The organism is Arthrobacter sp. Soil782 (genome assembly GCF_001428435.1).
Lineage (GTDB): Bacteria > Actinomycetota > Actinomycetes > Actinomycetales > Micrococcaceae > Arthrobacter_D > Arthrobacter_D parietis.
Map to the genome: position 1 here is coordinate 283,363 of NZ_LMSO01000001.1, position 175,056 is coordinate 458,418.

The following is a 175,056-nucleotide window of genomic DNA, read 5'->3' on the forward strand; positions in this document are numbered from 1 at the left end:
TCGTCCTGTGCTGTCCGGTCGATACCCAGGCCCGTGTTGCCGCGTTCGGTCGACGCGCCCATCGATTCGGAGTCGAAAGCGTCGGTGAGGCCGTCGTGCGCGACGGAATCGACTGCGGGCATTGTGCCGTAGGTCCAACCCTGGCGGGCGCCGGGAAGCAGGTGCGGACCATGCGTCATGGATTCCTGTCCGCCGGCGACGACGACGCTCGCCTCTCCGCTGCGGATCAGCCGTGCAGCGTCAATCACCGCGGTGAGGCCGGAAAGGCAGACCTTGTTGACCGTCACGGTAGGAACATCCCAGCCGATGCCGGCCTTGATGGAGGTCTGCCGTGCCGGGTTCTGGCCACAACCGGCCTGCACAACGTGGCCCAGGATGACGGCGTCCACATCTGCGGCCGACACTCCGGACCGTTCCAGCGCACCGGCAACGGCGAAGGCGCCAAGCTCGACTGCGGTGAAGGCTGCCAGCTGTCCATTGAGGCGGCCCTGCGGAGTGCGTGCACCGCCTACGATGACAACATCCTGGGGGTTCTGCTCGGGACTGTTCATGGGAGGTTCCGCTCGCTTTCGTCATCGAATTGCACGGCGCATGGTGCTGCCGGCGCGTCCTACTTCAAGATTACCGCCACACGGTCGCTTTTCAGCTAATGACCATTCACTGAAACCATCTTGCTGCGATCGATTGCCGTCGAACCCGTATACCACATCCGGTTGGACATTGTCGCTACCCTGACGTACAGTAGATATTTGCGTCTTCCCTCATAACCTCAGCCTTCATATAGCGGTGGGCTTTGCCACGCATTCGTCATTTAACGGAAAAGTCGGGTTGCCCTCATTGGCTTCCCTCTGGGCTGTATCCGATGAGCGAATGCGGGCGTCAGGTTGGCACCTAACCGGTGCAGGGAGTGATCGTAAGAACACGCCTGTTGGTCTGTGGAAGGATCCCTCTTGGTCGCCCCGAGCACCTCACTTAATGCAACCGCTACCAGCCAGGTCGACGCCGACGGCGCCGCACCCCGGCTATCATTCGCAAAGATTCACGAACCGCTGGACGTTCCCAATCTTCTCGCCCTGCAGACAGACAGCTTTGACTGGCTGGTAGGCAACGAGCGCTGGAAGGCGCGAGTTGAAGAAGCGCTGAAGCAGGGCCTCCAGGGTGTCGCCACCACTTCCGGCCTCGCTGACATCTTCGAAGAGATTTCTCCGATCGAGGACTTCCAGGGCACCATGTCCCTGAGCTTCTCGGAGCCTGAATTCGCTGATCCGAAGTACACCATGGCTGAGTGCAAGGACCGCGACGCAACGTACGCGGCCCCGCTGTACGTCAAGGCCGAGTTCATGAACAACAACACGGGCGAGATCAAGCAGCAGACCGTGTTCATGGGCGACTTCCCGCTGATGACGGAGAAGGGTACGTTCGTCATCAACGGCACCGAGCGTGTCGTTGTCTCCCAGCTCGTTCGTTCCCCCGGTGCGTACTTCGAGCGCGCTGCGGACAAGACCAGTGACAAGGACATCTTCAGCGCGAAGATCATCCCGTCTCGTGGTGCCTGGTTCGAGCTCGAGATCGACAAGCGCGATCAGGTTGGCGTACGCCTTGACCGCAAGCGCAAGCAGTCGGTCACCGTGCTCCTCAAGGCCCTTGGCTGGACTGAAGGCCAGATCCTCGAGACATTCGGCGAGTATGATTCCATCCGCGCCACCCTCGAGAAGGACGCTACGGAGACCCAGGAAGACGCCTTGCTGGATATCTACCGCAAGCTCCGCCCGGGAGAGCCGCCCACGGTCGAGGCCGCCAAGACGCTGCTGGATAACCTGTACTTCAACTCCAAGCGTTATGACCTGGCGAAGGTTGGCCGGTACAAGATCAACCGCAAGCTCGGCATCGACAAGAACCTCGGTGATTCTGACGCCTCGGTCTTGAACATCGATGACATCGTCGCGATGATCAAGTTCCTGGTTGCACTGCACGCCGGTGAGACCACCCTGACGGGCAAGCGTGACGGCGAAGACGTGGAGCTGCGCGTTGAGGTCGATGACATCGACCACTTCGGCAACCGCCGCATCCGCGCCGTCGGTGAGCTCATCGAGAACCAGGTCCGCACTGGCCTGTCCCGTATGGAGCGCGTTGTCCGCGAGCGGATGACCACCCAGGACGTCGAGGCGATCACGCCGCAGACCCTGATCAACATCCGCCCGGTTGTCGCTGCGATCAAGGAATTCTTCGGAACTTCCCAGCTGTCGCAGTTCATGGACCAGAACAACCCGCTCGCCGGACTGACGCACAAGCGCCGCCTGTCCGCGCTGGGCCCGGGTGGTCTCTCCCGTGACCGCGCCGGCATGGAGGTCCGTGACGTTCACCCGTCCCACTACGGCCGCATGTGCCCGATCGAAACTCCTGAAGGCCCGAACATCGGCCTGATCGGCTCGCTGGCATCCTACGGCCGGATCAACACCTTCGGTTTCATCGAGACCCCGTACCGCAAGGTTGAGAACGGCGTCGTCACCGACCAGATCGACTACCTCACGGCAGACGACGAGGTTGAGCGGCTGATTGCCCAGGCAAACGCGCCGCTCGATTCGAACAACAAGTTCGAAGAGGACATGGTCCTCGTGCGTACCCGTGGTGGTTCAGGCGAGCCCGTTCTCGTCGAAGCCGCGGACGTTGAGTACATGGATGTCTCCCCGCGCCAGATGGTGTCCGTCGCAACCGCGATGATCCCGTTCCTGGAGCACGACGACGCCAACCGCGCCCTCATGGGTGCGAACATGCAGCGTCAGGCCGTGCCCCTGCTCCGTTCCGAGCGGCCCCTCGTGGGCACCGGTATGGAGCGGAACGCCGCCGTTGACGCCGGTGACGCCGTAACGGCCAATAAGGCTGGTGTGGTGTCAGAGGTATCGGCTGATCTGGTGACCGTCCTGAATGATGACGGCACCGAGACCAACTACCCGATCATGAAGTTCGCGCGCTCCAACCAGGGCAACGCCTACAACCAGCGTGTGCTGGTTGGCGAGGGCGACCGCGTCGAGTACAACACGATCATCGCGGACGGTCCCTCCACGGACCAGGGCGAGCTCGCGCTCGGCAAGAACATGCTCGTTGCGTTCATGTCCTGGGAAGGCCACAACTTCGAGGACGCGATCATCCTGTCCCAGCGCATCGTCTCCGACGATGTCCTGACCTCGATCCACATCGAGGAGCACGAGGTTGACGCCCGCGACACAAAGCTTGGTGCCGAGGAAATCACCCGCGACATCCCGAACGTCTCCGAAGAGGTGCTTGGCGCGCTCGATGAGCGCGGCATCATCCATATCGGTGCAGAGGTCGAGGCCGGCGACATCCTGGTTGGCCGTGTTACCCCCAAGGGTGAAACGGAACTGACCCCGGAAGAGCGCCTGCTGCGTGCCATCTTCGGCGAGAAGAGCCGCGAGGTCCGCGACACATCGCTGAAGGTTCCCCACGGGGAGTCCGGCACGGTCATCGGTGTCCGCATCTTCGACCGCGACAATGACGACGAGCTGCCCCCGGGCGTCAACCAGCTGGTGCGCGTCTACGTTGCCCAGAAGCGCAAGATCACGGACGGCGACAAGCTGGCCGGCCGTCACGGCAACAAGGGCGTCATCTCCAAGATCCTGCCGATCGAGGACATGCCGTTCCTCGAGGACGGAACCCCTGTTGATATCGTCCTGAACCCGCTGGGTGTTCCGGGCCGTATGAACGTCGGCCAGGTCCTCGAGATCCACCTCGGATGGGCTGCCAAGCAGGGCTGGAAGATCGAGGGCGAGCCCGAGTGGCTCAAGAACCTTCCGAACCTTCCCCGGGAGATTGACACCACCACCGTCGCAACACCAGTGTTCGACGGCGCTACCGAGGATGAGATCGTCGGTCTCCTTGGTTCCACGAACGTCACCCGCGACGGACACCGCCTCATCGGCGAGTCCGGCAAGGCACGCATGTTCGACGGCCGCTCCGGCGAGCCGTTCCCGGATCCGATCTCCGTCGGCTACATGTACATCCTGAAGCTCCACCACCTGGTGGATGACAAGATTCACGCCCGGTCCACCGGCCCGTACTCGATGATCACGCAGCAGCCGCTGGGTGGTAAGGCGCAGTTCGGCGGCCAGCGCTTCGGTGAGATGGAAGTGTGGGCCCTCGAGGCTTACGGTGCGGCCTACACGCTGCAGGAACTCCTGACCATCAAGTCTGATGACATCCACGGACGCGTCAAGGTGTACGAGGCAATCGTCAAGGGCGAGAACATCCCCGAGCCGGGTGTTCCGGAATCCTTCAAGGTTCTGATCAAGGAAATGCAGTCGCTGTGCCTGAACGTGGAAGTACTTTCCACGGACGGCACCACGATCGAGATGCGTGACTCGGATGAAGAAGTCTTCCGGGCCGCGGAGGAGCTGGGCATCGACCTCTCACGGGCCGAGCCGAGTTCTGTCGAAGAGGTCTAGTCGCAGACCCTCGCCGCACCCATAAGACTTTGTGAATTTAGAGAATAAAGAGAGACAGGGACCATATGTCCAGCGAATCCTCATTCGGCCACATGCGAATCGGCCTGGCCACCGCGGAAGAGATCCGCGGTTGGTCGTACGGCGAAGTCAAGAAGCCGGAAACCATCAACTACCGCACCCTCAAGCCTGAGAAGGACGGACTCTTCTGCGAGAAGATCTTCGGCCCATCGCGTGACTGGGAATGCTACTGCGGCAAGTACAAGCGCGTGCGTTTCAAGGGAATCATCTGTGAGCGGTGTGGCGTTGAGGTCACCCGTGCCAAGGTGCGCCGTGAGCGCATGGGCCACATCGAGCTGGCCGCTCCCGTGACACACATCTGGTACTTCAAGGGCGTTCCGTCGCGTCTTGGCTACCTCCTTGATCTGGCACCGAAAGACCTGGAAAAGGTCATCTACTTCGCCGCCTACATGATCACCTCGGTGGACGAGGAGAACCGTCACGCCGAACTGCCTAACCTCCAGGCCGAACACGACCTCGAGAAGAAGCAGCTCGTCGACCAGCGGGACTCCGACATTGCTGCCATCGCCCGCGACCTCGAGGACGAGCTTGCCCGTCTTGAGGGTGAAGGCGCCAAGGCTGCGGACAAGAAGAAGGCACGTGACTCGGCGGACCGCCAGATGGCGAACCTCCGCAAGCGTGCGGATGCTGAGATCGAGCGCCTCGAGCAGGTCTGGGACCGTTTCAAGACCCTCAAGGTTGCAGACCTCGAAGGTGACGAGGGCCTCTACCGTGAACTCCGCGACCGCTACGGTCTGTACTTCGAGGGCTCCATGGGAGCCGAGGCAATCAAGAAGCGCCTCGAGAACTTCGACATGCAGGCTGAGGCCGCGCTGCTCCGCGACATCATCCAGAATGGCAAGGGCCAGCGCAAGACCCGCGCCCTGAAGCGCCTGAAGGTTGTCAACGCGTTCCTGACCACCACCAACAGCCCGCTGGGCATGGTGCTCGATGCCGTACCGGTGATCCCGCCGGAACTGCGCCCGATGGTTCAGCTGGACGGTGGCCGCTTCGCGACCTCCGACCTGAACGACCTGTACCGTCGCGTGATCAACCGCAACAACCGCCTGAAGCGCCTGCTCGATCTCGGCGCACCCGAGATCATCGTGAACAACGAAAAGCGCATGCTCCAGGAAGCTGTTGATTCCCTGTTCGACAACGGTCGTCGCGGACGTCCGGTCACCGGGCCGGGCAACCGCCCGCTGAAGTCGCTCTCTGACATGCTCAAGGGCAAGCAGGGCCGCTTCCGCCAGAACCTCCTTGGCAAGCGCGTCGACTACTCGGGCCGTTCGGTCATCGTCGTTGGTCCGCAGCTGAAGCTGCACCAGTGTGGTCTGCCCAAGCAGATGGCCCTGGAGCTCTTCAAGCCGTTCGTGATGAAGCGTCTGGTTGACCTCAACCACGCTCAGAACATCAAGAGCGCGAAGCGCATGGTTGAGCGTTACCGCCCGCAGGTCTGGGATGTCCTCGAAGAGATCATCACCGAGCACCCCGTGCTGCTGAACCGTGCGCCTACCCTGCACCGTCTCGGCATCCAGGCGTTCGAGCCGCAGCTGGTTGAAGGCAAGGCCCTCCAGCTTCACCCGCTGGTCTGTGGCGCGTTCAACGCTGACTTCGACGGCGACCAGATGGCAGTGCACCTGCCGCTGAGCCCGGAGGCCCAGGCTGAGGCACGCATCCTGATGCTGTCCTCGAACAACATCCTGAAGCCTTCGGACGGCCGTCCGGTGACCCTTCCTTCGCAGGACATGATCATCGGTCTGCACCACCTGACCACCAAGCGTGAGGGTTCGGCAGGGGAGGGACGTATCTTCTCCAGCCCGGCTGAGGCGATCATGGCCTTCGACTCCGGCGAGCTGCACTTGAACTCGGTCGTGAAGATCCGTGTTCCGCACTTCATCCCGGGTCCTGACACCACAGCCCCCGAAGGCTGGGAAGAAGGCACTCCGGCGCTGATCGAAACCTCGCTCGGCCAGGTCCTGTTCAACGACACCCTGCCTGAGGATTACCCCTGGGTGGACAAGGTCGCTGACAAGGGTGAGCTCTCCACGATCGTGAACGATCTCGCCGAGCGCTACCCGAAGGTCGTCACCGCGGCAACGCTGGACAACCTGAAGGACGCCGGTTTCTACTGGGCAACCCGTTCAGGCGTGACCGTGGCCATCTCCGACATCTCCGCGCCGATCAACAAGGCCGGAATCATGGAGGGCTACGAGACGCAGGCAGCCAAGGTGCAGTCGCAGTTCGACAAAGGCCTCATCGCTGATGAGGAACGCCGTCAGGAACTGATCGACATCTGGAACAAGGCAACCAACGAGGTAGCCGAGTCCATGCGCGGTGCAATGCCGAAGGACAACACCATCAACCGCATGGTGTCTTCCGGCGCCCGTGGTAACTGGCTGCAGGTTCGTCAGATCGCCGGTATCCGTGGCCTGGTGGCAAACCCCAAGGGTGAGATCATCCCGCGTCCGATCAAGTCCTCCTACCGTGAGGGCCTGTCGGTTCTGGAGTACTTCATCGCCACGCACGGTGCCCGTAAGGGTCTCGCCGATACCGCTCTGCGTACCGCGAACTCGGGTTACCTGACCCGTCGTCTCGTGGACGTGTCCCAGGACGTTATCGTCCGCGAGGACGATTGCGGTACCGAGCGCGGTCTGAATGTCACCATCGCTGTACCGAATCACGACGGCGAGCTCGTCCTGCATGAGGAAGTCGAGAACTCGGCTTACGCACGCACGCTGGCTACCGACGTCGTTGATTCCAAGGGCGAGGTGTTGGCTCCTGCTGCGTCCGACGTCGGCGACGTGCTGATCAGCAAGCTGTTTGCGGCTGGAGTGACGGACATCAAGGTCCGCTCGGTCCTGACGTGTGAGTCCAGTGTCGGTACCTGCGCACTGTGCTACGGCCGTTCGCTGGCCACCGGCAAGACCGTGGACATCGGTGAAGCAGTCGGCATCATCGCTGCGCAGTCCATCGGTGAGCCGGGCACGCAGTTGACCATGCGTACCTTCCACACCGGTGGTGTTGCATCGGCGGAAGACATCACCCAGGGTCTGCCCCGTATCCAGGAGCTCTTCGAAGCGCGTACACCCAAGGGTGTCGCGCCGATCTCCGAGGTCGCCGGACGGGTCACCATCGAGGACGCAGAGAAGCAGTTGCGCCTCGTGGTTACTCCGGACGACGGCTCCGAAGAGATCGCCTACCCGGTACTGCGGCGTGCACGCCTGCTGGTAGCCGACGGCGATCACGTCGAGGTTGGCCAGCAGCTGGTCTTCGGTGCGGTTGATCCCAAGCAGATCCTCCGCATCCTCGGCCCGCGCAAGGCACAGGAATTCCTGGTGGACGAGGTTCAGCGCGTGTACCGCAGCCAGGGCGTCGGCATCCACGACAAGCACGTGGAAGTCATCGTCCGGCAGATGCTGCGCCGCGTCACGGTCATCGAGTCGGGGGACTCGGACCTACTCCCGGGTGAGCTGGCCGAGCGTCGCCGCTTCGAGAACGAGAACCGCCGTGTGGTGTCCGAGGGCAAGAAGCCTGCTTCAGGCAGGCCCGAGCTCATGGGTATCACCAAGGCTTCTCTCGCCACGGAGTCCTGGCTGTCAGCTGCTTCCTTCCAGGAGACCACGCGTGTCCTCACGCAGGCCGCCATGGAAGGCAAGAGCGATCCGCTGCTCGGCCTGAAGGAGAACGTGATCATCGGTAAGCTCATCCCGGCCGGCACCGGCCTGGATCGCTACACGAAGATCACGGTCGAGCCCACCGAGGAAGCCAAGGCCAACCTGTTCACCGGTCCGAGCGCGTTCAGCGACTTTGACTATGCAGGTGTCGACGGCGGACTCAGCCCTGAGTTCCATGCCATCCCGCTGGATGACTATGACATGGGATCGAGCGACTTCCGCTAGGAGACGCTTCCTTCCTGAGTGAGTGAAGGGGCCCGGACAGCAGATTCCGCTGCAGTCCGGGCCCCTTTACCATGCCGTTCCAGTCACGGCGCCCAATCTGTTAGACTTGTCGGGAATTGTTTGTGTGGCAGTGGATCGGCGTCTTCGGCTTGAGTCTTCGACGTATCTCCGTGTTGTAGGGAACTTGTACAACGAATGCCACATTTTTGCACGCCTACGGTCGTTTTACTCTTATCTCGCGTAGGCACGCCAAACGACTGACAAGCTCTGATTCGCCAACCGGCCGCGCGCCGGCGGTGCGATGCGGAGTCAGCAGAGATCTGATCTCGAGACAACATACGGAGAACTGAGAAGTGCCTACCATTAACCAGCTGGTCCGTAAGGGCCGGTCACCTAAGGTCTCCAAGACCAAGGCGCCCGCACTGCAGGGCAGCCCCATGAAGCGCGGTGTCTGCACCCGTGTCTACACCACCACCCCGAAGAAGCCGAACTCGGCTCTGCGGAAGGTCGCACGTGTTCGCCTCAACGGCGGCATCGAAGTAACCGCCTACATCCCGGGTGTCGGCCACAACCTCCAGGAGCACTCCATCGTGCTCGTGCGCGGCGGTCGTGTGAAGGACCTCCCCGGTGTGCGTTACAAGATTGTCCGTGGCGCACTGGATACCCAGGGCGTGAAGAACCGCAAGCAGGCTCGCAGCCGCTACGGCGCAAAGATGGAGAAGAAGTAATATGCCTCGTAAGGGCCCGGCCCCCAAGCGGCCGCTCGTTGTAGATCCCGTTTACGGATCCCCCCTGGTCACGCAGTTGATCAACAAGGTGCTCGTTGACGGCAAGAAGTCCACCGCCGAGCGCATCGTCTACGGCGCACTCGAAGGTGCCCGTGCCAAGTCCGGCGGCGATCCCGTGGCAGCTCTCAAGAAGGCCATGGAGAACGTCAAGCCAAGCCTTGAAGTTCGCTCCCGCCGTGTCGGTGGAGCCACGTACCAGGTTCCCGTGGAGGTCAAGCCGGGCCGCTCCACCGCCCTGGCCCTCCGCTGGCTGGTTGGCTACTCGAAGGCCCGCCGCGAGAAGACCATGACCGAGCGTCTCCAGAACGAGATCCTCGACGCTTCAAACGGTCTGGGTGCCGCTGTGAAGCGCCGCGAAGACACGCACAAGATGGCCGAGTCCAACAAGGCCTTCGCTCACTACCGCTGGTAATCGCGCTGCCGGTCCTTGCTACCGCTCCGGCGGTGCGGGGGACCGGCGGTCCAGCAGAACTCCACCTTAGATAAGGGAGACACCGTGGCACAGGACGTGCTTACTGACCTCAACAAGGTCCGCAATATCGGCATCATGGCCCACATTGATGCCGGCAAGACCACTACTACCGAGCGCATCCTGTTCTACACGGGTGTCAACCACAAGATCGGCGAAACGCACGACGGCGCTTCAACGACCGACTGGATGGAACAGGAAAAAGAGCGCGGCATCACCATCACCAGTGCCGCGGTGACCTGCTTCTGGGAACAGAATCAGATCAACATCATTGACACCCCCGGTCACGTTGACTTCACCGTTGAGGTTGAGCGCTCCCTGCGCGTCCTCGACGGCGCAGTGGCTGTGTTTGACGGCAAGGAGGGCGTAGAGCCCCAGTCCGAAACCGTCTGGCGCCAGGCGGACAAGTATGAAGTGCCCCGCATCTGCTTCGTCAACAAGATGGACAAGCTGGGCGCTGACTTCTACTTCACCGTGGACACCATCATCAGCCGCCTGGGCGCGAAGCCGCTCGTCATGCAGCTGCCGATCGGCGCCGAGAATGACTTCATCGGCGTTGTCGACCTGCTGTACATGCGTGCACTTGTCTGGCCCGGTGACTCCAAGGGTGACGTGACCATGGGCGCCAAGTATGAGATCCAGGAGATCCCGGCTGACCTCCAGGCCAAGGCTGAGGAATACCGCGCAGCCCTGGTCGAGGCCGTTGCCGAGTCTTCCGACGAGCTGATGAACAAGTACCTCGAGGGCGAAGAGCCCACCATCGAGGAGCTGAAGGCCGGTATCCGTAAGTTGACCATCAACTCGGAGATCTACCCGGTACTGTGCGGCTCTGCCTTCAAGAATCGCGGAGTTCAGCCGATGCTCGACGCCGTCATCGACTACCTGCCTTCCCCGCTGGATGTGCCTCCCATGGTCGGGCACGATCCCCGCGATGAGGAGACCGCGCTGACGCGCCAGCCGAGCACCGAGGAACCCTTCTCGGCGCTGGCATTCAAGGTTGCAACCCACCCGTTCTTCGGTCAACTGACGTTCGTCCGGGTGTACTCAGGGCATGTCACGGCCGGCACGCAGGTTGTGAACTCGACCAAGGGTAAGAAGGAGCGCATCGGAAAGCTGTTCCAGATGCACGCCAACAAGGAAATTCCTGTTGACGAAGCCTTCGCTGGTCACATCTACGCGGCAATCGGACTGAAGGACACCACTACCGGCGACACCCTGTCTGATTCGGCCAACCAGATCGTCCTCGAGTCGATGAGCTTCCCGGAGCCGGTCATCTCGGTTGCGATCGAGCCGAAGACCAAGGGCGACCAGGAGAAGCTTTCCACTGCTATCCAGAAGCTTTCGGCTGAGGATCCCACCTTCCAGGTGTCCCTCAACGAGGACACTGGCCAGACCATCATCGCCGGCATGGGCGAGCTTCACCTGGACATCCTGGTGGACCGTATGCGCCGTGAGTTCAAGGTCGAGGCCAATGTCGGCAAGCCGCAGGTCGCGTACCGTGAAACCATTCGCGGCACTGTGCAGAAGCATGATTACACCCACAAGAAGCAGACGGGTGGATCGGGACAGTTCGCGAAGATCCAGATCAGGATCGAGCCGATGGACACGTCCGAGGGCGAGATGTATGCCTTCGAGAACAAGGTCACCGGTGGCCGCGTTCCGCGCGAGTACATCCCGAGTGTCGACGCCGGCATCCAGGACGCGCTCAACGACGGCATCCTGGCTGGCTACCCGGTGGTCGGTATCAAGGCAACGCTGCTTGACGGCGCATACCATGATGTTGACTCCTCCGAAATGGCCTTCAAGATCGCCGGTCGCATGGCGTTCAAGGAAGCTGCCCGCATGGCAAAGCCCGTGCTGCTCGAACCGCTGATGGAGGTGGAAGTCCGCACGCCTGAGGAATACATGGGTGATGTGATCGGCGACCTCAACTCCCGCCGCGGCCAGATGCAGTCCATGGAGGACGCAAGCGGTGTCAAGGTCATCAAGGCGCATGTGCCGCTGTCCGGCATGTTCGGGTACATCGGCGACCTGCGTTCGAAGACCCAGGGCCGCGCTGTCTACTCAATGCAGTTCGACAGCTACTCGGAGGTCCCGAAGGCAGTAGCCGACGAGATCATCCAGAAGACTCGCGGAGAGTAATCCCGGCTCGTCCGGACAGTAATTTCACCAAAATAAAAGCCCCCAGTAGACTTGCATGAGTTTCAGCCGCGAAAAGCGTGGCTGGGGAGTAAGTCTTCTAAAAACGTTCTAGGAGGAACCCGTGGCGAAGGCAAAGTTCGAGCGGACTAAGCCGCACGTTAACATCGGCACCATTGGTCACGTTGACCATGGAAAGACCACGTTGACGGCTGCCATTTCGAAGGTGCTGTATGACAAGTACCCCAACCTCAACGAGGCACGGGACTTCGCGTCCATCGACTCGGCTCCCGAGGAGAAGCAGCGCGGCATCACCATCAACATCTCGCATGTTGAGTACCAGACCGAGAAGCGCCACTATGCACACGTAGACGCTCCCGGCCACGCTGACTACATCAAGAACATGATCACCGGTGCCGCGCAGATGGACGGAGCAATCCTCGTGGTTGCTGCGACCGACGGCCCGATGGCCCAGACCCGCGAGCACGTTCTGCTTGCCCGCCAGGTTGGTGTTCCCTACCTGCTGGTCGCGCTGAACAAGTCCGACATGGTGGAGGATGAGGAACTGCTCGACCTCGTGGAGATGGAAGTTCGCGAGCTGCTCAGCGCGCAGGGCTTCGACGGCGACGATGCACCTGTGGTGCGCGTTTCCGGCCTGAAGGCTCTCGAAGGGGACCCCGAGTGGGTCAAGTCCGTCGAGGACCTGATGGATGCTGTGGACAACAGCGTTCCGGACCCCGTCCGCGACAAGGACAAGCCGTTCCTGATGCCGGTTGAGGATGTTTTCACCATCACCGGTCGTGGAACCGTTGTCACGGGCCGCGCCGAGCGTGGAACCCTGAAGATCAACTCGGAAATCGAGATCGTCGGAATCCGTCCGGTTCAGAAGACCACGGTTACCGGTATCGAGATGTTCCACAAGCAGCTCGACGAGGCCTGGGCCGGCGAGAACTGTGGTCTGCTGCTTCGCGGTATCAAGCGCGAAGACGTAGAGCGTGGCCAGGTTATCGTCAAGCCGGGTTCGATCACCCCGCACACCGATTTCGAGGCCAACGTCTACATCCTGGCCAAGGACGAGGGCGGTCGTCACAACCCGTTCTACTCCAACTACCGTCCGCAGTTCTACTTCCGTACCACTGACGTAACCGGTGTCATCACGCTCCCCGAGGGCACCGAGATGGTCATGCCTGGCGACAACACTGAGATGACCGTTGCGCTCATCCAGCCCATCGCCATGGAAGAAGGCCTCGGCTTCGCTATCCGCGAAGGCGGCCGCACCGTTGGATCAGGTCGCGTTACCAAGATCAACAAGTAGTTCCTGAACTACCTGGAAAGGCCCCGCTGCGTTACGCAGCGGGGCCTTTCGTCTTTCTGCCGTAGAGTTATCCGGTGCAAATTTACTCGAGCGTGCCCCTGCAGCGCGGTTGGCAGGTCCTAACTGATCTATGTGCCATAGCTGTCGTCGTCGTCGCCTGGCTTTTCTCGCGCGCAACTTTCGAAGCTGTCTCGGGGCTCGCTGTGTTCGGGCGCGGCATGGAAGATGCCGGGAGCGGTTTCCACTCGTCGATGAGTGATGCTGCGGAGCGCATCGGGGGAGTGCCTCTCATCGGGGACCAGGCAAGCGCGCCTTTCCTGAGCGCTGCGGAAGCCGGCGCGTTTTTCGTCAATGCCGGCCAGGACCAGCAGAACTCGGTTGCGCAGGCCGCGGCCGTCGTGGGGTGGGCTATCTTCCTGCTCCCGGTTCTGGTCCTCATTCCGCTCTGGCTGGTTCCCCGGGTGCAGTTTGTTGTACGGTCAACACGGACGCGGCGTTTGAGTCGCGAGGCCGGGGGGATGGAGCTCCTTGCGCTGCGGGCACTGGTCCTTGCGAAGCCCTCCCAGCTTCAGAAGGTGTCCGTTGACCCAGTCCGCGCCTGGCGTGAAGGTGACCCAGCGGACCTTGAGCGGTTGGCCAAGCTTGCCCTGAGGCGCGAGGGCGTGCGTTCCCGCTAGCACCCGGACGGCGTGTGGGCAAGCTGACACAGGGCCGGATTCGCAATGTGCTGCATAATCTGGCAGACTAAATGAGTTGTTCAAGCGCCTGTGCGCGCGGTTTGAGTTGTAGTCCCGGTCAGGATAATGCCTGGCGCAGGGTCGCATCCGCCGCGGAAGCTGGCCCAAATATAACCCACCCCAATCGACAAGCTCGACGCGGGATTCTTCGCATTCTTTTGCAGAAGATACGCGACACGCCCGAGCGCGGGGGTCGGAGCCTCGGCAGGGTGAGGAACCCGGAAGTATCCGGATTCAGCCTGCTGGAGGAGCGCCACAACAACAGGCGCACTGTACGTAGCCAGGAACGTCACCGCACGGTGGCGCTCTACATGAAGAGAGAGAGTCGAGACGCCATGGCGGGACAAAAGATCCGCATCCGGCTGAAGTCGTATGACCACGAGGTCATTGACGTTTCAGCTCGGAAGATCGTTGAGACGGTGACGCGCGCAGGCGCAACGGTAGTAGGCCCCGTGCCGCTGCCCACGGAAAAGAACGTTTACTGCGTTATCCGGTCGCCGCACAAGTACAAGGACAGCCGCGAGCACTTTGAAATGCGCACGCACAAGCGTCTGATCGACATCATTGACCCCACGCCCAAGGCCGTCGACTCGCTCATGCGCCTCGACCTTCCCGCGGACGTGAACATCGAGATCAAGCTGTAAGGGAGAGAAGATAACTATGTCTACTTCGCTTACGCGCCAGGTCAAGGGACTGTTGGCTACCAAGCTCGGCATGACCCAGGTCTGGGATGAAAACAACCTCCTCGTACCGGTGACGGTCCTGCAGGCTGATTCCAACGTCATCACGCAGCTGCGCACCGCCGCCGCTGACGGCTACAGCGCCGTCCAGATCGGCTTCGGCCAGATCGATCCGCGCAAGGTCACCAAGCCGCTCGCAGGTCACTTCGAGAAGGCAGGCGTCACGCCTCGCCGCCACGTCGTTGAGCTGCGTACATCCGATGTCGATTCCTACTCGCTCGGCCAGGAACTTTCCGTTGAGCTGTTCGAAGCCGGCCAGCAGGTCGACGTCATCGGCAAGACCAAGGGCAAGGGCTTCGCGGGCGTCATGAAGCGTCACGGCTTCCACGGCGTTGGAGCCTCGCACGGTGCGCACAAGAACCACCGCAAGCCCGGCTCGATCGGTGGCGCCTCCACCCCCAGCCGCGTCTTCAAGGGTATGAAAATGGCAGGCCGTATGGGTGCCGTTCGCCAGACCACGCTGAACCTCACCGTTCACGCTGTGGACGTCGAGAAGTCGCTGCTGCTGATCAAGGGCGCTGTCCCCGGCGCCCGCGGACAGGTCGTACTCGTACGCACCGCCGTGAAGGGAGCATAAGTCATGGCTACCAAGACTCTGAAAGTCGATCTCCCCGCCGAGATCTTCGACGCACAGACCAACGTTCCGCTGCTGCACCAGGTCGTCGTGGCCCAGCTTGCTGCCGCCCGCCAGGGCACGCACAAGACCAAGACACGCGCCGAGGTCAGCGGAGCCGGCCGCAAGCCGTTCAAGCAGAAGGGCACCGGCCGTGCACGCCAGGGCTCGATCCGCGCACCGCACATGACCGGTGGTGGCGTAGTCCACGGACCCACGCCGCGTGACTACAGCCAGCGCACACCCAAGAAGATGAAGGCAGCCGCCCTGCGCGGTGCCCTGTCTGACCGGGCACGCAACGGGCGTATCCACGTCATCGAGTCACTGGCCGGCGGCGAGAAGCCCTCGACCAAGGCCGCAATGGCTACGCTGCGAGGCATCTCGGAGCGTCCCAACCTGCTCGTTGTCATTGAGCGTTCAAATGATCAGGCCGCACTGTCTGTGCGCAACCTGGTTGAGGTCCACACGCTGTACGTGGATCAGCTGAACACCTACGACGTACTCGTAGCGGATGACGTGATCTTCACGAAGGCTGCCTACGACACCTTTGTTGGTACGGCCCAGGCCGCTGACGCCGACATCACAACTGAGGAGGACGCCAAGTGAGTGGCTCCATCACCAAGGATCCTCGCGACGTCGTCATTGCACCCGTCGTGTCGGAGAAGAGCTACGGCCTGATCGACGAAGGAAAGTACACCTTCCTGGTCGACCCGCGCTCCAACAAGACCGAGATCAAGCTGGCCGTGGAGAAGATTTTCTCCGTCAAGGTCGACTCGATCAACACCATCAACCGTGTAGGGAAGCGTAAGCGCACCCGCTTCGGATGGGGGCAGCGCAAGGACACCAAGCGCGCAATTGTCACCCTCAAAGAAGGCACGATCGACATCTTCGGCGGTCCGCTCAGCTGAGCGGAGACCACTTTAACGAGGAACTGAAAAATGGCTATCCGTAAATACAAGCCGACAACCCCGGGCCGTCGCGGCTCGAGCGTTGCCGACTTCGCAGAAATCACACGGTCGACGCCGGAGAAATCCCTGGTGCGTCCGCTCCCCAAAAAGGGCGGCCGTAACAACTCCGGAAAGATCACTACCCGTCACAAGGGTGGTGGACACAAGCGTCAGTACCGTCTCATCGACTTCCGTCGTCATGACAAGGACGGTGTCAACGCGCGCGTCGCTGAGATCGAATACGATCCCAACCGCACCGCCCGCATTGCACTCCTGCACTACATCGACGGCACGAAGCGCTACATCATCGCGCCGAACAAGCTGAAGCAGGGTGACAATGTTGAGGCCGGCCCCGGCGCCGACATCAAGCCAGGCAACAACCTGCCGATGCGCAACATCCCCGTGGGTACTGTTATCCACGCTGTTGAGCTTCGTCCCGGCGGCGGTGCCAAGATGGCACGTTCCGCAGGGGCATCGGTTCAGCTCGTTGCCAAGGAAGGCCGCTTCGCGCAGCTTCGCCTGCCGTCCGGTGAAATCCGCAACGTTGATGTGCGCTGCCGCGCGACCATCGGCGAGGTCGGCAATGCCGAGCAGTCGAACATCAACTGGGGCAAGGCAGGCCGCATGCGCTGGAAGGGCGTTCGCCCGACCGTCCGCGGTGTTGCGATGAACCCTGTCGATCACCCGCACGGTGGTGGTGAGGGCAAGACCTCCGGTGGGCGTCACCCGGTCAACCCGAACGGTAAGGCCGAAGGCCGCACCCGCCGTCCCAACAAAGAAAGCGACTCGCTCATTGTGCGTCGCCGTCGTTCCGGCAAGAACAAGCGATAGGAGCCTGGAAACATGCCACGCAGCCTGAAGAAAGGCCCCTTCGTCGATCAGCACCTGTTCGTCAAGGTGGACCGCGAGAACGAGAAGGGCACCAAGAACGTCATCAAGACGTGGTCCCGCCGTTCCATGATCATCCCGGACATGCTCGGCCACACCATTGCCGTGCATGACGGGCGCAAGCACATTCCGGTGTTTGTCACCGAGTCGATGGTCGGGCACAAGCTCGGCGAATTCGCTCCCACGCGGACATTCCGCGGCCATGTGAAGGACGACCGCAAGGGCAAGCGCCGCTAAGGCGCCTGTTTCTACGGCTAAGACGAGAGAAGGAAAGCAATGGAAGCCAAGGCTATTGCGCGTCATCTGCGCGTAACGCCTATGAAGGCCCGGCGCGTCGTCAACCTTGTTCGTGGTAAGCAAGCGAATGAGGCTCTGGCAATCCTGAAGTTTGCCCCCCAGGCAGCTTCGGAGCCGGTTTTCAAGGTAGTACAGTCGGCGATCGCCAACGCACGGGTCCTCGCGGACCGCGACGGCGTGGCGTTTGACGAAGGCGACCTCATCATCAGCGAAGCGTTTGTTGATGAAGGCCCGACCATGAAGCGGTTCCAGCCGCGAGCTCAGGGTCGTGCATTTCAGATCAAGAAGCGGACCAGCCACGTCACTGTGGTAGTCGCTACCCCTGAGAAAGTGGAGGCTCGCTAAGTGGGACAGAAAGTAAACCCGCACGGGTTCCGACTCGGCATCACCACTGACCACCGGTCACACTGGTTTGCTGACAGCAACAAGCCGGGCCAGCGCTACAAGGACTTCGTCCGCGAGGACATCAAGATCCGTCAGCTGATGTCCACGGGCATGGACCGCGCCGGCATCGCCAAGGTTGAGATCGAGCGCACCCGCGACCGCGTTCGTGTGGATATCCACACGGCTCGTCCGGGCATCGTGATCGGCCGCCGCGGCGCCGAAGCGGATCGCATCCGCGGCGAGCTCGAGAAGCTCACCGGCAAGCAGGTTCAGCTGAACATCCTCGAGGTCAAGAACCCCGAGATCGAGGCGCAGCTGGTTGCCCAGGGCGTAGCTGAGCAGCTCTCTTCACGTGTGGCCTTCCGCCGCGCAATGAAGAAGGCAATGCAGTCGGCGCAGCGTGCCGGTGCCAAGGGCATCCGCGTACAGTGCTCCGGCCGCCTCGGCGGCGCGGAAATGAGCCGTTCGGAGTTCTACCGCGAAGGCCGTGTGCCCCTGCACACCCTCCGCGCGAACATCGACTACGGCTTCTTCGAAGCTAAGACCACCTTCGGCCGCATCGGCGTGAAGGTTTGGATCTACAAGGGCGACGTCACCGCCAAGGAGCTCGCAGCCCAGGCTGCGGCAGCACCGTCGCGTGGCCGTGGTGGCGGAGACCGTCCGGGCCGTGGCCCGGCCGGCGCTGACCGCGGCGGAGATCGCGGAGGCGACCGTCGTCGTCGTAATACCGATCGCGGTGCAGGTCAGGGCGAAGCTAACGCTGCTCCCGCCGAGTCCGCACCGGCTGAGTCCGCTGCTGCAGCGGAAGGAGGACAGGCTTAAATGCTTATCCCACGTCGAGTGAAGTTCCGTAAGCAGCACCACCCCGGTCGATCGGGCGCTGCTACCGGCGGCACTGAGGTCAGCTTCGGTGAGTGGGGTATCCAGGCTCTGAGCCCGGCATACGTCACCAACCGCCAGATCGAATCTGCGCGTATCGCAATGACCCGTCACATCAAGCGTGGCGGAAAGGTGTGGATCAACATCTACCCTGACCGTCCGCTGACCAAGAAGCCTGCTGAAACCCGTATGGGTTCCGGTAAGGGTTCCCCTGAGTGGTGGGTCGCCAACGTCAAGCCGGGGCGCGTTCTCTTTGAACTCTCCGGTGTCAATGAAGAGGTAGCTCGCGAGGCCCTGCGCCTGGCGATCCATAAGCTGCCGTTGAAGGCACGTATCGTGCGTCGTGAGGGTGGTGAATAGTCATGGCACTCGGTTCAAAGGAACTGGCAACCGACCAGCTGGATGGGTTCGATAAGGACCGTCTGGTGGAGGAACTCGCCAAGGCTAAGGAAGAGCTGTTCAACCTGCGCTTCCAGTCAGCCACCGGTCAGCTTGAAAACCACGGCCGCCTGCGCTCGGTGAAGCGGGATATCGCCCGCATCTACACCGTGCTGCGTGAGCGCGAGCTGGGATTGCGGCCCGACGTCGTAGCCCCGGTAGAAGAAGCGAAGACTGAAAAGGCCGGCAAGAAATCGAAGGGTTCCAAGGCTGCCTCCACAAAGGACGAAAAGTCCGTGGAAACACAGGCTTCTGAGGAGGATGCCAAATGAGTGAAGAGAAGAACGGCACTGTAGAGGCTGACGCCCGCGGTCACCGTAAGACCCGCCGCGGCTACGTCGTGTCGGACAAGATGGACAAGACGGTTGTCGTGCAGGTTGAGGATCGTGTGAAGCACGCCCTCTACGGCAAGGTTCTGCGCCGCAGCTCCAAGGTCAAGGTCCACGATGAGCAGAACAGCGCCGGCATCGGCGATATGGTTTTGATCAGCGAGACCCGCCCGCTGTCCGCTACCAAGCGGTGGCGCCTGGTGGAGATCCTGGAAAAGGCCAAGTAAGGCCGCAAAGGAAAGCACTGTCGACTCGTCGGCAACGGCAGTCCCTCGTTCCTCGCGGAACGGGGGACTGTTTGCGTTTCAATACGTGCTAGGATATTGAGTTTGTATGGCGCCTTCCGTGCAGATTTGGTCTGCACACCTCGAGCGTCAGCATGAAACCTCGTAAACAATCGTGCTCCGGCATAGTACTTCCCTGCGCTGCGGCGCCTGGGAGGTAAATGCCTCGGGCACGGGCGTTTAGGCTCATCCCTGGCAAAATCCAGGTGGGTCCAGAGACACCCCGATCAACCGTTCCGCAAGGCTCATTCCGTATGCATTATTTCGGTCTGAGAACCGGCGCGACGCAAGGAGTAGATAGTGATTCAGCAAGAGTCGCGACTCAAGATCGCCGACAACACCGGTGCTAAGGAAATCCTTACCATTCGTGTTCTCGGTGGATCCGGACGTCGCTACGCAGGAATTGGCGACGTCATCGTCGCCACCGTCAAAGACGCCATCCCTGGTGGGAACGTCAAGAAGGGCGATGTGGTCAAGGCCGTCATCGTCCGCACCAAGAAGGAACGCCGCCGCGCGGATGGTTCCTACATCAAGTTCGACGAGAACGCTGCCGTGATCCTCAAGGCTGACGGCGATCCCCGTGGTACCCGTATCTTCGGTCCGGTCGGTCGCGAACTCCGCGACAAGCGCTTCATGAAGATCATTTCACTGGCCCCGGAGGTGCTGTAGTCATGGCTCAGACCCGATCGAAGCTGAAGATCAAGAAGGGTGACCTCGTTCAGGTCATCACCGGTGCCAAGCAGGAGCGCGGCGGAGACCGCGGCAAGCAAGGCAAGGTCCTCAAGGTATTCCCTGAGAGCAACCGTGTACTGGTCGAAGGCATCAACCGCATCACGAAGCACACCAAGGCTGGGCAGACGCAGCGCGGCACCCAGACCGGTGGCATCGAGACCGTTGAGGCTTCCATCCACATCAGTAACGTCGCAGTGGTAGACCCGGAGAGCAAGAAGCCCACCCGAGTCGGCTACCGCACCGAAACCGTGGAGCGGGACGGCCGTGAGCGCACGGTCCGCATCCGCGTCGCCAAGGCATCAGGGAAGGATCTGTAATGACTGCTGAAGCCGTAGAAACAAAGATCACCCCGCGCCTCAAGGCCCGCTACGCATCGGAAATCAAGTCGACGCTGCTGGAGGAATTCAGCTACAGCAACGTCAACCAGGTTCCCCGGCTGGTCAAGGTCGTTGTGAACATGGGTGTTGGAGATGCCGCGAAGGACTCCAAGCTCATCGACGGTGCGGTCCGCGACCTCACCCAGATCACCGGCCAGAAGCCGCAGGTCACCAAGGCACGGAAGTCCATCGCGCAGTTCAAGCTCCGCGAAGGAATGCCGATCGGTGCACACGCAACTCTGCGTGGAGATCGCATGTGGGAATTCGTCGACCGCCTGGTCTCACTGGCACTGCCCCGTATCCGCGACTTCCGCGGCCTCAACGGGCGCCAGTTCGACGGCAACGGCAACTACACCTTCGGTCTCACGGAGCAGTCAATGTTCCACGAGATCGACCAGGACAAGATTGACCGTGTCCGCGGCATGGACATCACCGTTGTGACCACTGCCAAGACTGACGCCGAAGGCCGCGCCCTGCTCAAGGCGCTCGGCTTCCCGTTCAAATCCGAAGACTAATTCAACTACGTTGCAGGTCCGTTCCGGGGTCTGACCAGCTGATGCTGGTTCTCACCGGAGTAGCGGAAACCGTTCCGAGGAAGGGCTAGAGCCCAATGACAATGACAGATCCAGTTGCAGACATGCTTACGCGTCTCCGCAACGCCAACTCGGCATACCACGACACCGTGTCCATGCCATACAGCAAGCTGAAGGCACGCGTTGCCGACATCCTGAAGGCCGAAGGTTACATCGGCGGCTGGAAGGAAGAAGAGGCTGAGGTGGGCAAGAAGCTCACGATCGACCTCAAGTTCGGTCCCGACCGTCAGCGCTCCATCGCGGGCATCCGGCGCATCTCCAAGCCGGGCCTGCGCGTCTACGCAAAGTCCACCAATCTGCCGCACGTACTGGGCGGACTGGGCATTGCCATCCTGTCCACGTCCTCCGGTCTGCTCACAGACCGCCAGGCAGCCAAGAAGGGTGTAGGTGGGGAAGTCCTCGCCTACGTCTGGTAGCGGGAAAGGGAAAGAGAAACATGTCACGTATTGGACGTCTCCCCATCACCGTGCCCGCAGGCGTTGAGGTCAAGGTTGACGGCAGTGTTGTTTCCGTCAAGGGATCCAAGGGCGAGCTGAGCCACTCTGTAGCCAGCCCGATCCAGGTATCGCTTGAGGAAAGCACCATCACCGTCTCCCGCCCGAATGACGAGCGCGAAGCGCGTTCGCTGCACGGCCTGACCCGCACCCTGATCTCCAACATGATCGTTGGAGTGACCGAGGGCTACAAGAAGAACCTTGAGATTGTCGGCACCGGTTACCGTGTGCAGGCCAAGGGTTCAGACCTGGAGTTCGCACTGGGCTACAGCCACCCCGTGGCCGTGAAGGCCCCGGAGGGCATCACGCTCACCGTGGACAGCCCCACCAAGGTGTCCGTCTCCGGCATCAACAAGCAGCAGGTCGGCGAAGTTGCTGCGAACATCCGCAAGCTGCGCCGTCCGGATCCCTATAAGGGCAAGGGCATCCGCTACGCGGGCGAAATTATTCGCCGCAAGGTCGGAAAGGCTGGTAAGTAACCATGACACTGAGCATCAACAAGAAGCGCACGTCGAAGAGCAAGTCCGCCCAGCGCGGGCGGCGCCACCTTCGGGTCCGCAAGCGCATCACCGGTACGGCTGTTCGTCCCCGTCTGGTAGTCAACCGTTCAGCCCGTCACATCTTCGTGCAGGTTGTCGACGACACCAAGGGCATGACTGTCGCATCGGCTTCGACCCTCGAGGCGGACCTGCGTTCGTTCGACGGCGACAAGACCGCCAAGGCCAAGCGCGTTGGCGAGCTCGTTGCTGAGCGGGCAAAGGCTGCGGGCATTGAGGCAGTCGTATTCGACCGTGGTGGTAACAAGTACCACGGCCGGGTTGCCGCAATCGCAGACGGCGCACGTGAAGGTGGGCTGGCACTGTGACCGAGCAGAACAACGCAAAGGAAGCCTCATTGAATACTGCAAAGGCTGAGGAGGCTGCGACTAGTGCTCCCGCGGCCGGTTCCACCGAGACGGCGTCAGCTACTGACGATCGCCGCGGCGGTGGCGGTCGCCGTGGAGAGCGTGGCGGACGCGACGGCGGTCGTGGCGGTCGCGACGGCGGTCGTGGCGGCCGTGACGGTGGTCGCGACGACAAAGACAAGTTCGTTGAGCGCGTCGTGTCGATCAACCGCGTATCGAAGGTCGTCAAGGGCGGCCGGCGATTCAGCTTCACCGCACTCGTTGTTGTCGGCGACGGCAACGGCATGGTCGGTGTCGGCTACGGCAAGGCCAAGGAAGTTCCCTCGGCTATCGCCAAGGGCGTAGAGGAAGCCAAGAAGTCCTTCTTCAAGGTTCCCCGCATCGGCGGCACCGTTCCCCACCTGGTTCAGGGTGAGGCAGCGGCCGGCGTCGTACTCCTGCGTCCCGCATCTCCCGGTACCGGTGTAATCGCCGGTGGTCCGGTGCGCGCCGTTCTGGAATGCGTCGGTATCCACGATGTCCTGTCCAAGTCCCTGGGTTCCTCGAACGCCATCAACATTGTTCACGCAACTGTTGACGCGCTGAAGAGGCTCGAAGAGCCGCAGGCAGTGGCTGCGCGCCGTGGTCTGCCGCTCGATCAGGTTGCTTCCACGTCGATGCTGCGCGCTATGCAGGATCAGAAGGCAGGTGCGTAATGACTGCTATTACACCAAAGCGCGTGGTTGTCAGCTCAGCGAAGCTGGAAATCACCCAGATCAAGTCCGTCATTGGCGGTAAGCAGAACCAGCGCGACACCCTTCGTTCACTCGGTCTGAAGCGGATCGGACACACCGTTGTCCGCAACGCTGACGCAGTGACCGTAGGCATGGTCAACACGGTTCCGCACCTCGTGAAGGTTGAGGAGGCCAAGTAATGGCAGAGAAGAAGACGGTGGAGGAATCCACCGAGAAGAAGCCGGCCCGCAAGCCTGCTGCCAAGGCTGCTGCTGCTCAGGAAACTGCTGCGAGCACGCCCCGCGTCCACGCGCTGAAGGTACACCACCTTCGTCCCGCCCCCGGAGCCAAAACCGCAAAGACCCGCGTTGGTCGCGGTGAAGGTTCCAAGGGTAAGACCGCAGGCCGTGGCACCAAGGGTACCAAGGCGCGCTACTCGGTCAAGGCAGGATTCGCGGGTGGGCAGCTGCCGCTGCACATGCGCCTGCCGAAGCTGCGTGGGTTCAAGAACCCGTTCCGCGTTGAGTACCAGGTAGTGAACCTGGACAAGCTCAACGAGCTGTACCCCCAAGGCGGCGAGGTGTCCGTGGACAGCCTGATCGCCAAGGGCGCAGTGCGCAAGAACCAGCTCGTCAAGGTGCTGGGAACGGGCGAGCTCGCGGTCAAGGTGGACGTCAAGGTTCATGCCGTGTCCGCCAGCGCTGCAGAGAAGATCACCGCCGCAGGCGGATCCGTCTCGGCGCTCTAGTTCCCAGCATCGATCCCCGCCGCCGTCGTTCGGCTCGTCCTTAGGACATCAGGACTACGGCGGCAGGGGAGCCGGCTGTGATCTAGCTCATGAAGCAACTAGACTCTTGGTGGGCCGGGATCCCCGGTCCGCCAGGAGTTTGTTTCGTTAACAGGCTCAATTGATTCCCCGGGTTCTCTCGCGCCCGGTTCCACCCGTTAGACTCGGTTGGTGTGTATTGCCCGTGAAGGGCCACTAAGACTTATTCAGGAGGACGCTTGCTTAGCGCTATTGGCCGGGCTTTCCGGACGCCAGACTTGCGGCGCAAGCTGTTGTTCACGCTGGGAATCATCACCATTTTCCGTTTGGGTGCGTTCATCCCGGCGCCCGGTGTTGACTACGGCAACGTGCAGCAGTGTTTGCAGCTCGGCAACACAGAGGGCGGCCTCTACCAGTTCGTGAACCTCTTCAGCGGCGGTGCGCTGCTGCAGGTGTCCATCTTTGCTCTCGGGATCATGCCCTACATCACGGCCAGCATCATCACTCAGCTGCTCCGTGTGGTCATCCCACGGTTCCAGGAGCTGCACCAGGAAGGCGCACAGGGCCAGGCACAGCTGACCCAGTACACGCGCTATCTGACAATCGCCCTCGGGCTGTTGAACGCCACGACGCTGGTGTCGCTGGCACGATCAGGTGCATTGCTGGGTAACTGTCCGGTGCCGATCATCCCGGATGACAGCCTGATCACCATTATCCTGCTCATCATCACGCTGACCGCCGGTACGGGCCTCATCATGTGGATGGGCGAGCTCATCACCGAGCGCGGCGTCGGAAACGGCATGTCGCTGCTGATCTTCACCGCGATTGCTGCCGGTTTCCCCAGCTCGCTGGGTGAGATCCTGCGCACGCAGGGCTGGAGCGTCTTCCTCAGCGTGCTGTTGATCGGCATCGTCGTGGTGATGCTGGTGATCTTCGTTGAGCAGTCACAGCGCCGTATTCCGGTGCAGTATGCCAAGCGCATGATCGGCCGCCGCACGCTGGGAGGCAGCAGCACCTACATCCCGATCAAGGTCAACATGGCGGGCGTCATCCCCGTGATCTTCGCATCGTCGATGCTGTACCTGCCGTCGCTGATCGCTCAGTTCAACACCCCCACGGACGGCGAGACACCGCCGCCGGAGTGGGTCAACTGGATCACCACTTACCTGACCTCGGGTGATCACCCTCTCTACATGGCGCTGTACTTCGCGATGATCGTGTTCTTCACGTACTTCTACGTGGCGATCACGTTCAATCCGGAGGAAGTGTCGGAGAACATGAAGAAGTACGGCGGCTTCATCCCGGGTATCCGGGCGGGGCGGCCTACAGCTGAGTACCTCCAGTACGTCCTGTCCCGCATCACCCTGCCGGGCGCCATCTACCTCGGTCTTGTAGCGCTCATCCCGTTGATCGCGCTCGTGGTCATCAATGCAAACCAGAACTTCCCGTTCGGTGGAGTCTCGATCCTCATCATGGTCGGCGTTGGCCTCGAGACGGTGAAGCAAATTGACGCGCAGCTGCAGCAGCGCCATTACGAAGGGTTATTGCGATGACACGGATGCTCATCATTGGACCGCCCGGGTCCGGCAAGGGCACGCAGGCCGCGCGGATCTCAGAGCGGCTGGGAGTGGTGGCAATTTCCACGGGAGACATCTTCCGCGAGAATGTCCGCAACGAGACGCCGCTCGGGGTTGAAGCCAAGAAGTACATGGACGCCGGAGACTTCGTTCCGGACAGCGTGACCAACAGCATGGTCCGCGCCCGTCTCACTGAAGACGATGTCCAGGAAGGCTTCCTGCTGGACGGTTATCCCCGCACCGCTGCCCAGGTGACCGAGCTGGATGACATCCTCCAGCAGAATGACCTGGCCCTCGACGTCGTACTGCAGCTCACGGCGGATGACGAGGAACTGGTCCGCCGGCTCCTGGGCCGGGCGCGCCTGGACGGGCGTACCGATGACAATGACGTTGTCATCCGGCATCGCCTCGATCTCTACCACGAGCAGACCGAGGCTGTTGTGTCCCAGTACGAGGCACGAGGCATCGTGACCCGCGTTGATGGCATCGGCGCGATCGATGAAGTCACCGAGCGCGTCATGTCGGCTCTGAAAGTAACGCAGTAACCCCGATGTTTCGCCAGCAGCGGGTCGAGTACAAGTCGGCAGATCAGATCCGGACCATGCGGGCGGCGGGCCTCGTGCTTTCCGACGCCCTGGACCAGGCGGTCGCTGCCGCACGGGTAGGCGTGTCCACCCTCGAGCTGGACGAGGTGTTTGCCGGCGTTCTCAAGGACGCCGGCGCCACCTCCAATTTCCTCGGCTATCACGGCTTTCCCAACAGCATCTGCACCTCGGTGAACCATGAGGTTGTGCACGGCATCCCCGGCGGGTACGTGCTGCAGGACGGTGACATCATCTCGATCGACGGCGGCGCTATCGTCCGCGGCTGGCACTCGGACTCCGCCCGCACGGTGATCGTCGGTACGCCGCGTCCGGAGGACGTGCACCTGTCCAGGGTCACTGAGGAAGCCATGTGGCGGGGGATTGCTGCCCTGGCCACCGGCAAGCACGTTGGGGACATCGGCGCAGCCATCGACGACTACGTCTCGGCAGCGGAAGGCCCGGCACTCGGTATCCTGCAGGACTATGTGGGCCACGGCATTGGTACGGAAATGCACCAGTCCCCGGACGTGCTGAACTACCGCAGCAGCCACCGCGGCCCCAAGATCAAGCCGGGGCTGTGCCTCGCGATCGAGCCCATGCTGGTTCAGGGACGTGTAGAAACGGCGGTCCTGGACGATGACTGGACTGTCGTCACTGTTGACGGCAAGCGCGCCTGCCAGTGGGAACACACTGTGGCAGTTCACGACGGCGGCATCTGGGTTCTCAGCGCAGCTGACGGCGGCGCCGCGAAGCTGGCGGAACTGGGCGTTACCGTCGCTCCGCTCGACTGAGGTTCGCTGGAACCGCGCACCACAGAGCGGCCGGATTTAACTTCTGGCACGCCGTAGCGTAGAGTTATTTGTTGGTTGTCGCTACTTTTGCGCCCTTTTGCGCCCTTCCTCCGAACGGATCGCTCCGCTGCGGGTGGAACGGGATCTCGCGATCCCGGGTGAGGGAGTCAGGCAATCAAAACCCCTAGACCGACCGCCCAAGCAAATGGCGGCACAGAAGTTAGCGGAGGATATGGCCAAGAAAGACGGTGTCATTGAGATTGAAGGCACTGTGAACGAGGCTCTGCCCAACGCGATGTTCCGCGTTGAGCTGGCCAACGGACACATTGTTCTAGCCCACATCTCGGGAAAGATGCGTCAGCACTACATTCGAATCCTCCCCGAGGATCGGGTGGTAGTGGAGCTTAGCCCTTACGACCTCACCAGGGGTCGTATTGTCTACCGCTACAAATAAGAACGAACGCAAAGGATAACCATGAAGGTCCAGCCGAGCGTGAAGCGGATTTGCGATAAGTGCCAGGTGGTTCGCCGCAAGGGCAACGTACTCGTAATCTGCGAAAACCCGCGCCACAAGCAGCGCCAGGGCTGAATCCTCTCTTTTGAGGGTCACCCACGCGTAGTAACACCACAATAAAAAGCAGTGCAGGGCAAGCCCCACCAGGTAGGCCCACACCCCCGGCACGGAGGCCGGGGACCGGAGATCATCCGGGTCGCACTGTTTCAGACCTCCGGTCATCAAAAGGAGAACCGCCACTATGGCACGTCTCGCTGGCGTAGACATTCCCCGCGAAAAGCGGGTTGTCATTGCGCTTACCTACATCTACGGCGTGGGCAAGACCCGTGCAGATCAGACGCTCGCAGAGACCGGGATCAACCCGGAAACCCGAGTGAAGGATCTTTCTGACGCTGAGCTCGTACAGCTCCGCGATTACATTGAAGGCAACTACAAGGTCGAGGGTGACCTCCGCCGTGAGGTAGCTGCAGACATCCGCCGCAAGGTGGAGATCGGCAGCTACGAAGGCATCCGGCACCGCCGCGGCCTTCCTGTGCGTGGACAGCGCACCAAGACCAACGCGCGTACCCGCAAGGGCCCCAAGCGCACCGTCGCAGGCAAGAAGAAGGCCGGCCGCTAGTTCTACTGGCGGAAGCCACTAACTCCCTCTTTCCAGAACCTTCGTAGGAGAAGTAATGCCCCCCAAGACTCGTGGAGCGGTGCGTAAGCCGCGTCGCAAGGACAAAAAGAATATCGCCTTCGGTCAGGCGCATATCAAGAGCACGTTCAACAACACCATCGTCTCGATCACCGATCCCAGCGGAGCTGTTATCTCCTGGGCTTCGGCTGGCGAGGTCGGATTCAAGGGCTCACGCAAGTCCACCCCCTACGCTGCGCAGACCGCTGCCGAGGCCGCTGCAAAGCGCGCCCAGGAGCACGGCGTTCGTAAGGTCGACGTTTTCGTGAAGGGTCCGGGATCCGGACGCGAGACCGCGATCCGCTCGCTGCAGGCTGCCGGCCTTGAGGTTGGCTCTATCCAGGACGTTACCCCCAGCGCCCACAACGGCTGCCGCCCGCCGAAGCGCCGCCGCGTCTAAGTAGCTCCCTTGGCTCCAGGCTCGCCCGCGCTTCACCGGAAGTGTGGGCGGCTTGGGGCTGACTGTCGTTTAGCTACTGAGTTCCGCTCTCTAGCTTTCCCTTTCCACCATTTGTGTTGCGTCATATAGCGGATGCTCCCTGAAAGGAAATGTAAGTGCTCATTGCACAGCGCCCCACCCTGACTGAAGAAGTAGTCGCTGACAACCGTTCGCGGTTCGTCATCGAACCGCTGGAGCCCGGTTTCGGCTACACCCTCGGCAACTCGCTTCGCCGTACGCTCCTGTCCTCGATTCCCGGAGCAGCTGTCACCAGCATCCGGCTCGACGGCGTGCTGCACGAGTTCACCACCGTTCCCGGTGTGAAGGAAGATGTCACTGAGATCATCCTGAACGTCAAGAACCTGGCGGTGTCCTCCGAGCATGACGAGCCCGTGGTTGCCTACCTGCGCAAGCAGGGCCCCGGCGTCGTCACTGCAGCTGACATCGCTCCGCCGGCCGGTGTGGAGTTCCACAACCCGGACTTGCACATCGCAACCCTGAACTCGAAGGGCAAGTTCGAGCTTGAACTGACCATCGAGCGTGGCCGCGGTTATGTCTCTGCTTCGCAGAACAAGTCCGGTGACTCCGAGATCGGCCGCATTCCGGTTGACTCGATCTACTCGCCGGTCCTGAAGGTGACTTTCCGCGTGGAAGCCACCCGTGTTGAGCAGCGCACCGACTTCGACCGCCTGATCGTAGACGTCGAAACCAAGGACGCCATCGCTCCGCGCGATGCCGTTGCTTCAGCCGGTACCACCCTGGTTGAACTGTTCGGCCTCGCCCGCGAGCTGAACACCGCCGCTGAAGGCATCGAGATTGGCCCGTCGCCCAGCGACGCCGCTCTCGCCGCTGACATGGCCCTTCCGATCGAGGATCTCGAACTGACCGTTCGTTCCTACAACTGCCTCAAGCGTGAGGGCATCCACACCGTGGGTGAACTTGTTGCACGCTCCGAGGCTGACCTGATGGACATCCGCAACTTCGGTGCCAAGTCCATTGATGAGGTCAAGGCCAAGCTGGTTGACCTGGGTCTGTCCCTGAAGGATTCCCCTCCAGGGTTTGACCTTGCAGCCCGCGCCGCTGCGATTGAAGAGGACGACGACGCCTACGGCGACGAAGCACTCTAAACGTTAGAAACCTGGTGCCGCTTTAGGATGCGGCCTCGGGCACATTTATGAGGAGATAACACATCATGCCCACACCCACAAAGGGCCCACGCCTCGGTGGCGGTCCGGCGCACGAGCGCCTGATGCTCGCCAACCTGGCCGCCTCGCTGTTCGAGCACAAGCGCATCACCACCACGGTGACCAAGGCAAAGCGGCTCCGTCCCTACGCCGAGCGCCTGATCACCTTCGCCAAGAAGGGTGACCTTGCCTCGCGCCGTCGTGTCCTGGCTGTTATCAGCAGCAAGGGTATTGTCCACGAGCTGTTCACGGACATCGCCCCGGCTGTTGCCAACCGCAACGGTGGCTACACCCGCATCACCAAGATCGGCAACCGCAAGGGGGACAACGCTCCCATGGCTGTCATCGAGCTGGTGCTTGAGTCAGTTTCCGCCAAGCAGGCAGTGGTCGGCGAGGCTGAGCAGGCTGCCGGTAACGCCGCTGCCCGCGACGCTGCAGCTGCTGCACCCGTAGCTTCGGCTGAGTCTGCAGATTCACCGGAATCGGCTGATTCCGCAGAGTCGGCTGATTCCGCAGAGTCGGCTGATTCCGCAGAGTCGGCTGAGTCCGCTGAATCGGCACCCTCGGCAGCTTCGGCTGACGAGGTCGCGGCAGAGGACACCACGGTAAGCGCCTCTGAGGGCGACGCCGAGGAGACCGTTGTTGTTGAAGAAGGCTCCGTGCCGGAAGCAGACGAGAAGAAGTAGTTCTTCTGCTCTGCTGAACACATGAACGAACAAATGCCCGTCATCCCGTCCGTGGATGGCGGGCATTTGCGCGTCCGGATCGATTTAGCGTACGACGGCGGTCCGTTCTCCGGTTGGGCAGTTCAGCCTGGTCTGCCAACCGTTCAGGGCACGGTGGAATCCGGTCTGGAGTTGCTTCTCCGGAGACGCGTGCGCCTGACCGTTGCCGGCCGGACTGATGCGGGCGTGCACGCACGCGGTCAGGTGACCCACATCGATCTCGAGCCGGGGGAGTGGTTTGCGTTGAGCCGGGGCCGGGACATCGATCCGGCGTTGGCCCTGAAGCGTCGCCTGCAGGCCACGGTGAACCGCTACCTGCCGCCCGGTGCGGCTGCGCGTACCGCCTATGCGAGCAATCCGGCGTCACCCGTTGTGGTGCGTGCTGTACGACTTGCTCCGGCGGGCTTTGACGCGCGATTCTCGGCGCTGTGGCGTCGGTACAGCTACCGGATCGCCGATCGTCCTGACGATCAGGATCCGCTGCGCCGCAGCACTGTGCTGTGGCATTCGGAGGAACTGGACGAGGGCTTGCTGAACCAGGGCGCCCGACCATTGCTCGGGCTGCAGGACTTCCGGGCATTCTGCAAGCCCCGGGTGGGTGCCACGACTGTCCGGGAGCTGCAGCGGTTCGAGTTTGAGCGGGAGCCGGACGGTGTTCTCCGCGCAACCATCCAGGCCGATGCCTTCTGCCACAACATGGTGCGTGCGCTGATCGGTGGCGCACTGCGGGTGGGAAGTGGTGAGGAACCGCCGGAGTGGATGGGGGAGCGGCTGCGTTCCCGTCAAAAGGACTCGCGGTCTGTTCTCGCGCCGGCTCATCCGTTGGTGCTTGAGGAAGTGCGCTACCCGGACGACGCCGCCGAGCTGGCGTTGCGTGCGGAGCTCACCCGGGCGAAGCGTGATCATATCGGGGACGATGCCTGACTAACGGTCAGCACAAGACCGAGGGGTCGGCGGCGCCTCGCCTTGGCGCGCCGCGTCAGTCAGAGGGGCGGTGACGCTCCGGCCGGCGCACGTGGCCGTTGCGTCAGAAAGGCGGTGCCTGCGCTTGAGACCGGGATGGTGCCAGGGCGTGGAGCGGCTCCGGCCGGGTGGTGTAGGTCCTTCCGGTGAGGGAGGTGGACACGATGGTGCCTTCGACTGGTTGTTGGTGTTTCCAGAAGCCCATGGTTTTGAACAGGTGATGGCGTTTACAAAACGCTCCGAGGTTGTCTGCGCAGGTTTCTCCGCCTTGGGACCATGGTGTTGTGTGGTCGATTTCGCACCGTACCGCTGTCCGGTTGCAGCCGGGATGTCGGCAGGTCTTGTCCCGCACCCGTACCCAGTCCTGCAGGTCTTTGGGCGGTTTATACCTGGTCCTGCCAACCGAGAGGACCGCTCCGCTCTCGGGGTGGGTCAGCAGCCGTGTGAATGACGGCGCGTGGCCGGCAAGCTTCCGGGCCGTGTCCTGGTCGATGGGCCCATATCCGTCGAGTTCGGCCGGCTCATCCCCGCCGAGCAGTGTCATCACCGGCACAGTGACGAACACCCGCGCAGCTACACCGCGATACCCATCAGAGAAGGAACCGGCAGACGAACCGCCAGAGGACCCGGGAGAAGGTGCGCAGGAGGCCCCAGAGGAGGCCCCGGATCCCAAAGCGGGCTGGCGGTTCGCTGTGGTGGTCGTCGGGTCCGAGGCACAGGTGTGGGTGAGCAGGTCCGAGAAAACATCTGCCCGCAACTGGCCAAGCGTCCGCGGCTCATCCGGGCCATTCAAGGTACGGGCGGTGACGTCAATCCGGTGCATGATCCCGTACGCTTGCTCAGCGGGCAGGTAGGCGCTCAACCACGCCATGCCGTCGCCGGCGGGATCCACGGCGACGGAACGTTCACGGACTTTCTTCTCCCGCCGTACGGTCAGCGCCTCGGGGTGCATCCGTTCACGCAGCCGCCGGGCACGGTTGGTCAACTTCGCCACCGTTGTTCCCCGTGCAATCTCGAGGAGTTGCTCCTCGAAGTCCGGGATCTCCTGCTCGGGAACACCGCAGCTTTCCTGCGCCACAGTCAACGCGTGCCGGCGGGAAATCTTCCCGAGTTGCAGCGCTTCGACGGTGGCGGGGAAGAAGTTCACCAGCAGCTTCGACTGCTCAATCAGCTTCCCGGCCGAAGCATCTGGGATCCGCAGCACCGGCCCGATCTCAGCGGCCGCGAGGCTTTCCCCGTACTCCTGCGCAACAAGGGTGCCGTATCCGTCTTCCATGAGGGACCCTACAGTGAGCTCGGCTATGCGGGTCAGCAGCTTTGCTTCCTGCGCATCGACCCAGGCCCGCAACGTAGCGAGTTCCTCCACACACTCAAGCGACGCCTCAAGATCCCGTTTGGTTACCGGATGATGCGACAGCTGCCCGGCCAACGGGCCCATGACCGAATCCGACGCCCACAACGCCGTTTCCTCAGACACCCAACCCGAATGCTTCCCCGCCATGAAAACATTCCATCACCTGCCACTGACAAAACCGCAGGGGCCGGCACATCGCCCCAAGATCGCAGTACGTAGCGGGGGACGGAAGACTCTGAAGAGCGTGCCCGAAGAAGCTAGTTCTGCTCCGACCGGTGGAGAGGCAGGGTCACCGTAAACGTGGTTCCGGCGCCGGGCTCGCTGCTGCAGCGGATGGTTCCGCCGTGGCTGTCGACAATCGCCTTGGTGATGGACAGGCCCAGCCCCACCCCCGGAATGGACGACTCACGGGCCGCAGCGGTGCGGAAAAACTTGCCGAAGATCTGGGTGGTCTCGTTCGGCGACATCCCGATGCCGGTGTCCTGTACTTCGAGCAGGGCCGCGTCGCTGTGCTGCCGTGCGCGGACGGTGACCGTGCCGCCGTCGGGCGAGTATTTGATCGCGTTGGAAATGAGGTTGTCCAGCACCTGACGGATCCGCAGCGGATCCGACGTGGTCCACAGGATGTCGGGGACATCCGCCTCGAGCGTCACTCCGGTGCCTGCGGTCTGCGGCCACGCCGATTCGATGCTGTGCTCAACGAGGCCGGTGAGGTCGGTTGGCCGCAAATGGACGCTTGCGGCGCCTGACGCGGAGGCAAGCAGGTTGGACACCAGCGCGTACAGCCGTTCCGCGTTGCGGCGGGCAACGCAGAGCTGGTGAGTGACGTTTTGCGGGAGGTCGTGATCGTCGTCGAGCACCAGGTCAAGATGCCCGATGATCGAGGTGAGCGGCGTCCAGAGTTCGTGGGACACGTTGGACACGAAGTCCTCTTTAGCGCTCAGGGCCTCCACCATGTCCGTCACGTCGTTGGAGACGATCACGGATCCGGTGAACCGGCCGACGCCGTCTTTCATGGCCGTCGCGGCCGTAGACACGGCGCGCTGGTTGTCCTTCGGTCCGAGCCACACCAGATAGTTGGCGAACGTCTCGCCGGCCGCGGCCCGCTGCACGGGATACCGGGCGATCGCTACGGGAGTGGATTTGTCCGCAGCGTAAAGGTGGCTGGCGCCGTCGTCGTTGGTATTGCCTGCCTGGACGAGGAGGTCATAGGAGCGCTGCTGACGGTTGGTGTGGGTGCGGTTGCCGTTAGCGTCGAGGGCCACGAGGCCAACGTCGATCGTGTCAAGGATGGCTTCGAGGAGCAGCTCGCGCTCGTTGTTCTCGCCCTGGAGGCGGTCCACCTCGGCCTTGGAGGCCTCCAGTTTGCGCTGGCTGTACACGGAGTTCATGCTCGCGAAACGCAGAGAGGTCCACACCGTAGCCATGGCCACACTCAGCAGCACGGCTGTACCAATCTGGCTGATCGGCGCGAGCCCCAGCAGGGGAGCAACACCGAGGATGAGGAACGGCCCGGCGAAGCTGGCCAGCAGGCTCAGTGCCGGCTTGATCCCGGACGCAGACAGCCAGATCACCGGGAAAATGGCCAGGAGGCTCAGGCCCGGAAGCACCTCAGCTGCTCCATTGCGGGTCAGCGAGATGGCCACGAAGTCCAGCAGCGGGATGGCCACGTAGGAACCGTCACGGAACTTTTCCCAGGGGACGAGGAACGCTGCGGCAAGGAGCCCCGCGTGCAGCAGGAGCCCGCCAAGGAACAGGGGATTCACCAGCAGGGCGGGTGCCACGATGGAAGCGATGATGGCGATGACGGCCACCAGGAGCGCCAGGGGCAGCTCACAGAGCCCCACGCGAGTGCGGAATTGCAGGTTCGAGTAGGCGCGCTTCACTTTCAGGAACATCACGCGATCGCTCACGGTGCCGCCTTGGCGCGCGCACACAGAACAGTAGGGACATGCCTCCGAGACCAGGACATACCATCCATTATGTGGCCACCGGATATAGCAGAAGGACCATAACTCCTAACCGGTTCACAAAGTTCCGATATTGTGACCGTAAACACCTTTGCACGCGTATGCTGTGTAGCACGTTGCGGCGGTTCACTGCTCGTCGCGGTGTTTCGTCCTTTTGTGATGAACTGAACAACCACAGTTCTGTCGGGGCCAGGAGGAGATAGTGCCAGATCCAGGTGTGGCGGTAGTCGTCGAGGATGATCTCGACGTTCGCAACCTTGTGAGCACGGTGCTCACGCAATCGGGATTCGTTGTCCACACCGCTGCCGAGGGCCGCGACGGTGTGGCAGCGGTCAAGGAGCATAACCCGACGCTGGTTACCCTCGACGTGGGGCTCCCGGACATTGACGGCTACGAGGTGCTTCGCCGCATCCGCGGTCTCAGCGACTGCTACGTGATCATGCTGACCGCGCATAACGAGGAGATCGACACCCTCACCGCGCTGCAGTCCGGTGCCGATGACTTTGTCACCAAACCCTTCCGCCCGCGTGAGCTGCGGGCGCGCATCGCCGCAATGTTGCGGCGGCCGCGCGGTGGACTCTCCGAGGAACAGCCAACGACGACGGCGGCGCCCGCTGCTGAGGAGCCGAACCTTCCGGCGCGTCCGGATTCCGTGCTGCGGCACAACGGTCTGGAGCTGGATAAGGACACGCGCACCGTGACGGTTCGTGGTGAAGAACTGGTACTGACCCGCAGCGAGTTCGACCTGCTGCATGAGTTGCTGCGCAGCTCCGGTGCTGTGCGGACCAAGGGTGATCTGGTGCGGGTGGTGCGGGGGCAGTACTACCGGACCGATACGTATATCAGCGAGGCCGACGAGCGGGCCATTGAGGTTCATATCGGTAACCTGCGTCGGAAGCTGGGGGAGGACTCGCGTAGTCCTCGCTGGTTGATGACCGTGCGGGGTGTGGGATACCGGCTGGTGCCCCGGCGCGTGGACTGAGTCTTTTCGGGCTTGTTTCTTACGGCTTGTTGAGGTGCAGCAGTCTTAGCTCACGCATGGTGCGTGTCCCGCACCGGTGAACGTGGGGAAGCGCAGCCTCGGCCTCTTCGAGTTTGCCCTCACGCAGCAGCTCCTCCAACGCACTTGCGAGTGTCACCAGTTGGGTGGCTCCCACCATGGTGGACGTGATCTTCAGGCTCAGCACCGCATCGAGTGAGGCGGCCTGGTTGCGGCGTGCAATGGCGGAGGAAATCTTCAGGTCACGCTCATCCCAGACGGCCACGTAGTCGCGCACAAACGCCCGGGCAGCGGCGGGGCTGTCGAGTTGATCCTCGAGGTCATGGAGCACGTTGGGATCCACGAGAGGTGTCCTGTCTACACGGTAGCTGCCGCCCGGGGCTCTCGGCGGCTCAGCGCCGACGGCGCGCAGGGACTCTGCGTCGTCGTCATCTGCGCTGGGGCGGGAGAGGGCCATGGGCTAACGCTACTTTCACAAAATGGGAGAAAAGCGGGGATTGCATGATGCTGTGCAAACATTGCGGAATTCTTCGGCTTGCGTACTAAGTGGATTTGAAGCTTGGGGTTACGAACCGCTGAACGTCGCGATTGCGTTGATGACTGCGGGTCCCAGGATGATGATGAACAGCACCGGGAAGATGAAGAAGAGCAGCGGAAAAAGTACCGTGACCGGTAGCTTCATCGCTTTTTCCTCGGCACGTTGGCGCCGTTTTACGCGCATCACCTTGGCCTGTGTGCGGAGCACGCCGCTCAGGGCGATGCCGTACGCGTCAGCCTGCACAATGGCTTTCACGAAGCTGCGCAACTCCGGGATGCTGGTGCGGTCGGCGAGGGCGAGGTAGGACTCGCGTCTGCTGCGCCCTACCTGCATATCCTGCAGCGTTCGGACGAGTTCCTCAGCGAGCGGGCCTTTGCCGGTCTCGCCGGCCCGCTGCATGGCGCTTTCAAAGCCGAGGCCAGCCTCCACGGAGATGAGCATCTGGTCCAGCGTGTTCGCGAGTTCAAGCTGCATTGCTTTCTGCCGTTCCTGGCCCTTGCTGTAGAGCAGGAGGTCCGGAATGAAGTAGCCAAGAACAGTAACGAAGATCGCCAGCATGGTGATCATAGGTTTCTGGGCAGCGCTGGCCGTGAGGTAGCCGAGTCCGGCTCCCACCAGGCAAAGCGCCGGCTTTGCGCCCAGTACCTTGCCAAGCGGCATGGACGCCGGTCTTCCGGCCAACGCGAGGAGCTTGTCGAGCTTCTCAATGTACGACGACGGCGTGAGCTTGTAGCCGAAGCGTGCCAGTGCGCCGGAGGAAGTCTTCTGAACATCGTCCGCAGCATGGAGCCCGCGGCTGAGGTTCGCCTGGATTGTCTTGTACGTCTTGTTACCGGGAGCGAGCAGCGCCCACCCCAAATAGCCGAGGGGCGCAGCCACGAGGAACAGGGATGTCAATAACACTGGATTCATGCCGGCCCCCTAGAACTTCAGATCGATGATTTTGCGGAGCCATAAGCAGCCGATGGTCATCATGACCACGGAAGCGCCGATCATGACCCAGCCGAGCGGATTCTCGAAGAGAGGGTTGATGTAGCCCGGGCTGACCACCGTGAGCATGCCGCCGATTGCAAAGGGGAGGGCCACAAGGATGTAAGCGGAGAACTTGCCTTCCGCGGCCAATGCCCGGATCTGCCCTTTGATCTCGCTGCGCTCGCGGATGGTGGCACCAACCTGATCAAGGACATCAGCGAGGTCTCCTCCGACTTCTCGGTTGATCTGGATTGCCTGCGCTATCCAAGCGAAGTCTTCACTTTCCATGCGCTTGGAGGTGTCGGTCAGGGAAGCGAGTAAGTCCTTGCCCAGACTGGTTTCAGTGACTACGCGCCGCATTTCGTCTGAGGTAGGTGCGTCAGCTTCAATGGCGGCGGCATCAATCGCCCGCAGGATGCTGTGCCCAGCGCGCAGACCGCCGGTGAGGAGCTGAAGGGTGTCACCGAGTTGGGCATCAAACTTGGAGCGCCGACGCGCGATCCGAAAGACCAGGGCCACATGCGCGACAACCGGAGCTAGCAGGAAAAAGAGGATACCCAGCAATGGACCGCCAACCAGCAGGCCGAGCGCCAACCCGGCGATACCGCCGGTGATGACGAGCAGGAACATGTCGGCCTGAGTGAGCCGTACGCCGGCCGTTTCCAGGAGCTCCGGCCGGTACAGTCTCTGCGGGCGCTTCTTGAGGAAACGTTCCATGGCACGTACGGCAGATCCTGCGAACTTGCTGAGCTGGGAGTCCGACTCCTCCACCGGCGGACGACGGCGGTCCAGCGGAACGGCTGACTGTGCAGGACGAGTGGCGAAGAGCAGGAGGCCGAGAGCTGCGAGGCACAGCCCCGCGCCATACAGGAACAGCAGCGTCATCGGATTACCTCTGACCGATCAGCGCAGCACCGAAAACAGCGGGGGAGACCGTGATGCCCATGTCCTCGAACCGTTCCATGAAGCGCGGTCGGATGCCGGTGGGGATCGGCTTACCAAGGAAGCGCCCGGAGGAGTCAACGCCGGCCGAGTAATCAAAGACGAAGGCGTCCTGAAGGGTAACAACGTCACCCTCCATGCCCTGTACCTCGGTGACATGGGTGATGCGGCGGGTACCGTCACGCAGGCGGGAAATCTGGATGACCAGGTGGACCGCTGAGGCAATCTGTTCGCGGATAGCTCGTAGCGGCAGGTCCATGCCGGCCATGAGCACAAGAGTCTCGAGCCTGGCGATCGCGTCGCGGGGCGAGTTCGAGTGCACCGTCGACAGGGAGCCGTCGTGGCCGGTGTTCATGGCCTGCAGCATGTCGAGAGACTCACCGCCACGGACCTCACCGATGACGATGCGGTCGGGTCGCATACGCAGAGAGTTGCGCACGAGGTCGCGGATGGTGACAGCGCCCTTGCCCTCAGTATTCGGCGGACGGCTTTCGAGGCGCACCACGTGCTGCTGCTGAATTTGCAGTTCCACGGCGTCCTCGATGGTGACGATGCGGTCGCCATGGGGAAGGAAGGAGGACAGCACGTTGAGCAGTGTGGTCTTCCCTGTGCCTGTACCGCCCGAGACGATGATGTTCAGCTTGGCCTTGACGCAGGCGTCGAGCAGTTCAGCCATCTCCGGAGTGAGGGTGCCGAAACTGATGAGCTTCTCGACCGTCAGCGGAGTCTTGCTGAACTTTCGAATGGTCAGCGATGAGCCGTTGACCGCGAGCGGAGGAATGACTGCGTTTACACGGGACCCGTCTTCGAGGCGCGCGTCTACGAACGGCGAGGACTCGTCGATACGACGGCCCACCTTTGAGACTATGCGCTCGATGACGCGGCGCAGGTGTTCCTCGGACTTGAAGCTCGTGTCGGCAAGAACCAGCTGACCACGGCGCTCGATGTAGATCTGGTCGGCGCGGTTCACCATGATTTCCGTGATGTCTTCGTCATCGAGCAGCCGCTGCAGGGGACCGAAGCCGAGTACATCATCGGCAACATCCTGGATCAGACGGCGGCGCTCGTCCGGTGTCAGCGGCACTTGCTCGGCGTCGATGACCTGGCTCAGCTCTTCACGCGCAACTGCGCGCAGATCATCTTCCTTCAAGGTGGAGTCGCTAAAGCGCGCGCCCATGCGCTCGTACAGTGCTTCGGCGGCACGCTGTTTGATGCCGGCGAAAACGTCAACCCGCGCGGCCACCGGTGCTTCCGGTGCGTTGGATGTGCGTCCGCCTACGACGACGGCACCTTGGTAGGCAGGCTCACTAGCCTCAGATGTGGTGGGCTCCGGAACGGAGCGCTTGGCGGTCACGGTTGCGGGCGCCACATGTGCGCTAGCTGCGGAGGGAGCTGAACCATTGGCCTGGTTGAGGCGCTCGGACAGTTTCATCGGATGACGACCCGTCGGTGTGATTTACGCTGGCTGCTTGCGCGCCACTCGGGGTTGAAGCGCTGAACCAGCCCCCGTAGGTTCTTGGTGGCGGGGTCGCGCACTTCTTCCTGCAGCAGGGGAACGCCACGGTTGGTGGCGAGCGAAAGTGCGCGGGAGCGTGGGATCGAGACGTCGACGGGTGCGCCAAGGGTCGCTTCGATGTCCTGCACGGAGAGGCCGGTCTTGGAATCGGCGAAGTTGAGCACCACGTGGCGGGTTTCGGGGATGAGGTTGAGTTTGCCCAGGACGTCCAGACCTGACCGGAGCCCGCGCACGCTCGGTACGTCCATGCCGGTCACCCAGACGGCGTCAGTGCACTGTTCGAGAGCGGCGAGGCTGTGTTCGGTTAGGCCCGGACCGGTGTCCAGCACCACGTAGGGGAATTCTGCGCTGAGCTGCTTGATCAGCGCGCCGAGCTGGTCAGCGGAGATGCTGTCGGCATCAGCCGGGTTGCTCGGAGCACACAGAGCGTAGATCCCCGAGGGGTGCGGCGTCAGAAAGGCTTTGAGCACCATGGTGTCCGAGCTGGCCGAGCTCGAGACGGCGTCTCGCACCGAGTACTCCGGGTTCAGATACAGGTTGGACGCGACGTCGCCGAACTGCAGGTCGAGATCAACGAGGACCACGCCCATGGGTGCCATCTTGCCGAGCCCCACCGCGATATTGGACGCGATGGTCGTCTTGCCGACGCCTCCCTTGGGGGAGAACACGCCGATGACCAGGCCATGCTCCTGTTTGGCCGGGGCAGCGGACTGGGTGTGCTCGGCACGGTGACGGCTTGCGAAAGCCTGGCAGGCCCGCTCGAGCAGGAGTCGGACGCTGGGGATGTCAGCAGTTGGTTCAATGACGTCCCTGACGCCTGCTCGCATCGCTGCGAGGGCGATCCCGGAGTCCTCCGGCGCTACCAGTACCATGCTGAGGTTGGGGAAGCGGACATCTGCGATCTGTGCCAGGCGCAGTGCGCTGTCCAATGCCATGCCGGGACCGAACACCAGGACCTCCGGCTGCTGGACCGAAAGGAGGTCAAGCAGGTCAGTGGGTTGGGTCAGAAGCTCGGGCTTGACGGCAAGGGTCTCGCCGGGGAGGCCAGCCGCGGTGGCGAGGCGAACCTTGTGTTCGAACGCGCTGTCGGCTGTGATGAGGAGGAAGCGGCTCATCGGTACAGTTCCTTGTCCTGGACAATGAATGGGGGAGCGTCGTTTTCAGCGGCGGTTGCCTTGCTGAGCCAGATCGATTCGTATTCGCTGGCGAAGACGAGGCGAGTGGCTTGGTCGGGGTTGACAGCCACCGTCAGCATCAAGGACCCGGTGGGAAGCGCTTCTGCCTTTGCAGTCGCAGCTTCTTCCTCGGTTGCCTCTGCATCAGCTGGGGCAGGCTCTGGGGCGCGCTGAACAGCAGAGACGAGAACACGCGGAACCACAAGCTGAGTAGATTGCGCGTCGGGCGGATCCTCGACGCCACCGGTTTCCATTGACACAAAAATGCCGACATAATCGCCAGCAACTACTCGACCACCAGCGATGCGCTGCGGCTCGACGAGGATGGAAACCTCGTGGAGACCAGCCGGCACTTCAACGGTTCCAGGGGTGACTAGGTCCTCCGGCTTAACAAGCCGTTCGGTCACCAACTGCTCACCGGGAACTAGATCAACGGCGGTGACCATGCCTGCGGAGCTCTCGAGATCCTTGAGCGCGGTCTCGGCTACGGAAGCACCGGGAAGTTGCGTGGTGGCTACTGAGGCAGCCAAGTCTGCAACCGGGGTCCCAGCGGGCACGGCTGCTTGCACAACCAGGACTTCAACCGGTTCGAGGTCTTGTACGGCACGTGCATCTGCGCGATTCGCGTAGCTGAAAACCATCACCGCTCCGACAAGGGCGAGGACGACGGCGGCGACGCCGGCGATGAGACGGGACTTCATGAGGAGCTCCAGACAGAAGTGGTGATTCAGTTTGTGAGTTTGACGACGGTTGCGCCGTATTCGCTGACGGGTCCGAGTTCTTCGTAACCGCTTGAGAGAGCGACATACTCGACGAATTGCCCGATGATGCCGCGGCACTCGCCGCGGCATTCAACGGATGGCTTGTCAGGGTGGTGCTCGGCACGATTGCGGAACGTCAGAGGGAGATCGCTGGTACCGGTGAATTTCCAGCCCCTGACCTTGAACGCCGCGAATGCATGCACGTCATAGGAGGAGCCTGATCCGGTGCCGGTGACGGATTTGAACACCGGCAGAAGTATCACCACGTCTTTTCCCGCATTGATATCGGCTGCCCAACCGTTAAGAATTGCGTTGCAATGGGAAGGCCCGTCATTTCCGGTGTCCGCACCGCTTTCGTTGATCGCAAGATCGATGTAGGCGCCGCATCCGGACGGGTCCTGTGCCAACCAACCGAAACCTCCGGGTGTATCGCTTCCCGAGGGGCCCTCCGGGCAATCGCTGTTGGCGTTGCTGGTGTGACTTCGGATGAGCTGTTTAGCGCCATCGATCATGCCCTTGACCTGGCAGACCGACATAGTGAGGGGGAAGGGGGTGGTTCCCTTGCTTGGGCTTCCCCAAACTACCGTGGACTTCGCTACCACGGATGATGCCGGAATTCCGAGGGCACCCGCAAAAAAGAGCGACACGCGGTTATCCGTTCGTCCGGCTTCTAACGGATCAGCAGTGACGGTGACCTTACGATTGGGAACATCCAGGGCTATGGACTGAACATTGCTCAGACCGTCGAGCGAGTTTTTGTCGGCCAGGTCCTTCGCGAGCGAGGAGGTGCCCGAACACTTCGGGTCAGCCGTATCCTTAGCGCAAGCCTGGGCGATCCCCAAAGCCCCCGCATCGGCTCCGTTTTGCAGCTGTGCCTTCTCTGAGTAGAGCATGCCCATGTCCACCGCGAGGGCTGCAAAGCCCAGCAGGACGACAAGCAGAATGGCGACGATGACAGCGACCGCTCCGCGTTCTCGCTCATTCGCTTTCGTCAGCCGCCGCATTGCATAACTCCTTTACCCGTCATGGAGAAAGGGCCAGCGATGCCGGTCAACGTGTCGAGCGAGTACGAGATGGTCACGGTGACCTGCCTGCCAGCCGCACAGGTTGCTGGGCTGGACGCAGGCGTGGTGTTGAATGTGAAACTTGAGTCGGTGAGCGCCAGTGTGGTCGCTACATTCTTGGCGGCTGTCCGTGCGTCCGCGCGAACGTTGGTAATCGCCATGACGCGTACGCCTTCGCGGGCCGCGTTCGTCAAAGTGACCTGAGCGTTGTAAGCCCGGCCAAACTCCATGATGCCGAGAAGCAGGAGGACAAGGACGGGAAGGAGGAGCGCCATCTCTACCGCGACGGCGCCTCGATCGTCTCGCTTCATCTTCCGTCCCGCCTCTCAATCTGTCGCGCCATGGGGCGGCGACCCAAGTTGGTTGCCCCCCCATGGATGGTGCGGAATTATACGGAGCAGGAGGAGGGTGTCGCAGGATCGGCAACGGGATCGGTGCCAGCCTCTTCCGCGGCGGTGTATTCGCCGCCCTTGATCGCACACTCAGCGCTCTCGAACGTGCTTATCAGGCCACCACCGAGAAGGGTGACAGCAGCGATGATGACGACAGCGATGAGGGCGACCATGATGCCGTACTCGACGGCGGTAGCGCCGGTCTCGTCGCGGTTGGTGCGAGCCTTGATGGTGGACTTGGCGTCTGCCAGGAATGCTGCGAGCATTTGGGTTTCTCCTGATGTACGAGGATGGTGGCTGGCCAATCACCAGCTCTGCCAAAAAGTTAGCAGCGGAAATCCCCGAAAACTCCAAGCTTGAATCAATCCTGCGGGAACCCTATCCGAGGTCCTTTTTCCTGCGTGTTTTCTTGCGCTTTTCCTGCGTAAGCATCAGGATTTCCGCCGCCGATTCGCCGCGTATTTGGAGGGCACTTCGATCATTTCTGAAGCACTTGATGGCACCGTCGAGCGGGCCGAGGAGCGAGCGCCCTCACTAAGAATCCGCCCGTCGTGCAGCTCATGAACGCGGTCCGCACGTTGCATCAGCAGCGGGTCATGCGTCGACACAACGGCAGCAACCTCATGGCTGTGAACGAGGTCGCTGATGAGGTCCATCATCGTGCCGGCAGTCACGCTATCGAGCTGACCGGTGGGCTCATCAGCGATCAACACTTTCGGCCGGTTCGCCAGGGCGCGAGCCAACCCGACACGCTGCTGCTGCCCACCCGAAAGCTCCGCCGGCCGCTGATGATGGTGCTTCCCCAATCCCACCAGCTCAAGCAGTTCATCCACCCGTGCCTGTCGCTCGGCAGCCGGCATACCGACCAGCCGCATCGGCACCTCGACATTCTCCGCAGCAGTCAGGATAGGGATCAGCCCAAACGACTGAAACACAAAGCCGAGATGCGTCTGCCGCAACGTCACCCGGTCCTGCTCCCGCATCGCCGTCAGCTCCAGGTCCCCAACAAAGACGCTCCCGCCGTCGGGTTCGTCCAATCCGCCGATACAGTTCAACAGCGTCGTCTTACCGGAACCCGACGGGCCCTTGACCACCAGCAGCTCACCCGGCGAAACCGACAACGACACATCCGTACACGCATGCACAGCGCTCTCACCGGAGCCGTAGGTCTTAGTCACCCTATCCGCGCGTAACGCAGCAACAGCGGCACTCACTGCGCCTCCTCCGAAGGAGGGGTATCAGAAGCCGGCGTCACCCGCACATGATCCGGCTCCAGCCCCAACCGCACACGATCCTTCATGTCCAGGCTCTCCATAAACTCCTGCGGCAACTGCAACCGCCCCACCCGATCGATCACGGCGAACTCCTCAGCAATCAGGTGCTCATCGCCGTCGTTATTCACGCCAGTCCGGCGCAGGGTCTCTGTAGAGCAGCGGCCGTCGCGGATCTGCACCGTACGCTTCACGTGCTCAGACACCGTGGGATCGTGCGTGACAATCAGCGTCGTGGTACCCAGCTCCTCATTGACCCGCCGCATCGCTTCCAGCACCTCGGCAGAGGTGTGCTCATCCAACTCACCGGTCGGCTCATCCGCCAGGATCACCTTCGGCTCATTCGACAGCGCGACGGCGAGAGCCACTCGCTGCTGCTCGCCCCCGGACATCTCCTGCGGCCGTCGGTCTCGGCAATGCGTCACCCCGGCCAGCTCGAGCAGCGAAGCAACCCGCGTGTCGGCGTCTTTCCGGCGGGTGATGGCCATGGGCAGCGCCACGTTCTCGGCAGCGGTGAGATAGGGCAACAGGTTCCGTGGCGTCTGCTGCCAGATGAACCCGACCGTCTCCCGCTGATACCGCGAACGCTCCTTGCGGCTGAGCCCCAGCAAATCCACGCCCGCCACCTGCGCCTTCCCGGCGGACGGACGGTCCAGGCCGGACAGGATGGTCAGCAGCGTCGATTTCCCGGAACCCGACGCCCCGACGAGGGCCGTCATCTCACCCGGCATCACCGTCAGGTTGAGCCCCTGAAGCGCCTGCACCTCGATGCCCTCACCCTTGAAGATGCGCACCACATCCTCACACAGGATGTGCGGCTGCGTTTCGTTTCCCACCGTTATCACCTCAGGTATCCGTCATTCGAAGAACCGCAGCCAACCGCTGCCGCCGACCAGCCGCCACAGCACCCGCCACCGAGACAAGCACCACCACCACAAACCCAACCAGCAGGCCCAGCAACAGCAGGGGATTCAGTGCCAGCGGCGGCTCCGCAGCACCGCCGGTAAACGCCGACAGGTCAATCGCACCCAGAATGACCAGCGGCAGCACCAGCCCAAGAGCAGTCCCGGCCAGCACCGCAGCCCCGGTAATCGGTCCAAGCTCCCACAGCATCAACGCACCATCCCTACGCGGCGGAAACCCCAGCGTACGCAGCAACGCAATCAACCGGTTGCGGGCCGGCGCATTCACCACTGACGTCATGACAATCGTCAACGAACACAGCACAGCCATTGCACCGATCACCGCCCACAGCCCAAGCTGCAGTCCCCGCCCGGACGCTGATTCGAGCGTCTGCTCAACCTGCTGCTCCGGTGTCTGCTGCAGGACCGGCCCACCGGCAATGTCGGCGACAGCATCAATCACCGGCCCGGAAGCAGCGCCATCGTGCAGGTCAGCCAAAAGCACGGACGGTTCAAACGTCCGCTCCTGCACAGAGCCGATTGCCTGCTCACCCACCAACATCCAGACCGACGACGCCGAGAACACCACGTCCTCCGGCCCAATGCCCACCACCTCCGCGTCCACCGACGTCCCGCGGTAGCGCAGCTCGATAGCCGTACCTTCCGCAAGCTCCAGCGCGGGCGACGCGATCACAGGTAGAGCTCCATCCGAAGCATCGCCCTCCAACGCGTCCAGCAGCGCAGGCGGGAACGCTCCCGCGAGGTCCTCCTGGACACTCAACACTGCACCGGGATCGGCCGCGAGCAGGTTCACGTCCTTGGTCTGCCGGCCACCCGTCTCAGCACGCAGTGTCCCCAGATCCGTCACCGCGGCCACCGACGCAACCCCCTCAACCGACCGGATCTCCTCAACCTGCTCCACCGAGAACGGTGGGCCCTGAACGCGGAGGTCAGCACCGACGTCGGCCTGCGCGGCATCGGTGACGCCCTCTCGGAACGTCGACAGCAGCACTCCGGAAAACAGCACGACGGCGAGCCCCACGATCAGCGCCAGCACCGGCACCAGCCCGGCACCAGGCGAGCGCACCGCACGCGACGCCCCCAGGAACCCGACCAGCCCCGGACCCCGCCGCCGAACCCGCGCGAACCACTCAAGCGGCACCGGATACAGACGCAGCACCAGCACGCACACGGCCAGCGCAATGAGCAGGGGCGTCGCCGACAGCAGCGGATCCACCTCGCCGTACTCCAACGCCCCCTGCGCCAGCCCCCGCTGCGTCAGCAGAACCGTGGCCATTCCAGCCAGCACGACGACGGCGACCTCCGCACTCACGCGCCACCGATTCCGTGCAGAGACGCCAAGATCCTGCCGCAAGGACGCTTCCGGACGATGCTGGACCGCCATCAGCACTGCAGGAACGAAGGCCGCCAATACCGGCCACAGCAGGTGCGCCGGCGAGAACGGCACGGGCACCAGCAGGAAAGCCGCCAGCGCACCGAGCGCGGCAGCCGGGATGCCAAGCAGCAACCCGTCCAGCGCCAGGGCGCCACGCAGTTGCCAGTCGCTGGCCCCGCGCGCCGACGCCAGAGCCAGCGCGCCCCGCCGTCGTTCGAGGAGAAGCCGTACCGCGAGTGCCGCGGTCGCCAGGCACACGCCAAGCGGTCCGGAAGCCAGCAGCGCGAGGATCTGGTTGGTCGACGCGGCGCGCTGCGTGGCCTCAGCTATCGCGTCCGGTGTTTCCGATCCGAAGACCACGGTGAGCGCTGCGGGAAACGTAGCCGGCATCGTCTGCGGCGTCCCGAGGAACTCACGAAGCTGCGCGGCGGTTTTCGGTGCTGTGCTCGCGGTCAGGGAATCGGTGGACACCGGGTACCAGTAGGAGGTCTGCACGTGGTCGACCGCTCGCGAGAGGAACGGGAACGCCCTGGGGGAGACGAAGGCCGTTGCATTCACGGCCGTGCCGGTGTCCGGATTGAAGTCCTCGGCCGCTGAGAGCAGCGTGTTGTTCAGGCTCCAGTAGGGGGAATCGGCGTCCTTCGGCGCGTAGATACCGCTCAGGACAATCGGCTGCGACCGCACCTCGTTGCCCTCATCGCCGGGTTGTCCCGGCAGGAAGACGGCGACATCCCGCTCCTCACCGATCGGCCACTTGGCTGAGGCGGCGGAGTCCCTGGAGAGGAGAATCTCCACCGGATCCTCGCCGTACTCTTCCGGCGGCGGCCCGGGCAGGGTGCCCTCCACCAGCTCGATGTGCTCCAGCGCCTGCACGTCGACGGCGTAGTTCAGCACCAGTTCTCGGATACCCTCCGGCAGCGGCCCGATGCTCGAGTTGACCCCGGTAGCCAACCAGCGGCCGTTCCCGAGGACGGACCCAAGCGGCTCGGCCAGGTCTTCCCGGATGGTGGCGAGTGCGTCCTCGGTGCGGCCGTCAACGTCCGTCTCGTCGAAGGCGCGGTCGAAGTCCTCAAGCGGCGGAAAGGACGTACTGAACGCGCGGACTGCCTGCTGGGATCCCGCAAGCTCGGACACCGATTCCTGCAGGTCCGCCGTGTACATCGAGTCCACCGCCCGCGGCCACGCGCACAGCAACGCGGAGACCACCAGCACAATCGACGCCACCAGCACCGAGGGCCAGCGGGAATGCCGGAATTCGCGGCGCAACAGCCCGTACAGACTCACAGCGCATCCACCGCCAACGCTGGAGTGAGCGCCTGCCGCTTCACGCGCTCGCCGTAGAACCAGGCCGTAAGCACCAGGATCAGCACCTGCACCGCGAGCACACCCAGCAACGGCACGACGGCGATGGACAGCGGCGCCCGCAGCGCCTCCGACGCGTTCACCACCACCGCCTGCGCCAGCAGCGACACGGTCAGCGCCGCCACTCCCAGCCCGGTCAGCAGACCCAGTACGACGGCGGCACCCCCGACACTGAGCACCTCCCACCGGCGCCCGCGTACCTGATCCCGTGCCTGCATGCCGAGCGCTCGCAGGACGGCCACCTCGGAGCGCCGGGATTGCACGAGGGTCACAATGCTGGCAGTCAACGCGGCACCGCCCACGAGCAGCGCTCCGATCGCGCCGATCCAGAGCGAGGTGGTTGCCGGTGCCAGGAAGCGTCCAATGAGTGAGTTGTCTGCCGTGGAGACGGTTGCACCGGGTCCGGCCAGGCCTGCCGCAGCAGCGGCGGTGGCGTTCGGGTCCGTTGACGCGAGCCAAACTTCTCCCGGCCGCGGAGGAACGGGTGAACTGGCCAGCGACGCGTGACTATAGGCCTGCAGATCCACCAGGACGGCGCTGCTCTCCGTGGTCCCGGGCAGTACGGGGGCAACCGCGGCAACGACGCCCTCAATCTCTACGCCGCCGGGACGCAGCGACACTGGGTCGCCCACTGTCAGGTCGAGGTCCGCGAGCAGTTCAGTGGTGAAGGCCACCGGAAGAGGCGGTGCATCCTCGGCTCCGACCATGAGCCGTGCCTGGGCGCTGCCCGACGTTGAGCCCTCCTCCGGGAAACGCACTCCGACCCCCTCATCGAGCGGCAGCACACCGGACTGCGCGGTCCCGAACGCGCCGGACGCCAGCCGCAGGTCGGAATCCTCGGTGAACCGGCCCTGCCCGGTACCGATGCCGCCGTCGCTGGACACGCTCGTGATTTCGAGCTCGTAGCCGCGCGGGGCCTCGGACGGTTCCAGGGCGATGTCCACGGCTGTGATTGCTGCCGGGCGCAGGTCCTCGGGCAGCGTGAAGGACAGGGAATGCGCCTGGTTCCCGGAACCTGACAGAACGAGCGTGCCGGCTGGCACAGGCACCAGGAGCCCGGTCTCCGAGCGGATCCAGACAGTGACGGAGGCAGCGCGGGCGGCAGCGCCGTCGTCGTCCGGTGTTTCCGAGGTGCCGCGCGAGGTGAACTGCAGGCGGACCTGGGTGGCGGAAGGCGTCAAGGCCAGCGCCGGTTCGGGGACGGGCGGCTCGAAGGTCAGGGCGCGCGCCAGCTCCCCGATATTCACCAGGTTGGCGCCGTCGTCCAGAAGTCCCGGCAGCGATCCGGCATCAACGGCGAGCAGGGGAGCGGTGATCGACGCCAGCCGCGCTTCGCCCCGGTAGGCCAGGGAGGCGGCGGTCACCGCCTCGCCATCGGCGAAGGCATTCAGGGCAGGAACGCCATCAGCGGACCGGATGACCAGCGGGCCGGGCACCGCAACGCGCACGTCTGAACCGTTTCCCAGCTGGGACGCTGCTTCCTGGGACCGGCTGGTGGTCTGCGCATACGCGGCGGTGAACGTGGCAGCGCCGACCGTGACAGTGACCAGCGCGATCGGAATGACGTAGGACGCGATCCGCCGGGAAACCTGCCGCGCCGCCAACGGCACCCCGAGGGTGGTCCGGGAGGACGTCCGGCGCTCTACCCGGCGCGCCAGCCACGCGGTGATGAGCAGGGCCAGCGCGGTCCCGGACAGGAGCAACAGGGCAGGAGCGGGAGCGGCGAGCGGGTTGACCCTAAGGGCGCCGCTGCCGGACTCCACGAGCGGCGACCGGTACAGCAGGAACTGCCAGAGCGAGAGCGCGGTCGCAGCAACGAGCAGCGCCAGCACGCCGAAGGAGGCCACCCGTGCCGTACGCGCTGCATCTCCGCCCGGACTGTGCTCACGCAGAGCGTCGAGCACCGCAACCGCGACGAACACCAGCGCCGTGATCCCTGCGCACAACACCGGCACGCTCCAGCTGGCCGAGGCGAACTCACCCATTCCCTCGAGATAGTCCGTCTCACTGCCGGTGGAGAGCAGCGGACCCAGCACGACGGCGGCAACCCACCCGAGCAGGCAACCCCCGACAGCCAGCGGCACCACTTCGAAAGCGGCGACAGCGGCGCGCTGGCCTGTCGTTGAGCCGCGGGCACTGATCAGTGTGTCCTCTCCGGCACGCGTGTCGGCCAGGAGCCGAGCGAATTGGACCACCGTGACCGCGCTCAGCGCCACCAGCAGAAGCAGGGCAATGGGAAGGACCGCCCGGACCGACTGCGTTGCATCCGCCGCGGAAGCCAGCAGCCCGGCGAGCTCACCGGACGGGATCACGCCGCCGTCGTTGATTGCTGGATCGCCGCTCAGCCGCTGCGGCAGCTGGCGCAGCCCCTCAGCCAGCCGGGACAGCTCCGCCGCGGAGACCGAGTCCGCATCCACCGTGAACACCCACTGGACTTTCGGCTCACCGCTCAGCGCGGGAATGGCCTGCGGAGGAACGACGACGGCGGTGGGCACCGATTCCGCGCCCTGGACGGGCACCGGGTCGAGGAAGGCGGCGTCCGGGCCCACGGGATTCAGGGTTGCCACCAGCTCGAGCCGGACGGTTCCCTCTGCACCCTCCACGGCGAACGTCTCACCCACGGCGAGGCCGAGGGATTCCGCGGTCGAAGTCTCCAGGGCAGCGGGAATGGGGCCGGTTCTGTTGAGTTCACTAGCGGCACCCGAGGTGAGTGGTGCGAGCGAGCCGGCTGCCGGCGTCGTCGTCGGTGTCCAGCCGACCGGCAGGAAGGTGAGGTCAGCCGGGAGGTTGGTGGCGCTGCCGCCGGAGGGCACCAGCGGGCGGGGCGGTGAATACGGTGCGGTGGAGATGGCGAGGCCGTTGGGAAGTCCCAGTTCGGAGAAAGCGGCTTCGGCGGCTGCCTGCTGCGCCGCGGCGTCGTCAGCGATGGTGGTGTGGATGCGGAAGTAGCCCTGCGCGCCGGAGGCTGAGGCCCCGGAAGCTGAGGCGAGGGAGCGCAGTGCCTCCGTTGCGGCCAACTGGGTGAAGCCGCTGATGCCGGCGAGGACCGCTGTCAGCACTGCGAGGGTCAGCGCAATGATGGCCAGGAGGCTGCGGCGGGCGACAGAACGGCGCGACGCAAGTTGGACCAGCCGCACTCTTCGCCCTACCCCCTTGATGAACCTCCTGCCATCCTATGCTGACGGGTATGGCTGACGTGTTTTGACCAGGGGGTCACGTCCGCGCTAACCTTGAGAGTCGTTGTGCGTATCCCATCTCGATATGTCCATGCCCGCGTGCGGCTCAGTTGCAGAGCTACCTGGTCCGCGGATATGGCCGAGAACCCAGGGATCACCGGTGTAGCTTTCAGTCCTCACCTGAAGTTCCGGTAACGCATGCATCAGCTGCGTTGGCATCTGGAGGTCATTCTCCACGTGTGCCGGCGTCACCGTAGAACAAGAAACGAAGGCAAAAACCGTGCGTACGTACACCCCGAAGCCCGGCGACATCAACCGCCAGTGGCACGTCATTGACGCCACCGACGTTGTCCTAGGCCGTCTTGCCAGCCAGACCGCAACACTGCTGCGCGGAAAGCACAAGCCGACCTTTGCCCCCCATATGGATATGGGCGACTTCGTCATCATCATCAACGCTGAGAAGGTTGCCCTCACCGGCGCCAAGCTCGAACAGAAGCGTGCCTACCGTCACTCCGGTTTCCCGGGTGGCCTGAAGTCCGTCAACTACGCAGAGCTGCTGGAGAAGAACCCGGTACGCGCTGTGGAGAAGGCCATCAAGGGCATGCTGCCCAAGACCTCCCTCGCTGCCCAGCAGATCGGCAAGCTGAAGGTTTACCGCGGTGCAGAGCACCCGCACGCGGCCCAGCAGCCCCAGACTTTCGAAATCACCCAGGTCGCTCAGTAGTCCTGGCCACCACAGACTAAGAATCACTCAAGGAGAACCGTGGCTCAGAACACTGAAGAGCTGAATGAACCAACCGAGGAGCTCACTAGCTACACCTCGGAATCGTCGGCCGTCTCGGACGCGCCCGTCAAAGAGCGCCCCGCGCTGACCGTCGGCGGCGCCGCTGTAGGCCGTCGCAAGGAAGCTGTTGCACGCGTCCGCGTCACACCGGGAAGCGGCAAGTGGATTGTCAACGGCCGCGAGCTGTCTGACTACTTCCCCAACAAGCTGCACCAGCAGGAAGTCAACGATCCGTTCAAGCTCCTCGAGCTCGACGGCGCATATGACGTCATTGCACGCATCCACGGCGGTGGCCCTTCCGGCCAGGCCGGTGCACTGCGCCTCGGTGTTGCCCGCGCGCTCAACGAGATTGACCGCGAGAACAACCGCCCCGCCCTCAAGAAGGCAGGCTTCCTGACTCGTGACGCCCGCGTCATCGAGCGCAAGAAGGCCGGTCTCAAGAAGGCACGCAAGGCGCCTCAGTACTCCAAGCGCTAATTTCACCAGTTTTACCCGTTACGCCCGCTCGGCTGCTGCCGGGCGGGCGTAACGCTTTAACAGCGTTCTTCGACGCTTCCCGGGTGCGGGACTTTTCTCCCTTAGGATGAACCACGATGACTAGATTATTTGGGACCGATGGCGTCCGGGGTCTGGCGAACGGCCTCCTCACCGCAGAACTCGCTTTGCAGCTTGCCCAGGCAGCGGCCGTGGTGCTCGGGCATCGGCAATCCGATGGCAGGCGCCCCACCGCCGTCATCGCGCGGGATCCGCGTACCAGTGGCGATTTCATTGCCGCTGCCGTCGAAGCCGGCCTGGCCAGTGCCGGCGTCGACGTTTTTGACGCGGGCGTCCTTCCCACACCGGCTGCGGCTTTCCTCGTTGCTGACCTGAACGCTGACTTCGGGGTCATGATCTCCGCCTCCCACAACCCGGCGCCGGACAACGGCATCAAGTTCCTGGCGCGCGGCGGCAAGAAGCTCGACGACGCCCTCGAAGATGCGATCGAATCCGAACTCCTCGCACCCCGGCACCGCCCCGTTGGGCCGGACGTCGGCCGCATCCAGCGCTTCGCCGATGCTGAGGACCGCTACGTTGTTCATCTGCTTCAGTCACTTCCGCACCGGCTCGACGGCCTCAAAGTGGTGCTTGACTGCGCCAACGGCGCGGCCAGCGGTTGCTCGCCCCAGGTGTTTTCCGACGCCGGCGCGGACATCGTGGTCATCGGCGCTGACCCGGACGGTAACAACATCAACGAGGGCTGCGGGTCCACCCACCTCGAAATGCTGCAGGCCGCGGTGCTGGAACACGGCGCAGACCTCGGTATTGCGCACGACGGCGACGCCGACCGCTGCCTCGCCGTGGACCACGAGGGAACCGTGGTGGACGGCGACCAGATCATGGCGATCATGGCAGTTGCCCTCAACTCGGCTGGGCGCCTGAAAGACGGCACACTGGTTGCCACCGTGATGAGCAACCTCGGCCTGAAGCTCGCTCTGCGGGAGGCCGGAATTACCTTGCGTGAGACTGCGGTGGGGGACCGCTATGTTCTTGAAGGCATGCGCGACGGCGGCTTCAGCCTCGGCGGCGAACAGTCCGGACACGTCATCTTCGCTGACTACGCAACCACTGGCGACGGCGTTCTGACCGGCCTGCAGCTGGCGGCGCAGGTCGCATTGACCGGCCGCAGTCTCAAGGAACTGTCGACCGTCATGACCAAGCTTCCCCAGGTGCTGATCAACGTCAAGGGCGTGGACAAGTCGAGCGTGAACAGCGACGACGAGGTGCAGCGTGCGGTCCGCGACGCCCAGGAATCCCTTGGGGAAACCGGCCGCGTACTGCTGCGCCCCTCCGGCACCGAGCCGGTTGTCCGCGTCATGGTCGAGGCCGCCGACATGCTCACGGCCGAGCGCACTGCCGAGACCCTCGCCGGGATTGTGCAACATCAGTTGGCGCTCGAACCCGCTTAGGCCTCCCTGCTCCGACTAAACATGGATAGCGGATTGACTATTCATGTTTAGTGGGTGAAACATGAACAACATGAAGCATGTTCTGGGTTCTGCGGCGAGCCGGTAACCGGATGTGGCCAGCGCATAATTGCGAGAAGCGGCCGTGGAGGTATTCAGGGAGACCGCCGCGGGAGGATCGGCTCTTCGCGGAGGTGGTGGTATCCCTGCCGCCACTGATCGCCGCTCAGGATTACTACCCGGAAAAGGACACACTGGTCGCGCTGGAAGAGGCCGCCGTTGCTGTCGCTTCCCTGGACGCTACTTCCGGCTCACGCATGGCGGCGATCAGCGGTTTTCTCCTCAGGAGCGAGTCTGTCTCTTCCTCGAAGATTGAACATGTAGAAGCGCCACGGGATGACTTCGCACGGGCAGCAATCGGGATCAAAGCCAGCGCGAACGCCCGTTCAATGGTCGCTGCCACAGACGCCATCCAAGCCATGATCGACGGAGCCGGCTCCACGGGCACGATCTCGGTGGATCAGATATTGAAGGCGCACCACCTGCTCATGAACGACGATCCCGTCGACTTCACGTACGCCGGCCGCTTCCGCGATGTCCAGAACTGGATCGGCGGTTCTGACTACTCTCCGCGCAACGCCATTCATGTTCCCCCTCCGCCGGAACTCGTCGACGACATCATGGCCGACCTGATTGTATTCAGCAACAGAGTCGACCTGCCGGTCATAGCCCAGGCGGCCATTGCACACGCTCATTTCGAGTCCGTGCACCCATTCACCGACGGCAACGGCAGGATCGGGCGTGCCCTCATCGGCGCTGTCTGCCGCCGCCGTCGGCTGACCACCAGGACCGTTACCCCCATCGCTTCCGCCATGGTCGCCGACGTCCAGCAGTACTTCGATCTGGTCAATGCCTACAGAATCGGCGATGTCGACCCGTTCGTGAAGTACCTGGCGGTCTCGGCGGTAAGGGCGACTGACGCTGCCCTCGCATCCATTGCCGAGCTGGAAGAGCTACCCGGTATCTGGGAGGAAGCCGCAAAGCCCCGGCGCGGTTCAGCTGATGAGAAAATCATCGCTGCCCTGCTGGAGCACCCGGTCCTCGAAGCGCACACTGCTGCCCACATCGCAGGTGTCACCCTGAATGCCGTCTATGCCAGCTTGGATCGGCTGACAGAAGCCGGAGTAATCGCACCCATTACCCGAAGCAAGCGGGACCGAGCCTGGGCGGCGACCGAAGTGCTCGACGAGGTTGATCGGCTGAACGCGCGCTTGGCAAGCAAGTAAGGTACGGCAGTAGCTAGAGGGAACGCTGTTTGAGGCTGTCGCGGATCTCGGTCAGGAGAGCAACCTGCGGGTCAACCTCTTCGACCTTTTCCTCCAGGTTCAGCTTGCGGTCGCGCCGCTCGATCAGCTTGTTCATGGGCATCACGATCACGAAGTAGACAGCAGCGGCAATCAGAAGGAAATTCACGACGGCGGTGAGGAACATTCCGAACAGGATTTCGTTGCCATTGATGGTCACCTTCGCAAAATCGTCGAAGTTGGGGGAGCCGACCAGCGCTGAAATCAGCGGCATGAGGACGTTCTCGACGAGCGACTTCACCACCGCTCCGAACGCGGCACCGATAACCACGGCAACAGCCAGGTCAATGACGTTGCCCTTCATGATGAAGTTTTTGAATCCGTTAATCATGGGTTCAGGCTACGGGAAGATTTGCGCAGATCAGGTGAGCCCGACGGCGTCGAACCCACCGGAGCTGCGCAAAAGTTCGGTTAAATCAGTAGCCGGGGGCCGGTGGCAGGTTGAAGTACTCCTCGAGGGTTGCCACGCCGTCCTTCCGCATGGCCTGCGCCAGCTCAACGCCAACGTACCGGTAATGCCAGGCCTCGCCCGAGAACCCGGTGATGCCCTCCGCCCCCAACGGATACCTCAGGATGAACCCGAACCGGTGCGCGTTGGCTGCCATCCACTGGCCCGCGGCAGTGTCCGCAAAGCAGGAGGACAGAGTGCACGCGCCGTCGTCCTGTCCCACATCGAAGGCGAGCCCCGTCTGGTGTTCGGAGAACCCGGCGCGCGCCGAGATGCGGTCAGCTGCTGCCGTGTCACCGCCGTACTGCGCCACCCAGTGTTCATAGGTGGAGACCTGGTCCTGGAAGGACCGGTACCCGCTGACCAGGGTGAGGCTCACGCCGTCGTTCGCTGCAGTTGCGAACATCTCCTCGACAGCGGCAGCCGTGTCACCGCGCAGCAGGGCATTGGGCTCGGCGACGGCCAGCGGGACTGCGGGCAGTACCAGTCCGGAAGGAAAGTAGTCGATCGGGTTGAGCGGCCGTTGCTTGTTGACGACGACGCTCACCGAGGTTGGGTCGCCCAGCTCGGCCGCCTCTGCAGGCGGTGCAGCAACTGGAGGCGGCGGAGAGGGAGAAGCCGCGACACTCGGCGCGGCGGTAGGTTGCGCCGGTGGCGTCTCGGGGATCACAGATGGAGCAGAAGTTTCAACGGGAGCGGGTGCACGCTGTCCCGGGGCGGGAATGGTGCCGGGGGTCTGGGACACGGCCGGAGAGGGCGGAACTGAAGAAGCGGGCGGAACCGATGACGCAGACGCGGACGGCGTGTTGTCCGCCGGAGGTGGCGGCGTACCGCAGGCTGACAGCGCGACGAGGAGCACCGCCGTCGTCATCCAGGTGGATGGGGTGCGGTGCCGCCGGGGCTTCGTCAGGTTTTTCGTAGCAGCATTCTTCGGATCGAGTGGTCGGCTTCCTTGGTGAGGACCAGGGTGGCGCGGCCGCGGGTGGGAAGGACATTGGCCATCAGGTTCGGCTCGTTGATGCGGTGCCAGATGCCAAGCGCGGTCTCGCGGGCCTCCTCGTCGGTGAGTGAGGCGTACCGGTGGAAATACGACTCCGGGTTGGCGAAGGCGCCGCTGCGCAGCGACTGGAAACGCTGGACGTACCACTCCTCAATATAGGAGGTTTTCGCGTCCACGTAGATAGAGAAATCAAAGAAATCGCTCAGCGCGAGGCCGGAGCGCCCGTCCGCCCTCATGCGTGCCGGCGCAAGGACGTTCAGGCCCTCCACAATCAGCACGTCCGGCCGGCGCACCACCACTTCACGACCAGGCACGATGTTGTAGGTCAGATGCGAATACCAGGGGGCGCGGACCTCCTCGGCGCCGCTCTTGACCTCACTGACGAAGCGCAGCAGACGACGGCGGTCGTAGGACTCCGGGAAACCCTTCCGCTGCATCAGGCCGCGCCGTTCCAGTTCCTCGTTGGGGTAGAGGAAGCCGTCCGTGGTGATCAGCTCAACGTTGGGGGTGCCGGGCCAGCGGCGGAGGAGTTCGCGCAGCACGCGGGCGGTGGTGGACTTGCCGACCGCCACCGAACCGGCAACGCCGATGACGAACGGCGTCCGCGTGGTGGTCTCACCGAGGAAGGTATTGGTGGCGGCGTGCAGTTCACCGGCGGCGGCCACATAGAGCGAGAGCAGCCGGGACAGTGGAAGGTAGACCTCGCGCACCTCGTCAAGGTTGAGCGCGTCTCCCAGACCGCGCAGACGCTGGATGTCTTCGACGTTGAGCGGCGACTCGATCTCATTGGACAGCCGCGACCACGTCTGACGCTCGAGTTCAACGAACGGGGTGACACCGGCATCCACCGTCGCTGTGGGCCCGGTACCGGGAGATTGCTCACTCACCCTGTGAATTCTGCCCCCTGACCAGGACATTAACAAACGGGTAGGCGCCTCTCCGGTGAGCTGCACCACGCCTGAACTTCGCGGCGCAAAGGAAGGAGTGCTAGGCAGGTACGCTTAAGCCCATGTGTGGAATCGTAGGATACGTAGGCCGGAACAACGGCGCATCACTGAACAGCGCGGTACTCGAGGACGTCGATTCAAACGGCAGCCACGGCGCCCTTGACGTTGTCATGGAGGGCCTGCGCCGGCTCGAATACCGCGGCTATGATTCCGCGGGCGTTGCAGTCCTGACGGAATCCGGCATCCAGTCGCGCAAGAAGTCCGGCAAGCTGACCAACCTTATTGCCGAGCTTCAGGAAGCGCCGCTTCCTGATTCACTGACGGGAATCGGCCACACCCGCTGGGCCACCCACGGTGGCCCGACTGACCAGAACGCGCACCCCCACCTGGCCGACGACGGCCGGTTGGCGATGATCCACAACGGCATCATCGAAAACTTCGCCGAACTCAAGGCCGAGCTTCTCGACGCCGGTGCCACCTTCATCTCCGACACCGACACCGAGGTTGCCGCAGTACTGCTGGGCAGCATTTACCGCCGCCTGGCGGACGCCGAAGCCGGTTCCGGTTCCGAAGACACGCTGACCCGGGCAATGCAGGAAGCCAGCCAGCGCCTCGAAGGCGCCTTCACGCTGCTGGCCATCCACCAGGACGCCCCCGACGTCGTTGTGGCTTCCCGTCGCAACTCCCCGCTGGTTGTGGGCCTGGGCGAGGGCGAGAACTTCCTCGGCTCGGACGTCTCCGGCTTCATCGACTTCACCCGCCGCGCAGTGGAGCTGGGCCAGGACCAGGTAGTCACCATCACCCCGGACGCGGTTGCAATCACCGACTTCTTCGGCGCTCCCGCCGAGGGCAAGGAATTCCATGTCGACTGGGACGCCGCCGCCGCGGAAAAGGGCGGCTACGACTCCTTCATGGAGAAGGAAATCAATGACCAGCCCGACGCCGTTGGGCAGACGCTGCTGGGCCGCACCGACGCCAAGGGAAACCTGGTACTGGATGAACTCCGCATTGACGAGTCAATTCTGCGCTCGGTGGACAAGATTGTTGTCCTTGCCTGCGGAACCTCTGCCTACGCCGGCTCGGTGGCCAAGTACGCCATTGAACACTGGTGCCGTATCCCCACCGAGGTGGAACTCTCCCACGAGTTCCGCTACCGGGACCCGATTGTCAACGAGAAGACCCTCGTGGTTGCCATCTCCCAGTCCGGCGAGACCATGGACACCCTCATGGCGGTCCGCTACGCCCGCGAACAGGGCGCGAAGGTGGTTGCCATCTGCAATACCAATGGGTCCACCATCCCGCGTGAATCGGACGCCGTGCTGTACACCCACGCGGGGCCGGAAATCGCTGTGGCATCCACCAAGGCTTTCCTTGCGCAGATCACCGCCGCCTACCTGCTCGGCCTCTACCTGGCCCAGCTGCGCGGCAATAAGTTCCGCGACGAGATCAACGCCGTCCTGAGCGATCTCAACGAGATGCCCGCCAAGATCCAGCAGGTGCTCGACAACGCGGATGCGGTCAAGAAGCTCGGTCGGGACATGGCAGATGCCAAGTCCGTTCTCTTCCTGGGCCGCCACGTCGGGTTCCCGGTCGCCATGGAAGGCGCGCTCAAGCTCAAGGAGCTCGCCTACATCCACGCCGAGGGGTTCGCTGCCGGTGAGCTCAAGCACGGCCCCATCGCACTGATCGAGGAGGGCCAGCCCGTCGTCGTCGTGCTGCCGTCCCCGCGCGGCCGCGACTCCCTGCACTCCAAGGTGGTCTCCAACATCCAGGAGATCCGCGCCCGCGGTGCGGTCACCATTGTGATTGCCGAGGAGGGCGACGAATCCGTGGCAGCGTTCTCCGAGCACGTCATCCACGTGCCGCAGACCTCCACGCTCCTGGCGCCCCTCCTCACCACGGTTCCGCTGCAGATCTTCGCCCTTGAACTGGCATCAGCCAAGGGTTATGACGTTGACCAGCCCCGTAACCTGGCCAAGTCCGTCACGGTCGAGTAGGCGCCGATGATTATCGGTATCGGCGTAGATGTTGTGGACGTAGCCCGGTTCGAGCGCCAGGTCGAGCGCACACCCGGGTTGCGCGAGCGCCTGTTCGTTGCGGCGGAGCGCGGGCTCAACACCCGCTCGCTGGCCGCACGTTTCGCCGCGAAGGAAGCGGTGGCCAAGGCGCTCGGCGCACCGGCGGGCATGAACTGGCAGGACTGTTGGATAGGTCTCGACGCCAACGGCAGCCCCACGGTCCAGGTGTCCGGCACGGTTCAGGCTGTTGCGGATGCACGCGGAGTGAACCGCTGGCACCTGTCGCTCAGCCACGACGGCGGGGTAGCAACCGCCATGGTGGTTGCCGAGGGCGAATATTCGGAGCCCAGCCGGTAGGATTCTAAGCATGCTTAGTGCTTATACCGGGAATCAGGTCCGAGCAGCGGAATCCCCGCTGCTCGAGGCCGGACTCGGGGATGAGCTGATGCAGCGTGCTGCGCACGGGCTCGCACAGGCCTGCGCAGCTGAACTCCAGGCAACGGGCGGCACTTATGGCCGCGCCGTCGTCGTACTGGCCGGCAGCGGCAACAACGGGGGAGACGCGCTCTACGCCGGCGCCCGCCTGCAGCAGCGGGGAGCGGGCACGACGGCGGTACTCACCTCGGATCGCGTGCACACGCAAGCGCTGGCCGCCTTCCGTGCAGCGGGCGGCCGGGTTGAACGCCTCACCGGAGCCACCCTCGACCGCGTGCTTGAGCGGGTTGCCGCGGCGGATCTGGTGATCGACGGCATCCTCGGCACCGGCGGCGTGGGAGGACTGCGCGGCGAGGCTGCTGGACTGGTGGGACGTCTGAACGCGCGCAGGATGGCCGGGCGGGTAGTGGCGTGCGATGTTCCGAGCGGCGTCAACGCAGACACCGGCGAGGCTTCCGGCGAAGTCCTTGCGGCGGACCTCACCGTCACATTCGGCGGGTTAAAGTCCGGACTGCTGACCGGCGCCGGAGCACGCGCGGCGGGACGGGTAGTAACCATCGACATCGGGCTTGGCCCCACGCTTCCCGAGCCACGCATTTATTCGGTGGAGCCCGCCGACTTCCGGCATCTGTACGCAGTGCCGCAACCTGCTGACCACAAGTACAGCCGCGGCGTCCTCGGGATAGCTGCCGGGTCCGCGCTGTACCCCGGTGCAGCGGTTCTGGCCACCGGCGCGGCGCTGGCTACCGGCGTCGGAATGATTCGCTTCCTGGGACCGGACCCGGTGACAAGCCTCATCAACACCGTGCACCCTGAGGTGGTGTGCTCCCACGGTTCAGTTTCCGAGTCCCATGTCCAGGCGTGGCTCGTGGGCCCGGGTGCTGCCGAGGATCCGGGACAGAGGCAGCGCGCCCGCGATGCCCTTGCCTCCGGATTGCCTGCTGTGGTTGACGCCGGAGCGCTCCCGCTGCTGCCGGAGACCGTCGACAGCCACGTCATCCTCACGCCCCACGCGGGCGAGCTGGCGGCGCTGTTCGAACGGCGCGGGAAAAGCGTGGAACGGGAAGCCATTGAGGCAGCGCCGCTGGAGAGTGCCCGCCGTGCCGCCGAGACGACCGGCGCCACCGTCCTGCTGAAGGGCTACACCACTGTGGTGGCAGCGCCGGACGGCACGGTCTTCAGCCAGGCCAACGCCACGCCGTGGCTGGCCACAGCCGGCTCCGGGGACACCCTCGCGGGGATCCTGGGCGCGCTGGTTGCCACCAATACCCGCAATAACGACGCCGGTACCTGGCTGGGGCTGCCGTCGTCGTCGCGCTGGGCTGCGCTGGCGGCAGCAGCCGCGATGCTGCACGGTTTGGCCGGTCAGCGCGCGGTGAAGCGCGGACCGATCGTGGTGAGTGAACTGCCACGCCACGTCCGGCGGGTTATTCACCAAGTGTTGCGGGATCCGCCCCTCTGACACCCGGTAAGGTCGTTCACCAAAATGTCAGATCCCTGCGCTATGAAAAGATGCAGGAAACGCACCCGAGCAGATCGGGTGACGCAAACAAGCAAGGAGCACATATGGAACTGTGGCCAGGAGATGCCTATCCGCTGGGGGCAACCTATGACGGCACGGGAACCAATTTCGCGCTCTACAGCGAGATTGCCGAGAAAGTGGAACTCTGCCTCATTCACGATGACGGCACCGAAACACGCGTGGCCCTGAAGGAAGTGGACGGGTACGTCTGGCACGGATACCTGCCGCAGGTTGCTCCGGGGCAGAAGTACGGATACCGCGTCCACGGCCCCTACAACCCTGCCGAAGGCCACCGCTGCAACCCCAACAAGTTGCTCCTGGACCCCTATGCCAAGGCCATCCACGGCGAGATGGACTGGGACCAGGCGCTGTTCAGCTACAACTTCGGTGACGAGACCTCCTATAACGACGAGGATTCGGCATCACACATGATGCTCGGCGTGGTCATCAACCCGTTCTTCAACTGGGACGGGGACCGGATGCCGCGCACCCCGTACCACCAGTCCGTGATCTACGAGGCGCACGTCAAGGGGCTCACCCAACTGCACCCCGAGATCCCCGAAGAGCAGCGCGGCACCTACGCGGCAATCGCGCATCCCGCGATCATCGCCCACCTGCAGAAGCTCGGGGTCACGGCCATCGAACTGATGCCTGTGCACCAATTCGTCAATGACAGCACGCTGCAGGAAAAGGGCCTGTCCAACTACTGGGGCTACAACACCATTGGCTTCTTCGCGCCGCATAACGCGTACGGATCGTCCGGGGACGAGGGCGAGCAGGTCCAGGAATTCAAGGCGATGGTGCGTGAATTGCACCTTGCCGGTATCGAGGTCATTCTCGACGTCGTCTACAACCACACTGCCGAGGGCAACCACATGGGGCCAACCCTCTCGATGCGCGGCATCGACAACTCGGCGTACTATCGCCTGGTTGAGGATGACAAGCAGTACTACATGGACACCACGGGAACCGGCAACTCGCTCAACGTGGGCCACCCCCATGCCCTGCAGCTGCTGATGGACTCCCTGCGGTACTGGGTGACCGAGATGCACGTTGACGGCTTCCGCTTCGACCTGGCCTCGGCACTTGCCCGTGAGTTCTACGAAGTGGACCGTCTCGCGACGTTCTTCGAGCTTGTGCAGCAGGATCCGATCGTTTCTCAGGTCAAGCTCATCGCTGAGCCGTGGGACGTTGGCCCTGGCGGCTATCAGGTGGGCAACTTCCCGCCGCAGTGGACTGAATGGAACGGCAAGTACCGGGACACCGTGCGGGACTTCTGGCGCGGTGAGCCCTCCAGCATCGGTGAGTTCGCCTCCCGGCTGACCGGCTCGGCAGACCTGTATGAGCACTCGGCACGCCGCCCGGTGGCCTCCATCAACTTCGTCACCGCCCATGACGGTTTCACGCTGCGGGACCTGGTGTCCTACAACGAGAAGCACAATGAGGCTAACGGTGAGGACAACAACGACGGCGAATCCCACAACCGCTCCTGGAACTGCGGCGAGGAAGGGCCTTCGGATGATCCGGTAGTGCAGTCGATGCGTGCGCGCCAGCAGCGGAACTTCATTGCCACGCTGCTCCTCTCACAGGGTGTGCCCATGATCTCCCACGGCGATGAACTGGGCCGCACGCAGGAGGGAAACAACAACACCTACTGCCAGGACTCGGAGCTGTCCTGGGTGCACTGGGACAACCTGGACCAACCGCTGCTCGAATTCACCGCCGCAGTGAACCGGCTCCGTTCCGAGCACCCTACGTTCCGGCGTCGTCGTTTCTTCGACGGTCGTCCTGTGCGCCGCGGCGAGGGCGAGGCTCTGCCGGACATCGTCTGGCTGGATACCGCGGGCGAGTTGATGGCGCCTGAGGACTGGGATTCCGGCTTTGGCCGCTCCATCGGCGTTTTCCTCAACGGGCAGGGAATCCACGGGCGCGACCAGCGCGGCCAGCGGATCACGGACCTGAACTTCCTGCTGTACTTCAATGCCAATGATGAGCCGGTGACGTTCACGGTTCCCTCCACTGAGTACGGGCCCATGTGGGATGAGGTCATCGACACCGCCGGTGTGTACGCGGACTCCGAGCCGATCCCCGCGGGAGGGAACGTGACCGTGGAGGCCAAGGCAATGGTTGTCCTGCGTGCGCATGAGGAAGCCGAAGATCTGGACCACTCAGTTGCCGCGTCACTGGCAATCCTCGCAAACGAGAACACCGGGAAGACAACCGCCCCGTAAAGGCTTGTCCAACCGCACTACCACCCACCTCCGAGGAGGCATTCGTGCTGACACCCAAGTCCACCTATCGGCTGCAGATTCGATCCAGCTTCGATCTGACCGCCGCAGCGGAGACCGTGCCCTATCTTGTAGACCTCGGGGTGGACTGGGTGTATCTTTCACCCGTCCTCACGGCGGAACAGGGATCCGACCACGGGTACGACGTCACCGATCCCACCTCGGTGGACCCGGAACGGGGAGGCACGGAAGCGTTCGACGCACTGTGCCGGACGGCGCACGAGGCTGGGCTCGGTGTCCTCGTGGACATCGTGCCCAACCACGTGGGCGTTGCCACCCCGGCGCAGAACGCGTGGTGGTGGGACCTCCTGGCCAAGGGAAAGGAGTCCCGCTACGCCGAGGCGTTCGACGTTGACTGGGACGCTGGCGGCGGCCGGATCCGGGTGCCGGTGCTCGGAGACAGCGGCACCGAGGAAGATCAGCTCAAGGTGGTCGACGGGGAGCTGCACTACTACGAAAACCGGTTCCCCATCGCCGAGGGGACAGCGCAGCCCGGTGACACCGGTGCCCAGGTCCACGCACGGCAGTACTATGAGCTGGTGAACTGGCGTCGTGCGGACAGCGAGCTGAACTATCGCCGGTTCTTCGGCGTAAACACCCTTGCCGGAGTCCGGGTGGAGGTGCCTTGGGTTTTTGATGAAGCGCATTCAGAAGTAGGCCGCTGGTTCGCGGAGTCCCTCGTGGATGGAGTTCGGATCGACCACCCGGACGGCCTCGCGGATCCTGCGGGTTACCTCCAGAGGCTGCGGGAGCTCTCGGGCGGCGCGTACACTCTCGTCGAGAAGATCCTGGAGCCGGGCGAGGAGCTGCCGGAACGCTGGGCCTGCGAGGGAACCACCGGTTATGACGGACTGGCGGTGGTGGACCGGCTCTTCGTCGACCCCGAGGGGCAACCTGCACTGGACGCAGCCGTGCCCACCGAGCGCTTTGTGCACATGATCCACGGGACCAAGCGCGGCATCACCGACGGGATCCTGCGTTCCGAGGTGCTCAGGCTTGCCCGCCTTGTGCCGGCTTCAGCGAACCTTGAGCCGGAGCAGGCCGCAGATGCGATTGCCGAACTGCTCACCTGCTTCCCGGTGTACCGCAGCTACCTGCCCGATGGCGCCGACCACCTCGCCGACGCAGTACTGGATGCAAAGGTCCGCCGTCCGGATCTCGCGTCTGTCATCGACGCCCTGCATCCCCTGCTGAACCCCTACCGCTCAAACCCGGACGCTGAACTGACGGAGCTGGCGGTCCGGTTCCAGCAGACCTCGGGCATGGTGATGGCCAAGGGTGTGGAAGACACCGCGTTCTACCGGTTCAACCGGCTGACCTCGCTCAATGAGGTTGGCGCAGATCCGTCAATCTTCTCGCTGGACACTCACGAGGTGCACCGCGCGCTGCTAGAGCGCCAGGAGTTCTCCCCACTGACCATGAACTCGCTCAGCACACATGACACCAAACGCGGTGAGGACACCCGGGCCCGCATCACGGTGCTTTCCGAGCTGGCAGGGGAGTGGACTGAGGCCCTCGACCAGCTCAACCGGCTGGCACCGATCGGTGACACAGCCTTCGCATCCCTGATGTGGCAGGCCCTGATCGGAGCCTGGCCGCTGAGCCGTGAGCGGGCCCACGCCTACGTCGAGAAGGCCTCGCGCGAAGCCGATGCCAGCACCCACTGGACGGCGCCCAATGCCGCGTTCGAGGAGAAAATGCACGACGCCGTCGACGCAGCCTTCGACCGCCCTGAGGTGAACGGCCTCATCACGTCGCTGGTGGGGAAGACGGCTGCGCCGGGGTGGTCGAACTCGCTGGGCGCCAAGCTCGTGCAGCTCACCATGCCGGGCGTCCCGGACGTCTACCAGGGCTCCGAACTGTGGGAGACCTCCCTGGTGGACCCGGACAACCGGCGTCCGGTGGACTTTGCGGCCCGCAAGCAGGGGCTCGTGGACCTCGCGTTCGGTGCGCTCCCGCAAATTGACGACGGCGGTATGGCCAAGCTCCTCGTCGTCTCGCGTGCCCTGCGGTTGCGCCGGGACCGGCCGGAACTGTTCTCCGGTTACCGTTCGGTGCTGTCCACCGGATCTGCTGCCGAGCACGCCTTCTCCTTCGATCGCGGGGGCGCCGTCACGGCCGTTACACGTCTTCCGCTGGGACTGGAGCGGGACGGCGGGTGGCGGGACACCGCCGTCGTACTCCCCGAAGGTACCTACAGCTGCGCAATTACCGGCACCGGTTTCGAGGGTGGGCCGGTTCCCGCCGCACGGCTGTTTGAGACCTACCCAGTGGCACTTCTCGTGAAGGAGGAAGCTCAGTGAATCCAACGATCGCAGCACGCTCAAGGTTTGATGTCTGGGCGCCGAAGGCGCAGACCGTAACCCTGGTGGCAAACGGAACCAACTACCCCATGGTTTTCCGCGAGGGCAGCTGGTGGGAGGCCCCGGAAGCTCCGGCCAGCGGTGAGGTGGACTACGGATACCTGATCGACGGCGCGGATCAGCCGGTGCCGGATCCCCGGTCCCGCAGGCAGCCGGAGGGAGTGCACAAGCTCTCCCGAACGTTCGACGCCGGTGCCTACTCCTGGGGCGACAGCGGCTGGGTCTCACCCGGGTTGGACGGGAGTGTCATCTACGAGATGCACATTGGGACGTTCACCCCCGAAGGCACACTGGACGCTGCCATCGGGAAACTCGACTACCTGGCGGGCCTCGGCGTGCAGTACGTCGAGTTGCTGCCCGTCAATGCCTTCAACGGCACGCATAACTGGGGTTACGACGGCGTGCTCTGGTACGCGGTGCAGGAAACCTATGGCGGGCCTGAGGCTTACCAACGGTTTGTCGACGCCGCGCACCAACGCGGGCTCGGCGTCATCCAGGACGTTGTGTACAACCACCTCGGCCCCAGCGGCAACTACCTGGGCCTGTTCGCTCCCTACCTGACCGAGGGCAAGTCCAACACGTGGGGCGATTCCCTGAACCTGGACGGCCCACTGTCCGATGAGGTCCGCCGGTATGTAGTCGAGAACCTGCTGATGTGGTTCCGCGACTATCACGTCGACGGGCTGCGTCTCGATGCCGTGCATGCGCTGCATGACGAGCGCGCCATCCACATCCTCGAGGAATTTGCGGTGGAAACCGACCGGTGCGCCGCGGAGCTCGGTAAGCCGTTGTTCCTGGTGGCGGAGTCGGACCTCAACAATGCGCGGCTCATCGCACCGCGCGGCGTCGGCGGCTACGGTCTGGCCGGCCAGTGGAGCGATGACTTCCACCACGCGGCCCACGTCAACGTCACGGGCGAGACAGTGGGCTATTACGAGGACTTCGACTCGATCGGTGCGCTGGCGAAGGTTTACACGGAAGGCTTCTTCCACAACGGAACCTGGTCATCCTTCCGCGAGCGTTCGCATGGACGTCCCATCGACCCCGCCAGGCACAGCCTGCACCAGCTCGTGGTCTGTACCCAGAACCACGACCAGATCGGCAACCGTGCGGCAGGTGACCGGATCAGCGCCTCGCTCAACACGGCACAGCTGGCGCAGGCGGCAGTACTGAACATCGCCGGGCCGTTCACCCCGATGCTGTTCATGGGAGAGGAGTACGGCGCGCTCACGCCGTGGCCGTTCTTCACCTCTCACCCGGAGCCGGAGCTTGGAAAGGCGACGGCGGAGGGACGCCTGAGGGAGTTCGAGAAGATGGGCTGGGACCCGGACACCGTGCCGAATCCCCAGGATCCGGAAACGTTTGTCTCCGCGAAGCTCAACTGGACAGAGCAGGAGCGGCCGGAACAGGCACGCCTCCTGAACATCTACCGGGAACTGATCGCGCTGCGCCGGAAGAACAAGGACCTGCACAATCCTGACTTCACGTCAGTGAAGGTCAGCTTCGACGAGGACCAGCGCTGGCTGGTGCTCCACCGGGGAGGTACCGCCGTCGTCGTGAACTTCGCGGACCGCGAGCGGCAGATTCCGGTGGCCGCGAAGAAGGTGCTGCTCAGCACCGAACCCGGGGAATCGATTGGGGACGGCACCGTCTCGCTTCCGGCGCACGGAACAGCGATCGTGAAGGTCTAGGAAAGGCAAGGCCACCATGCGCGAGCTCAGCACGGAGGTGCTTGTGGTCGGAGCCGGACCCACCGGCCTGATGCTCGCTGCGTGGCTGGCCAGGCTCGGCGTCCCTGCCGTACTCGTTGACGGCAAGGACGGGCCCACCCGGGAATCCAGGGCGCTCGGCGTTCATTCGCGGAGCATGGAAATCTATGACCAGTTGGGTGTGGTGGACCGTGTGCTTGCCGAGGGGTATTCGGCGGTCAAGATTCGTCCTGGTTATGAGAACCGTTCCTTCGGCGCCGTGCCGATCGGCAGGTTCGGCGGCGGGCTGACACCCTATCCGGGACTCCACATCCTGGAGCAGAGCAGGAATGAGCGCATCCTGCTTGACCGCCTGACGGAGCTGGGCGGATCCGTTCAATGGCAGCACGCGCTCGTCGGCCTGACGATGGACGGCACAACGGCGGGTGGCGGCGTCACCGCTGAATGCAGCGGGCCGGCGGGTCTCCTCCGCATCCGCGCGCGGTTCTGTGTCGGAGCGGACGGCGGATCTTCGGCGGTCCGGAAGCTGGCAGGGATCCCCTTTGAGGGTCAGACCAACGAGCACACGTTCTACGTAGCGGACGTCAACGGAGTCTCCGGCGTCGCGGAGGACAGCGTGAACCTGCGCTTCGGCGCCGAGGAGTTCCTGCTGGGTTTCCCCATGGGTCCCGGCGGCCATCACCGGCTGCTTGGGGTGTTGCGGACTGCCGGCGGTGAGGATGTTCCCGAGTCGCTGGCGCGTCAGCGGTTGGAAAGGGTGTTCGGAGTGTCCTACCGGGAGTCGCTCTGGTTCTCCACATACCGCATCCACCATCGCGTCGCAGCCCGCTTCCGGGAAGGTCCGCTCTTCCTTGCAGGGGATGCCGGGCATGTCCATTCACCAGTTGGCGCGCAGGGAATGAACACCGGGCTGCAGGATGCGCACAACCTGGCGTTCAAGCTGGCGGACGTGATTCAGGGCCGAGCGTCGGAGTCCCTGCTCGATCGGTACGAGGCCGAGCGGCGACCGGTGGCGCTTCGCCTGGTCAACAGCACCGACCGGGTGTTCGGCCTGGTGACGTCGGACCACCGGGTGGCCCGCACCATCCGGCGGATTGCTCCGCGGCTCATCGCCCCCGTGGCCATCCGGCTTCTTCCGCGCTTGCCCATCGCGCCCAGGCTCTTCGGTTACCTGTCCCAGATCCGCATCCACTACTGGATGGACAGTTCCTCGCCTGGACGCCGCGGACGGGTGATCGGCCGGAGATTGCCGTGGACCGGGTCGAATTTCGAGGTGCTGCGCTCAGCGGCCTGGCAGGTCCACACCTACGGTGAGGTGGATTCGGAAGTGGCTGCCGCCGTCGGGCATGGTTTGAAAGTGCCGGTTCACTCATTCCCCGAGGCGGCCGGCAAGGGGCTTCAGGAGGGGCAGTGTTACCTCGTGCGTCCGGACGGATTTGTGGCGGGGGCAGCGCCGGTGCACACCGCGGTGTCGCGGTTGCGTGCGCTCCTGCCGGATCAGTGGTTCGAGGCCGGGCCCACTAGCGACCTAGGATGAATTCATGACCTTTCACCCCGCGGACAACCGCTATGACACCATGCCGTACCGACGAGTGGGACGCAGCGGGCTGCACCTGCCGGCCGTTTCGCTGGGGCTCTGGCACAACTTCGGTGATGACAAGCCGTTTGATGTGCAGCGGAACATCCTGCGGCGGGCGTTTGACCTCGGCGTCAACCACTTCGACCTTGCAAACAATTACGGTCCTCCCTATGGCTCGGCGGAGACCAACTTCGGCAGGCACCTCAAGGATGACTTCCGGCCGTTCCGGGATGAGCTCGTGATTTCAAGCAAGGCCGGCTACGACATGTGGCCAGGCCCGTACGGTAACTTCGGTTCACGGAAGTACCTGCTCGCCAGCCTCGACCAGTCCCTGAACCGGACGGGGCTGGACTACGTCGACATCTTCTACAGCCACAGGCCGGACCCGGAAACTCCGCTCGAGGAAACCATGGGTGCACTCGACACAGCGGTCCGCTCGGGACGGGCACTCTACGCCGGTATCTCTTCGTATAGCCCTGAGAAGACCGCGGAGGCAGCGGCGATCCTGGCCGATCTCGGCACTCCACTGCTGATCCACCAGCCCTCCTACTCGATGCTGAACCGCTGGGTGGAGAACGGCGAGCCAAACCTGCCCGAGGTCCTTGAGCAGGTTGGCGCCGGTTCGATCGCGTTCTCCCCGCTGGCGCAGGGCCTGCTGACCAGCAAGTACCTCAACGGAGTGCCTGAGGGGTCCCGTGCGGCGTCGAACAAGTCGCTGTCCGAGGATCACCTGTCCGAGGAAAACCTGCGGCGGGTCCGCGGACTGAACGGCATTGCGGAGTCCCGTGGGCAGACGCTGGCCCAGATGGCCATCGCCTGGATTCTGCGCCCGCAGGGTAAGGGTTCGGCCATCACCTCGGCGCTGATCGGCGCGTCGAGTGTGAAGCAGCTCGAGGACAGCGTGGGCGCCGTCAACAACCTCGACTTCAGCGAGAGTGAGCTGCACGCGATCGACGAGTTCGCCGTGGAGTCGGACATCAACCTGTGGGCCAAGGCGCTCGAGGCGTAAGCCACACCGATGAGGCGAGGCGCGGCGGGACGTCTTTCCCGGCTGATTCCCGCACCTGCGGCGCGGTAGAGCAGTGAGCGCGAGGGGCAGTAGCCCTGAGAAGTTAGCCTGGCAGTCTTCCGGATGGTACGACGAGCCAGGCTCGCGCCTTTAAAGCGTGCGCACCTCTGCGACGAGCGGAGCTGCCCGGGCGATCCACGGCCCGCCCTTCTGGTAGCACGAAGCCACTGCATCGCTGACCCATAGCAATGGTTCCTCGTGCGCTTCAGATGCACGTACGCCAGGTCGGTGACTCCGTGTTTACGCAACCGGGTGGAAATGAGCCGGCGGTCAGCCCGGGCTAACGAATCATCCTGTTCAATGACCAGGCGTCCCGCGTTCGAGGCGCATAGATCATCGACGAGCGCTTCCAGGCATGCCCGACGGGCGACCTTATCGGGTTGTCCTTTCACTACATAGAGCACTGTCTGCACACCGGTGGTGGCAGCGCCGTCTAGGAACGCACTGCGTACAGCGTCCTTCTCACCCTTGAAATGCACCGACGCCGATCCACGGTGCCGCAAACCATTGAGGACTCTGCGGGCAGAGCCAACATCATCCGTTGTTGCCCACGGGCGCAAAATTACCGCCAGAGATCCCGCAACCCCGGGAATGCCTTCTCGTACCCTCTAAGTAGCCGCTGCGCGGTATGCGCGGAGTCGATCAACGGATGCAGTGTGAAGGCGCGCAGCGCCAGTGAGCGGTCCCCCTGCACGACGGCGGCGATCACGTCCTGCTCGACCCCTTTGACCTGCGCCATGAGGCCGATCTGGTGCGGCGTCGGCGTGCCCACCGGCAGAGCCTCGACGCCGCGGCCGGTGACGCTGGCCGGGATCTCCACCACGGCACCGGCGGGCAGTTGGGAGATCGCGTGCCCGTTCCGGATGTTGAGGATGAGCTCAGCAGGCTCGTCCCGCACCAGTGCACGCATTACCGTCAGCGCGACCTGCTCGTATCCACCGCCCGCCAGGTCCGATTCATCGCGAGATTCCTCCTCCGTACGGGCTTCGGCGAGATACCCCGCTTCGCGGAAACGCCGGGCTGCTTCCCAGACGGCGAACGGCGTATCGGTCACGCGCAGCTCCGGGTACAGACCCTCCTGCTGCCGAACCAGCGATTCGCCCCGCGTTTCGACAGCGGCTGCTACGGACCGCCGGGCCTCCGCGTGGAAGTAGTAGTAGAAGAGATACTCGTTCGGGAGCGCACCGAGCATGTGCAGGAACTGCGGACCGAACACCCGGCCTTCCTCGAATGAAGCCAGCCGGGAAGAATCGGCGAGCAGAGCGGGCAGGAGGTCATCGCCGTCGTAATCTAATCTCCGCAACCATCCCAAATGGTTCAGACCCACGTAGTCGACGCCGGTCAGGACACCGGGCGGCAACGGCACGCCGGCCGCAAGAGACGCCCTACGCACCAGCCCGGACGCGGAGTCACAGATCCCGATGACGCGCTCGAGGAGGAGCGGCTGCAGAGCCTCGGTGATGATTCCGGCAGGATTGGTGAAGTTAATGACCCACGCATCCGGGCAGACCGCGACGATCGCTTCGGCTACCGAGAGCATTTCCGGAACCGATCGCAGCGCATAGGACAGACCGCCGGCACCCACCGTTTCCTGCCCCAACAGCCCTTCGGCGATCGCCACCCGCTCGTCCAGCACGCGCCCGGAGGCACCGTCGGGACGGATGGCAACGAAGACGACGTCGGCACCTGACAGCGCGTCCTCCAACCGGTCATTCACGGTCAGACGGGGTGGCTGCGCGCCGTCCGGCAGGGGCATGTCGTGTGCCACACGGGCGACGGCCGCTGCGCGGGAGGGATCGGCGTCGTACAGGCGGACTTCGTGGACCAATCCGGCAAAGGCTCCCGAGCAGAGCGCACGGTAGATGAGGGGCACGCGAAACCCGCCGCCGCCGATGACTGCCAGTCTGATTGCGTGCACTGTGGTGATCCTTCCTCTCGCCTGACCGCAGAGTAGTGTGCCCTACATGGCCGCACTGAACCGCTTCGATCCGCTCGCCTCCGCACGGACCGGGAACGATCCGGAATTCGACCTCCTGCTGACCGGCTCGGTGTTCTTCGACATTATCTTCACCGGCCTCGAAGCGCTGCCCACGCCCGGAACTGAAGCCTGGGCCGAGGGGATGGGCTCGTGCCCGGGTGGGGTGGCGAACCAGGCGATCGCGGCAAGCCGATTGGGCCTGCGCACCACCCTGGCGGCCGCATTCGGCGACGACGGCTACGGCGCCTTCAACCGCAGCATCCTCGAGGGGCAGGAACACGTTGACCTGTCCCGGTCACGCATTTTTGAGCAATGGCATTCGCCGGTGACGGTCTCGCTCTCGGTCAACAGGGACAGGTCGATGGTGACGCACGGGCACCCCTCGCCGCTCTCGGCCTCCGCACTGGTCGCGGACCTGCCGCGCTGCCGGGCGGCCATTGCTGAGGTCGGTCCGGAGGTGGAACCTTGGGTGCCGGCAGCACACGCCCAAGGCATGCGGCTCTTCGGCGACGTCGGTTGGGACCCAAGCGGAACCTGGTCTTCGGAGGCGCTCGATTCGCTGCAGTTTTTCCACGCTTTCCTGCCCAACGAGTCCGAGGCCATGGCCTACACCCGGACCAGCGACCCGTGGGCGGCCCTGTATGCGCTCGCCGATCGGGTACCGGTGGCAGTAGTGACGGTTGGGCAGCAGGGTGCCATCGCCGTCGACTCGCTGACAGGGGAGGAGGAATGGGTGCCCGCGCTGCCGGTGAATGCCTACGATCCCACGGGCGCCGGTGACTGTTTCGGCGCGGCTTTCGTGATGGGTGATCTGGCGGGGTGGCCGCTTGCGGACCGGCTGGCGTTCGCCAACCTGTGCGCTTCGCTGTCGGTTCAGGAGGTGGGCGGTTCCCTCGCAGCACCCGGTTGGGGAGACATCGCCGACTGGTGGCGGCGGGTGAGTGCCGAGCGCGACGGCGTGCGGAAGCAGTGGCTGCGGCGCTACGCCTTCCTGGAGGACATCGTGTCGAACGTTCCTCCGTCAGCGGTGCGGCGCGCGAGCGCCACCATTGCGACGCAATCGGACGCGTAAGGGGGCTTCCAATTAGACCGTTCGCCAGTCGTCACTGGTGATATGCGATCCCGCCTGTGGCCCCATCTGTAGCATCCCGCCGTCCACAGCCCACGATGCGCCGGTGACGTAGCTGCGTCGTAGGCCTCCCAATCCGTGCTTCGAGGCGTCATAGGCTGCTGCTCCCACCCGGGGCTGTTCCTGGTGAACGCTCGTCACACCCCGCTTCTGCGAGTGCTACCGCGGTAGCGCGTCCGATGCCGGAATCAGACCCGGTGACTATTGCCGTTTCCGGTGAAAGGTCATGGTCCATCCTGTCGCGCCCTGAAAGTTGAACGCAAGGGTGAACAGCGCGCGGTGCAGCCGGATTCCCGGCGGTCCGCCCGGAACTGACAGAATGGACCTGTGAGTTTTTCAGCAGGACCAGTACCGGAACGGCGTGTGGACATTGACCTCGCCGCGCTGCGGCACAACGTTCGCCACATCGCCGAGATAGCGAGCCCGGCACGCGTCATGGCCGTAGTGAAGGCGGACGGCTACGGACACGGCGCTGTTCCGGTGGCAATGGCGGCGCTGGAGGCGGGCGCAACGTGGTTGGGCGTTGCCCACATTGCCGAAGCCGTTGAACTGCGCCGCGCCGGCATTGAAGCACCGATCCTCGCCTGGCTGCACACTGAGTCCAGTGATTTCGCCGCTGCCATCGAGCTGGGTGTGGACCTCGGCATTTCGGGTTGGGAGCTGGCTCACGTCGTCGCGGAAGCACGCAGGATCGAGCGTCCCGCGCGCGTGCACCTCAAGATCGATACCGGCCTCGGCCGGAACGGCTGCCCGCCGGAGCAGTGGGAAGCACTCCTGGGCCGGGCGCTGGAGCACCAGGAGGACGGGCTGCTGCGGGTGGTCGGAGTCTTCTCCCACCTCGCCGTCGCGGATGAACCCGACCGCGAAGAAACCGACGAGCAGATTGACCGTTTCCGGGAGGCTGTCGCAGTCGCCGAGGACGCAGGAGTTGACCTTGAGGTACGCCACCTGGCCAATACCCCCGGCACGCTCTCCCGGCCGGACGCGCATTTCGACCTTGTACGGGTGGGCCTTGGAATCTATGGGCTCTCGCCGTTTGACGGGCAGTCCTCGGAGGAGCTCGGGCTCCGCCCGGTCATGAGCTTCCGGACCACCATCGCCAATTGCAAGGAAGTGCCGGAAGGCCACGGTGTCTCCTACGGACTGGCCTACCGCACGGACAAGCGAACCACGTTGGGGCTCGTGCCGGTGGGCTACGGCGACGGCGTGCCACGAGTAGCAACCGGTGCCCCTGTCTCGGTCGGCGGCCGGTTCTACCCGGTAGTGGGCAGGATCGCCATGGACCAGTTCGTCATTGACTTCGAGGAGACCGGTATCGCGGACTCGGAGGACAGTCCACTGGGCCAGGAGGCGGTTCTCTTCGGAGCGGGCGGCGGCACGCCCACAGCCGATGACTGGGCCCGGGCAAGCGGCTCAATCAACTACGAGATTGTCACCCGCATCAGCCCCCGCGTGACCCGCCGGTATGTCGATTCAGAGGCTATTGAAGCGGAGGCTGACCGGTGACCGGTCCCGTCTGGTCGCAGGAGTTTTCCGTAGTGTCCGTCGAGGAGTTGCAGGGCGCGGCCACAAGCATTGGAAGCCGGCTCGCCGCCGGTGACCTTCTCATCCTCACCGGAGAACTCGGAGCGGGCAAAACCACCTTCACGCAGGGACTGGGGCGCGGGCTCGGCGTGCGGGAAGGCATCATTTCACCCACCTTTGTGCTGGTCCGCAACCATCCCTCGCGCGCCGACGGGCCCGCGCTGGTCCACGTCGATGCCTACCGGCTCGAGTCAGATGCAGAAATAGACGACCTCGACCTTGAATCGACGCTGGACAGTTCCGTCACAGTCGTGGAATGGGGATCCGGCCGGGTGGAGCACCTGGCTGAGAGTTGGCTGCACATCACGCTGGTGCGTCCCGCCGCCTCGCCTGCTGCCGGTTCGCCCGCGGCGCAGACGGCACCAACCGATGACGACGACGACGAACCGCGCCAGGTGCGCATCGAAGCCTTCGGTCCGCGCTGGGTGGACCAACAGCTGGGAGCGCTGGTCTAACGTGCTGATTCTGTCCCTTGACACGTCCGCCGCCGCCAGCGCTGGGCTGGTGCGCAACGGCGTCGTTCTCCAGCGGTTCGCCTCAACCGACACGCGCTCACACGCTGAAGTGCTGGCTCCCGCCGTCGAGCAATTGTTGGCAGCCGCAGCAGTGCGCGGAACGGAACTCGATGCGATCGTGGTGGGCGTCGGTCCCGGCCCGTTCACTGGGCTGCGTGCCGGCATCGCGACGGCGCGGATGCTGTCCTTTGTGTGGAGCGTGCCGCTGCACGGAGTGATGAGCCTGGACGCGGTGGCGCTTGACGCCGGGCACGCCGGGGGCGAGTTCGCGGTGGCCACCGATGCCCGGCGCAAGGAAGTGTACTGGGCGCGCTACCGGACGGAATCTCCGTTGCCGGTACTCGTGGACGGTCCGCATGTGGGGCCGGCGGAAGATGTTCCCGACCTGCCGGTGTATGGCCGCGGTGCCGGCCTCTATGCTGAGCGGCTGACCGGTTCAGCCGCTGCAACCGAACTCACGCCCGACGCCGCGGCGCTGGCTTTGGTCGCGGAGCATACCCTCGCCAGGGGTGGGACCCTGCGCCCGACCACTCCGCTGTACCTGCGGGAGTCGGATGCCAAGGTGCCGGGTCCGCGGAAGAAGGCGCTGCTGTGACGTTTACTCTTCGGCCCATGCGGCTGCAGGACATCCCCGCGGTCGGCCTGCTGGAGCAGAAGCTTTTCCCGATTGATGCCTGGCCGCTGGAACTGTTCTTCGACGAGTTCGCGCAGACCGAGACGCGGCAGTACCTGATTGCCGAAGTTGATGGGGAGCTCAGTGGCTACTGCGGCGTCATGGTAGTCGGTAGGACGGCGGACATCCAGACCATCGGTGTGCTGCCGGAGTATGAGGGCCGGGGAATCGGCACGGCAATGCTGACCAGCATGCTCAAGGAAGCGCGGCGGCGCGGTGCAGCGGAAACCCTGCTCGAAGTCCGCGAGGACAACCCGCGGGCGCGCCGGCTGTATGAGCTGTTCGGTTTCGAGCACATCCACACTCGGCGACGGTATTACCGCGATGGTGTGAATGCCCACGTCATGCGGCTGATCTTCGACTCCTCCGGCGCAGCGAAAGGTGATCATGAACCGGTCTGAACCCCTGGTGCTGGGGATCGAGTCCTCCTGCGACGAAACCGGCGTCGGAATCGTGCGCGGAACCACCCTGCTGACCAACGCCGTGTCATCCTCCATGGACGAGCACGTGCGCTTCGGCGGTGTCATTCCCGAGATCGCTTCCCGGGCACACCTTGACGCGATGGTGCCCACGCTTCAGCAGGCGCTCGACGAGGCCGGGGTGCAGCTGGCCGACGTCGATGCGCTCGCCGTCACCTCTGGCCCCGGGCTGTCCGGCGCGCTCATGGTCGGCGTGGCGGCGGCGAAGGCGCTGGCGGTCGCAACGGGAAAGCCTCTCTTCGCGGTGAACCACCTGGTGGCACACGTCGGGGTAGGGCTGCTCGACTCCGGCAAACTGCCCGAGAACCTTGGGGCACTGCTGGTATCCGGCGGGCACACGGAGATACTGCGCGTGCGTAACCTGGCTTCCGACGTCGAGCTGTTGGGTTCCACGATCGACGACGCCGCCGGTGAGGCATACGACAAGGTGGCAAGAATCCTCGGCCTCGGGTATCCGGGCGGTCCGGCGATTGACCGGATCGCGGCGCAGGGCAATCCTGCTGCTGTGCGGTTTCCGCGCGGGCTGAGTCAGCCGAAGTACCTGGGGACCGCTGAGCAGCCCGGCCCGCACCGGTACGACTGGTCGTTCAGCGGACTGAAGACCGCCGTCGCACGGTTCGTTGAGGACTGCGAGGCGCGCGGTGTCGAGGTACCGGTTGCGGACGTCGCGGCGTCCTTTCAGGAAGCCGTGGTGGATATCATCACGTCGAAGGCGGTGCTGGCCTGTACCGAGAACGGCATCACGTCGCTGCTGCTGGGCGGAGGAGTGGCGTCGAACTCGCGGCTTCGTCAGCTGACCCGGGAACGCTGTGAAGCGGCGGGTATCACGCTCACCATTCCGCCGTCGTCGTTATGTACTGACAACGGGGCCATGGTGGCGGCTCTTGCCGCGCGCATCATCATGGACGGCGACGAGCCCAGCGGGATCGGCTTCGGTACTGATTCCTCAATGCCGGTGAGTACGGTTCACCTCTAACCCGTCGCGTTCATTTGTCAGGACTCGCACCCAAAGGACGCGCAGAAGGGGTGTGTCCTGCGAATTCAAGGGCTGTCGCTCGGGTGGCCTGCCGTTTACGGTTGTGCCATGACTACCTATTCGGAGCTGTTTCGGACTGAGAATGCCCGTTTGACCGAGATCCTCGAGACGGTTGAGGACTGGAATGCCCCGTCGCCTTGTACCGGCTGGGCCATCAGTGACGTTTTGGACCATCTGATTGACACCGAACGGGACTTCCTTGGCAAGCATGACATTGACACGGGCTCCCGGCCGGACACGTCGCAGGACCCGGCGGGCGCGTGGAAGACTCATGCGTCGCGAGTTCAGCATGTCCTCGACACCGCCGAGCTCGCGGAAACGTCATTCGACGGGTTTTTCGGGCCGACGACGGTCGGCGCTACGCTCGCGACCTTCTACGGGTTCGATCTGCTGGTGCATCGCTGGGATATTGCCCGGGGTGCCGGCAGGGACACCAAGTTCAACGAATCCGAGCTTGACCTCATCGAGAAGTCGCTCGAGGGATTCGGCGAGAACCTCTACATGGAAGGGATTTGCCGGCCGGCGCTGCCCGCCCCGGCAGATGCGGATCGGGCAACAAGGCTTCTGGCTCGGATGGGCCGCGACGCCGGCTGGCAGCCGGCCGTCAACGCCTGACTTCGCGCACAACCTCGCGTTCATTCGGCAGGACAGGCCCCGAAAGCACGCGCAAAAGGGGTGTGTCCTGCGAATACAACGCGGGGACGGTTAGGCGCGGAGCTGGCGCACCATATCGAGTACGACGGCGCTCAGGTCACCGTTGTTCTCGGCGGCGATGCGGCGCTGGCGCTGATATCCCGCGCCGCGCTGCAGGATCTTCTCAACGTCGGCGAGCTCCTGGGAGCAACCAAGCTTCGCCGCGACGGGCTCGAGCCGGTTCAGCTCGTCCATCAGATGCTCGGTGACCAGGCGCTCGTTGCCGGCGGCATCCAGAATAATGATCGCTTCCAACCCGTAACGGGCGGCGCGCCACTTGTTCTCCTGCACATGCCATGGCGGCATGGTGGGAATCGAGCCGCCGTTGTCGAGAGTGGTTGAGAAGTCGTCCACGAGGCACTGGGTCAGCGCAGCCACCGCGCCGACGTCCTCGAGCGTCGAGAGCCCGTCACACACGCGCATTTCAACGGTTCCAAGGTTTCCTACCGGGCGAATGTCCCAGCGGATCTCGCTCACCGTATCGATCACACCGGTGGTGAACATGTCCTGCACATAGGACTCATACTCCGCCCAGCTTCGAAACTGGAACGGCAGGCCGGCGGTGGGCAACTGCTGGAACATCAGCGCGCGCTGGGACGCGTACCCGGTATCTTCGCCTCCCCAGAACGGCGACGACGCCGAAATCGCCTGGAAATGCGGAAAGTAGTTCACGAGCCCGTCGACCACCGGAAGCGCCTTATCCCGGGAATCCAGCCCCACGTGCACATGGACGCCGTAAATCACCATCTGCTGGCCCCACCACTGCGTGCGGTCGATCAGCTTGAAGTAACGGTCCTTGTCCGTGACCGGCTGGGAGCGCGGTGCGCTGAACGGATGGGACCCGGCAGAGAACAGCTCAACGCCCATCGGGTCCGTGACCTCGCGTACCGCGGCGAGCGACCGGCTCAGGTCTTCTTTGGCTTCAGCGACTGTATGGCAGATGCCCGTCACAATTTCCACAGTGTTGAGGAGGAGTTCCTGCTTGATGTGGGGGTGCTCATCATCGGCCTGCAGCTCGGGATGCCGCTCGTTGACGCCACGGAGTACCTCTTTGGCCACAGAGACCAGGTCGCCGTTGTAACGGTCGACCAGGGCGAGCTCCCACTCAACGCCGAGGGTCGATTGCTCGGACTTCGCGAAATCAATCTTCAATGCTGCTCCTGACCGGTACCGGACTGTTGGAAATGTGTGCCTCGGTATCGCGCCATCGCGGGTGAGAACTGACCCAATAGTAGTGCAGGAGAGGTTCCGTTCTGCCGTGTGAAGCGACCACCCTCAGGAAACGACCGGCATAATTGACGGGTGCCGATCCTGAACAAAGACATGGTCCTGTGTATCTCCCTCGCCGCAAGGCCCAGCAATCTAGGAACCCGCTTCCACAACTGGCTGTATGACCAGCTCAACCTGAACTACATCTACAAGGCGTTCACCACTACTGACCTGCCGGCAGCCATCGGCGGCGTCCGGGCGCTTGGGATTCGCGGGTGCGCCGTGTCTATGCCGTTCAAGGAAGACGTCATCGAGCTGGTGGACCGCATGCACCCCTCCGCGCTGGCCATCGATTCGGTCAACACCATCGTGAACGACGACGGCGTCCTCACCGCCTACAACACCGATTACCTTGCGGTCGCGGAACTGATTGGACAGCGCTCGGAGGTGACGCCGTCGTCGTCGGTTCTGCTGCGCGGCTCCGGCGGAATGGCCAAGGCTGTTGCCGCGGCCGTCCGGGACGCGGGCTTCACCCAGGTGACGGTTGTTGCACGGAACGAGGAGGCCGGCAGACGCCTGGCAGGGTTGTACGGGTTCCAGTGGCAGGCCGAGCCGGGAAACTCCACCGCGGACCTGCTCATCAATGTGACACCGCTCGGCATGACGGGGCAGGACGAGGAGGTCCAGTCCTTCAGCGATGAGGCGGTTGCTGCGGCGTCGCTAGTGTTCGACGTCGTTGCGTTGCCGTCGGAGACACCGCTCATCCGGGCTGCCCGGCGCGCAGGCAAGCCAGTGCTCACGGGAGCCGAGGTGATTGCACTGCAGGCGGCGGAACAGTTTGTCCTCTACACCGGCGTGCGTCCATCGGCCGAGCAGATTCGCCAGGCGGGAGAGTTTTCGCGGCAGCCTGCGTAGCTGCCAGAGCAGCACCGGATCTAGCCCAGTACCGGATCGACGACGACGGCGACGCGCTCTTCGCCGATCCGCGTCAGTACCAGCGTGGCCTTGTTCGTTGCCTTCTTCGAGCCGGCGAGGAGCTGCTTTCGCAGCTCTTCGGGCGTGACTGAGGTTCCGCGTTTCTTGATGTCGAGGATCCCGATGTCGTTGGCCTTGACCCACGCTTTCAACGCCTTGACGTTGTAGGGCATCACTTCGAGGACGCGGTAAGGCCGGGCGAAAGGGGTGTCTACCAGCTCCGGCGCGCAGACGTAGGCGATGTGCGGGTCGACCAGGTGCCCGCCGATGGAACGAGCAACGTCGGCTACCAATCCGGCCCTGATCACGGCGCCGTCCGGTTCGTAAAGGTAGCCTTCCAGCGGACCGATAGGGGCGTCGTCGTCTTCGCCGAAGTTGGTGTGGCTGGTCAGCTCAGTGGCGCCGTCGGCGCCGATGAGCAGGGCGCCGCGGCGGACGTTGTCGCGGCGGAGGGCGTTGAACCAGAGCACTACCTCGGCAACATCGCCGTCCACGCTTACCCACTGGGCTTCGCAGTTGGGCGGAACCGCGTCATGCGGGATCCCCGGTCCGAGCTTCACACCCACAGGCATGCCGGTGTCCGCGAGGCTCTCCACGAAGGACAGGGGAGGCGAGAACGCTTCCGGATCGAAGAGGCGCCTGGTGCCTGAGCTGGAAGTGGTGCGCCGGGCGGGGTCCAGCCACACGCCGTCGTACTCTGTCAGGTCAAGGGAGGAGGCATCAGTGTTGACAACAGTCGCGTTGGACCACGGCAGCAGATTCATGGTGGCGGCAGCGGCGGTGGTTTCGTCGAGTTCGACGGCGGTGACGTCGCGTTCCAAGGTGGCGAGGGCCATCGAATCGGCGCCGATCCCGCAGCCAAGGTCTGCGACCTTCTGAACGCCGGCAGTGACGTAGCGCTGGGCATGGCGGGCGGCGACGCTGAGGCGGGTTGCCTGCTCGAGGCCGGCTGGGGTGAAAAGCATCCGGTCGGCGAAGGGACCGAACTTCACCTGAGCCTTCGCGCGGAGCCGGGACTGGGTGAGGGCTGCATTGACGACGTCGGGGGAGTGGCCCGCCGCGCGGAGCTGTTCGTTGAGCCGGAGGCTGTCCGCTTCGGAGTACGGTCCGAGAGAGTTGAGCAGCTCCCAGCCCTCGGGAGTCAGGATGGGCTCAAGGAGGTTCTGGGTCACGGTGTCGCTTTCAACTGGAGCTTTCGGCGAGGGGCTGGGCCGGGTTCTCCAGTCTAGGGGAAGCCCGGCAACACCAATCCTCTGGCACTCGCCTTGACCGAGTGCTAATCGGTTGCATAAAGTCAGACTTGGCACTCTCACTATGAGGGTGCTAATCCTTCGAGGATGCGCCAACCGGCACCGCGACGACGGTCAGCGCCTGCTCGATACCCAAAGATTCATTCAAACCAAGTGAAGGAGAGGTCCGAGTGTCGGTCTCTATCAAGCCTCTTGAAGATCGTATTGTTGTTCGGCCGCTGGAAGGCGAGCAGACCACCGCATCCGGTCTGGTCATCCCGGACACTGCCAAGGAAAAGCCCCAGGAGGGCGAAGTTGTCGCAGTAGGCCCCGGCCGCGTTGATGACAATGGCAACCGCGTTCCCGTTGATGTAGCTGAAGGCGACGTCGTCATCTACTCCAAGTACGGCGGAACCGAAGTCAAGCACGCAGGCCAGGAATACCTGGTTCTTTCCGCTCGCGACGTTCTGGCGATCATCGTCAAGTAGTTGTGCAGAAGAACCCCGGTCATTTCAGGCCGGGGTTCTTTCCTGTCAGTACACACCCTGCACAAGCCCGAAAGGAACGAACCTAAACAATGGCAAAGCAGTTGGAATTCAACGACGCCGCCCGACGCAAGCTGGAAGCCGGCGTCGACAAGCTGGCCGACACCGTCAAGGTGACTCTCGGCCCTCGTGGACGCAACGTCGTCCTCGACAAGAAGTGGGGCGCCCCCACCATCACGAACGACGGCGTGACCATCGCCCGTGAGGTTGAGCTGGACGACCCCTACGAGAACCTCGGCGCACAGCTCGCCAAGGAAGTTGCCACCAAGACCAACGACGTCGCCGGTGACGGCACGACGACGGCTACCGTCCTTGCGCAGGCACTGGTCAAGGAAGGCCTGCGGAACGTTGCGGCAGGCGCCGCCCCCGGCGCACTGAAGCGCGGCATCGAGGTCTCCATCGAGGCCGTTGCCGCCCGTCTGCTCGAAAACGCCCGCGAGGTCGTCGGCAAGCAGACCGCGAACGTTGCAGCCATCTCCGCCCAGAGCCAGGAAGTCGGCGACCTGCTCGCCGAAGCTTTCGAGCGGGTCGGCAAGGACGGCGTCATCACGATCGAGGAATCCTCGACCACCCAGACCGAACTGGTCCTTACCGAGGGCATGCAGTTCGACAAGGGCTTCCTGAGCCCCTACTTCGTCACCGATGCCGAGCGTCAGGAAGCCGTCCTCGAAGACGCGCTCATCCTGATCAACTCCGGCAAGATCTCGGCTCTGCAGGAATTCCTCCCGCTGCTCGAGAAGGCGCTGCAGGCCGGCAAGCCGCTGTTCATCATTGCCGAAGACATTGAAGGTGAAGCGCTGTCCACCCTGGTGGTCAACAAGATCCGCGGCACCCTCAATGTCGTGGCAGTCAAGGCCCCCGGGTTCGGCGACCGCCGCAAGGCCATGCTCCAGGACATCGCCACCCTCACCGGTGCGCAGGTCGTTTCCCCGGATCTCGGCCTGAAGCTGGACCAGGTCGGCCTGGAGGTTCTGGGCTCGGCCCGCCGCATCACCGTGACGAAGGACAACACCACCATCGTCGACGGCGCAGGCAGCGAGCAGGACGTTGCGGACCGCATCTCGCAGATCCGCGCTGAAGTTGAGCGCACCGATTCCGACTGGGACCGCGAGAAGCTCCAGGAGCGCCTCGCGAAGCTCGCCGGCGGTGTCGGCGTCATCAAGGTCGGCGCGGCCACCGAAGTTGAGCTCAAGGAAAAGAAGCACCGCATCGAGGACGCAGTGTCCTCCACCCGCGCCGCCCTTGAAGAGGGCATCGTGGCAGGCGGCGGTTCCGCACTGATCCACGCCTCGAAGGTCCTCGATGAGGATCCGAGCGTCCTCAAGCTCGAGGGCGACGCCGCTACGGCTGTCGGTCTCGTCCGCCGCGCTCTGGTCCAGCCGCTGCGCTGGATCGCCGAGAACGCTGGCTACGAGGGTTACGTTGTCATTGACAAGGTGAGCCAGCTTGAGGTCGGCCACGGCTTCAACGCCGTCACCGGTGACTACGAAAACCTGGTCGACGCCGGCATCATCGACCCGGTCAAGGTCACCCGGTCGGCACTGCGCAACGCAGCGTCGATCGCCGCACTGGTTCTCACCACCGAAACCCTCGTGGTCGAGAAGCCGGCTGAGGAAGAAGAGCAGGGTCACGGCCACAGCCACTAAGCTGTTCTCATAGGTACGCGCCTCGCCTTGACTCCAGGGCGGGGCGCTGCTGTGAGCAGACTGTCTCGAGCGATAACTCGAACACCCGCTCGGGTGCTTCCGGTACCGGAGGCTGTCACGCCCTCCCGCCGGCGGATCTGTCGTTGGGCAGATACACGCTCCGCCCACAAGGCGACGCGGAAGGATCAAGCATGGTTTCCCGCCAATCCCTCGATGGGCCACAGAGAACGACAACCGCGTCGGTGACGAAGCCCGGCTACCGGCACGAGGTGCAGGGGCTCCGCGCGCTCGCCGTGCTGATGGTCGTCGTGTATCACGTCTGGCTTGGTCGAGTGTCCGGCGGTGTAGATGTCTTCCTACTGATTTCCTCCTTTCTCCTGACGCTTTCCTTCACGCGGAAAATCGAGTCGCAGACACCGCTTGAACTGCTACGGTATTGGTCTCATCTGTTCAAACGGCTCGTGCCGCTTGCCTCGGTCACAATTGCCGCCACCCTCGCAGCGGTATTCCTGTTGGTTCCACAGACGCGCTGGCAGTCCATCTTCGATGAGGCTTGGGCCGCCCTTTTCTACTACGAGAATTGGCTGCTCGCCGCCAACTCGGTTGACTACTACGCGGCCGATCACAGTACAGCGAGCCCATTCCAACACTTCTGGTCCCTGTCCATTCAGGGACAGGTGTTCATCTTGTGGCCCCTGCTGTTCGCGATGGCAGCACTGATTGCGACGCGGTGGAAGCTGAAGCCGCGCGCCGTCCTTATTTGGCTATTCGCCACGATCTTCCTTGTATCGTTAGCCTTCTCCGTGTGGCAAACGCAGACCAACCAGTCGTTTGCCTACTTCGACCTCCGCACGCGCTTGTGGGAATTCGCCCTCGGATCGCTCATTGCACTCCTGCTGCCGCTGTTTCAACTCTCGGTGGCGTGGCGCGTGGTATTCGGTTGGGCAGGTATCGCCGCCATGCTGGCGGTGGGCATCGTGCTCGACGTCGAGCAGCAGTTTCCCGGCTACATTGCGCTCTGGCCGACCCTTGCTGCCGCGGCGGTTATGATCGCCGGATCTTCAGGTAGCCGCTTTGGAGTGGATCGCCTCCTCCGTTCGAAACCCTTGATGTCCCTCGGCGACGCCTCTTACGCCCTGTACCTTGTGCACTGGCCACTGTTGGTGATCTTCCTGATCGTGATGGACAGGCAGGAAGCCGGGCCTCGCTCCGGTGCGGTGATCATCCTCATCTCAATTGCGTTTGCTCTCATTGCCACCCGTTTCATCGATAAGCCCCTGCGTTCTCTCCAATGGGCCGAGAAGAAACGACGCCGCTCCGCGGTCGTAATAGCGGCCGCTGCTCTGTGCGTCAGTGTTCCCCTGGGCGGCTGGCAGCTCCAGGTATATGCAGCAGGCAGTGGGTCCGATGCAAACAATCCCGGAGCGGCATCATTGCGAACAGGTTTCGCATTTGCAGGAGACCCCGAAGCACCGCTGGTACCGGCGATGACAGCACTCGACGGTGAATGGGTTTGGCTCGACGAAGCGTGCTCCGACGAGCGCGAGGCCTCAGATTTTGGGGTCCTGCAGGCCGGATGCACTGAAGCAACCGTGGCTGACCCGACCGGTCTCGCAGTGGTGGTTGGAGCTTCGCACCCCCAACAGTGGGTAGCGGCGATCGGCCCCTTGGCAAAACAGGAAAACTGGAACCTGGTGGTTCTCCGAAAAGGCCAGTGCCCGTTCGGCGCGCCCGTCGGGGCATATCCAGAGGATTGTGAAAACTGGAACTCTGCTGCGCTGGACTACCTGGACAGCGTGGATCCCGACGTCGTATTCACGGTGGCATCGTCATCGCACCACACCCGGCCCGAAGACCTCCTGGTTCCCGGCTACCAGGACGCTGTGGAACGCCTAACTGCCGGCGGTGCGCAGGTGGTCGCCATCCGCGACAACCCGCGCTATCCCTTCAATGTGCCCGAGTGCGTGGAGCGCCACGGCCCTGATTCCAACGAGTGCAGCTCGCCTATCGCGGAGAAACTTGCGCCCGAGAACCCGGCTGCCGAACTCGCCGAAGCCGTGCCGGGGCTTCATGTGCTCGACATGAGCGACCTCATTTGCCCGGGTGGTATCTGCACGCCTGTGGTCGGCAATGTCCTGGTCTACATGGATGATAACCACCTCAGCGCCACGTATATCCGCAGCATGCAGCGCGAATTCAATGAACGGGTGATGGCACAGCTCAACAGGTGAAGTGACGCGGGCAAGGACAGCGACCCACAGCTGGTGCGTGAGCGCTCCCCCCACAGCCTGGTGGGGATGACCCCACGGGGGGGGGGGGGGGGGGGGGGGGGTACGCACCAGAGACGCGGTGGTACCTCCAAGGGCGCCTTTGTACTGGCGATTGCCCTATTCAGCGCGGGAATCAGCACCGCAATCATTTACATCGGCGTGTTCATCCTCGTGGGTGCGTTATACACCGCAAGATTCTTCGCATCAGCAGAGCGCCAGCTCAGCGAGCGGAACCGCGGACCTCTGCCGCCTGTCTACTACAAGAGGCGGCTCCAACAGCTCGAGGCTACGGGCCCTCCTCGTGCCCATCACCGATCTCCAGTCCTGGAAGGACTTGATCCACGCCGTCGTCAGTTTCCCGGTCCGGGTCGCCGCTTTCTCGATCACTCTCGCCTGGATTGCCGGCGCGCCCGAAGCAATGACGCAGTGGATGTGGATGCGGTTCATTCCAGGGCCACCCAGTGATATCTGGGACCTGCTGGGAGTCGATCCTGCACTTCATTGGCTCTTCCAGTTCGCCACCGGGCTGGTTCTCCTGCTCACATTTCCGGCTGTCGCGAAAGGACTTGCCCTGCTCCAGCGCAGCAGAGGATCGTTCGGATGGCCATGGACCTTGAATCCGCGAAACGGCGGCTGCAGTCCGGCGACTCTGAAACCCGTGAGCTGATTGAATGCGCGATCGATCAGTCCCGCGAGGCTCAAGCCTTGACCAATGTCGCAAAACACTCCAACGCCTCCGAATGCCGTCTCAGCGCCCGCGCGGGAGAGGGCGTCCTCACGGTGGAAGTGCACGACAACGGCAGGTGCGGCGCGCACATCGGCAAGGGTACCGGGCTGGCTGGCCTGCAGGATCGGCTAGCAGGCGTGGACGCACCAGCCCGACGTCGTCATCACCGATGTGCGGATGCCGCCGTCGTTCTCGGATGAAGGCTTGCGTGCCGCAGCCGCGATTCGGCAAAGCCATCCGGGAATCGGCATTCTTGTCCTGTCGCAGTATGTGGAACTGACCTACGCATCGGATCTGATGGCGGGAGCGTCAGTGGCCGGAGCCGGTGGAGTCGGCTACCTGCTCAAGGACCGGATTTCGCGGCTGGAAGACATGATGGCTGCGCTGGTCCGGGTGAAGGACGGCGGTATGGTGCTGGATCGGGAAGTGGTGGCCGCGGCATTCAACCGGAGAGACGGCAATTCAGTGAGTTTGCTCACGCCGCGGGAGCGGGAAGTGCTTCAACTCATGGCCGAGGGCCGTACCAACGCGGCGATCGCACGGCAGCTCACGCTCTCCGCTGGCGGAGTGGAGAAGAACATTTCGTCGATTTTCACGAAGATGGACCTTCCGCCGCACCTGGATGACCATCGGCGCGTGCTTGCTGTGTTGAGCTGGGTCCGGAACGGACGCTGATCCAACGGAATAGGGTGCACCCTCCTTTCGTTTTACGATAGAAGACCGCACAACCGGCAGAACCAGAAGCCGGTGGTTCCTTCCTCCACATCCCCCGAAAGAGGCGCCGCGTTGAGCGAACTGTCGAACCATGACCCCTTCGGCTTCATCGGCCTGACGTATGACGACGTCCTGCTGCTTCCCGGGCACACGGACGTCATCCCGTCCGAGGCAGATACCAGCTCGCGGGTTTCCCGGCGGATCACCGTTCAGACGCCGCTGCTGTCCTCCGCCATGGACACTGTCACCGAGGCTCGCATGGCCGTCGCCATGGCACGCCAGGGCGGTCTAGGGGTCATCCACCGCAACCTTTCCATCGCAGACCAGGCCGAGCAGGTGGACCGCGTCAAGCGCAGCGAGTCCGGCATGATCACCAACCCGGTCACCATCGGCCCTGACGCCACCCTGCGCGAACTCGACGACCTCTGCGGCCACTACCGCGTCTCGGGACTTCCCGTGGTCGATGGCGGCGGCAAGCTCCTCGGCATCGTCACCAACCGTGACACCCGGTTCGTGTCGGAATCCGACTTCCCCAACCGCCTGGTCCGCGAAGTCATGACCCAGATGCCGCTGGTCACCGGCCACGTGGGCATCAGCGGTGAGGACGCCATCGGCCTCCTCGGCAAGAACAAGATCGAGAAGCTTCCGCTGGTCGATGACGACGGCATCCTCCGCGGCCTCATCACGGTCAAGGACTTCACCAAAGCGGAGCAGTACCCGCTCTCCACAAAGGACGACGACGGCCGCCTCCGTGTGGGTGCAGCCATCGGTTTCTTCGGCGACGGCTGGGAGCGCGCCATGGCGCTGGTCGACGCCGGTGTGGACGCATTGTTTGTTGACACCGCCAACGGCCACAGTGCCGGTGTGCTCGAGATGATTGCCCGGCTCAAGGCCGAGAAGTCCGCCGCCCATGTGGACATCATCGGCGGTCAGGCCGCAACCCGCGAGGGCGCCCAGGCGCTGATTGATGCCGGCGCAGACGGCATCAAGGTAGGCGTAGGCCCGGGCTCCATCTGCACCACGCGTGTGGTGGCCGGCGTCGGCGTTCCCCAGGTCACTGCCATCTACGAGTCCGCGAAGGCAGCAATTCCCGCCGGCGTTCCACTGATTGCCGACGGCGGACTGCAGTACTCCGGCGACATCGGCAAGGCGTTGGTCGCCGGTGCTGACACCGTCATGCTTGGCTCCCTGCTGGCAGGCTCCGCCGAGGCACCGGGTGAGCTGGTCTTCGTCAACGGCAAGCAGTACAAGACCTACCGCGGCATGGGTTCGCTCGGCGCCATGCAGACCCGCGGCAAGAACACCTCGTACTCCAAGGATCGTTACTTCCAAGCGGACGTCACGGGCGACGACAAGCTCATCCCCGAGGGTATCGAGGGTCGCGTCGCTTACCGGGGACCGCTCGCATCTGTTGCCTACCAGCTGGTCGGCGGCCTGCGCCAAACCATGTTCTACACCGGCGCACGCACCATTGAAGAGCTGAAGGCCAAGGGCAAGTTTGTCCGGATCACCTCGGCCGGGCTCAAGGAGTCGCATCCCCATGACATCCAGATGACCGTGGAAGCGCCCAACTACGGATCGAAGTAGCCAGCCGAAAGGCTAGAGCGGCCCGAACTGCATCCTGCCGTTCGGGTCGCTGTGCGTTCGGGACATTTCCTCAAGCGCCTGCCGTAATCCGGGCTCTTGCCCAATCCGCTCGCGGAAGAGGCGCGCAGCGTTCTCGATGTGCCACGCGGGGATGAGGAGGGTCCCGGCGAAGAACGCGACAAGGAAGAAGACTCCCAGCACAGCACCAGTGACGGATCCGGGGCTGAGGCTCGCATTCCCGGATAGGGCAAGCGCCAGTATGAGTCCGCACGATCCAACCGCCACGAGGGTGATTCCGGTCCAGGCGCCACGTACTGTGCGCGGGGCACGTGATGACGCCGGATGACGAGATGTTGGAACGGTCCGGCCACGCCGTCGCAAATGAAGTGCAGCCGCGGTTCCACCGGTGAGCGCAGCCCCCGCAACAGCGTAGGGAGCCCCACCGGGTGCGGTGGACGTCAGCGCAAGTGCCACGAGAGCCAGCCAGGCGCACCAGAAATACAGCATGAGGAAAGTAGCCCGGCTCTGTGCGTCGTTGAGTGCCATACGCCTGAGGATGCTGCCGGTGCCCTGTCCTGCCTCGCTGAGTTGAGGCGACATCCAGTAGTCGAGTGAACGGGTTTCCTGACTCATTCGGAACCCGTCGTGTCGTGATCGAGCTCCAGGGCTTCCTCGAACAGCTCCAGCGCAACGGAGCCGTCCACTTCGCGTTTCGCCAGTTGATCGCCATCACCCGTGGCCAGCTGCCACGTGCCGGACTCGTCGACCATGAGGTTGGCTGTCTTCGACTGCACACCCAGGCCGTGGTGCTTGATCTGCGCGGCAACCGGTCGGCGCCCAGGTGATCCGCTCCCATCCGGTTCCAGCCCTGAATCACCCAGGTAGTGTGCTGCCGCGTCCAACCCGAACTTCAGGACGGGCCTGTCGTTCTTCAGGGGAGTGAACCCGTGAGTGCCGTTGCCGTTGGCGTTCGCCACGAATGCCCCGCCGGCGGATGCCACAGCGAACATGACGTGGTTCCGCTCCGGAGTGACGAGCGCAATCTCGAGCCAATCGCCTGCAGTCGCCATCACGGCGGCGATAAATTCCGTGGGTCCCTTGAGGACCAAATCACTATCGCTTAGTTCGGCCAGGCCACGCACCAGCAGCGTTGTCATGCCGGCCTTGGTCAGTTGCTCGTTGTCTGCCTGCGGGGTGAGCCGAAAGATCTCGCGCGTCAGCGCAGTCGATTCACCGTCATTGAAGGCCAGGAGCGCCAAAATCTCGTGTTCGGTCAGTTGCAGCGAATCCGTAGTGGTCAATGCTCTCTCCGAGATCGGGGGCGGTTAGCGGTTCCTGAAATGACGCTACTATCCGAAGGCCCAGTTCCACGCATCTTCGGCTCCTTCCGCGATGGCATCAGCCCCATCAGAGATGGCGTCCCCTGCATCGGATGCAAAGTCGGTGATCCTTTCGGTGACCGGCACGTCTCCGGACAGGAACTGTGCGCCGGCCCAGACAAGCGAGGCCGCCGCGAAGAACGGAGCAGCCGGCGTGGGCGTGAGGCTGCCCGCTGCAAGGATTGTAGTGATGGCACCGTCGGCAACAACGTGCCCGTCCCCTGACTGGATACCCTGGTAGGCCTGACCCAGCCCGGTCAGAATGCTGAGCCCGCCGGCGAACTTGCCGGCCAGGTTCAGGGCATTGAGGGTCTGGGTTCCGCGGAGGTATCCCACTTCCGGCGCCGTGCCAAAGCCGGGAGTGAGCAGGTCCGCCCGCGCCATCGCATTCAGGAGGCGCTCGGCTCCAAGTCCGCCGGCAGAAGTGACCCAGTTCGCTATCTGGAACGGCGGCCAGGCACCAAGATCCCCGAGCCCGTTGCCGAAGAGGTCGAGGAGGTCATCGCCTGCGGAGGCAGGGGTACTTCCGTCCGCCGCGCTCGCAGGGACACCGTCGAAGCCGCCGCCGCCGTCGTCGTCGTTGCTTGTCTGCTCCTGCTGCACGGCCTGATCAACCAGCGCGTGCGACTGCGTCTCCAGCATGGCCGCCGTCTGATTGAGCTGCACGCGGACGGAGGTGTGCCAGCGGGTACGGAACTGGGCCGCGTCCGGACCGTTCCAGGGAATTCCGTTCAGCAGCGCAGTGATGGTTTGGTCCGCCGTCGTTATCGCGGCGCTTGAACTCCCCATTGAGCGGGCGAGATCGCGCAACTGTTGGGGGTCGGCCCCGATTGTTTCCCCAGACATGGTTCTGACTGTACGGAACGGAACCCGGGCGGGCGATGGGCACCTCTCCCCGCTGGGATAACCTAGACCGGTGACTTACGAGATTGAGATCGGCCGAGGCAAGCGCGGACGCAGGGCATATTCCCTCGATGACCTTGCGGTGGTCCCGTCGCGCCGCACCCGGGACCCACGGGACGTCTCGGTTCAGTGGCAGATCGACGCCTACCAGTTCGAGATGCCGGTCATCGCTGCGCCCATGGATTCGACCATGTCGCCCGCGACCGCCATTGCGATAGGCAAATTGGGCGGGCTGGGTGTTCTCAATCTCGAAGGCCTCTGGACGCGCTACGAGGACCCTACGCCGGTCCTTGAGGAAATTGCCGCACTGTCCACCGAAAACTTCAGCCCCGCAGCCACCCGCCGTATGCAGGAGCTGTACGAGGTACCCATCCAGGCTGAACTTATTACCAGCCGGCTGGCCGAAATGCGCGACGCCGGCGTGACCGTTGCGGGGTCACTCACACCACAGCGCACCCAGGAGTTCTACAAGACGGTTTTGGCCGCGGGCGTCGATATTTTCGTTATCCGCGGCACTACGGTCTCCGCCGAGCACGTCTCCAAGAACGAGGAACCGCTCAACCTCAAGCAGTTCATCTATGAGCTGGATGTACCTGTCATCGTCGGCGGCGCTGCCGGCTACACACCCGCGCTGCACCTCATGCGCACCGGCGCGGCCGGCGTGCTGGTGGGTTTCGGCGGTGGAGCAACGACGACGACGCGGCGCGCCCTGGGCATTCACTCACCGATGGCGTCGGCCATCTCGGATGTGGCTGCTGCCCGCCGCGATTACCTGGATGAGTCCGGCGGCCGGTACGTCCACGTCATCGCCGACGGCGGGATGGGCACCAGCGGTGACATTGTGAAGGCCATCGCGGTCGGTGCGGACGCCGTCATGCTCGGCTCAGCACTGGCCCGCGCAGAGGAAGCACCGGGCAAGGGCTGGCACTGGGGGCAGGAAGCCCACCACAGCGAACTTCCGCGCGGAGACCGCGTCAACGTCGGTACCGTCGGACCGCTTGAGGAAGTGCTCTGGGGGCCCTCTCATCACACCAACGGCACCTCGAACATGATCGGTGCGCTTCGCCGCGCCATGGCAACCACCGGGTATTCGGACCTGAAGGAGTTCCAGCGGGTCGAGGTAGTCCTCTCGCCCTACCTTTCCAACGGCTGATTGCCTAAGGTTGAGGGACCAGTCCGCAACGATGAAGGTGGATCACGGCCATGACCAAAGGCGCCCTCAGCCCCCAGCAGCGTGAAGATGCACTTGCCGCTCTCAAGTCCACCAGCCAACCCGGCAAGGAGCTGGACATCCTGATCGTGGGCGGCGGCGTCGTCGGCGTCGGTTCTGCCCTGGATGCGGTGACTAGGGGCCTCAACGTCGGAATCGTTGAGGCGCGGGACTGGGCAGCGGGCACATCCTCGCGTTCATCGAAGCTCATTCACGGTGGCCTGCGCTACCTCGAGATGCTGGATTTCGCCCTGGTTCAGGAGGCACTCAAGGAACGCGGCTTGCTGATCCAGCGAATTGCACCACACCTCGTCCGGCCGGTGCCGTTCCTGTATCCGCTGACCAAGCGGTTCATCGAGCGGCCGTACGTCGGGGCGGGCATCCTGCTGTATGACACGATGGGAATGACTTCCGGCAACTCGCGCGGCGTCCCCATGCACAAGCACCTCACGCGCAGGGGCACCCTCCGGGCAGCTCCGAGCCTCAAGGATGACGCCATGGTGGGGTCAATCCGCTACTACGACGCCCAGGTGGATGACGCACGCTACGTCGTCAACATGATGCGCACCGCGGTGTCCTACGGGGCCAAGGCAGCAAACCGGGTCTCCGTCGAAGACTTCCTCCGGGAAGGGGAACGCGTTGTCGGGGCACGGGTGAAAGACCAGGAGACCGGCGAGGAATTCACCATCCGCGCCAAGCAAGTCGTCAACGCCACCGGCGTCTGGACGGATGAAACCCAGGCCATGGTCACGGACCGCGGTCAGTTGAAGGTCCGGGCCTCGAAGGGCATCCACCTGGTGGTTCCGCGGGATCGCTTCCAGTCCACCGTCGGGCTCATTCTGCGCACGGAGAAGTCTGTCCTCTTCGTCATCCCCTGGGGCAGGCACTGGATCATCGGCACCACGGACACCGACTGGGATCTGGACAAGGCGCATCCGGCAGCGTCGTCGTCGGATATCGACTACATCCTCGAGCATGTGAATAAAGTCGTGAAGCGGCCGCTGACCCGTGAGGACGTGGAGGGCGTCTACGCCGGCCTGCGTCCGCTGCTCGCCGGGGAGAATGACTCCACGGCCAAGCTTTCCCGCGAACATGTGGTTGCCCACCCTGTTCCGGGGCTGGTCGTTGTTGCAGGCGGCAAGTGGACCACCTACCGGGTGATGGCCAAGGATGCCGTGGATGAAGCCTCGCGTGCGCTCGATGAACGGGTACCGGCCAGTTGCACCGAGACCGTCCCCCTGCTCGGTGCCGAGGGCTACCGGGCAGCCTGGAACAAGCGCGCGCGGATGGCGGAGGAAGCGGGTGTCCACGTCGCTCGTGTTGAGCACCTGCTGCAGCGGTACGGCACCGACGCAGAGCTGGTGCTCGGCCTCATCCGGGAGGACGCCTCGCTGGCAGAGCCGCTCCCGGGCGCCGACGACTACCTGCGAGCAGAAGTTGTCTTCGCCACCACGCATGAGGACGCCCGCCACGTCGATGACGTACTGACCCGCCGCACGCGCATCTCGATCGAGTCCTGGGACCGCGGCGTCTCGGCAGCTCCTGTTGTCGCAAGCCTGATGGCTCCGCATTTGAACTGGAGTGATGCGCAGGTGGACCGTGAGGTTAAGCACTACCTCGCCCGGGTGGAAGCTGAAAGACTCAGCCAACAGCAGCCCGATGACGTGTCGGCTGACAGCGCACGCATGGGAGTCGATGACATCGTGCCGCTAAGCTAGGGTCCGGATCGGTGCACCGGTCAGGCAGAGGCGCCCGGCGCACCCGTCCTCCACACACGTTCCCGAGTTACCCGTGAGAGGCCGGTTGTGACACCCCTCGACCTGCATGACGCCGAATTGACCACACCACAGTTGGTGATCCTCGACATGGTCGCTGAAGACAAAGCCGACGCCGCTGGCCAGTTGGCGGCGCGCCTGCACCAGGCGGGGCGCGTCACGGACCTTGAGGGCTTCCTCGCGCAGGTCAACTCCCGGGAGCACCAGATGGCAACCGGCTTGCCCGGAGGAGTGGGCGTGCCTCACGCCAGGAGCGAGTTCGTCGAGCAGACCTCGATCGCCGTCGGAGTCACGCGGTACGGGCACAGCCTCGACTTCGGTGCCCAGGATGGTCCTGCAACGCTGGTGCTGTTGATCGCGACCCCCGCAGCGTCCTTCTCCGAGCACCTCGAGGTCCTCGCAACCCTGGCCCGCTCCCTGTTCAAGGAGAACTTCCGCGAGTCGCTGCGCCGGGCACACGACGCGGAGGTCATCAGCGAACTCATCAACTCATCGTTGGTGTTCTTCGACCACTAACTCCAAGGGAAGTTTTGTGCAGCTCCGGTGGGTTCGACGCCGTCTGAACCCACCGGAGCTGCACTAAATTTCCGGGTTTATTCCGTCCGCCAGGATCGCCAGAGGGACGCATATGAGCCGCCGAGTGCGAGCAGCTCGTCGTGGGAGCCGAGTTCGGTGATGTTGCCGTTCTCCACCACGGCCACGCGGTCGGCGTCGTGCGCAGTATGCAGGCGGTGCGCAATGGCCACAACCGTGCGGCCCTCCAGAACCGCACTGAGTGAGCGCTCCAGGTCACGTGCTGCCTGCGGATCGATCAGCGACGTCGCCTCATCGAGCACCAGCGTGTGCGGATCGGCCAGGACAAGCCGGGCCAGGGCAACCTCCTGCGCCTGGGCGGGGGTTACCTCGTACGCACCTGAGCCAACCTCCGTATCCAGGCCCTCAGGCAGGGCGCGCGCCCAACCCAGCGCACCGACGTCGTCCAGTGCCTTTTCGATTTCGGTGGATGTCGCGTCCGCCTTGCCAAGCCGGATGTTGTCGGCGAGGGAGCCCACGAAGACGTGATGCTCCTGCGTCACCAGGGCTACCTCCCGCCGCAGCGCGTCGAGCGGCCGATCCACCAGCGGCACGCCGCCCACCGTCACTGAACCGCCGCTGGGCGGATGGATGCCTGCAATAAGCCGTCCAAGTGTTGACTTCCCGGCTCCCGAAGGCCCCACCATCGCAAGGCGCTCGCCGCGCCGCAACTGAAGGTCCACGCCGTGCAGCACGTCATGGCCCGGCCTGTAAGCGTAGCGGGCACCGGAGACAGTGATGTCATCGGACGAGGGCTGAACGTCGGTTGCCGTCCGGTCCGCCGGGACGTTCTTGATCCCGATGATCCGGGCCAGCGAGGCCGCACCCACCTGGATTTCGTCAGTCCACATGATGAGCAGGTCCACCGGGTCGATCAGACGGACGGCGAACAGTGCCACTGTTGCGACCGCGCCGGGAGTGACCAGGTCCATCGAGGCAAGCCAGCCGCCCCACAGCAGCACACCGGCCACCGGAAGCCAGAACGCGGTGTCCGCAGCCGGAAACAGCACCGACCGAAGCCATAGCGTGTAGCGCTCGGCAGCGAAACTGCCGGTCAGGGCCTCGTCGATCCGGTTGCGGCGCAGTCCTCCGAGACCGAGCGCATCTACGGTGCGGGCACCCTCGATGGTCTCCGTGATGGATCCGTTCACCACCGCGTAGCTCTCCCGCTCGGCCTTGTAGCCGGCGGAGCTGCGCTTGAGGTACCAGCGGGTGGCCGGATACAGCAGGGGAACACCCACCAAAAGGGCAATCGAAAGCAGGGGAGAGGTGAGGATCGCTGCGGCCAGTGTGATGATGATGGTCACCACCGAGACGACCACCTGAGGAACGCCGAAGCGGACGGTGTGGGAGACGGAGTCAACATCGTTGGTGGTACGGGAAACGAGATCGCCAGTGCCGGCCTTTTCCACCGTGGACAGCGGCAGCGAGGTGACCTGCGCCATGAAATCCTCGCGCAGCTCAGCGAACACCGTTTCACCGAAGATCATGCCGGCCCGGACTGCAAGCTTGCGCAGAACGGCCTGAACCACCAGGAATCCGAGCATCAGCAGTGACATGGCCGCAATGAACCCACTGGTGGTGCCCGCTACCACTGCGTCGACAACCTGGCCGAGAATGAACGGCCCTACCAGGCCTGCAGCGGCTGAGCCGACGTAGAGCAGCACAACCTTGATCAGCCCGCCGCGGTGATGGCGGATCAGGCGCAGCGATTCCGCCTTCACTGCTTGTGCGTCAGCGACCGGCAGCTTCGCCGATGCAGCTACAGCCGGATCGGTCACCGGCACTGACACCTGGATATCACTCACTGCGGATCACCACATTTCGGTAGGCAGGGACGGCGGACATCAGTTCCTGGTGCTTTCCCTGCGCACTCAGTCGGCCATCTTCGAGGAAGACAACATGGTCCATGGCGCCGAGCATCAGCGGGCTGGCAGTGACGACGACGGTGGTACCGCCTTCGGTGCGCCGCGCCTGTCCCAGCCGCTCTGCGATCCGGGATTCAGTGTGCGCATCGACCGCGCTGGTCGGCTCGATGAGCACGAGGGTCTCGGCATCCGTCAGCAGCGCCCGCGCAAGGACCAGGCGCTGGCGCTGGCCGCCTGAGAATCCGCGTCCCCGTTCGGTGACCTCGGAGTCCAGACCGGCCTCCAGGCCGTCGAGGATGTCCAGCGCACTGGCGGACTCAAGGGCGGCAAGGATCTCCACGTCACTGTGCCGCCCGTGCGGATCCAGCTGACTGCGCAGGGTGCCGGTGAACAACTGCGGGTTGGCCTCGCTCACCACGATGCGGCGCCGGACGTCATCGAGGGGGACCTCGTGCAGGGCGGCCCCACCCCACCGGACTACCGCTTCCCGCAACACCGCGTCATCGAACCTGCCCAACCGGGTGGCAAGGTCGGCAGACATCGCGGGGTCAGCTGAGACCAGAGCGGTCAGTCCGCCGGGCTTGAGAGCCACACCACTAGAGGTATCCACGAGCGGAGCGGGACCGTCCGGTGCTGCGGCAGTTGCGTTGTCGGTGATGTTCGAGTCAACGGACAGCACGTTGATGATCTTCCGCGCTCCGACGAGGGCCCGGATCGAGTGGGACACCCCATCCGCCGCGCTGCGGATCGGAGTCATAAGGAACACGGAGTAGCCAAACAACGCCACCAGTTGGCCGGGCTCAATCTCACCGTTCAACACCAGCGTGGCACCCACCCAGGTGAAGACCACGCTGAACGCACCGGCGATGAAGACCTGGGAGGCCTCGAGCGTGGCCAGCGAGCGCGCAACCTTGATACCGGCGTCGCGCGTTTCCGCCGACCGCTCACGGTACCGGCTGACGAAAATGTGTTCCCCGCCGATCCCGCGCAGCACACGAAGGCCGGCGACAGTATCGGCGCCGACGGCGGTCATCTTCCCTGAAGCGTCACGCTGTTCGCGCTGGCGTGCCTGCAACGGACGGACGACAAACAGGAGCAGCGCGCAGCATGCCGGAACACCGATCAGTACAACAACTGCGAGCATGACCGAGCTCAGAGCGATGAGCGCGCACACCACCAACCAGGAAACCAGTGCACCCGCCAGCCGGGCTGCGACGTAGAAAATCTCACCCAGGCGAGTGGCGTCAGAGGCCGCCGTGGACACGACCTCACCGGTCGACAGCTTCTGCGGCAAAGCGTCGCCCGTGCGGGTGATCTTGTAGCCCACGAGGCGGATCGACTTGAAGGCCGCCTGCATCCAGTTGCTGATCGCCGCGCGGTGCGCCAACATACCGGCGAACGCCTGCCCTACGGTAAGCGCAACCAGGATGAGGACCCACCACAGCAGCGCATCCCAGCTGCGGCCGATGATCCCCTCGTCGATGGCGCGGCCCAGTGCGAAGGGAACAACGGCCTGCGTCACCATGAGGAGCGTTTCGAGCACGACGGCGGCAGCAAGGGTGCCCTTCTGCCTGGATGCCAGCCACAACAGATAACGGGACGGCGACCTGAGGTCAGGTTGGCCCGGATCGGGGTAGGGGTACGAGCGCACGAGAATCAATCCTAGTCTCAAATCCCTTAAAGTGATAGATGATTCCCAATCACTCGCGCGAGAGTGATCTCGGTCTCCTGAGCAGGGCCCCAATTCGTTCCCTTCAAAGGGCACGAAGTACCGTTAAGGGGTGTTGAAAACCGCGCTCAAGCCGCGATGGATCCTCTCTCTGATCCTCGCTCTGGCTATTGCCGCGCTTTTCGTCCTTTTGAGCCAATGGCAGTTCTCGCGCTCGCAGGATTCCGCGCCCCCACCTCCGAGTACCACCGAGCAGGTTCAGCCCCTCACCAAGGTCTTTCAGCCGGGCATCCCGATGACTGCCGGCGTGGCAGACCAGATGGTCCGGATGGAAGGCCGCTTCCTGCCGGACACCCGCGTTCTGGTGCAGACACGCCTGCAGGGGGACCGCGACGGACTGTGGGTGGTTTCCGCGTTCGAGGTAGCGGACTCCGGGCTGCCATCCGCTGTTCTACCGGTCGTGCACGGTTGGGTACCTGATGCGCAAGCCGCGTCAGAGGTGCCCGAACGCGAGGGTGCGGCCGTCGTGCAGGGGAGGTTGCTGCCTACCGAAGCCCCGGCGGTTCAGGTGCCCGTTCCCGGTCAGGTTCCCACCCTGTCCGTTGCACAGCTCATCAACGTGTGGGATGTACCCCTGATGTATTCCGGTTTCGTTGTTTCCTTCGAGACCGTCATGGACGGCGGCACCGTCCAGCCCGAGGCGCCCCTTGAGGCAGTGACCATTGGTCCGCAGCCGCAGGAGACACCGCTCAACTGGCTCAACATTTTTTATGCCGTGGAATGGTTCGTCTTCGCCGGATTTGCCTTCTTCCTCTGGTGGCGGCTCGTGGCTGACGATCACCGCCGCACGCTGGAAGAGGAAGAGGATCAGGACATCGCGTCGGATCAACACTCTCCGCAACAGCTACAACCCACTACCGACGAGGTAAGAACGTGACCGATTCCGCACCCGCCAAGAGCCCTGCCGGCAAACGCCGCTTCGGTGGAACCCACGCCCAGATCCGATCGGCGCTCAGCTTCTACAAGGTGCTGGCGTATGCAACCGGCATCATGCTGCTGCTCGTGGTGGTGGAGATGGTTGCAAAGTACGGCTTCGGTGCGGAGATCATCGTCGGCGGATCCGCCGGGGCGCTCGGCCTGGTTGAAGAAGCCCAGGTGGACGGCGCCGGCGGGTTCAACCTCTCAACAGCCGTGCTCATCGTCCACGGCTGGCTCTACGTGGTGTACCTGATCGCGGACTTCCGGCTCTGGCAGTTCATGCGCTGGCCGTTCTCCCAGTTCGTGATCATTGCTCTGGGCGGCGTCATCCCGCTGCTCTCCTTCATCGTCGAGAAACGCGTCCACCGCCGGGTGGAGGAAGAACTCGCGGCCCACCCCCAAGCCAAGGCAAGGTACTGATTCCATGATGTGCAGCCTCACCCGTACTACCACTAGTGTTGACGCGTGACTACGCCCGCTCCTGCTCCAGAACACCAGCCGGTACTTGTTGTCGATTACGGCGCCCAGTACGCCCAGCTGATTGCCCGCCGCGTTCGGGAAGCGGACGTCTACTCGGAGATCGTTCCTCACACGATCAGCACCCAGGAGCTGCTCGCACGCAACCCGGCAGCAATCATCTTGTCCGGCGGACCGTCCAGCGTGTATGCCGAAGGCGCGCCACGCATAGATCCTGACCTGTTCGACGCCGGTGTCCCGGTCCTTGGCATCTGCTACGGCTTCCAGGCCATGGCATCAGCGCTTGGCGGTACGGTCGCGAAGACGGGCCTGCGTGAATACGGATCCACCGACGTCGCCGTTTCCGAAGGCGCCCGGTCCATCCTTGAGGGAACCCCTGACCATCAGAATGCCTGGATGAGCCACGGCGACTCCGTTCAGGCTGCACCCGAGGGCTTTGACGTCCTGGCCAGCACAGCCGGTGCTCCGGTTGCTGCGATTGCCCACGAGGGCAAGCAGCTCTACGGCGTGCAATGGCATCCCGAGGTCAAGCATTCGGCACACGGTCAGCAGGTGCTGGAGAATTTCCTGTTCAAGGGCGCCCGTCTGAACCCCAACTGGACCACCGGCAATATTGTCGAGGAACAGGTTGAGCGCATCCGCCAGCAGGTGGGAGACGCACGCGTGATCTGCGGGCTTTCCGGCGGTGTTGATTCGGCAGTGGCTGCGGCTCTCGTGCAGCGTGCGGTGGGCGATCAGCTCACTTGTGTTTTCGTTGACCACGGGCTGCTCCGAGAGGGTGAAGCCGAACAGGTGGAACGGGATTTCGTGGCCGCTACCGGCGTGAACCTCTACGTTGCGAATGAGCAGAAGCGGTTCCTTGAAGCACTTGAAGGTGTCGAAGACCCGGAGACCAAGCGCAAGATCATCGGGCGCGAGTTCATCCGCGCATTCGAGGAAGCCGAACGGTCCATCATGGCTGACGCCGAAGCCCACGGCGAGAAGATCCGTTTCCTCGTGCAGGGCACGCTGTACCCGGACGTCGTGGAATCCGGAGGCGGAGAGGGCGCAGCGAACATCAAGAGCCACCACAACGTGGGCGGACTCCCGGAAGACCTGCAGTTTGAGCTTGTCGAGCCGCTGCGCACCCTGTTCAAGGACGAGGTCCGCGCTGTCGGTGCCCAGCTCGGACTTCCGGCGGAGATCGTCGGGCGCCAGCCGTTCCCTGGCCCCGGCCTCGGAATCCGCATCGTCGGCTCCATCAACGCTGAACGCCTCGAGCTGCTCCGCAAGGCAGACGCCATTGCCCGAGCCGAACTCACGGCGGCAGGCCTCGACAACGAGGTCTGGCAGATGCCCGTGGTCCTGCTGGCAGATGTACGCAGCGTCGGCGTTCAGGGCGACGGGCGTACCTATGGGCACCCCATCGTGCTGCGTCCGGTCTCCAGCGAGGACGCGATGACCGCTGACTGGTCCCGGCTGCCGTATGAGCTCCTTGCCCGGATCTCCAACCGCATCACCAACGAGGTCGACGGCGTCAACCGCGTGGTGCTCGATGTCACCAGCAAGCCGCCGGGAACCATCGAGTGGGAGTGACTTCCGGCCGGCAGCTGTTGCCGGCGGTGGAGGGCGCTTAGCTGATAACAGCGTGAAATCCGACGCCGGCCCGCGTTGCTTGCAGCCTCGGTGGGGCAGCGTCGGCTAGCTTGTAAGACATGCCTATCTGGTCAAGATCAGGCCGTGAGGCCGCAGGGAAGAGGACAACCGTGCCAGTGCAGGATGCCGGGGACTCCGCCGAGGATTTCCTGATTCCGTGGCTTCGCAGGCTGGGGCCGCACGCGGGAACAGATACGCTGCTGCATTTCACGCCGTCGCGCTCCAACAGCATAGACCTCACGCACGCGCATCCGTCCGGCCTTGCACAGCTTCTGGCAGGCCGCCGAACTCGCCTGTCCACCCTGCTGCGCGATCCCGATCAGTACGCCGCCGCCATGAAGGCTGCACGGCTGTTGCGTGCCAAGGTCTACGAACTCGCAACCGAGCGCGGAATCGACGTCGGCTATCTTGCTGCGGGCACCGCTTCGTGGCGAACCATGGACGACGGCGGCCGCACGGACTCGCTGACGGCTCCGGTCCTGCTGACCTCCGTTGCACTGACTGTGCACGGGTCGCAGGATGACTACGAACTTCAGCTGACGGAGCAGGCGCGGCTCAACCCTGCGCTGGTGCGGACGCTGCAGACGGACCACGGGATCGATTTCGACGCAGATGCCGTGGCGCAGCTTGCCTACAGCACCGCCCGCTTTGACCCGCATCCCGTGCTGGACCGCCTCCGTGCACTGACCGACAACGTGCGCGGAATGACCATCGAGCATCACATCCTCGTGTCAACGTTCGCTGATCTATCCGATGTCGGAGCGGACGCAGCTGTCAGCCCGGAGCATCCCCTGCTGTCTGCGCTGATGGACGCTGCCCGGGAAGGCATCGACGCTCCAACAGATGCGGAAGCGCCGTCGCGGGACATGCCGCTTGATGACAGGCATCCGTCCACCGAATTCCTGATCCTTGACGCGGACTCCGGGCAGCAGCGGGTCCTTGACGCGGTAACCGCAGGCGGTTCGGTTGTTGTATCCGCACCTCCGGGAACAGGCCAGACTCAGACTGCCCTGAACGCAGCTGCTGCACTGGCAGAGCAGGGCAAGAGCGTGCTCGTGGTCGCCGAGCGGCGAGGAACCCTCAACCAGTTCGTGCAGCAACTCGACGCGCTGAATCTTGGCTCGCTCGTGCTGCAACTCAATGCCAACAGCAGCTCCACGCAGTTGAAGGATCAGCTGGTTCGGGCCATTGTGCGCAATGAGAAGGCCGTGCAACCGAAGCTCACGTCCCTGCATGAAACCCTCGTGTCCCACCGGCACAAACTGCTTGACCACGTCCGCTCCCTGCACAACGTACGCTCGCGCTGGGGGTGTTCGCCTTACCAGGCCATGCAGTCCCTTGCCGAACTGACGTCACTGAACCCTGCACCGGCCACCACGGTGCGGTTGAAGCGCAGCGTCATGGACAGCATTCCGAACCGCACGGAACTGACCACGCGGCTCCGCCGTGCCGCCGAGTTGGGCGGCTTCAGCAAGGAAGCGACCCACAGCCCGTGGTACGGAGCGAAGCTGCGCAACCGCAAGGAAACCGAGCACGCCCACAGCCTGGCGGTGGACCTGGCCCGGGACATCCCGCTCTTGCGCGAGAAGGTCGGGGCGGTTGCGGCGCACTCGCACATCGAGCTGGGAACCACCTTCGAGGAGTGGGGCGGGCAACTGGACCTGCTGGTCGCGGTGCGCGCCAGCCTGGACAAGTTCACACCGGACATCTTCGATCGACCGGTCACGGACCTCATCTCGGCAACGGCGTCCTCGTCCTGGCGGCGGGAACGCACCATCGAGATGAGTTCGATGACGCGGTCCCGTTTGCGCAGGGTCGCCAAGGAATACGTTCGCCCGGGCGTTCATATCGCAGACCTCCACCAGTCCCTCGTAGAGGTACAGGAACAACGCACACTGTGGACGAAGTACGCCACCACGGAGCGGCACCCGTCAGTGCCGACGGGGCTGGCGGAGATCAACAGCTTCTACCGCGCCATCGATTCCAAACTTACCGAGCTCACGGCGACGCTGGCCGGCACGCCGGGCGAGCCGCAGCTTTCCGGGATGCCGCTGGATGAGCTGGCAACCCGCCTTTCGGAATTGGCCCGCGACCGGCAGAGTCTGGCTACGCTTCCCGAGCGCACGCTGCTGCTCGATGAGATGCGGGACAACGGCCTGGGTGAGCTGCTCGATGACCTCTCTGCGCGTGAAGTGGGTGCCCGCCAGGTGGGGGCAGAGCTTGAGCTGGCCTGGTGGCAGTCCGCGCTTGAGGCGATGATCAGCGGTGATGATTATCTTGCAATGTCCGACGGCGCCAGCCTCCGAACGCTTGAGGCGGAGTACCGCCTCGCGGACAATGCGCATGTCGCTTCCGGCGCGAGCCGCATCCGCTGGGCACTCGCTCAACGGTGGCGGGCCGCGCTCGAGACCATGCCCGCCGAAGCCGATCAGCTCCGGGGCCTGCTGCGCGAGGGTGAGCCCGGACTGGACGCCCTCAGCGCGCAGGCCGATGAACTAGTCACCGCCCTCATGCCGGTCTGGGCAGCCAGCCCACTGGTCCTGCCGCTGGTCCTTCCCCAGGGCAAAACGTTCGACGCCGTGATCGTGCTCGACGCCGAATCGATCTCCCTCCAGTCGGTGGTTCCCGCTTTGGCGCGGACACAGCAGGTCATCGCCTTCGGTGACGATCGCCTAGGCGGCCCGCGCAGCTTCACGGTGTCGGTCGAGGACGAGCGCCGGAACACACCTGAGCACCTCCCGAGCGCTTATCAGGCGCTGGCGGCAGTCCTACCTTCGCTGAAGCTTCGGGAGATCTACCGGGGCGTGGACAAGGATCTGGCCGCCTTGCTCAGTGAACGCTTCTACGGAGATGAGCTGACCCGGCTGCCCTCGGCCTCAGAAGTTTCCGCAATGGAGCGCGCGTTCACCGTCGAGTACCTTGCGGACGGAACCGGCATGCCGAGCTCGGATCACGACGGCGTGGAGAGCGTCGCCGCCGAAGTGAACCGCGTAGTGGATCTGGTCTTCGAACACATCCGAAAGCGGCCGAGTTATTCCCTGGCGGTTGTGACTGCAAGCGCTCGGCACGCCCAGAGGGTCGGCGAGGCTGTTCGGCTTACCATGGCTGACGCTCCGTGGGCAGCTGACTTCTTCCTGCCGGGCAATGAGTCTTTCCGCGTTGTGCCCATTGATCGGGCAGCAGGCCTCACCCGGGACGCTGTTATTTTCTCGCTGGGCTTCGGCCGGACGCCGCACGGGCGCGCGCTGCACAATTTCGGGCCTCTCTCGGCGCCGGGCGGGCGCGGCAGGTTTGTCTCCGCGATGACCCGCGCCCGCTACCGGCTGCACGTCCTCACGTGCTTCCGGCCGGAGGATCTGGATCCTGAACGCCTGGGACATGGCGCGCTTGACTTCTACGAGCTCCTGCGTCGGGAACTCGGCGAGGAAGCGGTGCAGAGCTCCGAGGTCCCGACGGACGCCGCCAACGAAGACCCGCTGGTTGCGGACCTGGTGGAACGACTCCGGCAGCGCGGCGCCGTGGTCGGGAGCAATCACGCCGAGGTGCTGGACATTGTCGCAGCACCCGCTCCGGATGCTGCGACGGCCGATCAAGCTCTGCCTTCTGTTTCACCCGTGGCGATCGAGTCGGACGGATCGGATCGCTACCGTGGGATGACCGTGAGGGAGCGGAGCCGGCTCCGGCCACAGTTGCTCGAACGGATGGGCTGGCGCTACCTGCCGTTGTGGACGATCGAGGTGTTCACTGACCCGGAAGGCTGCGCCGACCGTATCTCCGGATATCTTGGTTTGGAGCAGGCTGACGGTCAGCGTTCGCGCCGGTCAGCACAGGAGCCACCTGCAGGAAACGGGGAGACGATGGAAACCGGAACCGACAGCACCCAGTCCGAGGACAGGGGCGATGCAGCCGGCGGCAAGGCTGGACCCGCCGCCGGAGACACGCCCGAAGATTCCGGGAGCGGGCATACTGCCGGCGCAGCGTCTCCTGCAGCCCAGCCCAGCTCCGAGGCAACAACGAGTACCGCACCGCAGGGAGATGTCATTCCGCAGCGTGCCGGTGAGGATGACCCGCGGTCCTGGAATGACGACGACGGCAACCATGACGAGTGGCTGAAGGAGCAGAAGCCGCCGCACTGGAGCTAGCATCCTCACTGCGGTGCTCGGGCCGGCGGTCACCATGGCTCAGGACCCGCGCCGCACTGGGTTTCACTTACCCGCTGCTGTTCGCCGCGGTAAGCACCAGGTGGACCTGACCCGTGCTGGAGGCTCCGGCCAACGCCGCGGCTTCATCAGGGTTTGCAGCGACGACGACCAGCCCGTCTTCGGTCCCTGACGGGGCCGAGAACGGTCCCGTTCCTGACTCTTCGGACGTCCAGAGCACTGGTAGCGCGCGCGCCAGGACGGTGTTCTTCGCTGACACTTCAAAGCCGTTGCCCGTACTCAGCACCACGTCTACCCGTTGCCCGGCCGCCAATAGCTGCACGGTTGATGCATCAGCCGGTCGAAGGGGGACAGCCACCGTGCCCTCGGGGCTACCGACGAGGAGGCCCGCTCCAACCAGGAAGTTCTGGGCAAGGATATCCCCGGAATAGACAGGCGTTGCCAGCTGCTGTCCGGCGACCAGATCCGGTGAACCGAATGAGTGTTCCGGGACGGCCGCCTCGGGAAGATGAACAACGGAAAGCTGGTCCGCAGTAAGGACCGTACCCACGGGAAGGTCCGCTGACGCAGCAACTACCTGCACGGTGGCCGGATCCGGTGGCAGGAACACTTCAACAGCGACACCGGCGGCAGCGCAGAGGATGCCGGCAGCCAGCAGGCGCCTCTTTCGGAAGATGAACGCGCGGACCCGGTTCCGAGTCCGGTTGGGAGCGCTGGCGGATTTTCTCATGGCCCAACGCTAGGCAGGCAGCCGTGCCAGTGGTCCGCAATGAGCCCCTATGTGGAAAAACCGCCCCGGGAGTGCCGGCTGTGCAGGACAACCGGGACTCCCGACGCGGGAAGTGCTCGCGAAAAGATCCAGGCTAGGCTGAAGCCGCCGAGCTGGTAGTCGCGGTTCTCTTTGACGTTGAAGACGACGACGTTGCTGACGTCGACGCTGGGGAAGAAGAAGGGGCCTTGCCCTCTGACCCCGACGAGCCTCCAGCCGGCTTGGCCGCCGGGCTGCTGCCCGCCTCGACTGAGGAGGACGTGGCACGGGAGTCCGTTCGATAGAACCCGGAACCCTTGAAGACAACACCCACGCTGTTGAACTTCTTGCGCAGCCTGCCCTCGCACTCGGGGCAGACGGTCAGGGAGTCATCCGAGAAAGACTGCTGGACGTCGAAGGCGTGGCCGCAGTCCCTGCAAGCGTAAGCGTATGTAGGCATCGACAATCCTCCTGGAGAAAGTTGTTCAGTGACGGTTCGGTTGCCCTGGTGACCCAGAAACGTTGGCACTCGACCCGCCCGAGTGCCAATTCTACACTGTTCAGCCGGTCGGTGAGGAATGCTGCCCGGATACCTGGAAGAGACCCGAAGGCGTGAAAGCGCCGTGCAGCGGCATATCGAGCGGAGTTGCTCCGACCCTCCCGGCAGGTAGTACTTCCTCGTTGTACAGATAGCCGAGCCTGGCGGCATCCGGCTGTTCGAGGACCAATTTGGCCAGGAACCGGTCATAGTACCCGCCCCCCTGGCCGATCCTGTTCCCCAGTTGATCCATGCCCAGCCCGGGCACAAGCACCAGGTGGAGCGGTAGCAGTGCCGTGAAACCTCGGCGCTCACCGACCGGCTCCCACAGCGGCGCCCGGGGGCTCTTGGCGAGCTCAACTCCGGGTTGCCAGGAGGCCCAGCTCAACTGGTACCGCGGTTCACACACCGGAACGACGACGTCGTAGCCCGCCTCAATCAGGGCAGGCAACAGCACCTCGGTGCCGGGCTCCGGAGGAGCTGACAGGTAAGCCGCAATGCACCCGGTACCCCGCACAGTGCCGGATTTCAGCCAGGTGAGCACGTGTTTGGCCAGCTCGGCTGCTGCTGTTTGTTGCTCCTGTGCCGCCACTTGGCGGCGCCGCTCACGCAGGGAGCGGCGAAGCTCCTCCTTCATCCGGGAGGCCGGCGTCGGGTTCGGCGAAGACTTCGGCAAAGAAGCGGGTGAGTCCATGCTGGCACTGTACAGCGGGCGTCCGACGTTGCACGTGCATCGAAGGAGCGCCCAATTCTGTAGTGTTGTGGCATGACTGAGCGACCAAGAGTGAACAAGGCCGTCATTCCTGCAGCTGGGCTGGGTACCAGGTTCCTGCCGGCCACCAAGGCGATGCCCAAGGAAATGCTGCCGGTTGTGGACCGGCCGGCCATTCAGTATGTGGTCGAGGAAGCGGTAGGCGCCGGCATCAATGACATCCTCATGATCACCGGGCGCAACAAGAGGTCACTCGAGGACCACTTCGACCGTGTGCCGTTCATCGAGCAGACCCTTGAGGCGAAAGGTGATTTCGAGAAGCTCGCCTCCGTGCGTCGTGCCTCGGAGCTCGGAGACATTCACTACCTCCGTCAGGGGGATCCCAAGGGTCTCGGGCATGCGGTGTTGCGGGCCAAGCTTCACGTGGGGGACGAGCCCTTTGCCGTGCTGCTCGGCGATGACCTGATCGATGAGCGCGATGAACTGCTTGAGACCATGATCGATGTCCAGGCCAGAACCGGTGGGTCTGTGATCGCGCTGATCGAAGTTGATCCCGATCAGATCAGCGCCTACGGCTGTGCTGACATCTCCGGGCTCGACGGTGAGGAGTACGTCCGCGTCAACAAGCTGGTTGAGAAGCCCGCTGCTGACGAGGCGCCATCCAACCTTGCGGTCATCGGACGCTATGTCCTGCATCCTCGTGTCTTCGGAGTCCTGGAGGAAACCGGACCGGGCCGTGGCGGCGAAATCCAGCTGACTGACGCTCTGCAGACCCTTGCAGCCGCAGAGGGAGAGGGGTCCGGCGTTTATGGCGTTGTCTTCCGCGGCCGCCGGTATGACACGGGGGACAAGCTGAGCTACCTAAAGGCAGTAGTCACCCTGTCCTCCGAACGGGAAGACCTCGGTCCTGACCTGCGGAAGTGGCTGCAGGAGTTCACTGGCTCCTTCGACGGCTAACAACTGACATGTGGGGTCGGTTCACCTGGCCGGTCACCCTTGAAACCGGCAACCTCGTTCTACGTCCGCTCCGGCACCGCGACAAACGCGAGTGGCTGGAATTGCGTCAGCACAACCTGGACTGGCTTTCGCCATGGGAAGCGTCCAACCCGGCACCGGGCGGATACTTGCCGACCTACCACGAGATGGTGCGGGCGCTGAATTCGCAGGTGCGCTCGGCCAGTGCGCTGCCGTTCGTGATCGCAGAGCGGCCCGAAGGTAGAGGCAGGCCTGCCATGGCAGGCCAGCTCACCGTGTCGGGAATCGTGTGGGGTTCCGCCCTCACAGCGACACTCGGTTATTGGGTGGACAGGGAGCGGGCGGGCCGGGGAATTGCGCCGACTGCGGTGGCGCTGGCAACCGACTACTGCTTCTGGGAACTCGGTCTGCACCGCATGGAAATCAACATCCGGCCGGAAAACGCTGCCAGTCTCCGGGTAGTCCAGAAGCTGGGTTTCAGGGATGAGGGTATTCGTCGGTCCTACCTGCATATCGCCGGTTCCTGGGCCGACCATCGTTCCTTTGCGTTGACGTCGGACGAGGTTCCAGGCGGTCTTTTGCGCAGGTGGCAGGAGAGAGCGCCGCGGCTCTGACGAACTTCTTGATTTCCCCCTCGGACACACCGCCGCGAATGAGAGACCGAAGGGGCAACTGCTCCTAACGTTTTGTAGGTGGACTTCTCTCTGAACAGCTCAGTCGTACTGGCGGCAATCGTCGGGCTCTGGCTCATCTGGGTGGCCCCCTTCCTGATGCGGCGCCGGCAGCCACTGCCCGTTACCGGCCTCGCACCCATCGCATTTCCAAGCACCGCACACGGAGACGCCGGTTTCCAGAGGAGCGTCATGACAATGTCCGCCGCTGACAATTCACGGCCCACATCCGCATCCCCGTCTGCCGGGCGCGCAGGTTCAGGGTCCTCGAAGGTGTCAGGCGGCGCACCCGGCCTCCGGATTCACTGGGGCAGGCTCACAATCGCGCTGATCGGCGCGGTTGCGCTCACAGCAGCGCTTGTCACCTCGGTGCTCGCCGTCGTCGGCCTGGCCCCTTCAGTTCTTCCGGTGGTTGCGCTCCTGGTGGCGATCGCCAGCGTCGCAGTGCTGCGCACGCTTGCACTGCGCGGGCGCAGCCGTAGTCCCCAGCAGGTCTCGGCTGCACCGCGGGAGCCGGCAGCCGTCCCAGCCCCGGAACGGCACACAGTGCAGCGGCCCACCACGCTGTTCAATGCCGAGGAGCAGGGAAGCCCCAACACGGCGGAAGAAAGCACACCTCACGACGACGGCGCCTCCGCCACGGTCGCTGCCCCGGTCCAGTTCACTGCAGCCGAGCTGCGCGCAGCGGCACTCGCTGTTGCCGCAGAGTCGGGAGAGAGTCCCGCCGGCTCAGGAACGCCCTGGCAGCCCGTGCAGGTACCGAAGCCCATGTACATTGAGGCTCCGAAAGCTGAGCGCGAGGATCCGGCTCCGCTGGACCTGCCCGAGGCGCCGAAGCCGGTGGCAAAGACGCCGATCAAGAACGGTGCCGTCGCGCCCAAGACCGATTCCGCGCCCATGACTGCTGCTCCGCAGGCCGAGACATCAGCTACACCCAAGATGAACCTGGACGACATCCTGCAGCGTCGCCGCGCCTAGTCCGCGGCTGAAAGCCCGAGTGTTTCGTTGACGGAGGCGGAAGAGCTCGCGCTGCTGGAAGGACGGGCCATTGGACCGGCACTCGAGGCGGCGGCAGCCGCCCTGACCGGTTCGCTCATCCAATGGTCCCTGAGCGGCATTCACCACAGGCCGGGCGCCGGGGTGACGGGTATCTACTCCGTCCGGTGCGAGGTGTCCGGCGAGATGCTGAATGGGTTCCTGTGCGTCACCACCCGTCCGGTACCCGGAACGTTTGCCCGTTCGGTGCGCCTGCACGGTCCAGAAGGCCTGCCGCTCCTGGCCTGGAGCCACCCCAATGATCCGCTGCTTCCTGATCTGGACTGGGCGTGCGATGCCCGCTCTGTTGGTCCCGAACTGTTCGGTGTGCCTGCGGCCACGCTGACAACGCTCGGCTACCGGCCCATGAGGCGGGCAGTGCTTCGGGCCGAGGGCGCGGGGGAGACCCGCTTCCTGAAGGTGATGCCGCGGGGCCGCGCTGCGGCGCTGTACGAGAGGCACCGGCTACTGCTCGATGCCGGCATTCCCGTTCCACAACCTGCGGAGTCCCCGCGTAGGGATGTGCTGGTAACCAGGCAGGCGCCCGGAAGACCACTCGCGCAGCGGCTGCTGGGGGATGGCGCAACCGGTTTTGAGCCGGAAGTTGTGGTCGATCTGCTGGAGCGGTTGCCCCGTGCCGTGTGTGACCTGCAGGTGCGGCGGCCGTGGTCTGCGGGAGTCCACAGCTACGCGGGCGCCGCCACAGCCGTGCTGCCTGACCAATCGGAGCGGATCAGAACGCTGGCTTCCAGGGTGGAATATGGCATCCGCGCAGCACCGGCCGGGCCGGTGGTTCCAACCCACGGTGATTTCTATGAGGGCAATCTTCTGGTCGAGGGCGGAAGCATCACTGCTGTTCTTGATCTCGACGGGTTGGGTCCCGGCCACCTGGTCGACGATTTGGCCTGCTTCCTGGCCCACCTTGCCATGCTGCCCTGCGTTGATGAACGTTACACCGCAGTTCCCGCAGCGCTGGCGCGGTTCCAACGGGTATTCGAGGAGCGGGTCGACCCCACAGCGCTTCGGGCCCGGGCGGCAGGGGTGAGCCTGACTCTTGTAGCGGGTGCAAGGAATTCAGGCCGGAACCAGGCCGGCGGCGGCTGGAGGGAAGGCGCGCTGCAGCGGCTGCTGGTGGCTGAGAACTTCCTGGATCATCCGGGCCCCGGTCCGGGTCCGGCAGCTGGATGAGAGTTTTCTCATCAGGGCTTCCTCCTGCTCTCACAATGGATCGCCATGATTGAACAACGGGACCCGTGACCGGTTCGGACAGCAGTTGTCCCAACCGGTCACTTCCGAAGGACCCGGGTGCGTCTCCCCCAACCGCGCCCGGGTCCGCCCATGCTGGAAGCAGGTGGACGGTGGTCCGAAATCCGGACGCTAATCTCACGCGCGGCAAAGGTGCGTCAGGAATCGTCGGCTACGAGCCGGTAGCCCATACCGCGCACGGTCGCGAAGCGCTCGGCGCCCAGCTTGTTCCGCAAGTAGCGCACGTAGACGTCCACCACGTTGGAGCCGGGATCGAAGTCATAACCCCAGACGCGGGAGAGCAGCTGTTCCCGGCTGAGCACCTGGCCGGGATTGCGAAGGAACGCCTCTGCGAGAGCGAACTCCCGTGCTGAGAGATCCACTTCCTTCCCGTTGACGAGCGCCCTGCGGGACCTCAAATCAAGCTGGAGATCGCCGTGGGAGAGCACGGAGTTGTCCGCGCTCGGGGCTTCCTGCCGAAGGCGCAGGCGCACCCGTGCCAGCAGCTCTTCAAATCGGAAGGGCTTGGACATGTAGTCATCCGCACCGCCCTCCAGCCCCGCCACGGTGTCATCGACCGAGCTGCGCGCCGAGAGAATGATGACCGGAGTGCTGTTCTTGGACTCCCGGAGCCGGCGCAGCACGGTGAAACCGTCCTGATCAGGCAGTCCGAGGTCCAGCACTATGAGCTCGAAGTCTCCCGTCTGCGCGAGCTGATACCCATCCCGCCCGTTATCTGCCACGGTCGGCACGTAGCCGGCGGAACGCAGGCCCTTGGCCACGAAGGAGCTGATACGATCTTCGTCCTCAACGATCAGGATCTGGCTCACGGACGTTCTTCCTCAGTGGTGGTCGGGGTGGAGCCCAGCGGCAGGGACGGGATCGCCATAGTGAACGTCGAGCCCTGCCCGGGCGCAGACCGAAGCTCAACGGCACCCCCATGTGCCTCCGTAATAGCGCTGACGATCGTGAGGCCGAGACCGGCGCCTTCGGTGCGCTTGCTGCTCGGCCCACGTTCGAAGCGATCGAAGATCCTCTTCTGGTCCTCACGGGCGATGCCCGTGCCTTCGTCGCGCACCCAGAGCCACGCGCCGTCGTCGTCCTTGCGGGAGCCGATCGCGATGGTGGTTCCTTCCTCCGTGAATTTCACCGAGTTGGCCACCAGCTGCAGCCACGCCTGGGTGATCCTGCGGGGATCCAGCACTGCAATTGCCTCCGCCCGCGAATCGATGATCCAGCGGCGGGCCCCCAGTGTCCGTGCCTTGTCCATCACATCGTCGGTCAGTCTGCCGAGATTCACAGGTTCGGGGCGCACGAAGTTCGGCCCTGCTATGCCGGCGAGGGTTACGAGGTCATCCACCAGCAGGCGCATCCGGTCGAGCTCATCCAGGGCGATGTCGCGCACCGCCTGGACATCGCGCGGGTCTGACGAGTCCTGCAGCTCCAGGTGCCCCTGCACAATGGTGATCGGCGTGCGCAATTCGTGACCGACGTCGTCGAGCAGTTGGCGCTGTGAGGTGAACGAGCCCTCCAAGCGGTCGAGCATGGCGTTGACCGTGCGGGTCAGGTCGGAAAGATCATCATTGCCGGTCACCTCGATGCGCTGCGAGAGGTCCGTGTCCGTGATGCGCTGCGCAGTTGTGCGGACCCTGCGGATAGGATCGAGCAGCTTGCCGACGAGGAGGAATCCTACGACGCCGATGAGCGCCAATGTGGCGAAGCTGATCAGCGCATAGGTGCCAAAGGTCCGGTTCAGCTGCTGGTGCTCCGCCTCGGCATCGAATCCCAGTACGAAGAAGGTCGGTTGGGTGTCATTCGCGAGCATGACCGGGGCCACCAGGACCCGGTAGTCGGTGAAGGCGGTACTTACCGACTGAATGGTCACCTGATCCGGCGGCGCTACATCGGTTACATAGTTGACCAGCGCCGGATCATCCTCAAGGCGGACGTCGACCTCCTCGTTCGCGAAGAAAATCACCCGGTCATCGCGTACAGCCATCATTCCCTCATTGGGCTGGGTCAGCGTCCGCTGCATGAGGAGGTAGACCAGCTGGTCCGCCTCCACGAACGGCTCCAGTGTGTCGGGATCAATACCGGTTGCCAACAGGGTTTCCAGCTCCTGGAAGCTGCGGGCCAGCGATTCATCCATCTCGCTGTTGAGGTCGTTGCGCTGCAGTGCGTAGGCAGTGGCGCCGGCGAGCAGCAGCCCCAGCGCGCTGAGTACCAGCATTGCCGCCAGCACCCGGGTGCGCACCGATGAGTATCCGCGCAGCGACTGGAGGATACGGGTCCGGAGTCCGGGTTTGCCCTCGCCTTCGCCCGCTGCACCGGGAGCGTCTGGTTCCACGTGCGGCAGCTTTACGAGGATAGTCGGTTCAGCGGACGGGGGAGGGCCCAGCGCCATCCGCTCCGTGGGTGGTGCCTCACCCAGTGGCGGCAAGGCCGGGCCCGTTGCGGGACGGGTGGATGCTCCGGCGTCGGGCCTAGTCATCATCTACCTCGCCGTCATCCTCAATGCCGTCATCGCCGCCGCGTCCCCGACCTCTGTCGTCATCGTCGTCCTGGATCACGGGCGGCGGGGCGGGAACAACAGCGGGTGGCGGCGAGGCCGCTTCCGTAGGTTCGACAGTCGCTTCGGCCGAGGGCTCCGGCGCGGGAGGGGCGGGCACTTCCGAGGGGGAAACGGACGGAGCCGCGGTGCTTGCCGGGGTGGGAGTTTGCGTGGGGCTAGGCGAGGGAGTGCCCGGAGGCGCCGGTACCTGCGTGTCGGTCACGCCTACAGCTGGGCCCAGGTTCTCCGGTGCAGGCCCGCGCAGCGAGCCGATCATCGCCGCGCCAACCGCAACAACAGCTCCCGCGCTGGCTGCGGTAATGAGCCAGGTATGCACCTGTGACCGTTTCATGTACCAAGTATCCCCACACATCATGAGATGCAGATGAGAACGGAAGCGGCTATTTCCGGGCGGCGATCAGGATTCCGAAGACGGTTTGGCTTGTGACTTCTCGGCAAGCAGCCGGTCAAGCAGGGGCTCCACGCGGTACGGGATGTGTTCATGCAGGGCCAGCACTGTCTCGGTTCGGATCACGCCCTTGATGCGCAGGACCGACCGCAGCGCTGACTGGAGGTGATGGGTGTCTGTCGCCGCCACCCGGCACCATACGTCGCCACGGCCTGAGATCTCATGAACCTCGAGCACCTGTTCCAGCGTGCGCAGTGCCGAGATGACACCGTCCAGTTCCCGGTGGGTTACTTCGATCGTGACGAAAGCGACGACGTCGTACTCCAGCCTTGCAAGGTCGAGTTCCCTTCCGCTCCTGCGCAGGATGCCTGATCTGAACAGCCGCTGCATCCTCGCCTGCGCGGTGTTGCGGGCCATGCCGAGAGTCTCGCTGAGCTGGCTGACCTGCGAGCGCGGTTCGTGGACCAGCTCGCGGAGAAGGCGGATGTCTGTTCGGTCGAGCATGCGCACAACTCCTCGTTCAGCCCACCGGGGAGCCTGATCTCCCACGAATTTTGAGCACGATGATCAGAGTATGCCGAATTCAGCTGCCACGCTAACCCCCAGACCTCACCATCAATAGGAGGAATGGTAGGAATCGGCGGAAGGTGTCCATGAGCGTCATCAGCGAATTGCGGATGCGTCCTGCAACCGCGAAGTCTCACCGCTGGGACGCATCAAGGCGCACACGGCTCGGCCTCACCGTCGTCGTGCTGGCCACGCTGCTGGTGGGGGCCAATCTAGCGACCCCGCTATACCCGCTGATCCGCGCCAACCTCGGCCTCAGCGCCTTCGATACGACGGTAGCGTTCTCCGCGTACGTTCTGACCCTTGTCGCGGGCCTGCTCCTGGTCGGTCACTGGTCGGACCATATCGGTCGCCGGGCTGCACTGGTGCTCGCCGTCCTCACCGGTGTAGTGGGCGTTGTTGTATTCGGCACAGCCACATCGCTGCCCATGCTGGTCCTGGGCCGCTGCCTTCAGGGAGCGGCAGTGGCGTGCGCTACCGGCGCCAGTTCTGCAGCGCTGCGGGATCTGTTGCCGCACCGTCCGGAATGGGCGTCACGCTTTACGCTGGTTGCGTCCGCGGGGGGAGTGGCTGCAGGGCCGATCGTGGGTGGACTCCTGTCCCTGCTTCCCGAGCCGACAAGGGTTCCGTTCGGGATCTACGCCGTCTTCCTCGCGCTGCTTCTGATTCCATTGGTGCGCCTCGATGCCCGCCCCGCGATCAAGCCCGCGCTGCCTGCCCGCCCATTGTCCGCATTGAAGCCGAGACGCCCAGCGGTGTCCAGGACCGCGCGCAGGGCGTTCTGGTCTGCTGCCGCCGTCGGCTTTCTCAGTTTCGCCGTGTTCGGCTTCTCGCTCAGCCTGGCACCGACCTATGTCACCGCCATGGCCGGAGAGATCAGCAGGCCTTTGGTGGGCGTGCTTGCCGGGCTGGTCCTGGCGGTCTCGGCTGCGAGCCAGCTATTCCCGCAGGGCGCAGCGAAACCCGCGCAGGCCGGAGCGGTTGGGCTGCTCATTATGGCGGGCGGGGTCGCGCTTGTTCCGCTCGCGGGCAGTGTGGGCAGCGTTTCCCTCTTTGTTGCCGCGTTGGTTCTTGCTGGAGCGGGGCAGGGGATCGCCTTCCGAATCCTATTCAACGCGGTCGCGCAGCAGGTTGAAGGCTCCCAGCATGCACAGATCATCAGCACCGTCTATGTGATCACCTACCTCGGAAGCGCCGTCCCGGTGCTTGGCCTAGGTCTCGCCGTGGATGCACTGGGGCTGATGGCTGCGGTCACCTGCTTCTCGGCTGTGATTGCGGCTGCCTGCGTCGGTATGGCGATTTACCTTCGCCGAAGCGCTGCATCAAAGGCCTGAATTTCCAAAGAAATATTTGCAAAGAAAGCATTGCAAAGGAACCTTTGCCGGTGTATTCTCCTCTCATGGAGTCTGCCAAACCGAACGATCGCACTGTCGATATCAACGCTTTGAAAGCGCTGACGCATCCACTGAGGATCCAGCTTTTGAACGCGTTGTCGCAGTTCGGTCCGCAGACTGCCAGTGCGCTCGCAGCCCGGCTCGGGGAGTCGAGCGGGTCCACCAGCTACCACCTGAGGCAGTTGGCGCGGCACGAGCTTGTCCGTGAAGTGGAAGGTCGGGGATCAGCGCGAGAGCGCTGGTGGGAGCGCCCACCCGGTGCCCTCAACCTCTACTCCAGTGAAATGGCACATGATCCCGGTACCCGGGAGGTTGCCGCAATCGTCAATCGGGAGTTCAGCCATAATCGGGCCGCGCTGCTCGAGGACTACATGGAACGCGGTCCGTTCGTACTGCCGGAGGAGTGGCTGGATGCCTCGGTCATCTCCACCATCAACGCCCGTCTCACCGCTGCCCAGCTCGCTGAGCTGTCGGATGAGCTGATGCGCCTTGCACGCGACCTCTTCGAAAAGTACCGGCCGGACGGCAATGCTTCGCCGGACGCCAAGGCCGTGCAGATCCACCTGAACACCTTTCCGATCGTCCAGGGCCAGTTCCCTGAGCCTGCTTCCCGAAAAGAGCACACGCCATGACCACGCTTGCCGGTCTCTACCCACCAGCACAACCCTCCGGATTCGAAGCCCTGCTCATTGCTGTTGGCCGCTGGCTCGTCAGCACAGGCGAACGGCGCGCTGCGCGGGAACACACCATGGTTGACCACCGTGTACACGAGGACCGTCTCCGCGACGGAACGGCTCTCCGTCATTCAGGGCTGTGGCTCTAGCCTCCGGCCAGGCCCCTAGCCCGCTCCGGGCAGCAGGCCCGCGTTGCCCTCCATGCGGTTGAAGATCAGGGTGGTCTCCGTATGTCCCACCACCGGATCGGTGGTGAGGTAGTCCAGTACCCAGTCCCGCAGGGCGTCCGTGTCTGCGACCGCGAGGTGGATGAGGTAGTCCACCGAACCTGAAACATGGTACGTGGCGACCACCTCGGGGAGTGCGGGCACCCGGGAGGTGAACCTGTCGATTTCCTCGCGGTTGTGCCCGTTGAGCTGCACGGAAATCAGGGCCTGCACAGCACGGCCGATTGCGGCCAGACTCACTTCGGCATGGTAGCCGCTGATGACTCCGCGCTCCGTTAGCTGGCGGGTCCGGAGCAGCGCTGTGGATGGTGCAACGCCCACCTTCTCGGCGAGCTGCGCATTGGTGATCCGGGCGTCAGCGAGCAATTCCTGCACGATTCGACGGTCCACCGGATCCAGTCCGTCCGGTTTGCCACTGTTCGTCATGCGGGTGCTCCTGCCTTGCCTGAGTTCCTGCCTGTGGTCCTGCCTGCGGGAATTCCTCCAGCCTACCGGCGGTGCGTAACCTTGTGCTCATGCCAGAGCACAAGCACGAAAACCCAGCTGCCGACGTCGTCGGTCTCGATATCGGCGGTACCAAGACCCACGGGGTGCGCTGGAGCGCAGGTGTTGTGGCCGCAGAAGCAAAAAGCGGGAGCGCTAATGTCCAGAACGTCACCGCGGAGGAAGCGGCGCGGAACCTCGCCGAGCTCTTCACAGCCCTGGGCGGGCAGGTGGGTCACGTCGTGGCGGGGTCGGGCGGCGTGGATACCGACGACGACGCCGGCGCCCTCCGACAGCTGATCGCCGGGCAGGTGCCGAACGCCCGGATCGACGTTGTCCATGACACCCGCCTGATCCTTGCCGCCGGCGCCGCCTCCACCGGAATTGCGGTCATCGCGGGCACGGGGTCCGTCGCCTGGGGGCTGGACGGCGCGGGTCGGCAGGCGCGCTCAGGCGGCTGGGGCTACCTGCTCGGAGACGAGGGCAGCGGTTACTGGGTGGGCAGGGAAGCAGTGCGCGCAACGCTCCACCGCTTCAACCGCGCAGAACCGCTGGGGGTGCTGGGCGAGTCGGTTCTTGAGGCCACCGGCGCGCAGAAACCCGAAGAACTCATAGCCCTGTTCCACCGGCCGTCGGGCAGGCGCTACTGGGCAGGTCAGGCGCACCTGGTCTTCAAGGCCGCTGAGGGCGGCGACAGCGGCGCCCAGCGGATTATCGACGACGGCGCACGTCATCTGTGTGGGCTGGTCACCGACGTGGCCTCGGTTCTCGGAGCTCACAGTCCGGTCATCATCGGCGGAGGGCTCGCCGTGCATCAGCCAAAGCTGCAGGAACTGATCAAGGCCGGGCTCGCGAAAGACGGCTTCACAGATGTGCGCTTCCTCAGCGTGGACCCGGTGCACGGCGTGGACTACCTCCTGCGAACGGGCGCGCTGTAGCCGGCGGGCAGGTTTACACTGGCGTTCATGGCGCAGGAATGGGACACCCGGGTAGGAGCGTATGCCGTCGTCGTGCGGGATGGAATGATTCTGCTCGCGCACTGGAACGAGCACGGCAGGCAGGGGTGGACGCTACCGGGAGGCGGGCTGGAACTGGGAGAGGATGCGCCAACCGCCGCCGTCCGCGAGGTGCTGGAGGAGACCGGCTACGTCGTCGAACTCGAGGAGCTCCTGGGCGTCGACAGCCTGCACATTGCGCCGGAGGATCGGCTGAACGGTTCCGGCAGGCCAATGCACGCGCTGCGAATTGTCTACCGCGCGCACGCGGTTTCCGGCGAGCTCGTCCACGAACTGGACGGCTCCACTGATGAAGCGGCCTGGGTGCCGCTTGCTGAGGTGCCCAATCTGACACGCGTCGAACTCGTTGACACAGCGATCCGGCTCTCTTACCAAAGCCCGGGCCGGGCGCTACTATAAAGCTCTTCCGCTTCCTACCCGGCGGACCACACACGCGATCGATTGCCCTCGAGGCTGACGGAGGTGACGTTATGAACACGGTTTCCGTTGCTGCATCCTGGCTGACAGCTGCACGCACCGCCCTCGCCATAACCTCCGCCTCCCGCCCGCAATCGCACTGATTCTTTCCGTGGTGGAAGGCTCCTGAAGAAGGACTTTCCTTGAACACGCTTTCCGAGTACGGCTTTACCGACCGCATCCGCGGTCTCTTTTCCTTCACCTTCTCATCGGCCGTTCCAACACCAGGTCACCCCGCGCTCGAACCGGCGCGTGCAATCCGTGCCGACCGCGGGCGGGTCCTGCTCATCACCGCCAACGGACCGCTGCACGTGGAAACCGATGGCACAGTAGTCACCGGTGACTGGGTGGCTCTGGCACGAAACTCCGACGACGTCGCAGCGCCGCCCGCCGTCGTCGGCCGCCTGCCGCGCTACTCAACTTTGCAGCGCAAGAAAGCGCACGCTCCGCTGTCCGAAGCGCAGGTCCTCGCGGCCAATGTTGATTTGGTGGGAGTGGTGGTGCCGATCGACCGTCCGCTCTCGGCCAACCGGCTTGAACGGACCCTCGTGGCCGCGTGGGACTCGGGCGCTGTGCCCCTTGTCATCCTGACCAAAGCCGATCTGAGCAGCCGGTTCGACGAGGTTGTCGGCCAGACCGTCGAGCGCGCCCGCGGCGTGGAGGTCTTCACCACCTCCGCCGAGGCCGGGGACGGCCTTGACGCCCTTCACTCTAGGATCGGCGCGGGAAGCACCCTGGCGCTGATCGGTCCCTCGGGCGCCGGCAAGTCAACGCTGATCAACGCGCTGGTGGGCTTTCATGCCCAGGACACAGGGGAGGTCCGTGCGGGTGACGGAAAGGGACGGCATACCACCACGGTGCGGGAGCTCATTCCGCTGGGAGCCGGCTCGGTGCTCATGGACACTCCGGGCGTGCGGGGGTTCGCCCTGTGGGATGCGGAGGACGGGCTGGAGGCGGTCTTCGGTGATATTGAGGAGCTCTTCGGACACTGTCGGTTCACGGACTGTGCACACGGTTCCGAGCCGGGGTGTGCCGTCCAAAACGCTCTTGGCACGGGTGAGCTGGAGGAGCGCCGCTGGTTGAGCTACCAGAAGATGCAGCGCGAGCTTGCCGGCCTTCACCGCCGCCAGAGCGTCGCAGAGCAGCGCCGGCACGGCCGTTCCTTCCACCGCATGGCAAAGGAAGCGGCGCTCGCGAAGGACTTCCGCAATCGCTTCCGCGAGGGATGAGGCCCCCCAAATTGTCGTCTCACAACCGCGCCCGTTAACAGGGAACCGGTTCCGTGTTAACGATTCGAGACAAAGTTTCCGTCCGGGCCATACAAGCGCTTGTGCACAACGAACGCCTAGCTAGACTCAACAAGGTGATGCCCCTGCCAAGCGTTTTCGCGCTTGCCGGGTAGGCAGAATCGCCAGGGAACGGCCGCGGGCCGGGCCCGACGTCGATGAAAGGTATGGCTTCATGACCGGCGAGACTTCAGGCCCCGGCGCGGGCAGTTCCAGCCCCACGGCAATGATCCAGTTCCGTAACGTGTCCAAGAACTATGGCGGTGGCACGGCCGCTGTGGAGAACCTCAGTATGGACATTGATCGGGGAACAATCACGGTCCTCGTGGGGCCATCGGGCTGCGGCAAAACCACGTCCCTGCGCATGATCAACCGGATGGTGGAACCAACGTCCGGGTCCATCCTCGTTGACGGCCAGGACATCGGCGGGCAGCGCGCATCAGAGCTGCGACGATCAATGGGCTACGTCATGCAGTCTTCCGGGCTGTTGCCGCATCGCACCGTGCTGGACAACATCATGACCGTACCGCGGTTGAACGGCGTGGCCAGGACAGCTGCACGGAAGCGGGCAGCTGAGCTGCTCGACGTCGTCGGCCTCGCGCCGGCCCTCGGAAAGAGGTACCCCGGCCAACTGTCGGGCGGCCAGCAGCAGCGTGTCGGTGTTGCACGCGCTCTGGCTGCGGACCCGCCGGTCCTCTTGATGGATGAGCCCTTCAGTGCAGTTGACCCGGTGGTGCGCCACGAACTCCAGGAAGAGCTGCTGCGGCTCCAGCGGGACCTCGCGAAGACCATCGTTTTTGTCACCCATGACATCGATGAAGCCACCATTCTCGGTGACAAGGTGGCAGTTTTCGCCACTGGTGGCCGGCTGGCCCAGTACGCGGCGCCGGAAGAGATTCTGCGCGCGCCCGTGGACGATTTCGTGGCCGGATTTGTGGGCAGGGACCGCGGGTTCCGCCGCCTTTCCTTCCAGGATGGCGGTGGGGTGCAGGTCCACCCCATTGAGACGGTGAGGGTAAGCCGGCTTGCAGATCCGAGCGTTTCCGTCGATTCCTCCTGGACTTTGGCGGTCGACGACGATGGACGCCCCCAGGGATGGGTGCCGCGGGCGATGCAGGACACCGTCCGATCGGCGGAGGACCTGGTGCCTGGCGGTTCGCTGTACCGCCGTGGTGATTCGCTGCGCCGCGCTCTCGATGCGGCGTTATCCGCGCCATCAGGCCTGGGCGTGACAGTCGACGATGATGGCCGGGTCCTCGGCGTGGTCCAAGCGGTTGAGGTCCTTGAGCTCATCGAGGAGGCACGCCTGAACCGCGGCCGTACCGATCACAACACGGCGGTCTGATATGCAGTGGTTCATCGACAACTTCTCCTACATTGCGGAGCTCACGGGATACCACCTCGTGCAGGCCATCCTGCCCCTGGTCCTCGGTGTCATCATTGCGGTTCCGGTTGCACAGGCGGCCCGGCTCAGCAAGCCGCTCGGGGGAGTGATACTCACTACGTCCGCACTGCTGTACACGGTGCCATCGCTTGCCATGTTCGTGTTGCTTCCGCTCGTGCTCGGAACGCAGGTCCTGGATATGATCAACGTCATCGTCGCTCTGACCATCTATGCGGTGGCGCTGCTGGTCCGGTCAACCTTGGATGCGCTCAATTCCATTGACGACGGCGTTCGCCAGGCAGCGGTCGCAATGGGCTTCACACCGCTGCGTCGCTTTCTGACCGTGGACCTGCCGTTATCCATCCCCGTGCTGTTCGCAGGCCTGCGGGTGATCTCCGTGACCAACATTTCGCTGGTCAGCGTAGGCGCGCTGATCGGTATTCCGAGCCTCGGAACCCTGTTCACCGACGGGTTGTTCAGATCCTTCCCGACTGTGATCGTGATTGGGATAGTCGTGACGCTCGTCCTTGCCCTCGTCATGGACCTGATGCTGGTGTTGCTCGAACGGCTGCTCACTCCCTGGGCGCGGCTGGCGAAGGTCACCGCTGACCCGATGACAGTGACGAATGAAGCGAACCTCTCTGCAGATGCCTCACGTGCGGGAGGTGTCTACTGATGGACTACTCAAGCAGCAACCTGCTGGTCCAGATGTTCGAGTGGCTGACGTTCGGGGAGAACTGGAGCGGCCCCGGTGGAATTCCGGTCCGGGTTATCGAACACCTGTGGTACACCGCGCTCACCATCCTCATTGCCGCTGCTATTGCCGTGCCGGTCGGCCTGATCGTGGGGCACACGGGGAAGGGCCGCATCATCATTGTTTCCGGCGTCGGGATCCTGCGCGCCCTCCCCACCCTGGGCGTTCTGATCCTGTTCGTGCTGCTGGCAGGCCTTGGACTGATGCCGCCGATCTGGGCACTCGTGCTCCTCGCCGTCCCGCCCATCCTCGCGGGCGTCTATGCAGGAATCTCCTCGGTGAACCCTGCAGTCGTGGACGCCGCCCGAAGCATGGGGATGAACGAAGCGCAGGTCTTGTTCCGGGTGGAGATTCCCAACGGGCTACAGGTGATTCTCGGCGGCTTCCGCGCAGCCGTCCTTCAAGTGGTGGCGACGGCCGCCGTCGTCGCTTTCATCAATTTGGGAGGGCTGGGAGTCTTCCTGATCGAAGGCACCCAGCTGCGGGACAACGGGCGCCTCTTCGGCGGTGCCGTGGTGATCGCCGTCGTTGCCATTGCCGTTGACGGCGTCATGGCACTGCTTCAACGATTTGCTGTCTCGCCGGGCCTGCGGACATCGCGCGCACCGGCGGAATCGTCAAAGACCGGTGGGCAGGAAGCCCACGTCAGTTCACAAGGAGGAACACCATGAGAACACCATCCACGCGCGGCTTCCGCCGCAGCCTGCTCGGGTTGACCGCAGGGCTAACGGCGGCGCTTGCCATGACTGCCTGCGGGGTTAATTCAGACCCGCAGGGTGGCACGGAGAGCGAAGGCGCGGAGGGCAGCAGCGGTCCGCTGACCGTCGGCTCCGCGGACTTCCCCGAGAGCCAGATCATTGCCGAGATCTATGCCGGTGCGCTCAACGCCGCGGGCATCGAGGCTGACACCCAGCTCAACATCGGATCGCGTGAGATCTACTACCAGGCGCTCGTCGACGGATCAGTTGACATCATCCCCGACTACAGCGGAAACCTGCTCCTCTTCCTGGATTCGGAAGCGACCGCGGAGTCGGCAGAGGACATCGTCAGCGCGCTGCCCGAAGCACTGGAAGCTGAGTCGCCCGATGTGAACCTCGGGATCCTGGAACCTTCTGAGGCCGAGAACAAGGACGCCATGGTGGTCACCTCTGCAACGGCTGAGGAATACGGTCTGACGTCGATCGAGGATATGGCCGAAGTCTGCGACCAGTTGGTGATCGGAGCGCCAAGCACCTTCTCCGAACGTGCTTACGGCCTGCCCGGCCTGGAAGAGAACTACGGTTGTGTGCCGAAGTCCTTTGAACCAATCAACGACGGCGGCGGTGCAGTGACGCTGGAAGCACTGCTGAATGACACCATCCAGGTTGCCGACATCTACACCACGACACCGTCGATTGCCGACAATGATCTTGTGGTGCTTGAAGACCCGGCCAACAACTTCATCGCCCAGCAGGTGCTCCCGCTGGTGAACCTGGACACGGTCGGCGAGGAAGCGCGGGCGGTACTGAATGAAGTCTCCAGCATGCTCACCACGGAGGACCTCATCAACCTCAACCGCGAGGTGAGCGGCGACGAAAAGCGCAATCCCGCTGATGCCGCCGCTGACTGGCTCGAGGAAAAGGGTCTGGCCGGCGAGTAACGCCGTTCGCCCGGGCATGCCCCAGTCGCATTCATCACAATGCGGTGGGGCAGGCCCGGGCTATGGCATTCTGGGTTGATGGCCGACTTTAAGCAATCCAACAAGCTGCATAACGTCCTCTACGACATTCGGGGGCCGCTGCTTGAGCACGCCAAGTACATGGAGGCGGAAGGCCACCGCATCCTCAAGCTGAACATCGGCAATCCCGCGCCTTTTGGGTTCGAAGCGCCGGACGCGATCCTCGTCGACATGATCCGCCACCTGCCCAATGCGCAGGGCTATAGCGATTCCCGTGGAATTTTTTCCGCCCGAACGGCAGTGGTTCAGTACTACCAGGGCCGCGGGATCCAGAACATCGACGTGGATGACGTCTATTTGGGCAACGGCGTCAGCGAACTCATCACGCTCTCGCTGCAGGCCCTGTTGAATAACGGTGAGGAAGTCCTCGTGCCAACGCCGGACTATCCCCTCTGGACCGCTTCGGTCAGCCTGGCGGGCGGAACAGCGGTTCACTACCTCTGCGATGAGAGCAACTCCTGGTGGCCGGACGTCGAGGACCTTGAATCGAAGATCACTCCGCAGACCCGGGGGATCGTTCTGATCAACCCGAACAATCCCACGGGCGCTGTCTACCCGCGCTCAGTGATCAAGCAGATCGTGGATCTCGCCCGGCGCCATGACCTCATCATCTTTGCCGACGAGATCTACGAGAAAATCCTGTACGACGACGCCGTGCACGTGAACGCTGCCTCAGTCACCGGCGACGACGTCCTGTGCCTGACCTTCAGCGGCCTCTCCAAGGCCTACCGCATTGCCGGGTTCCGAAGCGGCTGGATGGCCATCTCCGGGCCCAAGCATCGCGCTGCCGATTACATCGAGGGCATCAACCTGCTCGCTAACATGCGTCTGTGCGCCAACGTGCCCGCCCAGCATGCTATCCAGACGGCGTTGGGGGGATATCAGAGCATCAATGACCTGATCCTTCCGGGCGGCCGTCTCCGCCAGCAGCGTGACAAGGCGCACGAGTTGCTGAATGCAATCCCCGGCGTTTCCTGCGAACTCGCACAGGGTGCGCTGTATCTGTTCCCGCGGCTTGATCCCGAGGTCTACCCCATCAAGAGCGACGAGCAATTTGCGCTCGACCTGCTGAAGCAGCAGAAGATCCTGATCTCGCATGGGACCGCGTTCAACTGGATCAACCCGGATCATTTCCGTATGGTCACCCTGCCGAGCGTCGAAGACATCGAAGACGCGATCGGTCGTCTGGCGGAGTTCCTGAGTACGTACAAGCCCTGATCCGTGCCCCCAGGCGGGCGCCTCAACGAGGAGGTTCCATGCACGTAGTACCCGATTTCAGCGTTTCACCCACGCAGGCTCTGCTTGCGGGACCGGATGTGGATCTCGCACGGATAGACCCGCACTCAACACCGGGTTTTTACGGCAACAAGCAGGAGGGGAAGGCGCGTCTCGAAGCGGGCAAAAAGGGCTTGTCCGAACTGCAGGAGAAGCTGTTCGCGGAGAGCCGGTTCGGCAGCTCGATCTCCGTCCTGCTGATTTTGCAGGCCATGGACACCGCGGGCAAGGGCGGCATTGTCCGGCATGTGGTGGGGGCAGTGGACCCGCAGGGCGTGGAGCATCATGCCTTCAAGGCACCGACGCCCACTGAGAAGAAGCATGACTTCCTGTGGCGGATCCGGAAGGAGCTTCCCGGTCCGGGAATGATCGGCGTTTTCGACCGGTCACACTATGAGGATGTCCTGATTCATCGGGTGCGCCAGCTGGCAACGCCGGAGGTGATTGAGGCGCGGTATGACGAGATCCGGGATTTTGAGGCGGGTTTGGTGGATTCCGGAACGCGCGTCGTAAAAGTGATGCTGCACCTGAGCAAGGAAGAGCAGAAGGAACGTCTGGCGGAGCGGCTAGAGCGTAAGGACAAACATTGGAAGTACAACCCGGGGGATCTGGACGAGCGGGCGCTCTGGGATGAATACCAGCACGCGTACCAAATTGCCATCGAACGGACGAGCACTCCGGATGCGCCGTGGTTTGTAGTGCCGGCTGATCGGAAGTGGTATGCCCGGATAGCGGTCCAGCAGTTGCTGACTGACGTGCTTGCCGGAATGCAGCTCAGTTGGCCGAAAGCGACTTTTGACGTTGCCGCAGAGAAAGCGAAGCTCGCCGCTACCTGATCAGCCCTTGGCTGCGCCCGGTGCATCGGTCTGGTCGCGTGCCGCCGCGAGCCGCTTGCGCGCACCTTCGAGCCACTGTTCGCAATGGTCTGCGAGGGCTTCGCCTCGTTCCCACAACGCAAGGGATTGTTCCAGGCTCACTCCGCCTGCCTCGAGCTGGCTGACCACTTTCACCAGCTGCTCACGGGCTTCTTCATAGCTCAGCTGGGAAACATCGGTTGCTGCTTCTGTCACTTTTGCCGGAGATTCGGTCATTTCTGATCCTCGCTGGTGGGAGATTCGATGGTGGCCTTCTTCGAAGTTTCGGAACGGGCGCTGATTCGTCCGCCCGCCACCCTGATGGCGAGCAGGGAATCCAATGGTGCCTGATCGGGGGTCCGGACTACGTCGCCCTCCTCGTTCTGCACCACTGCATAGCCCCGGTCCAGGGTGTTCTGCGGAGAGAGGGACCTCACGTGGGCGCGAAGGTGGGAAACCCGGTCTGCTTCTCGTGCTACTGCACTTTCAATTGCCATGGTGCTGCGGTCACGCAGCCGTACCAGGTCATCATGGCGGACGCTCACCATTCCGGACGGTTGGGCCAGCACAGGGCGGGAGCGCAGATGTACCAGCCGCTCAGTCTCGCGGGCCATCAGCTGGTCCACGCAGCGTGAAAGCTGCGCCCGTGCCTGCCGGATGCGCTGCAACTCCTCGCTGACGTCGGGGACGACGCGCTTTGCCGCATCCGTTGGCGTTGAGGCCCGAAGGTCTGCCACGTCATCCAGGAGCGGATGATCAGCCTCATGGCCGATCGCGCTGACGATCGGCGTGGTGGCCGCGGAGACCGCCCGGACCAGATCCTCGTTGCTGAAGGCCAGAAGATCCTCCAGCGAGCCGCCGCCGCGGGCAATGATGATGACATCGACCTCCGGCATATGGTCGAGTTCAAGCAACGCCGAACGAATCTGCGAGACGGCGTTGACGCCCTGCACAGCAACCTCGCGTATCTCAAAATCGACTGCAGGCCAGCGCAGGCGGGCATTCTTCAGCACGTCTTTCTCCGCATCGGAATCGCGTCCCGTGATGAGACCGATCCGGTGGGGGAGAGCCGGGAGCGCACGTTTCCGATGCGACGCGAAAAGTCCTTCGGCCGAAAGAGCCTGGCGCAGCCGCTCTATTCGCGCAAGCAGGTCACCCAGACCGACCGGCCGAATGTCCCACGCCTGCATTGACAGGCGCCCTGTCTTCACCCAGAAGTCCGCTTTGAGTCTGGCTACCACCCGGGAGCCACGCTCCAGGGGCATGGTGAGCCGATCCAGAACTGTGCCCCAGACCGTGAGCGACAGCGAGATTTCAGCATCAACATCACGGAGGGTGACAAAGCACATGGAACCGCGCTTGTTGAGTTCAATAACCTGCCCTTCAACCCAGGCGGCGGGGGCGCGCTCGATATGGGCTTTCAGCTTCTCGGAGAGCACATGGAGCGGCCAGGGGTGATCAGCCGAGGTTTCACCCGCCGTCTCGGGAAGGGTTGTCGGAGCCACAGGCTTGGAAGAGTCAGCTGTGACCACGGTGCCTACCGGCGCGCCGTCGTGGTTCATCTAATACCGCTTCCTTCCAATACAAGACCCGCCCTATCAACCCGTCCGGCACTCGTCACCTGTCACCTTCGCGTTACACGGAGGGGACGAGCTGGTGCCGTGCCATTGGTTAATGTTTATCAGGTGCTCCTGACAACGGTTGAACCCTGACCGCAATGTGCAGGAAGAGAGTTTCCGCCCGCCGGTGCCGCCGCAACGACGGCCCCGCAGGCGCAGGCATAATCGTAGGATCGTCAATCAAGGGAACGGGAGCTGATGAGAACAGCCGGATCGGCCTTCTTTGTCCTGTTTGCATTGATGCTTGGTGTGGTGGCCCTGCCCAGTGCCTGGCTCGCTTCCAATGTGGTGGCCGAAGACGGCTTCGTCCAGCTGACCGCGCCTCTTGCTGACGATGCAGAATTCACGGGTACGCTCGCAGGTGCGCTTGCGGAGGAAGCAACAGCCAGTGTCGAGCTGCCTCCGGGAGTGGCGAATGCGGTGGAGCCGGTGGTGCGGGACGTCGCGCAGGGCATTGCACAGTTGCCCGACTTCGATCGGGCCTGGCAGGACACCCTGCGGCGCTCACATGGCCTGACTTTCGGAGGGCAGGAGCAATTAGATGGTGACTCCGGTGGTCCCGCGGTGTTCACCCTCGACGTTGCACCGCTCGTAGGCCTGGTGACTGCCGAACTTGGCGGTCAATTCGGAGTCGATGTACCGGAACCTGAGCGAACTCTGGTAAATATCGGTGGCACAGACCCGTTTGATCTCGTGGAGAGGGCAGAAACTGCCGCCGACCTGTGGCCGGCACTTGCGATCGCGGCCGGCGTGGGAGCCGTTCTCGCCCTTGTACTGGCTCGTCGTCGAAGCACAACGCTCGCTCTCCTCGGACTCGGAATCCTGCTCACTGGTGGGGTGCTGTGGATCGGCTCCGGTTTGGTGCCCGGCCTGGCGAGCCAGGTTGGGGATGAAAGTGCAGTGGCCGACGTCTTCAAGGCCGCGCTTGCCGAGCGCGCAGCATCCAGCTTCCAGGAATGGTGTCTCGCGGCGTTGGCAGCGGGGATCCTGCTGCTGGTCGCGGGCGTCGTGGGTCGGCTGCTCAGTGGGTCCCGCCGCTAGCACCGCACCTCCTACTTTTCTGCTCACTGAAGCGCTCGGCTCTGAGCGGACAGCACGCATGCCCCGCCGGACGGAGATGTGCGGGCCGTTAGCATGGAGGTATGTCCTCCACAGCTGTATCGGTACCCATGCCCATGGTGCCCCGGAACCGGCGCTCGCCGGAAGAAGTCCACGCCGCTGCACCGGTCGCTGGCCAACGCAAGGTACTCCTGGCTGCGCCCCGCGGATACTGTGCGGGCGTTGACCGCGCCGTCATCGCCGTAGAGAAGGCACTGGCACACTACGGGCCGCCGGTGTATGTGCGGAAGCAGATCGTCCATAACCTCCACGTCGTATCCACCCTGGAGGAGAAGGGCGCCATTTTCGTTGAGGAGAACGACGAGGTTCCGGAAGGAGCGCTCGTGGTGTTTTCTGCACACGGAGTCTCGCCCGCAGTGATCAGGTCAGCAGAAGAGCGCAATCTCCGGACCATCGACGCCACCTGTCCGTTGGTGACCAAGGTACACCGCGAGGCAGTGCGTTTCGCGCGGGATGACTTCGACATCCTTCTGATCGGTCACGATGGCCATGAAGAGGTGGAGGGAACCGCCGGCGAAGCCCCTGAACATATCCAGATCGTTAACGGACCTGAAGACGTGGACAGCGTAACGGTGCGCGACCCCAGCAAGGTGATCTGGCTCTCGCAGACCACGCTCAGCGTCGACGAGACCATGGAGACTGTGGCGTTGCTGAAGAAGCGGATTCCTACGCTGCAGGATCCTCCGAGCGATGACATCTGTTACGCCACGTCGAACCGGCAGGCGGCAATCAAGAAGATTGCGCCGGATGCGGATCTCGTCATTGTGGTGGGCTCCGCAAACTCCTCCAACTCCGTGCGGTTGGTCGAGGTAGCGCTTGAGTACGGAGCGAAGGCTTCACACCGCGTTGACTTCGCCAATGAAGTGGATGAGTCCTGGTTTGAAGGAGTGTCCACGGTCGGAGTCACCTCAGGCGCTTCCGTGCCCGAGAATCTGGTGCAGGACGTCCTGCGGCTGCTCGCCGATTATGGTTACGCGGACGTCGAAGAAGTGGTTACTGCAGAAGAGGACATCATCTTCTCGCTGCCGAAGGAAATACGGGCAGCGCTGAAGGCCATGGGAGATCCCTCGAGCGGGCTCGGCGGCCGGGGACAGCGCCCCGCTTCCTGACGCCTCTCCAGCAAGCCGTAAGTTACGCCGTTCGCTCCGATTCTGTATCGATGAGTTCCTGCGCGCTCAACAGCCGGGGTGTGGTCTCCACCGGCTTGGTGGTCAGCTCTGAGGCGCTCGCGTCCGTCTCAAATGCGTTGATCCGGCGCGCGGTGGGAAGCACCCGGGATTCCAGTGTGCCGACAAACGAGTTGTACTTCTCGACCGAGCTCTTGAGTGAACTTCCCAGGCGGGTAATGTGCGAACCCATGGTGCCCAGACGCTCATACAGTTCTCGCGAGAGATCATACAACTCCTTGGCATTCTCCGTGAGGACATCCTGACGCCAGCTGAACGCCACGCCCTTCAGGATCGCGAGCAGCGTCACGGGGGAGGCCAGCACCACGTTCCGCGCGAAGGCGTAGTCCAGCAACGCCGGGTCCGTTTGGAGTGCGCTCGACAGCACCGACTCGAGCGGAATAAAGCACACCACCAGATCGGGGGAGTTGTCGGTCCCCTCCCAGTACTTCTTCCGCGCCAGCGCGTCCACATGCGAGCGAACCGCCTTGACGTGCTGGGTCAGGAGTTCGCTGCGGCGCGATTCCTCCGAACCATTGCGCTCCTGGTCCTCTCCGCCCGGTTGGGACTGGGCTTCGAGGTAAGCATCCAGCGGGACCTTTGAATCGACGACGATCTGCTTGTTCCCCGGCAGCTGGATGACCATGTCGGGACGGACAAGGTTGGAGGATCCCTCCCGGGACGCGATGGTGAGGGTGGCCTGCTCGGAGAAATCCACACGGGCGAGCATGCCTGCGGCTTCCACAATCCGCCTCAGCTGCACTTCACCCCAATGCCCGCGCGCGGTGGTGCTGCGGAGCGCGGAAGCCAGCGAGTGAGTCGTGGACAACAGCTTCGAATCCGATAGCTGTGCCTCCTGCAGCTGCTGCGCGAGCTGACCGAACTGATGCGCACGTTCCCTTTCCAGGTGACCCACGTGCGCCTGCACTTGTCCGAGCTTGTCCGCCAGCGGTGCAATGGCACGCAGAACCGACTGGTCCTGGCCGGACTGTTCGAGAAGCTGCCGGTTCTGTGCGAGCAGGATCCGGTTCTCCGCTTCTGCCGCGGCACGGGCAGACACCGCCGTGCCAAGCCGGGTGCCGGCGTCGTCCATGTCATTGCGCAGCCCGGCGAGGACCGGGCGCAAGAGCACGACGGCGATACCCGCACCGAAGACCAGCCCCAGCACTGCGGTGAGAACTACGAGAAGAAGAGTGTTTCCGTCCATTTCTCTACCATGGCAGGTGCCTCCGACAATTCCGGGATAGGTCGGCTCCGCGGGGCTCCGCGCCAATGCCTCGTCCACGACGGTAGACTGTTTTCCCGTGGCTCTTACTATTGGCATCGTCGGACTGCCCAACGTCGGCAAATCAACCCTCTTCAACGCTCTCACCAGGAACAACGTCCTGGCCGCGAACTATCCGTTCGCAACGATCGAGCCGAACGTCGGAGTTGTCAGTCTTCCGGACCCGCGCCTGGGAAAGCTGGCCGAACTGTTCAGCTCTCAGCGCGTGCTGCCCGCAACGGTGTCCTTCGTGGACATTGCCGGCATCGTCAAGGGAGCCTCGGAAGGTGAAGGCCTCGGTAACCAGTTCCTCGCAAACATCCGCGAAGCTGAAGCCATTGCGCAGGTAGTGCGTGTCTTCGACGACCCGGACGTGGTGCACGTGGACGGCGCAGTGAACCCGGTATCCGACATGGAGACGATCAACACCGAACTAATCCTCGCGGATCTTCAGACGCTGGAGAAGGCAATCCCGCGCGTTGAGAAGGAAGTGAAGATCAAGAAGCGCGAGGCTGCGCAGCTGACTGCGATGCAGGCCGCGCAGGGTGTCCTCGAACGGGGCGACACCATCTTCTCTTCGGTCGCAAGCGACAAGCTCGAGATGGAGCATCTACGGGAGCTGAGCCTGCTCACTGCCAAGCCGTTCATCTACGTCTTCAATGCTGATGATTCCGTTCTCGGCAGCGTTGAGCGTCAGAACGAGCTACGCGCCCTGGTCGAACCCGCTGACTGCATTTTCCTTGACGCCAAGCTCGAAGCCGATCTGGTCGAGCTGGATCCGGAGGAAGCGCGTGAAATGCTGGAGATGAACGGACAGGAAGAGTCCGGACTGGACCAGCTTGCCCGCGTCGGCTTCCATACCCTCGGGCTGCAGACCTATCTCACGGCCGGTCCGAAGGAAGCGCGTGCCTGGACCATCCGCAAGGGCGCGACTGCCCCGGAGGCGGCCGGAGTCATTCACTCAGACTTCCAACGCGGATTCATCAAGGCCGAGGTGGTCTCCTTCGATGACCTCGTGGCAGCGGGTTCCATGGCGGAAGCCAAGTCCCGCGGCAAGGTCCGCATCGAAGGCAAGGAATACGTCATGGTCGACGGCGACGTGGTGGAATTCCGCTTCAACGTGTAATCGCGCTTCGGTCTAACGTCTACTTCTCCGCGCGAAGCTCCTCCAGAACCTCAAGCGCTTCATGAGGGGCCGAGTCCTCAGGGGGAGCACGGTGTACGGCGCACCGCGGGATCTTCTTGGCCTGGCCGAGTGGCAAGCGGGATCCCGGCGATTGAGCAGACCCGTGACGGACTTCAGGTTCGAAGTCGGCCGGCAGTCGGTCCGTGTGCTCGAGTTATCCACAAATGGGAGGACGCCAGCCGGCGCAGCGTACTGCCGTCGCAGAATCGTCGTATGGGAATCAGGTACTACGCATACGCGTTCGACAGCGATCAGACCGAGAAGGCACTAGCTGACCCCCTCGCTGTGATCGGCTCAGACCCCCTAGCGGATGCGTGGAGTCTCGAGCCAGGATTCACGCAGGGCGTCACAGGCTGTCCGCGAGGTTGACGGAATCGACGATCTTCCGATTCCCAGTCGCTCCGACGCTGCCAGGGCGGTGGAACTCGCTTGATTGTCTTGGATACGAATGTAGTCTCCGAGGTGTTCAGGCCGCAGCCGGATGCCCGGGTCGTGTCGTGGCTGGAGTCCCTCACCGGTGACGTTGCGATCACTGCCATCACGCTCGCCGAGTTGCTGGCCGGCCTGCGCCGTTTGCCAGAAGGTCGTCGCAAGTCAACGATGACGATGACCATTGAGACTGCGCTTCAACCCTACAAGGGCACTTGGTCGGTGCTCGCCTTCGATGCCGCAGCCGCCGATCACTACGCAGCTGTCTTCGCCGGCCGTGAGGAGGTGGGCCTGCCGATCAGCATGGCAGATGCGCAGATTGCTGCAATTTGTCGAGTGCATGCAGCCACGTATGCGACGCGGAATACGAAGGACTTCGCTGGTGCAGGTGTCGAGTTAATCAACCGGTGGACGGTTCATAGCCACGCTTCATGAAATGGGGAAGATCGAGGTGCTTTTGATCGCTGGAGGGCTGTGGATCCCATATCGTTAACGGGTGGTTACGCGACGTGAAGCAGCTCAGATCCTTGATATTCCGCTGGAGATGGCACACCGTCACGGGATCCCTTCCAGATTGTCAGACGCCGAGTTATCCGAGCTTCTAGACAGTCCACCGGTCTGGCTCGTCCAGTCCAGGGAAAACCGGACGGGAAAGCGACCTGTCTGGGTCCAGTTGATTTGTGTGGTCTGTGGCTTTTCGGAAGCCGCGCGGCCCAAAAAGTGGTGGCCGCCTTTCACGTATGTTTGCTGCGCCCACCACGCCCTCGATGAACTCCCGCCGCTCCTGCCGGGACTGGTTCGCAGCGAGTACGAGGGAATCGGCAGCCGGTTCGTCGGCGTCGTCGATGTAGCGGTGCCTGTTCCCTGACCTCCCTTGCCCGGAAGTGATTTAGCCGGGACGTGGGCGCCTCCGATTCTGCTTGATCTCGGACCGCCCACGCTTGTCTTCCAGTCGGCGACGTTGTGACCCTTGTGTGCGTCGGGTTGGACGACGGATGATCGTGGGAGCGACGGCCTCGCGGAGGAGCTCGGCCAGCCGTTTCCTTGCCGCCGTCCGATTGCGTCGCTGGGAACGGTGCTCAGCAGCGCTGATCGTGAGCACGGTGCCCGACAACCGGGCGGCCAGTCGCGCGAGGGCGAGTTCGCGTTGTACCTCAGTTAGAGCTGTCGTAGTCCCGAGGTCGAGACTGAGTTGGACACGCGAGTCCGTAGTGTTGACGCCCTGGCCTCCCGGTCCAGACGCATGGGAGAACTGCTCGAGCAGTTCTCCAGCCGGCACTGTGAAGCCCCGAGGTGCGCCGGGACCCGGGAGTACGTGCAGGCTATCCACACCTGCAAGTCTGCCGTATTCGGAAGAGTTCAGCCCAGGCTGCGCATGGGTATCGGTCGATGACTGTGCCGGGCTGCAACTGGAGCCGCACCGTTGCCATGCCGTGCCCTGATGGGAAAATTTGGTTGCATCTCGGTAACAACCATCACCGCGCTTTGCTTTTGATACCTAGCGGTAACAATTACCCCTTAGGCTTTTGTGCATGTGAGGCACGCCACTTTGAATCAAAGTGCGTGTCAGTCCTTTGTAAAACCATGAAGGACATCTTCCACAACATGAAACAAGGAGGCGGAATGCGTTTCGGACGTACTTCCAAAGCCGTAGGTGTAGCTGCGATAGCTGCACTTGCACTGAGCGCCTGCGCCGAAAGCGGCGGCGGCGAAGATCCCGGCACAGGCGGCGAGGGCGAAGCATCAGGCGGCGCCGTAACCGTTGCCGAGGTCAACCCTTTTACTTCGTTCAACTCTGACAGCGCCACGGGCAACGTCGACATCAACGGCAAGGTCAGCTACCTGACGCATCAGGACTTCTACTATGTGAATGACGCGCTCGAGGTCATCCGCAACGAAGAATTCGGCACCTATGAAGTGACGTCTGAGGATCCGCTCACCGTTGAGTACACGATCAATGAGGGCGTTGCCTGGTCCGACGGCGAGCCCGTCGATGCCGGCGACCTTCTGCTGTCCTGGGCCGTACAGTCGGGTTATTTCGATGATGAAAACCCCGATGCTGAAACCGGAACCACCTACTTCGCTTACGCCGGCGCCACCGACGGACTCGGACTGACTGGTCTTCCTGAAATCAGTGAAGACGGACGAACCATGACGCTCGAATACACCGAGCCGTACGCTGATTACGAAATTGCGTTCGGCATCCTCGACACCCCGGCGCACGTTGTTGCCACCGGTGGCGGACTGGCTGATGAGGACGCCCTGGTCGAACTGATTCAGACCGCTCCCGCAGGAGATCCTGAGAGCCCCGAGGATCGTCCGGATCTGCAGGCGGTAGCTGAGTACTGGAACACAGCATTCGACACCACCACGCTGCCGTCTGATCCGGCACTCTACCTGTCGAACGGGCCGTACATCGTTCAGGACATGACTCCTGACCAGTCCATGACGCTGGTCCGCAACGAGGACTACGCCTGGGGCCCTGAGCCCGCACTGGATGAAATCACCATCCGCTACATCGGTGATGCCAACGCCCAGGTCCAGGCTCTTCAGAACGGCGAGGTTGACATTGTTCAGCCGCAGGCCTCCGCTGACACCCTTGCCTCCCTCGAGGCAATCGACGGAATCCAGATCCTTGAGGGCGAAGAGCTTTCCTTCGACCACATCGACCTGAACTACTCCGGCGTGTTCGAAGATGAGAATGTTCGCCGTGCGTTCATGTACACCATCCCTCGCGATTCCATCGTCGAGTCGGTCATCGGCCCGCTGGATCCCGAAGCTGAGCCCCGCAACTCCCAGATCTTCGACATCGGAACGGACGGCTATGACGCCGCTGTACCGGTCAACGGATCTCAGGAATTCGCTGAGCCCAACATCGACATGGCCAAGGAACTGCTGGCAGGTGCAACCCCTGAGGTTCGCATCATGTACAACGCTGACAACCCGAACCGGGTTGACGCCTACACGCTGATCGCGGAGAGCGCCGAGCAGGCTGGCTTTACCGTGGTTGACGGCGGGCTTCCCGGTAACGAATGGGGCTCAGCCCTTGGCGGCGGAACCTATGACGCAACCATCTTCGGCTGGGTCAGCCCTGGCGTAGGAGTGAACGGTGTGCCTCAGCTGTACGGCTGTGACTCTGCCTCCAACTTCAACGGCTTCTGCGATGAAGAAGCACAGGCCGCCATGGACGAGCTGATTGTCACCATCGATCCGGCAGAGCAGCAGGAGCTCCAGATCGTCGTTGACACCCGTCTCTTCGAGACCGGCTACGGTCTGCCCCTGTTCCAGTCCATCGGCATCAACGCTGCGGATGAGGCCGTGCAGGGTCTGACCTTCAACCCGGGTCTGGTTGGAGTCTGGTGGAACTTCTGGGAGTGGTCGGTAGCCTAAACAGCTCCGCACCGCCCACGTTCACTAGCTAATCGAAAGCGCTGGGGTCGCACTATTGGCCCCAGCGCTTTCGGGTGCTCCGGCACTTCTTCAGTGATTGGCAAGTGCCAAATTTCGACTAAACGTAACGTGGATTACACTCAGTCCGACATGTCGGGCACAACCCGCTTCCTAAACCCCTGAGGCCAAAAAAGACTATGTTGACGTACATTGTCAGGCGGCTGATCGCTGCCGTACTCATTCTTTTTGGCGCTTCGTTCCTCGTGTACATCCTGACTGCATATTCAGGAGATCCACTCGCGGATCTGCGCCAAAGCAACGCCCCCAATCGTGAGCAGCTCATTCAGCAGCGAATCGATTTATTGGATCTCGATGTGCCGCCCATCCTGCGGTACTTCTCCTGGGTCTCCGGCGCAGTGCGCTGCGTGGTCCCGTTCGCACTCACCTGTGATCTCGGCAATAGCGTCACCGGTATTGAAGTGACACAGCTCCTCGGTCGTGCAATGGGGCAGACCATTATGCTTGTCACCGCCGCCACCATCCTTGCCATTGTCATAGGAATCACGCTGGGCATCGTGACCGCGCTCCGCCAGTACAGCGGACTCGACTACGGCGTCACTTTCATGGCGTTCCTCTTCTTCTCGCTGCCGGTCTTCTGGGTAGCTGTCCTTCTGAAGGAGTTCGGGGCGATCGGATTCAACAACTTCCTGAGCGAACCGGACATCAGCTTTTTCGCCACAATGGTGTGCGGGCTGGTCGGCGCATTCCTCTTCTACCTGAGTACGTCAGGATCCCTGAAGCGCCGTCTTCTATGGACAGCGATCGGATTTGTCTTCGCCTTCGGCCTTATCTGGTTCCTTGACCTCACTGGTTGGTTCCTCACACCGGGCTTTGGTCCGATAGTCGTGGCTCTCCTCTCGGTTGGTATCGCCTACGGCGTGACCCTGCTGACTGCCGGCCTGAAGAACCGCAAGGCCCTCTACAGCTCCCTGATCGTTGTCGCGATCGGAATTGTCGCGTACTTCGCGGTGCAGCCCCTGTTGGACCGTGCAACGCTCCTGATGGTGGTTCTGCTCGGTGTTGCCACCGTCCTGGTCGGCCTCGTCGTCGGATACTTCATGGGCGGTTACGACAAGCGTCAGAACATGACAGCAGCGGGGCTCACCGCGTTCCTGATGGGGTTCCTGATCCTGCTGGACCGCTTCATGCAGGCGTGGCCCTCGTACTTCAACAACAACCGCGTCAACGGCCGTCCAATCGCGACAATCGGTGCCTCCACCCCCAACCTCGAAGGAGACTTCTGGGTGCGGGGACTGGACACGTATACGCACCTGCTGCTTCCCACGATTGCCCTGATGTTGATCTCCCTTGCGGGTTACAGCCGCTATTCACGGGCGTCGATGCTGGAAATCATGAATCAGGACTACATTCGTACCGCAAGAGCGAAGGGCCTGGGGGAGCGCACGGTCGTGATGCGTCACGCATTCCGTAATGCGCTCATTCCGCTGGCCACGCTCGTTGCGTTCGACATTGGTGCGCTCATCGGCGGCGCCATCATCACCGAGCAGGTGTTCGCCTTCAGCGGCATGGGCCAACTGTTCGTTCAGGCACTCGGACGGCAGGACCTCAATCCGGTCATGGGAGTCTTCCTGATCACCGGCATTGTTGCCCTGGTCTTCAACCTGGTGGCCGACCTCGTCTACTCCGTTCTTGACCCGCGAGTGAGGGTGAAAGCATGAGCACTGCAGCACAAGAATCAAAGCGATCGAAGCAGCCTGAGGCGAGAGGCCTCAGTCAGGGCCAACTGGTCCGTAAGCGTTTCTTCGGCCACACTGCCGCGGTGGTCAGTATGGTCATTTTTGCGGGCGTCGTCATCATGGCGTTTACCTCAGTGGGCTATGCCGGAATTCCCGGCTGGTGGAAGTGGGACTACGTGGAAACACCGCCACTTGCCAATCCGACGGGTGCACCCACCTGGACACTGCCGTTCAATTTTGGTGACCATCCCTTTGGGCAGGACCGCGTGGGGCGCGATCTCTTCGCCATGACCATGCGCGGTGCGCAGCTGTCCCTGATTGTGATGTTCCTGATCGGACTCGTGGGCGGCATCATCGGCGTCGTTATTGGTGGTGTGTCCGGATACTTCCGCGGCTGGGTGGAAACGCTGCTGATGCGTCTCACTGACGTCATCATCATCATCCCGCTGGTGATCATCGCAGCGGTGCTGGGCACGTTCGGCAACTCCATTTCTGGGCCGGGCACCTTCTTCGGGGCGATCTTCGGCGGCAGCGCCGGCGTCATCCTGCTGGGAGTCTTCGTCGGGTTTATCATCTGGACCGGCCTGGCGCGTCTGGTCCGCGGTGAATTCCTCAGCCTCCGCGAACGGGAGTTCGTCGATGCAGCCCGCATCGCAGGCGCTTCCAACTCGCGGATCATCTTCAAGCACATCGTGCCGAACGCCGTGGGCGTGATCATCGTCAACACCACCCTGGTCATGGCGTCCGCGATCCTGCTGGAGACGGCGCTGTCCTTCCTCGGACTTGGCGTCCAGGCTCCTGATATCTCGTTGGGTAGCCTGATCAGTGCCAACCAGGCCGCGTTCAGCACCCGCCCGTGGCTCTTCTGGTGGCCGGGTCTGTTCATTGTGATCATCTGCCTGTCGATCAACTTCATCGGCGACGGGCTGCGAGATGCCTTCGACCCCCGGCAGAAGAAGTTCAACGCCAAGAAGGCTGCAGAACCGAAGAAGCCGGCCTGATGAACCGCATACTCGTTGGTGCCCGGCTCAACGCCGGCCGCCCGCGCGCCGGTCTGCTGTCACTGCAGGGCGAAGGTAATCACGCTCAGCAGCAGCAGGCCGGCGACCACGCCAAGCGGTTGCCAGTTGATGCGGCGCTCCACCCGCGCTGCTTCGGTTGCGTCGACGTCGATCAGACCGCTGTCCACACGCCGTTCCCACTCGGATCGGACCAGCAAAGCAGCAAGCCCGGAATCGGTGTTGCTGAGGTCCCCGGGGCGAACGCTTCCACCCGCTCCGTAGCTGGTGCCCGGAAGGTTCTGCATGTGCTCCGGCTTGCCCGCGTGGGTTCCGCGAACTCCGGGAGCAGGCGCAGCCCAGGCGCTGTAGCTGCCGCTCGGCGTGACGAGCTTCAGTGCGTACTTGGTGTCGACATGAATGAGGCCGGCCCATGGAACATCAACGGTCTGGACGGGGTTGCGCAGTTGAACGCCGGCAGGCCCGACAACCACCGCCGGAAACCAGAACAGCCACCATGCCACGGCCGCTACGGCCAGCAGCGGCGCGGCAGTAGCGAGCGCCTGCGGCCCGGACGTCACAACGGAGGCAATCAGGCCCACGACGACGACGGCGCCCGCAATCGCGAGTATCCAGCGGCTGCTGCGGGGGCGGAAGACAGTGGTCTGGGTCGGACCGGTAGGCGAGTTCATCCCCCCATATTTCCAACATTTAGCGTCAGCGCAGTAATCAGCGGGAAAACAGCCCGCCCAAATGCGCCGTACGCACGGTCACACAGTGGAAGGACAGCACTATGACCCACGACATCATTGACGGCAACGGGAGCAACGATCCAACGGAATCCGCTCGCGGACCGGTGCTCGAAGTTCGAAACCTCAGCGTCGACTTCGGGGTGGAAAAGGAATGGGTCCCGGCGGCCATTGACCTGAGTTACTACGTGAACGCAGGTGAAGTGCTTGCGATCGTCGGGGAGTCAGGGTCAGGCAAAAGCGCAAGCTCGATGGCGCTTCTCGGCCTCCTGCCCAGCAACAGCCGTGTCACCGGAGAGGTGATACTGAACGGCAGGTCAATCCTCAATCTTTCCCCGGGGAAGATGAGGGAGGTGCGCGGCAACGATGTCGCGGTCATCTTCCAGGAGCCGATGACCGCGCTGAACCCCGTGTACACGGTCGGGTTCCAGATCGTGGAGACTCTGCGTCTGCACAACGCAATCTCGCCCGATGAGGCGAGGGAGCGCGCCCTCAAACTGCTGGACATGGTGGAGCTCCCTGATCCCGAGAAAGCCTTCCGTTCCTACCCCCACCAGCTCTCCGGGGGGCAGCGGCAGCGCGCCATGATCGCCCAGTCACTCTCGTGTGATCCCAAGCTCCTCATCGCAGATGAGCCCACCACCGCACTCGACGTGACAGTCCAGGCCGAAATCCTCGACCTGATGCGCAACCTGCGCAACAAGCTCGACAGCGCCATTGTGCTCATCACCCACGACATGGGAGTTGTCGCCGACCTCGCAGACCGGATTGCCGTCATGCGTCAGGGCGTCATTGTGGAATCAGGCACGGCAGAGAAGATTTTCAGCCGGCCCGAACATCCCTACACCCAGGATCTGCTCGCAGCTGTACCACATCTGGGTCAGGGAGCAGAGGGCGGCGGTGACGACGTCGACATCACCGCGGCCCTTGCAGCAGCAACCAAATCGGAGCTGGCCGGAGTAGACGCTGAAGAGCTTCAGCGCCGGGAGCGGGTTGTCCTCCAGGGTCTGGAGAAGGAAGTTCAGGCAGAGCGGGAGAGCAGGGGAGAAGCAGTACTCGACCTGGTGAATGTGGTCATCGAGTACCCCAAGCAGGGCCGGGTTCCGGCCTTCCGTGCGGTTGAAAACGCAACCTTGAGCATCCGTCCAGGCGAAGTCATGGGGCTGGTGGGGGAGTCCGGATCGGGCAAGACCACCATCGGGCGCGCAGCGGTCGGGCTCCTTCCCGTTGCCGAAGGAGCGCTCAAAGTCGTGGGTACTGACATCTCCGGTCTCAAGCCCACCTCCCGGGAACTCGGCGCAGTTCGGCGCAGCGTCGGCATGGTGTTCCAGGATCCGTCCTCGTCGCTGAACCCCCGGCTGCCCATCGGTGAAAGCATCGGCGAACCGATGTTCCTCGCCGGAGAAGCCAAGGGCTCCGACTTGCAGAAGCGCATCGAGACACTGCTCGACCAGGTGGAGCTTCCGCGTGCCTACCGGAACCGCTACCCACACGAGCTCTCGGGTGGGCAGAAGCAGCGCGTCGGCATTGCGCGCGCGCTGTCGCTGAAGCCCAAGCTCATGGTTGCTGACGAGCCCACGTCCGCGCTGGACGTGTCCGTCCAGGCCAAGGTGCTAGAGCTCTTCCAGAACCTTCAGAAGGAAATGGGTTTTGCCTGCCTGTTCGTCACCCACGATCTCGCGGTGGTGGACGTTCTCGCCGACCATATCTGCGTGATGCGGCGCGGCAGGATCGTCGAGCAGGGTACCCGCGACCAGATTCTGCGCAACCCCCAGGATCCCTACACGCAGCGGCTCCTTGCGGCTGTGCCGCTGCCGGATCCGGAGAAGCAGCGCGAGCGACGTGAGCTGCGCGCACAGCTTCTGGCGTCGGCCGAGTAGCCAGCTTCCACGAGCGATGACGGCGCCCGCTGCGGTGGGTGCCGTCGTCGTCGTTTAATGTGCCCGTTAGGCCATCTTTTGCCTAGCGCTTAGACTGGTAGTAGTGCGCGCTGTGCTGCCCGCTTCCATATCCTCCGGCACCTCCGCAATCCCGACGAAATCCCCGACGAAACGAGTCATTCCGCATGTCTGTATCCACGAGCAACACTGCAATCCGCAGTGACCTTCGCAACGTTGCCATCGTGGCGCACGTAGACCATGGCAAGACGACGCTCGTTGACGCGATGCTGAGGCAGACCAATTCCTTCGCCGCCCACAACCATCTTGAGGACCGGGTCATGGACTCGGGAGACCTGGAGCGCGAAAAAGGCATCACCATCCTCGCCAAGAACACCACCGTGTTCTACGACGGTCCATCGGCTGAGGGCGAAACAATCACCATCAACGTCATTGACACGCCCGGCCACGCTGACTTCGGCGGCGAGGTTGAGCGCGGACTGTCAATGGTAGACGGCGTGGTCCTGCTCGTTGATGCGTCCGAGGGCCCGCTGCCGCAGACCCGCTTCGTGCTGCGCAAGGCGCTGGCCGCGAAGCTGCCGGTTGTCCTGCTGGTCAACAAGACCGACCGTCCTGACTCCCGCATCGACGAAGTAGTCAGCGAGTCCATGGATTTGCTGCTCGGCCTTGCTTCGGACCTGGCCGATGAGGTTCCGGATCTCGACCTTGACCTCGTGCTCAATGTTCCTGTGGTCTACGCCGCAGCGCGAGCTGGAGCGGCGTCTCTGGAGCAGCCGGCAGACGGCACCGTCCCGGAGAATGACAATCTTGAGCCGCTCTTCAAGACCATCATCGACCACATCCCCGCGCCGCGGTACAACCCGGAGGGCGTCCTGCAGGCTCACGTCACCAACCTGGATGCCTCGCCGTTCCTTGGCCGCCTCGCTCTGCTCCGTATCTTCAACGGGACGCTCCGCAAGGGCCAGCAGGTAGCCTGGGCCCGCCAGAACGGTGAACTGAAGACCGTCAAGATCACCGAGCTGCTCGCCACCAAGGCCCTGGACCGCGTCCCCACCGAATCCGCTGGACCGGGAGAGATTGTTGCTGTCGCCGGTATCGAGGACATCACCATCGGTGAAACCCTGACCGACGTCAACAACCCGCAGCCCCTTCCGCTGATCACCGTGGATGATCCGGCCATCTCCGTCACCATCGGTATCAACACCTCGCCGCTGGCCGGGAAGGTCAAGGGCGCAAAGGTCACCGCGCGCCAAGTAAAGGACAGGCTTGATAAGGAACTGATCGGCAACGTATCGCTGAACGTTCTGCCCACCGCCCGCCCGGATGCCTGGGAAGTCCAGGGACGTGGAGAGCTGGCGCTGGCCATTCTTGTGGAGCAGATGCGCCGCGAAGGTTTTGAGCTGACGGTCGGCAAGCCACAGGTTGTTACCCGGACTGTTGACGGGAAAATCCATGAGCCCATGGAGCACATGACTATCGACGTTCCCGAAGAGTACCTTGGCGGTGTCACCCAGCTGATGGCGGCACGCAAGGGTCGTATGACCAACATGTCCAACCACGGCACCGGTTGGGTTCGGATGGAGTTCATCGTTCCCGCCCGGGGGCTCATTGGTTTCCGTACCAAGTTCCTGACGGACACCCGCGGCGCTGGAATCGCTTCCTCCTACTCCGAGGGCTACGAGCCGTGGGCAGGGGACATCGAGTACCGCACCAACGGATCGATGATCGCGGACCGCGCCGGGGTGGTCACCCCGTTCGCCATGATCAACCTGCAGGAACGCGGTTCCTTCTTTGTGCAGCCGACCTCCGAGGTGTACCAGGGCATGATCGTCGGCGAGAACTCCCGCGCCGATGACATGGAAGTGAACATCACCAAGGAAAAGAAGCTCACCAACATGCGTGCCGCTTCCTCCGATACCTTCGAGAACCTGACGCCTCCCCGCAATCTCACGCTCGAGGAATCACTCGAATTCGCGCGGGAAGACGAGTGCGTCGAGGTGACTCCGGAGTCCATCCGCATCCGCAAGGTGGTTCTCGATCCCAACGAGCGCATGCGCGCTGCCCGTTCCCGCGCCCGCGCCTAGCAGGGTAGGCAGTTGCCGGCTCCCGGCATGCAGGTGAACAAACAGAAGGACGACGACGGCGCCAATCCGGCCGCCGTCGTCGTTCCTTCTGCCCGTAGCGGCGACCGCCCGCGCGGAGTCCTGGCCTCCGTCCTTGGCGGCTCACTTGCGGCTGTGCTTGGCACCGCGCTTCATGCCCATATCTGGTACGTGAACGGTGTCGGGATTCCGGCCGGTGCGCTTGCCTCTGTAGTGCTTGCTACCAGTATTGCCGTGTTCGTTGCCGTGGCTGCCCGCAGCATCTTTTTCGCAGCCCTGACCGGAGTAGTCGCGTACATCCTGGTGGGGCTCGCGGCTTCTTTTTCCGCCGGTGCCCTTATCGCTGCCGGCGTTGAGGTGGAGGGCGCGCTTCCGCCTGTGGCCATTGCCGGCTATGTCTGGGTGATCGGACTGGCCGTCGGAACGGTTGCAGCCGTTGCCCTGTCCTGGTGGGCGTTGCGGCCCTCAGTCCGTCCTGGAGCCGACGCTTTGTAACGACTCTCTGTAGTACTGTCTCAGTCTGCGGTGCGGTCTATATGGTGGGCCAGCATAATGGAGGTCGCGGTGCCGTCCTCGTCCGATTCCCGCCGGGCGTATTCCTCGAACACGTGGCGAATCTTCTCCATCATCTCGGCACGGTTGGTGTCATTGAGCCGCACTCCCAGACGCCACACGTCGATCTCCGAGGGGTTCAGCCCATCGATCTCCTGGAGGAACGTCTCGACGAGTACAGGCGCCGCGTTGGGCATGCGGCTTCCCCACGATAATCCGGTGGCGCGATAGGGGATTTCCTTTGCGCCGCGATTGCCCGTCCGTGGCTCCTCGGCCTTCAAGAATTCGGTGGCGAGCAGGGTCCGCACATGGTGCAGCGCCGTGGCGGGGTTGAGATCCAACACATCGGCGATTTCCTTATTGGTGCGTGCCTTATGCAGGCAGAGCCGGAGGATCCTGAGCCGGACGGGGGAGCTCAGCGCCCTGCCGCGTGCCTGGACGTCCTCATCAGTTTCCATGATTTCCAGCATACGTCAGCAGGCGCTTACTGATTGAATTTAGTCAATCGCGAGGTTCACCCTACTGTGGGAGTTCTCGGACCGCGCCGCGGAGGTGGGGGAGGCACCGGTTTGGCCGCCGTCACGGCAGTCAGCGGAACGACGACGTCCCCGCGCCTTCCTGAAATGGTGCAGGACAGATCGTCCCGTGCAGCCAGGTTGCCGAGTGCATCGGTGAGGCCGTCTTCGATCCGATACCGGACAACAACGCGGGTTCCCAACGGCAGGGAAGTCAGCAGGTGTGCGGCGGAGCTGGACATGGGCATAGCCTGTCATATTACGGCGGGCGCCGGTCGATGCCGGTCCCAACTCCTGTTGCGTTAAGCTGGAAGAGCGACACAGAGCCGTCAACGGCACCAGAATCCTAGGGAAGGCGCGGGAAGTGACCTACGTAATCGCACAGCCGTGCGTGGATGTGAAAGACAAGGCCTGCATTGAGGAATGCCCGGTTGATTGCATCTATGAAGGTGAACGCTCGCTGTACATCCACCCGGATGAGTGCGTGGACTGTGGGGCGTGCGAGCCGGTGTGCCCGGTCGAGGCGATCTACTACGAAGACGACACCCCCGATGAGTGGGCCGAGTACTACAAGGCCAACGTCGAGTTCTTTGATGATCTCGGGTCGCCGGGCGGCGCCGCCAAGCTTGGCAACACCGGGAAGGATCACCCGATCATCGCGGCCCTGCCGCCGCAGAACCAGGAAGCGTGACGTTAGCGTGACACCCAACCGGGCCTTCGGGCTCGACCTCCCGGACTACCCCTGGGATGCCATGGCACCCTATGTCGAGGAAGCCCGGAAGCATCCGGACGGGGCCGTCAACCTTTCGATCGGAACTCCCGTAGATCCCACGCCGGAGGTCGTCCAGCGTGCGCTCCGCGACGCATCGAATGCGCCCGGATACCCCACCACTCACGGCACGATCGAGCTGAGGGAAGCAATCAGCGAGTGGTACCGCCGTCGTCGTTCTGTTGTCGGTCTTGATCCGGCAGATATTTTGCCAACGGTGGGTTCCAAGGAGCTTGTTGCGTGGCTGCCCACGCTGCTGGGGCTGGGAGCGGGCGATGTCGTTGTGCGTCCCACGGTTGCCTATCCCACCTATGACATGGGAGCCCATTTCGCCGGCGCAACACCGGTGGCCGCGGACTCGCTGGCCGAACTGGATCCGGGCACGCGGGCGCGGGTGCGGCTGGTCTGGATCAACTCGCCGTCAAATCCCACCGGCGCGGTCCAGGACGTTGAAGCGCTTCGCGCCGTTGTCGACGAAGCCCGCGCACTGGGTGCCATGGTTGCCTCCGATGAGTGTTACGCCGAACTGGGCTGGGGCGTCTGGGACCCGGCCGAGGGCGGGAACGCGGTGCCCAGCATCCTCGATGAACGCGTCAGCGGAGGGTCCCTTGATCAGCTGCTGTCCGTGTATTCATTGAGCAAGCAGTCCAACCTTGCCGGATATCGGGCCGCGTTCGTGGCCGGTGACAGCGCGGTGCTGGCTAACCTCGTCAACTCGCGGAAGCATGCGGGAATGATCGTGCCGTTTCCTATTCAGGAAGCTATGCGCGCCGCACTCGCGGATGACATGCACGTCGCGGCGCAGAAAGACCTGTACCGAGCGCGGCGAAACCAACTGATACCGGCACTCGAGGCGTTCGGGCTGACCATATCCTTGTCCGATGCCGGCCTCTACCTGTGGGCCACGGCGGGGGAGAACACCTGGCTGACGGTGAAGCGGTTCGCGGAGCTGGGGATCATCGTTGGTCCCGGCACGTTCTACGGTGACGCCGGGAACGGGTTCGTCCGAGTGGCGCTCACGGGTGCGGATGAGCGGGTCGCTGCCGCGGCTGCCCGGCTCAGCATGTGAGAGCGTGTTGCTATTGCACAACAACGCCGCAACCGATTAGTGCTGAAGGCGTTTGTGCCGGTAGCGTTTTAGCTGACTGAGCTGATCCAGCAATTTCGCATGCTTTTCCATAAGCTCCACAAGGAGAGTCAATGACTGAGCACAACGGCGCCTCACTCCAGTATGACGGAGGAAGCTTGAACCTTCCGCTGATCCAGGCGGCAGAGGGCAACCACGGGTACGATGTCTCGAAGCTGCTCAAGCAGACCGGTGCCGTTACCTTCGATCCCGGCTTCATGAACACCGCGGCCACCACCTCAGCAATCACGTACATCGACGGCGATCAGGGCATCCTGCGCTACCGCGGCTACCCCATCGACCAGCTCGCCCAGCATTCGAGTTTCCTTGAGGTTTCCTACCTGCTCATCTATGGGAACCTGCCAACACCGACTGAGCTCGCCGCCTTCGACAACCGCATTCGCAGGCACACCCTTCTGCACGAGGAGCTCAAGGGCTTCTTCGGCGGATTCCCGCGGGATGCCCACCCGATGCCGGTGCTGTCCTCAGCCGTCTCGGCGCTGTCCACGTTCTACCAGGACTCCCTGGACCCGTTCGACGATGAGCAGGTGGAGCTGTCCACGTTCCGCCTGATGGCGAAGCTGCCGGTCATTGCCGCGTACGCGCACAAGAAGTCCATCGGCCAGCCGATGCTGTACCCGGACAACTCCATGAACCTCGTGGAGAACTTCATGCGTTTGTGCTTCGGCCTCCCTGCCGAGCCCTATGATCTCGATCCCACCATGGTCAAGGCGCTGGACCTGCTGCTGATCCTTCATGCGGACCACGAGCAAAACTGCTCCACCTCCACCGTCCGCCTGGTGGGAAGCTCGAACGCCAATATGTTCGCTTCGATTTCCGCCGGCATCAACGCGCTATTCGGCCCGCTGCATGGCGGCGCCAATGAAGCCGTCCTGAACATGCTCCGGGAGATCAAGGCCAAGGGCATGCAGCCCGAGGACTTCATGGAGAAGGTCAAGAACAAGGAAGACGGCGTGAAGCTCATGGGCTTCGGGCACCGCGTCTACAAGAACTATGATCCGCGGGCCAAGATCGTCAAGGCCACCGCCCACGACATCCTTTCAAAGCTCGGCGGCAACGACGAGCTTCTGGACATCGCAATGCGCCTCGAAGAGAAGGCCCTTGCTGATGACTACTTCATCGAGCGCAAGCTCTACCCGAACGTGGACTTCTACACCGGCCTCATCTACAAGGCGATGGGCTTCCCGGAGAAAATGTTCACCGTCCTCTTCGCGATCGGACGCCTGCCGGGGTGGATCGCGCAGTGGCGCGAAATGATGCAGGATCCGCAGACCAAGATCGGCCGTCCGCGCCAGCTGTACACGGGCGCCGGGGAGCGGCACTACCCGGCACGCTAGAAGTTCCAAATGCAGTAACAGTACGACGACGGCCGGTCACCTCCGCAAGGAAGGTGACCGGCCGTCGTCGTACTTCACGTTGCCGTGGCCTTGGCTAGGAGGCGTATCCCTGCGGGTTGTTCTTCTGCCAGCGCCAGTGATCCTCGCACATCTGGTCCAGTGACTTATGCGCCGACCACCCAAGGTCCGCCAGCGCTGACGAAGGATCCGCATAGCTGACGGCTGCGTCTCCCGGCCGCCGGGGAGCGAACTCGTAGGGGATCTCGTGGCCGGCCGCCCTGGAGAAGGCTGCGAGCACCTCAAGCACCGATGAGCCGTTACCTGTCCCCAGGTTCCAGCGGTGCACCCCGGAGTGGGAGGTGAGAAAGTTCAGGGCAGCTACGTGGCCGTCCGCGAGGTCCACCACGTGGATATAGTCGCGGATTCCGGTGCCGTCCGGGGTTGGGTAGTCATTGCCGAAGACCATAACTTTCTCGCGCCTGCCGACCGCCACCTGTGCCACGAACGGCAGCAGGTTGTTCGGGATGCCCGTTGGATCTTCGCCGATACGCCCCGACTCGTGCGCACCCACCGGGTTGAAGTAGCGCAGCAGCGCGATGTTCCAGCGGCCATCGGAGGCACCGACGTCGCTCAGGATGTCCTCGATCTGCTCCTTGGTGCGCCCGTAGGGGTTGGTTGCGTCCAGCGGCATTTTCTCGATCAGCGGTACCTCTTCGGACGCACCGTAGACCGTAGCCGAGGAGCTGAAGACCAGGGTGCGGACGTTGTGGCGGTCCATGGTGCGCAGCAGGTTCAGGGTTCCGCCCACGTTGTTGTGGTAGTAGAACAGCGGTTTTTCCACTGACTCACCCACTGCCTTCAGCCCGGCGAAATGGATGACGGCCTCGACGGCCTCGGCTTCGAACACGGCGTCGAGCGCGTGCTCGTCGAGCAGATCCACCTTGCGGAAAGCCACCTCGCGGCCGGCCAGCTCCTCCACCCGCTTCAGGGCGGTTTCGCTTGAGTTGTAGAGGTTGTCCACTACGACGACGTCGTGGCCCGCCTCCAGGAGTGCAAGTGTGGTGTGCGAGCCAATGTAACCGCTTCCGCCGGTGACGAGTATCTTCATGGGTTCAAGCCTACCGACCAGCGGTATTTCGGACCTAAGTGAGTCACCGGGCTCTTGCTCTGGAGACGTCGGGGCTATCGGTCTACCCTTGGAGGATCACGCGCGCGAGCCGGTTCGGGTTATGCCGGCGGAGAGGCGGGGACACCGCATGCACGTCAATGGAGCGCCCTCCTGGAAAGTGGGAGCGGGCACGTCTCTGGCCATGTGCTTCGCGCTGTATCTGCGGGACTGCGCAGGTCTCGGTGCGATCGGCAAGCCTGCAGTATCGCCGGTGAAGCCCCCTGTCCGCTGCCTGAATCCGCGCCAGGCGGTCCACGCCGCCGGCGGGGTCCCTGCGCTGCGGGTGGAGTGGGAGGCCTGGTGGTATCAACTGGTTGCCGGACATGGAAACGGCACCAACCTTCCTACGCCGCCGGACTTCCCGGAGTTCGACTCCATGCCCGCACTCCAGCGCCTCACCCACGCTCACTATGGAACCGCGTTGGCGTGGACGCAGGAGCGTGAAGCACGCTGGCGCGAGCGCGAACAACAGCGCATGCACGACGTCGGTCAGCGGCGGTTCGGTGATCTCGTCCGGGAACGCGAACTCGAACTTGGACGGCCCGCGAGGAACTTCTCGCTCTCCGTGGTGGAGCTGCCGCTAAGCGAAGACCGGGCCTGGTATGTCGAACCGGACATGCTCATTCTGAGCGAGGACCTCTACGACGACGAAGCGACCTTCCGGAGCTATGTCCAGCCGGTGGTGGAGATCATCGCGTAGCGCCTGCTAGGCGGCGACCTCGGCAAGGGTGATCAGCACCTGCCCGGTCTCAGTTTCTGCGGTGGTCCAGCCGCCGTCGGCCCGGTTCCACTGCAGTCCCGCATGGGAGACGGAAGTGATGCCCAGTTCCTTGGCATTGGCCACCGCAAACTGTGCCGCGGCCCACCCCTCTGATCCGGAGGCGCTGGTCACGAGACCCTCTTCGGTTGCAGCTGTGGGTAGGGCTGGAAAGACGGCTGCGAAGCGTTCGGTCACCGCTGCCGCGCTGCCTGATGCAACGGGCTTACGCAGTACGCAGTTCAGCGAGGCGGGGGATTGGCCCGTCAGCGCTGAGGCGAACGCGCGCGCCTCAGGCTCGTGATCGGCATAAGCGTCCGGGTAAGCGCTGCGCTGAACGAGCTGTGCGGCCTCCGTGATGGGCAGACTCTGGTATCCCGGAACCGTGACCAGCTCATCGTAAAACGCTCCGGCTGCGTAAATGGGATCCTGCACCTGCTCCTCGGTGCCCCAGCCTTGGGACGGACGCTGCTGAAACAGTCCCCGGGAGTCCGGCCCCGCCTGGTCGCCGTAGTCCAAATTCCGCAGGCCCGATTCCTGGACGGCTGTGGCCAGCGCAATCGATACCGCGCGCGGCGGCAGGCCACGGGTCACGGCTACTCCTGCGATAGTGGATGCGTTTGCGGCCTGCTCCGGCGCCAGCTCATAGGTATCCGTACCGACGACGGCGCTGCACCGCTCACGGACCAGCACCTCAGAGGAGTTCAGTTGGCTGATGGCCAGGTAGGCTCCACCGCCGACCACCGCCGTCAACAGCGTGAGGACACCGGCCGCGCGGAGGCGGCGCCGTCGTCGGGCCTGCTTCTTGGTCTGGAGCACTCAAATCCCTAGTTGGCGTGGAGCGCAGCGTTCAGTGCGATGCCCTGCCCCGAGCGCTGCCGGGCTTCGACGACGCCGGTGGTCGAGTTGCGGATGAATAGCACTCCGGACTGTCCCGAGAGGTCGGCAGCCTTGGCGATCGAGCCATCCGGGAGGGTCACCTTGGTTCCTGCCGTGATGTAGAGGCCGGCCTCCACCACGCAGTCGTCACCGAGGGAGATACCGATCCCGGCCTGTGCGCTCAGGAGGCAGCGCTCGCCGATGCTGATGCGTTCCTTGCCGCCGCCTGAGAGGGTACCCATGATCGAGGAGCCGCCGCCGATATCGGAGCCGTTTCCCACGACGACGCCGGCGGAAATGCGTCCCTCGACCATTGAGTGGCCCAGAGTTCCGGCATTGAAGTTGACGAAACCTTCGTGCATGACGGTGGTCCCCTCGGCGAGGTGTGCGCCCAGGCGAACCCGATCGGCGTCGGCGATCCGAACGCCCGAGGGCATCACGTAATCGACCATGCGCGGGAACTTGTCCACGCCGTACACCACCACCGTGCCGCGGGAACGCAGGCGCAGGCGGGTGGTTTCGAAGTTGTTGACGGCGCACGGGCCGAAGTTTGTCCACACGGCGTTCGCGAGCAGTCCGAAGAGGCCGTCGAGGTTTATGCTGTTCGGCTGGACGAGTCGGTGCGAAAGCAGGTGGAGCCGGAGGTAGGCATCCGCTGCGTCGGCGGGCGCGTCGTCGAGCGAAGACACGGTGGTGACTACTTCCTGCGTGACGCTGCGCAGCGCATCGGGCGCCGCGATGGCGGCGAGTTCGGTGCGCAGCGCATGGTCATCGCCTGAAACTTCGCCAAGAACCGGCTGCGGGTACCAGACATCGAGTGTCGTTCCGTCTTCGGCCAGCGTGGCAAGGCCGATGCCGAAGGCGTTCCGTGCGGTGGTCTCGGAGGGGGGCAGGTATGCAGAAGCCGTCTCAGTCATGGCTTCCATTCTACCGAGTTGCGGGTGCCTCCCTCCTCCACCGAGGGCCAGTACGCTGGGGACCATGACAGCTTCCAACACTTTTCGCCTTGATCCGCACGCCGATGTGGCGCAGCTCACTGCCGACATCATGGACATCAATAGTGTCTCGGGTAACGAGCGGGCATTAGCCGATGCGGTGGAAGGGATCCTTCGCACGTGTTCCCACCTGGAAGTGGTCCGGGACGGTGATTCGCTGATCGGCCGCACCAACCTTGGCCGTGCCGAACGGGTCATCCTGGCCGGTCATCTCGATACTGTGCCGCTGCCGCATGTGCCAGGCTCCCGCGGTACCGTCCCGAGCACCTGGGAGGGCGAGGTTCTCTATGGACGTGGTGCCACCGATATGAAGGGCGGAGTCGCCGTCCAGTTGGCGCTTGCTGCCGCGCTGACAGAGCCGTCCCGGGACATCACCTACGTCTTTTACGACCATGAGGAAGTCGAGGCATCCCTCAGCGGACTCGGCCGGTTGGCTGACAGGTACCCGGACTGGCTCGAGGCGGATTTCGCGGTGCTGCTCGAACCCACCAACGGCACCGTCGAAGGCGGCTGCAATGGAACGGCCCGCTTCAATGTCACGACGACGGGGCGCGCCGCCCACTCTGCACGGGCCTGGATGGGGGAGAACGCCATTCACGCAATGGCGGAGGTGCTTGTTCGGCTTCGGGACCACGAGCCGACCACGGTATCGGTGGACGGACTGGATTTCCGGGAGAGCCTCAATGCTGTCCTGATCAGCGGTGGCACCGCGGGGAATGTCATTCCCGATCGCGCCGTTGTCGAGGTGAACTACCGGTTTGCTCCTGACAAGACCCCCGAGGACGCCGAAAAGTACGTCCGTGACCTGCTTGTTGGTTTTGAGGTGGAGCGGACCGACGTGGCTGCCGGCGCGCGGCCCGGGCTGAACCATCCCGCTGCCGCTGCCTTTGTCGCTGCGGTCGGTGGAGAGCCGAAGCCGAAGTACGGCTGGACCGACGTGGCTCGTTTTAGCGCACTCGGCATCCCCGCCGTGAACTTCGGGCCCGGGGACGCGCTGCTCGCTCATTCGGACGACGAACATGTCCAGGCAGAGGCTGTTCGTACCTGCCTCAAGGCGTTAAGCGACTGGCTCGCCTAGGCCTGAGGTCGAGGCGAGCCAGTCGTTCATTGGGCGGGGAGGAATCTGCGGTTGGCCTAACCGGCGTTTGTAGCGTCGGTCACCAGGACTTTCTCGTTCTTGTCCTTACGGGTCTTTCCGCCCGTCCTGAAGCTCAATCGGCCGGAGAGCTTGGTGGCGAAAGTGGTCAACATGAAGTTGATGATGATGAAGATCACCGCAGCGACGATGAGGGCCTGGAAGATGTTTCCCTCGCCCGATCCCAACCGACGGGAGTAGGCGAGTAGCTCGGAGTACGTGATGATGTACCCCAGCGCTGAGTCTTTGAGGATGACGACAAACTGGCTGACTAGTGCAGGCAGCATGGCGACCAGTGCCTGTGGAACCTCGATCGAGCGCAGCGACTGACTTCTAGTCATACCGATCGCCAGTCCTGCCTCTCGCTGTCCTTTCGGGAGGTTGTACACGCCGGACCGCACGAGTTCGGCGATGACCGAACCGTTATACAGCGTGAGTCCGAGGACTACCGCAGCGAACGGCGAGTCCTGCGGACGGAGGAGGTCAAGGGTGCCGAGGAGCAACCAGAAGAAGATCATCATGAGGAGCACGGGTACTGCCCGGAAAAATTCGACGACGATTCCGCTGATCCACCGGATGACCGCAACATGGGAAAGTCGACCCAAACCGAAGATCAAACCGAAGACGATAGAGGTGACAACCGAGATAGCGGCCGCACGGAGGGTGTAGAGCAGCCCCTCGAGCAGGAAGAACCGCCAGGTGTCCCACTCCAGGAATGGAGTCCATTTTTCGGGCGCAAACTGCCCCTGAGCGGCCAGTGCCATGATCAGGTAACCAATGAGTCCGACAATCAGAACGGCACCGATGATGTTGCCGATCAGGATATTGCGACGGGATCTCGGACCCGGCGCATCGAACAGAACTTGCTGTGCGCTCATCGTGCCACCGCCAGTTTCTTCGAAGCCCAGGTTGTGAGCAGGCCGATTGGGATGACGAGAATGACGAATCCGAGCGCGAATGTGAAGAAGATTGGGTAGATAACGTCGGAGCGGAACTCAATCATTTCCTTCATCACCGTTGAGGTTTCGATGGCAACCGACCCCGCGGCCGCGACCGTCGAATTCTTGATGAGCGCAATCAGTACGTTACCGAGCGGCGCAATCGCCCCGCGGAACGCCTGCGGGAGGATGATCAGGCGAGCAGCGGGCATGAAGCTCAGACCTATTGCGCGGGCCGCTTCGGCCTGGCCGAGGGGGACGGTGTTTACTCCGCTGCGAATAGCTTCGCAAACGAAGGCTGCGTGGTAGATGGCGAGCCCGAGGATGGCGATCCGGAAGAGGCTCACATTGAGGTCTTCAGCAAGCGTGAAGCCGAGTTGGCCGAACAGACCGAGGAACCCGAAGGCGAGGATGATCGTCAGGGGCGTGTTCCTGAAGATGTTGACATACGCCGCGCCGAGCCACTGCAAGCTCGCAATGGGTGAGATTCGCATGAGCGCGAGAACCGTGCCCAGCAACAGCGCCCAAACCCCAGCCCAAAGGGTCAGCTGAATATTGACCCAAAATGCCCCGAGGACATCGTATTCGACCAGGAGGGACAGATAGTCCTCCATTTATTCGGCCTCCAATACATAGATGAGCGGTGGGACAGCCGGAGCCGCCCCACCGCGATGAGTGTCAATCAGACGCAGTCATCGGGCGTCGGCGGGTTCAGCTCCGAGTTCGGCTCGTAGTCAACGCCTTCAAGGTTGTTCGCCAGTGCTTCTTCCCAGGCGCCTTCTTCGATCATCTTCTCGATCGCCGCGTTGATGTCCGAGCAGAGTTCGCTGCCCTTGGTGAGGCCGACTCCGTAGCGCTCCTCCGAGAAGGTGTTGCCGACAACCTTGAAGTCGCCGCTTTCCGCATTAGCAGCGAGCCCGGCAAGGATGATGTCATCGGTGGTGACGGCGTCAATAGCACCGCTCGCCATGACGGAAACGCACTCGGCGTAGCCTGGCTGCTCGACAAGGTTGACGCCGGGGTACTCTTCCTTGATCTTGGTCGCCGACGTTGATCCGGTGACTGAGCAGAGGTTCTTGCCCTCAAGATCTTCCGGACCGGAGATGTCGCTGTCGGCAGGAACCAGTAGGTCCTGACCGGCAATGAAGTATGGACCCGCGAAGTCGACAGTTTCCTTGCGGGTGTCCGTAATCGAGTACGTCGCGAAGATCATGTCGACCTGCTCGTTGGCCAGCATATTTTCGCGGTTGGCCGAAGGGGCTTCCACCCATTCAATCTGGTCTTCGCTGTAGCCGAGCTCGCCTGCTACGTACTTGGCCACATCGACGTCGAAGCCGGTGTACTCGCCGCCCTCGTCGAAGCCGAGGCCGGGCTGATCGAATTTGATGCCAATGCGGACGGAGTCAGCAGCTGCTTCGCCGGTGCCTTCTCCGCCGCTTTCAGGCTCGCCTCCGCCGCCACAGGCGGACAGGGTGAGTGCGGCAGCCGCGGCCATCGCCAATGCGCCGTATCGTGTTTTTCGCATGATTTCTCCTCGCGTTATTTCCTGATGGGAATTCGTAGGTGGTTAGTGGGCAAGGATCTTGCCGAGGAAGTCCTTGGCGCGATCGCTCTGCGGATTGGTGAAGAACTCTTCCGGGGTGGCCTGTTCAACAATCTGGCCGTCCGCCATGAAGATCACGCGGTCGGCAGCTTTGCGGGCAAAGCCCATCTCGTGGGTGACCACAATCATGGTCATCCCTTCCTTTGCCAGTGCAACCATGGCGTCCAGAACCTCATTGATCATCTCCGGGTCCAGCGCGGACGTCGGTTCATCGAACAGCATCACCTTTGGCTGCATCGCGAGAGCCCGTGCAATGGCAACGCGCTGCTGCTGGCCTCCGGACAGCTGCGCGGGGAGCTTTTGCGCCTGGTTGTCCACGCCAACGCGCTTCAGCAGCGACATCGAAAGCTCTTTCGCTGCCGCGGCCTTCATCCCCTTGACCTTGACAGGGCCGAGCGAGACGTTCTCGAGAATGGACTTGTGGGCGAACAGGTTGAAGGACTGGAAGACCATGCCGACGTCGGCACGAAGCTTTGCCAGCGCCTTGCCTTCCGCGGGCAATTCCTTGCCGTCGATCCGGATCTCGCCGTTGTCGATAGTTTCCAGGCGGTTGATGGCGCGGCAGAGCGTGGACTTGCCGGATCCGGAGGGCCCGATCACCACCACCACCTCGCCGCGGGCAACTTCGAGGTTGATGTCCTTGAGCACATGGAGTTCACCGAAGTGCTTGTTGACGTTCTTCAAGGAGACGAGCGGCTGTGCTGACGAGTTGGACGCGGACGTTGGCGTGCTCGATTGTGTGTCACGAGTCATAGAGAGAAATGTAGCGAAGAATTCCCCACCGGCGATACATCGGCTGGCCCAAAGTGGAAATCGTGATTCAAGAGCAACCAACGCAGAAGGGTCCCTGCGGAGGTTAGCCTTGGATATATGAGTCCCCACAGCGGCACAAACGATCAGCACACAGGCCCTCCCGCGGCACCGGCGCGGCGTCGCGGACAGGTGGAACTCCGTCGGGACCAGGCGAGCACCGCGCAGTCGGATCAGTACCTGTTGGACTCCGACGAGGAAACCCCCTTCACCAAGACTGATCCCTGGCGGGTCCTGCGGATCCAGAGCGAATTCGTGGAGGGTTTCGGGACCCTGTCGGAACTGGGACGTGCCATCAGTGTTTTCGGCTCCGCGCGGACTCCGAGGGACTCTCCGTACTACGCAATGGGTGAAGAAGTGGGACGGCTCCTGGTGGAAGCCGGGTACGCCGTCATCACCGGCGGAGGCCCGGGCGCAATGGAGGCTGCTAACAAGGGTGCCTGCGAGGCGGGCGGTGTGTCCGTGGGGCTCGGCATCGAACTGCCCTTCGAACAGGGAATGAACGAGTGGGTGGACCTCGGCATCAACTTCCGCTACTTCTTCGCCCGCAAGACCATGTTCGTCAAGTACGCACAGGGCTTCATTGTATTGCCCGGAGGTTTTGGGACCCTGGATGAGCTCTTCGAGGCGATGACGCTGGTCCAGACGCAGAAGGTCACGTCCTTCCCGATCGTGCTGATCGGTTCCGACTTCTGGGGTCCGCTGTGGAACTGGGTGCGGGACACACTGCTTGCCAACGGAATGATTTCGGAGAAGGACCTGTCACTGGTTCACCTGGTCGATGACCCTGCCGACGCCGTTCGCGCCGTCCTCGCTGATACAGCCCGCCACACTGGACCCTGAGCCATGACGGTTTTCCTCGTTGTGATCGCGGTAGCGGCAGTGGGCGCCACTGCGTTTTTCGCCGTCGGGCGTGATTGGCCCAGCAGGAGCGGGTCCTCAGCAGGAGAGCCCAGAGCCCTCCCCGGACTGGTTGAACCGACGCCCAGCTTGCCGCCGGTGCTGCTCCCGGAACATCCGGGCGCAGCGGACGTGGGCCGGGTCCGGTTCTCGCTTGGTCTGCGCGGATATCGCATGGACCAGGTGGACGAGGTCCTGGACAGCCTGGCCGCAGCCCTCGCCGAGCGCGACGCGCTCATTGAAGCTCTGCAGGACCAGGATCAGGGCGGCCGGTGAGCGCGGTCAGTGGAAGCGATGGCCGCCTGCGGTGCCCATGGGCGGTGTCGAGCGCGGAATACGAGGCCTACCACGACAACGAGTGGGGGCGTCCGGTCGCGGGCGATGCCGCGCTTTTCGAAAGGATCAGCCTCGAAGCGTTCCAGTCCGGGCTGAGCTGGATCACTATCCTGCGCAAGCGGGAGAATTTTCGTGTGGCTTTCGCCGGATTTGATCCGCAGAGGGTTGCCGCTTTCGATGACGACGACGTCACACGCCTCCTCGGCGATGCAGGCATTGTGCGCAACCGGGCCAAAATCCTCGCAACCATTGCGAACGCCCACGCGCTCCTCGCGTTGCCCGCGGGCACAACGCTTGGAGGAATCTTGGACGCGCACCGGCCGGCGCCGAAACCAGCGCCGCAAGCACTCACCGATGTTCCCGCTGTCGTGCCGGAGTCTGTCGCGCTTGCGAAAGAACTCCGATCCCGCGGGTTCCGCTTCGTCGGTCCCACCACCGCCTATGCCATGCAGCAGGCAACCGGATACGTCAATGATCACCTTGCGTCCTGCTGGGTGCGGAACAATTCAGCGTAGCGGTGTGATGGGCGCCGCACCTGCGATTAGCTCGGCACGCACTTCTGCGGGATAATAGGGAAGGACGAGCGTACGGGGGAGTCTCCGCCGTGCAATGTTGACCGCGGCCTTCGTCCGGTCGCGCACCGTGGAAGGAAACTACTTAGATGGCTGCGATGAAACCCCGTACCGGTGATGGACCCATGGAGGTCACCAAAGAGGGACGCAGCCTCATCATGCGGGTTCCGATCGACGGCGGTGGACGCCTCGTCGTCGAGCTCAACGCTGAAGAAGCAGGCAAGCTCAAGGATTGCCTGCTCACGGTAACGGGTTAGAGAACTAGGGTTTTCAGGCGGGAATTCAGGCCGGCATCTTGACGGCCATCAGGAGACCATTCCCGGCCGGCACCAGCGTGCTGACCAACTGATCGTTAGTGCGCAGCGTCTTGCCTACCTGCCGCAAGGTGTTCGTGGAGGCGTCCCGTACCGCGGGGTCGGCAACCTTGCCGCCGTCAAGGGCGTCGTTGATCAGAATCAGTCCTCCGCGCTTCAACAGACGGACTGCCTGGTCAGCGTAGAGCGGAAGGTTGGCCTTGTCCGCATCGAGGAAAACAAGGTCGTAGGCAGCATCGGTCAAGCGGGGAAGTACGTCGGCTGCCCGCCCGGAAATGGTCCGGGTGCGGTTCGCCGGAATTCCTGCCTCGGCATAGGCCTCGCGTGCAGCCCGAAGATGGTCTACATCCGAATCGATAGTTGTCAGCACTGAGTTTTGGCCCATGCCGCGCAGCAGGCATACGCCGGAAACACCCGCCCCGGCGCCGACTTCCACCACGGTCATCGCTTTTGACGCAGCAGCGAGTACCGTCAGAGCCGCCGCAATTCCCGTACTGACGGGGGAAACTCCGAGCTCGTGGGATCGGTCCCTCGCCCGGAGCAAAACATCATCTTCAACGGGCAGGCCTTCCGTGTAGGACCAATTCGCCTGCTTCTGCGCGCTCATGATGTTCCGTTCTGTCCAGGAGCCAAAGGGTGATCGTAGCCGTCCGGGCTACCGGACGCCGCCGGTTCCAGCCTACTGCCGATCCGGGATGGGCACCGGTAACGCCGTTTCCGGACAGCCGCGCCCCGGAGACTCGTGCCATTTATTCAGCGGGCTTTCAGCTACATCCGGCACCATGGATATGCAAGAGATGCGATCCGAGGCATCCAAAAGAGGCAAAGCCCCGAATACCACATGCATGCGGTGCCGGCTCTATAGGCGGGCGTCGCGCACATTCAATCGAGGGCGAGAGGAGAAGGTCGATGTCTACTTCGCGCATAGTGGCACCAGCAGGGAACGCCACAACCGGAGAGCACGATCAGGAGGTATCCGACTGGATCCCTCCGACATGGGAGGAAGTGGTCAGGGATCACTCTCCAAAGGTCTACAGGCTTGCATACCGGCTGACTGGCAACAAGTATGATGCCGAGGACCTCACGCAGGAGGTTTTCGTGCGTGTGTTCCGTTCGCTTGCTAACTTCAAGCCCGGAACGCTGGACGGCTGGCTTCACCGCATCACCACCAACCTCTTCCTGGATCAGGCACGGCGCAAGAATCGCATCCGCTTCGATGGGCTTGCCGATGATGCCGAGAATCGCCTGCCGAGCACCCACCCCAGCCCGGAACGCAGCTTCGAATTCAACAACCTCGACCTCGACGTACAGGCGGCCCTTGAGGAGCTGCCGCCGGACTTCCGTGCTGCTGTTGTCCTGTGTGATCTGGAGGGACTTCCGTATGACGAAGTTGCCCGTGCGCTCGGCGTCAAGCTCGGTACTGTGCGCTCGCGAATCCACCGGGGCCGCACCATCCTTCGGGAGAAGCTTGCCCACCGGGATCCCCGGCAGTCCGAATCCGTCCCACCCCGCCTCAGCCTGCCGCGCATAGCAGGTGCCCGCTAGATCCATGCGCCACCCAACCCGTTTCCTGATCGACTATGTGGCGGGCGAGCTCAGTCTGGCTCGTCAGTGCGCCGTCGAGAAGCACCTGCTTCGCTGCAACCAGTGCCACGAAGTCGTGGAGCAGGAACAGGCTATCCGCCGGCGGCTGAGGAGCACGTCCACCCCTGGACCCTCCGAGGAGCTGTTCGAGCGTATTCTGCGCAGATCCACGGAGCAATCGGGTGATGTGTCTCAGCCTCGGGCTGCTGGAATTTCGGCGACACACCTCACTCTCGATGAGAGCGTCCCCGTCGACGAGCCGTTCATGCACCGCAACCGTGCCGTCATCGCCGTGAGCAGCGGACTCGCCGTCGCCGCAGTAGCAACGCTCACGGCCGCGTACGCGCTTGGATCGGAGGTGAACGCCGGTGACCTGACGGCTGCAGGCGGTTCAGCGTCGGTGACGGAAAGCTTCCAGGCCGTGGCAACAGCCGCGCCGGCCACTTTGACCACCACGCAGATTGACCAGCTGCGTGACGACGGCTGGTTCTGTCCCGAGTTGCAGACGCTCGGTTTCGATCTCGTCCGCGCTGAAGCGCTTGAGATCGAAGGCAGGCCCACCCTGCAGTTGGAACTCTCCGACGGAAGCCATTCCCTGACCATCTACGAACAGCGCGGCGGGACCCAGGGCATGGAGGCCGCTCCGGTCAATGCGGCAACCGGCAACACCGTCGAGGAGGATGGATTCGAGGAGATCGGCGGGGCAGAGCAGACGGTTTGGCTGCATCCGGGACGCGCCTGGCAGCTTGTGATCGATTCCGGTTCCGCCACGTACACGGTGGTCTCCACCCTGCCCGTCGCCGACATGCCGCGTGCGGTCAGCCAGTTGATGTTCAATGAACACTCCCAGCTGGCCTATTCACGCCCGGATGCACCGAGCGACCCCCTGAGCCGCATCCTCCGCGGGCTTGGGAAGCTGGCGCAGCCGGCGCCGTGACGTGAATAGATTCAGGGTTGTCCTGCAGGTAGGCTTCGAAGGTGTTTGGAATCAACGGATACGAGTTCCTTCTTTTGGCGCTCATCGCTGTCATCGTCCTTGGTCCCGAACGGCTGCCCGAATACGCTTCCCAACTTGCGCAATTGGTCAAGGGGCTGCGCCGGATGGCCACCGGAGCCCGCGAACAACTTCGTGAAGAAGTAGGCACCGAGTTCGACGACGTCGACTGGCGCAAGCTCGATCCACGCCAGTATGATCCGCGGCGCATCATCAAGGAGGCCCTTCTTGATGACATCGAAGACGCCATCAAACCCGTCAGTGAAACCGGCTCGAAACCCCAGTCCCGCTCGATCGCAGCTTCATCCGGAGCATCGGCGAACGGTGCAGCTTCAGTCAACTCGCCGGAGGGCACCGCACCGGCGCAGACTCCGGTCAGCCCCCCACGCCTGAGCGCCGGTCAGGCCGCCCCTTATGATCACGAGGCCACTTGAAGCGCTCCCCAGGAAATCTTGCGTCGTGGAACGGCTCAGGTTCCCTTCGGGGTAACCTTCAGCAGTTTCTCGCTCAGCCCGCGGGGCCGCGCGGCCAGGACGGAAGCAATCCGGTTCAACTCCTCTGACGCTCCGGTACCCCGTGCCAGAACCACGGGCTGCCCCTTGTCCCCGCCCTCCCGCAACGCAGGTTCAAGAGGGATACTGCCGAGCAGAGCGACGTCATACCCGACCGTCGTGGTGAGTCGGCGCGCAAGCTCGGCGCCGCCGCCGCTGCCGAACACCTCCATACGCTCACCGGAGGGAAGCTCGAGCCATGACATGTTCTCGACGACCCCCGCAACCTTCTGCCCAGTCTGCACGGCCATGGAGCCCGCCCGTTCTGCGACGTCAGCGGCCGCGGACTGGGGAGTCGTGACGATCAGAAGTTCGGCGTCAGGAAGTAGTTGCGCCACGGAGATAGCGATGTCGCCTGTCCCGGGCGGCAGGTCCAGGAACAGAACATCAAGATCACCGAAATACACATCCTGCAAGAATTGCTCCAGAGCACGGTGCAACATGGGTCCGCGCCATGCAACAGCCTGGTTTCCGGCGACGAACATGCCGATCGAGATTGCCTTGACCCCATACGCCACCGGAGGCAGGATCATCTCGTCCACCCTTGTGGGAGACTGGCGGATCCCCATCAGTCCCGGTACCGAGAATCCGTAGACGTCCGCATCCACGATTCCGACCCGAAGGCCCCGCGCAGCCATCGCCGTCGCAAGGTTCACCGTAACGCTCGACTTGCCAACTCCGCCCTTGCCGCTTGCAACGGCAAGAACCCGCGTGAGCGAGCCCGGCTCATTGAAAGGGATCCCACGTTTCGCTCCGGGGCCGCGCAGCCGCTCTTTCAGGGCGTCGCGCTGGTCCTGGGTCATCACGGCCAACTCCACCGATACTCCGGTGACGCCGGGCAGTCCACCAACCGCTGCTTCGACATCCCGGGTAATTGTGTCGCGAAGCGGACATCCCGCGATGGTGAGCAGGACGCGTACGGTGATGGCGCCGTCGTCGTGCGTTGTAATGCCCTCCACCATGCCCAGCTCGGTGATAGGACGCCGTAGCTCCGGATCAAGAACCTTCCCCAGCGCAGCGAGGACCGCAGATTCCTGCGTCACTGCCGGTCCTTGCGCACCGGCGGCACCTGGGGGAGGGAAACGGTGGCGTCGGAGACCCTGCGTTTGGACCTGCGCTGGGGTGGTGCATCCTGCCCGTCTGTTGACTCGAGCAGTTCTTCCATGACCGAGCGCAGCTCGGATCTGACGAAGTCCCGTGTGGCGACCTCGCGCAGGGCGATGCGCAGTTCCGCAATTTCCCGCGTGAGATATTCAGTGTCCGAGAGGTTGCGCTCCGCGCGCTGCCGGTCCTGCTGCAGCGAGACGCGGTCGCGGTCATCCTGGCGGTTCTGGGCCAGCAACAGGAGCGGAGCGGCGTAGGAGGCCTGGAGGGACAACATCAGCGTGAGCAGCGTGAAGCCGATCGCTGCGCTGTCGAATCTCCAGTCCTCGGGAGCCCAGCTGTTCCAGGCCAGCCACACGGCGACGAACACCGTCATGTAAAAGAGGAACTGCGGCGTGCCCATGAACCGCGCGAAGTTCTCGGTTGCACTTCCGAATGCGTCCGGGTTGGGGCGCAGCCTGGGCAGCAACCGGGCGCGGCTTTCGCGCGGTGTGTCCAGGCCGCTCGTGGTTGCAGTTCTGGTTCTCTCAGCCATTTGTGCCTCCCCGCGTCAGGTCGGGCGTGACATCCTGGGCACGCCAGTCTTCAGGGAGCAGGTGATCCAGAACGTCGTCAACGGTCACCGCCCCCACCAATCGGCCATCGCCGTTGACAATCGGCAATGAGTTCAGGTTGTACGTTGCGAGAATCCGGGAAACCTCGCTGATATTCGCCTGGTCGCTGACGGGCTCCAGATCGGTATCGACGATATTGCCCAGGGGCTCCGGCGGCGGATAACGCAACAGCTGCTGGATGTGAACCACGCCGAGGTAGCGGCCGGTCGGAGTTTCCAGCGGCGGGCGGCAGACGAAGATGGAGGACGCCAGCGCCGGTGTCAGCTCCTCCCTGCGCACGTGCGCCAGAGCCTCGGCAACGGTGGCTTCCGGAGGCAGGATGACCGGGACGGGCGTCATGAGGGATCCCGCAGTGTCCTCTTCGTACTGCAGGAGGCGGCGGACGTCCTTCGCGTCATCCGGCTCCATAAGCTGAAGCAGCTCCTCTTTCTGGTCCTCCGGCAGTTCATTCAGGAGGTCGGCGGCGTCGTCAGGATCCATTTCTCCCAGTACGTCGGCCGCCCGTTCCCGGTCGAGCGACGACAGAATCTGCACCTGGTCGTCGTCGGGCAGTTCCTGGAGAATGTCAGCGAGGCGCTGGTCCTGGAGCTCGCCCGCCACTTCAATGCGGCGCTTGTCGCTCATTTCATGGAGGGCGTCAGCGAAGTCTGCGGCCTTCAGGTCATCATGCTGGGCCAGGAATGTTGTTGCCGCCTGCGGCTCATCTGCAGCGCCATGATAGGCGTCGAGCCAGTCGATGATGAGCCGCTCACCGCGGCGCAGGCCCCGAAGCCGTGACTGCGGGCCGCCGCGGCGAACGAAAATCTGGGACACGTGCCAGTCGCCGGAGCGGTCCTTCTCCATGGCGACGTCTTCAATTGTGGCTTCACCGCTGCCGTCGCGGAGTGTGATCCTGCGGTCGAACACCTCGGCGACCACGAGCCGCTCCGCGCCGCGCTGGTCGAAGCGGCGGAGATTGACCAGTCCGGTGCAGATGACCTGCCCTGCGTCGATGGACGTGACGCGTGTCATTGGCACGAAGACGCGCTTTTTCCCGGGAACCTCGACCACCAGGCCCACCACCTGCGGCACAACCGCTGGCCCGCGGTCCAGCACGACGGCGTCACGAAGGCGCCCGAGACGGTCTCCGAGCGGGTCGAAAACGTCCAGGCCCAGTAGGCGTGCCACGAATACGCGCGTTGGGTTGCTGCTCACATCCTCAAGGCTACTGCCGTTGCGGCACCAGAGCCGTATCGCGTGACAGCCCGCACAGCATGGTGACGGTGAAGTTCACCGCGAGCGATACGGCGACACGGTGGGAGGTATCTAGGCAACAATGAAAGTATGTCAAACGTTTTTGGACGAACTGCCTCACGCGATGAGGGCCGTACGCTGCCGAAGGGCGAGACCATTGGCCGGTACGACTCCTACTTGGATGCGCAGAAGGCGGTGGACTACCTCGCAGACAGCAAGTTCCCGGTGCAGCAGGTTTCGATCATCGGCAATGACCTCAAGACCGTGGAACGCGTAACCGGACGGCTCAGCTACCCGCGGGTTGCCCTCGCCAGCGCAGCGACCGGCGCGTGGTTTGGTCTGTTCGTCGGTTTTATCCTGACGCTTTTCGGCGGGGACTCGACGTACTTGCCGATCCTGTCCTCCATGGCGCTCGGCGCCGTCTTCTGGGTACTGTTCGGCGTGATCGCCTATGCGTTCCAGCGCGGTAAGCGTGACTTCACCTCCACCAGCCAGGTTGTGGCCACCAGCTACGACGTTCTCGTCGATCCCGCAGTTGCAGGCGAAGCGCGGCGGATGCTCCAGCAGCTTCCCATGAACTCGCGCCCCCAGGGAGCTGCCGGCGCGCCGTCACAGCCGTGGGGGACGCCGCCTCAACACAATCAGCACCCGCAGCAGGGTCAGCCGCCGGTCCAGCCTCCGCAGCGTCCGGAGGGCTGGAGCCAGCCGCCGCATGTGCAGGCACCGGAGTCGGCGAACGGCGCCACGTCCGCTGAAACGTCCGAATCCGCTGAAAGCGGCGAGGAACAGCAGGCCGCCAACAAACGCTCCACCCGCGGCCAGTTCCCCGATCTGCCGGACGGCAGGCCGCAGTACGGAGTGCGCGTGGAGTCCCAGCCCGTCAAGGAGCAGCCTGAGCAGGCCGAGCCGGCCGTGCAGGACGCGCAGCCACAGGAATCCCGCAAGGAATAGCTGGAATGCGTCGCGTGAAAATCCGGCGCTTACGAAGAAGGAAGGCGGACAGCTACGGCTGTCCGCCTTCTTCTTTTCGTGCGTTCTTCGTTTTACGCCATGTTCGTTGAATCCGCATTCATCGAGTGAGTGCGGATCTAACCACTACTCGCCGGTCGGGCTGTAGATGCCTTCCATCCAGGCTTCGACATCGTCGGGCTCACGGGGGAGCGCCGAGCTGAGGTTGACCGGACCTTCCGCCGTCATCAGGATGTCGTCCTCGATCCGGACGCCGATGCCTCGGTACTCCTCGGGAACTGCAAGGTCCTCGTCCTTGAAGTACAAGCCGGGTTCGATGGTGAAGACCATCCCCTCCGTCAGGGTCCCGTCCAGGTAAAGCTCCCGTTTGGCCTGGGCGCAGTCGTGCACGTCCATACCGAGGTGGTGGCTGGTGCCGTGCGGCATCCAGCGGCGGTGATGCTGGCCTTCTGGCGAGAGCGCCTCCTCCAGCGGAACCGGAAGGAAACCCCACTCATCCAGCCGTTCAGCCAGGACGGCCACAGCGGCGGCATGCACTTCCCGGAACTTCACGCCAACCTTTGCGGCGGCGAAACCGGCGTCCGCGGCGTCCAGTACGGCCTGGTAGACCCTGCGCTGGATCTCGGAGTATTTCCCATTGACCGGCAGCGTCCGGGTAATGTCCGCGGTATACAGGCTGTCTGCTTCGACACCGGCGTCCAAGAGTAGTAGATCCTCAGCGTCCACCTGCCCGTTATTGCGAATCCAGTGGAGGATCGTGGCGTTGTTTCCCGACGCTGCGATGGTGTCGTAACCGAGGTCATTGCCCTCTTCCCGTGCTCGGGCGAAGAAGGCTCCTTCGACAACGCGCTCGCCGCGGGGATGGGTGATGGCGCGCGGCAGTTCCTTAACCACCTCGTGGAAGCCGTTCACCGTTGCCTCCACAGCCTTGCGCATCTGCGCGATCTCCCACTCGTCCTTGATCAGGCGGAGTTCGGACAGGGCCTCCGCGAGCTTTGCGTCGAGCTCGTCGGAGGCCTCCAGATCCACGGAGGTGTTAATTCGGGAGGTGTCCACCAGTGCGTCCGCGTTCAGATCCACTTCACGCAGCAGACGGATCCGGATGCCACCTATTTCGACGGCACCCGCGTCCTTGGTGATCGCTGCTTCGAGATCGGCGAGGTCGGCTGTTTCCAGTGCCAGCAGTGCGCGTACTTCCGCGCGGGAGAGCCGGGAACCGATCCAGAATTCGCCGTAGCGTGCGTTTGCGTAGAATTCCGCGCTGTCCCGGCCGGCCAGTTCACGGAAGTAGAGCGTGGCATGGTGATTGCCGCCGTCGTCGCCCTTCCCTTCCCCGGCAGGTTCCATCACCAACACTGCGTCCGGCTCGTGATCCAGGCCGAGCCCGGTCAGGTGGGCGAATCCGGAGTGCGGCCGGAAGCGGTAATCCGTGTCGTTGGAACGGACCTTCAACGGCCCGGCGGGAATGACCAGGCGCTCACCCGGAAACTGGCGGGAGACCTTCAAACGGCGCTGGGCGGCGTACCGCGCAACCTCAGCCTCCGCGGGGAGATCAGTACCTTTTGCGGCCCAACTGGAGCTCATGAAGGCCCTGAAAGCATCAGAATCCGGGCGTTGGGACCGGTTCTCGTTGCGACTGGACAGCGGCTGTTCCTCCGGTGTGACAGGTGTGGCGTCACTGCCGGTGCCGGTCGGGGTCATGGTTACTGCCGATGGGGTGTTCTCTGCTGTACTCACCCCACCATGGTCCCACCGGCGGAGAAATGAGCCAAACATCCGGCACCGCCGACACGAGCGGAGCGGGCGTACAGTTGTTTGGTGAGAATTGACCTGCACGCCCATTCCAACGTCTCAGACGGCACTGAAAGTCCTGCGGACCTCATGCGCGCTGCCGCAGCTGCCGGTTTGGACGTCATCGCTCTGACCGATCATGATGCGACCGCCGGATGGGCAGCGGCCATGCAGGAGGCACGGAATCTGTCGCTGGTACTGGTGCCCGGGATGGAGGTGTCCTGCCGCACCGATACGGGTATCAGTGTGCACGTGTTGTCCTACCTGCATGACCCGGAGCACCCGGGGCTGCTCGCTGAGATCGGACGGTCCCGGGACGCCCGGCTTACCCGGGCCGAGCGCATGGTCGAGAAACTCGCCGCCGACTATCCCATTTCCTGGGCGCACGTGCTTGAACACGTTGCTGACGGCGCGACTATCGGGCGGCCACACATTGCGGACACTCTGGTGACGCTGAACGTTGTCGGCACGCGGAGCGAAGCATTCGCGAACATGCTCAGTGCGCGCTCGCCCTACTGGGTGAGCCACTATGCACCCCACCCGGCAGACGCCGTCGCACTGGTCCGCGAAGCCGGCGGGGTTCCGGTGTTCGCCCACCCCGTGGCGTCCGCACGTGGGCGGATCGTGGATAGCGCAACCACCGGCGAGATGATCGATGCTGGTCTGCTCGGCCTGGAAATTCATCACCGGGACAATCCTCCGGAGGGGCGGGAGGAGCTTCAACGCATCGCTGCGCGGCACAGTCTGCTGGTGACGGGATCCAGTGATTACCACGGAACGGGCAAGCCGAACCGGCTTGGGGAGAACGTTACGAGTCCGGAAATGTTCGCACGCCTGGAGGAGATGGCGACCGGAAGCAGTGTCATCCGGTAGGGGGTGCCAACCAAGGACGGAGGCGCCGGGTCATCACATCGATTGCCTGTTCATTGCTGTCCACGCAGACGAAGCGCCGCTCGAGTTTGCCTGCGACTGCGCCAAGCGTTCCCGAGCCCGCGAAGAAGTCCAGGACCCAGTCTCCCGGCCGGCTGCTGGCAGCCACCGCACGGCGAACCAGGCCCTCAGGCTTCTGGGTGGGATAGCCGGTCTTTTCCTTGCCTGTCGGGGAAACGATGGTGTGCCACCAGACGTCAGTGGGCAGCTTGCCGAGGGCGACCTTCTCCGGTGTGACGAGACCCGGCGCCATATACGGCTCACGATCCACCTCGGCACTGTTGAAGTAGTACCCGGACGGATCCTTCACGTACACCAGGATGTTGTCGTGTTTGGCGGGCCAGCGGCTCTTCGCGCGGGCACCGTAGTCGTAGGCCCAGATGATCTCGTTGAGGAAGCATTCGCGACCGAACAGGGCGTCCAGCATCACCTTGGCATAGTGCACTTCGCGGTAGTCCAGATGCACGTAGAGTGTTCCGTCCGTTGCCAGCAGCCGCCACGCCTCCGCCAGGCGGGGTGCAAGGAACTCCCAGTAGTCCTCGAACGCGTCGTCGTAGCTCGCGAGCATGCCCTTGACGGTGGAGTAGCTGTGCCCCTTGAATCCGACGCGGTCACCGGCACCGGGCGCGCTGCGGACCATCGTGGTCTGCTGCCGGCGCTGAGCGCGGCCGGTATTGAACGGCGGATCCACGTAGATCATGGCGAAGGAGTTGTCCGGCAGCCGGGAAAGGTATTCCAGGTTGTCTGCCTGCACCACAAGGTTGGGTCCATCCGGCCGCCAGGCCGGATGGACCGGTGTTGCTTCCACGCTATTGATCAGCTGTCTGCAGCGGGCTTGGGGATCACTTCGCCGTTGCGCCGACGCGTACGGGATCGGTTGCGTTTGGGCCGCTCGGACCCTTCAGCCCGGTCCGCTTGCCTTGGACCGCTGTCCGCAGGGCGGTCCTCACCGGCTGAGCCGGACCCACCGGTACGACGACGGCCGCCTGCCTTTTCATCGGAACCCCGCCGCCCGCTGTTGCCGCCGGAGCGCGCGCGGTCGTTTGTGCGGTTCTTTTTGCCGGTCTCGCCGAGATCCTCGAGCTTCTCGGCGTTGATGCCGGCCAGCTTCCGCTGCGCGCGTGGCAGCCTGCCCTTGGTGCCCTCGGGGATGTCAAGGTCCGTGTACAGGTGCGGTGATGAGGAGTAGGTTTCAACCGGTTCCGCCTGGTCGAGGCCGAGGGCCTTGTTGATCAGGCCCCAGCGCGGAACATCATCCCAGTCCACGAAGGTGACGGCCGTGCCCTTCTTGCCGGCTCGCCCCGTACGCCCCACGCGGTGCAGGTAGGCCTTCTCGTCCTCCGGGCACTGGAAGTTGACGACGTGGGTGATGTCCTCAACGTCGATACCGCGGGCCGCAACTTCGGTGGCCACCAGGACATCGATCTTGTCACCGCGGAAGGCCCGCAAGGCCTGCTCGCGCGCTCCCTGGCCGAGGTCGCCGTGAATGGCGCCGGCCGCGAAGCCGCGGTCGATCAGCTCCTCCGAAAGCTTGGCGGCCGTGCGCTTGGTCTTGGTGAAGATGATGGTGCGTCCGCGTCCGCGGGCCTGGAGGATGCGGGCCACCACCTCGTCCTTGTCCAGATTGTGCGCACGGTAGATAACCTGGCGGATGTCCTTCTTGGTGGCGCCGTCGTCCTCGGGGTCAGCGGCGCGGATGTGCGTCGGGTGGGACATATAGCGGCGCGCCATGGCAACGACCGGGCCGGGCATAGTGGCCGAGAACAGGAGCGTCTGGCGCACCGAGGGCGTTGCTGACATCAGGGTCTCGACGTCTGGGAGGAACCCGAGGTCCAGCATTTCGTCGGCTTCATCCAGCACCACGATGCGGACGTTCTTGAGCGACAGGATCTTCTGGCGGTACAGGTCGATCAGGCGTCCCGGGGTGCCCACCACAACTTCGGTTCCGCGCTTGAGGGCCTCGATCTGGGGCTCATACGCCCGGCCACCGTAAATGGTGACGATGCGGGCATTGCGCTTTGCCGCAGCCTTGGTCAGGTCAGCGGCAACCTGGACGGCAAGCTCACGCGTAGGTACGACGACAAGCGCCTGCGGAGCGCCTGGCGCGGGAAGTTTGTCATAGCCGTCATCCGACGGGCCAACCACGCGCTGCAGCGCGGGCACGCCGAAACCGAGTGTCTTGCCTGTTCCGGTCTTGGCCTGGCCGATGATGTCGTGACCGCCGAGGGCAATGGAGAGCGTCATGGCTTGAATGGGGAAGGGATGCACGATCCCCGCGTCCGCAAGGGCTTCGACGATATCGGGGCGGACATTGAAATCAGCGAAGGTCTCAGGAGCTTCCTGATGCGGCTCTTCAGTGGTAACGAGGGTTTCTTCTACGAAGATTTCGTCGTCGCTGTTGTCTGCATGGAGGTGGTGGTTGTCTGTGGTCACTCTTACTACCGTTTCGATTAGGCACTGCCGCCGCGCAGGCTCAACGCCGGGCCCGAAAACAGGGGCCCGCTCGGAGCAGGACGAAGCAGGGCGTCCAGTGGAAGCCGATCGCGGGCTAACAACTGCGTCTCGGAAGCGGAACGTTCCGCTTCCGAGCTGGGAAGACTAAGATCGCGTAGGTATTGCGGGTCGATTGCAGGGAGGCCGCCTGTTCGTTGAACTGCGGCCCACCACGTTCGGAAACTGGAACTAAGTTCTTTAGAACGACCGGGCATCCATTACTACGCGTTCAAGTCTACCCTGCCGCGCTTTCACTTTCCGACGGCGACTCCTCCTGCCGAACGCTCCGCACCAGTTCAAAGCGCAATTCCCGCCGGGCGATATCAGCGGTGACCAACCTGACCCGCACTTCATCGCCAGCCGTCATGACGCCGTCGCACCGTGCCTCGACCGCAGGGTCAGCGACCTGAATGACTCCGTGCGGAGCGCCGTTACCGTTGGCGTTAACCGACGCGTCCGGTGAAGGCTTCGAGCCCGTGATGACGACGGCGTCGAACTCCTCGCCCACGCGGTTGCTCAGCAATGCTGCCTCCACGGCAGCGATCGCGCCGCTCTCCAGTCGTGAAGCCAGCTGGTTCGAGGATGACATCAGAGCATTCAGTTCCGGAAGGGCCTTCCGGACCCAGTCGGGAACGTCCCTGCCGGCACATAGCGCTTCGCAGGTCACCAGGACAAATCTGTCCACCAGGCGCCTGAGGGGTGCGGTGGTGTGGGCATAGGGTGCGGCGATCGCCGCCTGCTCAACCGACTCGGGAACAGCGCCGTCGAACGCTGTATAGCCGGCGCCGCGAAACAGTGACGCAGCAGCATGCATGAGTGAAAGCTGGCGCGGATCCGAGGTGTCAAGGCTGCGCAGGAATTCGCCGTAGGGCACATTCGCGGGCCAGGAGCGCCCGAGCGCGCGGGCCTGGTGCCGGAACCGGGCAAGGGACGTCTCGTCAGGGGCCGGCATGGTGCGGAGTATCCCCACGCCTCCCTCGAGCATGATTTCCGCGGCCGCCATGCCCGTCATCAGCGAAAGCTGTGCGTTCCAGTCTTCAGACGCAAGAGGCGGGCGCGTGACGATGAAGTAGCGCTCGCCGTCGTGCGCGATTTCCTGCTCCGGAAGGTTCAGGCTTGCGCCGCCGCGCTCCTTCTCGAGCGCGATGCGCTTGGTTCCAATTTCCTTCAGGAGGGTCAGGTTCTCCGCGGCGCCGCCTGAGTCGAGGTCTTCCTGCACCTGGTCGTAGGTGAGTTGCGCACGGCTCCTGACCACAGCACGCCCGACGACGACGGACTCCACCTGTGCGGCCTCGTCCAATTCGAACTCCCAGACGAAGGCGGACCGGTTCCGGCCCGGCAACAGGCTGGCTGCGTCCTCAGCGATTTTCTCCGGGTGGAGGGAGATGCGGCCGTCCGGTGCGTACATGGTCTGGCCACGAAGGCGGGCTTCCGTGTCTATCGCACCGCCCGGTGCCACGAAGGCGGGAACATCCGCAATGGCGTACCAGACGCGGTAGCCGGATCCGGCGCGCTCCAGGTGGAAGGCTTGATCCAGATCGGTTGATCCGGGAGGGTCGACTGTGATGAAGCCGAGACCGGTGAGGTCTCGTTCCGGCGGCACGAACGAGTCCACGGCAGCCTTCGCCTCCGCCAATACCTCGGGCGGGAAGTCGGCGCGCAGTTCCAGTTCCTGCCGGAGGCCTTCCAACGCTGCGGTGAGCTGTACCTGGGAGTCCCGGTTGCTCAGATCCAGATGAGAATACGGCACAGTGCCCACCGTAGTACACAGTCAGCTGGAGCAGCGGAAGGAATCGGCGCGCGGGTACCCTTGTTCCCATGACTGCCTTGCATCCGCCTTCCCCGTCGAGCCCTTCGCCAGCATCCCCGGCGGAGAGGGACGGCGCCGGGTTTGGGTCGCTCAACCAGTTTGTTGTCGACCTGTTCGGTGTCATGGCTTATGGCGAGCTTTCGGCGTTCGAACGGTTGTCCTCGGATGCCCGTTTTTCCCCGACCCTGCGGGACCGGGCTGCGCTCGGACGGCTTGCAGTGACGGAATTCGAGCACTTCGAAATGGTCAGCGCACACCTTGCGGGCCTCGGTGTTGACGTCGAAGAGGCAATGCGGCCCTTCCAGGCATCCATCGACTCCTTCCATGAGCGGACCCGCCCGGCTGACTGGTACGAGTCGCTGATGAAGGCCTACGTCATTGACGCGATCTCCGGTGACTTCTACACCGCGCTTGCTGAACACCTCGACGACGACACGCGGGAGATGATTGCCCGTATCCAGTCAACTGCCGAGCAGGGAGGTCTGCTGCAGCCACGGTTGAAATCAGCTCTTTCCGACGATCCCCGGCTTGCTTCGCGGCTGGCGCTGTGGGGACGCCGCCTGGTGGGGGAGGCGCTGACCCAGGCACAACGCGTGGGGATCGAACGCCAGTTCCTTGGCGGTCTCCTGTTTGAGGGCCCTCCTGAGGACCGGGAACGGCAGACTGCGCAGCTGTTCGCGCAACTCACCCGCAACCATTCGCGACGCATGAGTTCGTTGGGACTAACGGCCTGAGTGGAGCTACCCGCGACGTGTGGGGGTGTTCAGCGGTTGCCGATTCCTTCGCGGGCCTGTGGATAAGTTTGTTCCACTAGTACACTGGCGGACTATTTGCGGGCGAAAATCGGTATCAGCCGTACCGAAGCTAACCGCCGGTTACGCCTCGGACACGACGTCCTGCCCGAGGTTCCCGGGCCAGGCGCCACCGTCGTACCKGCCCTGGCTGTTCTGGCTGAAGCGGCCAGTGCCGGAGCGGTGAGCAGCCGTGCCGCCACCATCATCCGCAACGCCGTACACCGGGTATCCACCGTCGCC

At 63.5% G+C, this 175,056-nt stretch carries 173 protein-coding genes and 2 pseudogenes (1 of these 175 only partly in view); 116 read left to right on the plus strand and 59 right to left on the minus strand.

The genetic code is table 11. The annotated features are described in order from the left end of the window. Positions 1–551, minus strand: the 5' end (the start) of a protein-coding gene (locus ASH00_RS01370; RefSeq protein ID WP_056543985.1) for an acetyl-CoA C-acetyltransferase. Its footprint begins 652 nt before the window's first position; the window shows 551 of its 1,203 coding nt (coding positions 1–551); the start codon lies at positions 549–551; its stop codon lies off the left edge, out of view. Positions 552–950: 399 nt separating this feature from the next. On the opposite strand from ASH00_RS01370, the gene rpoB reads away from it, so the two are divergent. The 37 genes from rpoB to ASH00_RS01555 all read left to right on the plus strand — a co-directional run bounded on the left by rpoB (position 951) and on the right by ASH00_RS01555 (position 31,659). Further along, on the plus strand, positions 951–4,460 hold the full coding sequence (rpoB, locus tag ASH00_RS01375) for a DNA-directed RNA polymerase subunit beta (protein ID WP_056543988.1): 3,510 nt from the start codon (positions 951–953) through the stop codon (positions 4,458–4,460). A gap of 65 nt (positions 4,461–4,525) precedes the next feature. Beyond that, complete coding sequence (locus ASH00_RS01380; protein ID WP_056543991.1) at positions 4,526–8,419, plus strand: DNA-directed RNA polymerase subunit beta'; 3,894 nt, start codon at positions 4,526–4,528, stop codon at positions 8,417–8,419. A 353-nt stretch (positions 8,420–8,772) separates the two neighbouring features. Next, positions 8,773–9,147, plus strand: coding sequence for a 30S ribosomal protein S12 (gene rpsL / locus ASH00_RS01385; RefSeq protein WP_026531947.1), 375 nt, complete (start codon positions 8,773–8,775; stop codon positions 9,145–9,147). Position 9,148: 1 nt separating this feature from the next. Next, positions 9,149–9,619: a 30S ribosomal protein S7 gene (rpsG, locus tag ASH00_RS01390; protein ID WP_056543994.1), complete on the plus strand. Its 471-nt coding sequence runs from the start codon at positions 9,149–9,151 to the stop codon at positions 9,617–9,619. Between the two features lie 84 nt (positions 9,620–9,703). Continuing rightward, complete coding sequence (gene fusA / locus ASH00_RS01395) at positions 9,704–11,818, plus strand: elongation factor G (RefSeq protein WP_056543999.1); 2,115 nt, start codon at positions 9,704–9,706, stop codon at positions 11,816–11,818. A gap of 121 nt (positions 11,819–11,939) precedes the next feature. Further along, positions 11,940–13,130, plus strand: coding sequence for an elongation factor Tu (tuf, locus tag ASH00_RS01400; RefSeq protein WP_056544003.1), 1,191 nt, complete (start codon positions 11,940–11,942; stop codon positions 13,128–13,130). Between the two features lie 74 nt (positions 13,131–13,204). Further along, positions 13,205–13,807, plus strand: coding sequence for a hypothetical protein (locus ASH00_RS01405; RefSeq protein WP_157358958.1), 603 nt, complete (start codon positions 13,205–13,207; stop codon positions 13,805–13,807). 395 nt (positions 13,808–14,202) lie between these two features. Next, complete coding sequence (gene rpsJ / locus ASH00_RS01410; protein WP_003803825.1) at positions 14,203–14,511, plus strand: 30S ribosomal protein S10; 309 nt, start codon at positions 14,203–14,205, stop codon at positions 14,509–14,511. A 16-nt stretch (positions 14,512–14,527) separates the two neighbouring features. After that, entirely contained in the window at positions 14,528–15,184 is a 657-nt protein-coding gene (rplC, locus tag ASH00_RS01415) for a 50S ribosomal protein L3 (protein ID WP_056544007.1), read from the plus strand. Positions 15,185–15,187: 3 nt separating this feature from the next. After that, on the plus strand, positions 15,188–15,826 hold the full coding sequence (gene rplD, locus ASH00_RS01420) for a 50S ribosomal protein L4 (RefSeq protein WP_056544009.1): 639 nt from the start codon (positions 15,188–15,190) through the stop codon (positions 15,824–15,826). After that, positions 15,823–16,128 (plus strand): 50S ribosomal protein L23, encoded by a 306-nt coding sequence (gene rplW, locus ASH00_RS01425; protein ID WP_056544012.1) that lies wholly within the window; start codon positions 15,823–15,825, stop codon positions 16,126–16,128. The genes rplD and rplW overlap by 4 nt, the downstream gene beginning before the upstream one ends. 30 nt (positions 16,129–16,158) lie before the next feature. Then, a complete protein-coding gene (gene rplB / locus ASH00_RS01430; protein ID WP_056544015.1) occupies positions 16,159–16,998 on the plus strand; it encodes a 50S ribosomal protein L2 in 840 nt (279 codons plus the stop codon). 12 nt (positions 16,999–17,010) lie between these two features. Continuing rightward, positions 17,011–17,292 carry a 30S ribosomal protein S19 gene (gene rpsS, locus ASH00_RS01435; protein WP_011692805.1) on the plus strand — a complete coding sequence of 94 codons (282 nt, stop codon included), beginning with the start codon at positions 17,011–17,013 and terminating at the stop codon, positions 17,290–17,292. Positions 17,293–17,331: 39 nt separating this feature from the next. Continuing rightward, a complete protein-coding gene (gene rplV, locus ASH00_RS01440; protein WP_056544018.1) occupies positions 17,332–17,697 on the plus strand; it encodes a 50S ribosomal protein L22 in 366 nt (121 codons plus the stop codon). Continuing rightward, positions 17,698–18,558, plus strand: coding sequence for a 30S ribosomal protein S3 (rpsC, locus tag ASH00_RS01445; RefSeq protein ID WP_056544021.1), 861 nt, complete (start codon positions 17,698–17,700; stop codon positions 18,556–18,558). Beyond that, positions 18,559–18,975, plus strand: a complete 417-nt coding sequence (gene rplP, locus ASH00_RS01450) for a 50S ribosomal protein L16 (protein ID WP_056544024.1) — start codon at positions 18,559–18,561, stop codon at positions 18,973–18,975. It abuts the gene before it with no gap. A 2-nt stretch (positions 18,976–18,977) separates the two neighbouring features. Next, positions 18,978–19,325, plus strand: a complete 348-nt coding sequence (rpmC, locus tag ASH00_RS17135) for a 50S ribosomal protein L29 (RefSeq protein WP_056544026.1) — start codon at positions 18,978–18,980, stop codon at positions 19,323–19,325. Continuing rightward, complete coding sequence (rpsQ, locus tag ASH00_RS01460) at positions 19,322–19,609, plus strand: 30S ribosomal protein S17 (RefSeq protein WP_056544030.1); 288 nt, start codon at positions 19,322–19,324, stop codon at positions 19,607–19,609. The genes rpmC and rpsQ overlap by 4 nt, the downstream gene beginning before the upstream one ends. 357 nt (positions 19,610–19,966) lie before the next feature. Continuing rightward, positions 19,967–20,335 carry a 50S ribosomal protein L14 gene (rplN, locus tag ASH00_RS01465; protein WP_056544033.1) on the plus strand — a complete coding sequence of 123 codons (369 nt, stop codon included), beginning with the start codon at positions 19,967–19,969 and terminating at the stop codon, positions 20,333–20,335. A gap of 2 nt (positions 20,336–20,337) precedes the next feature. After that, positions 20,338–20,715 (plus strand): 50S ribosomal protein L24, encoded by a 378-nt coding sequence (gene rplX / locus ASH00_RS01470; protein WP_056544036.1) that lies wholly within the window; start codon positions 20,338–20,340, stop codon positions 20,713–20,715. Beyond that, complete coding sequence (gene rplE / locus ASH00_RS01475; protein WP_056544039.1) at positions 20,715–21,290, plus strand: 50S ribosomal protein L5; 576 nt, start codon at positions 20,715–20,717, stop codon at positions 21,288–21,290. Before rplX ends, rplE begins: the two co-directional genes overlap by 1 nt. Positions 21,291–21,385: 95 nt before the next feature. Beyond that, on the plus strand, positions 21,386–21,784 hold the full coding sequence (gene rpsH / locus ASH00_RS01480) for a 30S ribosomal protein S8 (protein ID WP_056544043.1): 399 nt from the start codon (positions 21,386–21,388) through the stop codon (positions 21,782–21,784). Positions 21,785–21,804: 20 nt separating this feature from the next. Next, positions 21,805–22,341 (plus strand): 50S ribosomal protein L6, encoded by a 537-nt coding sequence (gene rplF, locus ASH00_RS01485; RefSeq protein ID WP_056544046.1) that lies wholly within the window; start codon positions 21,805–21,807, stop codon positions 22,339–22,341. Positions 22,342–22,343: 2 nt separating this feature from the next. Continuing rightward, on the plus strand, positions 22,344–22,727 hold the full coding sequence (gene rplR / locus ASH00_RS01490) for a 50S ribosomal protein L18 (RefSeq protein ID WP_056544049.1): 384 nt from the start codon (positions 22,344–22,346) through the stop codon (positions 22,725–22,727). Further along, positions 22,724–23,461, plus strand: coding sequence for a 30S ribosomal protein S5 (gene rpsE, locus ASH00_RS01495; RefSeq protein WP_056544052.1), 738 nt, complete (start codon positions 22,724–22,726; stop codon positions 23,459–23,461). Before rplR ends, rpsE begins: the two co-directional genes overlap by 4 nt. Continuing rightward, the gene (gene rpmD / locus ASH00_RS01500; protein ID WP_056544055.1) at positions 23,461–23,679 is read left to right on the plus strand and encodes a 50S ribosomal protein L30; all 219 of its coding nucleotides are present in this window, start codon (positions 23,461–23,463) and stop codon (positions 23,677–23,679) included. Before rpsE ends, rpmD begins: the two co-directional genes overlap by 1 nt. Further along, a complete protein-coding gene (gene rplO / locus ASH00_RS01505) occupies positions 23,679–24,227 on the plus strand; it encodes a 50S ribosomal protein L15 (protein WP_082565823.1) in 549 nt (182 codons plus the stop codon). The genes rpmD and rplO overlap by 1 nt, the downstream gene beginning before the upstream one ends. A 257-nt stretch (positions 24,228–24,484) precedes the next feature. Beyond that, the gene (gene secY / locus ASH00_RS01510; protein WP_056544058.1) at positions 24,485–25,798 is read left to right on the plus strand and encodes a preprotein translocase subunit SecY; all 1,314 of its coding nucleotides are present in this window, start codon (positions 24,485–24,487) and stop codon (positions 25,796–25,798) included. Then, the gene (locus tag ASH00_RS01515; RefSeq protein ID WP_056544060.1) at positions 25,795–26,367 is read left to right on the plus strand and encodes an adenylate kinase; all 573 of its coding nucleotides are present in this window, start codon (positions 25,795–25,797) and stop codon (positions 26,365–26,367) included. The genes secY and ASH00_RS01515 overlap by 4 nt, the downstream gene beginning before the upstream one ends. Positions 26,368–26,372: 5 nt before the next feature. Then, positions 26,373–27,197: a type I methionyl aminopeptidase gene (map, locus tag ASH00_RS01520; protein WP_056544062.1), complete on the plus strand. Its 825-nt coding sequence runs from the start codon at positions 26,373–26,375 to the stop codon at positions 27,195–27,197. Positions 27,198–27,429: 232 nt separating this feature from the next. Next, positions 27,430–27,651: a translation initiation factor IF-1 gene (infA, locus tag ASH00_RS01525; RefSeq protein ID WP_019481515.1), complete on the plus strand. Its 222-nt coding sequence runs from the start codon at positions 27,430–27,432 to the stop codon at positions 27,649–27,651. Positions 27,652–27,672: 21 nt separating this feature from the next. Then, positions 27,673–27,786, plus strand: coding sequence for a 50S ribosomal protein L36 (rpmJ, locus tag ASH00_RS01530; RefSeq protein ID WP_024475611.1), 114 nt, complete (start codon positions 27,673–27,675; stop codon positions 27,784–27,786). Between the two features lie 166 nt (positions 27,787–27,952). Next, positions 27,953–28,330, plus strand: a complete 378-nt coding sequence (gene rpsM, locus ASH00_RS01535; RefSeq protein ID WP_056544063.1) for a 30S ribosomal protein S13 — start codon at positions 27,953–27,955, stop codon at positions 28,328–28,330. A gap of 55 nt (positions 28,331–28,385) precedes the next feature. Next, positions 28,386–28,787, plus strand: coding sequence for a 30S ribosomal protein S11 (gene rpsK / locus ASH00_RS01540; protein WP_026545640.1), 402 nt, complete (start codon positions 28,386–28,388; stop codon positions 28,785–28,787). Positions 28,788–28,942: 155 nt separating this feature from the next. After that, positions 28,943–29,953 (plus strand): DNA-directed RNA polymerase subunit alpha, encoded by a 1,011-nt coding sequence (locus tag ASH00_RS01545; protein ID WP_056544066.1) that lies wholly within the window; start codon positions 28,943–28,945, stop codon positions 29,951–29,953. 65 nt (positions 29,954–30,018) lie between these two features. Beyond that, positions 30,019–30,696: a 50S ribosomal protein L17 gene (gene rplQ / locus ASH00_RS01550; RefSeq protein ID WP_056544069.1), complete on the plus strand. Its 678-nt coding sequence runs from the start codon at positions 30,019–30,021 to the stop codon at positions 30,694–30,696. A 21-nt stretch (positions 30,697–30,717) separates the two neighbouring features. After that, positions 30,718–31,659, plus strand: a complete 942-nt coding sequence (locus ASH00_RS01555) for a tRNA pseudouridine synthase A (RefSeq protein WP_056544072.1) — start codon at positions 30,718–30,720, stop codon at positions 31,657–31,659. Between the two features lie 103 nt (positions 31,660–31,762). Here ASH00_RS01555 and ASH00_RS01560 read toward each other — a convergent pair whose 3' ends face one another. Both ASH00_RS01560 and ASH00_RS01565 read right to left on the minus strand, forming a co-directional pair. Continuing rightward, a complete protein-coding gene (locus ASH00_RS01560; protein ID WP_056544075.1) occupies positions 31,763–33,199 on the minus strand; it encodes an HNH endonuclease in 1,437 nt (478 codons plus the stop codon). Positions 33,200–33,309: 110 nt separating this feature from the next. Continuing rightward, on the minus strand, positions 33,310–34,965 hold the full coding sequence (locus tag ASH00_RS01565) for a sensor histidine kinase (RefSeq protein ID WP_235563108.1): 1,656 nt from the start codon (positions 34,963–34,965) through the stop codon (positions 33,310–33,312). Between the two features lie 259 nt (positions 34,966–35,224). Between ASH00_RS01565 and ASH00_RS01570 the strand changes: the two genes are divergently transcribed. Beyond that, on the plus strand, positions 35,225–36,004 hold the full coding sequence (locus tag ASH00_RS01570; RefSeq protein WP_056544078.1) for a response regulator transcription factor: 780 nt from the start codon (positions 35,225–35,227) through the stop codon (positions 36,002–36,004). A gap of 19 nt (positions 36,005–36,023) precedes the next feature. Here the strand turns inward: ASH00_RS01570 and ASH00_RS01575 are convergent, their stop codons facing one another. From ASH00_RS01575 to ASH00_RS01635, 13 genes are all read right to left on the minus strand, one after another. Next, positions 36,024–36,479 (minus strand): Hpt domain-containing protein, encoded by a 456-nt coding sequence (locus ASH00_RS01575; protein WP_056544081.1) that lies wholly within the window; start codon positions 36,477–36,479, stop codon positions 36,024–36,026. A 108-nt stretch (positions 36,480–36,587) separates the two neighbouring features. Beyond that, on the minus strand, positions 36,588–37,472 hold the full coding sequence (locus ASH00_RS01580; RefSeq protein WP_056544083.1) for a type II secretion system F family protein: 885 nt from the start codon (positions 37,470–37,472) through the stop codon (positions 36,588–36,590). Positions 37,473–37,481: 9 nt separating this feature from the next. After that, a complete protein-coding gene (locus tag ASH00_RS01585) occupies positions 37,482–38,411 on the minus strand; it encodes a type II secretion system F family protein (protein ID WP_056546469.1) in 930 nt (309 codons plus the stop codon). 10 nt (positions 38,412–38,421) lie between these two features. Continuing rightward, positions 38,422–39,906 carry a CpaF family protein gene (locus tag ASH00_RS01590; protein ID WP_056544087.1) on the minus strand — a complete coding sequence of 495 codons (1,485 nt, stop codon included), beginning with the start codon at positions 39,904–39,906 and terminating at the stop codon, positions 38,422–38,424. Continuing rightward, complete coding sequence (locus tag ASH00_RS01595) at positions 39,903–41,105, minus strand: AAA family ATPase (RefSeq protein ID WP_056544089.1); 1,203 nt, start codon at positions 41,103–41,105, stop codon at positions 39,903–39,905. Before ASH00_RS01595 ends, ASH00_RS01590 begins: the two co-directional genes overlap by 4 nt. Further along, the gene (cpaB, locus tag ASH00_RS01600) at positions 41,102–41,866 is read right to left on the minus strand and encodes a Flp pilus assembly protein CpaB (protein ID WP_056544092.1); all 765 of its coding nucleotides are present in this window, start codon (positions 41,864–41,866) and stop codon (positions 41,102–41,104) included. Before cpaB (ASH00_RS01600) ends, ASH00_RS01595 begins: the two co-directional genes overlap by 4 nt. Before the next feature lie 26 nt (positions 41,867–41,892). Then, positions 41,893–42,930 carry a pilus assembly protein TadG-related protein gene (locus tag ASH00_RS01605; protein WP_056544095.1) on the minus strand — a complete coding sequence of 346 codons (1,038 nt, stop codon included), beginning with the start codon at positions 42,928–42,930 and terminating at the stop codon, positions 41,893–41,895. Beyond that, on the minus strand, positions 42,918–43,301 hold the full coding sequence (locus tag ASH00_RS01610) for a TadE/TadG family type IV pilus assembly protein (protein WP_056544098.1): 384 nt from the start codon (positions 43,299–43,301) through the stop codon (positions 42,918–42,920). Before ASH00_RS01610 ends, ASH00_RS01605 begins: the two co-directional genes overlap by 13 nt. A gap of 77 nt (positions 43,302–43,378) precedes the next feature. Further along, positions 43,379–43,648 (minus strand): Flp family type IVb pilin, encoded by a 270-nt coding sequence (locus ASH00_RS01615; RefSeq protein WP_056544101.1) that lies wholly within the window; start codon positions 43,646–43,648, stop codon positions 43,379–43,381. Between the two features lie 165 nt (positions 43,649–43,813). Then, complete coding sequence (locus ASH00_RS01620; RefSeq protein WP_082565825.1) at positions 43,814–44,596, minus strand: ABC transporter ATP-binding protein; 783 nt, start codon at positions 44,594–44,596, stop codon at positions 43,814–43,816. Further along, entirely contained in the window at positions 44,593–45,498 is a 906-nt protein-coding gene (locus ASH00_RS01625; protein WP_056544104.1) for an ABC transporter ATP-binding protein, read from the minus strand. Before ASH00_RS01625 ends, ASH00_RS01620 begins: the two co-directional genes overlap by 4 nt. 1 nt (position 45,499) lies before the next feature. Next, complete coding sequence (locus tag ASH00_RS01630; protein WP_056544107.1) at positions 45,500–48,235, minus strand: FtsX-like permease family protein; 2,736 nt, start codon at positions 48,233–48,235, stop codon at positions 45,500–45,502. Beyond that, complete coding sequence (locus ASH00_RS01635) at positions 48,232–51,450, minus strand: FtsX-like permease family protein (RefSeq protein ID WP_056544109.1); 3,219 nt, start codon at positions 51,448–51,450, stop codon at positions 48,232–48,234. Before ASH00_RS01635 ends, ASH00_RS01630 begins: the two co-directional genes overlap by 4 nt. A gap of 319 nt (positions 51,451–51,769) precedes the next feature. Here ASH00_RS01635 and rplM point away from each other — a divergent pair, with 319 nt between their 5' ends. The 4 genes from rplM to ASH00_RS01655 all read left to right on the plus strand — a co-directional run bounded on the left by rplM (position 51,770) and on the right by ASH00_RS01655 (position 55,502). Beyond that, positions 51,770–52,213, plus strand: coding sequence for a 50S ribosomal protein L13 (gene rplM / locus ASH00_RS01640; protein WP_056544112.1), 444 nt, complete (start codon positions 51,770–51,772; stop codon positions 52,211–52,213). Positions 52,214–52,252: 39 nt separating this feature from the next. Beyond that, positions 52,253–52,750 carry a 30S ribosomal protein S9 gene (gene rpsI, locus ASH00_RS01645; protein WP_056544114.1) on the plus strand — a complete coding sequence of 166 codons (498 nt, stop codon included), beginning with the start codon at positions 52,253–52,255 and terminating at the stop codon, positions 52,748–52,750. Between the two features lie 116 nt (positions 52,751–52,866). After that, complete coding sequence (gene glmM, locus ASH00_RS01650) at positions 52,867–54,219, plus strand: phosphoglucosamine mutase (protein WP_056544116.1); 1,353 nt, start codon at positions 52,867–52,869, stop codon at positions 54,217–54,219. 194 nt (positions 54,220–54,413) lie between these two features. Beyond that, the gene (locus ASH00_RS01655) at positions 54,414–55,502 is read left to right on the plus strand and encodes a Fic family protein (protein WP_235563111.1); all 1,089 of its coding nucleotides are present in this window, start codon (positions 54,414–54,416) and stop codon (positions 55,500–55,502) included. Between the two features lie 13 nt (positions 55,503–55,515). Here the strand turns inward: ASH00_RS01655 and mscL are convergent, their stop codons facing one another. The 3 genes from mscL to coaA all read right to left on the minus strand — a co-directional run bounded on the left by mscL (position 55,516) and on the right by coaA (position 57,915). Continuing rightward, on the minus strand, positions 55,516–55,911 hold the full coding sequence (gene mscL / locus ASH00_RS01660; RefSeq protein ID WP_056544119.1) for a large conductance mechanosensitive channel protein MscL: 396 nt from the start codon (positions 55,909–55,911) through the stop codon (positions 55,516–55,518). An 85-nt stretch (positions 55,912–55,996) separates the two neighbouring features. Next, positions 55,997–56,773: a M15 family metallopeptidase gene (locus ASH00_RS16270; protein ID WP_235563113.1), complete on the minus strand. Its 777-nt coding sequence runs from the start codon at positions 56,771–56,773 to the stop codon at positions 55,997–55,999. A gap of 161 nt (positions 56,774–56,934) precedes the next feature. Then, complete coding sequence (coaA, locus tag ASH00_RS01670; RefSeq protein WP_235563115.1) at positions 56,935–57,915, minus strand: type I pantothenate kinase; 981 nt, start codon at positions 57,913–57,915, stop codon at positions 56,935–56,937. 122 nt (positions 57,916–58,037) lie between these two features. On the opposite strand from coaA, the gene glmS reads away from it, so the two are divergent. From glmS to mgrA, 8 genes are all read left to right on the plus strand, one after another. Beyond that, on the plus strand, positions 58,038–59,972 hold the full coding sequence (gene glmS / locus ASH00_RS01675; RefSeq protein WP_056544127.1) for a glutamine--fructose-6-phosphate transaminase (isomerizing): 1,935 nt from the start codon (positions 58,038–58,040) through the stop codon (positions 59,970–59,972). Positions 59,973–59,978: 6 nt separating this feature from the next. Beyond that, the gene (locus ASH00_RS01680) at positions 59,979–60,350 is read left to right on the plus strand and encodes a holo-ACP synthase (protein ID WP_056544129.1); all 372 of its coding nucleotides are present in this window, start codon (positions 59,979–59,981) and stop codon (positions 60,348–60,350) included. A gap of 10 nt (positions 60,351–60,360) precedes the next feature. Continuing rightward, positions 60,361–61,890 (plus strand): NAD(P)H-hydrate epimerase, encoded by a 1,530-nt coding sequence (locus tag ASH00_RS01685; RefSeq protein ID WP_056544132.1) that lies wholly within the window; start codon positions 60,361–60,363, stop codon positions 61,888–61,890. A gap of 104 nt (positions 61,891–61,994) precedes the next feature. Then, positions 61,995–64,181: a glycogen debranching protein GlgX gene (gene glgX / locus ASH00_RS01690; RefSeq protein ID WP_056544134.1), complete on the plus strand. Its 2,187-nt coding sequence runs from the start codon at positions 61,995–61,997 to the stop codon at positions 64,179–64,181. Between the two features lie 44 nt (positions 64,182–64,225). Beyond that, on the plus strand, positions 64,226–66,541 hold the full coding sequence (gene treY / locus ASH00_RS01695) for a malto-oligosyltrehalose synthase (RefSeq protein ID WP_056544138.1): 2,316 nt from the start codon (positions 64,226–64,228) through the stop codon (positions 66,539–66,541). Beyond that, complete coding sequence (treZ, locus tag ASH00_RS01700) at positions 66,538–68,292, plus strand: malto-oligosyltrehalose trehalohydrolase (RefSeq protein WP_056544141.1); 1,755 nt, start codon at positions 66,538–66,540, stop codon at positions 68,290–68,292. The genes treY and treZ overlap by 4 nt, the downstream gene beginning before the upstream one ends. Before the next feature lie 16 nt (positions 68,293–68,308). After that, positions 68,309–69,847 carry an FAD-dependent monooxygenase gene (locus ASH00_RS01705; RefSeq protein WP_082565828.1) on the plus strand — a complete coding sequence of 513 codons (1,539 nt, stop codon included), beginning with the start codon at positions 68,309–68,311 and terminating at the stop codon, positions 69,845–69,847. Between the two features lie 4 nt (positions 69,848–69,851). Continuing rightward, on the plus strand, positions 69,852–70,898 hold the full coding sequence (mgrA, locus tag ASH00_RS01710; RefSeq protein ID WP_056544144.1) for an L-glyceraldehyde 3-phosphate reductase: 1,047 nt from the start codon (positions 69,852–69,854) through the stop codon (positions 70,896–70,898). 622 nt (positions 70,899–71,520) lie between these two features. Here the strand turns inward: mgrA and ASH00_RS01715 are convergent. Next, entirely contained in the window at positions 71,521–72,867 is a 1,347-nt protein-coding gene (locus ASH00_RS01715) for a family 4 glycosyl hydrolase (RefSeq protein WP_056546475.1), read from the minus strand. A 55-nt stretch (positions 72,868–72,922) separates the two neighbouring features. Here ASH00_RS01715 and ASH00_RS01720 point away from each other — a divergent pair, with 55 nt between their 5' ends. Then, on the plus strand, positions 72,923–74,008 hold the full coding sequence (locus ASH00_RS01720) for a PfkB family carbohydrate kinase (RefSeq protein ID WP_056544148.1): 1,086 nt from the start codon (positions 72,923–72,925) through the stop codon (positions 74,006–74,008). A 12-nt stretch (positions 74,009–74,020) separates the two neighbouring features. Here ASH00_RS01720 and ASH00_RS16275 read toward each other — a convergent pair. Continuing rightward, positions 74,021–74,206, minus strand: a pseudogene (locus ASH00_RS16275) (hypothetical protein); the annotation flags it as partial. A 186-nt stretch (positions 74,207–74,392) separates the two neighbouring features. Here ASH00_RS16275 and alr point away from each other — a divergent pair. The 6 genes from alr to ASH00_RS01750 all read left to right on the plus strand — a co-directional run bounded on the left by alr (position 74,393) and on the right by ASH00_RS01750 (position 78,967). Next, complete coding sequence (gene alr, locus ASH00_RS01725; RefSeq protein ID WP_056544152.1) at positions 74,393–75,571, plus strand: alanine racemase; 1,179 nt, start codon at positions 74,393–74,395, stop codon at positions 75,569–75,571. Beyond that, positions 75,568–76,104 carry a tRNA (adenosine(37)-N6)-threonylcarbamoyltransferase complex ATPase subunit type 1 TsaE gene (gene tsaE, locus ASH00_RS01730; RefSeq protein WP_056544155.1) on the plus strand — a complete coding sequence of 179 codons (537 nt, stop codon included), beginning with the start codon at positions 75,568–75,570 and terminating at the stop codon, positions 76,102–76,104. Before alr ends, tsaE begins: the two co-directional genes overlap by 4 nt. Before the next feature lies 1 nt (position 76,105). Beyond that, positions 76,106–76,759 carry a tRNA (adenosine(37)-N6)-threonylcarbamoyltransferase complex dimerization subunit type 1 TsaB gene (tsaB, locus tag ASH00_RS01735; protein ID WP_056544159.1) on the plus strand — a complete coding sequence of 218 codons (654 nt, stop codon included), beginning with the start codon at positions 76,106–76,108 and terminating at the stop codon, positions 76,757–76,759. Next, the gene (gene rimI, locus ASH00_RS01740; protein ID WP_442854331.1) at positions 76,756–77,238 is read left to right on the plus strand and encodes a ribosomal protein S18-alanine N-acetyltransferase; all 483 of its coding nucleotides are present in this window, start codon (positions 76,756–76,758) and stop codon (positions 77,236–77,238) included. The genes tsaB and rimI overlap by 4 nt, the downstream gene beginning before the upstream one ends. Then, entirely contained in the window at positions 77,225–78,292 is a 1,068-nt protein-coding gene (tsaD, locus tag ASH00_RS01745) for a tRNA (adenosine(37)-N6)-threonylcarbamoyltransferase complex transferase subunit TsaD (RefSeq protein WP_056544165.1), read from the plus strand. The genes rimI and tsaD overlap by 14 nt, the downstream gene beginning before the upstream one ends. Before the next feature lie 108 nt (positions 78,293–78,400). Beyond that, positions 78,401–78,967 (plus strand): maleylpyruvate isomerase family mycothiol-dependent enzyme, encoded by a 567-nt coding sequence (locus ASH00_RS01750; RefSeq protein WP_056544168.1) that lies wholly within the window; start codon positions 78,401–78,403, stop codon positions 78,965–78,967. A gap of 90 nt (positions 78,968–79,057) precedes the next feature. On the opposite strand, the gene ASH00_RS01755 is transcribed toward ASH00_RS01750, so the two are convergent. Then, positions 79,058–80,197: a glutamate--cysteine ligase gene (locus ASH00_RS01755; protein ID WP_056544170.1), complete on the minus strand. Its 1,140-nt coding sequence runs from the start codon at positions 80,195–80,197 to the stop codon at positions 79,058–79,060. A 150-nt stretch (positions 80,198–80,347) separates the two neighbouring features. On the opposite strand from ASH00_RS01755, the gene ASH00_RS01760 reads away from it, so the two are divergent. Next, positions 80,348–81,169, plus strand: a complete 822-nt coding sequence (locus ASH00_RS01760; RefSeq protein WP_056544173.1) for a shikimate 5-dehydrogenase — start codon at positions 80,348–80,350, stop codon at positions 81,167–81,169. A gap of 20 nt (positions 81,170–81,189) precedes the next feature. Here ASH00_RS01760 and ASH00_RS01765 read toward each other — a convergent pair whose 3' ends face one another. Then, on the minus strand, positions 81,190–82,401 hold the full coding sequence (locus ASH00_RS01765) for a THUMP-like domain-containing protein (protein WP_056544178.1): 1,212 nt from the start codon (positions 82,399–82,401) through the stop codon (positions 81,190–81,192). Positions 82,402–82,649: 248 nt separating this feature from the next. Between ASH00_RS01765 and groES the strand changes: the two genes are divergently transcribed. The 4 genes and pseudogenes from groES to ASH00_RS17180 form a co-directional block, all read left to right on the plus strand. Beyond that, positions 82,650–82,946, plus strand: a complete 297-nt coding sequence (gene groES / locus ASH00_RS01770; protein WP_056544181.1) for a co-chaperone GroES — start codon at positions 82,650–82,652, stop codon at positions 82,944–82,946. Positions 82,947–83,035: 89 nt separating this feature from the next. Further along, the gene (groL, locus tag ASH00_RS01775) at positions 83,036–84,649 is read left to right on the plus strand and encodes a chaperonin GroEL (protein ID WP_056544184.1); all 1,614 of its coding nucleotides are present in this window, start codon (positions 83,036–83,038) and stop codon (positions 84,647–84,649) included. A gap of 191 nt (positions 84,650–84,840) precedes the next feature. Continuing rightward, entirely contained in the window at positions 84,841–86,880 is a 2,040-nt protein-coding gene (locus ASH00_RS01780; protein ID WP_056544186.1) for an acyltransferase family protein, read from the plus strand. Between the two features lie 66 nt (positions 86,881–86,946). After that, positions 86,947–87,111, plus strand: a pseudogene (locus ASH00_RS17180) (hypothetical protein); the annotation flags it as partial. A gap of 12 nt (positions 87,112–87,123) precedes the next feature. Here ASH00_RS17180 and ASH00_RS16925 read toward each other — a convergent pair. After that, entirely contained in the window at positions 87,124–87,366 is a 243-nt protein-coding gene (locus ASH00_RS16925; protein WP_056544191.1) for a hypothetical protein, read from the minus strand. Between ASH00_RS16925 and ASH00_RS17185 the strand changes: the two genes are divergently transcribed. From ASH00_RS17185 to guaB, 4 genes are all read left to right on the plus strand, one after another. Beyond that, a complete protein-coding gene (locus ASH00_RS17185; RefSeq protein ID WP_442854332.1) occupies positions 87,254–87,586 on the plus strand; it encodes a hypothetical protein in 333 nt (110 codons plus the stop codon). The two genes, ASH00_RS16925 and ASH00_RS17185, sit on opposite strands and share 113 nt — an antisense overlap. Beyond that, complete coding sequence (locus ASH00_RS01790; RefSeq protein WP_235563116.1) at positions 87,526–87,846, plus strand: hypothetical protein; 321 nt, start codon at positions 87,526–87,528, stop codon at positions 87,844–87,846. The genes ASH00_RS17185 and ASH00_RS01790 overlap by 61 nt, the downstream gene beginning before the upstream one ends. After that, positions 87,824–88,321 (plus strand): response regulator transcription factor, encoded by a 498-nt coding sequence (locus tag ASH00_RS01795; RefSeq protein ID WP_056544196.1) that lies wholly within the window; start codon positions 87,824–87,826, stop codon positions 88,319–88,321. The genes ASH00_RS01790 and ASH00_RS01795 overlap by 23 nt, the downstream gene beginning before the upstream one ends. Positions 88,322–88,441: 120 nt before the next feature. Further along, entirely contained in the window at positions 88,442–89,947 is a 1,506-nt protein-coding gene (guaB, locus tag ASH00_RS01800; protein ID WP_056546477.1) for an IMP dehydrogenase, read from the plus strand. Positions 89,948–89,959: 12 nt separating this feature from the next. Here the strand turns inward: guaB and ASH00_RS01805 are convergent, their stop codons facing one another. From ASH00_RS01805 to ASH00_RS01815, 3 genes are read right to left on the minus strand one after another with little or no spacing between them, the layout of a single operon-like run. Next, entirely contained in the window at positions 89,960–90,580 is a 621-nt protein-coding gene (locus tag ASH00_RS01805) for a hypothetical protein (RefSeq protein ID WP_056544198.1), read from the minus strand. Beyond that, positions 90,577–91,248: a hypothetical protein gene (locus tag ASH00_RS01810; protein ID WP_056544201.1), complete on the minus strand. Its 672-nt coding sequence runs from the start codon at positions 91,246–91,248 to the stop codon at positions 90,577–90,579. The genes ASH00_RS01805 and ASH00_RS01810 overlap by 4 nt, the downstream gene beginning before the upstream one ends. A gap of 48 nt (positions 91,249–91,296) precedes the next feature. Then, the gene (locus ASH00_RS01815) at positions 91,297–92,172 is read right to left on the minus strand and encodes a hypothetical protein (RefSeq protein ID WP_157358961.1); all 876 of its coding nucleotides are present in this window, start codon (positions 92,170–92,172) and stop codon (positions 91,297–91,299) included. A 70-nt stretch (positions 92,173–92,242) separates the two neighbouring features. Here ASH00_RS01815 and ASH00_RS01820 point away from each other — a divergent pair, with 70 nt between their 5' ends. The 3 genes from ASH00_RS01820 (at position 92,243) to ASH00_RS01830 (ending at position 95,730) form a co-directional block, all read left to right on the plus strand. Beyond that, entirely contained in the window at positions 92,243–93,382 is a 1,140-nt protein-coding gene (locus tag ASH00_RS01820; RefSeq protein ID WP_056544206.1) for a GuaB3 family IMP dehydrogenase-related protein, read from the plus strand. Positions 93,383–93,432: 50 nt separating this feature from the next. Further along, positions 93,433–95,157: a glycerol-3-phosphate dehydrogenase/oxidase gene (locus tag ASH00_RS01825; protein WP_056544209.1), complete on the plus strand. Its 1,725-nt coding sequence runs from the start codon at positions 93,433–93,435 to the stop codon at positions 95,155–95,157. Between the two features lie 87 nt (positions 95,158–95,244). Beyond that, entirely contained in the window at positions 95,245–95,730 is a 486-nt protein-coding gene (locus tag ASH00_RS01830; RefSeq protein ID WP_056544212.1) for a PTS sugar transporter subunit IIA, read from the plus strand. Positions 95,731–95,807: 77 nt separating this feature from the next. Here ASH00_RS01830 and ASH00_RS01835 read toward each other — a convergent pair whose 3' ends face one another. Together ASH00_RS01835 and ASH00_RS01840 are read right to left on the minus strand one after the other, a co-directional pair. Beyond that, a complete protein-coding gene (locus ASH00_RS01835; protein WP_235563119.1) occupies positions 95,808–97,595 on the minus strand; it encodes an ABC transporter ATP-binding protein in 1,788 nt (595 codons plus the stop codon). Continuing rightward, a complete protein-coding gene (locus ASH00_RS01840; protein WP_056544216.1) occupies positions 97,588–99,306 on the minus strand; it encodes an ABC transporter ATP-binding protein in 1,719 nt (572 codons plus the stop codon). Before ASH00_RS01840 ends, ASH00_RS01835 begins: the two co-directional genes overlap by 8 nt. A 130-nt stretch (positions 99,307–99,436) precedes the next feature. On the opposite strand from ASH00_RS01840, the gene ASH00_RS01845 reads away from it, so the two are divergent. From ASH00_RS01845 to ASH00_RS01860, 4 genes are all read left to right on the plus strand, one after another. Beyond that, positions 99,437–100,261, plus strand: a complete 825-nt coding sequence (locus ASH00_RS01845) for an SURF1 family protein (protein WP_056544219.1) — start codon at positions 99,437–99,439, stop codon at positions 100,259–100,261. Then, the gene (locus ASH00_RS01850) at positions 100,258–100,722 is read left to right on the plus strand and encodes a DUF3817 domain-containing protein (protein WP_056544222.1); all 465 of its coding nucleotides are present in this window, start codon (positions 100,258–100,260) and stop codon (positions 100,720–100,722) included. Before ASH00_RS01845 ends, ASH00_RS01850 begins: the two co-directional genes overlap by 4 nt. A 45-nt stretch (positions 100,723–100,767) precedes the next feature. After that, positions 100,768–102,354: a glutamine-hydrolyzing GMP synthase gene (guaA, locus tag ASH00_RS01855; protein ID WP_056544225.1), complete on the plus strand. Its 1,587-nt coding sequence runs from the start codon at positions 100,768–100,770 to the stop codon at positions 102,352–102,354. A 119-nt stretch (positions 102,355–102,473) separates the two neighbouring features. Continuing rightward, the gene (locus tag ASH00_RS01860) at positions 102,474–106,556 is read left to right on the plus strand and encodes a DUF4011 domain-containing protein (RefSeq protein WP_082565831.1); all 4,083 of its coding nucleotides are present in this window, start codon (positions 102,474–102,476) and stop codon (positions 106,554–106,556) included. 67 nt (positions 106,557–106,623) lie between these two features. On the opposite strand, the gene cpaB (ASH00_RS01865) is transcribed toward ASH00_RS01860, so the two are convergent. From cpaB (ASH00_RS01865) to ASH00_RS01870, 3 genes are all read right to left on the minus strand, one after another. After that, positions 106,624–107,304, minus strand: a complete 681-nt coding sequence (cpaB, locus tag ASH00_RS01865; RefSeq protein ID WP_056544230.1) for a Flp pilus assembly protein CpaB — start codon at positions 107,302–107,304, stop codon at positions 106,624–106,626. Positions 107,305–107,437: 133 nt separating this feature from the next. Next, complete coding sequence (locus ASH00_RS16290; RefSeq protein WP_082565832.1) at positions 107,438–107,782, minus strand: FmdB family zinc ribbon protein; 345 nt, start codon at positions 107,780–107,782, stop codon at positions 107,438–107,440. A 100-nt stretch (positions 107,783–107,882) separates the two neighbouring features. Further along, positions 107,883–108,554 carry a 5-formyltetrahydrofolate cyclo-ligase gene (locus ASH00_RS01870; protein WP_082565833.1) on the minus strand — a complete coding sequence of 224 codons (672 nt, stop codon included), beginning with the start codon at positions 108,552–108,554 and terminating at the stop codon, positions 107,883–107,885. 72 nt (positions 108,555–108,626) lie between these two features. Between ASH00_RS01870 and galU the strand changes: the two genes are divergently transcribed. From galU to ASH00_RS01890, 4 genes are all read left to right on the plus strand, one after another. Further along, positions 108,627–109,529 (plus strand): UTP--glucose-1-phosphate uridylyltransferase GalU, encoded by a 903-nt coding sequence (galU, locus tag ASH00_RS01875; protein WP_056544238.1) that lies wholly within the window; start codon positions 108,627–108,629, stop codon positions 109,527–109,529. A gap of 8 nt (positions 109,530–109,537) precedes the next feature. Continuing rightward, positions 109,538–110,161 carry a GNAT family N-acetyltransferase gene (locus ASH00_RS01880; RefSeq protein WP_056544240.1) on the plus strand — a complete coding sequence of 208 codons (624 nt, stop codon included), beginning with the start codon at positions 109,538–109,540 and terminating at the stop codon, positions 110,159–110,161. Between the two features lie 78 nt (positions 110,162–110,239). Beyond that, positions 110,240–111,196 carry a hypothetical protein gene (locus tag ASH00_RS01885; protein ID WP_056544242.1) on the plus strand — a complete coding sequence of 319 codons (957 nt, stop codon included), beginning with the start codon at positions 110,240–110,242 and terminating at the stop codon, positions 111,194–111,196. 27 nt (positions 111,197–111,223) lie between these two features. Next, entirely contained in the window at positions 111,224–112,441 is a 1,218-nt protein-coding gene (locus tag ASH00_RS01890; protein ID WP_157358962.1) for a phosphotransferase, read from the plus strand. Between the two features lie 215 nt (positions 112,442–112,656). Here the strand turns inward: ASH00_RS01890 and ASH00_RS01895 are convergent, their stop codons facing one another. The 4 genes from ASH00_RS01895 to ASH00_RS01910 form a co-directional block, all read right to left on the minus strand. After that, positions 112,657–113,328 carry a response regulator transcription factor gene (locus ASH00_RS01895; RefSeq protein ID WP_056544245.1) on the minus strand — a complete coding sequence of 224 codons (672 nt, stop codon included), beginning with the start codon at positions 113,326–113,328 and terminating at the stop codon, positions 112,657–112,659. Beyond that, entirely contained in the window at positions 113,325–114,992 is a 1,668-nt protein-coding gene (locus ASH00_RS01900; protein ID WP_235563120.1) for a sensor histidine kinase, read from the minus strand. Before ASH00_RS01900 ends, ASH00_RS01895 begins: the two co-directional genes overlap by 4 nt. Continuing rightward, entirely contained in the window at positions 114,982–115,401 is a 420-nt protein-coding gene (locus ASH00_RS01905; RefSeq protein ID WP_157358963.1) for a hypothetical protein, read from the minus strand. The genes ASH00_RS01900 and ASH00_RS01905 overlap by 11 nt, the downstream gene beginning before the upstream one ends. 66 nt (positions 115,402–115,467) lie before the next feature. After that, positions 115,468–115,962 carry an Lrp/AsnC family transcriptional regulator gene (locus tag ASH00_RS01910; RefSeq protein WP_056544251.1) on the minus strand — a complete coding sequence of 165 codons (495 nt, stop codon included), beginning with the start codon at positions 115,960–115,962 and terminating at the stop codon, positions 115,468–115,470. 149 nt (positions 115,963–116,111) lie between these two features. On the opposite strand from ASH00_RS01910, the gene ASH00_RS01915 reads away from it, so the two are divergent. The 3 genes from ASH00_RS01915 to ASH00_RS01925 all read left to right on the plus strand — a co-directional run bounded on the left by ASH00_RS01915 (position 116,112) and on the right by ASH00_RS01925 (position 118,242). Beyond that, positions 116,112–117,359 (plus strand): MFS transporter, encoded by a 1,248-nt coding sequence (locus ASH00_RS01915; RefSeq protein WP_056544254.1) that lies wholly within the window; start codon positions 116,112–116,114, stop codon positions 117,357–117,359. A gap of 65 nt (positions 117,360–117,424) precedes the next feature. Beyond that, a complete protein-coding gene (locus tag ASH00_RS01920; protein ID WP_056544257.1) occupies positions 117,425–118,051 on the plus strand; it encodes a winged helix-turn-helix domain-containing protein in 627 nt (208 codons plus the stop codon). Beyond that, positions 118,048–118,242 carry a hypothetical protein gene (locus ASH00_RS01925; protein WP_056544262.1) on the plus strand — a complete coding sequence of 65 codons (195 nt, stop codon included), beginning with the start codon at positions 118,048–118,050 and terminating at the stop codon, positions 118,240–118,242. The genes ASH00_RS01920 and ASH00_RS01925 overlap by 4 nt, the downstream gene beginning before the upstream one ends. 15 nt (positions 118,243–118,257) lie before the next feature. Here the strand turns inward: ASH00_RS01925 and ASH00_RS01930 are convergent, their stop codons facing one another. Beyond that, entirely contained in the window at positions 118,258–118,746 is a 489-nt protein-coding gene (locus ASH00_RS01930) for an Lrp/AsnC family transcriptional regulator (RefSeq protein WP_056544265.1), read from the minus strand. 89 nt (positions 118,747–118,835) lie between these two features. On the opposite strand from ASH00_RS01930, the gene ASH00_RS01935 reads away from it, so the two are divergent. From ASH00_RS01935 to ASH00_RS01975, 9 genes are all read left to right on the plus strand, one after another. Next, positions 118,836–119,741: an N-acetylglucosamine kinase gene (locus ASH00_RS01935; RefSeq protein WP_056546489.1), complete on the plus strand. Its 906-nt coding sequence runs from the start codon at positions 118,836–118,838 to the stop codon at positions 119,739–119,741. Positions 119,742–119,768: 27 nt separating this feature from the next. Further along, positions 119,769–120,218 (plus strand): NUDIX hydrolase, encoded by a 450-nt coding sequence (locus ASH00_RS01940; RefSeq protein ID WP_056544268.1) that lies wholly within the window; start codon positions 119,769–119,771, stop codon positions 120,216–120,218. A gap of 200 nt (positions 120,219–120,418) precedes the next feature. Then, the gene (gene rsgA / locus ASH00_RS01945) at positions 120,419–121,504 is read left to right on the plus strand and encodes a ribosome small subunit-dependent GTPase A (RefSeq protein WP_082565834.1); all 1,086 of its coding nucleotides are present in this window, start codon (positions 120,419–120,421) and stop codon (positions 121,502–121,504) included. A gap of 283 nt (positions 121,505–121,787) precedes the next feature. Further along, a complete protein-coding gene (locus tag ASH00_RS01950; RefSeq protein ID WP_056546497.1) occupies positions 121,788–122,906 on the plus strand; it encodes an ABC transporter ATP-binding protein in 1,119 nt (372 codons plus the stop codon). A 1-nt stretch (position 122,907) separates the two neighbouring features. Next, the gene (locus ASH00_RS01955; RefSeq protein WP_056544271.1) at positions 122,908–123,621 is read left to right on the plus strand and encodes an ABC transporter permease; all 714 of its coding nucleotides are present in this window, start codon (positions 122,908–122,910) and stop codon (positions 123,619–123,621) included. After that, complete coding sequence (locus ASH00_RS01960; RefSeq protein ID WP_082565835.1) at positions 123,621–124,370, plus strand: ABC transporter permease; 750 nt, start codon at positions 123,621–123,623, stop codon at positions 124,368–124,370. Before ASH00_RS01955 ends, ASH00_RS01960 begins: the two co-directional genes overlap by 1 nt. Further along, entirely contained in the window at positions 124,367–125,338 is a 972-nt protein-coding gene (locus ASH00_RS01965) for an ABC transporter substrate-binding protein (RefSeq protein WP_056544274.1), read from the plus strand. The genes ASH00_RS01960 and ASH00_RS01965 overlap by 4 nt, the downstream gene beginning before the upstream one ends. 78 nt (positions 125,339–125,416) lie before the next feature. Then, the gene (locus ASH00_RS01970) at positions 125,417–126,634 is read left to right on the plus strand and encodes a pyridoxal phosphate-dependent aminotransferase (RefSeq protein ID WP_056544277.1); all 1,218 of its coding nucleotides are present in this window, start codon (positions 125,417–125,419) and stop codon (positions 126,632–126,634) included. A gap of 38 nt (positions 126,635–126,672) precedes the next feature. Next, positions 126,673–127,527: a polyphosphate kinase 2 family protein gene (locus tag ASH00_RS01975; RefSeq protein ID WP_056544279.1), complete on the plus strand. Its 855-nt coding sequence runs from the start codon at positions 126,673–126,675 to the stop codon at positions 127,525–127,527. On the opposite strand, the gene ASH00_RS01980 is transcribed toward ASH00_RS01975, so the two are convergent. Together ASH00_RS01980 and xseA are read right to left on the minus strand one after the other, a co-directional pair. Then, the gene (locus ASH00_RS01980; RefSeq protein ID WP_056544284.1) at positions 127,528–127,782 is read right to left on the minus strand and encodes an exodeoxyribonuclease VII small subunit; all 255 of its coding nucleotides are present in this window, start codon (positions 127,780–127,782) and stop codon (positions 127,528–127,530) included. After that, positions 127,779–129,107: an exodeoxyribonuclease VII large subunit gene (gene xseA / locus ASH00_RS01985; RefSeq protein WP_056544287.1), complete on the minus strand. Its 1,329-nt coding sequence runs from the start codon at positions 129,105–129,107 to the stop codon at positions 127,779–127,781. Before xseA ends, ASH00_RS01980 begins: the two co-directional genes overlap by 4 nt. Before the next feature lie 255 nt (positions 129,108–129,362). Between xseA and ASH00_RS01990 the strand changes: the two genes are divergently transcribed. Further along, positions 129,363–130,205: a hypothetical protein gene (locus tag ASH00_RS01990; protein ID WP_056544290.1), complete on the plus strand. Its 843-nt coding sequence runs from the start codon at positions 129,363–129,365 to the stop codon at positions 130,203–130,205. Between the two features lie 101 nt (positions 130,206–130,306). Continuing rightward, complete coding sequence (locus ASH00_RS01995; RefSeq protein WP_056544292.1) at positions 130,307–131,392, plus strand: 4-hydroxy-3-methylbut-2-enyl diphosphate reductase; 1,086 nt, start codon at positions 130,307–130,309, stop codon at positions 131,390–131,392. A 22-nt stretch (positions 131,393–131,414) separates the two neighbouring features. On the opposite strand, the gene ASH00_RS02000 is transcribed toward ASH00_RS01995, so the two are convergent. Then, positions 131,415–132,656 (minus strand): DNA recombination protein RmuC, encoded by a 1,242-nt coding sequence (locus ASH00_RS02000; protein WP_056544297.1) that lies wholly within the window; start codon positions 132,654–132,656, stop codon positions 131,415–131,417. 97 nt (positions 132,657–132,753) lie between these two features. Between ASH00_RS02000 and ychF the strand changes: the two genes are divergently transcribed. From ychF to ASH00_RS16930, 3 genes are all read left to right on the plus strand, one after another. Beyond that, the gene (gene ychF, locus ASH00_RS02005) at positions 132,754–133,839 is read left to right on the plus strand and encodes a redox-regulated ATPase YchF (protein WP_056544300.1); all 1,086 of its coding nucleotides are present in this window, start codon (positions 132,754–132,756) and stop codon (positions 133,837–133,839) included. A gap of 498 nt (positions 133,840–134,337) precedes the next feature. After that, on the plus strand, positions 134,338–134,763 hold the full coding sequence (locus tag ASH00_RS02010) for a type II toxin-antitoxin system VapC family toxin (RefSeq protein ID WP_235563121.1): 426 nt from the start codon (positions 134,338–134,340) through the stop codon (positions 134,761–134,763). A 61-nt stretch (positions 134,764–134,824) separates the two neighbouring features. After that, positions 134,825–135,196, plus strand: coding sequence for a hypothetical protein (locus ASH00_RS16930; RefSeq protein WP_082565836.1), 372 nt, complete (start codon positions 134,825–134,827; stop codon positions 135,194–135,196). A gap of 21 nt (positions 135,197–135,217) precedes the next feature. Here the strand turns inward: ASH00_RS16930 and arfB are convergent, their stop codons facing one another. Beyond that, the gene (gene arfB, locus ASH00_RS16300) at positions 135,218–135,658 is read right to left on the minus strand and encodes an alternative ribosome rescue aminoacyl-tRNA hydrolase ArfB (RefSeq protein WP_082565837.1); all 441 of its coding nucleotides are present in this window, start codon (positions 135,656–135,658) and stop codon (positions 135,218–135,220) included. Between the two features lie 293 nt (positions 135,659–135,951). On the opposite strand from arfB, the gene ASH00_RS02015 reads away from it, so the two are divergent. From ASH00_RS02015 to ASH00_RS02025, 3 genes are all read left to right on the plus strand, one after another. Beyond that, entirely contained in the window at positions 135,952–137,718 is a 1,767-nt protein-coding gene (locus tag ASH00_RS02015) for an ABC transporter family substrate-binding protein (protein ID WP_056544307.1), read from the plus strand. Positions 137,719–137,915: 197 nt separating this feature from the next. Further along, entirely contained in the window at positions 137,916–139,457 is a 1,542-nt protein-coding gene (locus tag ASH00_RS02020; protein ID WP_056544310.1) for an ABC transporter permease, read from the plus strand. Further along, on the plus strand, positions 139,454–140,476 hold the full coding sequence (locus tag ASH00_RS02025; RefSeq protein WP_056544313.1) for an ABC transporter permease: 1,023 nt from the start codon (positions 139,454–139,456) through the stop codon (positions 140,474–140,476). The genes ASH00_RS02020 and ASH00_RS02025 overlap by 4 nt, the downstream gene beginning before the upstream one ends. A 59-nt stretch (positions 140,477–140,535) precedes the next feature. Here ASH00_RS02025 and ASH00_RS02030 read toward each other — a convergent pair whose 3' ends face one another. Beyond that, complete coding sequence (locus ASH00_RS02030) at positions 140,536–141,165, minus strand: PH domain-containing protein (protein ID WP_056544315.1); 630 nt, start codon at positions 141,163–141,165, stop codon at positions 140,536–140,538. Positions 141,166–141,266: 101 nt separating this feature from the next. Between ASH00_RS02030 and ASH00_RS02035 the strand changes: the two genes are divergently transcribed. From ASH00_RS02035 to ASH00_RS02045, 3 genes are all read left to right on the plus strand, one after another. After that, positions 141,267–143,102: an ABC transporter ATP-binding protein gene (locus ASH00_RS02035; RefSeq protein ID WP_056544318.1), complete on the plus strand. Its 1,836-nt coding sequence runs from the start codon at positions 141,267–141,269 to the stop codon at positions 143,100–143,102. A gap of 185 nt (positions 143,103–143,287) precedes the next feature. Continuing rightward, entirely contained in the window at positions 143,288–145,204 is a 1,917-nt protein-coding gene (typA, locus tag ASH00_RS02040; protein ID WP_056544321.1) for a translational GTPase TypA, read from the plus strand. A gap of 27 nt (positions 145,205–145,231) precedes the next feature. Then, the gene (locus ASH00_RS02045; RefSeq protein ID WP_056544324.1) at positions 145,232–145,717 is read left to right on the plus strand and encodes a hypothetical protein; all 486 of its coding nucleotides are present in this window, start codon (positions 145,232–145,234) and stop codon (positions 145,715–145,717) included. Positions 145,718–145,737: 20 nt separating this feature from the next. Here the strand turns inward: ASH00_RS02045 and ASH00_RS02050 are convergent, their stop codons facing one another. Together ASH00_RS02050 and ASH00_RS02055 are read right to left on the minus strand one after the other, a co-directional pair. Continuing rightward, positions 145,738–146,232, minus strand: coding sequence for an ArsR/SmtB family transcription factor (locus ASH00_RS02050; RefSeq protein ID WP_056546499.1), 495 nt, complete (start codon positions 146,230–146,232; stop codon positions 145,738–145,740). Between the two features lie 56 nt (positions 146,233–146,288). Continuing rightward, positions 146,289–146,531, minus strand: a complete 243-nt coding sequence (locus ASH00_RS02055; protein WP_056546501.1) for a putative acetyltransferase — start codon at positions 146,529–146,531, stop codon at positions 146,289–146,291. A 122-nt stretch (positions 146,532–146,653) separates the two neighbouring features. On the opposite strand from ASH00_RS02055, the gene fdxA reads away from it, so the two are divergent. The 3 genes from fdxA (at position 146,654) to ASH00_RS02070 (ending at position 149,542) form a co-directional block, all read left to right on the plus strand. After that, positions 146,654–146,980, plus strand: a complete 327-nt coding sequence (gene fdxA, locus ASH00_RS02060; RefSeq protein WP_056544327.1) for a ferredoxin — start codon at positions 146,654–146,656, stop codon at positions 146,978–146,980. Between the two features lie 7 nt (positions 146,981–146,987). Beyond that, positions 146,988–148,127, plus strand: coding sequence for a succinyldiaminopimelate transaminase (gene dapC, locus ASH00_RS02065; protein WP_056544329.1), 1,140 nt, complete (start codon positions 146,988–146,990; stop codon positions 148,125–148,127). Between the two features lie 131 nt (positions 148,128–148,258). Further along, a complete protein-coding gene (locus ASH00_RS02070) occupies positions 148,259–149,542 on the plus strand; it encodes a citrate synthase (protein WP_056544333.1) in 1,284 nt (427 codons plus the stop codon). A gap of 94 nt (positions 149,543–149,636) precedes the next feature. Here ASH00_RS02070 and galE read toward each other — a convergent pair whose 3' ends face one another. After that, on the minus strand, positions 149,637–150,650 hold the full coding sequence (gene galE / locus ASH00_RS02075) for a UDP-glucose 4-epimerase GalE (RefSeq protein ID WP_056544335.1): 1,014 nt from the start codon (positions 150,648–150,650) through the stop codon (positions 149,637–149,639). A gap of 148 nt (positions 150,651–150,798) precedes the next feature. On the opposite strand from galE, the gene ASH00_RS02080 reads away from it, so the two are divergent. Next, complete coding sequence (locus ASH00_RS02080) at positions 150,799–151,410, plus strand: hypothetical protein (protein ID WP_157358964.1); 612 nt, start codon at positions 150,799–150,801, stop codon at positions 151,408–151,410. A 6-nt stretch (positions 151,411–151,416) separates the two neighbouring features. Here the strand turns inward: ASH00_RS02080 and ASH00_RS02085 are convergent, their stop codons facing one another. Both ASH00_RS02085 and dapD read right to left on the minus strand, forming a co-directional pair. Further along, positions 151,417–152,286 carry a hypothetical protein gene (locus tag ASH00_RS02085; protein WP_056544339.1) on the minus strand — a complete coding sequence of 290 codons (870 nt, stop codon included), beginning with the start codon at positions 152,284–152,286 and terminating at the stop codon, positions 151,417–151,419. Between the two features lie 8 nt (positions 152,287–152,294). Next, positions 152,295–153,263 (minus strand): 2,3,4,5-tetrahydropyridine-2,6-dicarboxylate N-succinyltransferase, encoded by a 969-nt coding sequence (gene dapD, locus ASH00_RS02090; protein ID WP_056544342.1) that lies wholly within the window; start codon positions 153,261–153,263, stop codon positions 152,295–152,297. A 64-nt stretch (positions 153,264–153,327) separates the two neighbouring features. Between dapD and dapE the strand changes: the two genes are divergently transcribed. Further along, entirely contained in the window at positions 153,328–154,419 is a 1,092-nt protein-coding gene (dapE, locus tag ASH00_RS02095; RefSeq protein WP_056544345.1) for a succinyl-diaminopimelate desuccinylase, read from the plus strand. A 56-nt stretch (positions 154,420–154,475) separates the two neighbouring features. On the opposite strand, the gene ASH00_RS02100 is transcribed toward dapE, so the two are convergent. The 4 genes from ASH00_RS02100 to ASH00_RS02115 form a co-directional block, all read right to left on the minus strand. Continuing rightward, complete coding sequence (locus tag ASH00_RS02100) at positions 154,476–155,354, minus strand: amino acid ABC transporter permease (protein WP_056544348.1); 879 nt, start codon at positions 155,352–155,354, stop codon at positions 154,476–154,478. After that, positions 155,351–156,028, minus strand: coding sequence for an amino acid ABC transporter permease (locus ASH00_RS02105; protein WP_056544351.1), 678 nt, complete (start codon positions 156,026–156,028; stop codon positions 155,351–155,353). The genes ASH00_RS02100 and ASH00_RS02105 overlap by 4 nt, the downstream gene beginning before the upstream one ends. Positions 156,029–156,096: 68 nt before the next feature. After that, entirely contained in the window at positions 156,097–156,939 is an 843-nt protein-coding gene (locus ASH00_RS02110; protein ID WP_056544354.1) for a glutamate ABC transporter substrate-binding protein, read from the minus strand. A 42-nt stretch (positions 156,940–156,981) separates the two neighbouring features. Continuing rightward, positions 156,982–157,770 carry an amino acid ABC transporter ATP-binding protein gene (locus ASH00_RS02115; protein ID WP_056544357.1) on the minus strand — a complete coding sequence of 263 codons (789 nt, stop codon included), beginning with the start codon at positions 157,768–157,770 and terminating at the stop codon, positions 156,982–156,984. 117 nt (positions 157,771–157,887) lie between these two features. Here ASH00_RS02115 and ASH00_RS02120 point away from each other — a divergent pair, with 117 nt between their 5' ends. From ASH00_RS02120 to ASH00_RS16305, 4 genes are all read left to right on the plus strand, one after another. Further along, positions 157,888–158,670 (plus strand): TIGR00730 family Rossman fold protein, encoded by a 783-nt coding sequence (locus ASH00_RS02120; protein WP_056544359.1) that lies wholly within the window; start codon positions 157,888–157,890, stop codon positions 158,668–158,670. Positions 158,671–158,673: 3 nt separating this feature from the next. Continuing rightward, positions 158,674–159,003, plus strand: a complete 330-nt coding sequence (locus ASH00_RS02125; protein WP_056544360.1) for a DivIVA domain-containing protein — start codon at positions 158,674–158,676, stop codon at positions 159,001–159,003. Next, a complete protein-coding gene (locus ASH00_RS02130; protein ID WP_056544363.1) occupies positions 159,000–159,578 on the plus strand; it encodes a DNA-3-methyladenine glycosylase I in 579 nt (192 codons plus the stop codon). The genes ASH00_RS02125 and ASH00_RS02130 overlap by 4 nt, the downstream gene beginning before the upstream one ends. Before the next feature lie 146 nt (positions 159,579–159,724). Beyond that, entirely contained in the window at positions 159,725–159,892 is a 168-nt protein-coding gene (locus ASH00_RS16305) for a DUF3117 domain-containing protein (protein WP_081737717.1), read from the plus strand. 25 nt (positions 159,893–159,917) lie between these two features. Here ASH00_RS16305 and ASH00_RS02135 read toward each other — a convergent pair whose 3' ends face one another. Continuing rightward, the gene (locus ASH00_RS02135; protein WP_056544366.1) at positions 159,918–160,556 is read right to left on the minus strand and encodes an O-methyltransferase; all 639 of its coding nucleotides are present in this window, start codon (positions 160,554–160,556) and stop codon (positions 159,918–159,920) included. Positions 160,557–160,858: 302 nt separating this feature from the next. Here ASH00_RS02135 and sigE point away from each other — a divergent pair, with 302 nt between their 5' ends. From sigE to ASH00_RS02150, 3 genes are read left to right on the plus strand one after another with little or no spacing between them, the layout of a single operon-like run. After that, positions 160,859–161,494, plus strand: a complete 636-nt coding sequence (gene sigE, locus ASH00_RS02140) for an RNA polymerase sigma factor SigE (RefSeq protein ID WP_082565838.1) — start codon at positions 160,859–160,861, stop codon at positions 161,492–161,494. A gap of 4 nt (positions 161,495–161,498) precedes the next feature. Further along, entirely contained in the window at positions 161,499–162,470 is a 972-nt protein-coding gene (locus tag ASH00_RS02145) for an anti-sigma factor family protein (RefSeq protein WP_056544373.1), read from the plus strand. Positions 162,471–162,511: 41 nt separating this feature from the next. Continuing rightward, positions 162,512–162,961 (plus strand): hypothetical protein, encoded by a 450-nt coding sequence (locus ASH00_RS02150; protein WP_056544376.1) that lies wholly within the window; start codon positions 162,512–162,514, stop codon positions 162,959–162,961. Between the two features lie 35 nt (positions 162,962–162,996). Here ASH00_RS02150 and ASH00_RS02155 read toward each other — a convergent pair whose 3' ends face one another. From ASH00_RS02155 to ASH00_RS02165, 3 genes are read right to left on the minus strand one after another with little or no spacing between them, the layout of a single operon-like run. Further along, positions 162,997–164,121: an Mrp/NBP35 family ATP-binding protein gene (locus tag ASH00_RS02155; protein ID WP_056544378.1), complete on the minus strand. Its 1,125-nt coding sequence runs from the start codon at positions 164,119–164,121 to the stop codon at positions 162,997–162,999. Further along, positions 164,118–164,717 (minus strand): DUF1003 domain-containing protein, encoded by a 600-nt coding sequence (locus ASH00_RS02160; protein ID WP_056544380.1) that lies wholly within the window; start codon positions 164,715–164,717, stop codon positions 164,118–164,120. Before ASH00_RS02160 ends, ASH00_RS02155 begins: the two co-directional genes overlap by 4 nt. Beyond that, positions 164,710–165,990 (minus strand): magnesium transporter MgtE N-terminal domain-containing protein, encoded by a 1,281-nt coding sequence (locus ASH00_RS02165; protein WP_056544383.1) that lies wholly within the window; start codon positions 165,988–165,990, stop codon positions 164,710–164,712. The genes ASH00_RS02160 and ASH00_RS02165 overlap by 8 nt, the downstream gene beginning before the upstream one ends. 129 nt (positions 165,991–166,119) lie before the next feature. Here ASH00_RS02165 and ASH00_RS02170 point away from each other — a divergent pair, with 129 nt between their 5' ends. Continuing rightward, a complete protein-coding gene (locus ASH00_RS02170; protein ID WP_082565839.1) occupies positions 166,120–166,980 on the plus strand; it encodes a general stress protein in 861 nt (286 codons plus the stop codon). Positions 166,981–167,124: 144 nt separating this feature from the next. On the opposite strand, the gene ASH00_RS02175 is transcribed toward ASH00_RS02170, so the two are convergent. Then, a complete protein-coding gene (locus ASH00_RS02175) occupies positions 167,125–168,699 on the minus strand; it encodes an aminopeptidase P family protein (RefSeq protein WP_056544388.1) in 1,575 nt (524 codons plus the stop codon). A 117-nt stretch (positions 168,700–168,816) separates the two neighbouring features. Here ASH00_RS02175 and ASH00_RS02180 point away from each other — a divergent pair, with 117 nt between their 5' ends. Then, entirely contained in the window at positions 168,817–169,662 is an 846-nt protein-coding gene (locus ASH00_RS02180; protein WP_056544390.1) for a PHP domain-containing protein, read from the plus strand. Here the strand turns inward: ASH00_RS02180 and ASH00_RS02185 are convergent. From ASH00_RS02185 to ASH00_RS02195, 3 genes are all read right to left on the minus strand, one after another. Continuing rightward, positions 169,652–170,527: a DNA-methyltransferase gene (locus tag ASH00_RS02185; RefSeq protein WP_082565841.1), complete on the minus strand. Its 876-nt coding sequence runs from the start codon at positions 170,525–170,527 to the stop codon at positions 169,652–169,654. The two genes, ASH00_RS02180 and ASH00_RS02185, sit on opposite strands and share 11 nt — an antisense overlap. Positions 170,528–170,535: 8 nt before the next feature. Next, the gene (locus ASH00_RS02190) at positions 170,536–172,152 is read right to left on the minus strand and encodes a DEAD/DEAH box helicase (protein WP_056544395.1); all 1,617 of its coding nucleotides are present in this window, start codon (positions 172,150–172,152) and stop codon (positions 170,536–170,538) included. Between the two features lie 295 nt (positions 172,153–172,447). Then, the gene (locus ASH00_RS02195) at positions 172,448–173,962 is read right to left on the minus strand and encodes an RNB domain-containing ribonuclease (RefSeq protein WP_056544398.1); all 1,515 of its coding nucleotides are present in this window, start codon (positions 173,960–173,962) and stop codon (positions 172,448–172,450) included. Positions 173,963–174,030: 68 nt separating this feature from the next. On the opposite strand from ASH00_RS02195, the gene ASH00_RS02200 reads away from it, so the two are divergent. Both ASH00_RS02200 and ASH00_RS17190 read left to right on the plus strand, forming a co-directional pair. Continuing rightward, positions 174,031–174,756, plus strand: coding sequence for a ferritin-like fold-containing protein (locus ASH00_RS02200; protein ID WP_082565842.1), 726 nt, complete (start codon positions 174,031–174,033; stop codon positions 174,754–174,756). Positions 174,757–174,840: 84 nt separating this feature from the next. Then, a partial coding sequence (locus tag ASH00_RS17190) for a DUF222 domain-containing protein (protein WP_157359034.1) occupies positions 174,841–175,056 on the plus strand: 216 nt, incomplete at its 3' end.

Excerpts from the sequence above, each read along its gene's own strand:
- ASH00_RS01380 (WP_056543991.1), top strand. The coding sequence starts at position 4,526 with ATGTCCAGCGAATCCTCATTCGGCCACATGCGAATCGGCCTGGCCACC.
- rpsG (WP_056543994.1), top strand. The coding sequence starts at position 9,149 with ATGCCTCGTAAGGGCCCGGCCCCCAAGCGGCCGCTCGTTGTAGATCCC.
- rpsJ (WP_003803825.1), top strand. The coding sequence starts at position 14,203 with ATGGCGGGACAAAAGATCCGCATCCGGCTGAAGTCGTATGACCACGAG.
- rplC (WP_056544007.1), top strand. The coding sequence starts at position 14,528 with ATGTCTACTTCGCTTACGCGCCAGGTCAAGGGACTGTTGGCTACCAAG.
- rplD (WP_056544009.1), top strand. The coding sequence starts at position 15,188 with ATGGCTACCAAGACTCTGAAAGTCGATCTCCCCGCCGAGATCTTCGAC.
- rplB (WP_056544015.1), top strand. The coding sequence starts at position 16,159 with ATGGCTATCCGTAAATACAAGCCGACAACCCCGGGCCGTCGCGGCTCG.
- rpsS (WP_011692805.1), top strand. The coding sequence starts at position 17,011 with ATGCCACGCAGCCTGAAGAAAGGCCCCTTCGTCGATCAGCACCTGTTC.
- rplV (WP_056544018.1), top strand. The coding sequence starts at position 17,332 with ATGGAAGCCAAGGCTATTGCGCGTCATCTGCGCGTAACGCCTATGAAG.
- rplP (WP_056544024.1), top strand. The coding sequence starts at position 18,559 with ATGCTTATCCCACGTCGAGTGAAGTTCCGTAAGCAGCACCACCCCGGT.
- rpmC (WP_056544026.1), top strand. The coding sequence starts at position 18,978 with ATGGCACTCGGTTCAAAGGAACTGGCAACCGACCAGCTGGATGGGTTC.
- rpsQ (WP_056544030.1), top strand. The coding sequence starts at position 19,322 with ATGAGTGAAGAGAAGAACGGCACTGTAGAGGCTGACGCCCGCGGTCAC.
- rplX (WP_056544036.1), top strand. The coding sequence starts at position 20,338 with ATGGCTCAGACCCGATCGAAGCTGAAGATCAAGAAGGGTGACCTCGTT.
- rplE (WP_056544039.1), top strand. The coding sequence starts at position 20,715 with ATGACTGCTGAAGCCGTAGAAACAAAGATCACCCCGCGCCTCAAGGCC.
- rpsH (WP_056544043.1), top strand. The coding sequence starts at position 21,386 with ATGACAATGACAGATCCAGTTGCAGACATGCTTACGCGTCTCCGCAAC.
- rplF (WP_056544046.1), top strand. The coding sequence starts at position 21,805 with ATGTCACGTATTGGACGTCTCCCCATCACCGTGCCCGCAGGCGTTGAG.
- rplR (WP_056544049.1), top strand. The coding sequence starts at position 22,344 with ATGACACTGAGCATCAACAAGAAGCGCACGTCGAAGAGCAAGTCCGCC.
- rpmD (WP_056544055.1), top strand. The coding sequence starts at position 23,461 with ATGACTGCTATTACACCAAAGCGCGTGGTTGTCAGCTCAGCGAAGCTG.
- rplO (WP_082565823.1), top strand. The coding sequence starts at position 23,679 with ATGGCAGAGAAGAAGACGGTGGAGGAATCCACCGAGAAGAAGCCGGCC.
- ASH00_RS01515 (WP_056544060.1), top strand. The coding sequence starts at position 25,795 with ATGACACGGATGCTCATCATTGGACCGCCCGGGTCCGGCAAGGGCACG.
- map (WP_056544062.1), top strand. The coding sequence starts at position 26,373 with ATGTTTCGCCAGCAGCGGGTCGAGTACAAGTCGGCAGATCAGATCCGG.
- infA (WP_019481515.1), top strand. The coding sequence starts at position 27,430 with ATGGCCAAGAAAGACGGTGTCATTGAGATTGAAGGCACTGTGAACGAG.
- rpmJ (WP_024475611.1), top strand. The coding sequence starts at position 27,673 with ATGAAGGTCCAGCCGAGCGTGAAGCGGATTTGCGATAAGTGCCAGGTG.
- rpsM (WP_056544063.1), top strand. The coding sequence starts at position 27,953 with ATGGCACGTCTCGCTGGCGTAGACATTCCCCGCGAAAAGCGGGTTGTC.
- rpsK (WP_026545640.1), top strand. The coding sequence starts at position 28,386 with ATGCCCCCCAAGACTCGTGGAGCGGTGCGTAAGCCGCGTCGCAAGGAC.
- rplQ (WP_056544069.1), top strand. The coding sequence starts at position 30,019 with ATGCCCACACCCACAAAGGGCCCACGCCTCGGTGGCGGTCCGGCGCAC.
- ASH00_RS01555 (WP_056544072.1), top strand. The coding sequence starts at position 30,718 with ATGAACGAACAAATGCCCGTCATCCCGTCCGTGGATGGCGGGCATTTG.
- ASH00_RS01560 (WP_056544075.1), bottom strand. The coding sequence starts at position 33,199 with ATGGCGGGGAAGCATTCGGGTTGGGTGTCTGAGGAAACGGCGTTGTGG.
- ASH00_RS01575 (WP_056544081.1), bottom strand. The coding sequence starts at position 36,479 with ATGGCCCTCTCCCGCCCCAGCGCAGATGACGACGACGCAGAGTCCCTG.
- ASH00_RS01580 (WP_056544083.1), bottom strand. The coding sequence starts at position 37,472 with ATGAATCCAGTGTTATTGACATCCCTGTTCCTCGTGGCTGCGCCCCTC.
- ASH00_RS01590 (WP_056544087.1), bottom strand. The coding sequence starts at position 39,906 with ATGAAACTGTCCGAGCGCCTCAACCAGGCCAATGGTTCAGCTCCCTCC.
- ASH00_RS01595 (WP_056544089.1), bottom strand. The coding sequence starts at position 41,105 with ATGAGCCGCTTCCTCCTCATCACAGCCGACAGCGCGTTCGAACACAAG.
- cpaB (WP_056544092.1), bottom strand. The coding sequence starts at position 41,866 with ATGAAGTCCCGTCTCATCGCCGGCGTCGCCGCCGTCGTCCTCGCCCTT.
- ASH00_RS01605 (WP_056544095.1), bottom strand. The coding sequence starts at position 42,930 with ATGCGGCGGCTGACGAAAGCGAATGAGCGAGAACGCGGAGCGGTCGCT.
- ASH00_RS01610 (WP_056544098.1), bottom strand. The coding sequence starts at position 43,301 with ATGAAGCGAGACGATCGAGGCGCCGTCGCGGTAGAGATGGCGCTCCTC.
- ASH00_RS01615 (WP_056544101.1), bottom strand. The coding sequence starts at position 43,648 with ATGCTCGCAGCATTCCTGGCAGACGCCAAGTCCACCATCAAGGCTCGC.
- glmM (WP_056544116.1), top strand. The coding sequence starts at position 52,867 with ATGACTAGATTATTTGGGACCGATGGCGTCCGGGGTCTGGCGAACGGC.
- mscL (WP_056544119.1), bottom strand. The coding sequence starts at position 55,911 with ATGATTAACGGATTCAAAAACTTCATCATGAAGGGCAACGTCATTGAC.
- glmS (WP_056544127.1), top strand. The coding sequence starts at position 58,038 with ATGTGTGGAATCGTAGGATACGTAGGCCGGAACAACGGCGCATCACTG.
- ASH00_RS01680 (WP_056544129.1), top strand. The coding sequence starts at position 59,979 with ATGATTATCGGTATCGGCGTAGATGTTGTGGACGTAGCCCGGTTCGAG.
- ASH00_RS01685 (WP_056544132.1), top strand. The coding sequence starts at position 60,361 with ATGCTTAGTGCTTATACCGGGAATCAGGTCCGAGCAGCGGAATCCCCG.
- glgX (WP_056544134.1), top strand. The coding sequence starts at position 61,995 with ATGGAACTGTGGCCAGGAGATGCCTATCCGCTGGGGGCAACCTATGAC.
- ASH00_RS01705 (WP_082565828.1), top strand. The coding sequence starts at position 68,309 with ATGCGCGAGCTCAGCACGGAGGTGCTTGTGGTCGGAGCCGGACCCACC.
- mgrA (WP_056544144.1), top strand. The coding sequence starts at position 69,852 with ATGACCTTTCACCCCGCGGACAACCGCTATGACACCATGCCGTACCGA.
- ASH00_RS01720 (WP_056544148.1), top strand. The coding sequence starts at position 72,923 with ATGGCCGCACTGAACCGCTTCGATCCGCTCGCCTCCGCACGGACCGGG.
- tsaD (WP_056544165.1), top strand. The coding sequence starts at position 77,225 with ATGAACCGGTCTGAACCCCTGGTGCTGGGGATCGAGTCCTCCTGCGAC.
- ASH00_RS01750 (WP_056544168.1), top strand. The coding sequence starts at position 78,401 with ATGACTACCTATTCGGAGCTGTTTCGGACTGAGAATGCCCGTTTGACC.
- groL (WP_056544184.1), top strand. The coding sequence starts at position 83,036 with ATGGCAAAGCAGTTGGAATTCAACGACGCCGCCCGACGCAAGCTGGAA.
- ASH00_RS01780 (WP_056544186.1), top strand. The coding sequence starts at position 84,841 with ATGGTTTCCCGCCAATCCCTCGATGGGCCACAGAGAACGACAACCGCG.
- ASH00_RS16925 (WP_056544191.1), bottom strand. The coding sequence starts at position 87,366 with ATGAACCGCATCCACATCCACTGCGTCATTGCTTCGGGCGCGCCGGCA.
- ASH00_RS01790 (WP_235563116.1), top strand. The coding sequence starts at position 87,526 with ATGGACCTTGAATCCGCGAAACGGCGGCTGCAGTCCGGCGACTCTGAA.
- ASH00_RS01795 (WP_056544196.1), top strand. The coding sequence starts at position 87,824 with ATGCCGCCGTCGTTCTCGGATGAAGGCTTGCGTGCCGCAGCCGCGATT.
- ASH00_RS01805 (WP_056544198.1), bottom strand. The coding sequence starts at position 90,580 with ATGAGTCAGGAAACCCGTTCACTCGACTACTGGATGTCGCCTCAACTC.
- ASH00_RS01815 (WP_157358961.1), bottom strand. The coding sequence starts at position 92,172 with ATGTCTGGGGAAACAATCGGGGCCGACCCCCAACAGTTGCGCGATCTC.
- ASH00_RS01825 (WP_056544209.1), top strand. The coding sequence starts at position 93,433 with ATGACCAAAGGCGCCCTCAGCCCCCAGCAGCGTGAAGATGCACTTGCC.
- ASH00_RS01860 (WP_082565831.1), top strand. The coding sequence starts at position 102,474 with ATGCCTATCTGGTCAAGATCAGGCCGTGAGGCCGCAGGGAAGAGGACA.
- cpaB (WP_056544230.1), bottom strand. The coding sequence starts at position 107,304 with ATGAGAAAATCCGCCAGCGCTCCCAACCGGACTCGGAACCGGGTCCGC.
- ASH00_RS16290 (WP_082565832.1), bottom strand. The coding sequence starts at position 107,782 with ATGCCTACATACGCTTACGCTTGCAGGGACTGCGGCCACGCCTTCGAC.
- ASH00_RS01870 (WP_082565833.1), bottom strand. The coding sequence starts at position 108,554 with ATGGACTCACCCGCTTCTTTGCCGAAGTCTTCGCCGAACCCGACGCCG.
- galU (WP_056544238.1), top strand. The coding sequence starts at position 108,627 with ATGACTGAGCGACCAAGAGTGAACAAGGCCGTCATTCCTGCAGCTGGG.
- ASH00_RS01880 (WP_056544240.1), top strand. The coding sequence starts at position 109,538 with ATGTGGGGTCGGTTCACCTGGCCGGTCACCCTTGAAACCGGCAACCTC.
- ASH00_RS01900 (WP_235563120.1), bottom strand. The coding sequence starts at position 114,992 with ATGATGACTAGGCCCGACGCCGGAGCATCCACCCGTCCCGCAACGGGC.
- ASH00_RS01905 (WP_157358963.1), bottom strand. The coding sequence starts at position 115,401 with ATGAAACGGTCACAGGTGCATACCTGGCTCATTACCGCAGCCAGCGCG.
- ASH00_RS01910 (WP_056544251.1), bottom strand. The coding sequence starts at position 115,962 with ATGCTCGACCGAACAGACATCCGCCTTCTCCGCGAGCTGGTCCACGAA.
- ASH00_RS01915 (WP_056544254.1), top strand. The coding sequence starts at position 116,112 with ATGAGCGTCATCAGCGAATTGCGGATGCGTCCTGCAACCGCGAAGTCT.
- ASH00_RS01920 (WP_056544257.1), top strand. The coding sequence starts at position 117,425 with ATGGAGTCTGCCAAACCGAACGATCGCACTGTCGATATCAACGCTTTG.
- ASH00_RS01925 (WP_056544262.1), top strand. The coding sequence starts at position 118,048 with ATGACCACGCTTGCCGGTCTCTACCCACCAGCACAACCCTCCGGATTC.
- ASH00_RS01930 (WP_056544265.1), bottom strand. The coding sequence starts at position 118,746 with ATGACGAACAGTGGCAAACCGGACGGACTGGATCCGGTGGACCGTCGA.
- ASH00_RS01935 (WP_056546489.1), top strand. The coding sequence starts at position 118,836 with ATGCCAGAGCACAAGCACGAAAACCCAGCTGCCGACGTCGTCGGTCTC.
- ASH00_RS01940 (WP_056544268.1), top strand. The coding sequence starts at position 119,769 with ATGGCGCAGGAATGGGACACCCGGGTAGGAGCGTATGCCGTCGTCGTG.
- ASH00_RS01950 (WP_056546497.1), top strand. The coding sequence starts at position 121,788 with ATGATCCAGTTCCGTAACGTGTCCAAGAACTATGGCGGTGGCACGGCC.
- ASH00_RS01955 (WP_056544271.1), top strand. The coding sequence starts at position 122,908 with ATGCAGTGGTTCATCGACAACTTCTCCTACATTGCGGAGCTCACGGGA.
- ASH00_RS01960 (WP_082565835.1), top strand. The coding sequence starts at position 123,621 with ATGGACTACTCAAGCAGCAACCTGCTGGTCCAGATGTTCGAGTGGCTG.
- ASH00_RS01965 (WP_056544274.1), top strand. The coding sequence starts at position 124,367 with ATGAGAACACCATCCACGCGCGGCTTCCGCCGCAGCCTGCTCGGGTTG.
- ASH00_RS01970 (WP_056544277.1), top strand. The coding sequence starts at position 125,417 with ATGGCCGACTTTAAGCAATCCAACAAGCTGCATAACGTCCTCTACGAC.
- ASH00_RS01975 (WP_056544279.1), top strand. The coding sequence starts at position 126,673 with ATGCACGTAGTACCCGATTTCAGCGTTTCACCCACGCAGGCTCTGCTT.
- ASH00_RS01980 (WP_056544284.1), bottom strand. The coding sequence starts at position 127,782 with ATGACCGAATCTCCGGCAAAAGTGACAGAAGCAGCAACCGATGTTTCC.
- xseA (WP_056544287.1), bottom strand. The coding sequence starts at position 129,107 with ATGAACCACGACGGCGCGCCGGTAGGCACCGTGGTCACAGCTGACTCT.
- ASH00_RS01990 (WP_056544290.1), top strand. The coding sequence starts at position 129,363 with ATGAGAACAGCCGGATCGGCCTTCTTTGTCCTGTTTGCATTGATGCTT.
- ASH00_RS01995 (WP_056544292.1), top strand. The coding sequence starts at position 130,307 with ATGTCCTCCACAGCTGTATCGGTACCCATGCCCATGGTGCCCCGGAAC.
- ASH00_RS02000 (WP_056544297.1), bottom strand. The coding sequence starts at position 132,656 with ATGGACGGAAACACTCTTCTTCTCGTAGTTCTCACCGCAGTGCTGGGG.
- ASH00_RS02015 (WP_056544307.1), top strand. The coding sequence starts at position 135,952 with ATGCGTTTCGGACGTACTTCCAAAGCCGTAGGTGTAGCTGCGATAGCT.
- ASH00_RS02020 (WP_056544310.1), top strand. The coding sequence starts at position 137,916 with ATGTTGACGTACATTGTCAGGCGGCTGATCGCTGCCGTACTCATTCTT.
- ASH00_RS02025 (WP_056544313.1), top strand. The coding sequence starts at position 139,454 with ATGAGCACTGCAGCACAAGAATCAAAGCGATCGAAGCAGCCTGAGGCG.
- ASH00_RS02030 (WP_056544315.1), bottom strand. The coding sequence starts at position 141,165 with ATGAACTCGCCTACCGGTCCGACCCAGACCACTGTCTTCCGCCCCCGC.
- ASH00_RS02035 (WP_056544318.1), top strand. The coding sequence starts at position 141,267 with ATGACCCACGACATCATTGACGGCAACGGGAGCAACGATCCAACGGAA.
- typA (WP_056544321.1), top strand. The coding sequence starts at position 143,288 with ATGTCTGTATCCACGAGCAACACTGCAATCCGCAGTGACCTTCGCAAC.
- ASH00_RS02045 (WP_056544324.1), top strand. The coding sequence starts at position 145,232 with ATGCAGGTGAACAAACAGAAGGACGACGACGGCGCCAATCCGGCCGCC.
- ASH00_RS02050 (WP_056546499.1), bottom strand. The coding sequence starts at position 146,232 with ATGGAAACTGATGAGGACGTCCAGGCACGCGGCAGGGCGCTGAGCTCC.
- ASH00_RS02055 (WP_056546501.1), bottom strand. The coding sequence starts at position 146,531 with ATGTCCAGCTCCGCCGCACACCTGCTGACTTCCCTGCCGTTGGGAACC.
- ASH00_RS02070 (WP_056544333.1), top strand. The coding sequence starts at position 148,259 with ATGACTGAGCACAACGGCGCCTCACTCCAGTATGACGGAGGAAGCTTG.
- galE (WP_056544335.1), bottom strand. The coding sequence starts at position 150,650 with ATGAAGATACTCGTCACCGGCGGAAGCGGTTACATTGGCTCGCACACC.
- ASH00_RS02080 (WP_157358964.1), top strand. The coding sequence starts at position 150,799 with ATGCACGTCAATGGAGCGCCCTCCTGGAAAGTGGGAGCGGGCACGTCT.
- dapD (WP_056544342.1), bottom strand. The coding sequence starts at position 153,263 with ATGACTGAGACGGCTTCTGCATACCTGCCCCCCTCCGAGACCACCGCA.
- dapE (WP_056544345.1), top strand. The coding sequence starts at position 153,328 with ATGACAGCTTCCAACACTTTTCGCCTTGATCCGCACGCCGATGTGGCG.
- ASH00_RS02100 (WP_056544348.1), bottom strand. The coding sequence starts at position 155,354 with ATGAGCGCACAGCAAGTTCTGTTCGATGCGCCGGGTCCGAGATCCCGT.
- ASH00_RS02105 (WP_056544351.1), bottom strand. The coding sequence starts at position 156,028 with ATGGAGGACTATCTGTCCCTCCTGGTCGAATACGATGTCCTCGGGGCA.
- ASH00_RS02110 (WP_056544354.1), bottom strand. The coding sequence starts at position 156,939 with ATGCGAAAAACACGATACGGCGCATTGGCGATGGCCGCGGCTGCCGCA.
- ASH00_RS02115 (WP_056544357.1), bottom strand. The coding sequence starts at position 157,770 with ATGACTCGTGACACACAATCGAGCACGCCAACGTCCGCGTCCAACTCG.
- ASH00_RS02120 (WP_056544359.1), top strand. The coding sequence starts at position 157,888 with ATGAGTCCCCACAGCGGCACAAACGATCAGCACACAGGCCCTCCCGCG.
- ASH00_RS02125 (WP_056544360.1), top strand. The coding sequence starts at position 158,674 with ATGACGGTTTTCCTCGTTGTGATCGCGGTAGCGGCAGTGGGCGCCACT.
- ASH00_RS16305 (WP_081737717.1), top strand. The coding sequence starts at position 159,725 with ATGGCTGCGATGAAACCCCGTACCGGTGATGGACCCATGGAGGTCACC.
- ASH00_RS02135 (WP_056544366.1), bottom strand. The coding sequence starts at position 160,556 with ATGAGCGCGCAGAAGCAGGCGAATTGGTCCTACACGGAAGGCCTGCCC.
- sigE (WP_082565838.1), top strand. The coding sequence starts at position 160,859 with ATGTCTACTTCGCGCATAGTGGCACCAGCAGGGAACGCCACAACCGGA.
- ASH00_RS02145 (WP_056544373.1), top strand. The coding sequence starts at position 161,499 with ATGCGCCACCCAACCCGTTTCCTGATCGACTATGTGGCGGGCGAGCTC.
- ASH00_RS02160 (WP_056544380.1), bottom strand. The coding sequence starts at position 164,717 with ATGGCTGAGAGAACCAGAACTGCAACCACGAGCGGCCTGGACACACCG.
- ASH00_RS02170 (WP_082565839.1), top strand. The coding sequence starts at position 166,120 with ATGTCAAACGTTTTTGGACGAACTGCCTCACGCGATGAGGGCCGTACG.
- ASH00_RS02175 (WP_056544388.1), bottom strand. The coding sequence starts at position 168,699 with ATGACCCCGACCGGCACCGGCAGTGACGCCACACCTGTCACACCGGAG.
- ASH00_RS02200 (WP_082565842.1), top strand. The coding sequence starts at position 174,031 with ATGACTGCCTTGCATCCGCCTTCCCCGTCGAGCCCTTCGCCAGCATCC.